The organism is Actinomycetospora termitidis (assembly GCF_030286555.1).
GTDB lineage: Bacteria > Actinomycetota > Actinomycetes > Mycobacteriales > Pseudonocardiaceae > Actinomycetospora > Actinomycetospora termitidis.
Map to the genome: position 1 here is coordinate 279,541 of NZ_JASVWF010000001.1, position 229,097 is coordinate 508,637.

The 229,097-nt window shown below is 73.2% G+C and carries 209 protein-coding genes, 4 tRNA genes, 4 pseudogenes and 1 riboswitch (1 of these 218 running past the window's edge); of the genes and pseudogenes, 105 read left to right on the plus strand and 112 right to left on the minus strand.

The window, feature by feature from the left end; all coding sequences use genetic code 11:
- Positions 1-27: 27 nt before the first annotated feature.
- A complete protein-coding gene (locus tag QRT03_RS01455) occupies positions 28-903 on the plus strand; it encodes a sterol desaturase family protein (protein WP_286050644.1) in 876 nt (291 codons plus the stop codon).
- A gap of 12 nt (positions 904-915) precedes the next feature.
- Here the strand turns inward: QRT03_RS01455 and QRT03_RS01460 are convergent, their stop codons facing one another.
- The gene (locus tag QRT03_RS01460; RefSeq protein ID WP_286050645.1) at positions 916-2,175 is read right to left on the minus strand and encodes an aspartate aminotransferase family protein; all 1,260 of its coding nucleotides are present in this window, start codon (positions 2,173-2,175) and stop codon (positions 916-918) included.
- Positions 2,172-2,951, minus strand: coding sequence for a MerR family transcriptional regulator (locus QRT03_RS01465; protein ID WP_286050646.1), 780 nt, complete (start codon positions 2,949-2,951; stop codon positions 2,172-2,174). Before QRT03_RS01465 ends, QRT03_RS01460 begins: the two co-directional genes overlap by 4 nt.
- Positions 2,952-3,025: 74 nt before the next feature.
- Between QRT03_RS01465 and QRT03_RS01470 the strand changes: the two genes are divergently transcribed.
- From QRT03_RS01470 to QRT03_RS01490, 5 genes are all read left to right on the plus strand, one after another.
- On the plus strand, positions 3,026-4,897 hold the full coding sequence (locus tag QRT03_RS01470; RefSeq protein WP_286050647.1) for an alpha/beta hydrolase family protein: 1,872 nt from the start codon (positions 3,026-3,028) through the stop codon (positions 4,895-4,897).
- Positions 4,897-5,562, plus strand: a complete 666-nt coding sequence (locus QRT03_RS01475; RefSeq protein ID WP_286050648.1) for a GPP34 family phosphoprotein — start codon at positions 4,897-4,899, stop codon at positions 5,560-5,562. The genes QRT03_RS01470 and QRT03_RS01475 overlap by 1 nt, the downstream gene beginning before the upstream one ends.
- A 72-nt stretch (positions 5,563-5,634) precedes the next feature.
- The gene (locus QRT03_RS01480; protein WP_286050649.1) at positions 5,635-6,285 is read left to right on the plus strand and encodes a DUF3159 domain-containing protein; all 651 of its coding nucleotides are present in this window, start codon (positions 5,635-5,637) and stop codon (positions 6,283-6,285) included.
- Between the two features lie 323 nt (positions 6,286-6,608).
- Positions 6,609-7,295, plus strand: coding sequence for a thermonuclease family protein (locus tag QRT03_RS01485; protein ID WP_286050650.1), 687 nt, complete (start codon positions 6,609-6,611; stop codon positions 7,293-7,295).
- Positions 7,296-7,297: 2 nt separating this feature from the next.
- Positions 7,298-7,627, plus strand: a complete 330-nt coding sequence (locus QRT03_RS01490) for a hypothetical protein (RefSeq protein WP_286050651.1) — start codon at positions 7,298-7,300, stop codon at positions 7,625-7,627.
- A gap of 36 nt (positions 7,628-7,663) precedes the next feature.
- On the opposite strand, the gene QRT03_RS01495 is transcribed toward QRT03_RS01490, so the two are convergent.
- The 3 genes from QRT03_RS01495 to QRT03_RS01505 form a co-directional block, all read right to left on the minus strand.
- A complete protein-coding gene (locus QRT03_RS01495) occupies positions 7,664-7,849 on the minus strand; it encodes a hypothetical protein (RefSeq protein WP_286050652.1) in 186 nt (61 codons plus the stop codon).
- 130 nt (positions 7,850-7,979) lie between these two features.
- A tRNA-Arg gene (locus tag QRT03_RS01500) sits at positions 7,980-8,052 on the minus strand.
- A 40-nt stretch (positions 8,053-8,092) separates the two neighbouring features.
- Positions 8,093-8,182: transfer RNA gene (locus QRT03_RS01505), tRNA-Ser, on the minus strand.
- A 271-nt stretch (positions 8,183-8,453) separates the two neighbouring features.
- Here QRT03_RS01505 and QRT03_RS01510 point away from each other — a divergent pair.
- Positions 8,454-9,485, plus strand: coding sequence for a zinc-binding dehydrogenase (locus QRT03_RS01510; protein WP_286050653.1), 1,032 nt, complete (start codon positions 8,454-8,456; stop codon positions 9,483-9,485).
- Between the two features lie 41 nt (positions 9,486-9,526).
- Here QRT03_RS01510 and QRT03_RS01515 read toward each other — a convergent pair whose 3' ends face one another.
- Positions 9,527-11,278 carry a phosphatidylglycerol lysyltransferase domain-containing protein gene (locus QRT03_RS01515; RefSeq protein WP_286050654.1) on the minus strand — a complete coding sequence of 584 codons (1,752 nt, stop codon included), beginning with the start codon at positions 11,276-11,278 and terminating at the stop codon, positions 9,527-9,529.
- Between the two features lie 78 nt (positions 11,279-11,356).
- Positions 11,357-12,070: a dienelactone hydrolase family protein gene (locus QRT03_RS01520; protein ID WP_286050656.1), complete on the minus strand. Its 714-nt coding sequence runs from the start codon at positions 12,068-12,070 to the stop codon at positions 11,357-11,359.
- Between the two features lie 100 nt (positions 12,071-12,170).
- Here QRT03_RS01520 and hisC point away from each other — a divergent pair, with 100 nt between their 5' ends.
- Entirely contained in the window at positions 12,171-13,217 is a 1,047-nt protein-coding gene (gene hisC / locus QRT03_RS01525) for a histidinol-phosphate transaminase (RefSeq protein ID WP_286050657.1), read from the plus strand.
- Here hisC and QRT03_RS01530 read toward each other — a convergent pair.
- Positions 13,136-14,287, minus strand: a complete 1,152-nt coding sequence (locus tag QRT03_RS01530; RefSeq protein ID WP_286050658.1) for an acyltransferase family protein — start codon at positions 14,285-14,287, stop codon at positions 13,136-13,138. The two genes, hisC and QRT03_RS01530, sit on opposite strands and share 82 nt — an antisense overlap.
- 202 nt (positions 14,288-14,489) lie before the next feature.
- Here QRT03_RS01530 and QRT03_RS01535 point away from each other — a divergent pair, with 202 nt between their 5' ends.
- The 3 genes from QRT03_RS01535 to QRT03_RS01545 are packed head-to-tail and all read left to right on the plus strand — an operon-like array spanning position 14,490 to position 16,715.
- The gene (locus tag QRT03_RS01535; RefSeq protein WP_286050659.1) at positions 14,490-15,176 is read left to right on the plus strand and encodes a DUF1990 family protein; all 687 of its coding nucleotides are present in this window, start codon (positions 14,490-14,492) and stop codon (positions 15,174-15,176) included.
- A 22-nt stretch (positions 15,177-15,198) separates the two neighbouring features.
- The gene (locus tag QRT03_RS01540; RefSeq protein WP_286050660.1) at positions 15,199-16,386 is read left to right on the plus strand and encodes a low temperature requirement protein A; all 1,188 of its coding nucleotides are present in this window, start codon (positions 15,199-15,201) and stop codon (positions 16,384-16,386) included.
- Positions 16,383-16,715: a nitroreductase/quinone reductase family protein gene (locus QRT03_RS01545; RefSeq protein ID WP_286050661.1), complete on the plus strand. Its 333-nt coding sequence runs from the start codon at positions 16,383-16,385 to the stop codon at positions 16,713-16,715. Before QRT03_RS01540 ends, QRT03_RS01545 begins: the two co-directional genes overlap by 4 nt.
- 17 nt (positions 16,716-16,732) lie before the next feature.
- On the opposite strand, the gene QRT03_RS01550 is transcribed toward QRT03_RS01545, so the two are convergent.
- Both QRT03_RS01550 and QRT03_RS01555 read right to left on the minus strand, forming a co-directional pair.
- Positions 16,733-16,817, minus strand: a tRNA-Ser gene (locus tag QRT03_RS01550).
- A gap of 48 nt (positions 16,818-16,865) precedes the next feature.
- On the minus strand, positions 16,866-17,330 hold the full coding sequence (locus QRT03_RS01555; RefSeq protein WP_286050663.1) for a MarR family winged helix-turn-helix transcriptional regulator: 465 nt from the start codon (positions 17,328-17,330) through the stop codon (positions 16,866-16,868).
- Positions 17,331-17,409: 79 nt separating this feature from the next.
- Between QRT03_RS01555 and QRT03_RS01560 the strand changes: the two genes are divergently transcribed.
- Positions 17,410-18,423 carry an NAD(P)H-quinone oxidoreductase gene (locus QRT03_RS01560; RefSeq protein ID WP_286050664.1) on the plus strand — a complete coding sequence of 338 codons (1,014 nt, stop codon included), beginning with the start codon at positions 17,410-17,412 and terminating at the stop codon, positions 18,421-18,423.
- Positions 18,424-18,496: 73 nt separating this feature from the next.
- Here QRT03_RS01560 and QRT03_RS01565 read toward each other — a convergent pair whose 3' ends face one another.
- The gene (locus QRT03_RS01565; protein ID WP_286050665.1) at positions 18,497-19,714 is read right to left on the minus strand and encodes a cysteine desulfurase-like protein; all 1,218 of its coding nucleotides are present in this window, start codon (positions 19,712-19,714) and stop codon (positions 18,497-18,499) included.
- A gap of 214 nt (positions 19,715-19,928) precedes the next feature.
- Here QRT03_RS01565 and QRT03_RS01570 point away from each other — a divergent pair, with 214 nt between their 5' ends.
- From QRT03_RS01570 to QRT03_RS01590, 5 genes are read left to right on the plus strand one after another with little or no spacing between them, the layout of a single operon-like run.
- A complete protein-coding gene (locus QRT03_RS01570; RefSeq protein WP_425604767.1) occupies positions 19,929-20,492 on the plus strand; it encodes a bacterial proteasome activator family protein in 564 nt (187 codons plus the stop codon).
- Positions 20,493-20,516: 24 nt separating this feature from the next.
- Positions 20,517-21,482, plus strand: a complete 966-nt coding sequence (gene wzm, locus QRT03_RS01575) for a galactan export ABC transporter permease subunit Wzm/RfbD (protein ID WP_425604768.1) — start codon at positions 20,517-20,519, stop codon at positions 21,480-21,482.
- A gap of 5 nt (positions 21,483-21,487) precedes the next feature.
- Positions 21,488-22,309: a galactan export ABC transporter ATP-binding subunit Wzt/RfbE gene (gene wzt / locus QRT03_RS01580; protein WP_286050667.1), complete on the plus strand. Its 822-nt coding sequence runs from the start codon at positions 21,488-21,490 to the stop codon at positions 22,307-22,309.
- Entirely contained in the window at positions 22,306-23,199 is an 894-nt protein-coding gene (gene glfT1 / locus QRT03_RS01585; protein WP_286050668.1) for a galactofuranosyltransferase GlfT1, read from the plus strand. The genes wzt and glfT1 overlap by 4 nt, the downstream gene beginning before the upstream one ends.
- A 55-nt stretch (positions 23,200-23,254) precedes the next feature.
- Positions 23,255-26,638, plus strand: a complete 3,384-nt coding sequence (locus QRT03_RS01590) for an arabinosyltransferase domain-containing protein (protein ID WP_286050669.1) — start codon at positions 23,255-23,257, stop codon at positions 26,636-26,638.
- Positions 26,639-26,753: 115 nt separating this feature from the next.
- Here the strand turns inward: QRT03_RS01590 and QRT03_RS01595 are convergent, their stop codons facing one another.
- Both QRT03_RS01595 and QRT03_RS01600 read right to left on the minus strand, forming a co-directional pair.
- Positions 26,754-27,626 (minus strand): DUF559 domain-containing protein, encoded by an 873-nt coding sequence (locus tag QRT03_RS01595; RefSeq protein WP_286050670.1) that lies wholly within the window; start codon positions 27,624-27,626, stop codon positions 26,754-26,756.
- A gap of 160 nt (positions 27,627-27,786) precedes the next feature.
- Positions 27,787-28,248, minus strand: coding sequence for a GtrA family protein (locus QRT03_RS01600; protein WP_345783227.1), 462 nt, complete (start codon positions 28,246-28,248; stop codon positions 27,787-27,789).
- 63 nt (positions 28,249-28,311) lie between these two features.
- Between QRT03_RS01600 and QRT03_RS01605 the strand changes: the two genes are divergently transcribed.
- The gene (locus QRT03_RS01605) at positions 28,312-31,449 is read left to right on the plus strand and encodes an arabinosyltransferase domain-containing protein (protein WP_286050671.1); all 3,138 of its coding nucleotides are present in this window, start codon (positions 28,312-28,314) and stop codon (positions 31,447-31,449) included.
- A complete protein-coding gene (locus QRT03_RS01610; protein ID WP_286050672.1) occupies positions 31,433-34,384 on the plus strand; it encodes an arabinosyltransferase domain-containing protein in 2,952 nt (983 codons plus the stop codon). Before QRT03_RS01605 ends, QRT03_RS01610 begins: the two co-directional genes overlap by 17 nt.
- Here the strand turns inward: QRT03_RS01610 and map are convergent.
- Positions 34,381-35,148, minus strand: coding sequence for a type I methionyl aminopeptidase (map, locus tag QRT03_RS01615; RefSeq protein WP_286050673.1), 768 nt, complete (start codon positions 35,146-35,148; stop codon positions 34,381-34,383). The two genes, QRT03_RS01610 and map, sit on opposite strands and share 4 nt — an antisense overlap.
- Before the next feature lie 43 nt (positions 35,149-35,191).
- On the opposite strand from map, the gene QRT03_RS01620 reads away from it, so the two are divergent.
- Genes QRT03_RS01620 through dprE2 form a run of 3 tightly spaced genes read left to right on the plus strand, consistent with a single transcriptional unit; the run spans position 35,192 to position 37,621 of the window.
- The gene (locus tag QRT03_RS01620; RefSeq protein WP_286050674.1) at positions 35,192-35,461 is read left to right on the plus strand and encodes a helix-turn-helix domain-containing protein; all 270 of its coding nucleotides are present in this window, start codon (positions 35,192-35,194) and stop codon (positions 35,459-35,461) included.
- A gap of 22 nt (positions 35,462-35,483) precedes the next feature.
- Positions 35,484-36,854 carry a decaprenylphosphoryl-beta-D-ribose oxidase gene (dprE1, locus tag QRT03_RS01625; RefSeq protein WP_286050675.1) on the plus strand — a complete coding sequence of 457 codons (1,371 nt, stop codon included), beginning with the start codon at positions 35,484-35,486 and terminating at the stop codon, positions 36,852-36,854.
- 11 nt (positions 36,855-36,865) lie between these two features.
- Entirely contained in the window at positions 36,866-37,621 is a 756-nt protein-coding gene (dprE2, locus tag QRT03_RS01630) for a decaprenylphospho-beta-D-erythro-pentofuranosid-2-ulose 2-reductase (RefSeq protein ID WP_286050676.1), read from the plus strand.
- A 290-nt stretch (positions 37,622-37,911) separates the two neighbouring features.
- Here the strand turns inward: dprE2 and QRT03_RS01635 are convergent, their stop codons facing one another.
- Positions 37,912-39,363, minus strand: a complete 1,452-nt coding sequence (locus QRT03_RS01635) for an acyltransferase family protein (RefSeq protein ID WP_286050677.1) — start codon at positions 39,361-39,363, stop codon at positions 37,912-37,914.
- Positions 39,364-39,871: 508 nt separating this feature from the next.
- Here QRT03_RS01635 and QRT03_RS01640 point away from each other — a divergent pair.
- Complete coding sequence (locus QRT03_RS01640) at positions 39,872-41,953, plus strand: hypothetical protein (protein WP_286050678.1); 2,082 nt, start codon at positions 39,872-39,874, stop codon at positions 41,951-41,953.
- Between the two features lie 2 nt (positions 41,954-41,955).
- On the opposite strand, the gene mscL is transcribed toward QRT03_RS01640, so the two are convergent.
- Positions 41,956-42,390, minus strand: a complete 435-nt coding sequence (gene mscL / locus QRT03_RS01645; RefSeq protein WP_286050679.1) for a large conductance mechanosensitive channel protein MscL — start codon at positions 42,388-42,390, stop codon at positions 41,956-41,958.
- A gap of 144 nt (positions 42,391-42,534) precedes the next feature.
- A complete protein-coding gene (locus QRT03_RS01650; protein ID WP_286050680.1) occupies positions 42,535-42,849 on the minus strand; it encodes a hypothetical protein in 315 nt (104 codons plus the stop codon).
- 355 nt (positions 42,850-43,204) lie between these two features.
- Here QRT03_RS01650 and QRT03_RS01655 point away from each other — a divergent pair, with 355 nt between their 5' ends.
- Positions 43,205-44,548, plus strand: coding sequence for an MFS transporter (locus QRT03_RS01655; protein WP_286050681.1), 1,344 nt, complete (start codon positions 43,205-43,207; stop codon positions 44,546-44,548).
- Between the two features lie 311 nt (positions 44,549-44,859).
- On the opposite strand, the gene QRT03_RS01660 is transcribed toward QRT03_RS01655, so the two are convergent.
- Positions 44,860-45,537: an ICP22 family protein gene (locus QRT03_RS01660; protein ID WP_286050682.1), complete on the minus strand. Its 678-nt coding sequence runs from the start codon at positions 45,535-45,537 to the stop codon at positions 44,860-44,862.
- 132 nt (positions 45,538-45,669) lie between these two features.
- On the opposite strand from QRT03_RS01660, the gene QRT03_RS01665 reads away from it, so the two are divergent.
- A complete protein-coding gene (locus QRT03_RS01665; protein WP_286050683.1) occupies positions 45,670-46,134 on the plus strand; it encodes a hypothetical protein in 465 nt (154 codons plus the stop codon).
- Here QRT03_RS01665 and QRT03_RS01670 read toward each other — a convergent pair.
- Positions 46,088-48,100: a glycosyltransferase gene (locus QRT03_RS01670; RefSeq protein WP_286050684.1), complete on the minus strand. Its 2,013-nt coding sequence runs from the start codon at positions 48,098-48,100 to the stop codon at positions 46,088-46,090. The genes QRT03_RS01665 and QRT03_RS01670 overlap by 47 nt on opposite strands.
- Positions 48,101-48,272: 172 nt before the next feature.
- Between QRT03_RS01670 and QRT03_RS01675 the strand changes: the two genes are divergently transcribed.
- Positions 48,273-49,766: a hypothetical protein gene (locus tag QRT03_RS01675; RefSeq protein ID WP_286050685.1), complete on the plus strand. Its 1,494-nt coding sequence runs from the start codon at positions 48,273-48,275 to the stop codon at positions 49,764-49,766.
- Here the strand turns inward: QRT03_RS01675 and QRT03_RS01680 are convergent.
- The 3 genes from QRT03_RS01680 to QRT03_RS01690 are packed head-to-tail and all read right to left on the minus strand — an operon-like array spanning position 49,763 to position 52,223.
- Positions 49,763-50,497: a hypothetical protein gene (locus tag QRT03_RS01680; protein ID WP_286050686.1), complete on the minus strand. Its 735-nt coding sequence runs from the start codon at positions 50,495-50,497 to the stop codon at positions 49,763-49,765. The genes QRT03_RS01675 and QRT03_RS01680 overlap by 4 nt on opposite strands.
- Before the next feature lie 29 nt (positions 50,498-50,526).
- Complete coding sequence (locus tag QRT03_RS01685) at positions 50,527-51,756, minus strand: alpha/beta hydrolase (RefSeq protein ID WP_286050687.1); 1,230 nt, start codon at positions 51,754-51,756, stop codon at positions 50,527-50,529.
- Positions 51,753-52,223 (minus strand): OB-fold nucleic acid binding domain-containing protein, encoded by a 471-nt coding sequence (locus tag QRT03_RS01690; protein WP_286050688.1) that lies wholly within the window; start codon positions 52,221-52,223, stop codon positions 51,753-51,755. The genes QRT03_RS01685 and QRT03_RS01690 overlap by 4 nt, the downstream gene beginning before the upstream one ends.
- 653 nt (positions 52,224-52,876) lie before the next feature.
- On the opposite strand from QRT03_RS01690, the gene QRT03_RS32135 reads away from it, so the two are divergent.
- Positions 52,877-53,257: an effector-associated constant component EACC1 gene (locus QRT03_RS32135; RefSeq protein ID WP_425604792.1), complete on the plus strand. Its 381-nt coding sequence runs from the start codon at positions 52,877-52,879 to the stop codon at positions 53,255-53,257.
- A complete protein-coding gene (locus tag QRT03_RS01695; RefSeq protein ID WP_286050689.1) occupies positions 53,247-55,019 on the plus strand; it encodes a caspase family protein in 1,773 nt (590 codons plus the stop codon). Before QRT03_RS32135 ends, QRT03_RS01695 begins: the two co-directional genes overlap by 11 nt.
- A 265-nt stretch (positions 55,020-55,284) precedes the next feature.
- Here QRT03_RS01695 and QRT03_RS01700 read toward each other — a convergent pair whose 3' ends face one another.
- Together QRT03_RS01700 and glf are read right to left on the minus strand one after the other, a co-directional pair.
- Positions 55,285-56,169 carry a DMT family transporter gene (locus tag QRT03_RS01700; RefSeq protein WP_286050690.1) on the minus strand — a complete coding sequence of 295 codons (885 nt, stop codon included), beginning with the start codon at positions 56,167-56,169 and terminating at the stop codon, positions 55,285-55,287.
- Positions 56,169-57,362, minus strand: a complete 1,194-nt coding sequence (glf, locus tag QRT03_RS01705) for a UDP-galactopyranose mutase (RefSeq protein WP_286050692.1) — start codon at positions 57,360-57,362, stop codon at positions 56,169-56,171. The genes QRT03_RS01700 and glf overlap by 1 nt, the downstream gene beginning before the upstream one ends.
- Before the next feature lie 43 nt (positions 57,363-57,405).
- Between glf and QRT03_RS01710 the strand changes: the two genes are divergently transcribed.
- A complete protein-coding gene (locus QRT03_RS01710) occupies positions 57,406-57,849 on the plus strand; it encodes an SRPBCC family protein (protein ID WP_286050693.1) in 444 nt (147 codons plus the stop codon).
- A gap of 76 nt (positions 57,850-57,925) precedes the next feature.
- Here QRT03_RS01710 and QRT03_RS01715 read toward each other — a convergent pair whose 3' ends face one another.
- Positions 57,926-58,495 (minus strand): heparin lyase I family protein, encoded by a 570-nt coding sequence (locus tag QRT03_RS01715; RefSeq protein ID WP_286052026.1) that lies wholly within the window; start codon positions 58,493-58,495, stop codon positions 57,926-57,928.
- Between the two features lie 468 nt (positions 58,496-58,963).
- Positions 58,964-59,239, minus strand: a pseudogene (locus QRT03_RS01720) (ricin-type beta-trefoil lectin domain protein); the annotation flags it as partial.
- Positions 59,240-59,556: 317 nt separating this feature from the next.
- On the opposite strand from QRT03_RS01720, the gene QRT03_RS01725 reads away from it, so the two are divergent.
- Positions 59,557-60,114, plus strand: coding sequence for a TIGR03086 family metal-binding protein (locus tag QRT03_RS01725; RefSeq protein WP_286050694.1), 558 nt, complete (start codon positions 59,557-59,559; stop codon positions 60,112-60,114).
- A gap of 42 nt (positions 60,115-60,156) precedes the next feature.
- On the opposite strand, the gene QRT03_RS01730 is transcribed toward QRT03_RS01725, so the two are convergent.
- A complete protein-coding gene (locus QRT03_RS01730; RefSeq protein WP_286050695.1) occupies positions 60,157-61,446 on the minus strand; it encodes a heparin lyase I family protein in 1,290 nt (429 codons plus the stop codon).
- Between the two features lie 203 nt (positions 61,447-61,649).
- On the opposite strand from QRT03_RS01730, the gene QRT03_RS01735 reads away from it, so the two are divergent.
- Positions 61,650-62,261: a hypothetical protein gene (locus QRT03_RS01735; RefSeq protein ID WP_286050697.1), complete on the plus strand. Its 612-nt coding sequence runs from the start codon at positions 61,650-61,652 to the stop codon at positions 62,259-62,261.
- Here the strand turns inward: QRT03_RS01735 and QRT03_RS01740 are convergent.
- The 3 genes from QRT03_RS01740 to QRT03_RS01750 are packed head-to-tail and all read right to left on the minus strand — an operon-like array spanning position 62,221 to position 64,530.
- Positions 62,221-62,688: a hypothetical protein gene (locus tag QRT03_RS01740; protein ID WP_286050698.1), complete on the minus strand. Its 468-nt coding sequence runs from the start codon at positions 62,686-62,688 to the stop codon at positions 62,221-62,223. The two genes, QRT03_RS01735 and QRT03_RS01740, sit on opposite strands and share 41 nt — an antisense overlap.
- A 43-nt stretch (positions 62,689-62,731) precedes the next feature.
- Positions 62,732-63,088, minus strand: coding sequence for a DUF6752 domain-containing protein (locus QRT03_RS01745; RefSeq protein WP_286050699.1), 357 nt, complete (start codon positions 63,086-63,088; stop codon positions 62,732-62,734).
- Positions 63,085-64,530: a class I SAM-dependent methyltransferase gene (locus QRT03_RS01750; RefSeq protein WP_286050701.1), complete on the minus strand. Its 1,446-nt coding sequence runs from the start codon at positions 64,528-64,530 to the stop codon at positions 63,085-63,087. Before QRT03_RS01750 ends, QRT03_RS01745 begins: the two co-directional genes overlap by 4 nt.
- A gap of 147 nt (positions 64,531-64,677) precedes the next feature.
- Here QRT03_RS01750 and QRT03_RS01755 point away from each other — a divergent pair, with 147 nt between their 5' ends.
- Both QRT03_RS01755 and QRT03_RS01760 read left to right on the plus strand, forming a co-directional pair.
- Positions 64,678-65,553 (plus strand): class I SAM-dependent methyltransferase, encoded by an 876-nt coding sequence (locus QRT03_RS01755; RefSeq protein ID WP_286050702.1) that lies wholly within the window; start codon positions 64,678-64,680, stop codon positions 65,551-65,553.
- Between the two features lie 53 nt (positions 65,554-65,606).
- Complete coding sequence (locus tag QRT03_RS01760; protein WP_286050703.1) at positions 65,607-67,484, plus strand: glycosyltransferase; 1,878 nt, start codon at positions 65,607-65,609, stop codon at positions 67,482-67,484.
- A 3-nt stretch (positions 67,485-67,487) separates the two neighbouring features.
- Here QRT03_RS01760 and QRT03_RS01765 read toward each other — a convergent pair whose 3' ends face one another.
- The gene (locus QRT03_RS01765) at positions 67,488-67,892 is read right to left on the minus strand and encodes a rhodanese-like domain-containing protein (protein ID WP_286050704.1); all 405 of its coding nucleotides are present in this window, start codon (positions 67,890-67,892) and stop codon (positions 67,488-67,490) included.
- A gap of 19 nt (positions 67,893-67,911) precedes the next feature.
- Positions 67,912-69,714 carry an arabinofuranosyltransferase gene (locus QRT03_RS01770; protein WP_286050705.1) on the minus strand — a complete coding sequence of 601 codons (1,803 nt, stop codon included), beginning with the start codon at positions 69,712-69,714 and terminating at the stop codon, positions 67,912-67,914.
- Between the two features lie 323 nt (positions 69,715-70,037).
- Between QRT03_RS01770 and wsfD the strand changes: the two are divergent.
- Positions 70,038-71,399: pseudogene (gene wsfD, locus QRT03_RS32310) on the plus strand (glycan biosynthesis hexose transferase WsfD); the annotation flags it as partial.
- Positions 71,400-71,469: 70 nt separating this feature from the next.
- On the opposite strand, the gene QRT03_RS01775 reads toward wsfD, so the two are convergent.
- Together QRT03_RS01775 and QRT03_RS01780 are read right to left on the minus strand one after the other, a co-directional pair.
- A complete protein-coding gene (locus tag QRT03_RS01775; protein ID WP_286050706.1) occupies positions 71,470-73,494 on the minus strand; it encodes a DUF6541 family protein in 2,025 nt (674 codons plus the stop codon).
- Between the two features lie 22 nt (positions 73,495-73,516).
- Positions 73,517-74,023, minus strand: a complete 507-nt coding sequence (locus tag QRT03_RS01780) for an acyltransferase (RefSeq protein ID WP_286050707.1) — start codon at positions 74,021-74,023, stop codon at positions 73,517-73,519.
- Between the two features lie 109 nt (positions 74,024-74,132).
- On the opposite strand from QRT03_RS01780, the gene QRT03_RS01785 reads away from it, so the two are divergent.
- Positions 74,133-74,834 (plus strand): class I SAM-dependent methyltransferase, encoded by a 702-nt coding sequence (locus tag QRT03_RS01785; RefSeq protein ID WP_286050708.1) that lies wholly within the window; start codon positions 74,133-74,135, stop codon positions 74,832-74,834.
- A 259-nt stretch (positions 74,835-75,093) separates the two neighbouring features.
- A complete protein-coding gene (locus QRT03_RS01790; RefSeq protein WP_286050709.1) occupies positions 75,094-76,476 on the plus strand; it encodes a hypothetical protein in 1,383 nt (460 codons plus the stop codon).
- 53 nt (positions 76,477-76,529) lie between these two features.
- Here the strand turns inward: QRT03_RS01790 and QRT03_RS01795 are convergent, their stop codons facing one another.
- The gene (locus QRT03_RS01795) at positions 76,530-77,822 is read right to left on the minus strand and encodes a hypothetical protein (protein ID WP_286050710.1); all 1,293 of its coding nucleotides are present in this window, start codon (positions 77,820-77,822) and stop codon (positions 76,530-76,532) included.
- Positions 77,823-77,935: 113 nt separating this feature from the next.
- On the opposite strand from QRT03_RS01795, the gene QRT03_RS01800 reads away from it, so the two are divergent.
- Positions 77,936-79,045, plus strand: coding sequence for a glycosyltransferase (locus QRT03_RS01800; RefSeq protein WP_286050711.1), 1,110 nt, complete (start codon positions 77,936-77,938; stop codon positions 79,043-79,045).
- A gap of 21 nt (positions 79,046-79,066) precedes the next feature.
- Here QRT03_RS01800 and QRT03_RS01805 read toward each other — a convergent pair whose 3' ends face one another.
- From QRT03_RS01805 to QRT03_RS01825, 5 genes are all read right to left on the minus strand, one after another.
- Positions 79,067-79,507 (minus strand): DUF2304 domain-containing protein, encoded by a 441-nt coding sequence (locus QRT03_RS01805; protein ID WP_286050712.1) that lies wholly within the window; start codon positions 79,505-79,507, stop codon positions 79,067-79,069.
- A gap of 1 nt (position 79,508) precedes the next feature.
- On the minus strand, positions 79,509-80,288 hold the full coding sequence (locus QRT03_RS01810; protein ID WP_286050713.1) for a glycosyltransferase family 2 protein: 780 nt from the start codon (positions 80,286-80,288) through the stop codon (positions 79,509-79,511).
- 151 nt (positions 80,289-80,439) lie between these two features.
- Entirely contained in the window at positions 80,440-81,165 is a 726-nt protein-coding gene (locus QRT03_RS01815) for a class I SAM-dependent methyltransferase (RefSeq protein WP_286050714.1), read from the minus strand.
- A gap of 25 nt (positions 81,166-81,190) precedes the next feature.
- Complete coding sequence (locus QRT03_RS01820; RefSeq protein WP_286050715.1) at positions 81,191-82,297, minus strand: glycosyltransferase family 4 protein; 1,107 nt, start codon at positions 82,295-82,297, stop codon at positions 81,191-81,193.
- A 225-nt stretch (positions 82,298-82,522) separates the two neighbouring features.
- Positions 82,523-84,382 carry a hypothetical protein gene (locus QRT03_RS01825; RefSeq protein WP_286050716.1) on the minus strand — a complete coding sequence of 620 codons (1,860 nt, stop codon included), beginning with the start codon at positions 84,380-84,382 and terminating at the stop codon, positions 82,523-82,525.
- 49 nt (positions 84,383-84,431) lie between these two features.
- Here QRT03_RS01825 and QRT03_RS01830 point away from each other — a divergent pair, with 49 nt between their 5' ends.
- Entirely contained in the window at positions 84,432-87,872 is a 3,441-nt protein-coding gene (locus tag QRT03_RS01830) for an arabinosyltransferase domain-containing protein (protein ID WP_286050717.1), read from the plus strand.
- A gap of 181 nt (positions 87,873-88,053) precedes the next feature.
- Here the strand turns inward: QRT03_RS01830 and QRT03_RS01835 are convergent, their stop codons facing one another.
- Together QRT03_RS01835 and QRT03_RS01840 are read right to left on the minus strand one after the other, a co-directional pair.
- Positions 88,054-88,767, minus strand: a complete 714-nt coding sequence (locus QRT03_RS01835) for a class I SAM-dependent methyltransferase (RefSeq protein ID WP_286050718.1) — start codon at positions 88,765-88,767, stop codon at positions 88,054-88,056.
- Positions 88,764-89,963 (minus strand): lipopolysaccharide biosynthesis protein, encoded by a 1,200-nt coding sequence (locus QRT03_RS01840; protein WP_286050719.1) that lies wholly within the window; start codon positions 89,961-89,963, stop codon positions 88,764-88,766. Before QRT03_RS01840 ends, QRT03_RS01835 begins: the two co-directional genes overlap by 4 nt.
- Positions 89,964-90,182: 219 nt before the next feature.
- On the opposite strand from QRT03_RS01840, the gene QRT03_RS01845 reads away from it, so the two are divergent.
- Positions 90,183-90,344 (plus strand): hypothetical protein, encoded by a 162-nt coding sequence (locus QRT03_RS01845; protein ID WP_286050720.1) that lies wholly within the window; start codon positions 90,183-90,185, stop codon positions 90,342-90,344.
- A 1-nt stretch (position 90,345) separates the two neighbouring features.
- Here QRT03_RS01845 and QRT03_RS01850 read toward each other — a convergent pair whose 3' ends face one another.
- From QRT03_RS01850 to QRT03_RS01860, 3 genes are all read right to left on the minus strand, one after another.
- Positions 90,346-90,774: an Asp23/Gls24 family envelope stress response protein gene (locus tag QRT03_RS01850; RefSeq protein WP_286050721.1), complete on the minus strand. Its 429-nt coding sequence runs from the start codon at positions 90,772-90,774 to the stop codon at positions 90,346-90,348.
- A complete protein-coding gene (gene nhaA / locus QRT03_RS01855; RefSeq protein WP_425604769.1) occupies positions 90,771-92,039 on the minus strand; it encodes a Na+/H+ antiporter NhaA in 1,269 nt (422 codons plus the stop codon). Before nhaA ends, QRT03_RS01850 begins: the two co-directional genes overlap by 4 nt.
- A 394-nt stretch (positions 92,040-92,433) precedes the next feature.
- Positions 92,434-93,924 carry an alpha/beta hydrolase gene (locus tag QRT03_RS01860; RefSeq protein ID WP_286050722.1) on the minus strand — a complete coding sequence of 497 codons (1,491 nt, stop codon included), beginning with the start codon at positions 93,922-93,924 and terminating at the stop codon, positions 92,434-92,436.
- Between the two features lie 197 nt (positions 93,925-94,121).
- Between QRT03_RS01860 and QRT03_RS01865 the strand changes: the two genes are divergently transcribed.
- From QRT03_RS01865 to QRT03_RS01880, 4 genes are all read left to right on the plus strand, one after another.
- Positions 94,122-94,406: a PASTA domain-containing protein gene (locus QRT03_RS01865; RefSeq protein WP_286050723.1), complete on the plus strand. Its 285-nt coding sequence runs from the start codon at positions 94,122-94,124 to the stop codon at positions 94,404-94,406.
- Between the two features lie 19 nt (positions 94,407-94,425).
- A complete protein-coding gene (locus QRT03_RS01870) occupies positions 94,426-95,397 on the plus strand; it encodes a TIGR03557 family F420-dependent LLM class oxidoreductase (RefSeq protein WP_286050724.1) in 972 nt (323 codons plus the stop codon).
- A 260-nt stretch (positions 95,398-95,657) separates the two neighbouring features.
- Positions 95,658-97,271, plus strand: coding sequence for a peptide chain release factor 3 (locus QRT03_RS01875; protein WP_286050725.1), 1,614 nt, complete (start codon positions 95,658-95,660; stop codon positions 97,269-97,271).
- Positions 97,268-98,125, plus strand: a complete 858-nt coding sequence (locus QRT03_RS01880; RefSeq protein WP_286050726.1) for a polysaccharide lyase family 20 protein — start codon at positions 97,268-97,270, stop codon at positions 98,123-98,125. Before QRT03_RS01875 ends, QRT03_RS01880 begins: the two co-directional genes overlap by 4 nt.
- Here QRT03_RS01880 and QRT03_RS01885 read toward each other — a convergent pair.
- The 3 genes from QRT03_RS01885 to QRT03_RS01895 all read right to left on the minus strand — a co-directional run bounded on the left by QRT03_RS01885 (position 98,122) and on the right by QRT03_RS01895 (position 100,996).
- Entirely contained in the window at positions 98,122-98,517 is a 396-nt protein-coding gene (locus QRT03_RS01885; protein ID WP_286050727.1) for a hypothetical protein, read from the minus strand. The two genes, QRT03_RS01880 and QRT03_RS01885, sit on opposite strands and share 4 nt — an antisense overlap.
- Before the next feature lie 43 nt (positions 98,518-98,560).
- Positions 98,561-98,932: a hypothetical protein gene (locus QRT03_RS01890; RefSeq protein ID WP_286050728.1), complete on the minus strand. Its 372-nt coding sequence runs from the start codon at positions 98,930-98,932 to the stop codon at positions 98,561-98,563.
- Positions 98,933-99,067: 135 nt separating this feature from the next.
- Positions 99,068-100,996, minus strand: coding sequence for a heparin lyase I family protein (locus tag QRT03_RS01895; protein WP_286050729.1), 1,929 nt, complete (start codon positions 100,994-100,996; stop codon positions 99,068-99,070).
- 154 nt (positions 100,997-101,150) lie between these two features.
- Here QRT03_RS01895 and QRT03_RS01900 point away from each other — a divergent pair, with 154 nt between their 5' ends.
- The 4 genes from QRT03_RS01900 to QRT03_RS01915 all read left to right on the plus strand — a co-directional run bounded on the left by QRT03_RS01900 (position 101,151) and on the right by QRT03_RS01915 (position 104,399).
- Positions 101,151-101,588: a VOC family protein gene (locus QRT03_RS01900; protein ID WP_286050730.1), complete on the plus strand. Its 438-nt coding sequence runs from the start codon at positions 101,151-101,153 to the stop codon at positions 101,586-101,588.
- An 89-nt stretch (positions 101,589-101,677) separates the two neighbouring features.
- The gene (locus QRT03_RS01905) at positions 101,678-102,736 is read left to right on the plus strand and encodes a protein kinase domain-containing protein (protein WP_286050731.1); all 1,059 of its coding nucleotides are present in this window, start codon (positions 101,678-101,680) and stop codon (positions 102,734-102,736) included.
- Positions 102,733-103,968, plus strand: a complete 1,236-nt coding sequence (locus QRT03_RS01910; RefSeq protein WP_286050732.1) for a PP2C family protein-serine/threonine phosphatase — start codon at positions 102,733-102,735, stop codon at positions 103,966-103,968. Before QRT03_RS01905 ends, QRT03_RS01910 begins: the two co-directional genes overlap by 4 nt.
- Positions 103,965-104,399 carry an FHA domain-containing protein gene (locus QRT03_RS01915; RefSeq protein ID WP_286050733.1) on the plus strand — a complete coding sequence of 145 codons (435 nt, stop codon included), beginning with the start codon at positions 103,965-103,967 and terminating at the stop codon, positions 104,397-104,399. The genes QRT03_RS01910 and QRT03_RS01915 overlap by 4 nt, the downstream gene beginning before the upstream one ends.
- On the opposite strand, the gene QRT03_RS01920 is transcribed toward QRT03_RS01915, so the two are convergent.
- The 4 genes from QRT03_RS01920 to QRT03_RS01935 form a co-directional block, all read right to left on the minus strand.
- The gene (locus QRT03_RS01920) at positions 104,380-104,823 is read right to left on the minus strand and encodes a GtrA family protein (protein WP_286050734.1); all 444 of its coding nucleotides are present in this window, start codon (positions 104,821-104,823) and stop codon (positions 104,380-104,382) included. The two genes, QRT03_RS01915 and QRT03_RS01920, sit on opposite strands and share 20 nt — an antisense overlap.
- 32 nt (positions 104,824-104,855) lie before the next feature.
- Complete coding sequence (locus QRT03_RS01925; RefSeq protein ID WP_286050735.1) at positions 104,856-105,953, minus strand: decaprenyl-phosphate phosphoribosyltransferase; 1,098 nt, start codon at positions 105,951-105,953, stop codon at positions 104,856-104,858.
- A complete protein-coding gene (locus QRT03_RS01930; protein ID WP_286050736.1) occupies positions 105,950-106,495 on the minus strand; it encodes a phosphatase PAP2 family protein in 546 nt (181 codons plus the stop codon). Before QRT03_RS01930 ends, QRT03_RS01925 begins: the two co-directional genes overlap by 4 nt.
- Positions 106,496-106,566: 71 nt before the next feature.
- Positions 106,567-107,358 carry an HAD family hydrolase gene (locus QRT03_RS01935; protein ID WP_286050738.1) on the minus strand — a complete coding sequence of 264 codons (792 nt, stop codon included), beginning with the start codon at positions 107,356-107,358 and terminating at the stop codon, positions 106,567-106,569.
- A gap of 39 nt (positions 107,359-107,397) precedes the next feature.
- Here QRT03_RS01935 and QRT03_RS01940 point away from each other — a divergent pair, with 39 nt between their 5' ends.
- The 3 genes from QRT03_RS01940 to QRT03_RS01950 all read left to right on the plus strand — a co-directional run bounded on the left by QRT03_RS01940 (position 107,398) and on the right by QRT03_RS01950 (position 110,901).
- Positions 107,398-108,030, plus strand: coding sequence for an endonuclease (locus QRT03_RS01940; RefSeq protein WP_286050739.1), 633 nt, complete (start codon positions 107,398-107,400; stop codon positions 108,028-108,030).
- 107 nt (positions 108,031-108,137) lie between these two features.
- Positions 108,138-109,385, plus strand: coding sequence for a carboxylate--amine ligase (locus QRT03_RS01945; RefSeq protein ID WP_286050740.1), 1,248 nt, complete (start codon positions 108,138-108,140; stop codon positions 109,383-109,385).
- A gap of 10 nt (positions 109,386-109,395) precedes the next feature.
- Positions 109,396-110,901: a hypothetical protein gene (locus QRT03_RS01950; protein ID WP_286050741.1), complete on the plus strand. Its 1,506-nt coding sequence runs from the start codon at positions 109,396-109,398 to the stop codon at positions 110,899-110,901.
- 6 nt (positions 110,902-110,907) lie between these two features.
- Here the strand turns inward: QRT03_RS01950 and QRT03_RS01955 are convergent, their stop codons facing one another.
- From QRT03_RS01955 to QRT03_RS01975, 5 genes are all read right to left on the minus strand, one after another.
- A complete protein-coding gene (locus QRT03_RS01955; RefSeq protein ID WP_286050742.1) occupies positions 110,908-114,099 on the minus strand; it encodes an arabinosyltransferase domain-containing protein in 3,192 nt (1,063 codons plus the stop codon).
- A 110-nt stretch (positions 114,100-114,209) separates the two neighbouring features.
- Positions 114,210-114,647, minus strand: a complete 438-nt coding sequence (locus QRT03_RS01960) for a DUF350 domain-containing protein (RefSeq protein WP_286050743.1) — start codon at positions 114,645-114,647, stop codon at positions 114,210-114,212.
- 46 nt (positions 114,648-114,693) lie between these two features.
- Positions 114,694-115,497, minus strand: a complete 804-nt coding sequence (locus QRT03_RS01965; RefSeq protein ID WP_286050744.1) for an SCO6745 family protein — start codon at positions 115,495-115,497, stop codon at positions 114,694-114,696.
- A 5-nt stretch (positions 115,498-115,502) separates the two neighbouring features.
- Positions 115,503-116,672, minus strand: a complete 1,170-nt coding sequence (locus QRT03_RS01970; RefSeq protein ID WP_286050745.1) for a glutathionylspermidine synthase family protein — start codon at positions 116,670-116,672, stop codon at positions 115,503-115,505.
- 12 nt (positions 116,673-116,684) lie between these two features.
- The gene (locus tag QRT03_RS01975; protein WP_286050746.1) at positions 116,685-117,509 is read right to left on the minus strand and encodes a hypothetical protein; all 825 of its coding nucleotides are present in this window, start codon (positions 117,507-117,509) and stop codon (positions 116,685-116,687) included.
- 120 nt (positions 117,510-117,629) lie between these two features.
- Here QRT03_RS01975 and QRT03_RS01980 point away from each other — a divergent pair, with 120 nt between their 5' ends.
- The 3 genes from QRT03_RS01980 (at position 117,630) to QRT03_RS01990 (ending at position 119,703) form a co-directional block, all read left to right on the plus strand.
- Positions 117,630-118,844, plus strand: coding sequence for a septum formation family protein (locus tag QRT03_RS01980; RefSeq protein ID WP_286050747.1), 1,215 nt, complete (start codon positions 117,630-117,632; stop codon positions 118,842-118,844).
- Positions 118,841-119,188: a metallopeptidase family protein gene (locus QRT03_RS01985; RefSeq protein WP_286052029.1), complete on the plus strand. Its 348-nt coding sequence runs from the start codon at positions 118,841-118,843 to the stop codon at positions 119,186-119,188. The genes QRT03_RS01980 and QRT03_RS01985 overlap by 4 nt, the downstream gene beginning before the upstream one ends.
- Before the next feature lie 275 nt (positions 119,189-119,463).
- Complete coding sequence (locus QRT03_RS01990; RefSeq protein WP_286050749.1) at positions 119,464-119,703, plus strand: eS19 family ribosomal protein; 240 nt, start codon at positions 119,464-119,466, stop codon at positions 119,701-119,703.
- A 334-nt stretch (positions 119,704-120,037) separates the two neighbouring features.
- Here QRT03_RS01990 and QRT03_RS01995 read toward each other — a convergent pair whose 3' ends face one another.
- From QRT03_RS01995 to QRT03_RS02005, 3 genes are read right to left on the minus strand one after another with little or no spacing between them, the layout of a single operon-like run.
- On the minus strand, positions 120,038-120,694 hold the full coding sequence (locus QRT03_RS01995; RefSeq protein ID WP_286050750.1) for a histidine phosphatase family protein: 657 nt from the start codon (positions 120,692-120,694) through the stop codon (positions 120,038-120,040).
- A gap of 2 nt (positions 120,695-120,696) precedes the next feature.
- Positions 120,697-121,656: a prephenate dehydratase gene (gene pheA, locus QRT03_RS02000; RefSeq protein ID WP_286050751.1), complete on the minus strand. Its 960-nt coding sequence runs from the start codon at positions 121,654-121,656 to the stop codon at positions 120,697-120,699.
- Positions 121,656-122,573: a hypothetical protein gene (locus QRT03_RS02005; protein ID WP_286050752.1), complete on the minus strand. Its 918-nt coding sequence runs from the start codon at positions 122,571-122,573 to the stop codon at positions 121,656-121,658. Before QRT03_RS02005 ends, pheA begins: the two co-directional genes overlap by 1 nt.
- 118 nt (positions 122,574-122,691) lie before the next feature.
- On the opposite strand from QRT03_RS02005, the gene QRT03_RS02010 reads away from it, so the two are divergent.
- Positions 122,692-123,495, plus strand: a complete 804-nt coding sequence (locus QRT03_RS02010) for a DUF2470 domain-containing protein (RefSeq protein WP_286050753.1) — start codon at positions 122,692-122,694, stop codon at positions 123,493-123,495.
- Here QRT03_RS02010 and QRT03_RS02015 read toward each other — a convergent pair.
- Complete coding sequence (locus QRT03_RS02015) at positions 123,464-123,799, minus strand: DUF3817 domain-containing protein (RefSeq protein WP_286050754.1); 336 nt, start codon at positions 123,797-123,799, stop codon at positions 123,464-123,466. The genes QRT03_RS02010 and QRT03_RS02015 overlap by 32 nt on opposite strands.
- Positions 123,796-124,251 carry a hypothetical protein gene (locus QRT03_RS02020; protein WP_286050755.1) on the minus strand — a complete coding sequence of 152 codons (456 nt, stop codon included), beginning with the start codon at positions 124,249-124,251 and terminating at the stop codon, positions 123,796-123,798. Before QRT03_RS02020 ends, QRT03_RS02015 begins: the two co-directional genes overlap by 4 nt.
- Before the next feature lie 63 nt (positions 124,252-124,314).
- Between QRT03_RS02020 and QRT03_RS02025 the strand changes: the two genes are divergently transcribed.
- From QRT03_RS02025 to QRT03_RS02035, 3 genes are all read left to right on the plus strand, one after another.
- Positions 124,315-125,133, plus strand: a complete 819-nt coding sequence (locus QRT03_RS02025; protein WP_286050756.1) for a CPBP family intramembrane glutamic endopeptidase — start codon at positions 124,315-124,317, stop codon at positions 125,131-125,133.
- Between the two features lie 12 nt (positions 125,134-125,145).
- Complete coding sequence (locus tag QRT03_RS02030) at positions 125,146-126,330, plus strand: arginine deiminase (RefSeq protein WP_286052031.1); 1,185 nt, start codon at positions 125,146-125,148, stop codon at positions 126,328-126,330.
- A gap of 187 nt (positions 126,331-126,517) precedes the next feature.
- Entirely contained in the window at positions 126,518-127,453 is a 936-nt protein-coding gene (locus tag QRT03_RS02035) for a Rieske (2Fe-2S) protein (protein ID WP_286052032.1), read from the plus strand.
- A 1-nt stretch (position 127,454) separates the two neighbouring features.
- On the opposite strand, the gene QRT03_RS02040 is transcribed toward QRT03_RS02035, so the two are convergent.
- Positions 127,455-128,177: a class I SAM-dependent methyltransferase gene (locus tag QRT03_RS02040; protein ID WP_425604793.1), complete on the minus strand. Its 723-nt coding sequence runs from the start codon at positions 128,175-128,177 to the stop codon at positions 127,455-127,457.
- Positions 128,178-128,395: 218 nt separating this feature from the next.
- On the opposite strand from QRT03_RS02040, the gene QRT03_RS02045 reads away from it, so the two are divergent.
- Both QRT03_RS02045 and QRT03_RS02050 read left to right on the plus strand, forming a co-directional pair.
- Positions 128,396-129,751 (plus strand): ferric reductase-like transmembrane domain-containing protein, encoded by a 1,356-nt coding sequence (locus tag QRT03_RS02045; protein ID WP_286050758.1) that lies wholly within the window; start codon positions 128,396-128,398, stop codon positions 129,749-129,751.
- Between the two features lie 20 nt (positions 129,752-129,771).
- Complete coding sequence (locus QRT03_RS02050; RefSeq protein ID WP_286050759.1) at positions 129,772-130,332, plus strand: ferritin; 561 nt, start codon at positions 129,772-129,774, stop codon at positions 130,330-130,332.
- A 4-nt stretch (positions 130,333-130,336) separates the two neighbouring features.
- On the opposite strand, the gene QRT03_RS02055 is transcribed toward QRT03_RS02050, so the two are convergent.
- The 24 genes from QRT03_RS02055 to QRT03_RS02170 form a co-directional block, all read right to left on the minus strand.
- Complete coding sequence (locus QRT03_RS02055; RefSeq protein ID WP_286050760.1) at positions 130,337-131,254, minus strand: DUF4328 domain-containing protein; 918 nt, start codon at positions 131,252-131,254, stop codon at positions 130,337-130,339.
- 4 nt (positions 131,255-131,258) lie between these two features.
- Positions 131,259-131,579 (minus strand): rhodanese-like domain-containing protein, encoded by a 321-nt coding sequence (locus QRT03_RS02060; protein WP_286050762.1) that lies wholly within the window; start codon positions 131,577-131,579, stop codon positions 131,259-131,261.
- A 78-nt stretch (positions 131,580-131,657) separates the two neighbouring features.
- The gene (locus QRT03_RS02065) at positions 131,658-133,310 is read right to left on the minus strand and encodes a solute symporter family protein (protein ID WP_286050764.1); all 1,653 of its coding nucleotides are present in this window, start codon (positions 133,308-133,310) and stop codon (positions 131,658-131,660) included.
- Positions 133,307-133,663 carry a DUF485 domain-containing protein gene (locus tag QRT03_RS02070; RefSeq protein ID WP_286050765.1) on the minus strand — a complete coding sequence of 119 codons (357 nt, stop codon included), beginning with the start codon at positions 133,661-133,663 and terminating at the stop codon, positions 133,307-133,309. Before QRT03_RS02070 ends, QRT03_RS02065 begins: the two co-directional genes overlap by 4 nt.
- A gap of 155 nt (positions 133,664-133,818) precedes the next feature.
- A complete protein-coding gene (locus tag QRT03_RS02075) occupies positions 133,819-135,537 on the minus strand; it encodes a sodium/solute symporter (protein ID WP_286050766.1) in 1,719 nt (572 codons plus the stop codon).
- A 7-nt stretch (positions 135,538-135,544) separates the two neighbouring features.
- A complete protein-coding gene (locus QRT03_RS02080; RefSeq protein ID WP_286050767.1) occupies positions 135,545-136,540 on the minus strand; it encodes a hypothetical protein in 996 nt (331 codons plus the stop codon).
- Positions 136,537-137,397, minus strand: a complete 861-nt coding sequence (locus tag QRT03_RS02085; protein ID WP_286050768.1) for a LytR/AlgR family response regulator transcription factor — start codon at positions 137,395-137,397, stop codon at positions 136,537-136,539. Before QRT03_RS02085 ends, QRT03_RS02080 begins: the two co-directional genes overlap by 4 nt.
- 128 nt (positions 137,398-137,525) lie before the next feature.
- Positions 137,526-137,867, minus strand: coding sequence for a hypothetical protein (locus QRT03_RS02090; RefSeq protein WP_286050769.1), 342 nt, complete (start codon positions 137,865-137,867; stop codon positions 137,526-137,528).
- Positions 137,864-138,613, minus strand: a complete 750-nt coding sequence (locus QRT03_RS02095) for an ESX secretion-associated protein EspG (RefSeq protein WP_286050770.1) — start codon at positions 138,611-138,613, stop codon at positions 137,864-137,866. The genes QRT03_RS02090 and QRT03_RS02095 overlap by 4 nt, the downstream gene beginning before the upstream one ends.
- A complete protein-coding gene (locus tag QRT03_RS02100; RefSeq protein WP_286050772.1) occupies positions 138,610-139,968 on the minus strand; it encodes a WXG100 family type VII secretion target in 1,359 nt (452 codons plus the stop codon). Before QRT03_RS02100 ends, QRT03_RS02095 begins: the two co-directional genes overlap by 4 nt.
- A gap of 56 nt (positions 139,969-140,024) precedes the next feature.
- Positions 140,025-140,945, minus strand: a complete 921-nt coding sequence (locus QRT03_RS02105) for a S49 family peptidase (RefSeq protein ID WP_286050773.1) — start codon at positions 140,943-140,945, stop codon at positions 140,025-140,027.
- A gap of 34 nt (positions 140,946-140,979) precedes the next feature.
- Entirely contained in the window at positions 140,980-142,185 is a 1,206-nt protein-coding gene (locus tag QRT03_RS02110; protein ID WP_286050774.1) for a histidine kinase, read from the minus strand.
- 85 nt (positions 142,186-142,270) lie between these two features.
- Positions 142,271-143,131: an Fpg/Nei family DNA glycosylase gene (locus QRT03_RS02115; RefSeq protein WP_286050775.1), complete on the minus strand. Its 861-nt coding sequence runs from the start codon at positions 143,129-143,131 to the stop codon at positions 142,271-142,273.
- A gap of 13 nt (positions 143,132-143,144) precedes the next feature.
- A complete protein-coding gene (locus QRT03_RS02120; protein WP_286050776.1) occupies positions 143,145-143,606 on the minus strand; it encodes a hypothetical protein in 462 nt (153 codons plus the stop codon).
- A gap of 10 nt (positions 143,607-143,616) precedes the next feature.
- Positions 143,617-144,492: an alpha/beta fold hydrolase gene (locus QRT03_RS02125; RefSeq protein WP_286050777.1), complete on the minus strand. Its 876-nt coding sequence runs from the start codon at positions 144,490-144,492 to the stop codon at positions 143,617-143,619.
- Complete coding sequence (locus QRT03_RS02130; RefSeq protein WP_286050778.1) at positions 144,489-144,968, minus strand: helix-turn-helix domain-containing protein; 480 nt, start codon at positions 144,966-144,968, stop codon at positions 144,489-144,491. The genes QRT03_RS02125 and QRT03_RS02130 overlap by 4 nt, the downstream gene beginning before the upstream one ends.
- Positions 144,969-144,977: 9 nt before the next feature.
- On the minus strand, positions 144,978-145,280 hold the full coding sequence (locus QRT03_RS02135; RefSeq protein WP_286050780.1) for a hypothetical protein: 303 nt from the start codon (positions 145,278-145,280) through the stop codon (positions 144,978-144,980).
- A 122-nt stretch (positions 145,281-145,402) separates the two neighbouring features.
- Complete coding sequence (locus QRT03_RS02140) at positions 145,403-145,615, minus strand: hypothetical protein (protein WP_286050781.1); 213 nt, start codon at positions 145,613-145,615, stop codon at positions 145,403-145,405.
- A 195-nt stretch (positions 145,616-145,810) separates the two neighbouring features.
- Positions 145,811-147,592 (minus strand): PHA/PHB synthase family protein, encoded by a 1,782-nt coding sequence (locus QRT03_RS02145; protein WP_286050782.1) that lies wholly within the window; start codon positions 147,590-147,592, stop codon positions 145,811-145,813.
- A gap of 224 nt (positions 147,593-147,816) precedes the next feature.
- Positions 147,817-148,716 carry a methyltransferase domain-containing protein gene (locus QRT03_RS02150; RefSeq protein WP_286050783.1) on the minus strand — a complete coding sequence of 300 codons (900 nt, stop codon included), beginning with the start codon at positions 148,714-148,716 and terminating at the stop codon, positions 147,817-147,819.
- Between the two features lie 220 nt (positions 148,717-148,936).
- On the minus strand, positions 148,937-149,545 hold the full coding sequence (locus tag QRT03_RS02155) for a hypothetical protein (protein ID WP_286050785.1): 609 nt from the start codon (positions 149,543-149,545) through the stop codon (positions 148,937-148,939).
- A 106-nt stretch (positions 149,546-149,651) separates the two neighbouring features.
- Positions 149,652-150,680, minus strand: a complete 1,029-nt coding sequence (locus QRT03_RS02160) for an aldo/keto reductase (protein WP_286050786.1) — start codon at positions 150,678-150,680, stop codon at positions 149,652-149,654.
- A 15-nt stretch (positions 150,681-150,695) separates the two neighbouring features.
- Entirely contained in the window at positions 150,696-152,021 is a 1,326-nt protein-coding gene (locus QRT03_RS02165; RefSeq protein ID WP_286050787.1) for a purine-cytosine permease family protein, read from the minus strand.
- Between the two features lie 15 nt (positions 152,022-152,036).
- A riboswitch (TPP riboswitch) is annotated at positions 152,037-152,120 on the minus strand.
- A gap of 70 nt (positions 152,121-152,190) precedes the next feature.
- Positions 152,191-153,552 carry a DUF1996 domain-containing protein gene (locus QRT03_RS02170; protein WP_286050789.1) on the minus strand — a complete coding sequence of 454 codons (1,362 nt, stop codon included), beginning with the start codon at positions 153,550-153,552 and terminating at the stop codon, positions 152,191-152,193.
- A 377-nt stretch (positions 153,553-153,929) separates the two neighbouring features.
- Here QRT03_RS02170 and QRT03_RS02175 point away from each other — a divergent pair, with 377 nt between their 5' ends.
- Entirely contained in the window at positions 153,930-154,637 is a 708-nt protein-coding gene (locus QRT03_RS02175) for a response regulator transcription factor (protein WP_286050791.1), read from the plus strand.
- A gap of 79 nt (positions 154,638-154,716) precedes the next feature.
- On the opposite strand, the gene QRT03_RS02180 is transcribed toward QRT03_RS02175, so the two are convergent.
- The 4 genes from QRT03_RS02180 to QRT03_RS02195 all read right to left on the minus strand — a co-directional run bounded on the left by QRT03_RS02180 (position 154,717) and on the right by QRT03_RS02195 (position 157,811).
- Positions 154,717-155,016 carry a hypothetical protein gene (locus QRT03_RS02180; RefSeq protein ID WP_286050792.1) on the minus strand — a complete coding sequence of 100 codons (300 nt, stop codon included), beginning with the start codon at positions 155,014-155,016 and terminating at the stop codon, positions 154,717-154,719.
- A gap of 115 nt (positions 155,017-155,131) precedes the next feature.
- On the minus strand, positions 155,132-156,028 hold the full coding sequence (locus QRT03_RS02185; RefSeq protein ID WP_286050793.1) for an alpha/beta hydrolase: 897 nt from the start codon (positions 156,026-156,028) through the stop codon (positions 155,132-155,134).
- Positions 156,029-156,079: 51 nt separating this feature from the next.
- Complete coding sequence (locus tag QRT03_RS02190; protein ID WP_286050794.1) at positions 156,080-156,871, minus strand: PIG-L family deacetylase; 792 nt, start codon at positions 156,869-156,871, stop codon at positions 156,080-156,082.
- 16 nt (positions 156,872-156,887) lie between these two features.
- Positions 156,888-157,811, minus strand: a complete 924-nt coding sequence (locus QRT03_RS02195; protein WP_286050795.1) for a hypothetical protein — start codon at positions 157,809-157,811, stop codon at positions 156,888-156,890.
- 226 nt (positions 157,812-158,037) lie between these two features.
- Here QRT03_RS02195 and QRT03_RS02200 point away from each other — a divergent pair, with 226 nt between their 5' ends.
- Entirely contained in the window at positions 158,038-159,321 is a 1,284-nt protein-coding gene (locus tag QRT03_RS02200) for a class I SAM-dependent methyltransferase (RefSeq protein ID WP_425604794.1), read from the plus strand.
- Positions 159,322-159,468: 147 nt separating this feature from the next.
- Positions 159,469-160,227: an SDR family NAD(P)-dependent oxidoreductase gene (locus QRT03_RS02205; RefSeq protein ID WP_286050797.1), complete on the plus strand. Its 759-nt coding sequence runs from the start codon at positions 159,469-159,471 to the stop codon at positions 160,225-160,227.
- Here the strand turns inward: QRT03_RS02205 and QRT03_RS02210 are convergent.
- Positions 160,187-162,028: a TM0106 family RecB-like putative nuclease gene (locus tag QRT03_RS02210; RefSeq protein WP_286050798.1), complete on the minus strand. Its 1,842-nt coding sequence runs from the start codon at positions 162,026-162,028 to the stop codon at positions 160,187-160,189. The two genes, QRT03_RS02205 and QRT03_RS02210, sit on opposite strands and share 41 nt — an antisense overlap.
- Before the next feature lie 150 nt (positions 162,029-162,178).
- Between QRT03_RS02210 and QRT03_RS02215 the strand changes: the two genes are divergently transcribed.
- The 8 genes from QRT03_RS02215 (at position 162,179) to QRT03_RS02250 (ending at position 169,810) form a co-directional block, all read left to right on the plus strand.
- On the plus strand, positions 162,179-162,820 hold the full coding sequence (locus QRT03_RS02215; RefSeq protein ID WP_286050799.1) for a DUF6474 family protein: 642 nt from the start codon (positions 162,179-162,181) through the stop codon (positions 162,818-162,820).
- A 344-nt stretch (positions 162,821-163,164) separates the two neighbouring features.
- A complete protein-coding gene (locus tag QRT03_RS02220; RefSeq protein ID WP_286050800.1) occupies positions 163,165-164,163 on the plus strand; it encodes an IclR family transcriptional regulator in 999 nt (332 codons plus the stop codon).
- Positions 164,160-164,846, plus strand: a complete 687-nt coding sequence (locus QRT03_RS02225; protein WP_286050801.1) for an ABC transporter permease — start codon at positions 164,160-164,162, stop codon at positions 164,844-164,846. Before QRT03_RS02220 ends, QRT03_RS02225 begins: the two co-directional genes overlap by 4 nt.
- A gap of 10 nt (positions 164,847-164,856) precedes the next feature.
- A complete protein-coding gene (locus tag QRT03_RS02230) occupies positions 164,857-165,921 on the plus strand; it encodes an ABC transporter ATP-binding protein (RefSeq protein WP_425604795.1) in 1,065 nt (354 codons plus the stop codon).
- Entirely contained in the window at positions 165,918-166,718 is an 801-nt protein-coding gene (locus QRT03_RS02235; RefSeq protein ID WP_286050804.1) for an ABC transporter permease, read from the plus strand. Before QRT03_RS02230 ends, QRT03_RS02235 begins: the two co-directional genes overlap by 4 nt.
- Before the next feature lie 64 nt (positions 166,719-166,782).
- The gene (locus QRT03_RS02240; RefSeq protein ID WP_286050805.1) at positions 166,783-167,796 is read left to right on the plus strand and encodes a glycine betaine ABC transporter substrate-binding protein; all 1,014 of its coding nucleotides are present in this window, start codon (positions 166,783-166,785) and stop codon (positions 167,794-167,796) included.
- Positions 167,797-167,883: 87 nt separating this feature from the next.
- On the plus strand, positions 167,884-168,840 hold the full coding sequence (locus tag QRT03_RS02245; protein ID WP_286050806.1) for a glycine betaine ABC transporter substrate-binding protein: 957 nt from the start codon (positions 167,884-167,886) through the stop codon (positions 168,838-168,840).
- Between the two features lie 28 nt (positions 168,841-168,868).
- A complete protein-coding gene (locus QRT03_RS02250) occupies positions 168,869-169,810 on the plus strand; it encodes a glycine betaine ABC transporter substrate-binding protein (RefSeq protein WP_286050808.1) in 942 nt (313 codons plus the stop codon).
- On the opposite strand, the gene QRT03_RS02255 is transcribed toward QRT03_RS02250, so the two are convergent.
- Entirely contained in the window at positions 169,807-170,499 is a 693-nt protein-coding gene (locus QRT03_RS02255) for an SDR family oxidoreductase (RefSeq protein ID WP_286050810.1), read from the minus strand. The genes QRT03_RS02250 and QRT03_RS02255 overlap by 4 nt on opposite strands.
- 199 nt (positions 170,500-170,698) lie before the next feature.
- On the opposite strand from QRT03_RS02255, the gene QRT03_RS02260 reads away from it, so the two are divergent.
- The 3 genes from QRT03_RS02260 to QRT03_RS02270 are packed head-to-tail and all read left to right on the plus strand — an operon-like array spanning position 170,699 to position 173,564.
- On the plus strand, positions 170,699-171,727 hold the full coding sequence (locus QRT03_RS02260) for an NAD(P)-dependent alcohol dehydrogenase (protein ID WP_286050811.1): 1,029 nt from the start codon (positions 170,699-170,701) through the stop codon (positions 171,725-171,727).
- 32 nt (positions 171,728-171,759) lie between these two features.
- Complete coding sequence (locus QRT03_RS02265; RefSeq protein ID WP_286050812.1) at positions 171,760-172,818, plus strand: amidohydrolase family protein; 1,059 nt, start codon at positions 171,760-171,762, stop codon at positions 172,816-172,818.
- Complete coding sequence (locus tag QRT03_RS02270) at positions 172,815-173,564, plus strand: iron-sulfur cluster assembly protein (RefSeq protein WP_286050813.1); 750 nt, start codon at positions 172,815-172,817, stop codon at positions 173,562-173,564. Before QRT03_RS02265 ends, QRT03_RS02270 begins: the two co-directional genes overlap by 4 nt.
- A 98-nt stretch (positions 173,565-173,662) precedes the next feature.
- Here the strand turns inward: QRT03_RS02270 and QRT03_RS02275 are convergent, their stop codons facing one another.
- From QRT03_RS02275 to QRT03_RS02285, 3 genes are all read right to left on the minus strand, one after another.
- On the minus strand, positions 173,663-174,613 hold the full coding sequence (locus QRT03_RS02275) for a hypothetical protein (protein WP_286050814.1): 951 nt from the start codon (positions 174,611-174,613) through the stop codon (positions 173,663-173,665).
- 218 nt (positions 174,614-174,831) lie between these two features.
- On the minus strand, positions 174,832-175,962 hold the full coding sequence (locus QRT03_RS02280) for a 5-methyltetrahydropteroyltriglutamate--homocysteine S-methyltransferase (protein ID WP_286050815.1): 1,131 nt from the start codon (positions 175,960-175,962) through the stop codon (positions 174,832-174,834).
- Positions 175,963-175,994: 32 nt separating this feature from the next.
- Positions 175,995-176,807: an IclR family transcriptional regulator gene (locus tag QRT03_RS02285; RefSeq protein WP_286050816.1), complete on the minus strand. Its 813-nt coding sequence runs from the start codon at positions 176,805-176,807 to the stop codon at positions 175,995-175,997.
- A gap of 61 nt (positions 176,808-176,868) precedes the next feature.
- Between QRT03_RS02285 and QRT03_RS02290 the strand changes: the two genes are divergently transcribed.
- Complete coding sequence (locus QRT03_RS02290) at positions 176,869-179,274, plus strand: glycoside hydrolase family 65 protein (protein WP_286050817.1); 2,406 nt, start codon at positions 176,869-176,871, stop codon at positions 179,272-179,274.
- 83 nt (positions 179,275-179,357) lie between these two features.
- Here QRT03_RS02290 and QRT03_RS02295 read toward each other — a convergent pair whose 3' ends face one another.
- Complete coding sequence (locus QRT03_RS02295; protein WP_286050819.1) at positions 179,358-180,824, minus strand: serine/threonine-protein kinase; 1,467 nt, start codon at positions 180,822-180,824, stop codon at positions 179,358-179,360.
- A 282-nt stretch (positions 180,825-181,106) separates the two neighbouring features.
- Between QRT03_RS02295 and QRT03_RS02300 the strand changes: the two genes are divergently transcribed.
- Positions 181,107-181,571 (plus strand): antitoxin, encoded by a 465-nt coding sequence (locus tag QRT03_RS02300; protein ID WP_286050821.1) that lies wholly within the window; start codon positions 181,107-181,109, stop codon positions 181,569-181,571.
- Positions 181,571-182,395 carry a thioesterase family protein gene (locus QRT03_RS02305; protein ID WP_286050822.1) on the plus strand — a complete coding sequence of 275 codons (825 nt, stop codon included), beginning with the start codon at positions 181,571-181,573 and terminating at the stop codon, positions 182,393-182,395. Before QRT03_RS02300 ends, QRT03_RS02305 begins: the two co-directional genes overlap by 1 nt.
- A gap of 3 nt (positions 182,396-182,398) precedes the next feature.
- Here the strand turns inward: QRT03_RS02305 and serS are convergent, their stop codons facing one another.
- On the minus strand, positions 182,399-183,700 hold the full coding sequence (gene serS, locus QRT03_RS02310) for a serine--tRNA ligase (RefSeq protein ID WP_286050823.1): 1,302 nt from the start codon (positions 183,698-183,700) through the stop codon (positions 182,399-182,401).
- 129 nt (positions 183,701-183,829) lie between these two features.
- On the opposite strand from serS, the gene rfbB reads away from it, so the two are divergent.
- A complete protein-coding gene (gene rfbB / locus QRT03_RS02315; protein ID WP_286050824.1) occupies positions 183,830-184,864 on the plus strand; it encodes a dTDP-glucose 4,6-dehydratase in 1,035 nt (344 codons plus the stop codon).
- Positions 184,865-184,953: 89 nt separating this feature from the next.
- Here rfbB and QRT03_RS02320 read toward each other — a convergent pair whose 3' ends face one another.
- Positions 184,954-185,988 (minus strand): glycoside hydrolase family 183 protein, encoded by a 1,035-nt coding sequence (locus QRT03_RS02320; RefSeq protein ID WP_286050826.1) that lies wholly within the window; start codon positions 185,986-185,988, stop codon positions 184,954-184,956.
- Between the two features lie 55 nt (positions 185,989-186,043).
- Positions 186,044-186,126: transfer RNA gene (locus tag QRT03_RS02325), tRNA-Leu, on the minus strand.
- Positions 186,127-186,302: 176 nt separating this feature from the next.
- Between QRT03_RS02325 and QRT03_RS02330 the strand changes: the two genes are divergently transcribed.
- From QRT03_RS02330 to pknB, 7 genes are all read left to right on the plus strand, one after another.
- Positions 186,303-187,553 (plus strand): FHA domain-containing protein, encoded by a 1,251-nt coding sequence (locus tag QRT03_RS02330; protein WP_286050828.1) that lies wholly within the window; start codon positions 186,303-186,305, stop codon positions 187,551-187,553.
- A gap of 12 nt (positions 187,554-187,565) precedes the next feature.
- Positions 187,566-188,042: an FHA domain-containing protein FhaB/FipA gene (locus QRT03_RS02335; RefSeq protein ID WP_286050830.1), complete on the plus strand. Its 477-nt coding sequence runs from the start codon at positions 187,566-187,568 to the stop codon at positions 188,040-188,042.
- A 76-nt stretch (positions 188,043-188,118) separates the two neighbouring features.
- On the plus strand, positions 188,119-189,504 hold the full coding sequence (locus tag QRT03_RS02340) for a PP2C family protein-serine/threonine phosphatase (protein ID WP_286050832.1): 1,386 nt from the start codon (positions 188,119-188,121) through the stop codon (positions 189,502-189,504).
- Positions 189,504-191,102, plus strand: coding sequence for an FtsW/RodA/SpoVE family cell cycle protein (locus QRT03_RS02345; RefSeq protein ID WP_425604770.1), 1,599 nt, complete (start codon positions 189,504-189,506; stop codon positions 191,100-191,102). Before QRT03_RS02340 ends, QRT03_RS02345 begins: the two co-directional genes overlap by 1 nt.
- The gene (locus QRT03_RS02350) at positions 191,099-192,577 is read left to right on the plus strand and encodes a peptidoglycan D,D-transpeptidase FtsI family protein (protein WP_286050834.1); all 1,479 of its coding nucleotides are present in this window, start codon (positions 191,099-191,101) and stop codon (positions 192,575-192,577) included. Before QRT03_RS02345 ends, QRT03_RS02350 begins: the two co-directional genes overlap by 4 nt.
- Positions 192,578-192,581: 4 nt before the next feature.
- Positions 192,582-194,000, plus strand: a complete 1,419-nt coding sequence (locus QRT03_RS02355) for a protein kinase domain-containing protein (protein WP_286050835.1) — start codon at positions 192,582-192,584, stop codon at positions 193,998-194,000.
- Positions 193,997-195,955 carry a Stk1 family PASTA domain-containing Ser/Thr kinase gene (gene pknB / locus QRT03_RS02360; RefSeq protein ID WP_286050837.1) on the plus strand — a complete coding sequence of 653 codons (1,959 nt, stop codon included), beginning with the start codon at positions 193,997-193,999 and terminating at the stop codon, positions 195,953-195,955. Before QRT03_RS02355 ends, pknB begins: the two co-directional genes overlap by 4 nt.
- A gap of 9 nt (positions 195,956-195,964) precedes the next feature.
- On the opposite strand, the gene QRT03_RS02365 is transcribed toward pknB, so the two are convergent.
- Positions 195,965-196,621 carry an aminodeoxychorismate/anthranilate synthase component II gene (locus QRT03_RS02365; protein WP_286050839.1) on the minus strand — a complete coding sequence of 219 codons (657 nt, stop codon included), beginning with the start codon at positions 196,619-196,621 and terminating at the stop codon, positions 195,965-195,967.
- Positions 196,622-196,684: 63 nt separating this feature from the next.
- Between QRT03_RS02365 and crgA the strand changes: the two genes are divergently transcribed.
- Both crgA and QRT03_RS02375 read left to right on the plus strand, forming a co-directional pair.
- A complete protein-coding gene (crgA, locus tag QRT03_RS02370; protein WP_286050840.1) occupies positions 196,685-196,942 on the plus strand; it encodes a cell division protein CrgA in 258 nt (85 codons plus the stop codon).
- A gap of 204 nt (positions 196,943-197,146) precedes the next feature.
- Positions 197,147-197,395 (plus strand): annotated as a pseudogene (locus tag QRT03_RS02375) (PH domain-containing protein); the annotation flags it as partial.
- Positions 197,396-197,431: 36 nt separating this feature from the next.
- On the opposite strand, the gene QRT03_RS02380 reads toward QRT03_RS02375, so the two are convergent.
- Positions 197,432-198,307, minus strand: coding sequence for a rhomboid family intramembrane serine protease (locus QRT03_RS02380; RefSeq protein WP_286050841.1), 876 nt, complete (start codon positions 198,305-198,307; stop codon positions 197,432-197,434).
- Positions 198,308-198,342: 35 nt separating this feature from the next.
- Positions 198,343-198,882: a peptidylprolyl isomerase gene (locus QRT03_RS02385; RefSeq protein WP_425604771.1), complete on the minus strand. Its 540-nt coding sequence runs from the start codon at positions 198,880-198,882 to the stop codon at positions 198,343-198,345.
- Positions 198,883-198,987: 105 nt separating this feature from the next.
- Between QRT03_RS02385 and QRT03_RS02390 the strand changes: the two genes are divergently transcribed.
- Positions 198,988-199,821, plus strand: a complete 834-nt coding sequence (locus QRT03_RS02390) for a V-type ATP synthase subunit E family protein (protein WP_286050843.1) — start codon at positions 198,988-198,990, stop codon at positions 199,819-199,821.
- A gap of 29 nt (positions 199,822-199,850) precedes the next feature.
- Here the strand turns inward: QRT03_RS02390 and QRT03_RS02395 are convergent, their stop codons facing one another.
- Positions 199,851-201,152, minus strand: a complete 1,302-nt coding sequence (locus QRT03_RS02395) for an alpha/beta hydrolase (RefSeq protein ID WP_286050844.1) — start codon at positions 201,150-201,152, stop codon at positions 199,851-199,853.
- Entirely contained in the window at positions 201,149-201,451 is a 303-nt protein-coding gene (locus QRT03_RS02400) for a hypothetical protein (RefSeq protein ID WP_286050845.1), read from the minus strand. Before QRT03_RS02400 ends, QRT03_RS02395 begins: the two co-directional genes overlap by 4 nt.
- A 196-nt stretch (positions 201,452-201,647) precedes the next feature.
- On the opposite strand from QRT03_RS02400, the gene mug reads away from it, so the two are divergent.
- The 5 genes from mug (at position 201,648) to QRT03_RS02425 (ending at position 205,853) form a co-directional block, all read left to right on the plus strand.
- Positions 201,648-202,220 (plus strand): G/U mismatch-specific DNA glycosylase, encoded by a 573-nt coding sequence (gene mug / locus QRT03_RS02405; RefSeq protein WP_286050847.1) that lies wholly within the window; start codon positions 201,648-201,650, stop codon positions 202,218-202,220.
- A gap of 72 nt (positions 202,221-202,292) precedes the next feature.
- On the plus strand, positions 202,293-203,111 hold the full coding sequence (locus tag QRT03_RS02410; protein ID WP_286050848.1) for an N-acyl homoserine lactonase family protein: 819 nt from the start codon (positions 202,293-202,295) through the stop codon (positions 203,109-203,111).
- Positions 203,108-204,400 (plus strand): hydroxyacid-oxoacid transhydrogenase, encoded by a 1,293-nt coding sequence (locus QRT03_RS02415; RefSeq protein WP_286050850.1) that lies wholly within the window; start codon positions 203,108-203,110, stop codon positions 204,398-204,400. The genes QRT03_RS02410 and QRT03_RS02415 overlap by 4 nt, the downstream gene beginning before the upstream one ends.
- Positions 204,401-204,465: 65 nt before the next feature.
- Positions 204,466-204,939, plus strand: coding sequence for an FmdB family zinc ribbon protein (locus QRT03_RS02420; RefSeq protein ID WP_286050851.1), 474 nt, complete (start codon positions 204,466-204,468; stop codon positions 204,937-204,939).
- A gap of 65 nt (positions 204,940-205,004) precedes the next feature.
- Entirely contained in the window at positions 205,005-205,853 is an 849-nt protein-coding gene (locus QRT03_RS02425; RefSeq protein ID WP_286050853.1) for an SCO6745 family protein, read from the plus strand.
- Here the strand turns inward: QRT03_RS02425 and QRT03_RS02430 are convergent.
- Positions 205,850-206,647: a carotenoid biosynthesis protein gene (locus QRT03_RS02430; RefSeq protein WP_286050854.1), complete on the minus strand. Its 798-nt coding sequence runs from the start codon at positions 206,645-206,647 to the stop codon at positions 205,850-205,852. The two genes, QRT03_RS02425 and QRT03_RS02430, sit on opposite strands and share 4 nt — an antisense overlap.
- Before the next feature lie 92 nt (positions 206,648-206,739).
- On the opposite strand from QRT03_RS02430, the gene QRT03_RS02435 reads away from it, so the two are divergent.
- Together QRT03_RS02435 and QRT03_RS02440 are read left to right on the plus strand one after the other, a co-directional pair.
- Positions 206,740-207,864: a glycosyltransferase family 2 protein gene (locus QRT03_RS02435; RefSeq protein WP_286050855.1), complete on the plus strand. Its 1,125-nt coding sequence runs from the start codon at positions 206,740-206,742 to the stop codon at positions 207,862-207,864.
- Positions 207,861-209,507, plus strand: a complete 1,647-nt coding sequence (locus tag QRT03_RS02440) for a phytoene desaturase family protein (protein WP_286050856.1) — start codon at positions 207,861-207,863, stop codon at positions 209,505-209,507. The genes QRT03_RS02435 and QRT03_RS02440 overlap by 4 nt, the downstream gene beginning before the upstream one ends.
- Positions 209,508-209,547: 40 nt before the next feature.
- Here the strand turns inward: QRT03_RS02440 and QRT03_RS32060 are convergent.
- Positions 209,548-209,997 (minus strand): annotated as a pseudogene (locus tag QRT03_RS32060) (CDP-alcohol phosphatidyltransferase family protein); the annotation flags it as partial.
- Positions 209,998-210,024: 27 nt separating this feature from the next.
- Between QRT03_RS32060 and QRT03_RS02450 the strand changes: the two are divergent.
- The 8 genes from QRT03_RS02450 (at position 210,025) to QRT03_RS02485 (ending at position 219,873) form a co-directional block, all read left to right on the plus strand.
- Positions 210,025-210,873 (plus strand): YhjD/YihY/BrkB family envelope integrity protein, encoded by an 849-nt coding sequence (locus tag QRT03_RS02450; protein WP_286050857.1) that lies wholly within the window; start codon positions 210,025-210,027, stop codon positions 210,871-210,873.
- Positions 210,874-210,902: 29 nt separating this feature from the next.
- Positions 210,903-211,871, plus strand: coding sequence for an NADPH:quinone reductase (locus tag QRT03_RS02455; RefSeq protein WP_286050858.1), 969 nt, complete (start codon positions 210,903-210,905; stop codon positions 211,869-211,871).
- 58 nt (positions 211,872-211,929) lie between these two features.
- Positions 211,930-212,463, plus strand: a complete 534-nt coding sequence (locus QRT03_RS02460; RefSeq protein ID WP_286050860.1) for a hypothetical protein — start codon at positions 211,930-211,932, stop codon at positions 212,461-212,463.
- Between the two features lie 64 nt (positions 212,464-212,527).
- Entirely contained in the window at positions 212,528-214,270 is a 1,743-nt protein-coding gene (locus QRT03_RS02465; protein ID WP_286050861.1) for a GMC family oxidoreductase, read from the plus strand.
- A gap of 429 nt (positions 214,271-214,699) precedes the next feature.
- Positions 214,700-215,392, plus strand: a complete 693-nt coding sequence (gene pepE / locus QRT03_RS02470) for a dipeptidase PepE (RefSeq protein ID WP_286050862.1) — start codon at positions 214,700-214,702, stop codon at positions 215,390-215,392.
- On the plus strand, positions 215,374-216,588 hold the full coding sequence (locus QRT03_RS02475; RefSeq protein ID WP_286050863.1) for an amidohydrolase family protein: 1,215 nt from the start codon (positions 215,374-215,376) through the stop codon (positions 216,586-216,588). Before pepE ends, QRT03_RS02475 begins: the two co-directional genes overlap by 19 nt.
- 20 nt (positions 216,589-216,608) lie before the next feature.
- Entirely contained in the window at positions 216,609-219,551 is a 2,943-nt protein-coding gene (locus QRT03_RS02480; protein ID WP_286050864.1) for an FAD-binding and (Fe-S)-binding domain-containing protein, read from the plus strand.
- On the plus strand, positions 219,544-219,873 hold the full coding sequence (locus QRT03_RS02485; RefSeq protein ID WP_286050865.1) for a DUF5313 family protein: 330 nt from the start codon (positions 219,544-219,546) through the stop codon (positions 219,871-219,873). The genes QRT03_RS02480 and QRT03_RS02485 overlap by 8 nt, the downstream gene beginning before the upstream one ends.
- On the opposite strand, the gene QRT03_RS02490 is transcribed toward QRT03_RS02485, so the two are convergent.
- Positions 219,827-220,459 carry a TetR family transcriptional regulator gene (locus QRT03_RS02490; protein ID WP_286050866.1) on the minus strand — a complete coding sequence of 211 codons (633 nt, stop codon included), beginning with the start codon at positions 220,457-220,459 and terminating at the stop codon, positions 219,827-219,829. The two genes, QRT03_RS02485 and QRT03_RS02490, sit on opposite strands and share 47 nt — an antisense overlap.
- Positions 220,460-220,525: 66 nt before the next feature.
- Here QRT03_RS02490 and QRT03_RS02495 point away from each other — a divergent pair, with 66 nt between their 5' ends.
- Entirely contained in the window at positions 220,526-221,944 is a 1,419-nt protein-coding gene (locus QRT03_RS02495; RefSeq protein WP_286050867.1) for an FAD-dependent oxidoreductase, read from the plus strand.
- Here QRT03_RS02495 and QRT03_RS02500 read toward each other — a convergent pair.
- The 4 genes from QRT03_RS02500 to QRT03_RS02515 all read right to left on the minus strand — a co-directional run bounded on the left by QRT03_RS02500 (position 221,905) and on the right by QRT03_RS02515 (position 228,177).
- Positions 221,905-222,543, minus strand: coding sequence for a GNAT family N-acetyltransferase (locus tag QRT03_RS02500; RefSeq protein WP_286050868.1), 639 nt, complete (start codon positions 222,541-222,543; stop codon positions 221,905-221,907). The genes QRT03_RS02495 and QRT03_RS02500 overlap by 40 nt on opposite strands.
- Before the next feature lie 12 nt (positions 222,544-222,555).
- The gene (locus QRT03_RS02505; RefSeq protein WP_286050869.1) at positions 222,556-224,013 is read right to left on the minus strand and encodes an alpha/beta fold hydrolase; all 1,458 of its coding nucleotides are present in this window, start codon (positions 224,011-224,013) and stop codon (positions 222,556-222,558) included.
- A gap of 37 nt (positions 224,014-224,050) precedes the next feature.
- Positions 224,051-226,576 (minus strand): HNH endonuclease signature motif containing protein, encoded by a 2,526-nt coding sequence (locus QRT03_RS02510; protein WP_286050870.1) that lies wholly within the window; start codon positions 226,574-226,576, stop codon positions 224,051-224,053.
- 86 nt (positions 226,577-226,662) lie between these two features.
- Positions 226,663-228,177 carry an ArnT family glycosyltransferase gene (locus QRT03_RS02515; RefSeq protein ID WP_286050871.1) on the minus strand — a complete coding sequence of 505 codons (1,515 nt, stop codon included), beginning with the start codon at positions 228,175-228,177 and terminating at the stop codon, positions 226,663-226,665.
- 71 nt (positions 228,178-228,248) lie between these two features.
- Between QRT03_RS02515 and QRT03_RS02520 the strand changes: the two genes are divergently transcribed.
- Positions 228,249-229,025 (plus strand): BglII/BstYI family type II restriction endonuclease, encoded by a 777-nt coding sequence (locus QRT03_RS02520; protein ID WP_286050872.1) that lies wholly within the window; start codon positions 228,249-228,251, stop codon positions 229,023-229,025.
- A gap of 47 nt (positions 229,026-229,072) precedes the next feature.
- A protein-coding gene (locus QRT03_RS02525; protein ID WP_286050873.1) for an MT-A70 family methyltransferase crosses the window boundary here: on the plus strand, positions 229,073-229,097 show its beginning. The gene runs 689 nt beyond the window's last position; only the first 25 of its 714 coding nucleotides appear in the window; its start codon is at positions 229,073-229,075; its stop codon lies off the right edge, out of view.

A 229,097-nucleotide genomic window follows, 5' to 3' on the forward strand; every position in this document is an offset into this window, starting at 1 on the left:
GCAGCCGGTTCGGCACAATCGGGGACCATGTCGGTCCTCCGGGATCCCCTCACGGTCGCGGTGCCGTTCTTCATCGTCTTCGTCGTGCTCGAGGCCGTGTCCTTCGCGGTGTTCGCCGACGACGACCTGCGCGGCTACGAGCGCCGCGACACCGTCACCAGCGTCGTCAGCGGGATGGTGGCCCTGGGCTTCAACACCGTTGCGCGCGGCCTGGCGCTGCTCGGGTACGCGGTGCTGTACGAGCTCACGCCGCTGCGCCTCGACCCGTCGAGCGCCTGGACGTGGGTCGGCGTCCTGCTCGGCGTCGACCTGCTCTGGTACTGCTACCACCGCACGGCGCACCGGGTCCGGCTCGTCTGGGCCGCCCACCAGGCGCACCACAACAGCGAGTACTTCAACTTCTCCACCGCGGCCCGCCAGAAGTGGAACCCGTGGTTCGAGATGCTGTTCTGGGTGCCGCTGCCGCTGCTCGGCGTCCCGCCGTGGATGATCTTCACGGCGTTCTCGATCACCCTCGTCTACCAGTTCTTCGTGCACACCGAGCGGATCGGGAAGCTCCCGGCGCCGGTCGAGTTCGTGCTCAACACGCCGTCGCACCACCGCGTGCACCACGCCAGCGACCCGGAGTACCTGGACCGCAACTACGGCGGGATGCTCATCGTCTGGGACCGCCTGTTCGGCACCTACGCCGAGGAGACCCACCGCCCCCGCTACGGCCTGACCACCCCGCCGCCCACGCAGAACGTGGCCGGGCTGCAGTACCACGAGTTCGCCGCGATCTGGCGGGACGTGCGGGCGGCGACGACCTGGCGCGAGCGGCTCGCCCACGTGTTCGCGCCGCCGGCAGGACCCGCCGTCGAGAAGACCCCCATCGGTCCGACGACCACCCCCGTGGACCGATGAGGGTCCTCCCGATCAGCCGACGGAGCGCAGCGCCTCGTCGATGATCGACACGCCCCGGTCGATCTCCTCCTCCGAGGCCGTCAGCGGCGGCGCGATGCGGAACGTCCCGCCCATCCCGGGCAGCTGCACGATGTTGACGTGCAGTCCGAGCTCGGCGCACCGCGCGGTCACCGCCGCGCCGAGGCGGTCGGCGTCGGAGCCCCCGAGCTCCAGCCCCACCATCAGCCCCCGCCCCCGCACGTCGGCGACCACGTCGTGGGCCAACGACCGCAGGCCGGACTGCAACCGCTCCCCGAGCTCCGCGGCACGCACCTCGAGCCGGTCGCGGCGGAGCACGTCGAGCACGGTCAGCCCGACGGCGGCCGGCAGCGGGTCGTTGACGTGGGTGGTGAAGAAGAGGAAGCCCCGCTCGTGCGCGCGCTCCTCGATCTCGGCGCTGGTGAGGACGGCGGCGAGGGGCAGGCCGGCGCCGAGGGTCTTGGAGAGCGTGAGGATGTCCGGCACCACGCCGTCCCGCTCGAAGGCGTACCAGTCGCCGGTCCGGCAGAGGCCGGTCTGCGCCTCGTCGACGATCAGCAGCATGCCGCGCTCCCGGCACTTCTCCTGCAGCGCCGCGAGGTAGCCGGGCGGGAGGTCGACGACGCCGCCGGAGCTCAGGATCGGCTCCACCAGGCACGCGGCGAGCGCCCCGACGGACTGCGCGTCGACCATCTCGAAGCCGAGGTCGAGCTGGCGACGCCAGTCCAGCTCGCCGTCGGGACCGACGATCGAGGGCCGGAACCGGTCGGGCACCGGCAGCGCGAAGTTCCCCGGCGCCGTCGGCCCGTAGCCCACGCGCCCGGCGCTGTAGGTCGCGTTCGCGGCGGCCTGGGTCATCCCGTGCCACGAGCGCGCGAAGGACACCACCTCGTGGCCCCCGGTGACCAGCTTCGCCATCCGCAGCGCGGCCTCGTTGGCCTCCGCACCCGTCGTCAGGAAGACGGCCTTCTCGAGCGGGGCGGGCAGCGTCGCGACGAGCTGCTCGGCCAGGTCGAGGACCGGGCGGCTGAGCATCCCGGAGTGCAGGTGGTCGAGGCTCGCGACCTGTGCCTGCACCGTCGCGACGATCTCCGGGTGCGAGTGCCCGAGGATCGCGCTCATCTGCCCGGAGGTGAAGTCCAGCAGCTCCCGGCCGTCCTCGGTGAACACCGAGCTGCCCGCCGCGCGGGCGATGAGTTCCGGGGCGAACGCCCCGCGGCCCGAGTAGCGGATGAGGTGCTTCTCGTCGGTCACGGGTCGGGAGCCTTCCCGACGTCGGGTCGTTCGGCCAGGGCCTCCGGGTCCCACCGGGCACGGAACTGCAGGACCATCCGCCGCATGACGTCGAGCTGGGCCGGGTTGTAGAGGTCCTCCATCGCGCGCTGGATCGTCCGGAGGTACTTCGAGAGGCCGCCGGGCGCGTCGATCCCGAACGTGGTGATCCGCGGGTCGTCGGCGGCCCTGGCGAGGATGACGTCGGTGAACCGGGCCGCGAGCCCGGCGCGGGTCGACTCGTCGGCGTCCGGGTCGAGGCTCTCGAACTCCTCGGTCAGGACGGGATCGGTGTCGTCGTCCTGGAGCAGGTGCGCGTACGCGCGCCGACCCTCCTCGCCGAGGGTGCGGCCCATGACGGCGACCAGGTTGCGGTCCCGCTCGGAGAGCTTGACGCCGGGCGTGACCGCGAGATCGTTCGGCAGGTCGGTGGGCACCTCGTGCTCGAGGATGTCCGCCAGCTCCGCCCGCAGCTGCTGCAGCCGGTCGACCTGCGCGGCCAGATCCTCGTCGAGCGCCCGGAGGGCCTCGGCCGGGTGCTCGTCGGCGTCCCCGAGCTCGGCGATCTGCGGCAGCGAGAACCCCAGGTCGGCCAGGCGCTTGATGCGCAGCAGCCGCACGAGGTGCGCGACGCCGTACTGCTTGTAGCCATTGCTGCGGCGCTCGGGCTCGGGCAGGAGCCCGACGTCGTGGTAGTGCCGCACCGAGCGCAGGCTCGTGCCCGCGAGTTCCGCCAGTTCCCGGGTGCTCCAGCCCACGTCGTCCAGTCTGCCCTTGAGTGTGCCGCGACGGCACGGTGTCCGGTGGTGGCAGACGAGAAGGAGGACCTCTCATGACCCCGCTGATCCCCGCCGAGGACTTCGTCGCCCCGCCCGAGCGCACCCGCGCCACGCTCTCCCCCGACGGCACGCGGATCGCCTTCCTCGCGCCGTGGAAGGAGCGGCTCAACATCTGGGTCGCCGGGGTGGACGACCTCGACGCCGCCCGCTGCGTGACCGCCGACGACGTCCGCAGCATCCACGACTACTCCTGGGCCGACGACCGCTTCCTGGTCTACGCCCAGGACGTCGGCGGGGACGAGCACTTCCACGTGTACCGGGTCGACCTCGACGCCCCGGACGCGCCCGCCGTCGACCTCACCCCCTACCCCGGCGCCCGGGTGTTCGGCCGCGACCTGCCGCCCGGGCGGCCCGGCACCCTCGTCGTCTGGATCAACCACCGGCGGCCCGACGAGATCGACACCTGCGAGATCGACATCGCGACCGGCGAGCTCACCGTCCTCGTCACCGGCGACGGCGAGTTCGGCGGCAGCCAGCTCGCCCCGGGCGGCGACCTCTACGGCGTCGGCCAGGACGACGAGGGGAACTGGACGGTCGGCCACCGGGCGCCGTCCGGCGAGGTCCGCACGATCGCGGTGCTCGACGCCGCCGACCACCCCACCGGGCCCTTCCCGGTCCAGCTCACCCCGGACGGCACCGGGATGTGGCTCGGGCGGCACGGCCACACCGATCGGCTGCGGCTGGTGCGCCTGGACCTGGCGACGGGCGTCGAGATTGAGGTCGCGGGCCACCCGACCCACGACGTCGACACCCGTGCCCAGGTCTTCCCGACGATCCCGTCGCCGCTGATCCGGGACCGGGACGGCGAGCTGCTCGGGGTCCGCTACTCCCGCGAGCGGCAGGAGATCGTCCCGGTCACCGAGGAGTTCGCCGTGGTGCTCGAACAGCTCGAGACCCTCTCCGACGGCGACCTCGGCGCGATCTCGACCGACGTCGCCCGGCGCCGCTGGCTGGTCTCGTTCGTCCACGACCGCGAGTGGGGCGCGACGTGGCTCTACGACCACGCGACGGGTGACGCCCGCCCGCTCTTCCGGACCCACGCGCACCTGGACCCCGACGTCCTCGCGCCGACCGTGCCGGTGACCGTCCGCGCCCGGGACGGCCGGGACCTGCCGTCGTACCTGACGCGGCCGCTCGACGCCGGCGACGAGCCGGGGCCGATGGTGCTCGTGCCGCACGGCGGGCCGTGGACCCGGGACTCGTGGGGGCACGACCCCATCGCTCAGCTGTTCGCCAATCGCGGCTACGCGGTGCTGCAGGTCAACTTCCGCGGGTCGACCGGCTTCGGCCGCGACCACGTGCGGGCCGCGATCGGCGAGTTCGCGGGCGCGATGCAGGACGACCTGGTCGACGCCGTGGAGTGGGCGGTCACGCAGGGACACGCGGACCCGGCCCGGATCGGGATCTTCGGTGGGTCCTACGGCGGCTACGCGACGCTCACGGCGGTCACCCGCGACCCGCACCTGTTCGCCGCCGCCGTCGACTACGTCGGCATCTCGAACCTCGCGACGTTCATGCTCGCCCTGCCCGAGGCGATCCGCCCGGGGCTGCGGAACAACTGGTACACCTACGTCGGCGACCCGGAGGACCCGGCGGCGTACGCGGACATGATCGAGCGGTCGCCGATCACGCACGCCGACCGGATCATCGCGCCGCTGATGGTCTTCCAGGGCGCGAACGACGTGCGGGTGCCGCAGTCGGAATCCGACGCGATCGTCGCGTCCCTGCGCGCACGCGGCGTCGAGGTCGCCTACCGCGTCTACGAGGACGAGGGCCACATGTTCGCCCAGACCGAGAACCTCGTGGACATGTTCCGGGCCACCGAGCGGTTCCTGTCGGAGCACCTCGGAGGAAGGAGCGGGTGATGATCGAGCCCACGCTGCCGCAGGCCGTCTACCTGCTGTGCCACGACCTCGAGCGGGATCGGCTGGGCGAGGACAGCGACCTGCTCCGCGGCGTCCTGCTGCGGGCGGCCGCCGTCGCGGAGCTGCGCCTGTCCGGCCTGCTCACCGACGTCGACGGGAGGGCCGTCCGGCTGCCCGGTGGCGTTCCCGACGACGGGTTCCTCGCTGCGGTCCTCGATGCCGTGCCCCCGGGCGGGACGGCGAGCTGGTCCGCGGTGATGGACGGGGACCCGGCCGCCGCCGAGGAACGCGTCCGGGGCCGCCTCGCCGAGCTCGGTGTCGTCCGGGCGGTCCGGCGGCGCCGGCTGTGCGTCGTGCCGTACCGGACCGTGGCGGTCTCCCCCGAGACCCGGGCCCTGCGGGCGCGCGTGCGGGGCGCGGTCCTGTCCGACACGCCCCAAGCCGTCTCCCCGGCCGAGGCGGTGCTGGCCGTGCTGGCGATCGACGGCGACGTCCGCACGGTGTTCGCGCCCGGCGAGCACCTCGGGCACCGGGACGCCGTCCGGGCGCTGGGCGCGCGGGTGGACGCGGAGCTGCCCGGCCTGCGCACGGCGCTGGGTTGGGCGATCGCCGGTCTGCGGACCGCGGCGAGCGCCTGGGAGTGGTCCGGGTCACGTCCGGCTTGAGTGTGCCGCAGCGGCACGGACTTCCCTGGTTCCCAGCACACCAGAGACCCCGCTGAGACACGGAGGAGCCCGATGAACGCGACCGAGCAGCACCGCGAGACCGACGACACCATGGCGGCGACGAAGGCCCCGACGGTGCTCGAGCAGATGGGCGGCGCGAAGGGGTTCGTGTACTCCACGATCCCGGTGCTCGTGTTCGTGGCGGCGAACACCTTCCTGACGCTGCCGGTGACGATCGCGGTCTCGCTCGCGGCCGGACTCGCCCTGACGGTGTTCCGGCTGGTCCGCGGCGAGAAGGTCGCGCAGGCCATCGGCAGCGTGCTCGGCGTCGCGGTCGCCGTGGCGATCGTGGCGTTCACCGGGTCGCCGAAGGACTTCTTCGTCATCGGCATCTGGGCCTCGGCCGCCGGGTTCGTCGTCACCGCCGGGTCGTTGCTGGCCCGACGTCCCGTGACCGGCGTCGTGTGGAACCTCCTCCACGGCGGCAAGCACCCGTGGCGGGGCGACCGCGCGGTGCTGCGGGCCCACGATGTGGCGACGCTGGCCGCCGCCGTGGTGTTCGGCGCCCGCTTCGTCGTCCAGCAGTGGCTCTACCTCGCCGACGCGACCGGCGGCCTGGGCGTCGCCCGCATCGCGATGGGGACGCCGCTGACCGTGCTCGGCGCGCTGGTCGTCATCTGGGCCTTCCGCCGGACCACGAAGCGACTCCTCCCGAAGGGCTGACCGCTCCGCACGGACGGGCCCGCCGCACTGGAACGCGGCGGGCCCGTCGTGCTGTCCGGGGTCGGCCGACCGGCCGTGTGCGTCCCGCACACGGCGAGGAGAGCCGACATCGGTCTGCCGGCGCGTTGCGTCCCGCACACGGTTCGGAGGAGCGACGTCAGTACGCCGGCGCATTGCGTCGCGCAACGCCACACCTGGTCCGGACGACCTGGGCCAGCCGTGTGCGCGACGCAACGCGCGGGTGCCGTCGAGGCGGGTAACGCGTCCGTCGGATCTTTCGACTACAGCCTCGACACACAGGACCGTCGGGGGGAACGACGCAGGTGCGCACGGCATACAAGGTCTGGTCGGGGATCGCGGCCGGGGTGTTCTGCCTCGTCGCGATCGGGGATCTGTCGAACAACGGGACACCCTCCACGACGGCGGCCGCGCCCGCCGCGGTGACGGCTCCGGCCCCGGCCACGTACGCGCCGGCCGTGGCCGCCCCGGCTCCCGTCGCACCCACGCAGCCGGACGGCGACACCGTGACCGTCTCCGACGTGATCGACGGTGAGTCCTTCGTCGCCGACGGGCAGAAGATCCGGGTCCTCGGGATCGACGCGTGCGAGGTCTCCACCTACGGCGGGAAGCAGGCCAAGGAGACAGCCGAGACGTTCCTGGAGGGGCAGCAGGTCACGCTGCGCGCCGAACCCGGCGTCGAGAAGGACAAGAATGGCCGACTGCTGCGCTACGTCGACCTGAGCTCCGGGGACTTCGGCACGCTCGCGGTGGTCTACGACCACACCGGCGTCGACTCCGCGAGCGAGGCCGACCCGACGTACCTCTCCGACCTGCGGTCCGCCGACCCGAACGGCCGGACCTGTTCGGCCCCTCCGTCCACGTCCAGCTCGTCCTCCGACTCCTCGGACGATGATGACGACGTGTACGTCCCGCTGCCCCGTCGCGGTGACAACGGCCTTCCCGACGGTGCCCTCACCGGCGGCTTCTGCGCGAAGAAGTGGTGGTGCTGACGATGGCCTCACGACGCTCGAGCTCCTCCGGTCTCGGCACCGTCATCGGTGTCGTCCTCCTGGTGGGCCTCGCGATCCTGATCCTCAAGTGGGCCCTGATCACCGCGGCGATCCTCGCCGTGCCCTTCGGCGCCTGGTGGGTCCACGACCAGGTGCAGCAGCGCAAGGTCGTCGACCGGCGCACCGAGGTCGAGGGCCGCGCGGTCGTGGACGCGGCCGGCGGGTGCGGTTGGTGCGGCTCCCGCATCGCCCACCGCGACGACTACACCGGCAGCCTCGTCCTGCCCGCCGACCATCACCGCGACGAGATCGAGGCGGCCCTGGCGGGATGACGACCGGGGCGCTGGGCAGCAGCGTCGGCCGGATGCCTACTCGTGCGGCGCGGTGGTGGACTGGCGTCGACCGCGCTGCACCCAGTACACCGCCAGGCCGACCCACACGAGGGCGATCAGCCACCAGTACCAGAGCCCGCTGATGAGGGCGACGGCGATGAACGCCAGCGCCGCCAGTCCTGCCAGGACCCCGGCCGTCTTGCTCTGTGTCGCCTCCGTCATAGATCCAACGTAACGGGCTCCGGCTCGAGGGTCTCCCCCTCGATGACGAGCCGCGGCCGTCGCTGGTGCGCCCCGGAGACGACGAAGGGGCCGCCGGATTCCGGCGACCCCTCGGTAGTGCTCTCCTGCGCGCGCCCGAAGGGATTCGAACCCCTAACCTTCTGATCCGTAGTCAGATGCTCTATCCGTTGAGCTACGGGCGCATGATCTTCAATTGTACGGCGACCCTACCGACCACCGCTGCGGAGGCTCCGGGATTTGAACCCGGGATGGGGGGTTACCCCAAACCGCATTAGCAGTGCGGCGCCATAGACCAGACTAGGCGAAGCCTCCCGGAGCCCTGGGGCCCACCGGTGGAAGACAGTACACGGGCGGTCCGGCCCGGCTGACGGCCACCCCCACCGCAGCCGACCCACCTCGTCGTCGGGAACCAAGATCGAGATTTCGTGAGCGCGTCGCAGCAGAGCTTGCGCGTGTCGCTCCCGAACTCGTGATCATGGAGCACGAGTTCGGTTGCGCGCGATGTGACGCGTGCGCGGAGCCGCATGGGATCGCATACGCCCCGGGTAGCCGTGGGCGATCGATCCTGAGGAGGACACCTGTCGTGAAGGCGACGCTGATCTACGGAGCGGGCGACATCCGGGTCGAGGACGTCCCCGACCCGAAGCTGGAGAACCCCACCGACGCCATCGTCCGGATCACGCACTCCTGCATCTGCGGTTCCGACCTCTGGCCGTACAAGAGTCGGGAGGCGACGGAGCAGGGCGGACGGATCGGCCACGAGTTCATCGGGGTCGTCGAGGAGACCGGCTCGGACGTCGGCCGGGTGAAGCAGGGCGACGTCGTCGTGGCGCCGTTCTTCTACGCCGACGGCACCTGCGAGTACTGCCGTGCCGGCCTGACGAGCGCCTGCCCGAACGGCAGCGCGTGGGGTGCCGAGACCGACGGCGGGCAGGGCGAGGCGGCGCGCGTCCCGTTCGCCGACCACTCGCTCATGAAGCTCGACGTGCCGGTCGAGTCCGAGCTGATGCCGAGCCTGCTGACGCTGTCGGACGTGTTCGGCACCGGCCACCACGCGGCGGTGTCGGCGCGGGTCGAGCGCGGCAAGGACGTCGTCGTCGTGGGCGACGGCGCCGTCGGCCTGCTGGCCGTCCTGGCGGCGAAGCGCCTCGGCGCCGAGCGCATCGTCCTGATGGGCCACCACAAGGACCGCACGGACCTCGGGCGCGAGTTCGGCGCCACCGACGTCGTCGCCGAGCGCGGCGAGGAGGGCGAGCAGAAGGTCCGCGACGTCCTCGGAACCGACGGCGCCCACTCGACGATCGAGGCGGTCGGGTACGACCAGGCGCTCTCGACCGCGCTGAACGTTACGAAGCCCGGCGGGTACGTCGGCATCGTCGGGGTCCCGCAGAGCGGCACGATCCCGAACGCGGGGCGCAAGTTCGGCGCCAACATCACGATCGCCGGCGGCATCGCGCCGACCCAGGCGAACATGCACGAGCTGCTGCCCGACGTGATGGACGGCAAGGTCGAGCCGGGCAAGGTCTTCAACCGGACCATCGGGCTCGACGAGGTCCCCGAGGGCTACCGGGCCATGAACGACCGCGAGGCGCTCAAGGTGCTGGTGCGGCCGTAGGCCAGGTGAGCAGAAATTGTCGCGATAGCGACAATTTCTGCTCACCTGCGGAGCACACGTAGCACCGCGGGTGGCCTGCCGCCGTAGCCCTCCGCCTCGAAGGCGGCCACGGCGATCCGCGGCAGGTCGCGCACCGCGTCGAACACCAGGTAGCGCGGCACCCAGGTGGGGCCGAAGCGGGCGTTGAAGCGGTAGAGCGTCTCGATCTGCCACCACCGCGACGCGATCCGCAGCAGCCGCGCCCAGAGTCGCGCCACCGGTCCCGCGCCGATCCGCTCCCCCCGCTCCAGCGCTGAGCGGAACACGGCGAAGTTCAGGGAGACCCGGTCGACCCCCAGCCCGCGGCACGCCGCGAGCAGGTCGGTGATCAGCAGCTCGTTGAGACCGTTCTCGGTGACGGCGGGGTCGCGGATCATGAGGTCCAGCGAGAGTCCCTCGGTGCCCCACGGGACGAACTGCAGGAGGCCGCGCGGGGCGTCCTCGGCGGTCGCCACGACGAGGACCGCCTCCGGGTCGGCGGCGGTGTCGCCGACCCGCGAGAGCGCCATGGAGAACCCGCGCTCGTCGGGGCCGCCGCGCCAGCGCTCGACGCAGGCGTGCAGCTCGGCGAGCTCCGCGGCCGGGACGTCGCGCAGGCGGCGCACCGTCGTCCCGTAGCCGGCCCGTTTGATGCGCGAGACCGCCTGCCGGACGGTGCGCATGGCGCGGCCCTGCAGCGAGAAGGTCGCGACGTCGACGACGGCCTCGTCGCCGAGTTCCAGCGCGTCCAGCCCGGCTTCTCGCGACCACACCCGCGCCCCGGTCTCGGAGCAGCCCAGCACCGCGGGCACCCAGCCGTGCCGGCGGCACGTCGTCACGAACTCCTCGATCGCCCCGGGCCAGGCCTCGACGTCGCCGAGCGGATCGCCGGAGGCGAGCGCGACGCCGGCCAGCACGCGGTAGGCGACGGCGGCCTTGCCGGACTCGGAGAAGACCACCGACTTGTCCCGGCGCAGCGCGAAGTAGCCCAGGGAGTCGGCCCGGCCGTGCCGGTCGAGGAGCCCGCGGATGCCGGCCTCGTCGTCGGGCGAGAGCTGCGGGTGCGGCTCGGCCGAGCGCAGCCAGAAGTAGCCGCCGAGGACGACCGCGCCGATGCCGAAGGTGAGCCCGACGGCGGCGGTCAGGTCGTCGTACCACGCGAACCGGAACTCGACCGGGCCCTCGACGCCGACCAGCGACAGCAGCGCGTGCAGCAGCTTCTCCCCGACCGACGGCCGGTCGAGCAGGAACGTCGGCCGGACGAACAGCAGCATCGCGCTGACGATCACGAAGCCGGCGACCAGCAGCTGCGCCACCAGGCGGACCACCACGAGCCGGCCCAGCGGGTCGGGCACCGCGTCGAACTCGCGCCGGGTCCACAGCAGGCCGATCAGCAGGACGACGGCCACCACCAGCGGCGCGATCGGATGCCGGCCGAGCAGGTGCGACACCACGATCACGACGCACAGCAGCACCGCGAGCTGCCACGCCCGTCGCTTCCGGCGCCGTAGGCCGGTGGCCAGCAGCATCAGGCCGACGCCCGCGGTCGCGAGGACGACGGTGCCGACGAGCGACGCCTCGACCGGGAGCCCGAACCACGCGGCCGGCTCGAGCCGTCGACGGGCCGCGGGGGCGAAGATCGAGACGATCGACAGCAGGCCCACGATGCGGGCGGCCCAGACGACGACGCGGGCGATCCGGGCGCGTCGCCGCCGTTCCCGGCGGACCTCGTCCTCGGCGCCCTCCTCGGGCTCCGAGACCCGGGTCCGAGTCACCCTGTCCTCCCCATGTGCGCGGAGCGCAGGTGAGCACTTGTTGTCGCTATGGCGACAACAAGTGCTCACCTGCGAAGCTCATCGCAGGTGCGCGTCGAACCAGTTCAGCACGCGGTGTCGCGCCTCGCTCCGGGTCCCCTCCGCGCCCTCGGACTCGTCGAGGGCGTCGGGACCGCCGGCGGCGGCCGGGTCCTCGGTGTCGTCGAACCGGTGCTCGGCCGCGGGGTAGACGACCACGTCCACCACGGCGCCGGAGGCGTGGGCCGCTTCCCGCAGGCGCTCGATGTCGGAGGGGTCGACCGGGTCCCCGGTCTCGCCGTAGAGCCCCAACCAGGGGCAGGTCAGCTCGCCGACCACGTCCAGCAGCGGCGGCAGACCGTCGGCCAGGGGCTGCTTCACCCCGGCCGCGGCGACCGTGACCGCCGCGCCGAGGGAGCGCTGCGAGGCGACGACGAGGGCGGCGGTCGCCCCGAGGTCGAAGCCCAGGATTCCCATCCGGTCGGCCGGGACGCCGTGGTCGGCCAACCACCCGAACGAGGCGTCCGAGTCGGTGAGCACGGAGGCCCCGGAGACGGCGTCGGCGGACCCGCTGCCGTGGAACAGGTGCGGGGCGACGGCGAGCCAGCCCTCCTCGGCCAGGTGGTCCACGATGCTCTCGGTGCGCTCGGTGACGCCGTGCGCGGAGTGCAGCACCACGATCCCCCCGCGGACCGGCGAGCCGTCCGGCGCACCGACGGTCACCGCGAGCTCGGTGTCGTCGACGAGCGGGATCGTCTCCGTGCGGGTCGTCATGAACCAGAGCCTTCCATGCCCGGACCACCCGCTGCCGCGTGACCGGCCCCGATGGCCGAATCCGACTCCTCTGCGTGGATCGGAGCACTACGGTGGCGGCGTGACACCGCTGCGCCCGGACCTCTCCTCGTTGCCCGCCTACGTCGCCGGGCGGACCGTGCCGGGGGCGGTCAAGCTCGCGAGCAACGAGGTCGCGCTGCCGCCGCACCCGCACGTCCGGGAGGCGGTCGGGGAGGCCGTCGCAGCCGGCAACCGGTACCCCGACATCACCGTCACCGCCCTCTCCGAGAAGCTCGCCGGCCACCTCGGCGTGCCGCGCGAGCGGATCACGGTCGGGTGCGGATCGGTCGCGCTGTGCGGGCAGCTGATCTCCGCGGTGTGCTCCCCCGGAGACGAGGTCGTCTTCCCGTGGCGCTCGTTCGAGGCCTACCCGATCGTCTCGGTCATCGGGCACGCGACGCCGGTGCCGGTGCCCAACACCGCCGGCCACGAGCACGACCTCGAGGCCATGCTCGCGGCGATCACCGACCGCACGCGGATCGTCTTCGTCTGCAACCCGAACAACCCGACCGGCACCGCGATCCGTCGTCGGGAACTCACCGACTTCCTCGCGCGGGTCCCCGAGCACGTGCTCGTCGTCCTCGACGAGGCCTACCGGGAGTTCGTCGCCGACCCGGAGGTCCCCGACGGCCTGACGATGCTCGACGCGCACCCGCACGTCGCCGTCCTGCGGACCTTCTCCAAGGCACACCGCCTGGCGGGCCTGCGGGTCGGCTACGCCGTGGCCGCGCCCGACCTCGCCGCCGCGCTGCGCAGCGTCGCGATCCCGTTCTCGGTCTCCAGCCCGGCCCAGGCCGCGGCGCTCGCCGCCCTCGACGTGCTCGACGAGCTCGAGGCCGACGCCCGGACGGCGGCCTCCGAGGCGCAGCGGATGGCGGCGACGCTGCGAGAGATGGGCTACGAGGTCCCGGAGACGCAGGCCAACTTCTGCTGGCTGCCGCTCGGGGACCGCACGCAGGAGTTCGCAGAGCACGCACTGGACCACAAGGTCGTCGTGCGGGCCTTTCACCCCGACGGCGTGCGCATCTCCGCGGGCGTTGCGGACGAGAACGACCTGCTGATCGAGGCCGCGAGATCCTTTTCCTGACGACGTCGGGTGAGCGCCCGGTGCGCGGGTCGCTCGACGAAGCGGGTGAGCAACCACCCGAGCAGGAAGGCCAGGACGACGACGCCGAGCAGACGGCCCCACCCCGTGACCCCGGCGTAGTCCTGGGCGACCCACGCGAAGAAGTAGCCGATCTGCTGGTTGCACAGGTACACGCCGTAGGACACCCCCGCGGCCCACCCGATGAGCCGCGGCAGCGGGCCGACCCGCAGGAAGTCCCAGTCCGGGCCGAGGGTCGCGGCGGCGACCAGCAGGCAGGCGGCGGCGAGGACGATCGTCGAGTCCGGGTCCGGCGTGATGATGGCCTCGGCGAGCACGCCGGCCGCGGTCAGCGCGGCGAGGTGGGTCAGCGAGATGCGGCGGGTGCTGGCGAGCCACATCGCGAGACCGATCGCGAAGAGCTGCCAGCGCCACATGACGAAGCCGTCCGAGAGCCACGCGAGCCAGCCGGTGGCGAACTTCGCCAGCAGCACCGGGGCGATCACCCCGAACCAGGCCAGGAGCGGGAGCGCGAGCGGACGGCGCCAGACGTCGCGGCCGAGGACGCCGACGGTCAGCGCCACGAGCGTGAACACCCCGAGCTGGAGCGGCAGCGTCCAGTACGAGTGGTCCATGAACGTCACGCCCGGGTCGAAGCCCTGGACCAGGAGCAGGTTGCCCACCAGGTCGCGCACCCCGGGGCGCCAGTACCCGTGGTCCGCGGCGAGGAGGGTCGCGCCGTAGGTGACGACGACCGCCACCAGGTAGGCGGGCAGCAGCCGCGCGATCCGCTGCCACCACCAGCGCCCCGGACGGCGCTTGGCCACGGTGACGCAGATGAAGAACGCCGAGACCACCATCAGCGTGTTGGCGCCCGCCTCGACGCTCCACGTGAACGGCGGCGGTGCGAGCCACGGCATCACGCCCTGGGCGGTGTACGTGGCGTGCTGGACGACGACCGAGAGCACCGCGAGCACGCGGATCACGTCCCAGCTCAACCGCCGCTCCCCGGGCACCGCGGGCTGCAGCAGCCGTCCCGTGGGCTCGGCGCGGCGGTCGGTCAGGAGCGTCATCGCGGCCGGAAGCTACGGACGGCTCCTGAGCGGTCGCTGAGAGCATCGTGTGGGATCACGATCGTCCCGGCGATCGGTCGACCGGACACGTCGGGCGGGGACCGCTCCCTCCCGCGTGAGGGGAACCCTCACGCCGTCCAGGCGCACGAATCCTCCCCTCACGCACCGACCCGTCGTCGGGAAAACGGGTATGAGGGACGCGATGCGCACCATGCGACTGAGCCCGGTCTCCGACCCGGCGGCCGACCTCGCCGAGATCGCGGGGCTGGAGCTCAACTACGACCCGGCGACGACCGGCGGGAAGGGCTGGCACCACGACCGGCTGCGGCACCCGCTCGGGGTCGAGGAGCCGGGCGACCCCGAGCCCGGCGGCCCGTGGGAGATCGCGTGCGCCCTGGTGCACGACTACGAGTTCGCCGACCGGTGGATCATGTCGGCGCTGTTCCACGCCGACGCCCCGCTGGAGGGGCGCGACATGCTGCTCGAGGGCCGCTTCGTGGTACTGCGGTTCCCGATGGGGGTCCGCGTGGACACGGTGGTCGACGAGACCCGCCGTCGGGCCGACGGAGCCGACGAGCGGGTGTGGGGCTGGAGCTACCAGACCCTGGGCCACCACCTCGAACGCGGCCGGTTGATCTACGAGGTGGTGAAGAACACGACGACGGGGCGGGTCGAGTTCCTCATCACCGGCGTCTCGTCGCGGGCGGCCATCCCGAACCCGGTGATCGCGCTCGGCTTTCTGGTGTTCGGACGGTTCACCCAGCGCCGCTTCTACCGGGCGGTCGCGGCGAAGCTCGAGGAGCGCGTGCGGTCCGTGCTGGAGGGGTCGCCCCGTCCGACCCCGGCCCCCGTCGGACCCGGCGACATCGTGCGGGCCCCGTCGGCCTGACGCGGGCTTTACGATCCCGGGCGTGACGAGCCCCCGTACCGAGTGGCGCCGCCCGATGCGGGCGCGCGACCCGCAGGAGACGCACCGCGCCGCGTCCCCGCTGGAGCTGCTGTTCGACCTCGCGTTCGTGGTCGCGATCGCCCGGGCCGCCGCCGAGCTCCACCACGCGATCGCCGAGAACCACGTCGGCGCCGGCCTGCTGAGCTACCTGCTGGTGTTCTTCGCGATCTGGTGGTCGTGGATCAACTTCACGTGGTTCGCCTCGGCGTACGACTGTGACGACGCGGCCTACCGCGCGCTGGCATTGCTGAAGATGGCGGGCGTCCTGGTGCTCGCGGTCGGCGTGCCGGACGTGTTCCGCGGCGAGCTCGGGACCGTGATCCTGGGCTACACGATCATGCGCGTCGCGATGGTCGCCCTGTGGCTGCGCGCCGCGGCCGGTGATCCCTCGCGGACGCAGGTGTGCCGGACGTACGCGCTCGGCCTGACGGTGCTCCAGGTCCTCTGGGTGCTCCTGCTGCTGATCCCGTCGCCGTGGGTGTTCATCGGGGTCGTCGTGCTGATCGTCGCCGAGGTGTCGTTGCCGCCGGTCGCGGAGAACCGTGGCCCGGCGACGCCGTGGCACCCGGAGCACATCGCGGAGCGGTACGGGCTGCTGACGCTGATCGTGCTCGGTGAGGTCATCCTCGGGATCACCAACGCCTTCGCGGGCGCGCTGAACGAGGGCGGCTTCTCGTTCGGTCTGCTGGCGGTCGGGCTGGGCGGGCTGTTCGTGGTCGCCGGGCTGTGGTGGATCTACTTCCTGGGTGGTGACGAGGAGGGGCTCACCTCCTTGCGGGTGGCGCTGACCTGGGGCTACGGGCACTACTTCGTGTTCGGCGCGGTCGCCGCGGTGGGCGGCGGGATCGAGGCGGCGGTGGACGTCGAGGAGCACATCGCCCACGTCTCGCCGGTCGTGGCGGCGTTCTCCGTGGCGGTGCCGATCGCGATCGTGCTGGTCGTCCTGACCCTGCTCCGCCGCCTGACCTGGGCCTCGGGCTCGCTGGTGCCGGGCCTGGCGATCGCCGGCGCGGTCGGCGTGCTGGTGTGCGCGGGCCTCGCGGGACTCGTCGGGGACGGGATCGCGATCCTGCTGATGGGCCTCGTGCTGATCGCGATGCTCGTGGCGTTCCTGCTGGTGCAGCGACGCCGGTCGGGGGTGCATGCGTGACGTTCCTGCAGACCGCGGCCTCGTTGCTGAACCGCGTGATGCTGCCGCTCGTGCGCTCCGGGGTCGGCGCCGGATCGCTCGCGGTCCTGACCTATACCGGCCGCCGTTCCGGGCAGGTCTACTCGCTGCCGGTCGCCTACCGCCGCGACGGCGACCACGTCTGGATCGGCATCGGCGCCCCAGGCCAGAAGACCTGGTGGCGGAACTTCCTCGGCGACGGCGGGCCGATCTCGGTCCGCCTCGGCGGCGAGGACCGGTCCGGGCACGCCCGAGCGGTCCGCGACGGGGATACGGACGTGCACGTGGAGGTCGAGCTCGACCCGGCCTGACCCGTCGTCGGGAAGGGCGGAAGCGGGGGGATTCGAACCCCCGGTCACTCTCGTGACGTCCGCTTTCAAGGCGGATGCAATCGGCCGCTCTGCCACGCTTCCGCGAGCCAGGCTAGGCGATGAGGGGCACCCGCCGTCGGGAAGACCCTCCTACGGACGGAGCTTCGCGACGATGCGCTCGAAGACGTCGCCCATGACGCGGCGCTCGTCCTCGTCGAGGAGGTCGACGAAGTGCTCGCGGACGCCCCGGAGGTGGTCCGGCGCGGCGCGCTCGAGGCGGGCGAAGCCCTCGGGGGTGAGGACGGCGAAGACGCCGCGCCCGTCGGAGTCGCAGACCTCGCGGCGCACCAGGCCCTGGCCCTCGAGCCGGGCGACCTGGTGGGACAGGCGGGACTTCGACGCGACGACCTCCTCGGCCAGGGACGTCATCCGCTGGCGGTGGTCGGCCTTCTCGGAGAGCCGGACGAGGATCTCGTAGTCGGCGAACGCGAGATCGTGCCCGTCCTGCAGCTCGCGGCCCAGGCGGCCGAGCAGGAGGGCCTGCCCCGCGATGAAGTTCCGCCAGGCACGCCACTCCTCGGCGTCGAGCCAGCGAGGCTCCTCCGAGGGCGACATTCCTCCATCATATGCACGGCTCACCGGCCGTGGTCAGCGCTTCTGCGGGGCCGTGGCCGGGCCGATAGCGTCCGCCGTCGTGTACGGCATCGCCATCCGTGAGCCCGGGGGACCGCAGGTCCTCGAGTGGACCGAGCAGCCCGACCCGGAGCCCGGGACCGGGGAGGTCGTCCTCGACGTGGTCGCGGCGGGGGTGAACCGGGCCGACGTCATGCAGCGGCAGGGGAACTATCCACCGCCGCCGGGTGCCTCGGAGCTGCCCGGGCTGGAGTGCTCCGGACGGGTCAGCGCCGTGGGCCAGGGCGTGAGCGGCTGGAACGTCGGCGACGAGGCGTGCGCCCTGCTCTCCGGCGGGGGCTACGCGGAGAAGGTCGCGGTGCCGGCGGCGCAGCTGCTGCCGGTCCCGGCCGGGGTGTCGCTGACCGACGCGGGCGGGCTGCCCGAGGTCGCGTGCACGGTCTGGTCGAACCTCGTGCTCGCCGCCGGGCTGCGCTCGGGCCAGACGCTGCTCGTGCACGGCGGGAGCGGCGGGATCGGGACGCACGCGATCCAGGTCGGGAAGGCCCTGGGCGCGACGGTGCTCGCGACGGCGGGTCACGAGGACCGGCTGCAGATCTGCCGCGACCTCGGCGCCGACGCGGCCCTGGACTACCACGGTGACCTGGTCGAACTCGTCAAGGACGCGACCGACGGGCACGGCGCCGACGTCACGCTCGACCACATCGGCGCCCGCAACCTCGACGCCAACCTGGACGCCCTCGCGAACGGCGGCCGCATGGTGATCATCGGGCTCATGGGCGGCGCCAAGGGCGAGATCAACCTGGCGAAGATGCTGACCCGTCGCCTCTCGGTGGCCGCCACCTCGCTGCGGGGCCGGCCGACCGACGGCCCGGACGGCAAGGGCGCCATCGTCGCGGCGGTGCGGACGGACCTGTGGCCGCTCGTCGAGTCGGGCCGGGTGCGCCCGATCGTCCACGAGCGCGTCCCCGTCCAGGACGCCGCCCGCGCCCACGAGCTGATGGACGACGGCGGCGTCGTCGGGAAGATCCTGCTGGTCGTGCGGGACGAGGAGGACGTGCACCGCGACGACTGACGGCGGCTCGTACCACCCACGAATGTGACGTCCAGTGTCAGCATGGCCGCACTGCTGACGTCCCGGGAGGCGACTACAGCCGCGACAGCGCCCCGACGAGCGCGTCCACGTCCGCCCGCGAGGTGTAGTGCGCCAGGCCCACCTTGACGACCCCGCCGATCTCGGCGCCGCCGATCACCTCGAGCGCGCCCTGGTCGCCGGGGTCGATGAGGACGCACACGCCCTGGTCGGCGACGCGCTCGGCGACCTCCTGGGCGGTCCGCCCGGAGACGACGAAGGCGACGGTCGGGATGCGACGGGCGGGGTCGCCGATCACCGAGACGGCCGGCAGGAAGCGCAGCTCCGAGACGAGGTAGGCGGTCAGCTCGTCGTGGTGGGCCCGCAGCGACGACATCGAGGTGAGGACCCGGTCGCGGCGGGAGCCGGAGGCGCGGTCGTCGAGCTCGGCGAGGTGGTCGACCGAGGCCACGAGCCCGGCCAGCAGCGCGTACGGGGCGTCGCCGACCTCGAGGCGCTCCGGCCCCCGGGCGGCGGCGTCGAACGACACGGCAGGGAGGCGGTCGAGGAGTTCGGGCTGCCGGAACACCAGGGCCCCGACGGCCGGCCCACCCCAGGCCGCGGCGGAGAGCACCAGCACGTCGGCGCCCATCGTCTCCAGGTCCAACGGCAGGTAGGGCGCGGCGGCGGAGGCGTCGACGACCATCAGCGGCTCCACCCCGGAGAGCGGCGCCGGCAGGGCGTGCACCTTGCGGGCGATCGCCGCGATCTCGGTGCGGGTGCCGAGGTGGCTGCAGGCGGCGGTCACGGTGACGACCCGGGTGCGCGCGCCCAGCAGGTCGTCGTACTGCCAGCTCGGCAGCTCGCAGGTCTCGATGTCGACCTCGGCCCACCGCACGGCGCCACCGGCGCGGCTGCAGGCGCGGGTCCAGGGCAGCACGTTCGCGCGGTCGTCCAGGCGGGAGACGACGACCTCGTCGCCCAGCGCCCACGAGGAGGACAGCGTCTCGGCGAGGCGGTCGAGCAGCGATGCCGCTGACGCGCCGAGGACGACCCCCTTCGGCTCCGCGCCCACGAGGTCGGCCACCGCCCGCCGGGCCGCGTCGACGATCGCCCCGCCCCGCTGCGAGGCGGGGAAGACGCCACCGGGCGGCGACACCGGGGCGCGCAGCGCGGACGAGACGGCGGTCGCGACCTGCTCGGGCACCTGCATCCCGGCGGGGGCGTCGAGGTGCACCCACCCGTCACCGAGCGCGGGGACCTGACCCCGGACCCGAGCGACGTCGACCGTCATGCTCCAGTACGGTACGTCGGCTTCACGCCGTAGCCGAGCCCGGTCCGCCCGGCGCTCGATCGGCGGAGGTTCCCCGTCGGCAGGGGGCTCGACCGGCTGAGCACCGGGCCCTGGTCCGACGATGCGGCGTCACTGCCACTGAATGACAGCAACGACGCTTCGCTGCCACACCGGGAGCCGTCACCCCGGCCCCGGATCCGCCAGGATGGTCGGCATGAGCGAGCAGCCCAGCGACGAGTCGAGCGTGGCCGCGGGTGACCAGGTCATGATCGTCGGACCGGACGGGACCCCGGTCGGGACCGTGCGGATGCCCTCCGAGGGGGCGGCCGAGGAGTCCGACGAGCAGCGCGAGGACCTCTCGGGCGCCGTCGAGGAGCCGGCGAAGGTCATGCGGATCGGCACCATGATCAAGCAGCTCCTCGAGGAGGTGCGGGCCACCGAGCTCGACGACGCCAGCCGTCGTCGGCTCAAGGAGATCCACGCGTCGAGCCTCGCCGAGCTCGAGTCCGCGCTCTCCCCGGAGCTCCGCGAGGAGCTGGCCCGCATCATCGCCCCCTTCGACGCCGACTCCACCCCGACCGACGGCGAGCTGCGGATCGCCCAGGCCCAGCTGGTCGGCTGGCTCGAGGGCCTGTTCCACGGCATCCAGACCGCGCTGGTCGCCCAGCAGATGGCGGCGCGGATGCAGCTGGAGCAGATGCGGCGCGGACTCCCGGCGGGCTCGAACGGTGCGTCCGGCCAGGTCGGCGGCGGGGGGACGACCGGCCAGTACCTCTGAGGGGCACGGGTACGCTCACCCGCCGTGGCCGTCCCTGCACTCGCGCGTCCCGGCGCCGACGATCCGTCGGGCGCCGACGAGGCGGGGCCGGACCTGCACGGCGCCTCCCCGCGCTCCTGGCGGCGGGCGTTCCACGACATCCGGCAGGCGATCGCCCAGCGTGAGCTGTGGGGCCACCTCGGCTGGCAGGACATCAAGCAGCGCTACCGGCGCTCCACGATCGGCCCGCTGTGGATCACCATCTCCATGGCCGTGACGGCGGCGGCGCTGGGCGGGCTGTACTCGCAGCTGTTCGGCCAGCCCATCGGCACCTTCATGCCGTACGTGACCGTCGGCTTCATGATCTGGTACTTCATCAGCGCCTGCGTGCTGGAGGGGACCGAGACCTTCATCGCCAACGAGGGCCTCATCCGCTTCCTGCCGGCCCCGTTGATGATCTACGTCTTCCGCACGGTGTGGCGGCAGGTCCTGTTCTTCGCGCACAACGTGGTCGTCTACGTCATCGTGCTGGCGATCTTCTTCGGCCAGCTCGACGAGCCGTACCGGATGATCAACCGGATGGCCGACGGGACGCAGGGGGTCCTGCACCCGGGCCTGAGCTGGACCGCACTGCTCGCGATCCCGGCGTTCGTCGTCATCGTCGCGAACGGGCTGTGGGTGACCCTGCTGTTCGGCATCATCGCGACCCGCTTCCGCGACATCCCGCCGGTGGTCTCCAGCTTCATGCAGCTGTTCTTCACGATGACGCCGATCATCTGGACCCCGGACCTGCTCCGCGGCGGCGAGCCCGGCAGCGCACGGGCGATCGTCGAGCAGCTGGCGAAGCTCAACCCCTTCTACCACTTCATCGAGATCTTCCGGGCGCCGTTGGTGGGGCAGGTGCAGAGCTGGACGCACTGGGCCGTCGTCGGCGTGATCACCGTGGTCGGCTGGGCGTTGGCCCTGATCGCGCTGCGCAACTACCGATCCCGCGTCGCGTACTGGGTGTGAGTCAGATGGTCTCGATCGATGTCCAGGGCGCGAGCGTCGACTTCCCGATCTTCGACGCGAAGAACCGGTCCCTGAAGAAGTCCGTCCTCGGGCGCGCGGGCGGTCGGATCACCGACGCCAAGGTGCCCGTCGTCGAGGCGCTGCGCGACATCGACCTGCACCTCCAGCAGGGCGACCGGGTCGGCCTCGTCGGCCACAACGGCGCCGGCAAGTCCACGCTGCTGCGCCTGCTCGCCGGCATCTACGAGCCGACCCGCGGCCGGGCCCGGATCCGCGGCCGCGTCGCCCCGGTCTTCGACCTCGCCGTCGGGATGGACCCGGAGATCTCCGGCCTCGAGAACATCCTGATCCGCGGGCTCTTCCTCGGGATGTCCCGCAAGGAGATGGAGCGCCGCGTCGACGAGATCGCCGAGTTCACCGAGCTCGGCGACTACCTGCGGATGCCGCTGCGCACCTACTCCACCGGGATGCGGGTCCGGCTCGCACTCGGCGTCGTCACCTCGATCGACCCCGAGATCCTCATTCTCGACGAAGGCATCGGCGCGGTCGACGCCGCGTTCCTGGAGAAGGCCCGCGACCGCCTGCGCGACCTCGTCGACCGCTCCGGGATGCTCGTGTTCGCCTCGCACTCCGACGAGTTCCTGGTCGAGCTGTGCGACACCGCGATCTGGATGGACACCGGGGAGATCAAGGAGCAGGGGCCGCTGCGCGAGGTGGTGAGCCACTACAAGGGTCGGGACCTCTTCGAGACCCTGAGCCCGGAGACGTTGAAGCGGATCGGCCGGGAACGCGCGCCGGTCGTCGACGACGAGCCGGCGCGCTCATGACCTCGATCGTCGCCGTCGTCGTCACCCGGCACCGCCCCGAGCTGCTGGCCGACGGCCTGGCCGTCATCGCGGGCCAGACCCGCCGTCCGGACCACCTCGTCGTCGTGGACAACGGGCCCGACGAGAAGACCCGGGAGGTCGTCGAGGGCTGCGGGCTCCCGGTGACCTACCTGCCCTCGCGGCACAACCTGGGCGGCGCCGGCGGCTACGCGCTGGGGATGCTGACCGCGCTCGCGCAGGGCGCGGACTGGCTCTGGATGGCCGACGACGACGGCCGCCCCGCCGACGAGCACGTCCTCGCGACGCTGCTCGAGGTCGCGGAGCGGCGGGGGCTCGCCGAGGTCTCGCCGGTGATCGCCGACGCGGCCGACCCGGAACGCCTGGCCTTCCCCCTGCGCCGCGGCCTGACCTGGGTGCGCCGGCGCAGCGACCTCGACGGGTTCGGCGACGGCGAGCTCATGCCGGGCATCGCGCACCTGTTCAACGGCGCGCTCTTCCGCGCGGAGACCCTGGACGTGGTCGGGGTCCCGGACCTGCGGCTGTTCGTGCGCGGCGACGAGGTCGAGCTGCACCGCCGCCTCATGCGCTCGGGGCTTCCCTACGGGACGTGCCTGACGACGGCCTACGTCCACCCCGACGGCTCCGACGAGTTCAAACCGATGCTCGGCGGCCGTCTGCACGCCCAGGACCCGGGCGACGCGACCAAGCGGTACTACACCTACCGCAACCGCGGCTACCTGCTGGCGCAGCCCGGACTGCGCAAGCTCGGTGCCATCGAGCACCTGCGGTTCGGCTGGTACTTCCTCGTCGAGCGCCGCGACCCGGCGGCGCTGCGCGAGTGGCTGCGCCTGGTCCGGCTCGGTCGTCGCGAGAGGTTCCGCCGCGCATGAGCCCCACCCCGCTCCCCCCTCCGGAGGTTCCCCGCCCCATGTCAGGACGCACCACGTGCTGACCTCGGACTCCGTCCCGCCCGCTGCGACCCGCAGCAGCAACGGCAGCCGCCCCGACCCGTCGTCGGGAACGGGCGACGAGCGCGTGCTGCGGCGGTGGCGCTGGGTCGCGATCGTCCTCGGGCTGTTCGGGACGGTCCTCGCGCTGCTGTTCCCGTTCCTGCCGGTCACCCAGGACACCGCGACGATCCAGTGGCCGAGCCCCACCACGGGCACCCGCTCGGTCGACGCGCCGCTCGTGGCGTTCCGGCCCGAGTCGATGACCGCGACGATCCCCTGCGCGGCGATCCGCAGCCTCGACGCCCGCTCGCCGCAGCGCGCGACGGTGTTCTCCACGACCCCGCCGCTGTCCCCGCAGGGCGCGCAGGTCGGGATGCAGGTCTTCGTCGACGGCGGGCAGCTCACCATCGCCGACCGCGGTCAGCAGGCGGCTCAGGAGCCCGTCCCGGGCGGCCCGTGCAACGTCACGATCACCTCGGACTTCGACGAGACGGTCCTCAACCTCGGGGCCGGCGCGGACACCGTGCTGGGCGGGGACTTCCGCCCGCAGGTCGTCGGGATCTACTCCGACCTCGACCAGTCCCGCGACCCGACGTCGGGGACGAGCGTCTCGATCACGCCGGACACCCGCTTCCAGACGTCGGCGACGGTGCTCAAGACCGCGGCGGGCGTCCTCGCGATCCTGTGCTTCCTCGGCGCGGTGTGGGCCCTGCACGTGCTCGACACGCGGGCCGGACGCCGGGCGCCACGCCTGGCCCCACGCCGCTGGTGGGTGCCGACCTGGCGCGACGGCGTGGTGGTCGCCGGCCTCGCGGTCTGGGCGGTGATCGGGTCCCAGACCTCCGACGACGGCTACATCCTCGGGATCGCCCGCGGCCGGGAGAGCGCCGGCTACATCGGCAACTTCTACCGCTGGTTCAACGTCCCCGAAGCGCCGTTCGGCTGGTTCTACGAGCTCTACGCGGCGTGGGTGCAGGTCAGCGACAGCGTGCTGTGGCTGCGCCTGCCGTCGGTGTTCATGGGCATCGTCTCGTGGGTGCTGATCTCGCGGGAGATGCTGCCGCGCCTGGGTCAGCAGGTCCGGCGGTCCAAGGCGGCCGGGTGGGCCGCGGCGATGGTCTTCCTGATGTTCTGGCTGCCGTTCAACAACGGGCTGCGGCCCGAACCGGTGGCCGTCATCTCGGCCCTGCTCGCGTTCTGCTCGGTGGAGCGGGCGGTGGCCACCCGCCGCCTCGCGCCGGTCGCCCTCGGCCTCGTCGCGGCCGCCTTCGCGCTCGCCGCCACACCGACCGGCCTCATGGCCGTCGCCCCGTTCCTGGCCGCCGCGCGCCCGCTGTTCCGGCTCGTCCAGGAGCGTGTGGCGCGGCTGGGCTGGCTGCCGGTGCTCCTGCCGATCCTCTCGGCGGGGCTGATCGTCCTGGTCGCGATCTTCGCCGACCAGACGTACGCGGCGGTGATGGAGGCCAACCGGGTCCGCTTCAACCTGGGGCCGAACTACACCTGGTACCAGGAGGTCGTCCGGTACGAGTCGCTGTTCTCGGTCTCCGCGGACGGCTCGCTGGAACGACGCGCCCCGGTCCTGCTGCTGATCCTCGGGCTCGTGGTGTGCCTCGTGGTGCTGCTGCGGCGCAACCGCATCAAGGGGGCCGCCCTCGGGCCGTCCCAGCGCCTGATCGGCACGACGCTGCTCGGCTTCCTCGTGCTCGCGCTGACCCCGACCAAGTGGACCCACCACTTCGGCGCGTTCGCCGCGCTGGGCTCGGGCATCGCGGCGCTGACCGCGCTGGCCACCTCCTCGGACGTGCTGCGCTCGCGACGCAACCGCTCGCTGTTCCTGGCCGCCGTCTTCGCGACCCTCGCGCTCGCGTTCACCGGCCCGAACACCTGGTGGTACACGAACAACTGGGGCGTTCCCTGGAACGACAAGCCCCCGTCCTACGACGGGCACCAGGCCTCCACGCTGCTGCTCGGGATCGCGTTCCTCTTCCTCGTCGTGGCCGCCATCGAGCACCTCCGGGGCATCCCGGAGGAGCGGGCCCCGTCGTCCGGGACGGGCTTCCTGACGACGGCGAGCGCGCCGCTGCGCGACCGGGTGCGCAAGGTGCGCGGGTCGCGATCGGGCAGCGCCTTCGAACGGCGGGCCCGGGCGCTGCGCATCGGGTCGGCGCCGATCGCGGTCGTCTGCGGGGCGCTCGTGCTGTTCCAGATGGCGTCGATGGGCAAGGCGATCGACAAGCAGTGGGACAGCTTCTCGCTCGGCGGGGACGTGCTGCGCCACGGGTTCTCGACGTCGTGCGGGCTCGCCGACCAGGTCAAGGTGGAGGGCAGCCCCGCCGCCGGGATCCTGCCGCCGGCGCCGTCGCCGACCGGGGTGGTGCCCTCGGCCCGGGGCGTGCTGCCGATCGTCGCGCCGCAGGTCCCGCTGGCCCCCGGCCAGCAGCCCGCACCGCTCCCGCCGGACACCGTGCCGGCGTCCAGCCCCCTGGCGCAGCTCGTCGACCCGACGCCGGTGAACGAGGGGTTCCGCCCCGACGGCGTCCCGCCGACCGGCGGCGGCACCGGCGTGTCCGGCTACGAGTACACGCTGCGCAACGACCTGGCCTCGCAGGTCCAGGGCACCTACGACGCCGAGGGCCGGGGCACCGGGACGCTCCGCACGCCCTGGCAGTCGGTGGACTCGTCGCTGCGGGACGGCACCACACCGCTGGTGATCTCCGTGGCGGGCCGGCTCGACGGCGGGAACAGCCTGTTCCTGCAGTACGCGAAGCGCTCCCCCGACGGCCGCATCCAGATCCTCGGCCAGGACCAGCTCGGCGGTGGTAGCGGCAACGAGCCGCCGTGGCGCGAGATCAAGGTCAACCTCTCGACGACGAAGGGCGCGACCGCCGACGAGGTCCGCCTCGTCGCCCAGGACCGGTCCCTCGGCCCGGACGGCTGGCTCGCGATCGCACCGATGCGGGGGCCGCAGCTGGTGCCGTTCACGCAGGCCGTCGGCAACCAGCCGGGCTACCTGGAGTGGCCGGTGCAGTTCGCGTCGCCCTGCCTGCGCCCGTTCGACGTCACCGACGGCATCGCCGAGGTCCCGACCTACCGCCTGATCGCCGACGCCTCGCAGTTCCGGATCGGCGGGCAGACGTGGTCGCAGCCCTCCGCGGGCGGGCCGATGGGGTGGATCGAGGTGCTGGAGCGGCAGCAGGACGTGCCGTCGTACCTCGAGGGCGAGGCGTCCCTGGACTGGGGCCGCATCGAGAGCCTCGAGCCGTACGCGCCGAACACCGTGGCGCCGGAGGTGGTCCACGGCGAGAAGACCGTCTGGGGCCACCAGAGCGAGGGCGAGATCGGCGACCCGCCGCCGGGGATCCCGTCGCCGGAGAGGTGACGTCCTGACGGCGGGTGGCGCGCCACCCGCCGTCGGGAACCGGCAAGATCCCGTCGAACCGCGCGGACCGCTCGGTCCGCGCCCCACTCCGCGCACTGCAACAGGATCTTGTCGTTCACGAGCGCGTCGCGAGCACCTGACGCAGGTGGGCGAGGAACATCTCCGGCGTGCCGGTGACCTCGTGCCAGTTGGTCCGGACGACGATCCAGCCGGCCGCGGCGAGCGCGTTCTGCCGTGCGGCGTCGCGCAGGAAGGCCTTGAGGTCCCGGTGGTAGGCCCACCCGTCGACCTCGACGAGCACCTTGAGCTCGGGGAACGCGACGTCGAGGACCGCGCGACCGAAGCCGGGGAGGTCGACGGGCAGGTTCGCGACCCACCCCACGATCGCCGCGGCCCGCAGCTGCGCGTGCGTGCGCCGTTCGGCCTCCGAGACCGCCCCGCCCTCCGCGAGGGTGAGCAACTGGGCGAGCAACTGGGCCCCGGGACGCCCGGAGCGGCGTGTACGCGCGGCCCGGAGCCCCTCCACGGTCACCTTCCGCCGCTGCAGCGCCGTGTCGAGCAGCTTCGCGCCCTCGATCAGCCCCAGCGTCACGGCCGCGTCGAGCACGGTCGGCGCGAGCGTCGTCACGGCGAGCCGGCGGTGGCGGGTCCGATCGCGTGCCGGGACGTCGCGCAGGACGAGGTCGACGCCGGGTCGTGCGCGCCGGCGGGCCGTCCGGCCCACGGCGACCGCCACGCGGCGGGGGCGTTGCTCGAGCAGGCCGTACCACCACGCCGCGCTGTCCCCCACCAGCACCGCGTCATCACCGAGGGACAGCACGGCCGCCCGGACGAGCGCATGCGGCGTCAGCTGGTGCGAGGCGTCCTGCACGACGCGTGGCGCGACGCGCAGCCACTCCTTCGCGGCCACCCGCCGCTGCACGGCCTCGCGGCTCACCCCGTGGTCGCGGGCCTGCTCGAGGGTGGCGAGGCCGTCCTGGTCGCTCATCAGGACGCGAAGTCGGAATTCCCGGTCATCGGTGCTCACACCACCTTGGAGGGCGGCGGGGCCGATCCGGTTCCACCCTCGTGACGGCAAGATCGTCACGAGATGAGCGGACCGCTCGGTCCCCGCCCCACTCCGCGCGGCGGAACGAGATCTTGGCCGATCAGTCCTTGAAGATGACCGTCCGCATCACGATGAAGTTGATCGTGGTCGCACAGGCCTGCGCGACGAACCAGGACACGAAGGCCGGGAGGAACGGCGTGCCCACGGTCGGGGCGTCCATCAGGTGCAGCACCAGGGACGCGACGCCGACGTTCACCGCGAAGGTCGACCCGTAGAGCACGAGGAAGCCCACGAACTTCGCGCCGCCGCCGGAGGACGAGGCGAAGGTGAAGCGCCGGTTCAGCAGGTAGGCGGTGGTGGTGCCGAGGATGAACGAGACGCCCTTGGCCAGCGGCGCCCAGACCCCGAGGACCAGCAGGAGCTGGTAGATCCCGAGGTCGACGCACGCGGCGAAGCCACCGATGAGGACGAAACGCACGAGCTGCGCCCGCAGACCGAGGGCGGCGGGCGCGACGGCGGCCTCCATCGGGCCGACCGCCGGCTGCTCCCCCGTCGAAGTCACCCCTCGATGGTAGGGACCCTCCCCCACCGGCCCGCCACCGCACCGTCGATACCGTTCCTGCTCATGGCCGTCGTCGAGGACACCCCCGTGCGCGTCACGGAGGATCCGCCGCCGACCACCCCGCGCTCGACCGTGCGGTCCGGGTGGTTCCTCGCCGCGCTCGCCGCGGTGACCGTCCTGCTCGGCGTCGCGATCCCGTTCGCGCCCGTCACCGCCGACGACCCGGTCGTCTCCTGGCCGAAGGCCGGCGAGCCCGCGACGTCGACGAGCGTCCCGCTGGTGCCCTACCGCCCGCTCGCGATGACCGCCGAGGTGCCCTGCCAGGCCCTGCGCGGCGGCGGCGACGCCCTGCGCACGCAACCGGTCTCCGCGGGCACCCCCGGCCGCGGCCTGACGTTCTCGAACTCCGGCGGCCGCGTCACCGTCACCAGCGACGGCGCGACCCTCGTCGACGAGGTCCTCCCGCTCACGGGCTGCACCTACCGCTACGACAACGACGGCACGACGACCACGCTCTCCCGCGACGGTCAGCAGCTCTACTCCGCGGCCGGCCAGGCCCCGCAGGTCGCCCAGCTCGCGACGGACGCCCCCGGCACCCCGGGGCTGTCCGCGATGATCCACCCCGACGACCGCTACTCCAGCGTCCCGTCGCCGCTCAAGCTGACGCTGCTGATCCTGCACGTCCTCGCCCTCGCGGCGACGCTCGTGCTGGCCACCCGGCGGTGGTGGGGTCGCCACGACGGCGGCTTCGTGCGGCCGCGGTTCCACGGCGCGGACGTGGCGGTCGGGGTCGTCAGCCTCGCGTGGGTCGTGCTGTCGCCGCTGCAGAACGACGACTCCTGGTACCTGCTCATGGCCCGGAACGCCGGGGCGACGGGCTTCGTCGGGAACCAGATCTACATGTTCGACGCGACGGAGAACCCGTTCGTCGGCAGCCAGTACCTCATGTCGATGTGGGGGTCGGTCGGGAACTGGCTCGGCATGTTCGGGTGGGGTCTGCTGTGGATGCGGATCCTGCCGATGCTGCTGGGCCTGCTCACGTGGTTCCTGCTGCGCGGGGTCCTCTCGACCGCGCTCGGCCGCATCGAACGCCGCCGGTGGGTGCCCTGGACGCTGCTCGGTGCGCACCTGGCCTGGTTCCTGCCCTACGGGATGGCGTTGCGGCCCGAGGTCTTCATCGTCCCCGTCTTCGCCGCGGTGCTCCTGCTCGCGGAGATCGCCCGACGGCGGGACGCGGTCGGCCCGCTGATCCCGGCGACGGCGCTGGCGGCGCTCTGCGTCACGATCTCGCCATCGGGCCTGGTGGCGGCCGCACCCGTCGTCGTGACCCTGCCGTGGGTCTTCCGGTGGCTGCGGACGACGACCTGGCGGACCCGGCTCGGCGTCGTCGGCGCCGTGGTCGCGGCCGGGACGATCGCGATCCCGGTCGGGTTCGGCGACGCGACGCTCGGCGACGTCGTCGAGGCCACCGGTGTGCACTCCTGGTACTACGTGACGTTCCCCTGGTACGAGGAGTGGGCGCACTACCGGACGCTGATCGAGACCGGGACCTGGGGACGGCGGCTCCCGGTGCTGCTCACGCTGGTCCTGCTCGTGATCGTCTCGATCGGGTCCGGGCGCCGCGGCCGCAGCGACGGCCCGATCCACGCGTACACGCTCTCCACCGCGGTGACGACGGCCGTGGCGCTGTTCCTGCTCGCCCTCGGCCCGACGAAGTGGGTCAACCACTTCGGCGCGATCGCCGCGCCCGGCACGCTGCTGCTGGCGCTCGCGATGCTCCAGACGCCGCTGCCGCGCCGGCCCGGCGCGCTGGTGACCGGGGCGGGCGTCGCCCTGCTGACCGGGGCGACCGTCCTCGGCTTCGCCGGGCCGAACACCTGGAAGCCCTACTCCGACCGCGGGCAGCCCTTCGGCAAGCACCTCGACCCCGACCTGTCGATGCTCGACATGGAGGGTCTCGCCCCGCACATCGGCCCGTTCTACCTGCGCCAGTTCTTCTGGTGGATCGCGCTGGCGGTCCTGGCGGCCGTCTTCGTCGCGTGGCGGCGCCGGCAACGCCGGCGCACGCACGGCATCACGCCTGACCGCGCCGTCCTCGTGCCCGCGGTGGTCATGACGGCGCTGCTGATGGTCGCGGTGATGGTCTACGCGCCGGTGATCCAGGCGCCCGGCTGGTCCGTCGCCGGTGCGCAGCTCCAGGCCCTCGCCGGGCGGCCGTGCCAGCTCTCGAACTCCGTCGAGGTGATGGAGCGGGCCCCCACCGACCTGGGCGGGCCGGCCACACCCGCCGTCGGGACCGGGGACTTCGTCCTGACCGAACCGGGCAACGGCGGCCCCGACGACCCGCCCGTCCCGCCGCCCGGACCCGCGCCGGCCGGGAGCGGGCCCACGATGTGGCACGACGCCGTGACCACCGACCCCGGGCTCCCGCAGCAGGGCACGGGCCTCGGCACCCTGACCACCGGGTGGTACCCCGTGCCGGCGGAGTCGACGGCGACGCACGTCGTCGTGCCGGTCGCGGGGAACGACCCGGACAAGCAGCGGGTCGTCGTCGAGTTCGGCTACGGGCCGGCCGCCGCCCCCAGCCGCACCACCGCCGTCACCGTGAACCCCGCGAACGGGCTGACCGCGCGGCAGTGGCAGGAGGTCCCGGTGCTGCTCCCCGGCGACCGGCCGAGCACGGTGCGGATCGTGGCGGAGGACCAGGTCGCCGGCCCGGACACCGCCCTCGCGGTGGCCCCGCCGCACCTCGCGGCGATGCAGCCGGTGCAGACGCTGACGGGTCCGGACTCCTCCGGCAACGGCCCGGCCTCCGGGCCGCCGGTCTTCGCCGACCAGCTGTCCGCCGTGCTCTGGCCGTGCGTGAACCAGGTGGCCGTGGCGCACGGGATCGCGCCGACGCCGACGGTCCGGCTGCAGGCCGCCGAGAACACGCCGGAGTTCATCCTCACGAACCCGACCTACGAGTCGTGGGGCGGGACGATGGTCCAGTCCGAGCGGACGTGGGCGACCGTGCGCATCTACTCCACCGTCACGGCGGGCGGCCCACCCACGCTGCAGTGGGGCAATGTCGACCGGATCGTCTACGACCACCCGACCGACAACTACGACCTCACCGTCGGCTCGGTCACCCGTGGGGGCCTGACCCGGTTCCCGACGCTCGCGTCGGAGGCGTACTCGGGGCGTGAGTACCTCGGCTGAGTCCCGGGTGCGCCTGGTCGCCCTCGTCGCCGGCGTGGTGTCGGTGCTGGCGGCGCTGGCGTTCCCGTTCGCGCCGGTCACGCGGCCGGTGGTCACGTACGCGTGGCCCTCGTCCTCGGCGCCGACGGCCGCGGCGATCCCGATGCTGCCCTACCAGCCGGAGTCGCTCGACCTCTCCGTCGCCGCGTCGTCGGCCCGGGCGGTGCCGCGCGGCACGGTGCTGTTCTCCACCGCCCCCCTCACCCCGGACCCGCTCGCCGAACCGCTGCAGGGCCTGACGGTCCGGGTGTCCGACGACGGGGCCCTGGCCGTGACCTCGGGCGGGCGGACGTTCGAGCCGGTGCCGCTGCCGGCGGGGTCGCTGACGGTGTCGTCCACGATCTCGGCGACGACCCTGAGCGCGGACGGTCGCGAGGTGGAGCGCGCCGACGGTGACGTCCGGCCGGCCGTCGCGGGCGCGTTCACAGGTGCGCCGACGTCGGCCGGGCTGGAGTTCTCGGCCGTCGGCGACACGCGGTTCCAGACGACGGCGAGCGGGTGGAAGACCGCGCTCGGGGTCGTCGCCGTCCTGGCGTTCCTGGTGGCTCTCGGCGCCGTGTGGTGGTCGCGCCGCCGTGCCCGGGACGTCAGCAGTGCGGCCATGCTGACACTGGACGTCACGAACGCCGCCACCACGGGACGCCGGTGGCTCGCCGATCTCGGCGTCGTCGGCGGCCTGCTGCTGTGGCAGGTCATCGGGCCGCTGACCGTCGACGACGGGTACATCGCGGGGATCGTCCGGTCGCTGGGGCAGAACGGGCAGGTCGGCACCGTCTTCCGCTGGCTGAACTCGCCGGAGACGCCGTTCGGCTGGTTCTACGAGGTCCTCGCGCTCATCGCCGGCGTGGACCCCGCCCCGTTCTGGCTACGTCTGCCCGCGACGATGCTCGGGATCGTCGGCTGGTTCCTGCTCACGCGCTCGGTGCTGCCGCGACTCGGGGTCCCGAGGATGCCGCTGCTCGCCGGCGTCGTCTACCTCGCCTGGTGGCTCCCCTACGACCTCGGCGTCCGCCCGGAACCCTGGGTGCTCGTCGGGTCGGCGCTGGTGTTCGTGCTGGTCGAGCGGGCGGTGGAGCGGTCGAGTGCGGTGGCGCTGATCGGGGCGCTCGCGATCGCGGGGTTCACGCTCGCCGTCACGCCGACCGGGCTCATGGCGTTCGTGCCGCTGCTGGTCGCGGTGTCCTCGCTGTGGCGGCTGCTCGACCGGACCACGGTCGTCGTCGGGATCGCCGCGCTCGGCCTGACGCTGGTGCTCGTCTACGCGGACCAGACGTGGGCCTCGGTGCTCGACTCGGTCGGCATCCGCACGCTCGTCGGCGGCGACCGTCCCTGGACCGACGAGTACGTCCGCTACGCCTCGCTGCTGACCGTCGGTGACGCCGAGGGCAACCTGGGCCGCCGCGCGCCCGTGCTGCTGCTGGTGCTCGCGTTCGCGGCCTTGCTGTTCGGCGCCCGGGACAAGCTCGTGGGTTCCGGACGACGGGTCGTGCTGGTCACGCTGCTCTCGCTCGTCACGCTCGCGTTCACCCCGACCAAGTGGACCCACCACTTCGGCGCCTTCGCGATCCTCGGCACGGCCACGACGCTGCTCGCGCTCGACGCCTGGCGGCGCTCCGCAGTGTCCTACCGCCGGGCGTCGGTGGGGGTCGCGGTCGTCGCCGGCGTCTCCGGGCTCACGCTCGCGGGCTACAACCAGTGGCACTGGATCTCGAGCTACGCGATCACGTGGTCGACGCTCTCCCCGCAGCTCGGTGGGGTGCGGTTCGCCGATGCAGTGCTGGTGCTCGGCGCGGTCGTCGCGGTGTGGTTCGCGGTGCGGGCACTCCGTACCCCCCGAGATCCTGACGTCCAGCGTCAGCATGGCCGCACTGCTGACACCAGGAGGAGGGTCGCCCCCGCCCTCGCGATCGGCGTCGTCGTGCTCGTCGTCGCGGTCGAGGTCCTGTCGTTCGCCCGCACCGCGGTGCAGCGTCGTGACTCCTACACGCTCGCGTCCGACTCGATCGCCAGCCTGTCCGGCGGATCGTGCGGGATCGCCGACCGGCTGCAGGTCGAGCGCGACCCGCTGACCGGCCTGCTCCCTGCGGACGGCCCCGGGCCGCTCCCGACGACCGGGCCGGGCGGCCCCTCCATGGCCGGCGCCGACCTGCCCGGCTGGCGCGGACCCGGCGTCACCACGGGGTGGTTCCGCCTGCCGGGCCCGGACACCGCCTCGTACCCGCCGGGCGAGGAGCCCGGGCCACCCGGACCCGTCGTCGTGACCCTGACCGGGCCGGTCGCGGGCGGCGACGTCGTCGCGGAGCTCCGGGACTCCTCCGGTGAGGTCACCCGGGTCCCGCTCGACGAGGGCGCGACGCAGTTCTCGGCGTCCGCGAGCGTCGACGCGCCGCGCTCCCGCGACCTGCGCCTGGACCCCGCGCTGTCGGCCGACCACACCGCGATCCGGCTCGTCAGCGCCCCAGACACGCCGGCGAGCCAGGGCTTCTCCGTCCCGCGGATCGCCCGACTCGTCGCCTGGAACGACGTCCTGCCGCCGGGCACGCCCGCCGCGGTCGACTGGCCGGGCGCCTTCCTCTTCCCGTGCACGCCCTTCAGCACCCTGCGCGACAGCGTCGCCGCGCTCCCGGGCTGGCGGGTGTCGACCGACGCGCGCAGCGAGGCCGACTCCGGCTACATCAGCTACACCGCCACGCAGGGCGGGCCCTGGACGACCGCCCGTGCCCTCGTCCGGCAGGTCCGCTACCCCGTCTACCTGCCCGGTCTCCCCTTGACCGACATCGCGAGCCTCGAACGCTGGGTCCCGACGGTGCCGCTGGTCGCCCCGGAGGTCACCTCCCGCGAGGTGGAGCAGAGCGGGTTCGCGACGCCGGGTCCGCTCTCGATCGGCGAGAGTTAGAGGGTCGTCAGGACCCGCGGCCCGTCCTCGGTGACCGCGACGGTGTGCTCGACGTGCGCGGCGCGGGTGCCGTCGGCGCTGCGCAGGGTCCAGCCGTCGGGGTCGGTGACGTAGTCGTCCCGCCCGCCCGCGATGAGCATGGGCTCGAGCGCGAGCACGAGGCCCGGCTGCAGGCGGACCCCGCGGTGCGGGCGGCCCTCGTTGGGCACGTGCGGCGCCTCGTGCATCTGCCGCCCGATCCCGTGCCCGCCGTGGTCGGCCATCAGCCCGTAGCGCGAGCTGCGGACGACGCTGCCGATCGCGTGCGCGACGTCGCCGAGCCGCGCACCGGGGACGGCCGCGGCGATGCCCGCCTCGAGGGCGCGGGTCGTCGTCGCGATGAGGTCGGCGTCCTCCGGGCTCGCCTCGCCGACGGTGAAGCTGATCGCGGCGTCGCCGCACCAGCCGTCGAGCTTCGCGCCGCAGTCGACACTGACGAGGTCGCCCGCGCGCAGCCGGTACCGGCCGGGGATGCCGTGCACGATCGCGTCGTTGACGCTGATGCAGGCCACCCCGGGGTAGGGCGTGGGCGCGCCGTGCGGCTGGTAGCCGAGGAACACCGGGTCCGCGCCGGCGTCGGCGATGACCTTCGCGGCGACGGCGTCGAGCTCGTCGAGGGCCATGCCGGGCCGGGCGGCCTCCTTCGCGGCCTGCAGCGCCCGCGCCGTGATCCGGCCCGCCGCGCGCATCCGGGCGATCTCGGCCGGCGTCTTGATCTCGATCATCGTCACTCCTCGGGATAACTATCCCGGTATTACTATCACGGACATGGTGCGCGTGCCGCTGACCCCGGAGGACCACGAACGCGGGCGACTGCTGGGCCTGGCCCTGCGGGAGGCCCGGGGCGACCGGCCGATGACCGAGGTCGCGGCCGCCGTCGGGATGTCGCCGGAGACGTTGCGCAAGATCGAGAGCGGCCGGGTGCCCACGCCGGCGTTCTTCACAGTCGCCGCGCTGGCCGAGGAGCTGGCCGTCCCGCTCGCCGACCTGGTCGCGACCTGCGACGCGAGCCGCAGGGCGCTCGGCGTCGTCAGCTGAGCCCGCGCTAGCCTCGTCGTCGATGCCACGCTCCGTGAAGACCCTGGTCGGCTGGGCGCGTACGGCCCCGAGCCGCGCGACCGTGCTGTCGGGCGAGGACGTCGTCTCCGACGACCTGCTGGCCGAGGCCGTCACGACGGCGGGTCCGCGCGGCGTGATCCCGCGGGGCCTCGGGCGCTCCTACGGCGACCCGGCGGTCAACGCCGGCGGACTGGTCGTCGACATGACCGCGCGGCACCGGGTGCACGCGATCGACGCGGAGACCGGCCTGGTCGACCTGGACGCGGGCGTCTCACTGGACCAGCTCATGCGGATCGCCCTGCCGTTCGGGCTGTGGGTGCCGGTCCTGCCCGGGACGCGCCAGGTGACGATCGGCGGCGCGATCGCGAGCGACATCCACGGCAAGAACCACCACACGAACGGCAGCTTCGGCAACCACGTCGTCTCGATGGACCTGCTCACGGCCTCCGGCGACGTCCGCCGGCTCGAGCCCGAGGGTCCGGAGTCCGAGCTGTTCTGGGCGACCGTCGGCGGCATCGGCCTGACCGGGATCATCCTGCGCGCCACGATCCGGATGACGAAGACCGAGACGGCCTACTTCGTCGCCGACACCGAGCGCACCGCGAACCTCGACGAGACGATCGAGCGGTTCTGGGACGGGTCCGACGAGGCCTACGACTACTCGTCGGCCTGGTTCGACTCCATCTCGACGGGGCCGAAGCTCGGCCGGGCGGCGCTGGGCCGCGGGTCGCTCGCACGGCTCGACGAGCTGCCCGAGAAGCTGCGCCGCGACCCGCTGAAGTTCGACGCGCCCCAGCTCGCGACGCTGCCGGACGTCTTCCCGAACGGGCTGGCCAACAAGCTCTCGTTCTCCGTCATCGGCGAGCTGTACTACCGGAAGACGAAGAACGCGCGGGGCCAGATCCAGAACCTGACGGCCTTCTACCACCCGCTGGACCTGTTCGGGGACTGGAACCGGGCCTACGGCTCGAAGGGCTTCCTGCAGTACCAGTTCATCGTGCCGCTGGCCGCCGAGGCCGAGTTCCGGTCGATCATCGCCGACATCGCGGCGTCCGGGCACGTGTCGTTCCTCAACGTCTTCAAGAAGTTCGGCGAGGGGAACCGCGCGCCGCTGTCGTTCCCCATGCCGGGCTGGAACATCTGCGTCGACTTCCCGATCGTCGACGGCCTCGGCCGCTTCTGCCGCGACCTGGACCGCCGGGTGCTCGCCATGGGCGGCCGCCTCTACACCGCCAAGGACTCCCGCACCGACGCCGCCACGTTCGCCGCGATGTACCCGCGGCTGGACGAGTGGCGCAAGGTGCGCGACGCGGCCGACCCGGACGGCGTGTTCGCCTCCGACATGTCGCGCCGCCTCGCCCTGACGAACTAGGAGAACTCCCCGTGATCGACGCCGTCGGCCACCCGTCGTCCCTGCTCCTGCTCGGGGGTACCTCCGAGATCGGGCTCGCGATCGCCGAGCGCTATCTCGAGGGCGGTCCGGTGCGGGTCGTCCTGGCCGGGCGCCAGTCCCCGCGCCTCGCCGACGCCGCCGCCCGCCTCGACCGCGCGGGCGCGACCACCGAGACCGTCGAGTTCGACGCGAAGGACGCCGCGGTGCACACCGAGGCGGTCCGCAAGGCGTTCGCGGGCGGGGACATCGACGTCGCCGTCGTCGCGTTCGGGCTGCTGGGCGACCAGGAGAAGGCCTGGCAGGACATCGACGTGGCCGTCGAGCTCGCCGAGGTGAACTACGTCGCGACGGTGTCGGTCGGCGTGGCCCTCGCGACCGAGTTCCGCCGTCAGGGGCACGGGCGGATCGTCGCCCTGTCGTCGGTCGCCGGGGAGCGGGCCCGCCGCTCGAACTTCGTCTACGGCTCGACGAAGGCCGGAATGGACGCCTTCTACACCGGCCTCACCGAGGCGCTGCGCGGCGACGGCATCGGCGTGACGATCGTCCGGCCCGGCTTCGTGCACTCGAAGATGACCGAGGGCATGGACGCCGCCCCGCTCGCCACCACTCCGGAGAAGGTCGCCGAGGTGGCGGTGGACGCGGTCACGAAGGGCCGCGAGCTCGTGTGGGCTCCGGCCCCGCTGCGCGCCGTGATGAGCGTGCTCCGCCACATTCCGCGCCCGATCTTCCGCCGCCTTCCGGTGTAGGGCCGAGAGTCCGCTACGGGCGGTTCCGGGCTCACCCGCCGTCATCGTCGGTGGCACATCGTCACCTGACGCCTGCGACCGTGCCCGCGAACCGATTCCCGCGGAAGCGGTTCTGCACCGGAGTCCCGGGGCCGAGGTCACCCGCCGTCATCATCGGTGGCACATCGTCACCGGACGCCCGCGACCGTGCCCGAGAACCGCTTCCAGCGGAACCGGTTCTGCACTGGAGTCCCGGGGCCGAGGTCACCCGACGTCGCCGTCGGCGACGCACCGTGAGGGGAGCCCCGTCGTCAGGAACGCATCAGACGACGACGGGCGGGCTCCTCGATCCACCGGTACGCGAGGTGGGCCAGCAGGACCGAGGCGACGAGCACGTGCGGGATCGCGAGCGCGGCGAGAGAGGAGTTCGGCGCCAGCGCCGGGAAGCGCGTCATGGCCACGACCGTGATCTCGATCAGCGGGAAGTGCACCAGGTAGATCGCGTAGGAGATGCGGCCGCCGTGCTGCAGGCGGGGTGAGGACAGCCAGTCCACGAGCCGCCCGCGTGCCACGCACAGCGCCCCCAGCAGGACCGGGAACATCGGCACCGCGAGCCACAGCCGGTCGGCCGCCGGGATCGTCGCGGACGCCGGAGCGGACGCCGCCCAGTAGGCGACCAGCGCGGTCTCGGCCAGCACCAGCATCACGACGCGTCCGGCCCAGAGCACGACGACGGGCGTCCGCGGCAGCCGGTCGACCACGAGCCACGTCAGCATGCCCGACGTGAACCCGCCGCCGATGCGCAGCAGCCAGACCCATGCGCCCGACTCGCCCGCACCCACCGTCACCAACGGGACGACCGCGATCGGCGAGGCCGCCAGCACGGCGAGCACCGACAGCACCGGCAACGGCCACGACCGCACCCGCCACGCCGCGAGGACCAGCAGCGGGAAGCACAGGTAGGCCAGCCACTCGGCGCTGACCGACCACGCGGGCAGGACGAACGAGACGCCCTCGATGCCCGACGAGGTCCACATCTGGGTCATCGTGAGCTGCCGGATCCAGCCGAGCGGCCCGAGTGAGGGCTGCGGCGACTGCCAGGCCACGATCCCGTCGCTGCCGAAGACGAGCCGCGCCGCGCACCAGACGCCGAACGCGACCGTGACGACCGCGTACAGCGGCCACACCCGTGCGATCCGCGCGCGCAGGAACCGGGCCGTCCCACCGACCGACGGTCGAGCACCCATGCGCGCGAGGTAGGAGCGGGTGAGCACCAGCCCCGAGAGCACGAAGAACAGGTCCACCCCGAGCGGGCCGGCCGCCACCAGCGGGGCGATCGGGGCGGTCCAGCGGGCGAACACGTCACCCGGGATGTACGAGGCGTGCAGCAGCAGCACCCAGACGGCGGCGACGAACCGCAGCCCGGTCAGCTGCGCGATGTCCGGGCGGGCGCCCACGGACGGCACCGACCGTGCGGGCGCCTCCTCCCGCACCGGCGTGACGGCCGGGGTGGGCGCGGTGCCCCGCGTCCGGGGGAGCGGGAGGACGGTCCCGCTCCCCCCGGCCGGCGTCCGGAACCCGACCGGGGAGGCGCGCCGTGCACCGGTGGTCAGGGGTGCGCTCCCGCTGACCTCCGGCGCCGAGGGGACCGCCACGAGCGGTGTCGTGCGCATCCCCGCGATCCGGGCCGGCTCCGCCGCCGACCCCGCCACGGCACCTGCACGACCCGGCGCCCGCGTCGTGAGCGACGTCAGCGTTCCCATCGTGGTGCCTCCCCGACCGTGTCCCCGGACCGAGCGCCCCGATCGAGACCGCGGTGCTCGATCTGAGGAACGGCACGGCTCGTCCGTTTCCTGATAGGCCATTCAGTGGATCGAGCGACGGCCGTCCGGTCGCGGTCATGAAAACGGGTGACGACGGCACCGTCCGTGACGGAGTCCGCCTGCTCCACCCGCGATCCCGACCCGACCGAGCGGTTCCCCCACCTCCCCGGTGGAGGGCGCCGCACGCGATCGCGCCTGGTCACGCACCGTCGCCGCCTCGCCCCACCGGTGAGGGTGTCGGGGGGTTCCCCTACCGTGGCGGGATCGCCGCGTCAGGGGGCGCGTGACGAGGAGGAACAGGTTCGTGACCAGGGGCCCGACGATCGCCGATCCGCCCGTCGAGGGGGACCCAACGCGCCCGGCCTCCGCGCCGGATCACCCACACGGGGAACGGGTCGAGCCCCACTGGAGGCGCCTGCTCCGTGACCCCGCGCTCGCCGGGGTCGCCGTGCTCGCCCTCCTGGCGGCCGTCGCCGTCCTCGTGGTGAACGCCGCCCACAACCAGGGCCGCATCGTCCCGCCGCTCGACGACGTCTACATCCACCTGCAGTACGCCCGCCAGGTCGGCCTCGGCGAGTTCTTGCGCTACCAGGCCGACGCCCCCCGGACGACGGGCGCGAGCAGCCTCCTCTACGTCCTGCTCCTCGGAGCAGCCTCCGTCGTGGTCCCGTCCGGCCTGCTGCTGTACGCGGCGATCGCGTTCGGCGTCGTCTGCTTCGTCGCGACGGTCGTCCTGGTCGCGCTGCTCGGCCGCGAGCTCGCCTCCCGGCGGGTCGGTCTCGTGGCCGCGGTCCTGACGGCGCTGTGCGGTCCGCTGCTCTGGGGCGTCACGAGCGGCATGGAGGTCGCGCTCGTCGCGGTGCTCGTCGCCGGGGTGCTGCTCGCGTTCGTCCGGGAACAGCAGCTCGGGCGCTTCGTCGTCACCCCCGTCGTCGCGGTCCCGCTCGTGCTCACCCGCCCCGAGGGCCTCGTCCTGGTCGTCGCCGTCACCGTCGGCGCGGTGGTGACCCTCGTGCGCGGCCGGCGCCGACCCGCCGTCGGGAACGGGCTGCTCGTCCTGCCCCCGCTGGCCGCGCTCGCGCAGCTCGGGCTCTATCGGCTGCTCACCGGCTCGGCGGAGAACACCGGCCTCCAGGCCAAGTCCTTCGTCAGCCTGCCCCTGGGATCACCCCTGGAGGTGGCCGACCGGGTCGTGACCACTGCGCGGACCGCGTTGGAGCTCGTCGGCGGGGTCACGACGACGGAGGTGGTCGGTCCGGGCGTCCTCGTCCTGGCCGCGATCGGGCTGGCCTCGCTCGCCCTGTCCGGACGACGGGTCGTGGCCGGGGTGGTCGCCCTCGGCCTCGCCGGGGTGCTGCTCGCCGTGTCGACCCTGCAGACGGCCCTGTGGCACGACGGGCGTTATCTCCAGCCGTTCCTGCCCGCCGTGGTCCTGCTCGCGGTGCTCGGCATCCGGGCGGTCGGGCGGGCGGCGGGCGATGCGCGCAACGGCCGGGCGCTGACGGCGGGCCTGGTGGCGGTGCTGGCCGCGTTCACCCTGGTGTCGACGCCGAGCTGGGCGCTGCGCCAGGGCGAGCAGGCCGCCGGCATCCGCGAGTCCGCGGTGTCGGTCGCCCAGTGGCTGAAGGGCAACACCCCGCCCGACGCGATCGTGGCGGTCAACGACGTGGGCGCGGTCGCGTGGTTCTCCGACCGCCGGGTGCTCGACCTCGTCGGCCTGACGACCCCCGGCTTCGCGCGGCCCGCCCTCGAGGGCCCGGGCGCGATGTACGAGCAGCTCGCCCACCTGCCGCCCGAGCGCCGCCCCTCCTACTTCTCGATCTTCGACGACACCGGGTTGGTCGGCGTCGGCGACCTCCCGAAGGCCCGCATCCTCGGCGACGAACCGCTGACGTCGTTCGCGCTGAAGAGCCCGGTGCGCGACGGCGCCCCGTTCGGCGGCATCTGCCAGACCACGGGCGACTGTCCCGTGATCAGCGTGTGGCGGGCCGACTGGTCGCACGTCGGGAGCGGCGACCTCCCCGACCTCCCGGTCCCCGGCCGGATCGTCGACCACGTGAACGTCGGGGACCTCGCCGACGAGGCGACCCACGGCTACGGCGTCGACCGCGCGATTGTCGGGGTCGTGCCGAAGGACGAGATCCGCAACCAGGAGGTCGCGGGGCGGGTGGTCGTCGACAGCGGCCGCCACGTCGTCGGCGGGGAGCACTTCACGCTGCGGGGGCTCACTCCGGGCCGACCGGCGACGCTGACCGCACGCGTCGACGCCCGCGAGCCCGTGCGGGACCGGAACACCTCCGCCGGGGTCGTGTCGGTGGCCGCGGGCGGGCGCGGGGTCGGGACGTGGGAGTTCGCGACGGAGGTCCCCGGCCTGCCCGCGGGCTCGGAGCACTCGTGGGCGCAGTCGTCGTTCACGATCCCGGCCGAGGCGGTGACCTCTCCCGACCTCGAGATCACGCTCGGCCCGCAGCAGCCGTTCCTGGCGCCCTACCCGGACTACCGCGCGTTCTCGTACTGGGCGTCGCAGTAGGCCTACCGGTCCTGGTGCGGGATGCGGCCCGCCGTCCCACCGTCGTCGCGGCGGCCCGGACGGCCCTGCTCACGCAGCAGGTCACGGATCTCGGTGAGGAGCTCGACGTCGGTCGGCTCGGCCGGCCCGGCCTCCTCGCCCCGCTTGCGCCGCTCCGCCACGACCTTGAGCGGGAGGACGACGAGGAAGTAGACGACCGCGGCGGTGATGAGGAAGGTGATCAGCGCGTTGATGAACGAGGCGTAGTCGAAGACGACACCGTTCACGACGAAGGTCCCGGCGAGTTCGCCGCCGCCGGAGAAGACCTGGATCAGGGGCTTGAGGAACGCGTTGGTGAACGCGGTGACCAGCGCGGTGAAGGCGGCCCCGACCACGACCGCGACCGCGAGGTCGACCACGTTGCCGCGGAGAAGGAAGTCCTTGAAACCCTTCAGCACCGACGGTCCCCTTCGCTCGATCGACCCAAGTGCACACCGAACGTAACCGGTTCGGGCAGACGGACGCGCCCGCCACGCCGGTGGGGGGAGCCGGCGTGACGGGCGCGTCGCTGTCGGGCCACCCGGGGAGGGCGCCCGAGGTCTCTAGTTGACGGCGCTGATCGGGTTCGAGCAGGACTTCGAGATGCCCGCCGAGTTGCCCTTCTTCGCGTCCGAGAGCAGCGGGATGCTGCCCGCGTTGTCCTGGACCGGGACCTGGACCCCGAGGACGTTGACCGGCACGTCGTTGTTGCAGACGTTGATCGGGGTGTTCGGCGCGAAGTCGCTGGAGTTGATCAGACCCTTCTGGACGGTGCCGCCGTCCCAGTCACTCTCGTGCGCGAACGCGGCGCCCGACGTGGCCGCCAGGCCCGCACCGATCAGCGACGTCGCCAGCACGGCCTTGCGGATAACTCCCACGGTGATGTCCTCTCGGTCTGTCGTCCTCGGCGACCGGGTGGCCGCTGACGGAACGGAATCAGCTGTGCACGAAACGTGCCGGCACCGGGTCGTCGGACCTCGCCACCCGTCCGGGAACGGACGATGGTGAACGGCCGGGGCACTCCGCTCGCCGCTCGGTGATCACGGAGCGCTGTCCGACGCCGCGTCACTCCCTCGGCGCTCACCAGTGCCTCACGCACCGTTGTCAGCACCTTTCTCGGACATTCGCCCGACTGCGCCGAACGGACGATCATGCGCGCCGGGAGGTCGACGCTCCGGTGAACATCGTCGAGGGGGACGGCGTCGGCGGTGCGGTCCGCTAGCGTCCGCGGTCGTGTCCACCGGGTCGGCCGTGCCGCTCTCCCCCACCCCCACGCCCCGCACCACCGGCGCCCTCGTCCGGTGGGCGGCGTGGGACTGGGGGTCGGCGTCGTTCAACGCCGTCATCACGACGTTCGTCTTCACCGTCTACCTGACCAGCGGGGTCGCCGCGGACGAGGCGAGCGGGTCCGCGGCGCTCGCGAACACGATCGCGATCGCCGGCATCCTCGTCGCCGTCACCGCCCCCGTGTACGGGCAGCGCAGCGACGCCTCGGGCGCCGAACAGGGTCGGCAGCGTCGCCTCGGGCTGCTCACGGCGGTGATCGTCGTGGCGAGCGCGCTGATGTTCCTGGTGCAGGGATCGCCGTCGTACCTGCTGCTCGGCCTGGTCCTGCTCGGCGTCGGGACCTTCGCCTACGAGCTCGCCCAGGTCGAGTACAACGCGATGATCTACCGGCTGGCGCCGCCCGGACGCACCGGATGGGTCTCGGGCGTGGGCTGGTCGGCGGGCTACCTCGGCGGGATCGTCCTGCTGATCGGCTGCCTGGTGCTGTTCATCGAGCCGATCGGGGTCATCACCTTCGACTCCCCGGACATGGGTCCGCGCGTCATCGCCCTGGTCTGCGCCGCCTGGTTCGCGCTGTTCGCGATCCCGGTGCTGTTCATGCGCTTCCCCTATCCCGCGCCCCCGGGGGACGTCGAGGCCGCCTCGGTGAGCTGGCTCGGCTCCTACAAGCTGCTCGTCCAGCGCCTGATCCGGCTGGGCCGCACCGATCGGCACCTGCTCGGCTTCCTCGTGGCCAGCGCGATCTACCGCGACGGACTCACCGCGGTGTTCACCTTCGGCGGCGTGCTCGCTGCCGGCACCTTCGGGCTCTCGGCGTCCGAGGTCATCTTCTTCGCGATCGCGGCCAACGTCGTGTCCGCGGTCGGCGCGGTGGTCGGGGGCCGGCTCGACGACCGGATCGGCCCGAAGCCGGTGATCCTCGTGTCGCTCGCCGCGCTGGTCGTCGTGGCGGGGGCGCTGCTCCCGGCGTCGGGGAAGCCCGCGTTCTGGATCGGTGGGCTGTTCCTGTGCCTGTTCGTCGGACCCGCCCAGGCGTGCTCGCGCAGCTACCTCGCCCGCCTCGTCCCACCCGGACGCGAGGGCGAGCTCTTCGGGCTCTACGCGACGACGGGCCGCGCGGTCAGCTTCCTCGCGCCGGCCCTCTTCGGCCTGTTCATCACGGTCTTCGGCGAGCAGCGCTGGGGGATCCTGGGCATCGGGATCGTGCTGCTCCTCGGCTTCCTGGCCCTCCTCCCGGTGCGCGGGGTGCCGGGGAACGTCGGCGCGGGGAACGCGGCGGTCGGACACTGAATCTTCCCGACGGCGGGGCGCTCGGCCCCCGAATTTGACCGAAGGGCCCCTCCGCTCGACTCTTTCGAGCGGAGGGGCCCTTCGCTCATTCCGGACGGCGGGTCGTGGTGCAGCTTGTCGCGGTGTTCCTGCGGTCGTGGCCCACCTTGTCGTGGGGAATCCCAGCGACAAGGTGCCGCGCGGGCGTGGAATTCCCGCGACAAGGTCCGCGGAGCGGCGCGGTGGGCCGAGATCCCGAGTCGTGTGGCGACACGCCCACCAGGAAGGGCGACACGCCACACGAGTTCGGATCTCGGCCCGACGGGTGACGCCTACCGGATGCGGGCCGCGACGAAGCGGACCAGCCGGGACACCAGCTCCCCGACGAACACCCAGAACACCGCGGCGACGAGCGAGTTCACGATGAGCGCGACCGTCGGGTCGGCCGGCAGGAACAGGTCACGGAAGCCGAGGATCACGACGTCGGCCACCCCGGCGACGAACTGTGCGACCCCGTTCGCCGGGTTGACCCCGACGAGCAGCAGCACCACGTTGACGATCAGCACCAGGGCGAACAGCAGCGCGAGCGTCCGCAGCACCGTCGCGATCACGTTGCCGGTGCGCCACGCGATCTCGCCGAGGTCGACCGAGCGGCGCTGCGGGGCCTCCGGCTCCGCCCACGAGGTGTCGCCGCCCCCGCCGCGGGGCCGGGTCTGCTGCTTCTGCGTCGGCGCGTCGTCCGGGGCGGGCTGCTGCTTCTCGGTCGTCTGCTGCTTCTCGGTGGCCTGCTCGGTCGGTCCCGACGACGACCCCTGCGTCTCGGTGGCCTGCTCCGAGGGAGCCGACTGCTGTTCGCCCGACCCCGACTGCTCGCCCGCCCCCGACTGCCCGGCCGACGACGCCTCCTCGGCCGGGGCCTCCTCGGACGAGGACGAGCGGTGCTTCCCGCTCGAGTCCTGACCCGACGACTGCTCGGAGGGCGTCTGCTCCTCGGTCCCCTGCTGCGGCATGGCGGTGAGTGTGACACCGCGTCCCACGTGACCGACGAGCACCGCCCACGACGCTCCGGGCGAAATCGGTTGAGGGACGGGGCGTCGGTCGGTGACGGTGAGCAGCGCCGTTCGACGAGGAGGGAGCCCGCCATGACCGCGAGGTCGACGATCGCCGTGATCCGTCCGTCCCTGGACCGCGCGGACTTCGCCGAGGTGCTCGCCGGGTGGCTCGACGAGGGCATCGCCGCGGCCCGGGGACCCGTAACCGCGCGCGTGGCCGCCATCGTCATCGTCCCCGAGTACCTGCACGCCGCGCCGCGCTCCCAGCTGGCCGAGATGGCTGAGCTGGACTGGACCGGCGTGGTCGTCGCGGTCGCGGCCTACGGCGGCCGCACCCGCGGGCGGCACGCGATCGAGGACGCCCGCGCGGTCCTCGCTGCGCACGGTGCCCTCCTGACGGGGCCGTCGCTCGGCGTCGACGCCGCCCGGGTCCGCGCGCACGGCTTCGACGCGGCCGACGTCCTGCTGCGCGACCTCCTCCTCGACGCGCTCGCCGACCGACCCGTGGTCAGCGGTACCGGGAGAAGACCTGCGCCTCCCACGCCTCGCGGCTGATCAGCTCTCCCATGCCCTCCTGGTAGCGACGGCGCAGCGCGGGCCAGGACCGCTGGACCTGGCGGTGCAGGCTCAGGGAGGTCCGGAGGAGCCGCCAGAACTCCTCGCGGTCCCGCCGCCGGAAGGTCACCCCGGTGCCGTCGGAGGTGGACACGGTGGCGCCGTCGAGCCGGGACAGCAGGAACCACGTCCCGTGCTCGGCGGGCACGTTGCGCTGCGGTCGCTCCGCCGCACCGGGGGCGGTCGGGCGGAGCTGGTGGCGCAGTGCCCCCGCGAGCGCCTTGACCTGCGCGACCTTCCCCTGGGGCGGCTCCGGCCACAGCTGCGCGGCGAGCGCACCGATCGGCGGCTCGGGCAGGTCACGCGCGCTCGGGTGCACCGTCCCGTCGGGGTAGCGGGTCCGCAGCGCCCGCACCTCGCCCAGGGCCGTCGGCAGCGACCCGAACAGCGCCTTGGGCCCGGACAGGAAGTCCCGCATCGCCATCTGGTGCAGCGCGATCGCGGAGTACTCCAGGAGGAACAGGTGCCGCAGGGTGCGCTTGAGCGAGTCCAGCAGCAGCGCGCGCGGGTCGTCCGGACCGTGCAGGGCGGCGGCGACGAGGCGGTTCCGGGCGTGGAAGTAGGCCTGCCAGTCGGAGCTGTCGTCCTTCTCGACGAAGCTCATGTGCCAGATCGCGACGCCGGGCACGGTCGCCGTCGGGAACCCGTGGGCGCCGGCGCGCAGCCCGTACTCGCAGTCGTCCCACTTGATGAACAGCGGCAGCGGCTGCCCGACCTGCTCGGCCACCACCCGGGGGATCAGGCACATCCACCAGGCGTTGTAGTCGACGTCCACGCGGCGGTGCATCCACAGCGTCTCGCGCAGCGAGTCGACCGCGAAGTCGTGGTCGTCCTCGGTGTTCGGCGCCATCTGCCAGAAGAACGTGTGCCGGTCGACGACCTCGCCCATGACGTGCAGGTGCGAGCGTGCCTGCAGCGACAGCATCTGGCCGCCGACGAGCATCGGGGAGCGGGCGAAGCGGGCGAAGGCGAGGGCACGCAGCACGGAGTCCGGCTCGAGGACGACGTCGTCGTCCATGAACAGCACGTGCTCGCAGTCGGTGTGCTCCAGCGCCTCGTACATGATCCGGCTGTAGCCGCCGGAGCCACCGAGGTTGGGCTGGTCGATGATCCGCAGGCGGTCGCCGAGCAGCGCCGCGGCCTCGTCGAACCCGGCCTGGTCGCGGACCTTGGACGTGCCCTGGTCGGGGATGACGACGGCGGTGAGCACGTCGCGCACCAGCGGGTCCTCCCCGAGCGCGCGCAGGGTGGCCACGCAGTCCGACGGCCGGTTGAACGTCGGCATCCCGACGGTGACGGCGGCGCGACCGGGCGCGGGGCGGTCGGCGAACCACCCGCCGTCGACGAGGTCGAGGGGCTCCGAGCCGCTGGAGAGGTCGAACCAGATCCACCCGCCGTCCTCGAAGGGCCGCAGACCCACGGGCACGTCGACGGCGGTCTCGCCGGAGACCGCCTCGCCGTGCACGTGGATCGGCACCCCACGGGCGGTGGAGCGGTAGACGTCGACGCGCCCGGCGCCGCGCAGCCGCAGCCGCAGGTGCACCGTGTCGAGCACCGACCAGCGGCGCCAGTACGACGCGGGGAACGCGTTGAAGTAGGCGGCGAACGAGGTCTCGGTGTGCTCGGGCACCCGCACCGACGTCCGGGAGAGGACCTCGGCGCGGCGCCCACCCGCCGTCGTGAGGTGGAGGACGAACTCGTCCTCCTCCTCGTTGACGGTGCCGGGGCGTTCGGCGGTCGGCGCGGCCGACTTGAGTGAGGTGGCCGTGCCCTCGTCCAGGTAGAGCGAGCGCACGCTCGTCGGGTCGGCGGGCCGCGGCAGGATGATCCGCTGGAGCAACGCGGACTCCAGCTCCCGCGCGGTGAGCTCCGTGCCCGTCCCCGCGGCCTCCTGCGTGCTCGTCATGGCACCGACGGTAGCGCCCGGCCGCCCGTGCACCCGTGTGCCCCCGCCGGGCGCGGCCGGGTGGCGCAATCCCCCGTCGAGGTGGGGAATGTCCGTTTCCTCCGGACCGCCCGCCGGGAAGGTCGCGAGCACCCACCGACCCCGGGAGGCACCGATGTCATCCGCTCCTGCCGTGCCCTCGACGGGGGCCCGTCTCCTCGGCCCGGCGGCCGGCGTCGTGTCCGACGTGTTCGGTCCCCCGCTGCGGGCGCTCGGCCTCGTCCACGCCCGGCGCAGCAGCGGCCGGGCGGGCCGCACCCACCTCGAGGTGCGCGGGCTGGACGCGCCGGGCGAGGCCGGGGCGCGCAAGGCGCTGGTGGAGGAGCTCCTCGCGGTACCGGGCGTCGAGGGCGCCGTGGTGAACGCGGTCGTCGGCCGGGTCGTGGTCGACCACGCCCCGGACGTGGCCCTCGAGCGCCTCGTCGCGGTCGTCGAGGAGGTCGAGCGCCGGCACGGCCACGCGGACGCCGCGCCCGACACCGACGGCTCCCACCCCGCGGACGTGACGCCGTGGTCGCGGCAGGCCCTCGCGCTCGGGTTCGACCTCGCCGGCCTCGGCCTGGCCGGCGTCGAGCGCCTCCTCGGGCTCCTCCCGGTCACGCGCCGCGTCCCGCCGCTGCTGATAGGCACGCTCGGCCTCCTGGACGCCGTCCCGGCGTCCCGCGGCACCGCGGAGTCGACCGCGGGCAACGCCCCGACCGAGTCGTGGTTCTCGCTGGGCAGCGCCGGGCTGCAGGCGCTGGGCAGCGGCCCGCTCGGGCTCCTCGTGGACGCCTGCTACCGCGCGATCCGGGCCGACGAGGCCGCGTCCCGACGCCGGGTGTGGCAGGCCTGGGACGCGGGCGCCCCGCTGGAGCGGCACGCGGCGGAGCCGGTCCGGGCGTACGAGCGGCCCGGGTCGCTGCGGCGCGGGCCGGTGGAGAAGGTCGGGGACACCACCGGGGTCGCCACGCTCACCGCCTTCGGCGCCGCGGCGGCCCTGCTGCCCGAGCGCGCGGCGGCGGTCCTGCTCGCCGGGACACCCAAGGCGGCGCGCTGGGGTCGCGAGGCCTACGCGGCGGCGGCCCACCACGCGGTGGCCGAGGCGGGCATCGTCAGCATGAGCCACTCCGCCCTACGGCAGGCCGACCGCGTCGACGTCGTCGTCCTGGGTGAGGGACTCGCCGAGCTCGCCGACACGGCCGCCGTCGTGGGTCGGGTGGTGGTCGTCGACGACGCCGCGACCGGGTACGCGGTGCAGCGGCTGCAGGAGGCCGGGCGTGGGGTCGTCCTCGTGTCCGCCGACGACGCCGAAGGACTCGCCGCGGCGGACGTCGGGATCGGGCTGGGCGACGAGGCCCCGTGGACCGCCGGGCTGCGCTGCGCCGACACCGACCAGGTCCGCGCGGTGCTCGCCGCCGTGGCGGGGGCGCGGGCGGCCTCCATCCGGGCCGCCGTGTTCGCCCTGCTCGGGTCGGCGGCGGGCGCTCCGATCGCCGTGACCACCTCGCTGGTCGGGCTGACCGGACGCGCCAACGCCCCGGTCAGCCTGGCCGCCCTGGCCGCGATCGGCGTGAACACGTGGGCCGGGCGCACGTCCACCCGCTCGGCCCGCCCCGTTCACGAGGGGAGGATCCGGGCGTCCTAGTGGTGTGAGGGTTCCCCTCGCGCGGGGACGGGGAGGCGCCAGTGCGCCGGCTCGCGGTACGCGGCGAACGTCGCGGCCCGGCTGGACTCGAACTCCTCCGGCAGGGCGTGGACGCCGCCGTCGCGCCCGATGTTGTCGCTGCGGCTGGCGAGCGGCCCGACGAAGCGCATCCCGGTGGCGGCCGCGATGCGCTCGACGCCGAAGTCCCAGCCCGCGCCCGCCCCGTCCCACGGCGCGCGGGCGGCCTCGAACCACTGCGGCGCGAGCAGCTCGGTCCACCGGTCGGCCCACGTGCCCCACACCCATGCGCTGAAGTCCGTGTCGGCCAGGACCTCCGGCGGCTGCGGCGCGGGACGACGGGAGAAGGCGCAGGCCGCGAGGACGCCCGGCTCGTCGGGCACCGCGTCCAGGCACTCCAGGACGTCGTCGCCCACGACGATGTCCTCCTCGCACAGCACGACGAAGCCGGCTCCGGACGCGAACGCCGTCGACAACGCGTGGTGCGGGTTGGCCCGCACCCCACGGCGCTCGGCGTTGACCTCGACCTCGACGGCCCGCGCGACCCGCCGTCGGGAGAACTCCTCGATCACCGTCCGGCAGCGCGCGAGCTCGGCGCCCGGCTCGACGATGAAGCGGAAGGGCCGCGCGGACAGGCCACGCACCGCGGACCAGGAATCGAGCGTCTCGGCGAGGTAGCCCGGGCGGTCGCCCGACACGGTCATGGTGATCACGCGGGCAGGTACCCACACGGCGCGGTGGATCACTGCCGCGGGCAGGCCGCCCCGGGTGTCGGGATGCCGAGCCGGGACGCCATCCAGGGCAGGGACTGCGCGAACGCGGCGGAGAACACGTCGAAGGTGTGCCCACCCTCGGGCACGAGCACCGAGCACACCGCGATCCCGGCCCGCCGGGCCTCCGGCACCAGCGCCGCCTGCGCGGCCGCGGGCTCCGGGTCGGCGTCGCCCACATGGAACCACGCGCCCAGCTGGGCGAACCGCCTCGATGCCAGGAGCGAGGCCGGTTCGTGCGCCGCGAACGCGGCCTGCGACCCGCCGAACAGCTGGCTCACCGCCGACGCCACGTCCGCGTTGGTGTCCCCCGCCCGCGGTCCGGCGAGGCCGGAGCGGTCGCCGAACGTGTGGAACAGGGTGGGGTGGCACAGCGCGAGCACGATCGCGCACGAGCCGCCCTCCGACAGCCCCGCGACCGCCCAGGCGGCGCCGGTCGGCCGGGTCGCGAAGGTCGCCGTGACGTAGGCCGGGACGCCCTGGGTCAGGTAGGTCTCCACCCGGCCGACGGGGCCGTCCAGGCACTCCGAGTCCGCGTCCGTGGACCCGTTGACGTCCGGCATGACGAGGATCGGGGCCCGGCCGCCGTGGGCCGCGGCGAAGGTGTCCGAGGTCTGCGCGGTGAGACCGCCGTCGATCCAGTCCTGCGGCGTCCCCGGGGTGCCGTGCAGCAGCACGACGACGGGCAGGGCGGGTCGCGGGCGGGCGAAGAAGGCGGGCGGCACGTAGACCATGGCCGGGCGGGCCGCGAAGCCGGAGGCACGCGCGTGGATCGTCACGGGGGCGCCGACGCCTGGGCCGGGATCGCTGTCGCGGCGCAGGAGATCGTCGATCGTCTCCTCGTCCGACGGGTCCTGCCCGACCGCCTGCCCGAGCGTCAGGTAGTACTCGAAGTGCAGGTTGAGCGCCGCGGCGGCGGTCAGGAGCAGGGCGACGACGAGCGCGACGACGGCGAGCGCGCGCCGGACCCGTCGTCGGGCCAGCACCACGCCGAGCACGGCGAGCAGCAGCAGGACGACCAGCAGCGCGCCGAACGGCGCGTCGGTGATCGCGGTGTCGCCCGGGTCGCCGCCGGCCGCCACGGCGATCACGGCGACGAGCACCGCCGCCAGCGCGGCGAGCACCCACACGGCCCCGCGCAGCGCCCGGTGCCGCCGCGGATGCGCCCGGTGGGTGCCGTGGTGCTCCGGCGCCCGTGTCACGGGGACGCAGGTGCCGACGGCGAGGGCGCGCCGCCGGCCACGGCCGGCACGAACAGCGGGCCGAGGCCGGGGACGGCCAGGAAGCCCTCGGCACCGGCGTAGAGCAGCCCGACCCGCGGCAGGTCCGCCGGGTTGCGGTAGGCGAGGACCCGCGGCAGCCACTGCGGGTCGAACTTGGCGTTGAAGTCGTGCTGCGACCGGACCAGGAAGAACGGGTTGAGCACCCCGACGGCGCGCCGGGCGACCCGCTGCACCGGGGTGAAGGGCACGTCGTCGGTCATGACGGTTCCGGTGGCGCCGACCCAGTCGCCGAGGCGCAGGGCGTCGACCGCCCGATGGGCATCCGCGCCGAGCACCGCGATATCCAGGAACAGCTGGATCCTCCCGGTCCCGTCGCGCAGGTCGGCGAACCCCAGGTACCCGTGCCGACGGCGGGCGACCAGGCGGCCCGCGATGCGCACCCGCACCCCGGTCACGGTGTCGGCCGCGAGATCGGCGAACTCCTCGCGAAGCGCACCGACCCCGTGGTCGACCTCGAAGCGGTACGGGGGCCGGGGTCGCCTACACAGCTGACACTTATACCGATCGTCACCACGGGGAGGAAGAGAACAGGACTCAGGTGCCCATTCGTCACGCATTCGCCGACGCGCTGTGATTAGAGGGTCATCGCTCCCTCGCCCGGCGCGGTCACGCTCGACCGCCAGGACGGCGGTCCCGACCCGAGCGACTGTCTTAAGTAGGACGGCGAGCAGGTCTGCGGCTCTAGAAACTGTCGGCCCTGAAGCAAGGCACGGCGCCAATCGTGAAGAGGCGATAGCACTCTGGCGCCGGTGTAGGAGCAACTTGAGGAGGACCCGCTTGAGCGCACTAAGGGTCTCGGCCTCGGACTCGGCTAATAAAGAAACATTATGTAACTGAACGAACACGTGCGGTTACCTGCCGGGACCGGGATAGCGGACAAGACATGTACCTAGGGGAACCGAGTTGCGCTGAATGGGTGGTTCTGGTCCACCAGACGTGGGTACCTGGCACCGCGCTGACTCGTCTCAGTAGGACTTAGCGATAGTCAGGAGCACGCCCAAAGGAGGTACGAGTCGTGCCAGAGCCCTCGTCCGGCCTCGTGCAGTGCAGGTTGTTCTTGACCCCAGCGGAAGGTGCCGATCCTGTCTCTCGGGAGCGGGAGTGTAGGCAGCTACGCAGCGAACTACTCAACATCGACGTTGAGGCCGTTGACTTTGGCGAAGCTCGGCAAGAGGCTGGCGCCAAGGGCGACGCAGTCACGTTGACTGAACTTATCGTTACTATGTCGGCGTCGGGCGGTCTACTACCGCTTGTAATGGCCACTGCGCAAGAGTGGATTAAGAGACGAACTCAATCGCATAAGCTGACAATTTCTATCAACGGGAGCTCCCTTGAACTGGAGACCGCGTCACGTCGCGACATCGACCGCCTCGTGAACGCGTTTATGGAGAACCAGGACGAGGACCGCAATGTCGAGTAATCGCCACGCTCTCCTCATCGCGACGAACGTCCATGACGATCCTACGATCGCTCAACTGAGCGCTCCCGAAAATGACGTCGAGAATCTGGCTGAGGTTCTTCGAGATCCAGCCGTCGGAGGGTTCGAGGTAACAACCCTAGTCAATCTTCCCTCGTACGAAGTGGGTGACAAAGTCGCGTCATTCCTTCAGGCTAGATCGGTGCGAGACCTGACTTTGCTCTACTTTTCTGGACATGGCATCAAAGACGACCGGGGCGATCTACACTTCGCCTTCAAGAACACTATTCAGGAGCGCGTCGCCTTTTCGAGTGTTTCTGCCGAGCAGATCAATCGAGCCCTGGACGATTGCCGTTCAACGCAGAAGGTCGTGATCCTGGATTGCTGCTATAGCGGGGCTTTTCCGATCGGAGTGACCGCGAAGGCAGACGACAAAGTGGGAACCTTATCTAGGCTATCTGGACGGGGGCGCGTGATTCTTACCGCCTCTGATGTCACCCAGTTCTCATTCGAAGGCAAGACACTTGTGGATGGGGTGGAACGCGCCTCCTCTTTGTTCACGAGATACCTCATAGAGGGCATCCAATCTGGTGATGCCGATCTTAATGGAGATGGCGACATCTCCTTGGACGAGCTTTACGGGTACGTGCACGACAAAGTTGTTACGGAACGCCCTAGTCAGAGGCCGAAGAAGCAAGAGAATCTAGAGGGTCGGATCGTATTCGCTTGGAATCATCGGTGGTCTCTTCCGCCTTGGATCGATGCCCTCCTCGCAGGGGAGATCCCAGCGGCGCGGTTGCAAGCAATCGAGGCCATGAAGGAACTCCATGGCCGCGGAAACGAATCGGTGAAGACGCATATCTCGGCGCGCCTAGCGTCGATCGCCGAGAACGATGACAGTGTCACGGTAAGGTCGGCTGCCACTATTGCCATGGCTAAAAACCGAACACCGCCGCTCCCCACCCCTGATCGAAAGATGCAACCTCGAACGCAAGAAGTTCCGGTTGAGAGGGAGAAACCACCGAGAGACCACGGGGACGTCAGCGATCCGACTACGAGAGGAGTCGGCACTACTTTAGGAACAAACGAAAGGAACCAGTCCAAGACCGACACGCCGACTTCTGCGCGTCCGAGCCGCAGAGCGTCCGGTGCGATCAGTTCGCCCCGCGCAGGCGGAGTGCAGAAGCCCGTTACTGCGGCTTCGTCCGACAATAAGCTGATACCATCGGGATCCCGCATATCAAAGCTAGAATCCTACCAGAAGGAAGTGTTGGTAGCCGTAGGGTTCCTTGCAGGCGCGATCATCCTAGTTGTAGTGCTTAGTATCACGGTCGATTCCGATTCTGGAACGAGCGCCGGATCGACCCCTCAGGGATTCATGTCGTCGATGCTCCCTACGGCGTTCCCCGGATCAGTTACATCGGCGTGCTCGAATGCGCCTCTAAGTGTAGATGACGCGGCTGCCGCTTCCTGCAAGAATTCTGACGGATCGACTACGACGTATCACCAGCTCGTCGGCGGACGTGCAACTTCGACCGTTTCAGTCGATCCGACGCAGAGGGAACTATCCACGACGACCAACCGATGCGGCTCGATTAACACGGGAATCGTTTACGGGGGCGGGCTTGCCGGAAACAACTACATCCCGGTCAATCTGACGCTGTTCACTGGCAAGTTCTACGCGCAGGTGAAAGGCCTCCCAGGCCAGTCACAGTCGGAGCTGCCTCAGCCGGCGGGCAACTCGACTCTACTATGCGCCCCATAGGCCGATCGCGGTGGCCCGAACCAGCGCGAATGAACGCCGCGAACGGTCGAGAGCAGGAAGGCGAGCTGCGCGAAAGCCTCACTTCTAACTTCCTAGTTCACTGGACTACCCGACAGGGGGCCACGGCACTCCCACCGCCGCCTTTACCCTCCAGCATCACGTACTGGTCCCGGCGCCGTGATGAACCCCAGAGGCCCGCGCTGCTTGAAGCAGCCTCTCCTTTGTTGGGCACAAGATCGCTGAGAACTGACCGCGTTGCCCAAGCCTAGGGTTTCCAAGGTTCTGCCGTAACCGCGTCCTCACCTGGTGCGGTCGCGCTCGACCGGGCCAGCACCACGGTCGCCAGCACCGCCGTCGCCACCAGCAGGCCTATCAGCACCCACTTAGCACCGTCGGCCCGGACCCGCTCGCCCAGGACGGTCAGACCGAGGAGCGCGGCCACGAGCGGCTCGCCGACGGTGATCGCGGGCAGGGTGATCGCGAGGTCGCCCGCCTGGAACGCCGCCTGCTGCAGGTACGTCCCGCCGACGGCGGCCGCGACGAGCACCCACGTCTCCCACCCGAGCAGCAGCGGCACGATGCCGTCGGCGAGCAGGTCGACCACGGACTTCGTCAGGGCCGCGAGGACGCCGTAGGCGATGCCGGTCGCGACGGCGAGCGCCGCGGCCCGGACCCGGCCGCGTCGGCGGGCCGCCAGGACGAGGCAGCCGACCAGCACGAGGACGAGCACGCCCCCGGTCGGGGTCCAGGCCGCGAACGGCGCCCGGTCCTCGCCCGCCGTGGGCTCGCCGACGACCAGGAAGAGCGCCAGGGCGGCCGCGAGCACCAGGGCCCACCCGGCGTCGCGGGCCGTCACGCGGCGCCCGCCCGTGGCGGCCTCGAGCGGCAGGGCGAACAGCAGAGTCGTCACCAGCAGCGGCTGGACCAGCAGCAGCGAGCCGACGCCGAGGGCGGCGGCCTGGACCACGAACCCGCCACCGTCGCCGACGGTGCCCGCCCACCACGTCGGCGAGCGGACCAGGCGACGCAGCAGCCCGAGCCCGCCCGCCTCGTCGTCGGGAACCCCCGAGGCGGCCCGGCGCTGGGCGACGGACCCGACCGCGAGCAGCAGCGCGGCCAGCAGCGCGAGCGCGACCGCGAGGCCGGTCATCAGCCCTCGAGCGGGTCCGCGCCGTCGAAGTCGACCCCGGAGGTGAACCAGGGGGCGATCCGGTTGTCGAACATCGTCAGCGCCGACCCGATCGCCATGTGCATGTCGAGGTACTTGTAGGTGCCGAGCCGGCCGCCGAAGAGCACCTTGCGGTTCGTCGCCTCCTTGCGGGCGAGCTCGCGGTAGCGCTCGAGCTTGGCGCGGTCGTCCGGGGTGTTGATGGGGTAGTACGGCTCGTCGCCGGACTCCGCGAAGCGCGAGTACTCCCGGACGATGACGGTCTTGTCGGTCGGGTAGGTCTTCCGCTCCGGGTGGAAGTGCCGGAACTCGTGGATGCGGGTGAACGGCACGTCGCGGTCGGCGTAGTTCATCACCGGCGTGCCCTGGAAGTCACCGGTCGTCTCCACGACCTCGGGGACGAAGTCCAGCGTGCGCCAGCCGAGCTCGCCCTCGCAGAAGTCGAAGTAGCGGTCGAGCGGGCCGGTGTAGACGGTCGGGACGTCCTCCCCGAGCTCGTCGCGGACGTCGAACCAGTCCGTGTCGAGCCGGACCTTGATGTTCGGGTGGTCGGCCATGCGCTCGAGCCAGGCGGTGTAGCCGTCGACCGGCAGGCCCTCGTAGGTGTCGTTGAAGTACCGGTTGTCGAAGGTGTAGCGCACCGGGAGCCGGCTGACGATCGATGCCGGCAGGTTCTTCGGGTCGGTCTGCCACTGCTTCGCCGTGTAGCCCTCGAAGAACGCCTCGTAGAGCGGGCGGCCGACGAGCGCGACGCCCTTCTCCTCGAAGTTCTGCGCGTCGTCGACGTCGATCTCGGCGGCGTGCTCGGCGACCCAGGCCCGGGCCTCGTCGGGCGTCATGGCCTTCCCGGCGAACTCGCAGATCGTCGCCAGGTTGACCGGCATCGGGTAGACGCGGTCGCGGAAGATCGTGAAGACCCGGTGCTGGTAGCCGGTGAAGTCGGTGAACCGGTTGACGTAGTCCCACACGCGCTTGTTCGAGGTGTGGAAGAGGTGCGCGCCGTAGCGGTGCACCTCGATCCCGGTCTCGGGGTCGGGCTCGGAGTACGCGTTGCCGCCGAGGTGCGACCGGCGCTCGACGATCAGCACACGCTTGTCGAGTTCGGTGGCGGCGCGTTCGGCGATCGTCAGCCCGAAGAAGCCGGAGCCGACGATCACCAGGTCAGGCTGGGCCATGCACGTCACGGTAGCCGGGCCCTCGTGCGGGTAGCCCGGGGGCATGCCGACCGTGACGCGGACCGCGACCTCGCACGCCCCGCTCGAGACCGTGCGGGACTACCTGCGGGACTTCTCGAACGCCCCCGAGTGGGACGCCGGGACGATCACCTGCGAGCCGGTGGACCCGGCCACGCCGGTCGGGGTCGGGAAGCAGTGGACCAACGTCTCGGAGTTCCGCGGCCGGCAGACGACGCTGACGTACACCCTGGAGGCCGACGAGCCGGAGCGGATCCGCATCGTCGGGCGGAACAAGACCGTGACCAGCGAGGACGAGATGGAGCTCTCGTCCCTCGGCGACGTCACCACCGTCCGCTACACGGCCACGTTCACCTTCCACGGCGCGGCGAAGCTGGCCACGTTCGCGCTGATCCCGGCGCTGCAGAAGCTGGCCGACGACGCCGAGCGCTCGCTGCAGGCCGCGCTGTCGAAGCTGCCGACGTCCTGACGGGTCCCTCTGCCGAACGAACGGCACTGTCGCAGCTTCTAGGGGCGCGAGAGTGCCGTTCGTTCACCGGGGGGGATCAGCCGCCGACCGCCGCGCGCGTGTTGCCGATGCGCGCGCTCTCGATCGTGTACTTCGCCGGCAGCGTGATCGCGGAGTCGCGGTAGATGCCCATCTTCCAGTAGCTGCCGACCGAGGCGGTCCCGGAGGAGGTCGGGTAGAGCGTGCCGCCGGCCGGCTTGTAGCCCGCGAGGACCTGGGTGCCGTTGTTCCAGATGTCGACGACGCCCTTGGCCGGGTCGCGGGAGAAGAAGATGTGCACGACCAGGTCCGTCTTCTGCCCCGTCACGGCCGGGCCGAGGACCTGGCCGAACAGCTTGGACCCGGCGGGGTGCCCGTAGCCCCCGGAGAGGTTGAGGTTGCCGTCCCGGACGGTGATCTCCAGCGGCGGTGAACCGGTGCCGTCGTTCTTCCACTGCGTGAGCAGCTGCCAGGTGTTCACCGTCGTCGGGAAGTCGGTCGGCAGGAAGAAGGAGAAGCGGAACCAGCGGTCCTGCCCCTCGGTGAACGACGCCGTGGTCGGGACGATCTCGGTGCGCGTGCCGCCGCCCGGCATCGTGAACTGGGCGGCCTTGGCCCCCGACGTCACGGGCGAGTTCACGATCACGGGCGCGCTCGCGCCGACGTTGTTCCACGGGGTGTCGTCGAACTTCCCGAAGCCCGACGAGGTGAAGCTCGAGTCCCACGTCTGCGTGGTCTGGGGCGGCAGGCTCGTCGTGGTGGTCGTGGTCGTCGTCGGCGGGACAGTCGTCGTGGTGGTGACCGGCGGGACGGTGGTCGTGGTCGTCACCGGCGGGACGGTCGTCGTGGTGGTGGTCACCGGCGGAGCGGTCGTCGTGGTCGTCACCGGCGGGACGGTCGTCGTGGTCGTCACCGGCGGAGCGGTGGTCGTGGTCGTCACCGGCGGAGCGGTGGTCGTCGTGGTGACCGGCGGAGCGGTGGTCGTCGTGGTGACCGGCGGCGGGGTCGTCGTCGGCGTCGACAGCGCCGGCACGCGCCACTTCTGCGCGTTGGTGTTCACGCACGTGGCGATGGTGATGACCACGCGAGCGGCGATCCGGTTGTTCTGCGGCGCCAGACACGTGCGCGACTTCTGGTTCTGGATCACGCCGGTCGACTGGATGGTCCACTTCTGCGAGGTGGACGTCGTCGAGCACACGACGAGCACGACCCGGGTGCCGTTACCCGTCGCCCCGCCGAGCGTGTCAATGCACCGTCCCTGGACGCGGATCGTGCCGTCCGACCAGCGGGACCACTGCTGCCCGACATTCGTGCCGCAGTAGTTGAGCCACTGCGCGTTGTTCGTCGCCGTGGAGTTGTTGGAGTTCTCCATGCAGCCACCGGCGACGTTCGCGATCGGTCCGGTCACGGTGGCCGCGGACGCCTGACCTGCCCCGAGACCCACCGTCAACCCGATCAGGAGCGCCAACGCCCCGATCGCCGCCACCACAGTCGTCCGGACCCGATGTATTGCCACGACGCCCCCCAGGAACTCACTACTGGTGGCGATGTCGCGTGGATCTCGGAAAGCATTACGGTCGACGTCACACGAATGGTCGCAGTTGGGTCACGGAAAGTTTCCGGCCACCCATGTCGAACGGCGACGCCCAGGATCGACGTCCCCGTGTCGAGCCGAGGAGAGGGGACGTCATGGACGCCGCACAGGAGTACCGGGAGATCGCCGGCCGGTTCACGCAGGTGGTCGAGGGAGTGCCCGACGAGGAGACGTGGAACCGGCAGTCGCCGGTGCCCGCGTGGACCGCGCGGGACGTCGTCCGCCACCTCGTCGAGTGGTTTCCCGGTTTCCTGGAAGGCGGGGCCGGTGTCCGCCTCCCGGCGGGCCCGAGCGTGGACCAGGACCCGGTCGCCGCCTGGCGGACCATGAGCGACGGTGTCCAGGCCCTGCTGGAGGACCCGACCACCGCGGAGAAGCAGCTCGTGAACCCGCACATCGGCACCGTTCCTCTGCCTCAGGCGGTGCTGCAGTTCTTCGGCGCCGACGTCTTCATGCACACCTGGGACCTCGCCCGGGCGACCGGTCAGGACGAGCGACTCGACCCCGCCCGGTGCGCGGCGCTCCTCGAGGGCATGGAGCCGATGGACGAGATCCTGCGGGCGTCGGGGCAGTACGGCCCCAGGGTCGAGGTCGATCCGGATGCCGACGTGCAGACCCGCATGCTCGCGTTCATCGGCCGCGACCCCCGCTGAGCGCACGACGACGGGTCCGGGCGGACCCGTCGTCGGGAAGGATCAGCTCGCGACCTCCGCGTAGGTGTTGCCGATCTTCGCGCTCTCGATCGTGTACTGCGCGGGCTGCGTGATCGCCGAGTCCCGGTAGAGCCCCATCTTCCAGTAGGAGCTCAGCGTCGCGGTCGACGCGGCGCTCGTCGGGTAGAGGGTGCCGCCCGCCGGCTTGTAGCCGGCCAGGACCTGGGTCCCGTTCCGCCAGACGTCGACGACGCCCTTGCCCGGGTCGCGCGAGAACAGGATGTGGACGACGAGGTCGACGCGCTGCCCCGTGGTCGCCGGGGCGAGGACCTTGGAGAATGTGCGTGGGCCCGCCGGGTGGCCGTAGCCGCCGGAGAGGTTGAGGTTGCCGTTCCCGACGGTGAGCTCCAGGGGCGGCGACCCGGTGCCGTCGTTCTTCCACTGGGTCAACAGCTGCCAGCTCGTCACCTGCGTCGGGAAGCCGGCGGGCAGGACGAAGGAGAAGCGGAAGTACCGGTCCTGGCCCTCGATGAACGACGCGGTCGTCGGGACGATCTCGGTGCGCGTGCCGCCGCCGGGCATCGTGAAGCGGGCCGCCTTGGCCCCGGAGGTCACCGGCGAGTTGACGATCACCGGTGCGCTCGCCCCCACGTTGTTCCATGGGGTGTCGTCGAACTTCCCGAAGCCGGACGAGGTGAAGCTCGAGTCCCACACCTGGCGAGTCTGACCCGGCGGCGTCGTGGTGGGCGGCGCGGTGGTGGTCGTCGGCGGGACGGTGGTGGTCGGTCGGGGCGTCGTCGTGGTGGTGGGCGGCACCGTCGTGGTGGGCCGCGGGGTGGTCGTCGTCGGTGGGGGCGTGGTGGTCGTCGGGGTGGAGAGGGCCGGGACGGTCCACTTCATCGCCGCGACGTTCGCGCAGGCGGCGATCGTGATCACGACCTTGGCGGCGATCCGGTTGTTCAGCGGGGCCAGGCAGAGGCCGGACTTCTGGTTCTGCACGTAGCCCGCGGCGTAGAAGGTCCAGCGCTGCGAGGTCGAGGACGTGCAGGCGGCGAGCACGACCCGCGTCCCGACGGCGGTCGCACCGCCCGCGGTGTCGGCGCAGCCGTTCTGCACGCGCAGGGTGCCGTCGGCGTAGCGCGACCACTGCTGCCCGGCGTTCGTCCCGCAGACGTTCAGCCACTGCGGGTTGTTCGGCGCGGCCGTGTTGTTCGAGTTCTCCAGGCACCCACCCGCGGTGTCGGCGACCCGCCCGGTCACCACCGCGGCCTGCGCCCGCCCGGGCGCGACACCCGCCGTCAGGACCCCGACGAGGAGGGCCAGAGCACCCACCACGGACATCACGGCCCATGTGCGACGGTGTGGCGCCCGTCCCCGGGCACCTCCACCCGTCCAGCTGTCACTGTCCGTCATCCCGCCCCCTCTGTGCGTGACCATCACTGCGGGCTTCGCTCCGAGGCGCTCCGGTATTAGTCCGAACGGACTACACGACCGGGTGATCACGACGGGGTCACGAGCAGGGGAAGGTCCCGACGATGCCTCGCCCGGTCGCCCTGGCCGCCGCCGCGATCCCTCCGTTGCTGCTCGCGGCGCTGGGGCTGTCGCACCCGACCGTCCTCACCCCGGAGTCGGCGCCGTGGTGGCGTGACCTCCACGTGATCGGGCTGCTGCTGTTCCCGCTGCTCGCCCTCGGCCCGTGGGTGGTGGTGCGCGGGCGGGGCCTGCTGCTCGAGGGGGTCGTGGTCGTCCTCGGCCTGGTGTACGCGTGCTTCTACACCGCGCTGGACGTCCTGGCCGGGATCGGCGGCGGGCACGAGACGATGGCGCTCGGGCCCGGCCCGTGGGTGTCGGCGCTGTTCGGCATCGCCGACCAACTCGTCGTGCCGGGCGTGTACGCCTACCTGGCGGCGACCGTCATCGGCGGCGTCACCGCGATCGTGGTGACGCCCGGGCCCCGCCGGGTCCTCCCCGTCGTCGGGACCGTCCTGGCGGTCGGCGGGGCGTACTCGTTCCTGACGAGCCACATCTACTACCCGGTCGGGGTGCTGACGATGGTGGTGCTCGCGGTGGGGTGGACGGCGATGGCGGCGGGGGTGCCGCGGCCGGTCAGGACGTCGCCGCGGCGGCGGCAGCCTGCTCCCACATGAGCAGGACGACGGCGAGGGTGAAGACGGCGAGCGGGGTGGGCATGCCCGGCAGGTCCGCCTCGGCGTCGCCGCGCCAGGTGCCGGTCCGCCGGATCGAGCCGACCGGCTCCTCGGTGTCGGGGTCGGCCACCCACTCCTGGTCGGCCTTCCAGATCGAACGCCGCCGGAAGTAGTAGGTGCCCTCGGGGGTGACGATCGACCAGCGCTTGCGCCCGATCCGCTCGGCCCGCGCGACCTCGGCTCCGTCGTCCGTGGTCAGGGTGTACTGCGACCCGGTCCAGGACGCCTGGACCTCGTAGGCGATCCCGTCGAGGGTGTAGCGCACGGACGACCGCCATCCCTTGGCCTCGAGCACGAGCAGGGGCGCGTCGTCCTCGCGGACCTCCCAGCGAGAACGCAGCGACGACACCCGGTGGGCCTCCAGCATGCGCGGAATCAGACCAGGGTGTCGGCACCCGCTCAAGGGGAACTCAGGTCGGCTCGGCGTCGTCGTCACGCAACCGCACGATGTCGATCTCCCGATCGTGCAGCGGCAGCACGACCTCGGTGACCAGGTCCGTCACCTCGGCCACCCGGGCCGAGAGACGTCGCCCCTCGTCGATGTCGACGTCGAGCGCCTCTACCCGGCCGCGCAGCCTCTCGCTCTCCTCGCGGAGGCCGTCAGCCCGTTGCTGCAGGTCGGCCAGCTCGGCACGCAGGATTCGGATGTCGGACAGCAGGTTGTCGCGGTCCGAGCGCAGCACCTCGACGTCGTGGAGGACCGCCGTCCACTCCGGCACCAGGACGCGGCGAGCCGCGCTCCCGAGCACGCGCACCGGGTTCTTCATGCGGCACCCACCGTCGCCGGAGCTCTTCGGACCTCGAGCCAGTGCGGTGCATGCTCGACGACGAGCCCGTGGCGGAGGGCCTGCGCGCCGAACCTCGGGCTCGCCTCCCCGGGATCGACGACCGCGAGGCCCCCTCGGCGCAGGACCATGCCGAGCATGCGCAGGACGTTGTCACGCGCCGGTTCGTCGAGGACTGTCAGCAGCCGCCCGACGAGGACCACCCAGCCGTGTTCCTCGGCAGCGAGCCGCGCCCCGGACCGGATCACCGCGCGGAGGTCGCGGAAGTTCACCGAGCGGATGTCGGCGTTCTTCCCGACGACGGCGGTGCGGGCGCGGGCAAGCGCGATCTCGTTCCAGTCCAGACCCACGGCCCGACCGAGCCGATCGGCGAGGAACGCCGTGTCGGCTCCCGCTCCACAGCCCAGGTCCAGCGCAGGAAATCCGGGTTCGAGGGCGACCACGCGGCGCGCGCGGGCGCTGACGTCGTCCCGCTCGGGACGGAGCGCCCAATCCTCGCGGTCCACGTGCATTCCCGGGAACCACGTTTCCAGGCGACGACGGGTGGCGAGCGGCGTCTCGAACCGGAACGCCGGGTCCGGAACGCGCCAGCCTGGTCCGTAGTTCGCCTCGAGCGCGAGCTCGACGTCAGCGGGAGCCGGCATTCGCCGTCCAGCGATCGTCACGGTAGTGCGCGGCAACAGATCCGCACGCCGCGCGGGGTGGCGGATGCAGAAGAGCTGGTGCCAGTGACCCTCGCGGATGAAGCCGGCGAACACGTCGACGTAGTGGTCCGAGACACCGTCGTGCGAGAAGTGCATCTGTAGATGTCCGGCCGAGTGCCGGAGCACCGAGAATCCGGCTCGCCGCAGCACACGCCCGACCTCGAACCCCTCGCGCGCGACAGCGGACGGGTCGTCTTGGGTGCTCACGTAGCCGAGGTCGACGTCATCGTCGTGACCGAGCAGCCGCCCCTCACGAACGGCGCCGAGCAGCGTGCCGCCGGTGATGAACGGCTCGAGGCCGAGGTCGCGCTCCAGCACCGCGGCCACCTCTTCGGCGTGGTCGAGGAGCCGGTCCGTGACACCGGGGTCGCTGTCGCCGAGCGCACGCCCGAGCCGACCCCACTTGTTGACCACGAGGTCGCGGCCGGAGGCGTCGGTGACCGTGAACCGGCCACCATGGCCGAGATCGGCCGTGACCTCGGCTCCCGGGTCGTAACCGGGGCGCCTGAGTGCGATCGTGCCGCGGCCCCGCAGGTGTGGCCGGAGGGCCTCGGGCCACGGGATACGTGCCGCCGGATGGTCCTCGAGCCGCACGGAGAAGAGACGCCGACCGTCGAGGAGGACGTCGACGGGTCCGGCGTACGGGTCGGCTCGGATCACCAGGACGTCGGGACGCACGGCGAGGACGACCGGCGCCGTGACAGGGATCTCGCCCTCCATGGGGAGTCACCGTACGGACCCCCGATCGTCGTTGGACATCCACCTCCCGGCCACATAGGCGCGGCGTCGCGTGAACGCTCGACGACGGGCGGTGGTCGGAGTCGTCCGGCCATCGACGTGGCGCACAACAACCGGTTCGATGGCCCGATGGTCCGGATTCCGAGGGCGCGGCGCCTGCGCCACGCGGTGCGACTGCGACTGCTGCAGGCGATGCAGGACGCCGTGGTCCCGGTGGTGGCTGCGCAGGTCGACGAACTCCGCCGCGAGCAACAGCGGCGGTTCACGGAGCTCTCTGCCCAGGTGGAGGGCCTCCGTGTGGGGATGCACGCGCGCGAGGTCCGCGACCGGCGCGACATGCTCGCCGCGGGGGAACGCGAGGCGGTGGAGTCGAGCGCGCGATTCGTCCGCGACGCGATGACGGGCGCGCGGACGTTTCCGACGCCGCCCGAGACACTTGCACACGCGCTGTCGCTCGCCCCGACGGGCGGCATGGCGCTCGAGTTCGGTGTCTACAGCGGGACGACGCTGCGACAGATCGCAGCGGCGCGCAACGGGGCCGAGGTCTACGGCTTCGACTCGTTCGAGGGACTCCCCGAGGACTGGCGCGCCGGGTTCAGGGCCGGCACCTTCGCCGTCGAGCAGGTCCCGGAGGTGGAGGGCGCGGAGCTCGTGGTCGGCTGGTTCTCGGAAACCCTGCCGGCCTTCTTCGAGGCCCACCCCGGGCCCGTCGACGTCCTCCACCTCGATGCCGACCTCTACTCCTCCACCGCGACCGCGCTCGAGCTCGTCGGCCCACGCCTCCGACCGGGCTCGGTGGTCGTCTTCGACGAGTACCTCAATCATTCCGGCTGGCAGGACGGCGAGCACCGCGCCTGGCGGGAGTTCGTGGCCGCGCACGACATCGAGTTCGTCTACGAGGCATTCACCCACGACAGCGAGCAGGTCGTCGTGGTCATCACCGGCACTCGCGACGTGGGCGCCCCAGAGCCACGACACGCGTCTGACACCGCCGGACACACCTGACCAGCCCGTCTCCTACCCTTCGACGCAGTGTTGTCGGGGAGAGGGCCGAGCCTGTGACGGACGTTCAGACCGAGACGAGGCCGGCCAGGGGGCCGGCGACGCCACCGGGACGGCTGGTCGTCCAACGCGGTCTGTTCACCGGCCCGACCGCCGACATCCCCGACGAGATGTACGTCGAGGTCCTCGACGGGCACGCGGAACGCCGCCGCCGCCACGTCAAGGTCGGTGCCTTCGGCCGGGTGTCCACGAACACCTACTTCGGCCGCTTCCCCGCCGCCTACTGGCAACGCTGGACGACCGCCACCTCGGTCCGCTTCGAGGGCCGGATCAGCGGAGCCGGCCGCGTCATGCTGCGCGCGTCGGACACCAACGGCGTCCCCCGCACTGTCGCCGTCCACGATGCGCAGACCGAGAACGTCCGGCTCGAGGCCCGCCTCGACCGCTTCCTCGACGGCGGCGGGCTGTGGATCGAGATCGTCACCGACGACGCCGAACTGCTGCTCCACGACGCGCGGTGGACGGTCGAGGACCCGGGGACACGGCGACACACCAGCATCGTCATCTGCACCCACAACCGCGCCGACGACTGCGCGACGACCCTCGCCGCGCTCGCCGACGACCGCGAGGCGACGCGCGTGGTCGACGAGATCATCGTCGTCGACCAGGGCACCGACCCCGTCGAGTCCCGCCCCGCGTTCGACGAGGTCCGCGAGTCGCTGGGCGACCAGCTCCGCTACCTGCGCCAGTCGAACCTCGGCGGGTCGGGCGGGTTCACCCGCGGCCTGCACGAGGTCGTGACGAAGGCCGGGGACACGCCCACCGATGCGCTGTTCATGGACGACGACGTGCGGTGCGAGCCCGAGGTCGTCGTCCGGATGTCGGCGTTCGCGCAGTTCACGAGCCACCCGACGATCGTCGGCGCGCAGATGCTCAACCTGTTGCACCCGACGCAGGTGCTCGCCGGTGCCGAGTACGCGGTGCTCGAGGACCTCACGAACGGTCACGTGGTGGAGGGAGCGGTCGGCGAGTCCGACGTCACCGCCTACCTCCCGGACGGCACCAAGAACGTGCAGGACCGCCGGGTCGACGCCGGCTACACCGGCTGGTGGTCGTGCCTCATCCCGGTCGAGGTCACGCGGACCATGGGCTACCCCCTGCCGCTGTTCTTCCAGTGGGACGACGTCGAGTACAGCTACCGGGGCCGCGCGTTCGGCTTCCCGACGGTGACCCTCCCGGGCGCAGGGCTGTGGCACGCCGACTTCCCGTGGAAGGACTGGGACGACTGGCACCGGTACTTCAACCTGCGCAACGCCATGATCACCTCGGCCCTGCACAGCGGGTTCCCGGTGCGCCACGTCGCAGCCACGCTCGGCGAGCTCCTCGGTCGCTACCTGCTCTCGATGAACTACGGGCTGGCCGCGACGTTGGTCCGGGCGGTCGAGGACTTCCTCGTCGGCCCTGACGTCCTCGCCGATGGCGGCGTGAGCGCGACCGCACGCATCCGCGCCGAGCGGTCGGCCTACCCCGAGACCGTCATGCACCCGATCTCCGAGGCGCCCGACCTCGGGGCGGCCCAGATGCCGGTCGTCCGCGCGGGCGGCAAGCCGACGCGGATGAAGGCGGTCTGGGCGAAGCGGATCGTGCAGCAGGCGACCGGGCGCGTGCCGTTCCACGAGGGGCTCGTGGGCGCCGGCGAGGCGCACTGGTGGCACGTGGCGCTGTTCGACCGGGTCGCCGTGACCGACGCCGGCCAGGCGGGCGTCCGCGTGCGGCAGCGCGATCCGGAGCTGCTCAAGCGACTCGGCCGCGACGGGGCGAAGGTCCTCTGGCGGCTCGTCCGGGAGGGCGACGAGGTGGCGCAGCGGTGGCGGGCCGCCACCCCGGGCCTCACCGGCGCCGACAACTGGCGTCGCCTCTTCGGCACGGACTAGGAGTCAGGACTTCCTCTCACGCTCCGCGGTAGGGAGGCCGGCCTTCTTCCACGCCCCGAATCCGCCTTCGACGTGCGAGACCTTCTCGACGCCCATGTCGGCCAACGTCGCGGTCGACAGCGCCGAGCGCCAGCCGGACTGGCAGTAGAGCACCAGCTCGCGCTCGGTGCCCTCGAGCTCCGGCTTGAAGTAGGGGCTCTCCGGGTCGACCCAGAACTCGAGCATCCCGCGTGGGGCGTGGAACGCGCCCGGGATCTGGCCTTCGCGCTCGAGTTCCCGGACATCGCGGATGTCGACGAACAGCGCGCCCGGGTCGGCGAGCTTCTCCTGCGCTTCCTCGAGGGTGAGCGTCGTGATCTTCTCGGTCGCCTCATCGATCAGCTGACGGTGGTTCTTCCGGAGCGCCATGGGGCTCACTGTGCCCGGCTCAGCGGCGGACGGCGACCAGGTAGGGGCCGACCTCGCGGACCTGGAAGGACGGCGAGTCGAACAGTCGGCCTGGGAAGGTCACGGTCTCGAAGGCGACGTTGGGGCTCGCGGGGAAGGCGTCCTCCACGATCCGAGTCGTTCCTGAGCCGTCGGGCTGGCGGAGCAGCACGAACACCCGCGGCGTGGGCCACGGTGCGGCGTCGAGCTGCCGGACCAGGTCGCTCGCTTCCCGCGCGGTAGCCCAGGAGCGAATCGCGTCGTTGCGGGCCTCGTACTGTGCGAGCGGGTTCGCGTAGTGCGGCGTCGACTGCTGGAAGCCGTGGAAGGGCTCGGCGACGTAGAACTGTGTTGGCCCGCCCAGGGTGACGAGGTCGGACGACGGGGTCCCGGTCGCCTCGTGCACGGCGGCCAGGAGTTCCGGGGTCCAGGCGTCGATTCGGGAGCGGTCGACACCGCCCGTGGGTGTCATCCCGGTCGGATAAGGGTCGGCGTAGGCCTCCTTCACGTCTTGGCCGTCGGGTGAGATCGCGCCTTGCGCGCAGGCGGCGAGAACCACGACGGCGAGCACGCCACCCAACAGGCGCATGTTCGGAACACGGAGCCGCAGGAGCCGAACGACCTCGACCGCGGTGAGCACGCCGGCACAGACGAGGACAAGCTCGATCACGGGTTCCAGCCGGAATGCCAGGCTGGTCTGGCCGACGAGCAAGAGCGGGACGGTGAGCGCGTACCAGCCCAGGACGAGTGCCCCGAGGAGGCCGAGCGGCCGCGCGAGCCGGACCGACGAGGTCCAGCCCAGGACGATGCCAAACAGCCCGACCAGACACATCGCTCCCACCGACGACGGCTGGAGCATCGGAAACGACCAAAAGGCCCCGTTCGACGGCAGGTAGCGCTGGGCGTAGCTGCGCGTCGGGTCACCACTCAGCACGGCGAGGAGGTAGGGCGCCCAGACTACGAGCGACAGGACGAGGCCGGTCCCGAGTACGAGCCCCGCCCGTCCCAGGCGTGGGAGGAGCTCGCCCAGGCGTCGCCCGCGGGTCGGCACGAGTGCGGCCAACACCACGAACGTCCCGAAGAACCCGGCGTGGAGCGAGTAGGTGACCGCGGCGATGCCGAGGTAGACCCCACTTCCCAGCAACGCCGCGACCCGTCGTAGGGAATGGTCCGAACGCACGGCACGCCACACGATCGCCGCGACCGCCGGCATAGGCGCCACGAGCAGCCAGGCGTACGGCTCGGTCGCGGACACGCCGAGACCGACCACGACGGTCGCCGTGGCGACCAGGACCGCCCTCGCCGGGCGGACCACGAGCCGCCATGCGAAGAGGGCGGCCCCGGAGGCCACCGCGAGCGTGAGGATCGACCAGGGCTTGTAGGCCGCCCACGCCGGGAGCCCGGTGAGATCCGCGAAGCGACCACCGAGCCAGAACCATGCTGCAGGGTAGTAGGAGGGCAGATCGAGGTAGTTCATGTCGACCAGCGAGGTCGTCGAGGCGAAGCGCGCGAGGTTCTGCGTGCGGAAGCTCTGGTCGATGGAGATCCCGCCGAGGTACCAGCGCGTGCCCTGTAGCAGCAGCCCGAGCCAGAGGCTGGGTAGCGCGGCGAGCAGAGCGCAGGTGACGAGCGTGTACCGCGACCGCGCCGCGCGGCGGTCCGATGCGGCAACCCAGACCAGCGCGGCCATAACGAGGGCGCTGCACGTGGCCGCGATCGCCGACGCCGCGTAGGTGGGAAAGGGGATGCGCAGACGGCCGATCGCTAGTTGCAGGGCGATCGAGGTCAGGGCTGCAATGAACACACCGAGCGGACACACGCCCGACAAGCGCGGCCGAAGAGGGTGCATGACCCCAGCACGGTCGTCGCTCAGCCGTCCGGACGCACGAGAAGGTGGAGGAGATCACTGTCCGCGGTCGGCATCGGAGGACACCGGTCGCGTGAAACCCTGACCACAGAGTGACAATCGGCGAGCTAGAACGGGTTCGGCTAGACGTCCGCAGGTACCTCCCGAGGAACTTCGCGATCAGCCGCTACCGTGACGCCAGGCCCTCCACTGGTGATGGAATCTTGGTGATCGCGATTCAGAATGAGCTCCTCGAGCGCGTCTTGAGAGTCGACCGATCGGTGCGAACCGGCGCGACACGGGCAGTTCCCGTTGCCGTCGTCACCAGCCTCTGCCTCGTTGCCTTGCTGCTCGGAACCGGGCTGCTGGGCCCCTCACCCCGAGGCGCGGGAGACAACGGCGACGGTTTCCGCCTCTACTGCGGGGCGGGACTCGTGCCGGACACGCCGAGCGGCCGCTCGAACTGGCAGGGCATCGTCGTGAGCGCTTTCCGGACCGACGGGTCACCGTGCAGAGGAGCAGCGCCCTCGTCCGCCCTTCTACCGATCAGCGTCACCGCGAGCTTCTCCGGACCTGCCTGGGATCTTCGGACGTTGGGCTGGACCTGGGTGGTGGTTCTCATCATCGGATTCGGACTCGCCGCAGCGGCCGCTGGAGCTGCTCGCCCGTGGCGCGCCCTCATCATCCTGCCGGTGGCCGCACCGCTGGCGCTCCCGTGGTTCTCACGCTTCCTGCTCTCGACGTACGCCGAGCCGGCAGGACTAGTTGGGACGGCTCTCGCGTTGGCCGGTATCGCCGCCGCGGCAGTGAGTCCCCCGCGGGGTACATCCCGGTCGATCGCGGTAGCGCTCATCCTCGGAGGAGGAGTGCTCGCGGCCACCGCCAAGCCCGCCTTCGTCGTCGTCCTACTTCCGGCACTCGCAGCGTGCGTGCTGTTCCCTCCGGCCGCACGGCGGCGAGTGGGGGTTTTCGTCGCCGTCCTCGTGGCGATCACGGTCGCTGTTCCCCTGCACTCCGCGCTCACGGCGCAGGACAGGGCCTACGGAGCCGTCAACACCCACAATCTCCTCTTCACCGCGGTCGGCCCCGAGAGCGAGGGGCACGCTCTCGGCCGACTCGGGCTCCCCGCGAGCGCGGCTCGAGGGCTCGGCTCGGGCTTCTACCTCGACGCGGGCGCGTCCATTCCACAGTGGGATGCCGTTGTCGGTTCGCGGTGGCCCGAGCTCCGGGACGAGGCACGGGCTTACGTGCTCTCACACCCGCGAACTGCGTGGCGAATGATCAACAGCGCGTTGATCGCCGTCTCCGACCCACGAGTCACCTACCTGCCCACCAGCCTGGAGGGCACGCCGCACGCGGTCCCGATCGCGCCCCCCGTTCCGACGTTCGGGGAGCAAGGCGCTTCGGGACAGACCCTGAAGCCATGGCTCGACAGCCGGCCCCTCGGCCGGCTTCCACTCGTCGTTCTCGGTCTGGCATTTCTCGTCGCAATCGCCGAGACGGCGCGCGGTAGACGCCGGAGCCCGACGTCGTCGGCATTGGCCGCACTATGCGTCGCGGCGGTGTGCAGCATGCTGCTCGTCGCCACGTCTGCCGTGTTGGGCGACGGGTACTTCGAACTACCGAAGCACACCTGGTTGGCCGCATATGCTGGATCCGTCGGCGCTGCGGCGGTGCTGTTCTACGTCTTCCGGTTGGCGGCGGCCTCGACCGTCAGGGAGCGCGGATGGCGTCGGGCTCGAGTCGATAGATCGTCACCGAACCGGCGCGGAACGCTGGAACCAGCCCGGGAAGCCCGTCGAGGTTCTGCAGTCCCCGAGGGACGGACAGGAGATTGACCCGTGGCCAGCTGTCAGGAGCACCGCCGGTCCCTATGGACGGCGCCTGGGAGTCCACGTACACCCACACGACGTCGAGGTCGCGAAGGTCCCGGCGGACTCGAGGGTTGGACGGGTACGTCCGGAATTCGGCCATCAGGCCCCACGAGGCCGGAGAAGAAGGGTTTCCGAGTGTGGCGAGGTTGACCACCGGGAGTCCGTACTGCGTGTACAAGAACGTCGAACCGTCGTTGGCAGAATTGAGCACCCGCTGCCCCGGGAGGATGCGCGGGGCGAGCCAGGCCGCGGCCGCCTCGTCATCTCCATCGACCCTCGTGAAGTCGGGTGTTGCATAGCGGGAAGCGATGGCGTTCTCGTTGGTGCGCGCGTAGCCGTAGCCCGAGCCCGCGAGATACCACCCGAAGAGCACGGCGAGGAACGCGGCCGTGACGACAGGGACTGCAGACCGACGAACTACCGGGAGATGACGGGCCAGCCAGCGGAGCGCGAGGACCAGGCCCACGGCGCCGACCGGCGCGCCGACCAGGCTGAGATGGGACCAGACCCTTGGTTCGGAGTTGTAGAAGAACGAGGTGAGGACTCCCGCAGGGCCGCGACCGGGTGCGACGAGGAACGAGATCACGATCGCGAACCACACGGCCACCAACGCCAGCGCCGGGATGCCGCGGCGCGCGGCAACCAGGACGAGAACACCGAGAAGAATCAGCATCGCGGCGACGAACTGCGATCGTATGCTGTCGGGGTCGAGGTAGCCGCTGTAGGCGTAGCTGAGTGCTTTGCCGACTGCGAGCGCGATCGGACGGTCGGAGGTGCCCGTCGCGAACGACGTGGTTTTCGCGACCGCAGAAGCGCCGATCACCAAAGTCGGTAGGGCGAGAACGGCAGCCACCGAAGTGGGAGGCAAGAAGGCCCGTACCGCGGGGATGAGGTCCCTGGAACCACGACGCGCAACGTCAACGGCGAGATAGACGACCGCGCTCACACCGATCGTGATCAACGCACTTGGGTGGACGATCGCCCCCCCGGCGACGGCCACGCCGGCTGCGATGAGCACTGATCGGGGGGCCCGTCGCCACGCGAAGAGCCCAGCCAAGGTGCCGGACGCCAAGGCGAGCGCCACCGAGTTCGGGAGGATTCCGCCGTCATGCGCGAGCTGAGCCCCCGGCCGATAGAGGGTCGCCGTCAGCAGACTAGCCATTCCCGCGGCGCCAGCGGCCACGTCCCGAGCACCACCGACCGATCGAGCGAGTACGGCCGCCAAGCAGGCCGCTCCGAGCGGTGCTCCGATCGCGACTAGCACGATCGTCATAGCGTTGACGGCCACGACGACGTCGCCGGTGGCCTGCGTGACCGCGCCCGCGAGCAGGTGGAAGCCGGCCGGGTAGAAGAACGGGTCCGAACCGGTGAGGACATCGGTCGGCGCCAGGTTCCAGGGGGCACCGGATCCCGTGCGGGCGATGTACGACGACAGTGCCAGATGGAAGATCATGTCGTGCTCCTGCGGATAGGTCCGCAGGGTCCAGCCCATACCGCCGAGCCACGAAACAAGGCTCACCGCGATCCCGAGGAGGGCGACGGCGAGCCCGAGAACACTCACGACCGGACGTGGTCGGCGTCGGGTTCTTGAGCCGATGATCATTCGGCGCCGATGACGGAGAACGAGCCGAGATCCGCCGCCGAGCGCGATCACGACCGTTGCCGTGGCGAGCGCCGGCAGACCGTAGGAAGCGCCGAGTGCGGTGGTCGCCATCCCGGTCATCGCAGCGACGACGACTGAACACGGCGCCGCGAGCGACGCGTACCAGAACGGGGAGCGAACCCCGAGCAAGAGCAGGACCGCGGCGCCCGGCAGGACGACGACGAGCAAGGAGACGCCCAGTGCCGCAATGTCGAGGACCAACGCTGCCCCTCCCTCCTTCGGCCTACGAGAGGCTAGCGGGAGGACGTTCGCCGCCTGGCGCCACATCTCCGGGTGCCGGCCGCGGGATCTGCGAGATCACCCGCGCGGGAACGCCGGCGACGACCGTGTAGGGCGGTACGTCCTCGACGACCACGGCTCCGACTCCGACCACGGAGTGGGCCCCGACTCGGCAGGGCCCGACGATGGTGGCGTTGCTGGTGATCCACGCCCCCTCGTCGATCACCACGTCTCGTCCCTCGGCCGGAACCGATCGGTGTCGTTCCTTGCCGAACTTCGTCACATCGTGGGTTCCGGTCAGAACGGTCACATTGTGCCCGAAGAACGACCACGGCCGCATCGTCACGGTTCCGGACGACAGATTGAAGGTGGCATTGTTGACGACGGCAGTCCGGTGGATTTCGAGCCTTCTCGGGTCCCCATAGATACGAGCACGGAAGAGGCTCGGGTATCGCAGACGAGCCGAGAGGGCGACGACAGCCCGACGGGCCGTGGCCCGTGCGCCGATCATGAACAGTCCCCCTCCGGGTCACCCGGTCGACCCCGAGAACCAGGAGCCCGCCCGGACGGCTATCAGGCCCGGATCGTAGCGATACGTGGTCGTACACCAGAATCAGCTCATGACGACCACGGACTGGGACGCCTACGCGGGGACCTACCGTCAGCTCGTTGACGAGTCGACGGTCCCGCCGCTCCTCGCGGGCGTGATGTCCGCAGCGACCGGGACCATGATCGACGTTGGTTGTGGTGACGGCATCCTGCTCGATCTCGTCCGCGGGTCGTTCGGCGACTCCTGGGGCATCCAAGGCTTCGAGATCAGCGCTGCGCGCGCGGACATCGCCCGGGCCCGAGGACACGAGGTGCTCGTCGACGAGCGGGGCGACGTCCCAGCAGCCGCTGGGGCATTCGATCTCGTGACGTCGACCCACGTCATCGAGCACGCGCCCGACGACGCGGCCTACGCCGCCGAACTCGCTCGCCTCGTCCGGCCCGGTGGCTTGGTCTACGTGGAGACGCCGGTCAAGATGAGGGGGGCGTGGTACTTCCGCCGCAATCCCGAGGCCGGCTGGGTGCTCGATCCCACGCACGTGCGGGAGTATCGGTCCGCCGGAGCCGTCAACGCGGTCCTCCGGTCGGCCGGTCTTGAGATCCTCGCCGAGGATCTCACGCCGGTGAAGTTCCCCCTTGCCGCCGCCGAGCTGCTCGTCAGGCGCCTAGCCCGACTGCCGCAACCCACCGGTGCCCGGACCGGACTAGGGGCCGTCGGGGTCCCCATTCCGCGATACCGCCAGCAAGCAGTCCTGGCTCGGCGGCCATCCTGACTTACTGCTCGTTTTTCCGCGCGTCGCGTCTGGACCGTCAAGGCTTCGGCTCCGAACCGCAGCCCTCAGATGCTCGAACACCGGCAACACCTGGTCCGGCGCGAGCTCGTGCCGCGCTCGGCCTCGACGACGACCGTCCTGATCACGCTCCGGTGTCGGTGCGTCGCGTGGAGTAGTCAGCTCCTTACTGCGAAGGTCCCGCCTCATGGGGGACACGACGGCGCTGATTACGCGACCGGCGATAGCTACGACGAGCCACATGACCGGGCGCGCCCGCCGAGACGTCGCGGCGGCCGCCGTGGTGGGCCTTGTACTCGGTGTCGCGATGGCATGGACAACCCGTGGCGCGCTGCTCGACGACGCCTTCATTTCGCTGGACTACGCCCGCAACGTCGCCGCGGGCGGGTGTTGGTGCGTCAATACAGGAATGCCCTCGAACACCGCGACGAGCCCGCTATGGGTGCTGCTGCTGTCACTCCCGATGCTTGCACTTGGGCCGGTCGCTGCGCTCGGCGCAGCGAGCGCCGTCGCGATGGCAATGCTCGCCGGAACAGTGGCAGCGTTGGCCCACCGCTTGGGGTTGTCGACCCTAGCCGGGCCGCTCGCGGCGGTCCTGGTGGCGACTTCGCCACTGATGCAGGCCTCGATCGGGTTGGAGTCGCTGCTTGCCGTCGCGTTAATCGCGCTCGGCGCGCACGAGGTGGCGGCCGGACGGATTATGACGATCGGGGTGGTAGCCGGAGCGCTGGTCTTAGTCCGCCCGGACCTTGCAATAGTCTCCGTCGTACTGATTGCTGTCCGCTGGCGTTACGCGGCGATGACTGTCCCGATTGCTGCCGTAGCCGTTGCGCCGTGGTTGGTGGTGTCGCTGCTTTGGTTCGGGACAGTGCTGCCGGACACGCTCATCTGGAAGCAGTCCCAATCCGAGGGCCTCGGCGGGCACTTCTTCGGTGACGCCGTGATCGTGTTCGCTCGAATCTGGCCCGCAGTGACGTGGCTCGGGATGGGCGCCGGCGTCGCCGGCTTCGGCGCGGGACTCTGGCTGTTCATGCAGGCCCGCTCCCGTGGCCCCGTCGTAGCGCTCGGCGTCGGCGCCGCAGCACACCTGTCGGTGCTCTGGACCCTGCACGTTGCACCGTACCCCTGGTACCCGGCTCCAGCCGCTGGCGTGGGAATGACGCTGCTGGCGCTATCGGTGGCCACCCCGGCATCCGGTCGATGGCTGGGCCTGGCCGCGTCCGCTGTGCTCGTGGTGACCGGCGGGGCCTACAGCGCGCGCCACGACTACGTCGCCCTCGGGTCGCCTCTCAACTACAACCGGGCGACCCCCTCCCAATACGCGGCGATCGTCGACCAGGTCCCGACGGGTGCGGTCGTCGAGTCAGCTGATGAGCTCGGCGCGTTCGCGTTCTTCTGTGGAGACCGATGTGCAGTACTCGACCCCCTTTCCGATCGCGGTCGCTTGGCCCCGATCCTCAGCGCGCGATTGGCTTCCTCGCCGGCGTTGCGAATGCTCTACCCGGGTTATGAGCCGGACACTCCTCGACGCGCCGACCACCGAGTGGTACTCGGCAAGGGCGGAGTCACAACATTCTCCGGCTACGGGGGGACCAGCACGATGGACGTCCGACCGAACCACTAACGTCGGGATCGAGACCGCGGACCACCTCGCGCATGACCCCGAACCGCGGATCGCTACGCAGAACCGACGCGCTGATTCGCCACCATCACGCCGAGCATCACGGCGATTGACGCGGCGAGCTGTGCCAGCGCTGCACTGACCTGCGGGTCGCCAGGAAGTAAGAAGACTGCTCCTAGAACGACCAAGCCTACGAACCAGGCGAGCCCGACGTCGCGATGACGACCGAACGCCAGGACTCTCGTCTGCACCACGAACGCGCCTGCCCCCACAACTGTCGACATCGCGAGCGCGAGACTCGCCGGCCAGGGCGGGACGATCTCGACCGCGAAGGCGAACTGTGCCAGCCAGGGGACCACCAGGACTGCACACAGCACCCACGGAGCCGCGAGCACTCCGACGATCAGGAGCAACGGCCGGAGTGCACGGCTGCTCCCGGCGCGGTCATCACGTTGCGCAGCCGCGGAGATCGCAGGCAGCATCACGGCCTGGATCGCCGGGAACACGAAGACCGGGGCGCGGAGGACGACGGCGACGGCGACGAATCCAGCGGCCGCCGTGGGGACGGCGGGAAGCGCTGCCGTCACCGCGACTGGAGCGAGGTTCCAGACGCCCTGTGACGACAAATAGAACAGCGACGTCCAGAGAAGCGCCGGCAGCGAGATCCGATGCAGTCCGCCTACCGCTCCACGCTGGCCACGTGTCCAGGCAGGTCCGAGCGAGCTACGGACAGTCTTGAGGATGCCGGCGCGTGATGCTGCGCCGGCGACGACGGCTGCTGCAAGCGCCGGTGAGAGGACGAGGACCGCGACCCAGCTCTCGAGGTCGTCGGCGCCCCCGACGGCGAGCGCCACGGCGCCGAGAACGGTCAGCGATCCCTCAAGAAGGAACGTACCGCTGTAGGCGCCGTAGCGTCGGCGGGCGGCGAGCGGTCCGCGCACGCCATACGACAGCGCCATCGCGCACGAGCCCAGCGCGAGGGCCCCGGCGATCTCCACGTCCGGAAGCAGCAGAGTTGCGGAGAACGAGAGCGCGACGGCCAGGACCAGGAGCACAGCGGTCCGACGTACCGCCTCCGCCAGGATGGGTGCCGAGTCGACATCGGCGGCCCCCGCCGCAGACATGGCTCGACTGGTCTCGAGTTCGACCGATGCGAAGACCCCGCGTCCGACTGTATTGAGCAGGAGGTAGAACGCGCTGACTGTCGCGAACCCGCCTGCAGGCAAGGTGCGAGCGGCGAGCGCGAGGAGGATGTAGCCGGCCGCGGCCAGCATGACCTGACTGATCGGGACCCCGACCGCGGCGCGCACGCGAGCATCACGAAGGCGCGCGACGAGCGGGAGGACCACGAGCGGCAGGCTACGACTCAGCCCGACACCCGCGGTGCGCAGCCCAGCGGACGCACCGGCGATCCCCGCGAACCACATTGCTACGTTGCCCTTCTCGGCCTCGGGGAGGGCACATGACCGGGCTCCGCATCGTCGCCCTGACCAGTTACGGCGAGCACACTGCGCTCACCGGTGGACGTCTTCGCCGGGACAACCTCCTGCTGGCACTGCGTCACCGGGGGCACCACCTCGAGAGGTTCGACGTGCCCGCCCGGCCCGGTCCGCCATCGGCAGTCCGATCAGTAGCCACCGCCGCGTCGAGGGCGTTCCGCGGGGCAATGGCCGCCGCCGACGTCGCCCTGCTCGGCGACGTCTTCTGCCTCCCTGCCGTTCCCCTGATCCGTCGGGGACGTCGACCGATCGTTCTCGATCTGGTGGACAGCCCCTACCGCCTCGTCGCGTCCGATCCACGGGATACCCCTCGTGAGCGACTTACGGCGGCGGCGAACTCGGCGCAACTCGTGCCGGTGATGCAGGTGCTCTACCCCCTCGTCGACGCCGTCACCTACATCTCGCAGGAGGACATCGAGTGGGACGAGGGTCGGGTGCGGCATTCCCCTCGCACGGCCGTCGTTCCCAATGGCATCGCGCCGGGCCTGTTCGCGCTCGACCTCAGCGAACCTCCGGACGACGGGTACGTCGCCTGGCTGGCGGACTGGGACTACCCGCCAAATCGCGACTCGCTGCGGTGGTTCGTCGAGGACGTCGCCCCGCAATTGCCCGACCACGTCCTCGCCCGGGTACGGCTCTTCGGAGCCGGCGACCCGTGGACGCTCCGTGTCGCCGGCAGGGCCTTCGAGCGGGCCCGCGCGCACATGCGCTTCGCCGGGTTCGTCGAGAGTCTGGACGAGGTCTACAACATGGCCCGCGCCGTCGTCGCGCCGGTGAGCCGGGGCGCCGGGGTGAACAACAAGGTCCTGGAACCGTTGGCTGCCGGGCGCCAGCTCCTCACCACCGACATCGGTACCCGCGGCCTCCCACCGAACGTCCTCGAGCACGTCGAGACCGCCTCCGCAAACGATGAGTTCGCAAAGAAGCTCTGCGACCTGCTCGACACCCCTTGGGATCCGGCTACGGCTCGACAGGCCCGCGATTCCGTTCATTCGCTGAGCTGGGGCCGTGCGGGAGAGCTCATGGAGGACGTTCTGACGAGCGTGGCGGCGATCGGCCGGGGGGGACGCTAGTCCCAGCCCTCACGATGAGGATCACACGCTCGGGGAGCCCGTCGATCGCGGCTTGACGGCTTCCCCGTCGTTCCCCTCGACTACGGGGTCCTCCTCCTCGGCCATGCCGATACGGGTCCGCCACTCAAGGTCCTCGAGACGGAGCCGGATGGCCCCGACCTCCTCCGCGAGCCGACGGCTCTGCTCCTCAAGGACGCCAACCTCGATCGAGAGCTGCAGCGACACTCCGAAGAGGATCAGGAGGCTCATCAGGAACAGCAGATTGCTCGGCACCGCGATGCCGAGCAGTCCTGACGCCCGCGCCAGCAGACCTGGAAACACCGACAACGCCACCGTCGCCCCGGCAACGAGCACCCAGAGGAACGCGTATTTCTGCCGGAGCCGCCTTCGGCGGAGCAGTTCGAAGACCAGCAGGAATGCCGCTACCGCTACCACTATGGTGACGATCGTGAGGCGAGCCATGTCAGGCCGAGGCCTCAGCGACCGATCCAGGACGGACGATCGGAGCCCTCCGAGCTACGGCGAGGAATATGGCCGTGACGACGCGGACGAGGTACGCGCAGGAGCGGAATGCGTTCTGGCTCGGGGTCCCGGCCGTCCGTTCGCGCATCGCGACAGGAACCTGAGCGATACGGAGCTTGGCCCGGCTCGCGAGGACCAGCGCCTCCACGGTGTCGCCGAGGTACTCCTCGGGGAAATCGAAGGCGAACAGCGCCAGAGCCCGTTCGTTCACCATCCTGAAGCCGGATGTGGGATCAGTGAGCGGAGTGCGCACCAGGCGCGAGAGCGTCGATGCAAGCAAGCGCATCGCCCACCGCCGCGGACCGCGCACGACATAGCCCCCGGTCCCCGCGAACCGAGCACCCACCACGACGTCGGCTTCGGTCAGTGCGGTACGGAGGCGGCCGATGTCGGCCGGATCGTGCTGGCCGTCGGCGTCTACCTGGACGACACAGCTGTAGCCCTCTTCGTAAGCGAACCGGTAGGCCGCTCGCATGGCTCCGCCAACGCCGAGGTTGAACGGGAGAGCCATGACCCGCGCACCAGCGGCCCGCGCCACGTCCGCGGTCCGGTCGATGGAACCGTCGTCGACCACGAGGAGGTCGGCGGCAGGCTCTCGGGAGCGAACCTCGGCCACGACACGACCGATCGAGTCCGCCTCGTTGAGTGCGGGCAACACGACGAGGAGAGAGCCCACCGACTGGCTTCCTGGAACGGTTGTCATCGCTGCTGCCAGCGTCATATGAGCCCCCTCGGCACGAGATGGGCGAGCGATCGCGGACACGCTCGCTTCCCGATCCCCGTGTCTAACGCCACGCGAGGAGGCTAGCCACAGCGCTTTCACAGCCGAATCCGGCACCCCGAACAGGTCACCCGAAGGGCGTAGTCGCTGGTCAGGCCGTCGTCGTGATGTACAGGCGCGAGTCCCACCGCGGGCCCGCGCTCGTGTCCGGGTCCGCCGCGACGACGCGAGCGCCCAGCGACTCGACGAGGCCCTCCACCTCCGGCTCCGGGGTGCCGTGCATCTCCATCCCACGCCGCAGGACGCGTGCGACGGGCGCGGGCAGGGCGGACAGCACCCGACCGGCGACCGACGACGACGGCCGGGTCGGCATCTGGAAGACGACGACGGCGCCCGGCCGGGCCACTCGCCAGAACTCACGGATGTAGCCGTGGGCGAGTGCCGGGGGCATGTGCTGGAGCACGCGGCAGGAGTAGACGAGGTCGACCGAATCGGTCTCGACCGCGCCCAGGTGGGTGCCGGTCACCTGGACGAACTGGCACGCCTCGTCGGTCACCAGCTCGCGCGCCTTGGCGAGCATCGTCGGCGAGATGTCGCACCCGAGGACCTGGTCGAAGCCGACCTGCGCGAGGCCGTGCGAGAGCCGTCCCGCACCGCAGCCGAAGTCGAGCGCCCGCGAACGTTCCGGCTGCAGGCCGAGCGCGTTGAGGCGGTCGAGCACCGCGTCGATCTCGGCGACGCCCGTCGCCAGGAACTCCTCCGGGCTCCAGCGATTGCCCGACTTGCCCTTGTCGGTGAGCACGGCCCACATCGGGTCCTCGCCGCCCAGCTTCGTCCAGGTGCGGGAGACGTCGTCGATGTCGCGGTCGGCGGTCACGGGTGATGCTCTCCAGGGTGGTCGGTCAGCCCGCGGCCTTGGTGAAGACCGCTTCGTAGGCGTCGAGCACGGACTCGACGCTGAAGGCCTCGGTGGCGGCGGCCCGGCCGCGGGTCGCGTCCGGCGGGTCGTCCCGGAGCTCCGCCAGTGCGCCGGTCAGCGCTGGGACGTCGCTCGGGGGCACGATCCTGCCGAACCCGGTGCGCTCGACCGGCAACCGCACCCCCGGCAAGTCGCTGACGACCGCGGGGACACCGGCGAGCATGCCGACGACCTGCACGATGCCGAAGGCCTCGAAGGCGTTCACCGACGGCAGGGCGAAGGCGTCGATCGACGCGTAGAACTCCCCCAACCGCTCGTCGGGGATGAAGCCGAGGAGCTCGACCCGGGGGTCGTGGCCGATGTGTGCGCGCACGCGGTCCACCACACTGCCACCGGCGATGCGGCTGTGGTCACCGCCGATGAGGAGACGGGCGTCCGGGTCGCCGAGGGCCAGGAACGCGTCGACGAGGTGCTCGACGCCCTTCTCCTCCACGATCCGGCCGAGGAAGCCGACGTGGAAGCCGTCCCCGCGTCGGTAGACCGGCTCGGCGGGCTCGACCGGGATGCAGGGCGGAGGGATCGCGACCATGTGCGGCGCGATCTCCGGCCACAGGCGACTCTCGCGGGCGTAGTCCTCGCTCGTCACCACGGTCGCCGTCGAGCGCTTGAGACCGCCCCGGCTCGACCGGTCCACCGCCTCGCGTTGCGCCACGTTGACCATGCCGGGCGGCAGGCTGACGTCGCAGTGGTAGGTCGAGACGACGGGGATGGGCGCGAGCCGGGTCAGCAGGCTCGCCTCGATGAGGGGCAGGTGCAGGTTCGCCACCCGCGACCGCCGCATCTCCCGGATCGCCATCCGCGTCAGGTTCACACCGACCGTGCCCTTGCCGACCTTCGCGAGGACGGGAGCCCGCACGACCCGGACCCCGTTGATCACCTCGTTCGTCGGGAGCGACGGCTCGTGCTTGCTCGCCACGACACACACCCGCCAGCCGCGCGCGGCGAGCCCCTCCGCCACGTCACGCGCGACGTTGGTGAGGCCCGAGACGTAGGGCGAGTAGTAGGTCAACACGATGACCAGATCGTTCACGACGGGTCTTGCGGTGCGGGCGATGTCCGCGCCTCCTCGCTACGTCTCGCGAACGACCGCCGTGGTCGGCCGATGTCATCCGTGCCCGTCCACGGTATCGGTCGAGAGAGATCATCGGCGTCACGCCCCGCATCCATCGGCCGGACAGATGAGCACGATCCGGACATCGGACGAACGCGGACGGTCGTGCTCGACGTCGGCGTGTGCTCGTTGTGAACGGGCGGGTCAACCGAAGGGGATCACCCAGCTGCCCTCGACGAGCCGCCCGGGGTTCCCGGCGACCGCGCGGGACCACGTCAGGACGCGCTCGGGCTCCCGCACCAGCTCGGGCACGACGACGATCGTGCTCACCTGCTTCGACGCGAGGTCGGCGCGGGCCGCCGCGACGTCCCCGCGGCCGCCGTCGAGGACGCCCTGCTGGAACGGGCCGATGAGCCCGTCGTGTTGAACCGGCACCTGGTCACTGCCGCCGATGAAGTAGCCGCCGGTCTGGCGGAACGAGAAGCCCGCGAGCGCCTGCCAGCGCACCGGGACCCCGCCGTCGCGCACCCAGTCCTGGGACGGTCTCGGCACGAGCTCCACGATCGAGCCGGGCGCGATCCCCGGGGTGCCGGCGAGGAAGAACGGGGGCGCGGAGGCGTCGGTGGTGCCCTGCTGGTCGCCCGGCACCCAGGTCGCCGCCGCGGCCAGGACCAGGCCGACCGCCGTGAGGCGTCCGACCCGGCCCCACCGGCCGTCGGGAAGGTCCCGGGTCAGGTGCTGGAGGGCGAGCGCCCAGATCGTCACCACGCCGAGGGCGACGAACGGGGCGAGTCGCCCGGCCTCGGCCTGCCCGACGAGCGGCACGTCGAGCAGCAGGCGCCACGGCAGCCCGGTTCCGGTGTCCTGGTCGAGCACCGCGATCGACGTCCCCAGCGACAGCACCGCGAGCAGGATCGTCACGACGAACGTCAGGAGGATCTCGCGCGACGCCACGAGGACGACGGCGACGAGGACCACGAGCAGCATCGCCGCCCCGAGGTACGAGCCCTGCTCGCCCGGGTACACCCGCATCTGCTCGGCCAGCGCGTCCGTGCCGGGGCGGATCGCGGTGAGCACCGAGGGGATCACGAAGTTCGCGGCGTCCGCGCCCATCTCGGTCGACTCGCGGATCGAGGCCTGCGGCCGGGACGGGCCCGCGAGCAGGACGTACACCGGGTAGGCGCTCAGTACCCCGGCGACGCCGGCCATAGCCACGACCGACCGGGCCACCGACGGCACCCGGCGCAGCGCCGTCCGCGGTGCGGAGACGGCGAGCACGACCGCCACCACGAGCAACGTCAGCGCCCCGAGCGCGACGGTCTGCGTGTAGAGCCCCATCTGCAGCGAGAACGCGAGACCGAGGAGCGCCCCGGCGAGCCAGGGACGACGCGGCGCGGCGAGCACCCGCACCGACGCCCACAGCACGATCGGCGGGAAGACCGACCACACCAGGTTCACGTGGCCGACCCACGCGTGCGCGACGACGAACGGCGAGAACCCGTAGACGAGCCCGGCGAGCGCCCGGATCCAGCGGGGCCCGACCAGCACGACGAGGCAGCGGTGCGCCAGGTACGCGGAGGCGACCGGCCCGAGGATCATCGCGACGTTGTCCGCGACCACGGGGCCGGCCGTCGCCGTCACCGGGCCGAGGAGCACCCCCAGCACCGGGACGCCGGTGTTCCACATCCCGTTGACCCCGGTCGGGGCGTTCTGCCAGGTCGTGGTGAACGGGTCGAGGCCGTGGGTGATCGCGTACCAGGTCCACCCCAGCCACCACGTGAACAGCGACGAGTCGGACGCCACCACCCCGGTGGCGCGGCCCGCGAGGTCGCCGAGCACGCGGTGGAACAGCAGCCCGGACGCGACCAGGTAAATCAGGAGGATCCCGACCTCGGCCGCGAGTGGCCGCCACCGGGTGGGGCGCCGCTCCGCCGGCGGGTCGGTGACGACGGGGGGCGCGATGGAGGTGCTCGTGGTGCTCAGGCGCCCTCCTCCGGCGGATCCGTCGGTGCCGAGCGTAGTCAGCCCCGACTCGGGCGTGGCTTCACGACGGGCACGACGCACCGGTTGTTAGCGTCTCCGTGACCGGGCGGCGGCGGGACGGAGCAGTGGAGTGGGCGAGGACACCGATCGTGGTGTCGAGGAGCCGCCGGACCCGCCGTCGGGATCGGGCAGTACGTCGACCACCCCGCTGCGGCTGCTGCGCCGCAAGCTCTCGACGGTGCGGCTGGTCCCCCGGACGGAGCGTGCCGACCGCGAGGGGCTCGACGCCGAGACCGAGCGCCTCCCCCCGGACGCCTTCACCCCGGACGACGAGCGGCCCGACCGCTGGGGGCCGGACGACTGGGGGCTCGACGGGCTGCTCGTCGCCCGCGTCGTCGCGGTGGCCTCGGCGGTCGTCGCGGTGGTGTGTGCTCTGCTGCTGCCCTTCGCGCCCGTCGTCCAGAACTCGCCCGAGATCCGGTGGCCGCTGAACGTCGACCGTCCCGAGTCGACGATGCTGATGCTGACGGCCTACCAACCGGAGTCGTTCTCGGCGCGCTTCAGCTGCCGGACCGCCCGCGAGGCGGGGGCCACGCCCGCCGGCTACGTGCTCACGACCATGGCGCCGAGCGCGAACGGGTTCGACGAGAAGGCGCTCTCGATCCGGGTCCGCTCGGACACGCTGACGGTCCGCAGCGGTGGGCAGGACATCGTCGCCGAGCGGCTCCCTCCGGGCGACTGCTCCTACACGGTCCGCGGGGACACGGCCGCCGTCCAGGTCAACCGGGACGGCCGGGACCTCGGACGCCTGACGCCGCGCTTCGGTGAGGCCGATCCGGACGAGATCCGGAACACCCCGCCGGACTCCCTGCCGGACCCCAAGCCGATCAGCGCCCTGCCCGACGTCGACGCGCTCTCCACCTCGCTCACCGCGCTGCCCGGCGCGGCGCCGGACGACCTGGCCGTCAGCATCACCGCGGACGACCGCTACGCGAGCTCTCCCACCTCGTACAAGCGCGGGCTGATCACCGCCGCGATCCTGGCCGTGGTGCTGGGCGGCATCGCCACCACGGCGTCGATCGTGCTGTCGCGGCGCAAGGCCCGACGGCGCGACCCCGAGCTGCTGCGGCCGACGCCCTGGTGGGCGCGGATCGACCGCATCCTGCTCGCCCGGCTCTCGACGTGGCGACCACGGCTGGTCGACGCGGTCGTCGTCGTCGCGCTGTGGGCGTGGCTCTACCTCGCGCCCCTGACCGATGACGACGGCTACTACTCCGCGATGGCGGCCAACGTGCCGCACGGGGGCTACGTCCCGAACTACTACCAGCTCTACAACCAGGGCTTCACGCCGTTCTCCTGGCCGTACTACCTGCTCTCCTGGTGGCAGCAGCACGCCGGGTTCTCGCCGGTCGCGCTGCGCGTGCCGTCCGTGGTGCTCGGCCTGCTGACCTGGATCGCGATCCGCGTGTTCGTGGCGCGGTGCGCCGGGCTGACCCATCCCTGGAAGTCCCACCGCTGGCTCGCCACGGCCTCCCGCGTCGCGCTGTGCGTCGCCTTCCTGTCCTGGTGGCTCGCCTACGACGTCGGGACCCGCCCGGAGCCCTACACCGCGGTCTTCGCCGCGGGCGCCCTCGCGCTCGTCGCGGAGGGCATCGAGCGACGTCGGCTCGACCTGCTGGCGGGCTCCGTGGGTCTCGGCTCGATCGGCCTGATGACGGCGCCCACCGGCTTCATCTGCCTCGCGCCCCTCCTCGCCGCGACCCCGACGGTGTGGCGGCTGATCCGCGAGCGGTCCGTGCACTGGTGGGAGATCCCGCCGCGCTGGCTCGTCGTGATCGCCCCCGGCGCGCTCGGGGCGGTGTTCGGCTTCGCCGACGGCACGTACGCCGACTTCGTGCGGTCCCAGGAGATCTTCGCGCCGATCCAACGGGCACAGACCTGGTACCTGGAGTTCGAGCGCTACGCCTCGCTGCTGAACGAGACCACGCGCTTCGGGACCTACGCGAAGCGCATCACGGTCCTGCTCTGCCTGCTCGCGCTGATCTGGTTCCTGATGACGGCGGTGGTGGCGCGGGTGCGCGACCTCCCGGTGCCCGGGCGCCTGATGCTCGCGGGCTGGTCGACGATCCTCGCGTTCGCCCTGCTGCTTCCGACGCCGTCGAAGCCCTCGCACCACTTCGGCGCGATCGTCGGGGTCGGCGCACCGTTCCTCGCGCTGCTCCTGGTCGCCGGGCCCGGGCTGGTGCGCGACTCGGTGCGCGCCGGGAAGGGCCGCGTTCCGGTGCCGGCGATCCTGGCCGCCGCGGTCGCGGCGATCGCGGTCATCGCGCTCGCCGGGCACGGCCGCAACCGGTGGGCCTTCATGTGGGGCCTGGGCCAGCCCTCCTGGCTGGACTACCCGTCGGTCAAGGGCTTCTACTTCGACCAACCGCAGTACTGGGCGGTCCTGCTGGTCGTCCTGACCCTCGCAGTCGTCCTCGTGACCTCGATCCGCGGCCGTGGCTGGCGACCCTGGGCGATGCTGGTCGCGATCCCGATGCTCTGCGTCGCGGCCATGGGGATCTCGACGACGCGGGCCGTGGCCGACTTCGCGCTGGCGGCGGACCGGACGTCGACGACCTACTCCCCGGCGGGCGACGCGTGGCGCGACCCGGCAGCCGTGAACTGCGGTGCCGAGCAGGCCATCGACGTCCTGACCCCGCAGCGCTACCCGCTCGCGCCGCTGATCCCGGTCCCGGCCGCCGACGAGGAGCCGCCGGACCAGCCGTTCCCGCGGGACGCGTTCCTGCCGACCAGCCCGCCTCCAAGGGATCTCGCGCCGAATCTGCCGGTGTGGGGCAGCTTCCAGCCCCCGTCCGAGGGCCGGTCGCCGGACGCCCGGACGGGGTCGTTCACCACCGGCTGGTACCGCCTGCCGCCCGGCCCGCCGAGCGCGATCGCCGTCACCACCGAGGTCTCCGGGCGCGTCGGGAAGGGCAACTCGCTCGCCGTCGAGTTCGGCCGGCCCGGCCCCGGACCCGGTGGGGTCGAGCCGCTGGGGGTCCGACCCGTCAAGGACACGAGCGACGACACCGCCTGGCGCGCGGTCGACCTCACGAAGTCGCAGAGCGCGCCGGCCGACGCGCGGTTCGTGCGGGTGACCGCGACCGACCAGGCCACCGACGTCGGCGGGTGGCTCGCCCTCTCGGCCCCGTTGTTCTCGCGCTGGGCACCGATGAACGTGGCCCTGCCCCGCGACGGCGTCTACACGGTGAACTGGGAGAACGCGTTCCTGTTCCCGTGCATCACCCAGCCGGTGCAGCAGAACGGCGTCACGCAGACGATGGACGGGTTCCTCGGGTACGGCGAGACCCGGGGCGAAGCGCTCGCCGACTTCGTCGCCAAGCCGGACAGCGGCGGCATCGTCGGGAACGCGTACCGCGAGGCCGAGGTGACCGAGCTGCGCACCCGGTTCCGCGACTTCCCGGACATCGACGACGACGTGCTGCTCATGCTCTTCGAGCAGCCGTACCCGAGCGAGCGCTACACCGTGGAGCGGAACTCGCGGGTGGTGTCGGGGCTGACGCCGTAGTCCCGTCGACACGATGTCCCAATGTCTCTTACATTCGGACACCTGGCGCTACGATAGGGACAGCGCACCCGCGCGCACGTCAGGCGCGCGTCGTCGATCCCTACGGCGGCATCCGGGAGCTGCTGACGCCCCAGGACTCCCGACAACCGACCCTGCCGCTGAACTGGACGACGATCTGACCTCAGATGGCAGAGCGCAGGACGAACATGGACGACTCGCCCGCGCCCGGCCGCAGGACCATCCGGCCGGACAGGAACTGCGTGAACGCCGGGACCGCGTAGCGGGCGGCGTCCAGCAGCTTCGGAAGCCGCGAGTAGGGCACGTTCCAGAGCCCGTCGGTGCCCTCGCGCTCGACCGTGAAGCCGTGGTCGGCCAGGACCGACCGCCACTCGGCGTGCGGCTTCAGATTGATGTGGGTGGGGTCGGCGAACCCCATCCAGTCCGCCCCGGCGAGCGCGCGACCGCGACCGGCCGGGTCCGGCATCACGACGAGCGCCTGTCCGCCCGGGCGCAGGACGCGCCGCCACGTGGCGAGGACGTCGGTGACGACGTCGTCGGTGAGGTGTTCGAGCACGTGGATCGCGGTCAGGGCGCCGAACCCGTCGTCGGGAAGGTCCTCGACGGCGGTGCTGATCGTGGCGCCGGGCGCGTTCGTCCGCGCAGCCGCGGCCGACCACTCGGAGAGTTCGAAGCCCGACGCCGGCCCGAGCGCGGAGAGCCGCCGGGCCAGGTGGCCGGTGCCGCAGCCGAAGTCCAGGTACGGCCCACCGTCGCAGTACCGCCCGACGAGGCGGGTGTAGTAGCCCAGCGCGGGCCGGTCGCCGGCCTGGCCGTTGGCGTCGTAGTAGGCCGCGTCGTAGTGCTCGGCCTCCCCCTGATGGGGTTCGAAGCTCACGTGGTCGTCCTCTCGCGGTCGCGCGCCAACAGTGCCGTGCTCGCCAGCGCCCCCACGAGCGACCCCACGCCGAAGGCGATCTCGCCGGCGACCACGACGCCCGGCACCAGCCAGAACGTCAGACCCGCCGCGACGAGCCCGGTCAGCCAGCTCAGGGCCACGTCGACGTGCCGGTTCCGCGCCACGTGCACCTGCGTCACGACCACGAGGGCCACGTGGGCGAGCACGCCCGCGATGATCACGGCGAGCTCGACGCCCGGGATGCGGTACTCCGGGCCGAAGATCAGGGTGACGATCGGCGGGCCGATCCACCACGCCAGCGGCACGCCGACGACGGCGAGCGCCACCAGTCCGGCGGTGCCACGGGCGAAGAGCCGGAAGACCTCGCGACGACGGCCGGCGGCGAGCAGCCGGGTCAGCGTCGGGACCACGGCGGACTGCAGCGGCACCACCATCGACAACGGCGCCTTGGCGATCGTGAACGCCGCGACGAACACGCCGGCCGCGGCCTGGGCCCCGCCGTCGGCGAGGGCGACGACCACCACCGGGAGCCCGTTGAGCAGCAGCTGCGCGCACACCGAGCCGACCAGCAGCGGCATCGCCGAGCTCACCAACGCGCGGGTGGAGTGGTCGGTCGCTCCCGGGTCGGGGTACTCGCGCTCGGCCCGGCGCCAGACCGCCGGCACCAGCGGGAGGTGCGCCAGGGCGATCGCGACGACGAGCGCCCAGCAGTAGAACGCCGCCTGGTCGGCGCCGAGCACGAGCAGCACGACGGCGAACCCGAGCCGCAGCAGCGCGTCGAGGACCATGACGGCGCCGTGGCGCACCAGCCGGTCGGTCCCGATGAGGATGCCGCGCAGCAGGAACTGCCCGGCGGACACCACGCACAGGGCGATCAGCGCGGCGAGGGCGCCGACGTGGCCGTCCAGCGAGCTCCAGACCAGCGGGGACGCCGCGCCGAGCACCGCGAGGGCGAGTCCGCCGAGGATGCCGGCGGTGCCGAGGCCCGCCACCAGCACCCGCCGTCGGGACTCCCGCATCGCCAGCCGGCGGGCGAGCTCCTGCTCGAGCGGGAGGAACGGCCCGAAGCCGAGCACGAGCGCCAGTGCCCAGAAGGCACCGAACGTCGCGTACTCGGCGGGCGTCAGTCCCCGGGCGACGACCGCCAGGTAGACGTTGACCAGGAGCCCCGACACGACCACGCCGACCCCGGCGGAGCTGACGAGACGCCGCGCGCCCGGGCCGCCTCGGGGCGCCGAGCGGGTCGGGTCGGCTGTGGTGCTGATGAGAGGACGATAGCGGTGCGCCACCTGCCTCCCGTCCCTCGCCCGAGGTTCGGCATGTCCTGCACCATCCGCGTGATGCTGCGGTCACACCCCTGTGTGACCTACCGAACGTGAAGGTACGGTGACCCTGTGAACGTGCAGAAGGTCGTCGGCGTCCTCGTGGCGATCCTCGTCATCTTCTGGATCGTCAGTTCCCCGAACACGGCGGCGGGCACCGTGAACGGGGTTCTCGCGAGCCTCGGCAACGCCGGCGACTCGCTGATCACGTTCCTGCGCGGAGTCGCTCCGTAGCTCAAACCGCCGCGGTCGGCGGTGCGGCCGGGTCCTCCTCCCCACCGGGCAGCACCACGTCGGTGATGACGATGTTCAGCTCCGTCACCTTCACGCCCGCGATCTGGTCGACCGCCTCGGGCACGTGCCGCCGCAGCGCCCGCGTGAGCTCCCGGGCCCCGGCGCCGTACTCGATCGCGACGTCCAGCCCGACGACGGCGGTCTCCCCGTCGATCTCCACCCGCACGCCCGCGACGTTGTCGCTCGCGCCGGTCAGCGTCTGCCGGACCGCCCCGACCGCGCGGGCGGTGGTGCCGCCGAGCCCGGCGATGCCCGGGATCTCGCGGGTCGCGAAGGCGACGACCTTCTGGACGACGGCGGGCAGCACCTCCGTCGAGCCGGTGACCCCGATCGGGTCGGTGAGGGGCGGGGGAGGCGTCGCTGCGGTCATGCTCCCGGTGTACCCGCTCGCGCCCTCCGTCGTGCGCCGGCGCGCAGCACGATCGTGGCCAGGCCGGCGGCGAGCAGGGACGCGACGACGATGCCGACCTTGACGTGGTCGTCGGCCGGCGTGCCCCCGCCGAAGGCGAGCTCCCCGACGAGCAGCGACACCGTGAAGCCGATCCCGGCGAGCATCGCCAGCCCGACGACGTCGAGCCAGCTCAGCGACTCGTCGAGCTGCGCCCGGGTGAACCGCTGCACGAGCCACGTCGCCCCGGTGACCCCGAGCGTCTTCCCGACGACGAGGCCGACGACGACCCCGATCGTGATCGGGTTGAGGAACGTGGCGGCGAGATCGGTGCCGCCGATGACGGTCACGCCGGACGCGAAGAACGCGAACACGGGCACCGCGACCCCGGCCGAGAGCGGGCGCCAGCGGTGCTCGAAGTGCTCGGACAGGCCCGGGCCCTCGCCGGGCTTCTTCCGGACGATGGGCACGGTGAAGCCGAGCAGCACCCCGGCCACGGTCGCGTGCACTCCGGACTCGTGGACCAGCACCCAGGCGAGGAGGGCGAGCGGCAGCAGGAGCCACCAGGACCGCACCCGTCGCTGCACCAGCACCGCGAACAGCGCGATCGGGATCAGGGCGAGCAGCAGCGGGCCGACGGCGAGGTCGTCGGTGTAGAAGATCGCGATGATCGTGATGGCGAGCAGGTCGTCCACGACGGCGAGCGTCAGCAGGAACGTGCGCAGCGCGGTCGGCAGCCCGCGGCCGATGACGGCGAGGATCGCGAGCGCGAAGGCGATGTCGGTCGCCGTCGGGACGGCCCAGCCGACCAGGCCCTCCGGGTTCGCCAGGTTGATCACGGTGTAGAGCACGGCCGGGACCGCCATGCCCCCGACGGCCGCGGCGACCGGCAGCACCGCCCGCGCCGGCTCGCGCAGGTCCCCGGCGACGAACTCGCGCTTGAGCTCGAGGCCGGCGACGAAGAAGAAGATCGCGAGCAGGCCGTCGGCCGCCCACGTGGCGAGCGAGAGGTCCAGGTGCAGGGCCGCCGGCCCGACGGTGAGCGACCCGAGCCACGTGTACGTCTCGCGCCAGGGCGAGTTGGCCCAGATCAGCGCGAGCGCGGCCGCGCCGATCAGCAGGGCCCCACCGACCGTCTCGGTCCGCAGCAGCTCCCCGATCCGCGAGGACTCCCCCGGCGACGGCGGCACGAACAGCCGGCCGGCGCGGGTACGGCGGATGCGGTCGCGACGGGGGGTGCTGGTCACGGGGCTCCTTCGAGCGGGCAGGCGGCAACGACCGCCGACCAGACTTCCCGGCACACCGATCGTTGATCCTACCGGCGGGGCAGCGCGCCTGCCCGCGTGTGCGAGCCGTGCCACCTCGGGGGAACTCGGAGGTGAGCGGGGCGCGGTCTCGGCAGGTCGCGGCTCAGCAGACCGCGTTCGGCGCCGCCGTGGCGGCACCCGATCCGGCTCACCCAGGGGCCCCGGACCCACGTCCACCCCCGGCGCACCTTGTCGCGGCGAATCCCAACGACAAGCGCTCGCGCCTCGTCTTGTCGCGGCCTTCCGACCGCGGGCGCCCACCTTGTCGTTGGGAATCCCAGCGACAGGGCGGGGGCAATCCCGCGAGAACCCGCGACAAGGCGCCGGGTCGGCGTCAGCACACGGCGTTCGGCGCCGGGAGGGCGAGCGTCACGAGGTAGCGGTTCACCTGGTCGTCGACGCAGCGCACGCCCTGGCCGTAGACGGTGTGCCCGTCCCCGCGGTAGGTCAGCAGCGCCGAGCCCTGCAGGCGCCGGACCAGGTTCTGGCTGTTGCGGTAGGGCGTCGCGGGGTCGTTCGTGGTGCCGATGACCAGCGTCGGCGGCAGGCCGGCGCCGGACGGCGGGACCAGCGGGTCCTGCGGCACGGGCCAGCGGGCGCACGTGAGCCCGGAGACGAGGACGTTCCCGCTGAAGTGCGGCGCGCGGACCTCGGCGGCGCGGGCCTGCGCGAAGACGTCCTCGGGGTTGCGTGGCCACGAGTTGTCCAGGCAGGTCACCGCGTTGTACGTGTCCGAGTTCGAGCCCTCGAAATACCGGGCGGCCAGGCGGCGGAACGGGGCGCCGTCGCCGGAGTCCGCCGCCTGCAGCGCCTTGGCGAGGGTGGGCCAGTTGCCCTTCGAGTAGAGGGGGAGGACGACGCCGAGCTCCAGCAGACCCGGGGACAGCGGGGTCATGCCCGGCACGGGCAGCGGCGCGGCCTCGACCTTCGCGCGCACCCGGTCGAGCATCCCGATCGCGTCCGGGCCGGCCTCGCAGTCCGGGCGGCGGGCGCAGTCGGCGGCGAACTGGCGCAGGGAGTTCTCGAAGCTCTCCGCCTGGCTGGGGTCGAGGCCGGGCAGGGTCACGTCGACGACGCCGTCGAGCACCATCGCGCGGACCCGCTGCGGGAACTGCTCGCCGTAGACCTGGCCGATCGAGGTGCCGTACGAGTAGCCGAGGTAGGAGATCTGCTGCTGGCCCAGCGCGTTGCGGATGGCGTCCATGTCCCGCGCGACGTCGCGGGTGCCCAGGTGCGGGAGCAGCTGGCGGTAGGCGTCGCCGCAGGACTGGTCGTAGCGCTCGACGGCCTGGGCGGTGGCGGCCTCGTCCGCGGGGTCGCCCGGGTCGGGGTCGCCGTAGTACGGGGTGTCCGGGCCGACCGGGCAGGCGAGGTTCGCGCTGCGCCCGACGCCGCGCGGGTCGAACCCGATGACGTCGAACCGGGCCGCCACGTCCGCCGGCACCTGGCCGCTCTCCACCGTCTCGATGCCGGAACCGCCCGGGCCGCCCGGGTTGACCAGCAGGGCCCCGACCTTGTTCGCCTGGTCGGCGGCGGGCTGGCGGACGATCCCGATCGTGATGGTCGGGCCGGTGGGGACGGCGTAGTCGATCGGCACCGTGATCTGCGCGCACTCGAACTTCTGGTCGCAGGGCACGAACTGCGCCGGCGCGCCGAGGGGGGTGGGCGGGGCGGCCGGAGCACTCGCGGACGACGTCGGGGCCGGGCTGGAGGACTCCAACGGCGGGGCGGCCTGGTTCCCACCCGTGCACGCGCCCAGGACGAGACCTCCGGCGAGCACCGCGACCGTCAGCCTCCGCCGTCCGGACCTGCGTCGTTGCTCCATCGCGCCGCTCCCGTTCCGCCTCTGGGGCCAGCCCCCGCCGAGGACGACCGTCCGGGCATCCAACCGCACGCCCGCGGACGTGGCCGCGCCACCCGGCGTCGGGAACCGGCCGGGAGACCGGTTCGCGACGATGCCGGATTTCCTGGCACTGGGTGCAAGCAGTGACGCATTGCTTGCGCTGGCGCTACCGTCACAGCATGGACGAACCCGACCTGGTGCTGGTGCCGGCGCTGGTCGGGCTGCCCGCCGCCGAGGCCCACGAGCTGGCGATCACCGCGCGGGTGGTCGCGGTGGACCCCGACCCGGACACGCCGCCCACGGTGAGCGGCACGGTCACCGACCAGGAGCCGAAGGCCGGGATCCGGGTGCCCGCCGGCGACCCGGTGACGATCTGGGTCGAGCCCGACGACGGCGGCGGGGGCGGGAACATGCCCCGCGTGGCGCCGGACAAGCCGCTCGACGGAGCCGGGGCGAACGCCTGACGATCGGGCACCCGGCCCCATGACATCCCTGAAGATCGGGTACAAGCTCATCGCCGAGGCCTACGGGCCGGCCGAGATGGTCCGCCAGTGCGTGCTGGCCGAGCAGGCGGGGTTCGACTTCGTCGAGATCTCCGACCACTTCCACCCGTGGGTCTCCGAGCAGCAGCACTCGGGGTTCGCGTGGTCGATGCTCGCCGCCATGGCCGCGAAGACCGAGCGCATCGAGCTCGCGACCGGCGTGACCTGCCCGTTCATCCGCTACCACCCGGCCGTGATCGCGCAGGCCGCGGCGACCACGCAGATCCTCGCCGAGGGCCGGTTCACGCTCGGCGTCGGCTCCGGCGAGCGGCTCAACGAGCACGTGGTCGGGCAGGGCTGGCCGCCGGTGCACGTCCGGCACCGGATGTTCCGGGAGTCCCTGGAGATCATCCGGCTGCTCTGGCAGGGCGGATACCAGAGCTACGAGGGCCGCCACCTGACCCTCGAGGACGCGCGGGTCTTCGACCTGCCCGACGAGCTGCCGAGGATCGTCGTCGCGGCCGGGGGCTCCCGCGCCGCCACGCTCGCCGCGGAGCTGGGCGACGGGCTGTTCGTCACCGAGCCGAGCGCGGACCTCGTGGCGGCCTACCAGGGTGCGGGCGGCTCGGGGCCGGCCTACGCCGAGGTGCCGTTGGCGTACGCGGGCACCGAGGACGAGGCGGCCGAGTCCGCACGCCGACTCTTCCGGTTCGGCATCACCGGCTGGAAGGTGCAGGCCGAGCTCCCCAACCCGGTGAACTTCGACGCGGCGACCGCGCTGGTGACCGCGGACGTCATGCGGTCGAACTTCGGGTGCGGCCCCGACCTGGACCGCCACCTGGAGGTGACGAAGCCGTTCGTGGACGCCGGGTACGACCACCTCGCCCTGATCAACGCCGGCCCGGACGTCGACGGGTTCTTCGAGCACGCGGCGAACGGGCTGATCGAGGAGGCGCGCGGGCTGGGCCGGTGACGACGACGGCGGCCGGTCCTCTCCCCCCGGGAGGACCGACCGCCGCCGGACGTCCCACCAAACCGGGCGGTTCGTCCGCGATGAGTGTGCCTCGTGAACGCGGGGTGAAACAGTCGACGCCGCTGTGATCCGGTCGGCGGTTCGTCCGACGCGACGAGCGCGCCCGCCGCGCCCGTCCCCCAGACGCCGGTCACACCGCTGCTCCCCGTAGCCTGATCAGTGATGGATACGGGCGTCGGGGGACCAGAACGGGGCGGGCGATGACCGTCGCGTCGCCGACCACGGTCGCAGGAGCGCCGGCCGACGAGGCCCGCCGCCGCCGGACGTTCGCGGTGATCTCCCACCCGGACGCCGGCAAGTCCACGCTGACCGAGGCGCTCGCCCTGCACGCCGAGGTCATCTCGGCCGCCGGCGCGGTGCACGGCAAGGGCGGCCGCAAGGGCGTCACGTCCGACTGGATGGACATGGAGCGCGAGCGCGGCATCTCCGTCACCAGTGCCGTGCTCCAGTTCGCGTACCGCGACCACGTCATCAACCTGCTCGACACCCCCGGGCACGGCGACTTCTCCGAGGACACCTACCGCGTCCTCGCCGCCGTCGACGCCGCGGTGATGCTCCTCGACGCCGCCCGCGGTCTCGAACCGCAGACCCTGAAGCTCTTCGACGTGTGCCGGGCCCGCGGGGTGCCGGTGCTGACCTTCGTCAACAAGTGGGACCGCCCCGGCCGGGAGCCGCTGGAGCTCGTCGACGAGGTCGAGCAACGGATCGGACTGCGGCCGATGCCGATCACGTGGCCGGTCGGGATCGCCGGTGACTTCCACGGGCTGGTCGAACGTGCGGACGGGACGATGCGGCGCTTCACCCGGGCCGCGCACGGGGCGTCCAAGGCCGCCGAGGAGATCCTCGACGCCGACCGGGCCGCCGCCGAGGAGGGCGTGGACTGGGAGCGGGCCACCGAGGAGCTCGAGCTGCTCGGCGAGATCGGCGCCGACTTCGACCCGGTCGACTTCCACGCCGGCACCGCGACCCCCGTGATGTTCGGAGCCGCGCTGTCGAACATCGGCGTGGCCCGGCTCCTGGACGCGCTGGTCGAGCTCGCCCCACCGCCCGCGCCGCGGCCGAGTGCCGCGGGCGCCGAGCGCCCGATCGAGGCGCCGTTCTCGGGGCTCGTGTTCAAGGTGCAGGCGTCGATGGACAAGTCCCACCGCGACCGGGTCGCCTTCGTGCGCATCTGCTCGGGGCGCTTCGAGCGCGGGATGGTGCTGACCCACGACGCGACCGGCCGTCCCTTCGCCACGAAGTACGCCCAGGCGATGTTCGGACGCGACCGGTCCACCATCGACGAGGCCTTCCCGGGTGACATCGTCGGGCTGGTCAACGCGAACGCCCTGCGCCCGGGCGACACGCTCTGGGCGGAGAAGCCGGTCACGTTCCCGACCATCCCGAGCTTCGCGCCCGAACACTTCTCCGTGGCGAGGGTGGCGGACGCGTCGAAGACCAAGCAGTTCCGCAAGGGCATCGAGCAGCTCGACTCCGAGGGCGTCATCCAGGTGCTCTCCTCGGACCTGCGCGGTGACCAGGCGCCCGTGCTCGCCGCCGTCGGGCCCCTGCAGTTCGAGGTGGTGGCCGCCCGGCTGGCCGACGAGTTCTCGGCGCCGATCAAGCTCGAACGTCTCGACTACACGCTCGCCCGTCGCACCGACGCGGCCGGCGTCGAGGCCCTGAAGGGGGCGATCGGGATCGAGGTGCTCACCCGGCGGGCCGACGGCGAGCTGCTCGCCCTCTTCCCGCACAAGTGGCGGCTGCAGGCCGTGACCCAGAACCAGCCGGACCTGCTGCTCGAGCCGCTCATCGCCGAGGGATCCGGGCAGTGAGGGCCCACGGCGTCCTGGGCGCGGCGGTCTCGCTCCTGCTCGTCGCCGGCGTGGTGGTCGGCTGCTCCACCGACGAGCCGGGCACGGGGTCGAGCACCGGCTCGGGCTCGGGCGTGACCGCGACCGACGCGCCACCCCCGCTGACCGGCGCCCCCGACCCCGCGACCGTGCCGCCGCCGATCTGGCAGGCCTCGCTCTCCGGGCCGGACCCGCTGCGCAACTTCCGCGACACCCCCTACAACAACGACGGCGCACCCGCCCCGAGGCTGGTCGACGCCCCGGAGGTGGACGGCGCGAAGGCGTTGGAGTTCACCGTGCCCGGCGGGGGGCGGCGCAGCGAGCTCGAGCCGAACACCCAGTTCTACCGCGAGGGTGACGAGGCCTGGTTCGGTTTCGCGTGGAACCTCCCGGACGACTTCCCGGTGAACGCCCAGGGCTGGCAGGTCCTCGCGCAGTGGAAGAACTCCGGGGACGGGAGCCCGCCGATCGAGGTCAAGGTCGAGGGCGGCCAGTTCAAGCTGGACGGCGGCGCCGGCGGGGAGGACCCGGGCGGCAACTACTTCTCGGTGCCGATCGGCCCGGCGCTGACCGGGCGGCAGACCGACATCGTGGTGCACATCCGCTTCTCCACCGACCCGACGAAGGCCTCGGTGGACGTCTGGCAGAACGGCCAGCAGCGGCTCACCGACTACAAGCCGCCGGGCGGCACCCGCTACGAGGGCGACGACTCGTACCTCAAGACCGGCATCTACCGGGACTCCGCGATCTCCGAGACCGCGAACCTGTTCCTCATGGACGCCCGGATCGCGAACAGCTACGAGTCGGCGTCGGCGCTGGTGGGCCCGAAGAGCTAGACGGGGGACCGGCGGGCCGGCGGGAGCCCGCGGGGCGGGAGCGCGTCGTTGATGATCTTCGAGAGCCCCGCCGGGTCGTCCACCTCGACGACGACACGGTGGAACGGCTCGCCGCGCAGGTAGATCGCCAGCAGGGTGGGCGCCGCGTGCACCATCCACAGCTGGCGGCGTTCGCCGACGCCGTAGGCGCCCGCCCGCAGGACGCCCGGCACGCTGATGCCGGGGAGGTGCACCCGCGGGCTGGCCAGCACCGCGTCGCGGCGGCCGAGGGTCCGGGCACCGAGGACCCGGTCGATCGGCAGGAACACCCCGCCGCGGAACGCGTAGAGCCGGTCACGCCCGGTGAATCGGAGCAGCACACCCTGCTCGGTCACCCTGGTGTGGACGCCCACCCCACCGTCCCTCCCCCGACCCGGCGCCGACCACCGCGGTGGCCTACGGCGTGCGGTCCGCCCGCGTCGCCGACTGCTCGTACGCCTCGTCCGTGGCCTTGCGGGCCTCCTCGTAGCCCTGCGCGACGGCCGAGTGCCCGTCGTCGTGCGCCTCCGCGACCGCCTCCTGGGCGGCCTTCGCCATCTCGGCCAGTGCGCGCTCGGCCTCGTCGGCCGCCTGCGACAGGTCCGAGCTCGCCCCGTCCGAGGCCGCGTCCGTCGTGGATGCGGCCGTCGTGGATGCGGCCGACGTGGGTGCCGTCGTGGGAGCGGGGGCCTCGCCGGAGAGTCCGGCGCGGTGCCGGGGTGCTTCCTCGGTGGCGGGCGGGCCGGTCTCCGGGGTCGGCCGTCCCCCCGCCGCTGGGGTCGATGTCACTGCGTCTCCGTGCTGCCGTCCGACTCGGGCACTCCCGGCGTCGGGCGCAACCGGTTGCGTGCACCGCTCGTCCCGGCCGGGGGTGGTCCCGGCAGCATGGCACCTTTCCGGCACCCCGGTGACGCCGCCCCCTCCTCAGCGCGGGTAGGCCGCCGCGTAACTGGTCCCGATCCGCCAGTCGTCGAAGAAGAGGGTCCCCGCCTGGCCGATCGCGGTGCTCCGATAGATACCGGTCTTGAGGTAGCTGGTGGTTCCCGGGTAGAGCGTGCCCGCCGGCGGCCGGAACCCGCGGATCGTCTGTTTCCCGTCGACCCAGGTGTCCACGGACCCGCCGCCCTCGGCGAACCGGACGTGCACCACGACCTGCTGCGCCCGGCCCGGCGTCGCCGCGCCCATCGGAATCTCGAAGGGGGCGCCGCGGTCGAAGCCGCCGTCGAGCTGGAACTGGCCCTGCCCCACCTTGACCGACAGCGGCGGCGAGCCGGTGCCCTCGTTCTTCCACTGCGTGATGACCTGCCAGTCCCCGGTGTCCACCGGGAAGCCGGGCGCGAGGGTCACCGAGAAGCCGAAGAACAGGTCGTCCCCGTTGCGCAGCGACCGGAAGTTCGGCTCCAGCTCCGCGCGCTGCCCGCCGCCGGGCATCGAGACCTGCAGGGCCGGCTTGCGCAGCAGGCCGCCGAGCACGGAACCGACCACGCCGGGCGGCGCCGCGCCGACCATGTTCCACGGCGTGGAGCGGTAGTTCGCGAGTCCGCGGGTGAAGTCGGCCTGCCACAGGAGCTTCCCGCCGTCGGGGGCCGGGCCACCCGTCGTCGGGGCGGGCACGCCGGGCGCGGCGCCCGGCGTGCCGGCGAGGAAGCCGACGACGTCCAGGACGACGTCCATCGCTGACCCCGCGGCCGCGACCTGCACGGTGCCCTGCGGACTCACCGGGACCACCGCGAACCCGGGGCGCACCGTCCCCGCCGGGACGACGACGGCGGAGGTCGAGGGGGGCGGCCCGGCGCCCCACACCCCGATCGCGCCGGTCCCCGCCGGGCCGAGCCCGGTGACGTTGAGCAGCACCGACGACACACCCGTCGTCGGGACCCCCGACCGGCCGAGGACGGGCACGGTCCGCGTCCGCCCGGGCGTCAACGGCCCCGTCCCGACGGCGGCCGTCGTCGCGTCCGGTGCGCGGCTGTCGTAGAGCCGCGCCGGCGTCAGGGCCTTCCCGACGGCGGCCGGCACCACGGCGACGAGGTCGGCGAGCACCTCGACGGTGCCCGCCTCGTTCGCGACGGTGATCGACCCGTCGTCGCCGACCGGCACGATCGTCATGTTGGGCAGCGTGTCGCCCGGGACGAGGGTCAGCTGCGGGGCGAACGGACGCGGGCCGCCGGTGCCCCAGGCGCTGACCGTGGTCGGCCGGGAGGCGTCCGTGCCGGTGAGCGAGACCAGCACGGCGGAGCCCGGCGGGGCGGCGGCGAAGCCACGACCGTCGATCGCGACGCGGCGCTGCTCGCCGGGCTGCAGCACCCCCTCCGCCCCGGCACGCGCGTCGAGCACCCGCTGCGGCACCCCGGAGGCCAGCGGGGAGTTCTCCGGGAACCACCCGACGACGTCGACGGTGGCGTCCGTGAGCCCGGTGACGTTGAACAGGCTGACCGCGCCGCCGCCCCCGAGCTTCGTGACGACGGTCTTGGTCACCGGAGCGCCGGACGTGAGCGACAGCGTCGAGGTCGGCGGCCGCGGGGCGTCCTGGGGCCAGAGCGTCATGTAGCTCGAGCCGAACAGCGTCGTCCCGGTGATGTTGAGGACGACCGTGCCCGCACCGGTGTCCGGCACCCCGCCGCGTCCGGCGACGGGGATCGAGACCGTCCGGCCCGGGCCGAGCGGACCGGCCGTCGTGAACCCGCGGTCGACGACCCGGGTCGGCACGCGCGAGTCGAACAGCCGCGCCGCCTGCAGCGGGACGAAGGTGCCCGGCGACGGCGGCGGCGGAGCCGGCTGCGCCGACGCGGGCAGGGCTCCGGCGAGGAGCGCGGTCGCCAGCAGGAGGGGGAGCAGCCAGCGCGTTCTCATGGGCTCCTCGGGTGACGACCGGCCGGACGACCGCCGTCGTCCCCCGATCGGGCGGTGCGGCGCGACGATGCCACACGGGTCGCGGTGACCCGCCGTCAGGGCCGAACGGGAAAGCGGACGCGTCCCGACCGCCATCGGCGCCAGGATGTCCGGTATGAGTCGCGAGGTGCAGGTCACGTTCGACGCCGCCGACCCGGGCGCGCAGGCCGAGTTCTGGGCGGTGGCCCTCGGCTACCGCGTGCAGGAGCCGCCGGGCGGGTTCGCCACCTGGGAGGAGGCGCTCGAGGCGTGGGGCGTGCCGCCGGAGCGGCGCAACGACGCGTCCGCCGTCGTCGACCCCGACGGCACCGGGCCACGGGTCTTCTTCCAGCGCGTCCCGGAGGGCAAGCAGGTCAAGAACCGGGTGCACCTCGACCTGCGCGCGGCCCCGGGTCTGCAGGGCGACGAGCGGATGGCGACGCTCGAGACGGAGGCGGAGCGGCTCGTCGGCCACGGGGCCACACGACTCCTGCGCGTCGACCCCGAACCGCCGCTGATCCCCGGCAACATCGTGATGGCCGATCCCGAGGGCAACGAGTTCTGCCTGGACTGAACCACCTGGTCGCCCCGACACCACGCGGGCGGGCGGGGGTATCGTTCGTGGTCCGCCTGCGGGCGGCGTCGGGGCGAGCGAGGTACGTGGTGGACCGTCTGGAGCCGGTGGGTCGGACGCGCGGGTCCCGGACCGCCCCGCCTCCGCAGCCCCCGCCCTTCCGCACCGACCCGGTCGCGCTGTTCCCCGAGGCGCGCCGGACGTGTCCGGGCTGCGACGCCCCGGTCGGCCGCGGTCGTGACGGCCGGCCCGGCCGCCTGACCGGCACGTGCGCGTTCTGCCGTCGCTCCTTCGACCTGCGTCCCGACCTCGCTCCCGGGACGCTGGTCGCCGACCGGTACCGGCTCGTCGACCTCCTCGCCCGTGGCGGCGCCTGGCTCTACCTCGCCGACGACGAGCGGACCGGCGACCAGGTGGTCGTGGCCCGGCGCCGCGACGACGCCCGGACGCCGGAGCTGCTGCTCGACCACCCGCACCCGGCGCTCGTGGGGCTCCGCGACGTCGTCGACCACGACGGGATGCGCCTGGTCCTCGACCGCCTGCACGGCAGGCCGGCGCGCGGGCCGCTCGGACCCGTCGCTGCGGCGGCGGTGGTCGGCGCGATCGTCCCCGCGGTGACGCACCTGCACCGGCTCGGGCTGCTGCACGCCGACCTGAAGCCCTCGAACGTCCTGGTGACCGTCGACGGGCCGGTGCTCGTCGACCTCGGGTCGGTCCGCCGCATCGACGACCGCGTGAGCGCCGTCTGGGGCACCGACGGGTTCCTGGCGCCCGAGATCGCCCCGGGCGGCGCCGGGCCCTCGATCGCCTCGGACGTCTTCGCCCTCGGCCGCACCCTCGACGTGCTGCTGGGGGCCCCGGTGGCGGCGCACCTCGGACGCCCGCGGGCCCCGACGGACCTCGACCCGGCGATCCGCCGCGCGACCGCGGTCGACCCCGGACTGCGCCATCCCGACGCCCGGAGCTTCGCCGACGACGTGACCCTCGCGCTGCGCGGAACGGGTGCCGGGACCACCCTCCCGGGGCAACCCGCCGATCACGGCGTGGGTGTGCCGGACGGCGGGACCCTCGTGCACCAAGATGGCTCCCTACCGTCCACCGCACCCGTGAACCCTCCACCGTCCGAGACAGGAGCCCTCCCGCCGTGACCGAGTCCTCCGCGCCGCCGTCCCCGACGAACGGCCCCGGCGACCCGGCGTCGGACGACCCGGCGGTCGACCCGGCCGGCACGACGCGCGACCCGGCCGACCCGGACCCCACCGGTGGCGTGCCGGTGCAGTCCGTCGGTCCCGCCGGCTCCGCCGGGGAGCACACCGACCTGCGGGCCGTGCTGGAGGCGACGCGCACCCAGATCGAGACCGCCGACTGCCCGGAGTGCGGCGCGAGCGTCGACGAGGCCCAGGACGTGGTGTGCGGCCGGTGCGGGACGCGTCGTCCCGCCGTCCGCGACCACGTGGAGTTCCGGCTCGGGCCGGCCGCCGCGGTGACCGACCGGGGGCTGCGTCGGCGGCGCAACGAGGACGCGTGCGCGCTGGGGCGGATCGCGACCGGCGACGGCGAGGTGCTGGTGGCGTCGGTGTGCGACGGGGTGGCGTCGGCCCGACGTGGCGACGAGGCGTCGCTGGCGGCGGCGGAGGCCTGCGTGGCGTCGGTGCTGACCCGGATCACGGCCCGTGGCCCGGCGAGCCTCGACGAGCTCGCGGCCGCCGGGGCCGGCGCCGCCGCGGAGGCGGCGGCGGACCTCGTCCGGTTCGGCGACCCGGCGGACCCGCCGGCCACGACCTACACCGGGGCCGTGACCCGCAACGGCTCCGCGGTCGTCTCCTGGGTCGGGGACAGCCGGATCTACTGGCTCGCCGGTGACGGCACCTCGCAGCTGCTCTCCACCGACGACTCGTGGGCCGAGGAGATCGCCGCCGCGGGCGTGATGAGCCGCGAGCAGGCCCACAACGACCGACGTGCCCACGTGCTGACCCGCTGGCTCGGGCACGACTCCCCCGAGGGACCCGCCCGTGCCCGCCGCTTCCGGCCGGCCGGGCCCGGGTTCCTGCTGCTGTGCAGCGACGGGATCTGGAACCACATCCCGGAGGCCGACCGGCTCGCGGCGATCCTCTCGTCCGGCCGGGGGCGCGCCGACGTCCTCGGCGACGCCCGGGCCCTCGTCGACGCCGCCCTCGCCGACGGCGGCTACGACAACGCGACCGTGGCCCTGCTGCCGCTCGATCCCGCCGACGGCGGCGGCGAGTGGGACGCGCGGGCCGACGGCGGCGAGGACACCGGCCCGATCTTGATCCCGCTCGACGCCGAGGCCGACGACGACGTGCGTCGCGACACGACCGCGGAGAACACCGTCGACCCGCCGTCCGACGGGTCCGCGTGACGCGCTGGTGCGCCCGGGTCTGGGCGGACCGGGACCACTACGAGCTCGTGCGCGCGCGGGAGGACCGGTCCGCGCCGGTCCCGGAGTTCCCCGGGGAGCCGCGTGAGTTCACCGTCGACCTGGACGGCGACGAGATCGCGATCGGACGCCGGCCGGTCCCCGACGAGGGACGCGGGAGCGGGGAGACCTCGGCGACCGACCCCGGGATCGACCTCACCGGGCCGCCGCGCGACCCCGGCGTCTCGCACCTGCACGCGGTGCTGCTCGCGGTCGGCGACGACCGGTGGGTGGTGCTCGACGCCGGCTCCACCAACGGCACCACGCTGAACTACGGCGGCGAGCTGCTGACGCCCGGCACGCCGGTCCCGCTCGACGCCGGCGACACGATCCACGTCGGGGCGTGGACCACCATCACCGTCGAACGACGGTGAGCCGCAGGGTCGCGGGGTCCGGGTCCGGCTCCACGACCGGCACCGCGCTCCCCCGGCTCCCCGCCGCCAGCACGAAGCGCGCCGCGAGGAAGCTCGCCGGCACCGCGAGCACCGCCGCCACCAGCGGCGCGATCCGCTCGTCCACGCCGAGTGCCACCAGCGCGACCACGCCGATCGTCGTCGCCGCGATGTTCACCGCCTGCGACGCCGGGTAGAGCACGAAGCGCTGCCACGTCGGGCGCACGCGGAAGGTGAAGCGGCAGTTGAGCAGGAACGAGACGACCATGGCGGCACCCAGCCCGACGACGTGCGCCGTCAGGTAGCCGACCTGCCCCAACACCAGCAGGTAGACCGCGTAGTACGTCGCGGCGTTGACCACACCCACCAGCGCGTAGCGCACGAGGGCGACCAGCGACGACGTCATGACCAGGTGTCCGTCCCCGCGCGGGCGGCGGTTCAGTGGATGGCCGAGGTGGTGACCGCCAGGAACAGCAGCACCGCCCAGCCCAGGCCGAGCACCTGCAGCACCCGGTCCTTGAGCACGATCTCCTCGGGCTCCCCGCCGTTGCCGCCGTCGACGTCGACCGCGTAGCGCAGGATCGCGACCACGAACGGCACCACCGAGATGATCGCCCACATGCTCGGCGGGGTCGGCAGCGCGTTGCGGACCGGCTGCACGCCGATCTGGAAGGCCCACAGCGAGTACGCCAGGATCACGATCGTGGCCGACAGCGACCACACGAACCGCAGGTAGGACGCCGAGTAGCGCTCCAGCGACTTGCGGATCTTCGCGCCGGTCTGCTCGGCGAGCCGCATCTCGGCGTAGCGCTTGCCCGCCGCCATGAACAGCGAGCCGAACGCCATCGTCAGCAGGAACCACGGCGAGAGGTACAGCGAGGCCGCCGCACCACCGGCGATCGCCCGCATCAGGAACCCGGAGCTCACGATGCACACGTCGATGACCGGCTCGTGCTTGAGCCACAGGCAGTACGCGAGCTGGACGACCACGTACACGATCACGACGATCGCGAGGTTGCGGCTCGCGACGAAGCTCAGCGCGATCGACCCGGCGAACAGCACGACCGCGGTCGCGTAGGCGACCGACGGCGGGACGATGCCCGCGGCGATCGGGCGGAACCGCTTCTTCGGGTGCGCGCGGTCGGCCTCGACGTCACGGGCGTCGTTGACCAGGTAGACCCCGGACGCCGCCAGCGAGAACGCGGCGAACGCGATCAGGACCTGGACCCAGACCGACCCCTCGCCCAGCCGGCCGGCCGCGAACGGCGCCGCGAAGACGAGGACGTTCTTGACCCACTGCTTGGGCCGCATCGTCTTGAGCAGGCCCAGCGGCATCGCGAGGGGACCGGACCGGCGCACCGGCACGGCGGTGTCCTCCGGGGCGTCCTCGGGCTCGCGGTTCTCCTCGAGGACGGCCTCGACGGCCTGCTCCTCGGCGGCGGCCTTCTCGGGCTCGTCCGGTCCAGCTCCGCTGCGCTGCGTGTCCTTCCCCTCGGGTCCAGCTCCGCTGCGCTGCGTGTCCTGCGACGTGGTCATCGGGTCCTCCAGCGGCCCAGCCGACCGCGCTCGATCACGCGGCGCGCGGCCAGCGCGCACCCCGCTCCGAGCACGGAACCGGCCAGCACGTCGGTCGGGTAGTGGACGCCCAGCACGAGGCGGGACAGCGCCATCGTCGGGATCACGGCGGCGAGCCCGGCGGCGCCGGGTCGTCCCAGCAGGCTGCCGTAGGCCACGGCGGCCGCGGTGGTGGAGGTGGCGTGCGAGGAGGGGAAGGACAGCCGGCTCGGGGTCCCCACGTGCACCGCGATCCGCGGGTCGTGCGGACGGCGGCGACGGACGATCCGCTTCAGCACGATCGAGGCGCCGTGCGCCCCGGCGACCGCCACCGCCGACGAGGCCCATTCCCGACGACGGGTCGGGTCGAGCGCGGCGCCCGCGGTGCCGATCGCGAGCCACCCGGCGGCGTGCTCCCCGAACAGCGACATCGCGGTCGCGGCCCGCACGACGGCGGGCTGGTCGATCCGGCGCTGGATCGCCACCAGCGCTGCGGCCTCGCGAGACCCGCTCGCGTCCAGCACACGTCCTCCCGCGGCTCCGGTCGATGGCGGATCGATGCTACGCGGGCCTTGACAACGACCCGCACCGAGCCTCAGAACCAGCGTTCGAGGACCATGGCGACGCCGTCCTCGTCGTGGTGCCCGGTGACCTCGTCGGCGGCCGCGACGAGCTCCGGGTGGGCGTTGCCCATCGCCACGCCGTGCCCCGCCCAGCGCAGCATCGCGAGGTCGTTGGGCATGTCCCCGAACGCGACGACCTCGGCGGCGTCGACGCCGTGGTGTGCCGCGGCGAGCGCGAGGCCGTGCGCCTTCGTCACGCCCGGCACCGAGCACTCGACCAGGCCGTGCGACGCCGAGAACGTGACGTCGACCAGATCGCCCAGCCCGTCGCGCACGGCCGCCGCCATCGCGTCGCTGCTCAGGCCCCTCCGCCGCGCCAGCACTTTCACCGCGGGGCGGGCGGCCAGGTCGCCGGCGGCGATCTCGACGTGGTCCGAGCCCGGCCAGGCGGGCTCGTAGGCGGGTTCGCAGCAGAACTCGGGCGCGTCGACCCGCTCCACGGCGAGCCCGGCGCCGGGCAGGGCGGAACGGAGCCGGTCGATCACCTCGGCGAGCGTGTCCACGTCGAGCTCCGCCGCCTCCACCACGCGCCCGCTCCCCGCGTCCCACAGCACGGCGCCGTTGGCGGCGACGCACAGGCCGTGCACGCCGACCGCCTCGCACACCGGCCCGATCCAGCGCGGCGGCCGGCCGGTCGCGATGACCAGCGGCACCCCGCTCTCCGTCATGCGCTCCAGCACGCGCACCAGCCGCGGCCCCGGGCGGTCGTCGGCGCCCAGCAGGGTGCCGTCGACGTCGCTGGCCACCAGGCGCGGAGCTCTCATGCCCCCGATTCTCCGCCTCGCCGTCGGGTAGCCCCTGCCATGACCCGGGAGCAGACCGCCACCGACCTGCTGGACGTCGCCGGCGAGACGTTCGCCGCCGAGGCCGGCATCACCCTCGAGGACAAGCCCGCCCCGCTCTACCGCCTGCTGGTGCTGTCCGTGCTCCTGTCGAGCCGGGTGCAGGCCAAGCTCGGGACGCGGGCCTGCCGCGAGCTCGTCGAGAGCGACCTCGGCACGCCGGACAAGATGGGCGCGGCGACCCACCAGCAGGTCCACGACGCGCTCGACCGCGCGAAGTTCCTCTCGAAGGACCAGACCGCGGACGCGCTGATCGAGGGCGCGCAGCTGGTCACCGACCGGTGGAAGGGCGACCTGCGCGGGATGCGGTCCGAGGCCGACGGGGACGCGGGACGCCTCGCGGACCTGCTCACCGAGGTCCCGCGCCTCGGGCCGGTCGGCGCGAGCATCTTCACCCGGGAGGTGCAGGCGGTCTGGCCGGAGTTCCGGCCGTACCTCGACGGCAAGGCGACCGAGGGCGCGACGGCGGTCGGCCTGCCGCAGGACGCCGACGAGCTGGCCGCCCTCGTGCCGGCCGACGACCTGGCGCGGTTCGCCGCCGCCCTGGTCCGGGCCGGGCTCTCCGACGACGTGGCCGAGCAGGTCGGGACCTGACGCGTCACCCGAGGGGCGGTCGTCCGTCACAGAGGGACAGGACGGCATGATCCGCTCGGACGACGCAGAGCGTGGGGGCGTCCGCCGCACCGACGAAAGCAGGCCTCGTGCTGCTCGACGCCCGACCCGGCGCCGCCCGCCGCCCCGACCTCGACCGCTCCGTGCCGGCCGTCCTGCTGAAGCTCGGCAGCTACCCGTTGCACCACGGTGGTCTCGGCGTGGTCCGCACCCTCGGGCGGTGCGGCGTGGACGTCTACGCGGTCACCGAGGGCCGGTTCACCCCGGCCGCCGTCTCGCGCCACCTCGCCGGCCGCCTCACCTGGCCGACGACCGGCGCCGAGGACCCGTCCGAGCTGGCGGAGGGCCTGCACGCCATCGCACGGACGATCGGCCGGCGCGCGGTGCTCGTGCCCACCGACGACGAGAGCGCCGTCGCGGTCGCCGAGCTGGGCGACGAGCTCGCCGACGACTTCCTCTTCCCGCGCTGCGCCGACCCCGGGCTGCCGCGGCGCCTCGCGAGCAAGGAGGGGCTGCACGAGGTCTGCGTCCGCCACGGCGTCCCGACGCCCGCGGCGGTGGTGCCGACCTCGCTCGCCGAGGTCGAGGAGTACGCCGCGCACGGCACGTTCCCGGTCGTGGTGAAGAGCCGCGCCCCGTTCGAGCGGCACCGCCGCCCGTCGGTGCGGTCCTCGACCGTGGTCCGGGAGCCCGACGAGCTGCGCGCGCTGGCCCGGGACTGGAACGACAGCGACCCGTCGGTGATCCTCCAGGAGTACCTGCCGCGGGAGTCCTCCGAGGACTGGGTCGTCCACGCGTACGCCTCCCCGACCGAGGACCCGGTGCTCTTCACCGGCGTGAAGCTCCGGTCGTGGCCGCCCCACGCCGGCATCACGACGGCGGGTCGGGCCCGGTGGAACCCGGAGCTCGCCGAGCTGGCCACCCGGCTGTTCACCGCGACCGGCTTCCACGGCATCGCCGACCTCGACGTCCGCCGCGACCTGCGCGACGGCCGCTACAAGCTCGTCGACTTCAACCCGCGCGTCGGCGCCCAGTTCCGACTGTTCGAGGACGCCGCCGGGATCGACGTGGTCCGCGCGCAGCACCTGTCGCTGACCGGGCGGCCGGTCCCGCGCGCGCCGTTCCCCGAGGGCCGGGCGTTCGTCGTGGAGGACTTCGACTACGTGGCGCGGGTCGCGTACCGGGGCGACCGCACCGACGGGCCGGCCCCCGCGGGCCGCTCCCCGCTCGCCGAGCACGCGTGGTTCGCGCTCGACGACCCGCTGCCGGTGGTGCCGATGGTGCTGGGCCGCGCGCGCCCGGTGCTGTCGCGGGTCGCGCGCCGGGTCACCGGCTAGATTCGCCGCCGTGGGAGCGGCCCGGGACACGACACGCACCGGCACGCCGCTCCACCGACGCCCGGACCTGCTCGCCGCCGTGGGCGGCGCCGTGGCCGGGGCCGCCCTCTTCCTCCTCGCCCACCGCGGGATGCCGGACGACTCCTACATCACCCTGGACTACGCGCGGAACCTCGCCCTGCACGGCCACTGGGGGCTCACGCCGTTCCGGGACGCGAACTCGGCCACCTCGCCGCTGAACGTCTGGCTGCTCGCGGCCGGCATCCTCGTCACCGGCCGGCCGGTGGTGGCCGCCGGGATGGTCCTCGTCCTCGCCACGGCGGCGCTCGGATGGTGGTCCGCGGGACTCGCGCGGCAGGTGGGCGTGCGGGGTCGGGTGCTCGTCCCGCTCGTCGTGGGCCTGACCGTGACCTCGCCGATCTTCGCGAGCGTCGTCGGGATGGAGTCCTTCCTCGGTGCCGCAGCGCTGCTCGGCGTCGCCCGCTACGCCGCCGCACGCCGGTCGGTCGCGGCCGGGGCCGTCCTCGGGCTCGCCGTCCTGACCCGACCGGACCTCGCCGTGCCGGGGCTCGTCGTCCTCGTCGCCCTGCTGGTCGGCCGGACCCCCGCCGCGTGGCGCGCGCTCGTGCCGGCGTTGGCGACCACCGTCGTCGTCGCGCTCCCGTGGCACCTGTGGTCCTGGTTCGTGCTGGGCGGCTTCGTGCCGGACACGCTCGTGATCAAGACCGGTGGGGCGTTCCCGAACGGCGAGGTCTTCGGCAACGGCCCGTCGTTCTACCTCGACCGGTGGCCGGTGCCCACGGCCCTGATGGCCGCGGTGGTCCTGACGGGGCTGGTCGGGCTGGCGCGGTCGGTGGGGTCGGTGCTCCGCGGTCGGCACGCCCCGGTCGACCGCGTGGTCGTCGCGTGCGGCGTGGCCGGGCTGGCGCACTACGCGGTGTACGCGGCGATGGGGGTGTCGTCGTACCTCTGGTACTACTGCCCGTCGTTGTTCCTGCTGACGGTCTGCACGGCGCTGTTCGCCGCCGACCTGGCCAGCCGCCGCTCGGGCGCGGCGCTCGCCCCGGCGCTCGCCGTGGTGGCGGGGACGGCCCTCGGGATCGGGCTGGTGGGCCCGCTGCCGTGGGCCCAGCCGGTGATGTTCGGCAACTGGGCGACCGCGGCGCAGTACCTCGACGCGGGCCGGGGGCTGGGTGCGGCGCTGCCCCCCGGGCGGAGCGTCTCGGCCCCCGGCGAGATCGGGGCACTCGCCTACGGCTGCGAGTGCGACATCGTCGACGTGTTCTCCGACCACGACCGCGTGGTCGCCCTCGCGGCCGAGCGGGCCCGCACGGCCGGCCCGGTGACCCGGGCCTTCCTGCAGGTCAACTACCTGTTCTCGGACTCCGACCCGGCCCGGCCCACCGACCTGCACCTGCGGTGGCGGGAGGGCACCGGACCCGGCTGGCCGACGAACGTGCCCGGCCGCGGCCCGGGGCGGCTCGTCTTCGAGGCGGAGCCCCTCGACCCGGAGTAGCCGGTCCTAACCGACCGCGCCCTGGTACTGGACGTCGTCGTAGCCCTCCTCCGCGAGCGTCGGGCCGCGCTCCCAGCCCGGCGTCGAGCGCGTGCCGGAGGAGACGTCGACGAGGCCGGCGGGACGGTCGCGGACCACCAGGTCGACGCGCCCCCACGGCTTCGTCCGCGGTCCCCCGGGCTGGACGGCGGTGGCCAGGCGCACGTACGTGGAGTTCGCGTCGTCGAACCGCCACGCCCCGCCCCGCTCGGGCTTGTCCTGGAGTCCCCAGTAGCTCTGCCCGAGGTCCTCGTCGGCGTGGATGCGGACCTGCGGCGCCGGGGCGATCCCGCGGGCGACGGCGGCCTGGTCGACGCACGGCCACAGCACGGCCGACATCTGGTCGACCAGCACCGACCGCCCGTCCAGCACCTCGCCGATCGGGCGCGGCACCCCCAGGCGCGGCGCGGCGACGGCGACCCGGTCCTCGCCGAGCGACGCCCCGGGCTCGACCACGACGCGGACGAATCCCGGACGGACCGGCTGGTCCACCAGGGACACCGGCCGCTCCTGCCAGGTCCGGCCGTCGGCGTTCGGCAGCGGCTCGATCTCCCGCCGCCCGCCGACCCGCACACCGTCCGGGGCCCCGCGCCCGAACTCGACCACCACACGTTCGTCGGGGGACCCGGACAACAGCACCGGGACCACGACGTCGGTCGCGTCGCCGTCGGCCGGGACCGGGTACCAGCCGGTGACGAGGCCGCCGCGCCCGCTCGACGTCGGGGTCGCGTCGTGCCACACGGGGCCGAGACCGGGGACCGGACGGGGGATCGGCACCCGTGCGCCGTCGACCATGTCCCCCTCCGTGACGGCGGGGCCGGTGGGCCGGCCGAGCGGGACGGAGGCGGGCCCCAGGTACGTCACCTCGTCCTGCAGGCCGCACGGGGTGCCGCGCACGACGTCCTTGGTGTTGCCGAGCGCAACCGTCCACCCCGGGTACTGGGTGGCCGGGGCGAAGACGAAGACGCCCAGCATCCCGACGACGAGCGTCAGGCAGGCGACCGCGAGCACCGCCCGGTCCGGCTCGGGCCGGGGCAGGCGCCGCTCCGGCCAGCGTCGCGCGGACCAGCCCGCCCAGGCCGCCGCGAGGACCGCGACCGCGATCCAGACGAGGGGGTTGCGCAGGAACACCGGCCCGAGGTGCGGCGCGAGCAGGTTCTGGCTCAGCGGGGTGGGCGCGGGGTCGGCGTGCGCGCCGAAGGGCTGGCCGCGGTCCGAGTACGGCGTCCACACGTTCCAGCCGGCGAAGGTCACGGAGGTGACGACGACGAGCACGGCCAGCCCGACCGAGGTCGCGAGCGCCCGCTCCCGACGGGGCAGGGGCGCGCGCAGCAGCGCGACCGTGAGCAGGACCGTGCCCGCCGCCCCGACCGCCGGGAAGTGCAGGACCCACTTCGTCGGACTGGCCGCCACGAGCGCGAACGCGATCGCACTCGTGGCCGCGGAGTGCAGCAGGAGCCGGCGCAGGTCGTCGTCGTCGGGACCCCGCAACGCGCTGCCCGCGGCCACCACGACCGTCACCCCGAGCGTCAGCAGGATCGGCCCGCGCCCGCCCCACGACGTCCGGCCCGGCGAGAGCAGGGTCTGGTAGTGCGTGAGCTCGTCGTACCAGGGGACGGTGTTGTAGTAGTACGCGTGCACGGCGGACGCCTCGACGACGTCGGCGAAGGACGCGTCCGCGAAGGCGATCGGCACCGCGACCGACAGGGCCGCCGCGAGGACGGCGAGGCCCACCAGACGCTCCGCCGCGGTCGAGGCCCGGATGCGGGGCCACCAGCGCGGCAGCTCGACCAGCAGCGGCGCCGCCGCGACGAGACCGGTGGGCGAGCACGTCAGTGACAACGCCGCGACGGCGATCCCCAGCGCGTACAGCAGCGGCGCCTCGCGCAGGCGGGCGAGCTCGGCGAGCAGGAGCACCACGACCGACAGCAGCACGATCAGCGGCTCGGGGCGCAGCGTCAGCCCGAACGGCAGCCACCACACCAGGTGCCCGACGAGCAGCGCCCACGGCACCCGGGACGCCCGGATGCGGGCGTTCCGCAGCGCGAGGGCCAGGTAGACCCGCAGCAACGCGTACGCGAGGAGCCCGAACGCCAGCGGGAGCACGCGCATCCACACCAGCGACCAGCCGCCGAGCGTGCCCCACAGCTGCATCAGGTACTGCGAGGCGACGAACGGGTTCTCCGTCACGTTGAACATGTAGACGGCGTTGCCCAGGTAGCCCGAGACCCCGGCGTCCCGCGACATGAGCGGGTACCAGCTGTCGTCGAAGTTCATCGGGCCGAGGACCACCCACGCCCCGGACACCACGACGACGACCGCGTCGGCCCCCGAGAGGTGGCGGCGCAGGACCGACCAGGCGTGCCGCCGGCCCTGCCACCAGCGCCGGACCGCCGGGCCGTGGTCACGCGTGAGCAGGACGAACAGCACGACGAGCGCGAGGACGTGGGCGATCAGCAGCACCGTCTTGACCGGGCCCGGCCGCGAGGCGTAGCGGTCGTCGGGCTCGATCGTGACCCGCGGGGAGGCGCCCGGGGCGACGGCGCTGGTGGTCAACTCCGAGACCTGCGGCGGGGCGATGTCGGCGCAGGTGCCGCAGGCCAGGGGCAGAGGTGCGCCGTCGAGGGTCGCGCGCAGGCCGTCGGCGCCGCTGCGGAGGGCGAGCTCGCAGTCGCCGGGGTCGGGCGAGCGGAGCGACGGGGATTCGAGGACCGGCAACGGGGTGGAGAGCATCCGTTCGCCGGAGACCACCACGTCCACCCGGCCCGCGGCGGCGGAGACGACCAGGCCGCCGGCGGCGACGCGGTCGGGGGTGGCCCCGGGGTCGCGGTCCTCGGGGGCGACGGCCCTCGTCTGCCACGCCGGCACGGCGCCGGCCGGCATCGTGCGCAGGACGTCGCCGCCGGCCCGCAGGGCGGCGCAGGGGATCGTGACGTCGAGCGACGCCGGGCGGGGCGGGCTCAGCGACAGGGTCGTCGACCCGACGGGCTCGCCCGCGGCCGGCCAGGACACCGTGGTCACGTCGCTGGTGACCGGGGCGAACGGCACCGCCAGGCCGAGCACCACCGTCACCAGGGCCCAGACCAGGACGGCGACCGGACGGGTCCGGGCGGGGGTCTCGTCCTCCGCCGGATCCGCGGGCCTCAGCGCCGCCGTCATCCGCCCACCCCGGCCTCTCCCCGAGCACCTCCACCACTCCGGTCGCCGAGCAGCCTAGGACCGGGCGGTGGGAGTCACTCGAACGGCACGCCGGTGGTGACGCTGTGCGCTCAGATGATGGCGACCGCGACCACGAGGCCGAGCGCGACGTGCATGCCGGCGATCATCGCGGAGACCGGGGTGTAGCCCTCGTCGTGCAGGCACGCGCCCACGTCGAGCCGCGACACCGCCTCCAGCCCCCGGACCGCCGCGACCTGGGCGATGATCCCGACCAGGCCGAACACCAGGGTGTTGACGATGCCGGTGAGGATGCCGCCGCCGGAGACGTAGATGGCGGTGACGACGATCAGCGCCATCGACACCAGGCCGGACGCGGCGACCACGACGGCGTTCGGGCGACCCTCGCGCACCAGCGCACGCAGGTCGCCCGGGGTGGTCAGGTCGATGGCGAAGTAGCCGACGTACATCAGCACCGCCCCGATGACCGCGTAGATCGCGATCAGGCCGATGCCCGAGAAGAGGGTCGGGAAGAAGTCGGGCGTGAACACGCGGGGCTCCCAGCGGGTGGTCCAACCGGACGAAAGGGGCGCCAGACTAGCGGGTCAGGCCGATCGGGTTGATCCCCGGGACGACCTGCCAGCAGGCCTCGGTCACCGGCGCCAGCAGCGTGGCCAACCGCTCGGTGCGCTCCGCCCCGAGCGCGGCCCACGGGCCGACGGCCGCACGGTCGGTGGCGTCCTCGACGGCGGCGTGCAGCGCCGCGGCCTCCTCGGGCGAGTACCGCGCCCGGGCCGCCTCCCACCTGTCGTCGGGAAGGCGCCGTCCGAGCCGCAGGTCGCGCTCCGGGGACTCGCCCGCGAGCACCTTGAGCACGTGCGACTCGACCGGCGACACCCCGTGCACGGCCAGCGCCGCGAGGTGCCCGTCGCCCCGGTGCTCGCGCAGGGTCGTGGTCGCCTGCCAGAGCGCCAGGTGCGGGTCCGCGGGCCGGGGCAGCGCCCGGTTCGCCGCGCCGAGGACGCGGCCGGCGTCCTCGCACGCCCGCGAGGCATCCCAGGCGAGGTCGGCGGCCTCGCTCATCGACCCGGCGTCGGGAAGACCGTCCAGGTCGCGGAACGCGGCGTCGATGCCGCGCAGCCGGCGCTCGAGGGCGACCCCCGGCGTGACCGCGACCCCTTCCAGGGCGTCAGCGATCCGGTCCGGGGCGAACCCGCCGAACGCGGCCGTGATCACCGGGGACGGGACCGACCCGAGCGGCGCCGCGCGCTGGGCCACGTAGCGCGACCAGAACGACGGACCCAGGTCCTCGGTGGCGCGCAGCGACCCGGGCGCGAAGTAGATCAGCGCGTGCACCGGCTCGAACAGCCGCCACATCCGCCGGGCGACGTGCTCGGCCACGGGTCTCAGTCCGGGATCCGGTGCGGCACGAACGCCGCGCCGTTGTCCGTCACGAGCCCCGCGGACTCCCGGATGCCCATCCCCGCCGCCTCGTCCCCGACGATCCAGGCGCCGAGCACGGGGCGGTAGCCGTCGAACTCGGGCAGCGGGTCGAACAGCTGGTAGACGTAGCCCTCCTCGCCGTACACCCCGCCGGTCTCGACGACGGGTTCCCCGGCGCCGGCCACGATCTGCACGTTCGCGCCCTCGCGGCCCAGCAGCGGCTTGCGGACGTACTCGGTGAGGAACCCCGGGTCGTTCAGCGAGGCCGGCAGCAGGTTCGGGTGGCCCGGGTACATCTCCCAGAGCACCGCCAGCAGCGCCTTGTTCGACAGCAGCGTCTTCCACAGCGGCTCCACCCACTGCGTCTCCGGGAGGCTCCGGGTGACGTGCTTGCCGAAGTCGTCGCCGAGGATCCACTCCCAGGGGTAGAGCTTGCAGACGCAGTTCATCGGGGCCTCCTCGAGGTCGACGAACCGGTCCAGCGCGGAGTCCCACCCGATCTGCTCGATCGCGAGGCCCACGGTGTCCAGGCCGGCCTCGGCGGCGGTCTCCTGCAGGTAGGCCGTGGTGACGTGGTCCTCACCGGTCGTCTCCGCCTGCGACCAGCAGAAGTGCACCTCCTGGCGCGGCAGGTCGGCGGCGATCGTCGACCACTGCGCCACGAGCTTCTCGTGCAGCCCGTTCCACTGGTCCTGGTCGGGATACACGTCCTTCAGCCAGTACCACTGGCAGATCGACGCCTCGAGCAGCGAGGTGGGGGTGTCGGCGTTGTACTCCAGCAGCTTGGCCGGCCCGGAACCGTCGTAGCGCAGGTCGAAGCGGCCGTAGAGGTGCGGGTCGTGCCGCTTCCACGAGGCGGCGACCTGCTCCCAGCTCCACTCGGGCAGCGCGAAGTCCCGGAAGCGCTCCGTGGTGACGACGTGGTCCACCGCCTCCAGGCACATCGAGTGCAGGAGCTCGACGTCCGCCTCGAGGGAGAGGATCTCGGCCATGTCGAAGACGTAGTGCACCGACTCGTCCCAGTAGGGGCGGGTGCCGTTCGCACTCGTCGTCGCGGGCGTGCCGAAGACGAGCCCCTGCTCCTCGATCTTCTGACGCCAGTCCGGGCGGGGGGTGGAGCGTTCGCGTCGCACGGGGAGAGCTTGTCAGCTACCCGAGCTGGAGCTGCCGCCGGAGGAGCTGCCCGACGAGCCGCGGGAGCCCGAGCCGCTCGTTCCCGACGACGAGCCGCTGACGCCCAGGCCGCCGCGGCTGACGGTGCCGCTGCTGCCGTTCGACGTCCCGACGCTGGAGCCGGAGCTGCCGCGCAACGCGGTCCCGCTCGCCGGCGGGTTCGTGGTGCCGCCGCTGACCCGGCTGCCGACCGGCGCGTTGGAGCCGTAGTTGTAGTGGTACTGGCCGCCGCCGAACCCGCCGATGAAGATCGGGACGAACGCGCCACCGGAGTTGTAGTACCCGCCCTGCTGGACGCCGCTGGAGCACTGGCTGTCGTCGACGACCACGCCGTTCTGGTCGACGCACTGCGCCGTCGTCTCGTCGTCCCCCGAGGAGGCGGCGTAGGCGATGGCGACGATCGCGACGATCCCCACGGCGACGCCGCCGCCGATGAGGACCCGCTTGCGGATCTTCGACTTGCGCTGTTCGGCGGCGGCCGCGGCCTCCTCCTGGGCCCGGCGACGGCGCTCGGCCTCGCGGCGGGCGCGCTGCTCGGCGACCGTGGGCTCGCGGGGCGTGGTGGTCTCCGGGTCCTGGTAGCGGATGCCCCCGCGGCGCTTCTCGACGTCGGCGTGGATCGTCGGGTCGTCGGCCGGGCTCTCGCTCCGGGTCCACTCCGGCGCGGACCTCTCCGTGGTCTCGTCGGGTGACCCGGCGGTGCCGTCGGCCGCGGTCGGCGTGCCGGCGGGCGGCGTCGGTTCGTCACCGTCCGCACCGTCGGGTCGGCGGTGGGAGCCGCCCGGCTCGTCAGTCATGTCGTCACCCCTCCGCAGCCGCCCGGAGCTCCGCTGCGCGTCGTCACCAGCATCCCACCATCGGTGCCGTCGTCCCCCCATCAAGGGGACGAGTCCGGCACGCGGCATGATGTCAGCACCATGCTCGTACGGGAACGTCCGTCCTCCGGGCGAGGGGACGGCGACAGCGAAGACGCGTCCGCGGACCAGGGCCACGCCGGGCGGCGCCTCATGGCGCGCCGGGGCGTGGTCGGGGTGCTCGTGGGCGCGCTGATCATGCTCCTGGCCGCCTCCGCGCTCGCGGCGACCGGCTCCAACCTCGGCTTCCTGGGCCTCGCCTCGGACGAGCGGGGCTCGTCGGGGGTGCTGGGCGGCTCGAGCACGGGCCCGTCGGAGGACCGGGACGAGCTCCCGTCCACGCCGGGGACCTGCCTGAACTGGACGACGGCCGACGGCTCGGACGTCTCGCAGGTGCCGTGTACGCAGTCCCACCTGTTCGAGACGGCGGGCCCGGCGCAGGCGGCCCTCCCCGAGGGCGCGCCGTTCCCGGCCGACGCCGCGTGGCAGCAGCTGGTGGCCACGCAGTGCGCGCCGCTGGTGCAGAGCTACCTGGCCAAGCCGCTCGACCCGACCGGCCGCTACAAGGTCGGGGCCCTCAAGCCGACCCAGGCGGCCTGGGAGGACGGCGACCGCACCGTCCGCTGCGGGCTCCAGGCCCCCGGGCGGTCCGGGGCGCTGTTCGCCTCGACCGGCAAGGTCGCCGACGCCGACCAGGCCGTCGTGTTCGACCCCGGGACGTGCCTCGGCCTGGCGGGCAAGGAGGTGTCCGACCCGGTGTCGTCGTGCACGCGGACGCACGCCGCGGAGGTCGCGGGCACCGTCGATCTCGGCTCGAAGTTCCCGAACGGCCTGCCGTCGGTGGACGACCAGGACAACTTCCTGCAGCCCGAGTGCACCAAGGTCGCGCAGGCGGCGGTGGGCGCGCAGAAGCTGACCGACTCGAAGCTCACCGTGTACTGGACGAACGTCAACCAGGCGTCGTGGGACGCCGGCACGCGCCGGGTCAGCTGCAACATGGGCTCGCTGCTCGCCGACAACTCCGGCTTCGCCCCCCTCACGGGCGCGGTGAAGGACGGCGTGACGATCGGCGGCGAGGCCCCGGCCTCCGCCGACCCGCTGCCCCCGGCCGGGGCCCCCGCGGCCGCCGAGCCGTCGGCGACCTCGACCGCGCCCAGCACCGACCCGGCCGCCCCCGCGGCGCCGACCCAGCAGCCCGGCCTCCAGCTGCCCCCGCTGCTGCCGGGTCTCGGTCAGCAGCCGCAGCAGACGCCGGCCGCCCCGGCTCCGGGCAACTGACCGACGTCGGCCCCGAGCGCTTCGAGGAGCTGGTCGGCGAGGCGCTCGACGAGCTGCCACCGGAGCTCCTGCGGGCGATGGACAACGTGGTCGTGCTCGTCGAGGCGCGGCACCCGGAGGAGCCGGATCTGCTCGGGCTCTACGACGGCGTCGCGCTCACCGAGCGCACCAGCGACTACGGCGGTGTGCTGCCCGACCGGATCACGCTCTACCGGGATGCCCTGCAGGAGTCGTGCGCGGACGAGGACGAGCTGCGCGACGAGGTGGCGGTCACCGTGGTCCACGAGATCGCCCACCACTTCGGGATCGACGAGGAGACGCTGCACCGGCTCGGGTGGGGGTAGGTCGCCCGCGCGTCCGAGGCGTTGCGTCGCGCACACGGCCGGGCCGGGCCGCCTTCCCCCGCACCCCCGTTGCGCGACGCACACGGCCGGACCGGGCCGCCGTCCCCCGCACCCCCGTTGCGCCAAGCACACAGCCGGACCGGGCCGCCTTCCCCCGCACCCCCGTTGCGTCACGCAGCCGGCAGGGCGGGGCCACCCCTCCCCGCGTCCGTTGCGTGACGCACACGGCCGGGCGGGGTGGACGGGATGCGGTCGAGCGGGCACCGTGGCCCGGCATGGCCGACCTGATCGCGGGATTCCTCGCCGCCGTGGCCGACGCCGGTGACCGGGTGATCCCGGAGTCCGCCCTGGAGGGCGGCGTCACGGAGGACCAGCAGCCGCAGTTCGATGCGTTCCTCGCCCAGCTCGAGGCCGCCGGACTCATCACCGACGTCAGCCCGGACGCAGCCGGGCGCCGGTTCATCCACGTCGCCGTCACCCCCGAGGGGCAGCGCTACATCGACGAGAACGGTTGATCATCAGCACGTGAGGCACACTGCACCGGCTCGTGCGGTGCCTCATGTGCCTCTCGGCACTCCGGCTCCCCGGCGAGGTCGACAGCACGCAGGTCAGCGCGCGCCAGAGCCTGCGCCACGTCGCACTCGGCGTCTCGGCGTTCCCGACGTGTGCGCCACGCACAGCACGCGGCGCCGGACACCGCCCGCCCCGACCGTGTGCGCGACGCACAGCGCCCGCGGTGCCGCACCGACCCCGCCGGCCCGTGTGCGCGACGCACACCAGCGAGGTCGACAGCACGCAGGTCAGCGCGCGCCAGAACCTGCACCATGTCGCACTCGCGACCGAGGCGGCTCAGCCCCCGGTCGCGTCGCGGGACGAGGCGAGCCCGCCCGGGGCCTCGCGGCGCCACGCGAGCAGGCGCCACCCGCCGTCGGGAAGGGCCTCGAACTCCAGGCGGCCGCAGTTGTCGAGGTGGTCATCGCCCGCGGGGCGCAGGTCGGTCTCGCCGGCGAGGGCGTGCCCCACGAGGCGGAGCACGGCGCCGTGGCTGACGAGCACCGTGGTCTCGCCCGGGTGGCGGGCCCGGAGGTCGTCGACCGCGGGGAGGTAGCGGTCGAGGACGTCGCGACCGGACTCCCCGCCGGGCATCCGGGCGTCGACGTCGCCGTCGCGCCAGGCGTCGTAGACGGACCGGAAGACGGCGACCGACTCGTCGTCGGCGTGGCCCTCGAGGTCGCCGACCTGGACCTCGTGCACGCCCTCGACGACCCCGACCGAGAGGCCCAGCACCCCGCCGACCAGCCCCGCGGTCTCCTGCGCGCGCCGCGCCTGCGAGGCGTAGAGCGCGGTGACGGCCAGGTCGGCGGCGAGCTCCTTGCCCAACGCCTCGGCCTGCTGGCGGCCCAGGTCGGTGAGGCCGGGTCCGGGCAGCACCGTGTCGAGGGCCTTCGCGACGTTGGCGGGGGTCTGTCCGTGGCGGGCCAGGACCAGTCGGGTCACGGTCTCCACGTCTACCCCACCCCCGGGTCCGGGGCCGCTCGCAGTGCGCGGAGCCACGCCACCGCCTCCTCGTAGTCGGCCGTCTCCTGCCCGGCCACGGGCGCGGCGACCGGCGGCGACGGTGCCGTCGACCCGGCGGGGACGGTCGCGCGCGGGTAGGAGCCGAGGAAGCGCAGGTCCGTGCAGCGCCGGTGCAGCGCCGCGAGCGCCTCGCCCATGGCCGCCTCGGCGACGTGTCCGGCACCGTCGAGGAAGAACCAGTACGTGCCGAGCCGGGCCTTCGAGGGGCGGGACTCGATGCGGGTGAGGTCGACGCCGCGGATCGCGAACTCGGTGAGGATCGCGAGCAGGGCCCCGGGCTCGTTGACGGTGGTGGCGGCGATCGACGTGCGGTCGGCGCCGGTCGGGGCGGGCAGGCGGCAGCCGGCCCGCGCGACGACGACGAACCGTGTGACCGCGTCGCCGGTGTCGTGGACGCCGTCGGCGAGCACCTCGAGCCCGTAGTGCCGCGCGGCCACCGGCGCGCACACCGCGGCGTCGACCTGCCCGTCGGCGACGGCCGCCGCGGCCGCCGCGGTGGACGGCGTCATGCGCACCTCGGCGTCGGGGAGGTGCGTGCTGAGCCACCGGCGGGTCTGGGCCTCGCCGTGCGGGTGGGAGGCGACGGTGCGCACGTCGGCGACCGTCGTCCCGGGCCGGACCAGCACCGCGAACCGCACCGGCAGCAGGATCTCGCGGACGACGACGACGGGTGGCGACTCCACCAGCCCGTCCATGGTGGCGGGCACGGCGCCCTCGACCGAGCTCTCGATCGGCACGCACGCGAGGTCGGCGCCGCCGCCGCGCAGGGCGTCCAGGGCCGCGGTCGTGCTCGTCGCGGGTTCGGGCTCGGCGCCCGGGAAGTCGTCCACCACCGAGAGCAGCGCCTGCTCGCAGAACGTGCCGTGCGGACCGAGGAAGGCGATGCGCACTAGACCAGCCCCAGGCGCGCCATCTCGGCGCCCTGGTCGGCGGGCGCGGTGGAGCCCAGCGAGGACAGGTGCGCCCGCACCTGCCCGGCGGTCCGTTCGTCCACCTCGGCCACCTCGCGGGCGAGCGCGGCCGCGTCCGTGGTGTCGAGCGCGTCGCGGACCGTGTCGAGCAGCTCGTCGGTGACCTCGCCCTCGTCGGGCGCGGCGCGCAGCCCCCGGGTCACGGCGACGAGCAGGTTCAGCCAGCCGTGGTGGTCGAAGCCGGTGTCCGGGTCCACGTGGCGCACCGCGGACTGCAGGCCGATGCTCGCCGTGAAGGAGCGACCGGCCGCGGCCACCACGGCGAGGAACCGCGAGACGTCGGTGACCCCGGGGAACACGCCCGCCCGGTCCCCGCCGCAGCGCAGCTTGGGACGGCACCCGTGGTCGACCACGCGCTGCACGCCGTCGATCCAGTCCGCGGAGCCGTCCGCGTCCGGGCGGCGCGGCTCGACGACCGCGACGACCTCGTCGGGCACGAACTCGGTGACCCGCTCCAGCCAGATCGAGTCGACGTCGTGCGGGGCCGGCATCTCGATCGTGCCGGTGGTCAACAGTGCCGCGCGCGACGACGTCAGCGACAGCGCCTTCGGGACGCCCCCGAGGCCGGTGTCGACCGACAGGGCCACCGGGACCGGGGCGGCCGGCCGGCGCTTGACCAGCTCGCCGACGAACTCCTGCAGCCGCGACACCGGGACGACGAGCGCACCGAGCAGACCGCCGTACTCCCCGCCGCGCGCCTCGAGGTGGGCCCCGACCACGTCGGCCATCTCGCGGCGCGGACCCGGCGACACGAGCACCGCGTCGTCCAGGATGCGCGCGAGGAGCGTGGGCACACCGTCGACCGGTGCCCCACCGGCCTGGGGGACGGTGGACACGAGAGGCACGGTAGCGGGCGCACGGCCCCGCCCGGTCCACCGGGCGCCGACGCTTGCCTTCCGGCACGGGGATTCGGTTAGGCTCACCTAAGTCGTCCGCCGTGGAAGGAGCCCGCCCGTGGCCCGGAGCTGCCCGCACTCCCCGCCCGTCCCGAGTCCGGCCGAGCGAGCCCGGGCGACGGCGACCCGCGCCTCGGCGGCCGCGCTCATCACCGGGTCCCTGCCCGGCCACGGCGACGAGGACGTGCTGCGGGTGACCCCGACGTTGCACCACGTGCCGGCCTCCGGTGCCGCGACGCTGCAGGTCCCGGCCGATCACCCGGTCGTCGCCGCGACCCGCGCCGCCGATCACCTCCCCGTGATGCTGGAGCTGACCGACTCCGCGCCCGTGCCGGTGCGCCAGCCGGTCCGCGGCCTGGTGTGGGTGTGCGGCCGGGTGCGGGTCCTGCCGACCCGCGTCGCCCGGCGGGCCGCGCTGCGCATCGCCGCCGACCACCCCGACGAGCGGCTGCTCGACGTCGGGCACTCGGACGTCCTGCTGCGCCTGGACCCGGGCTCGGTGGTGCTCAGCGACGCCGAGGGCACCGGTACGTTCACCCCGGCCGAGGTCGCCGCCGCCCCGGCCGACCCGTTCGTCGACCAGGGTGACGCGTGGCTGGGCCACCTGGCCGCGGCCCACGGCGCCCTGGTCGCGGGTCTCGCCCGCCACCTCCCCGTCGCCCTGCGCCGCCCGGAGCACACCGTGGTGCCGCTCGGGGTCGACCGGCTGGGCCTGCGGCTGCGCGTGGAGACCGCGCGGGGGGACCACGACGTGCGGCTCGGCTTCTCCCGGCCGGTCGCCTGCTCCCGGATGCTCGGCGCCGAGGTGCGCCGGCTCGCCGGGGTGGAGGTCAGCCCGCCGACGCCCGCAGCGGAGCGGTGACCTTCCGCTCGGCGACGAAGGAGACGAACGGGATCGTCCCCGCGAGCGCGACGCCGAGCAGCTTCGCGACCGGCCAGCGGGCCTTGACCCCGAGGTCGGCGGTCAGGGCGAGGTAGGCCATGTAGAGGAAGCCGTGCACCGGGCCGACGATCGCGACCAGCAGCGGCTGGTCGGCGAAGTACTTCAGCGGCATCGCGACGAGCACCAGCACGAGCAGCCCGACGCCCACCACGTAGGCGGCCACGCGGTAGCGCCGCATCGCGGCGACGACCTTGGGGGTCAGCGTGTCGGTGGATGCGGTCACGGGCTCGTCTCCCCGGTCTCGTCGTCGTCGGAGGCGGAGCGGTCGCGGCGGCCCAGCTCGGCCAGCATGGCGTTGTAGTCGTCGGTGGCGCGCACACGGGCCGGGCGTCCCGCGCCGGCGCCGGGCTCGATCCCCGCGGGCCGGGGGGTGAACGGGCCGCCGTCGTCCTGGGTCGGGGCAGGTTCCGACACCGACCCGGCGTCGGGAACGCCGTCCTGGATCTCGGTGAGGATGCGCGCCTCGGAGCGCAGCATCCGCCACCACAGCGCCGCGAAGAACACGCCGAACAGCGGCCACTGCAGGGCGTACCCCGCGTTGAGCAGCGTGCCGGTGTCCGACTCGGCCCGGATCAGCTGCCAGTACGCCATCCCGCCGCACACCAGCACGGCGCAGATCCCGAGCAGCGTCCACCCGACCCACCGCGGGGTGGCGAGCACTCGGAGGACCTGCACACCCGCGAGGCTACCGAGACCGGCGGTGTGGCCGCGGTGGCGTGCGCCCAGGATGATCCACCGATGAGCACCCTGCGCGCGTGGCTGGTGCCGCCGCGGCCGGAGGTCGGGGACGACGAGGTCGTGACCGGCCGCGAGCGCCGGCTCGTCGTGACCGAGATCCTGGTCGTCGCGACCGTCACGCTCGGCCTGTCCGGGCTCCGGTCGCTGATCTCGCTGCTCGACTCCCTCGCCGCGCCCGCCCCGCTGTCGTCCCGCCAGGTCTCCATCGACCGGCCGCTCGCCACCGACGCGTGGGTGGACCTCGCCGCGCAGCTGGCGTCCTCGCTGCAGCTCGTGGCCTGGGGCGGGCTCGGGCTCTACCTCCTGCTGCGCGCCGGGTCCGGGCCGCGCGGCGTCGGTCTCGACGGGCGCCGACCCTGGCGCGACCTGCGGGCCGCGTGCGGTCTGGCGGCCGTGATCGGCATCCCGGGCCTGGCGTTCTACCTGGTGACGCGGGCCCTCGGGATCAACCTCACGGTCGTGCCCTCGGTGCTCGACGACCACTGGTGGCGCGTCCCGGTCCTGCTGTTCTCGGCCTTCGCCAACTCCTGGGCCGAGGAGGTGCTCGTCGTCGGCTGGCTGCTCTCCGCGCTGCGCCGCCTCGGCCTCACGGAGAACCGCTCGTTGCTGGTGGCGGCCGTGCTGCGCGGCTCCTACCACCTCTACCAGGGCTTCGGCGGCGGCCTCGGCAACCTCGTCATGGGCCTGGTGTTCGGCCGCTACTGGCAGCGCACCGGCCGGCTCTGGCCGCTGGTGTGGGCGCACACCCTCATCGACGTGGTCGCGTTCGTCGGCTCGGCGCTGCTGGCGGGCCGGGTGTCGTTCCTGCCGGCACCCTAGGGTCTGGTGGCGATGACCCCACGCGTGGACACCGAGGTCGGCCCGCTGCGGTCGGTCGTGCTGCACCGGCCGGGCCCCGAGCTCCAGCGGCTCACGCCCCGCAACGCCGACCGGCTGCTCTTCGACGGCATCCCCTGGGTCGAGCGGGCACAGCTCGAGCACGACCGGTTCGCCGCCACCCTGCGCGCCCGCGGCGTCGAGGTCCTGCTGCTGGCGGACCTGCTCACGGACGCTCTCCACGACGACGGGGCGCGGGACTCCGGCATCGCGGGCGCCGTCGACGAGCGGGTCCTCGGGCGGGAGCTCGGCGCGGCCGTCCGGGACCAGATGGCGGGGATGTCGGCCCCGGAGCTCGCGACGGCATTGATCGGCGGCCTGACGTTCCGCGAGCTCGGCGACGGGGAGAACTCGCTGGTCCGGCGGATGCACGGCCCGGACGAGTTCGCCGTCGACCCGCTGCCCAACCTGATGTTCACGCGCGACTCGTCGATGCGGGTGGGCGACCGCGTGGTCGCCGCCGTGATGGGCATGCCGGCCCGCCGCCGGGAGGCCTCGCTGATCGCGCTCGCGCACGCGGGCCGCCCGGCCCTCGGCGGGGTCACCCACACCGCGCCGCGGGACCCGTCGCCGGTCGAGGGCGGCGACGTCCTGCTGCTCGCCCCCGGCGTGCTGGCGATCGGGGTCGGCGAGCGCACCAGCCCGGCGGGCGCCGAGTCGTTCGCCCGCGCGATGTTCGCCGACGGGCTCGCGCACACCGTGCTCGCGGTCCCGATCACGCAGCGCCGCGCGACGATGCACCTGGACACGGTCGCGACGATGGTCGACGTCGACGCGATGGTCGTCTTCCCCGAGGTCCTCGAGGGGCTCGAGGCCTGGACGATCCGGCCGGGCCTCGACATCTCCGGGCCGGAACCGTTCCGCCCCGCCGCCGCGCGCGCGATGGGGATCGACGAGCTGCGGGCGGTCGACACCGGGCCCGCGGGCGTGGCCGCCGAGCGGGAGCAGTGGGACGACGGCAACAACACCCTCGCGCTCGCGCCGGGCGTCGTCGTCGCCTACGAGCGGAACACCACGACCAACGGCCGGCTGCGCGACGCCGGGATCGAGGTCGTGACGATCGAGGGGTTCGAGCTGGGCTCCGGGCGCGGCGGGCCGCGGTGCCTGTCGTGCCCGTGGTCCCGGGACCTGCCGTCCTGACACCACCTGATCGTGCGCGGCGTGTCCTCGTTCGTCGCAGCCAGACGTGCGTCCGGCCACAGACCGCTCCGCCCCACTGCACCGGAACGGGCCTCGTCCTAGCGTCCGTCCCGTGCTGGACAAGCGCCCGGTCGGACCAACGTCGGCGAACCCCCTGCGACGACTGTCCGGGGAACGCTGGGAGGCCATGGCGCCCACGTGGCGCGACGCGAAGCCCGGGATCATCCACGCCGCGCTCGAGCGCGCGCAGGCCCGGCCGTCGGGCAACTGGTACGTCGTGGGCGCGTCCCGGGACGTCCGGGTCGGCTCGCCCGTCGGCACGACGGTGGCCGGGGTCGAGCTCGTCGTCTGGCGGGCCCCCGACGGCGGGCTGCACGCCGGCCCGGGCGCGTGCCCGCACCTCGGGGCGGACCTGTCGACGGCGACGCAGTCCGGTTGCGAGCTGATCTGCCGCTGGCACGGCCTCGCGCTCGGCCCGTCCGGGCGGGCCGGGTGGCGCACCCTGCCTGCGCACGACGACGGCGTGCTCACCTGGGTGCGCCTGGACGCCGTCGGCGGGGAGGAGCCCACGGACGCCCCGATCCTGCCGGTGCGCCCGCCGCACACGGAGAGCCTCGTCGCGGTGGCGTCGATGACCGGCACCTGCGAGCCCGACGACGTCATCGCGAACCGTCTCGACCCGTGGCACGGCGCGTGGTTCCACCCGCACTCGTTCGCCGACCTCCGCGTCGACTCCGCCCCGGGGCGCACCGCCACGGACGCCGAGGACCACTTCGACCTGCACGTGGCGTTCCGGGTGACGAAGACCTGGGGCGTGCCGGTCGAGGCCCGCTTCACCTGCCCGGACCCGCGCACGATCGTCATGCACATCACTCGCGGCGAGGGCGCCGGCAGCGTCGTCGAGACGCACGCGACCCCGCTCGCGCCGCACCCCGACGGACGCGCCCGGACCCTGGTCACCGAGGCCGTCCTCGCCCACTCCGAGCGGCCCGGTTTCGTGCACGCCCGGAAGGTCCAGGGCCTCGTGCGGCCGCTCATGGAGTTCGCGGCCAAGCGCCTGTGGGTCGACGACATCGAGTACGCGGAGCGCACCTACGAGGTGCGCCGCCGCCGCTCGTCATAGCTCAGACCGGGCGACGCCCCAGCACGGTGTGCACGATCCCGCGCTGCCAGCCGTCCACCGGCTCGACGCGCACGTCGTCGAACCCGGCGTCGCGGAACCGGCCGGTGAGCCGGGTGACGCCGTCGAAGTGCAGCACCGAGCGCCACAGGTAGCGGTAGAGCGACGCGTCCCCGGTGACCCGCCACCCGAGCGGGATGATGATCGTCCAGCACACCGCGGTCCAGATCGCCCGCGACCGGGCGGAGTCGGCCACCGAGTACTCGTGCGCCGCCAGCGGGGCGCCCGGCGCGAGCAGGGCGTGCAGGTCCTTCACGCCGGCGGTGACGTCGGGCAGGTTGCGTAGCAGGTACGCGGCGAGGATGCCGTCGAAGGGCCCGTCGACACCGTGCGCGGCCAGTTCCTCGGCACGCGAGTGCACGAACCGGACCGTGCTCGGCCAGGCCTTCTCCCGGGCCTGGGCCAGCATCTCCGCCGACGCGTCCGCGGCGACGATCTCCGCCTCCGGGTAGGTGTCGAGCAGCGCGCGCGTCGACAGTCCCGTCCCGCAGCCGACGTCGAGCAGCCGCAGCCCGCGGCCGTCGTCGGGAAGGGCCAGGCGCTGCGCGGAGAGCCGCAGGTGCTCGACGTACCCGGGGTTGGACCCGACCAGCCGGTCGTAGGAGGTGGCGTCCTGGTCGAACGCCGAGGGCACCTCGGCGGCCTCACGGGCGCGGTCGAACGGCAGTCGGGGGCTCACGACCGGCCATCCTGCCGTGCGGTCGCCCGACGGGCAGTCCGGGCGGTCCCGTCCTCGAACCTGAGAGCCGTACCGACGAACGGCGCAGCGCTCCGGCCCGTCACCGCCCGATCCCGGTCGATCACCGCGACCCGCGCCACCCGGCTCTCAGACTCGCCGATCACGGCGAGGTCACGGCCCTAGCTTTCCCGACCGTGCGCAGACGGATGACGACGATCGCCTGGTCCGGAGTCCTCGTCGTGATGACCGTGGTGCCGTTCGTGCTGTCCGCCTGGCGCGGCCACTCGACCGCGGTTCCGACGATGCTCTCGGTCGGGCTGGGCGTGCTCGGCCTCGGTGCCCTCGTCGTGGTGGTCCTGGTCCCCAGCCGCATCCGCACGCTGACCCGCGCGTTCGGCGTCGACCGCGTCATGGGCCTGCACCGGTGGCTCGGCCTGATCGCCCTGGTGGCCGTGGTGGCGCACGCCGCGGTCGCCCTGTGGAACCACCCGGCCCTGCTCAACCCGATCACCGCGCGCGACACCGCGAAGGTCGGCTGGGGCTCCCTGGTCGCCCTGCTCGCGGTCGGCGGGGTCGCGTACGGCGGACGGCGGCCGGGGGCTCGCTACGAGGTCTGGGCCCGGCTGCACGTCGGGCTCGCCGCGGCGGGGCTACTGCTCGCCGCGCTGCACGTGCTCTGGCTGGACCACCTGGTGGCCGACCCCGTCATGCGGGTCTGCCTCGTCGTGCTCGCCTTCGCCCTGCTCGCCGTGCTCTCCCACCGGTGGGTGTGGCGCCCGCTGTTCTCCCGCCAGGGCGCCTACGTCGTCTACGGCGTGCGGCGCGAGGGGCCGAGCGTCGCGACGCTCGTGCTCGCCCCGGTCCACCTGCGTCGCGGCGGGCTGACCTTCGCGCCCGGCCAGTTCGTGTGGCTGCGGCTGCGGCGCGCCGTGGTCGGCACCGAGGAACACCCCTTCACCATCGCCTCGAGCGCCAATGTCACCGGCCGCCTCGAGCTGACCGTGCGCGACCAGGGCGACTTCTCCCACCGCGTCGCGTCCCTGCGCCAGGGCGACCAGGTCTGGCTCGACGGGCCGCACGGCTCGTTCACCGCGGAGGAGCACGGCGGGCGGGCCGGGCTGGTGCTCGTCGCCGGCGGCGTCGGCATCACGCCGATGATGAGCATGCTGCGCACCCTCTCCGAGCGCGGCGACGCCCGCCGCCACCGGCTGGTGCTCGCCGAGCGCGGCGACGAGCCGCTGTTCGCCGACGAGCTCGCGGTGCTGACCCGCCGTCTGGACCTGGAGATCACCCGGACCGCGGGCCGCCGCATCGACGTCGCGTTCCTGTCGCAGGTGCTGCCGCCCGCCCCGGAGCGGCGCCACCTGGACTACTTCGTGTGCGGGCCGGCCTCCCTCGCGACCGGCACGCTCGCCGCCCTCGACCAGCTCGACGTCCCCCCGAACCGGGTGCACTGCGAGCAGTTCGGGTGGACGGGACCGGTGCCGACCTCCTCCGGACCGCCGACCGGACGTCTGCGCCCCGGGGTCCGACGCAGCGGACGCCACACGTCGGTGCGCTGAGGGCGCCCTACACTGGGCGGATGGGTGAACCGTCCTCGTCGGCCTTCCACGGGCTCCTGACCGACCAGATCCGTCACGAGTTCACCGCCTCGCAGCAGTACACGGCGGTCGCGGTCTACTGCGACGACGAGGACCTCCCGCAGCTCGCGGCGCACTTCTACGCCCAGGCGCTCGAGGAGCGCAACCACGCGATGGGCATGGTCCAGTACCTGCTCGACAACGACGTCGCGGTGCGCATCCCCGGCATCGACGAGGTCCGCAACGACTTCAAGTCCGTCGAGGACGTCGTCGAGCTGGTCCTCGACCAGGAGCGCCGGGTCACCGACCAGATCACGGTGCTCGCGCGCACCGCCCGCGACGCGGGTGACTACCTCGGCGAGCAGTTCATGCAGTGGTACCTCAAGGAGCAGGTCGAGGAGGTCGCCTCCATGACGACGCTGCTGCGCATCGTGCGGCGCGCGGGCGACAACCTGTTCCACGTCGAGGACTTCGTGGCCCGGGAGATGCCCGCGGACGCCGGCACCGACCCGACCGCCCCGCCCTCCGCGGGCGGGATCGCCACCCTCGGCGGCGGGGCCTGACCCCTCAGCCCGCGACGACGTAGCTCCGGCCCGACTCCCGCAGCACGGGCGCGAGCAGTTCCGTGAGGTGGGCGACCACGCGGATCGTCGTCCACGCCACCAGCACGCCCGCCACGTCGCACCAGAAGTGCAGGACGACGCCGTCGGCCAGGGCCTGGGTGCTGTCGGCGAACCCCTGCGCGACCGTCACCAGCCCGAGCACGACCCCGACCACCCACGACGCCCACCAGGCGAGGACCGGAGCCGACGGCCGGGGGCGCGCCGACGGCGCGAACCCGGACGCGGCGTGCTCGATCTCGGCCAGGGTCGCGCCGGGGACGGTCAGCGTGAACGGCGGCAGCACGCTACCGACCAGCAGCAGACGGGTCGACCGCCACGGCCGGGTCCCGGACGCCGCCGCCGCGAGGTCGCGGCCCTGCAGCACCCAGCGCAGGAACACCACGCCCGTGGCGAGCGCCGCCACCGGGGCCAACCAGCCGAAGATCCCGACGATCGCGTCGGACCAGCCCAGCACGACACCGGAGAGCGCCCGGTCGCGGCTGAGCAGCAGGAGCACGTAGCGGAAGACCTCACCCGCCGCGGCGACCCCGCACAGCAGCGCGGTCGTGACGGCGAGGCGGCGCAGCAGCTCCGCGGTCGCCCTTAGCGCGGCCTCCGGCTCCGGGGCCTCGCGGGCGGCGAGCGGCCCGTCCGGGCTGCCGGGCTCGGGGCGGGCGGCCCACGGCCACAGGCTCCAGCGCGGCACGCCCTGGTAGCGGGGCGGGCCGGCGTACGGACGACGGCGGGTGACGGGGGAGCGCGGCCGGGTCGCGTCCGGCGTCGTGGCCACCCACCGGACCCCGCCGAGCACGCGACCGCAGTGCACGCAGAACCGCCCGGTCGACCCCGGCGGCTGCTCCCGGCCGCACCGCGGGCAGGTCACGGCCTCAGACCACCTGGGCGGGGCCGGGCCCGTCGCCGACGACCGGGCGTCCGGCCGCCTCCCACGCCAGCATCCCGCCGGTCACGTTGACCGCCTCGCGGCCCTGGTTGCGCAGGTAGGCCGTCACCTGGGCGGACCGCCCGCCGACGCGGCAGACCACCGCGAGCGGACCCTCGGGCACCTGGTCGAGCCGCTCGAGGAACGCCGACATCGGCACGTGCACCGCATCCGGCGCGTGGCCGGCGGCCCACTCGTCGTCCTCGCGGACGTCGAGCAGCGTCGAGCCCTCGGGCACCTCGGTCACCGTCACGGCCGGGACGTTCATGGTCTCCATTGTGCGCTCCGCGCAGGTGAGCACTCCGAGGGCCTGTAGGCCCCCGAAGTGCTCACCCGGCGAAGCCACCTAGTGCGACACCGCCGTGTCCGACGAGCCCGCCCCGGTCATGGAGCGCACCTCCATCTCGGCGGCCTTGCGCTCGTGCTCCTCCTGCTCCTCCGGGGTGCCCTTGTTCGCCCCGGCGAAGGTGCCGACGACACCGAGCAGGAAGGACAGCGGGATCGAGACGATGCCCGGGTTGGAGAGCGGGAACCACGCGAAGTCCGTGTCCTCGCCGAAGATCGCGGTCGAGGAGCCGGACACCACCGGCGAGAAGATGATCAGCACGATGCAGACCACGAGGCCGCCGTAGATCGACCACAGCGCACCGGTCGTGTTGAACTTCTTCCAGAACAGCGAGTACAGCAGCGTCGGGAGGTTCGCCGACGCGGCGACCGCGAACGCGAGCGCCACCAGGAACGCGACGTTCTGGCCGTTGGCGAGGATGCCGCCGATCACCGCGACGGCGCCGACGACCAGCGCCGTCCGCCGTGCGACCCGCACCTCGGAGCCGGGCTCCGGCTTGCCCTCCTTGAGCACCGACGCGTAGACGTCGTGCGCGAAGGACGCGGCCGAGGTGATCGTCAGGCCGGCGACGACCGCGAGGATCGTCGCGAACGCGATGGCCGAGACGACGCCGAGCAGCACGGTGCCGCCGAGCTCGAAGGCGAGCAGCGGGGCCGCGTCGTTGACGTTCTTCGACGACAGCAGGTTCGCCGGGACGATCGCGGCGGCCCCGTACCCGATCACCAGGGTGAACAGGTAGAAGATGCCGATGATCCAGATCGCCCAGTTCACCGAGCGGCGGGCCTCCTTGGCCGTGGGCACGGTGTAGAAGCGCATCAGCACGTGCGGCAGGCCGGCGGTGCCGAGCACCAGGGCGACCGCCAGCGACAGGAAGTCGATCCGGCTGGTCACCGTCTTGCCGTACTGGTTGCCGGCGTTGAGCAGGTTGGTCGGCGAGCCCTCGGTCGCGGCACCGAGCAGCGCCGAGAGGTTGAACCCGAACAGGCCGAGCACCCACACCGTCATCACGGCGGCGCCGATGACGAGCAGCGTCGCCTTGATGATCTGCACCCAGGTGGTGCCGCGCATCCCACCGTAGAGGACGTAGACGATCATGACGATGCCGACCAGGGCGATCACGATGGCCTGGCCGTCGAAGATGGTGCCCGGGGTGTTCGGGATGCCGAGCAGCAGCGAGATCAGGCCGCCCGCGCCCGCCATCTGCGCGAGCAGGTAGAAGAACGAGACGACCAGGGTCGAGACGGCCGCGGCCGCCCGCACCGGGCGCTGCTTCATCCGGAACGCGAGGACGTCGCCGAGGGTGAACCGCCCGACGTTGCGCAGCAGCTCGGCCACCAGCAGCAGGGCGGTCAGCCAGGCGACGAGGAACCCGATGGAGTACAGGAAGCCGTCGTACCCGTTCACGGCGATCGCGCCCGCGATGCCGAGGAACGACGCCGCCGACAAGTAGTCGCCGGAGATCGCGACGCCGTTCTGCGGGCCGGTGAACGAACTGCCCGCGGCGTAGTAGTCCGACGCCGTCGTGGCCGACCGGCTGACGCGGTAGACGATGAACAGCGTGATGACGACGAACGCGAGGAAGATGCCGATGTTGAGGTAGGGGTTCCCGAGCTGGGACGCACCGCCACCCTGGGCCGGCAGCAGGACGTTCACAGCTTCTCCTCCACCTTCGCGCGCAGCGTCTCGGCTGCCGGGTCGATGTTCTTGTCGGCGAACTTCGCGTACGCGACCGCGATGACGAACGTGGACACGAACTGGAGGAGCCCGAGCAGCAGGCCCACGGTGAAGTTGGTCCCGCCGAGCCGGGTGTTGACCACCCCGGGAGCGAAGTCCGCCAGCAGCACGTAGACCAGGAACCAGGCCAGGAACAGCCCGCTCATCAGGAAGATGTAGCGACGCCACCGATTACGGAGCGCCTTGAACTCCGGACTGCGTTGCATCTCCTCGTACGGGGTCGGACCGCCGGTCGGGTCCGACCCTCTCGAGCTCTCCTCGGTCGCACTCATGCGTTTCACCCTTCGGGGGAGTCGGTGCGCGGCGCCGGATTTCCAACGGCCGAACCCTAGTTGTCGTCACCCGTGTCCTGATGGTCCTTTCGAGTGGCGACACGCTTCACGACCGATTCACACTCTGTGACATCCGCGTGAGGAACGGCCGCGGATCAGCGGCCGACGCGCATCTCGCCGAGGCCGAGGCGCTCGGGGGCGTGCAGACGCAGCAGCGTCCGACCGACCTGCGCGGGGACGCGCGACGAGGTCGCCCGGCTGACTGCGACCATGACGATCACCGCGGCCGGCACGGACACCGCCGCCGGCTGGGCGAGCAGGGTGCCGACGACGCCCTCGGCCCGGACCCCGCAGAGGGTCGTCACCGCCGCACCCAGGGAGAGGGTCCCGCCGACGGCGATCCCGGCGAGCGCCCCGCGGTCGGTCAGCCCGCGCCACCAGATGCCGAGCAGCAGCAGCGGGGCGAAGGTCGAGGCCGCCACCGCCAGCGCCAGGGCGACCGAGTGCGCGAACTCCAGGCGGGCGAAGAGCAGGGCCCCGACGATCGGGACGACGCCGGCGACGTGCGCGGCGATCCGGAAGTCGCCCAGCCGGCCCGGCAGCACGTCGCTGGAGAGCACGCCCGCGACCGAGAGCAGCAGCCCGGCCGACACCGAGAGCAGGGTGGCCGCGACGCCCGCGGCCACCACGCCGCCGAGCGCCGCCCCGGCCCAGCCGCCCACGGTGAGCGAGGGCAGCAGCAGCACGACGGCGTCGCCCTCGCCGCTGGTGAGCAGCTGCGGGACGACCGAGCGGGACAGCGCCCCGAGCACGATCGGCACGATGCTGAACGCCCCGAGCAGGGCGATGACCAGCACCGTCGAGCGCCGGGCCGCCCGCCCGTCGGGGTTGGTGTAGTAGCGCACCAGCACGTGCGGGAGACCCGCCGTGCCGAGGCAGGTGGCGAGCAGGAGCGAGTACACCCACAACGGGTCGCGGTCCCCGCTGCCGAAGGGCGTGTCCCAGGCGGAGTCGTCGGCCACGGCCGTGCCCACCACCGGCACGCGCGCGCCCGCCGGGAACACCAGTGTCGTGTCGCGCGCGACGTCCTGCGTGCCCGGCTGCCACGTGACCGTGTCCCGCGGCTGCCCGGGCGCGCGGACCTCGACCTGCACCGGGGCGTCCACCCGCAGCGTGGTCGGGTCGGCGACCCGGACCGTGGTGGGCCGGTCGAACGTCGTGGGGCCGCCGCGGTCGGGGGCGGCGACCAGCCCGGTGCCGAGGAACCAGGCCACCAGCACGACCGCGGGCACGACCAGGGCCACGGCCTTGAGCCAGAACCCGAAGGCCTGCACCAGGGTCATCGACCGCATGCCGCCGAAGGTCACGGCCGCGGTGACGACGAGGCCGACGGCCAGGATGCCCACCCAGCCGGGGGCACCCGTGAGGACGGTGAACACGAGCCCGGAGGCCTGCAGCTGCGGCACCAGGTACAGCCACCCGATGATCACGACGACGAGCGTGGTCAGCGTCCGCAGGCTGGTGGAGTCGAGCCGGGTCTCGGCGAAGTCGGGCACCGTGTAGGCCCCGGAGCGGCGCAGTGGCGCGGCGACGAAGAGCAGCAGCACCCCGAAGCCCGCGGCGAAGCCGACCGGGTACCAGAGCCCGTCCACGCCGTGCGAGAGCACGATCCCGGCGATCCCCAGGAACGACGCCACCGACAGCGACTGGCCGGCGATGGCCGCGGCGTTGGCCCGGCTGCGGACGGTGCGCGAGGCCGCGAGGAAGTCGTCGGTGGAGCGGGTGACCCGGACCCCGAGCGACCCGATGGCGATCACGGCGACCGCGGCGAGCCCGAACAGCACGAGGGCGACGACGGAGTCGACCGTGGACACGGTGGTCTCAGTCCTCGACGTCGTCGGCGAAGTCGAGCTCGTTGCGCTCGGCGGTGCGGGTGTAGAGCCAGCCCAGGAGGATGAGGAACGGGAACGCGAGCACGCCGAGCAGGATCCAGGGCAGCGAGACGCCGAACAGGTGCGTCGCGCCCACCGACGGCATCGTCAGGAACACGATCGGCAGGACCCCGAGGACGATCACGCCCACGACGGCGAGGCGCACCGCGAGCGCCAGCTGCGAGCGCATGAGGTTCGACAGCAGCAGTTCACCGGTCGCGGTCTGCTGCTCGATCTCGGCGACCGTGCCGACCGCGCGGGTCGGCGACCGGCGCTCCGCGAGCACGATGCGCTGGCGCGCCGGCGGCGGGGCGTCCGGATCGTGGTCGGCCGACGGCGCGTCGGGCTGCCAGGCGTAGATCGGCTTCTTGTTCTCCGAGGCCGCCGGCTCGGAGGCCAGGACCGCCGAGGCCGGGAACGTGGAGGCCAGCGGCAGACCGCGGATCGGCGTCGGGTCGATCTCGGCGTCCGGGGGTGCGGCCGGGGTGGGGGGTCCAGCGGGCGGGCGCGCCTCCGCCGGGACCAGCGTGAGCTCCGGACCCGCGGCGGGGGCGGGGGCGTCGTCCTGGCCGGGGTCCTGGTCGGACGGATCGGGAGCATCGCCCGGTGCCGCGTGCCGGGGGCGGTAGTCCGGGGGCGGCGTGTGGCCGGTGCCCTCGCCCTCGGGCATGGCGTGGCGACCCACCCGCCTCGCCACGCCCGGCGGCACCGGGCCGGGCGAGGGGCGTGACGACCGTCCGGACGGCGTCCGGGCGCGCATGCGGGCGATCACCGGACCGTCGTCCGGGACGGCCTCGGACGAGGGAGCCGAGGGAGTCGCGGGAGCCGCGGGAGCCGCGGGACGGGCGTCGGTGGTCGTCGGGGTGGCGCCGGTGTCCGTGCCCGGCGGGTCGGCCGGACCGGGGGGCTCGCCCCCGGCCCGGGGCCGCCCGTCGGTGGTGGTCACCGCCGGCCCCAGGCCTGTTTCGTCGAGCGGACGAGACGGTCCTTCAGCTCGCGGGTGTGCCGGCGGCTCACGGGCAGCTCGGCGACCTCACCGGGTTGGTTCCCGTTGCCCAGCCGGACGACGTAGCCCGATCCGGCCAGACGCAGCTCGGTGATCAGCGGCAGCGCGACGAGGTACGAGCGGTGGATCCGCACGAACCCGGCGTCGGACCACCGCTCCTCGAGCACGGAGAGCGGGATGCGCACCAGGTGGCTGCCCTCGGTGGTGTGCAGACGGGCGTAGTCGCCCTGCGCCTCGACCCAGCGCACCGTCGAGCGCTGCACCAGCTTCGTGGTGCCGGCGAGCTCGACCGGGATCACCTCGTCGTCGCCCTCCTCCTCGACGGCGGGCTCCACCGGCACGGTGGTCCCGCGGGAGGCGAGGATGCGCGTGAGCGAGGCGTACAGCCGCTCCGGGCGCAGCGGCTTGAGCAGGTAGTCCACCGCGCCCACGTCGAAGGCCTCCACGGCGCGGTCGTCGTGCGCGGTCACGAACACGACCGACGGCGGGATGACGTAGCGCGAGAGGACCTGCGCGAGCTCCAGCCCGTCGAGACCCGGCATGCGGATGTCGAGGAAGAGCACGTCGACGTCGGACTGTTTCGCCGACGCCGAGATCCCCGACGGCGGCGTGCCGAACCCGCCGATGTTCACCTGGTCGCCGCCCGTGAGGATGCGCAGCGCCGAGATGGAGTCGTTCGCCTTCAGCACCGTGTCGACGCGCTGGTCCTGCTCCAGGAGGTAGGCGAGCTCCATGAGAGCGGGTTCCTCGTCGTCGACCGCGAGGACGACGAGGCCGTCGTTGTCGTTGGTAGTCACTGTCGCGCCATCCTGCCCAAGGGTCGGTCCCGCGTCCACGATAGGGACCCGGTCGGAGCGACCGTGCCCGGGTGGGTGGTCCGGCGCACCGTGCTACCGGACATGACGTACCGCGTCACCCGAACGGGTCAGCCCTGGTCGGGATCGAGGGCGTCGGAGATCGAACGGTCGGACTCCTGCCACGCCGCCGTGCCCTCCACCACCGCCCGCCGCACGGCGTCCAGCTGCCGCGTGAGGTCGTCCGCCGCGGGCACCGTGTCGGTGACGAGCAGCTCGCGGTACCAGGCGGCCATCTCGGCGTTCTCCTGGCCGGTCCCGGTGGCCAGCGGGTCCTCCGCGAGCCGCCGCAGGGCCTCCCGCGCCTCGGCGACCGTGCGCTCGAGATCGTCCACCCGGCCCGCGAACCGCTGGGCGGCGGCCGGGTCGAGCGCCGCGAACCCGCGCTCGTCCGAGGGGCCCGGTCCGCTCATCCCGTCCTCCTCCCCGGCTCCGCCAGCAGGGCCTCGACCTCGGCCAGGGTCCCGGGGGACGCGGCATCGTCCGGGACGAGGACCGGCGGCCGCCCGGCCGTCCGTTCCCGCTCCGGATCGTGCCGCAGTCGGTAGCGCCCGCGGGGCGAGTCCAGCCATTTGATCCGTGCATCTGCACGGTGCCCGACCGAAGTTACCTCGTCCGGAGCAACGACGACCCCGAGTTGTGTCCACCCGACGGCGCCACGGAGCACCGCCTCCACCGCGGACCGGTCCCGTTCCCGACGACGGGTCGCGACCGCCGCCGCCTCCGGCGGCACCTCGAGCGGCGGCCCCGGGGCCGGGGGGAGCCGCGGCAGCACCGCGAGGGCCGCCGCGGCGAGCTCGCCGGGGCCCAGCGGCGCGACCTCGACGTCCGCCCCTGTGTGGTCGGCCGAGCGCAGCAGCGCGGCGCCGCCCGGGCCGTCGAGGGCGACCGCGGCCACCGGGTCGGTCGCGCTGCGCCGCACGACGTCGACCTGTCGCCGCGCGTCCCGCACCGCCGTCCCCACGGCGAGCAGCGTGGCGGCGGCGTCCGGGGCGAGCAGACCCCGGTCCCGCAGCACGTCCTCCGTGCGCGCCCGGGCGAGCACCGTCTCGTCGGTGGTGTCGGCGGGCCAGGCGACCGGCGCGAGCGGGTACGGCCAGTCCCCGGCACCGCACTGCTCCAGGATCCACAGCAGCTCGAGCCGGCTCAGCGTGATCATCCGTCCTCCCCGAGCACCGGCGGGACGACCCGTCGCCCGCCCGGCACGCCCCACCCGACCGGGTCGGGGTCGACGAGGTACGCCCCGCGGCCCGGGCGCAGTGGGACCTCCTCGGACGCCGCGCCCTCCTCGGGCCCCTCCACGAGGTGGGTGGTCGCATCCGGCCCGAACCCGGTGCGGTGATCACCGAGCCCTCCCGGTCCCCCGGGACGGCCGTCGGCCGCCGACGGTGCTCGCTCGTCACCGGCCCCCGGCTCCGCGCGCCGCTCCGTGGTGCTCGGCATCGGGCCTCGCGTGCCGCGTCCTCCCGGTGCGGGCGCGCCCACGACCGCCCCGCCACCCGACGCGCCCCCCGCCACCGGACCGACCGCACCCGGGGTCGCGGAACCGCTCGGCGCCGCCGCGCCCGGGACCGGGCCACCCGACACCGGGCTTCCGGCCGCGGGACCGCCGACCGGCCCGGCGCCGACCCCTCCGGCGGCCGCCCCACCCCCGGCCGGACCGCGACCGGCCACCCCGCCGCCGAACGGCCCGCCGACCGTGCCCCCGCCACCCCCTCCGACCGTGCCCCCGGTGGGGAACGGCGTCCCGGCCGGCGACCCACCGACCGGACGCACCGGGACCTCGGCGAGCCCGCCCGCACCGACGCCCACGCCCACGCCCGGGCCCGCGGGCCGGGCCGCCGGACCCGTCGTCCGGACCGGCCCCGGGGTGCCGACCCCCGCCGCTCCCGCGGCTCGCTGCAGCACACCGGTCCCGGCTCCACGGGCACCCGACGCGACGGCCGCGCCCCCGCCCGCCGGTGCGGGCGACGGGCCGGCTCCGGCCGAGCCGACCGTCCGCGCCGCCTGCGCGGTCTCGGCCAGGTAGGCGCGGTAGGCCTCCCGGGCCGCGGCCTGGTCGGCGGCGGCACCGCGGAACCCGGTGAAGCCGTCGGCGGGGCGGCCGGTGACCAGACCACGGAGCTCGTCGAGCACGGGCGTCACGCCCAGCGCGGGCAGGGCCGGAGGACGGGGTGGGCCGACGGCCGCCTGGACCCGCACCAGCGCCGCGCGCATCCCGTCGATGCCGCGCGCCTGACCGCCCACGGTCTCGGCCAGCTGCTCCATCCGCTGGGCGAGCACCCGGGTCCGGTTGCCCGCGGCGTCGGCGTCACGCCCCTGCCAGGTCTCGGCGACCCCACGCTGCGCGGTCTGCAACCGGTCGGCGGCGGTCCGCAGTTCGTCGGCCCGGGTGAGATGGCGGTCCCGGGCCGCCGCGAGGGCCTCCGGACTCGCACCGTCCCGGGTCCACCGGTGGATCTGTTCGTGGCTGAGCCCGGACACGTCGCGCCCGTCCCAGCCGACCGAGGGCATGCCACCTCCGTTGCTCGGAGGTCATGCCACCAGAGATCGCCGCCGGGCGCGAAGGGCTACAACCCGAAACGGCTCCACACCGCGCGGTGCTCCAGGTACTCCAGCGCACCGGCGAGCGCCGCCGCCGGGTCGATCGCGCCGAACCCGGGGACGCCGGAGAGGACGCCGACGCCCAGCCGCGCGAGGAGCGGCTTGCGCGGCTCCACGGCCACCGCCTCGGCGTCCGGGTAGCGCTCCTTCAGCACCTCGCGCGGCGTGCCGATCCCGTCGATCAGGCCGAGCTCGAGGGCCTTCCGCCCGGTCCAGACCTCGCCGGTGAACAGCTCGGTGCCGGCGTCGAGCGACTCGCCGCGCCGCTCGCGGACCCACTCGATGAACATCTCGTGCAGCTCGGTCTGCATGCCGAGCAGCCACTCGACGTCCTCGGGCTTCTCGGGCTGGAACGGGTCGAGCCGGGCCTTGTTCTGCCCGGCCGTGTGCAGCCGCCGCTCGATGCCGAACCGCTCGATGAGGCCGGTCAGCCCGAAGCCGCCGCTGACCACGCCGATCGACCCGACCAGCGAGGTGGGGCAGGCGAAGATCTCGTCGGCGGCGCACGCGAGCCAGTAGCCACCGGAGGCCGCGACGTCCTCGCAGAACGCGATCACGGGCAGCTCGTGCTCGGCCGCGAGACCGCGGATCCGGTCGGCCACCAGCTGCGACTGCGTCGGCGAGCCCCCCGGGGAGTTGATCACCAGGGCGACGGCCACCGCGTTCTCGGCCTCGAACGCCCGGGTCAGCGCCGACTCGACGGCCTGCAGGTTGATCACCGAGCGCGGGACGGGGCCGGACGCCGAGGCGATCACGCCGTTCAGGCGCACCACGGACACGGTGCCGCCGGAGACCTTCGACGCGAGGGCGCCGGGCAGGACCGACGAGACCGCCGGCGGGAGCTTCAGGGCCCCGAGCTTGAGGGTCTGGGCGAGGCGGAGGTCCATATGTCCAGGTTATCGGCTCCGGCCGGGTGCCCGGTCAGACCCGCACACCGGCCCGGAACTTCGGCACCCGGAGGCTGATCTTGGTGCCGGCGCCGCGCTCGGTCTCCACGACGAGGCCGTAGTCCGGTCCGAACGCCGACCGCATGCGGTCGTCGACGTTGCCGAGGCCGACGTGCGCGCCGGAGAGGTGGGCGTCGCGGTTGTCCTCGCGCAGGGCCTGCGGATCCATTCCGACGCCGTTGTCCTCGACGGTGATCAGGCACTCGCTGGCCGAGTCCTCCGCGGTCAGCGTCACCGTCCCGCCCTCGACCTTGCCCGCCAGGCCGTGCCGGACGGCGTTCTCCACCAGCGGCTGCAGCGCGAGGAAGGGCAGCACCACCGAGAGCACCTCGGGCGCGACCTGCACCTTCACCGACAGGCGGTTGCCGAACCGGGCCCGCTCGAGCATGAGGTAGCGGTCGATGTTCTTGAGCTCCTCGGCGAGCGTGGTGTACTCGCCGGCCTGCCGGAAGGAGTACCGCGTGAAGTCGGCGAACTCCATGAGCAGCTCCCGCGCCCGCTCGGGGTCGGTGCGGATGAACGAGGCGACCGTGTTCAGCGCGTTGTAGATGAAGTGCGGCGAGATCTGCGCGCGCAGCGCCCGGACCTCGGCGCGGTTGAGCCGGTCCCGCGAGTCGTCGAGGTCGGCGAGCTCGAGCTGGCTGGACACGTAGCGGGCGACCTCGGCGGTGGCCCGCAGGAGGACCGGCCCCGGGGTCTCCCCGCTCACCGCGGCCAGGGTCCCGACGACGTTGCCGTCCACCTCGAGCGGCACGACGACGATGCCCTTGACGGGGCACCGGTCGTCCCCGCACTCGATGTCGCGGCGGCTGGCCATCTGCTGCCGGCCGGTCTTCATCACCTTCTCGGCGTAGAACCGCACGTCGAGGTTGTGGTGCTCGGCCTCGCCGTCCCAGGCCAGCGGGATGCAGTCGGCCGCCGTCATCGAGAGCGCCTCGGTGTCGAGCAGGGTCCGCAGGTAGGGCACGGCGAACTGCGCCGAGGACTCCGAGAGTCCCTCGCGCAGCGCGGGCGCCGCCAGCGACACCGTGTGCAGCGTGGAGAACGTGGCCCGCTCCAGCGGGGAGGCGAAGGCGTGCCGGCGACGGAAGCGCTGGTAGACCACGATCCCGGCGACGACCAGGACGACCACCACGCCGAGGACGACGAGGAACGTCGGGGAGGTCAACCAGCCGGGCACGGGGCCATCGTCTCCTCAGCCACCCCGTCAGAGCAACGAGGCGCACGTTCCCGACGACGGGTGATCATCCGTTCGGCGGTATCACTCACTTCACCAACCGCGAGAGCCGCCGATCGGCCAGAGGTTTGCCGCCGGTCTGACAGGTGGCGCAGTACTGGAACGACCGCTCGGCGTAGGACACCTCGCGCACCGTGTCGCCGCAGACCGGGCACGGCAGCCCGGTGCGCGCGTGCACCCGCATCCCGGACCGCTTCTCGCCCTTGAGCAGCGCCGCGTCCTGGCCGACCGCGCGGTCCACCGCCTCCGTCAGCACCCCGATCATCGCGGCGTGCAGCCGGTCGACGGCCTCGTCGTCGAGCTTCCCCGCGATCGCGAACGGGGACAGCTTCGCGACGTGGAGGATCTCGTCGGAGTAGGCGTTGCCGATCCCGGCGATGGTCCGCTGGTCGGCCAGCAGCGTCTTCAGGCGCGTCGACTGCCCCGCGAGGATCTCGCCGAACCGCGCGCGGGAGAGCGTCAACGCGTCCGGCCCCAGGGTGGCGACCTGCGGGATCGTGGCCGGGTCGGTGACGACGTAGGCCGCGAGGCGCTTCTGCGTCCCGGCCTCGGTGAGGTCGAACCCGGGTCCGCCGACGGTCTCGAGGTGCACCCGCAGCTCCAGCGGGCCCTTGCCCGGCTTCGGCGGCGTCGTCGAGGCCTGCTCGTGCCAGCGCATCCAGCCCGCGCGCGACAGGTGCACCACCAGGTGGAGCCCGTCGAGGTCCACGTCCAGGAACTTCCCGATCCGCCCGGCGCCCGTCACCAGGCGTCCCGTCAGGGCCGACAGCGGCGGGTCGAAGGTCTTCAGCGCGGTCATGCTGGCGAGGTCGACCCGCGCCACCGGCCGCGCGATCGCGTGCGTGCGCAGGTGCTCGGCGAGCGCCTCCACCTCGGGGAGCTCCGGCACGGCGCGCCTCCTCCTACTGGGGTTGCAGCGGACTGTTCGCCCGGGCCGGGGTGCCGCGCCGCTCCAGGGACTTGATGACGCGCTTGAACTCGGCGCGGGCCTCCGTGCGGCCGCGGATGAAGCCGCTCCACTCCTCGCCGCCACCGCCACCGCCGCGGCCGTCCTCGTCCGGCCACGCGCCGCCCTCGGCGCGGAGCAGCCAACGGCGACGCAGTGCCCAGCGGCCCGGGAAGAACACCACCACGGCGAGCAGGATCAGGAACATCCACCAGGGCACCGAGATGTACTCCCGGTCCTCCACGGCCCAGGCGATGAGCGCGAACAGCAGCAGCCCGAGGACCACGAGGATGGCGATCACCGCGTTGCGGCCGCCCTCCTTCTCGTGCTCGAAGTTCTCCGAGTGGTCCGACCACAGGATCTTGAGCGTGACGAACCACTGACGCCCGTCGACGTCGGTCACCAGCTTCTGCGCCACGGGAGCCAGCCTAGGGCCGATCCAGGAACTCCTCCACCACCCGACCGAGCTCCCCGGGCCGCGTCAGGAGCCCGAGGTGGCCGCCGTGGTGCAGGTGGACTTCGCCCCGGGGCAGCAGCGACCCCATCACGTGGGCGTTGACGACCGGGATCACCGGGTCGCGGCGGCCCGCGAGCACCAGCGTGGGCGCGGCGATGAGCGGCAGCACGGGCAGGCTGGTCCACGTGGTCAGCGCGAACAGCTGGTGCAGGTAGGCCCGGGGTCGGACCGGGCTGACCCGCGAGAACAGGGCGTCCACGGCGTCCGGGTCCTCGCCGACGTAGATCTCACGGCCGGCCTGCCGACGGTAGGACGGGTCGTTGTAGCGGCGCGGGGTGAGCATCCGCGCGAGCACCCCGAACCGGGCCGGGACCATCATCACGCCGGTCCCCGTCGAGACCAGGGCCAAGCGCCCGGTGCGCTGGGGGTACTGCAGGGCGAACTGCTGGGCGATCCCGCCGCCCCAGGACAGGCCGAGCAGGTCGACCACGCGGTGCGAGGTCCCGGTCAGACCGTCGAGCTGGTCGAGCGCGTCGGCGAGCAGCGTGGTCAGGGCCGCCATCGGCAACGGCACCGTGGACGGCTGCGAGCCGCCGATGCCGGGGACGTCGAAGCGGACCACCTCGCGCCGCGGGTCGAGCACGGCCACGAGGGGGTCGAACAGCTCCAGGCTGGCGCCGATCCCGTTCACCAGGACCAGCGGCCGGACCGCCGCGTCGCCGCCGGCGGCGGGCCGGACGGCCACGCGGAGCCGGCGGCCGGCCACCGACAGCGTCCGTTCGAACGACCCGTCCGGGCGCGGGGCCTCGGAGGCCTCCGGGGCGGGGCGCGGTGTCGTCGCGGTCATCGGTCGTGTCCCTCCGGGGTGCGGGGCCGGGCCCCGTCGGCAGCGCGGGCCGGGTCGTCCGGACCGGCCGAGTCGTCGGTGTAGCTGCGGTACACGGCGATCAGCGCCTCCTTCTGCGCCTGCGAGAGCCGGCGGTCGGCCCGGACGGCGCGCTCGACCGCGGGATCCGCGGGCCGCGGGCCGTCCGGGGACGACCCGGCCTGCTCCCGGACGAGGCCCGCGTGTTCGAGCAGGGTCTCCGCGGACAGGTCGAGGGCGTCGGCGATCGCCTGCAGCACGCGCACCGAGGGCACGTGCAAGCCGCGCTCGACCTGGCTCAGGTAGGGGTTGGAGATGTGCGAGAGCGCCGAGAGCTGGCGCAGCGACAGCCGGGCCAGGCGGCGCTGGTCCCGGATGAACGAGCCCAGGGCCCGCCGTTGCGCGTCCCACAGGGTCTCCGAGCCGACGGCGGGCCCGGTCCCGTTGCCCGTGCTCATCGCGCGCGATCAGGGGCGGCGCAGGGCGGTGAACGCGCCGAGCACCTGGTGCGCCGCCGAGCGCTGCAGCTCGAGGACCGCGATCCCGGTGTCGTAGGCCCGGTCGACGATCTCGTCGGCCGACGGGAAGGCGGTCGGCAGGGACCCGGCGCCGCTGCGCCGCGCCGCGTCGTCCGCCCCGGACAGCGCGGCGCTCCAGAGCTCGCTGACGCCGGTCGCGAACTCGGTCAGCAGCGACTGACCACGGCTGACGGCGTCGGCCATCTGGTCGGTGACGGTGGCGGTGGGGGTGCTGCCGTTCGAGGTCGACATCCTCGGCTCCTCCGGGTCGGTGGGCGGCCGGTCACGCTCGATCGGCCGAACAACCGCTCAGGATACCGAGCACTGCGGCCCGCGCCCACCGTGACGCGGACCGCGTCGGGTGCGCGGGCGCCTCAGGCCCGGGGCAGGGAGGCGAGGATCGCCGCGCGTTCGCGGTCGACCTCGAGCGCGCAGTCGACGCAGCCGCACCGCGCGACCCGGCTGATCGCCAGCAGGTCGAGGCGCAGGAAGGCGGTGTCGTACGCCGGTCCGACGGCCGCGTCCACGACGTGGCGCAGGGTGGTGGCGGCCGACCGGTCGAGGTGGTCGGGAGGGCGGTGGTCCATGGTGGCAACCGATCGGACGTCGAGTCGTGTCCCGAGCCCGACGTTGCGGTCCCCGCACCAGCGTCGCGCTCTACGCAACACGGTGCCTTCGGAGACGCGGGGACGTCAAGGCGCGTGACGACCCGGCTCCCCGTTCGCCACGCGACCGGAACGTGACGATCTGGAGGGGTCACCGGGTCGTGGCCGCCCGCCGGGTCAGGACGTCCCGAGCACGTACTGGCCCGGCGCGTCACCGAGCGGCGGATGCGCCTCGCTGCCGACCGGCGGCGGGGTGCGCTGCTCGCCCGCGTGCTCCCCGATCCACTCGGCCCAGGTCTCCCACCAGGAGCCCTGCACCTCGGTCGACCGGTTCCGCCAGGCGTCCGGGCCCGGTGCGTCCGCCCCGGTGGCGCCGACGGTGCCCACCCAGTGCTTGGCCTTCGGGCTCGGCGGGTTGACCACGCCGGCGATGTGACCCGCCGTCGAGAGGACGAACGTGACGTCGCCGCCGAGGAGCTCGGTGGAGGTGAACGAGGTCTTCCACGGTGCGATGTGGTCGTTCTCCGCCGCCACGATGAACGTGTCCGCCTGCACGGCCTTGAGCGACAGCGGCTCCCCGTCGATCTCCAGCTCGCCGCGCGACAGCTCGTTGTCGAGGTAGAAGTGCCGCAGGTAGAAGGAGTGCATCGCGGCCGGCATCCGGGTGGAGTCGGTGTTCCACGCGAGGATGTCGAACGCGGGCGGGGTCTTCCCCTCCAGCCAGTTCGGCCCGATGTAGTTGAAGATCAGGTCGTTGGCCCGCAGCAGGTCGAAGGTCGTCGCCATCGACTCGGCGGGCAGGTAGCCCGTCTGCTCCATCGACTTCTCGAGCCGGTCGGTGATCTCGGGGCTGACGAACGACGAGATGGGCCCGACGCTGGAGTAGTCCAACATCGTGTTGAGCATGGTCAGCGAGTTGATGCGGTCGTCGCCGCGCGCCGCGCACCGCGTCGTGAGCAGGGCCGCCATCAGCCCGCCGAGGCACAGGCCCATCACGTTGACCTTGTCGGCGCCGGTGATCTCCTGCACGACGTCGAGCGCCGCCGCCGGACCCAGCTCGAGGTAGTCGGCGAACGTCGTCGTCGCCATCGAGCTGTCCGGGTCGCGGTAGCTGATCATGAAGACCGTGTGGCCGTGCTGCACCGCCCACTCCACCAGGCTGCGCTGCGGCGCGAGGTCCATGACGTAGTACTTGTTGATCCACGGCGGGCTGCACAGCAGCGGGATCGCGTGCACCTCGTCGGTCTGCGCCTCGAACTGCACCAGCTCCATGAGCCGGTTGCGGTAGACGACCTTCCCGGGGGTCGCCGCCAGCTCCTTCCCGACGCGCAGCCCGCTCTTGTCCACCTGGCGCGGCTTGCCGCCGTTGGTGGCCACGTCGTCGAGCACGTTGCGGAGCCCGGCGACGACGCTCGCGCCGCCGGTCTCGAACGCCCGCTTGAGCGCGGACGGGTTGCCGGGCAGCACGTTGGTCGGCGAGACGACGCTGCCGACGAGGCCCATCAGCATGCGCGCCCGCTCGTCGGCGTCGGTCTCCAGCCCGGCCGCTCCCACGAGGTCCTCGAGGAGCGAGGTCAGGGCGAGGTACTCCTGGCGCAACGCCCAGTAGGCCGGGTTCTCCACCCAGGTCGTGTCCTTGAAGCGGCCGTCCTTGCTCGTCGGCACCGGCTCGCTCGACGGGTCGTTCGAGGCGGTGCCGCCGGACAGGCCCCGCAGCGCACGGCCGGCGGCGGCGGCCCCGATCCGGGCGGAGACCGCGGCGAACGAGGACGCCGCCCGCGACACCTCCCCGGGATGGGTCGCCCAGCCCTGGGCGAGCTGCAGCACCGTGCGGCCGAAGAGGGCCGGGTCGGTCCGGGCGAGGACGGCGTCGGGAACCACCCGCTCCATCGCGGTGGCGAGGTCGGGAGCCCGCAGGGCGGGGGGTCCGCTGCGGACGGGGTCGCTGGCGGCGGCCATGGTGTTCTCCTTGCCGGGAGGTCCCGCACCCCTCGCGCCGGGGCCTGCCGGTCGGGACCCACCGTGAGCGTGAAATGTGTGCCCCTTCACACTGCCAGGGAAACAGCCCGGCCGGCCGGGCCCGAGGGCCCGACCGGCCGGTAAGAGATCCACGTCCCAGCGTGGGGCGAGCGCAGCGACGGGGGACAGACCAGCCGCTGCGCCGTACGGCGCAGCGCCGGCGGTCAGCCCAGCGGGCCGCGCTTGCGCGCGACGATGCCCTCGTAGACCAGCGGGCTGGCGTCGGTGGCCAGGCGGTGCCGGAAACGCTCGCGACGGACCACCTCGAGCGCGCCGGAGGCGAGGCCGTCGGCGATCATGCGCGCGAAGCCGGAGGTGTCGTCCTCCGCGAGGAACGCGTCCTTGATCGTCAGCACCACCCAGCCGCCGTCGGCGATGTGGTCGTAGGCGGTGCGGAAGGCGGCGGGCGGGATGTCGCCGAAGCCGAGCGCGGCCACGACCGTCAGGGCGTTGAGGCGGTGGTCGAGCAGCCGACGGGACTCCGCGGGGTCGAGCGCGGTCAGGTCGGCGACCAGGTAGTCGGCGTACAGACCCGGGCGGTCGCGCTCCGCCGCCGACTGCGCCTCCGGGAGGATGTCGACGCCGACGGCGTGCGGCACGCCGACCGTGGCGAGCTCCTCGGCCATGATCCCGTTGCCGGCGCCCAGGTCGAGCACGCGGACGTCGCCGGCCTCCTCGCGCGTCCCGGCCAGCGCCTCCGCGAACAGGTCCGCCATGAACCGGGGCGTGTCGCAGCCGAGCACGTCGTAGAAGATCTTCTCGTAGAGGCCGGGCACGTCGAAGATCCGGTGGTAGTCGTGGAACCGGAACTCCGACCACGAGCCGTCCGGCTGCGCGACCACGCACCACTCGTCGTCCTGGCTGAAGCGGCTGCTCGGCTCGGGCAGCGCGACCCGCAGGGCGCGACGGGCCTCGGCCAGGGCGCCGGGGCCGCGGTAGCGCCCCTCACCGAGCCGGCCGTGCTCGCGGCGCGCGGCCTCGGTCCCGAGGTGACCGGCCTGTCCTGCCCCGGCGAGCGCGGCTGGAGTGGCTGCGGCTCCGAACCCGTTGACCGTCGACGTCATGGCGACCACCCTTCGGCCGCACCCATGGGCGCGACCATCACGCGGACGCCCGGCAGCGACCTCGCCGCCGGGTCCGCAGGATCAGGACGATCGATCGTCGTCAGGATCGTCGCGAACGGTCAAGCCGGACCGTCGTGGGAGCGATGAGCCTCACGATCGCTTGAAACGACGCCACAGCGTCGGGATGCGATCACACGTGGTGATCACGACACGGTTCCGGTCACCGCCACTGACCGCGCTGGTCGCGGGGGTCGTAACGCTGCGTGCGATCGTCCGGGCGGCCGTACGGCGCCTGCGGTGGGTACTGCTGCTGGTCGTAGCCGCCGTACCCGGCGTCGTAGCGCCCGTCGTACTCACGCCCGCCCCAGCCGCCCTGGGCGGCCGGGCGGACGGAGGTCGCCGACACCCCGGAGAGCATGGAGACGATCGCGATGCCGATCGCGGCGTAGAGGATCCCGGTCGCGATGTGCGCCGCGATCGATCCCTCGGCCAGGAACACCTGGAGGATCAGGACCACGATCACGAGGACGGCGATCGCCGAGAAGAACGATGCCGGCCGCGGCGTGGTCATCAGCAGCAGGTGCAGCAGCGCCGTGCTGGCCAGGGCCGCGATCGCGGCCGCCACCGGGATGACGGTGGAGGCGTTGTCGACCAGCGCGCCGGAGCGACCCGCCGTCTGGATCCCGACCTCGAAGATGCTGTTGATGATGAGCACGCCGACGAACGCGATGCCGGCGGCCACGAGCGCCGTCGCGACCCCGCCCGCCCAGAGTCGCTTGGCGACGACCTCGACGTCGCCGCTGTCCCAGGAACGCTGCGGGTAGCTCACGGACCGATCCTCCCCTGGCGGATACCGGAAGTGTTGTACCGCACCGCCGCGTACCACAATCGGAGGACCGGATCCGGCCACCCGCAGCGACCCCGTCGTCGACGTCTCAGGCCGCCGCGCGCTCCCCGGCGGGCCGGCGGCGCAGCCCGGCGTCCTCGATCGCGGGCGGCGCGTAGGACACGTCGCCCGGGTCGACGTCGGTGCCGGGCGGCACGATCTCGTCGATCCGGTCGAGCACCTCGTCGTCGAGGACGACCTCGGCGCCCGCGAGCAGGTCGTCGAGGTGCTCCATCGTCCGCGGGCCGATGATGGCGCTGGTGACGCCCGGGTGCGCGACCGCGAAGGCCATCGCCAGGTGCGTCATCGACAGACCGGCCTTCTCGGCGAGCGGGACCAGCTGCTCCACGACGTCGAGCTTGCGCTCGTTCGTGAGGCGGCCGGCCGCGAAGCCCATGCGCTTCGAGTCGGTCTCCTGGCCCTTGCGGTAGCGGCCGGTGAGCAGACCCATCGCGAGCGGGCTCCACACGAGCGTGCCCATCCCGTAGCGCTCGCAGGCCGGCAGCACCTCGCGCTCGATGCCGCGGTTGACGATGGAGTACGGCGGCTGCTCGGTGCGGAACCGCTCGAGGTTCCGGCGCTCGGAGACCCACTGCGCCTCGACGATCTCCGAGGCGGGGAACGTCGAGCTCCCGATCGCCCGCACCTTCCCGCTGCGCACCAGGTCGGTGAGCGCGGACAGCGTCTCCTCGACGTCGGTGTCCGGCGACGGGCGGTGGACCTGGTAGAGATCGACGTGGTCGGTCTGCAGCCGCCGCAGCGAGTGCTCGACCTCCGCGACGATCCAGCGCCGCGAGTTCCCGGCCCGGTTCGGGTCGTCGCCCATCCCGCCGTGGAACTTCGTCGCCAGGACGACGTCGTCCCGTCGTCCCTGCAACGCCTTGCCGACGATCTCCTCGGACTCGCCGCGGGAGTACACGTCCGCGGTGTCGACGAAGTTCACCCCGGCGTCCAGGGCGCGGTGGATGATCCGGACCGAGTCGTCGTGGTCCGGGTTGCCCATGGCGCCGAACATCATCGCGCCCAGGCAGTACGGGCTGACCTTGATGCCGGTCCGGCCCAGCGTGCGGTACCTCATGTGCCTCCCTCGGGGTTACGCCCGACGGGTACCCACGCGGGCGCACGCGGCCCCGACGAGTGCGGCGACGACGAACGAGCACAGCGAGGCCGAGAGCCACGACGGCGGGACGAAGCCGATCGCCTCGCGCAGCGCGGTCCACGCGTCCGACCAGCCGGGCGCCCCGCCCGGGTTGATCAGCTGGTAGACGGCGAGCCCGATCACCCAGGCGACCACCATGAGCGGACGCGACGGCGCCCAGCGGGACAGGTCGAGCCGGCCCTTGTTCACGAGGGCCTCCCCGACCCCGACGCCGAGCAGGGGGACGAACACTGACCCGATCACCGCGAGGAAGACGGCGTAGTCGTCGATCGTCACCACGAGGCCGAGCACCGTGATCACGGCGCCGATGACGAGGCAGAGCACGCGGCGATCGGCACGGGGCACGAGGTTCTGGGCCGACACCGCAGTGGAGTAGACGTTCGCGAACGACTGGTCGGTCTCGCGCAGCGTCAGGATCAGCAGGGCGACCACCCCGAGCGGCGCGGCGAGCATCGGGGCGAACACGGCGTCCCCGTCGCCGCCGACGAGCGACAGCGCCGCCAGCCCCACGACGAAGCACAGGACCTGGGTGACGCCGTAGCCCACCGTCGCCGCGGTGAAAGCCGTCGAGGTCCGCGTCGAGTGCCGCGAGTAGTCCGAGGCGACCGGGATCCACGACACGGCCACGGCGATCGCCGCGTCCGTCCCCGCCCAGAACCCGGCCCACGAGCCGCTCTCACCCAGGTCGGCGGCGGCGGGACGGGTGAACAGCCACCAGGCGAGGTAGGCGACGGAGATCGCGACGAGGATCGTCACGACCCGGCGCAGCAGCCGGAGCATGCCCAGCGGACGCAGCGTCAGCAGCGTCGTCAGGACCCCCGCGCCGAGGACCCACACCCAGGTCGGGCCGCCGATCGCGAGCGTGCCGGCCTGCGCGATGACGACCAGCTCGAACGTGCCCCAGCCGATCAGTTGGACGACGTTGAGCACCGAGGGGATCCACGACAGGACCCCGCCGAACAGCCCGCGCAGGACCACCATCGCGGGGGCCCCGGTCCGCGCGCCCGGGATCGCGGACAGCCCGACCATCGCGCTGCCGATCGCGGTCCCGACCACGGTCGCGACGACGGCCGCCGTCACCGTGAGCGGGGGCGCGCCGGCGGGCTGCAGCACGGCGAGCACTCCGGCGAAGCCGAGCAGGCTGACCCCGAGGTTGGCCCAGAACGCGCCCTGGTCGAGGAACCCCAACGATCGCGGGACCGGTCCGTCGAGGGTGGGGGCGACCTCGTCGCGCTCGGTGGCGGATGCGGGCACGGCCATACGGCGACCTCCGGGTTCCCTGCGCCGGCATGATCCGGATCAGGTTCGAACGGTCGGGACCGCCAGGTCCCCTCTCAGCCCGTCGCTCGGACTCCCGTAGGACGCACGCACGCCCCGCCGCCGACGGTAGATCGTCGGGCGACGGGGCGCGAGCGGGGTGGGGCGGCGGTCAGGCCCCCACGTTGATGCAGGTCTTGTTCGCGTTGATGCACTCCGCGCCGGCATCGTTCTGCGCCTTGGTGGCGAAGTTCTCGAAGTCGGAGTGGTCAGTGGTCGGGTCGTGCTGGTTGTCCGGGAACGAGTCGATCGCGAACGCCCGACCGGCCGGCTGGTCGTAGGTCAGCGTGATCCGCAGGGCCGGGACGGACTTGAAGTCGTCCTGGCAGTTGCCGCTGGAGTCCGGGAAGGCCATGTGCGACCGCAGGTCCTTGGACTCGAGGTTCTGACCGTCCCAGCAGCTCGGGTAATCCAGGATGCGGACGAGCTTCGAGCCGCTCGGGCAGATCGGGTACTTGTCGGTGACCCGGTCGGTGAACCCGGTGCAGGTGTACTTGGCGTTGGCGTTCTTGCCGTCCTGCGCCTTGGCCTTCGCGTTGCCCATGATGTTCATCAGGTGCTGCGGCATCGGCTGGACCTCCTGGTCGCCGTGCCCGCGGAAGGTCAGCTGCGCCGACTGCGGCGTGAGCTTGCGCCCGACGTTGCCGTCCTTGCCACCACCGTCGGCGTTCGCGTCGTCGTCCGTGCCGTTCAGGTCGCGCAGCACCGGCCAGAAGAAGGTGCTCTTGTCACCGTTCTTGCAGGACGTGCCCGCGGCGTCCAGCGACTCGTCGTTCGAGTTGCCGTTCGTGGACGTGTTGCCGACGTAGTCGTGCACGTGCTGGGCGCCGTTCCGCTTGCCCGGCGCCGCCATGTAGTTGTCGGAGTTGTTGTGGTCGCTGACCCCGCAGTCCACGGAGTAGCTGCCCTTCGAGAAGGACCCGCCCTCGCCGATGTTGCCGTTCACGTCGACGTTCTCGATGTCGACGTACCGGTCGGCGCCGGCCTCCGCGATCTTGTCGCGGCCGGGGAACTCGACCTTCTTCTCGCCCTTGGCTTCCTTGTCCTGGTCGTCCTTCTTCTGGTCGTCCGTCTTCTTGGACTCGTCGGGCGACTGGTCCTTGCCCTCGTCGCCGCCCTGGCCCTGGTCGCCGGACTTGTCCTCGCCGGACTGGTCACCGCCGGACTTGTCGTCACCGGACTTGTCCTCGCCGGAGTCCTTCGAGTCGTCCGACCCGTCGCTGCCGGAGTCCTTCGAGTCGGAGTCGTCCGAGTCACCGGAGTCGGAGTCGTCCGACCCGGAGTCGTCGGAGTCGGAGGACGAGCTGCCGGTCAGGGAGGAGAGGAAGCTGCCGCCGCCTCCGGAGTCACCGCCCTCGTCCTTCGCGAGCGCGGACCCGCCCAGGACGACGGCCGTGCCGCCGACGAGCAGGGCCGCGACGGCGGCGAGGAGCCGGAACGGGAGCCGGGTGCGATGTCGTCCACGTCGGGGCATGAGGACGAGACCTCCAGACGATCTCGGTCCCGGGCCCTGGGGAGCGAGGCCCGGGTCGCGGTGGCGGCATCCGGTCGATCGGAGCTCGGGGTGTCGACCGGGGGAGCCCGGACGTCGCCACTGCGTGGGGGGAGCTGCGGGCCGGAACGCTAGGAGCGTCCGCCGTCACCGGACCGTGATCTGAGAGAGGAGATTCCGAGATGCCGCTGACCGCACGCTGCGACGCGACGAAGGGCAGAACTTGTACTCCGCACGGCGGAGTCGCTGCGACGGACGCCGGTACTCGCTCTCAGGGAGCCGCCCGTCGCACGCGTCACGCCGCCGTTCGGCGCGCGCACGTTGCCTCCGAGGTGCATCGACGGGCAGCCTGGTCGGCGATGCAACCCAATCGTTATGCGGACGCCGCGGCCCGCACGGAGCTCGCGGAGCGGGGCCGCGTGCTGTGCGTCGCGCCTCCCCACCGCACAACGAGCGTGCTCGTCGGTGCGTTGCGGTCGAACGGCTTCGAACCCCAACTTCTCCGCGAGAGCTGGAGCGTGGGGGCCGCGGCCCGGGCCGGCGGTGCCCGCGCTGTCGTCCTCGACGTCGAGATGAGCGGCCTGCGCCCGGTCGAGGTCCTCGCGGACCTGCACCGGGAGAGCCCCCGCACCCCCGTCATCGCGCTGACCTCGCCCGAGGCGCGCGACCGGACGGTGTCGACGCTGCGCGCGAGCCACGACGACTACCTCGTCACGCCGTTCCCCATGGAGGAGCTGCTCGCCCGGCTGCGCCTGCGGCTCGGTGACGACCGCCCGACCGCGCAGCTCTACCTGCGCCGCGGTGAGGTCATGGTCGACACGGCCCTCGAGCAGGTGTTCGTCGAGAACAAGCCGGTGAGCCTGTCGCGGACCGAGTACGCCGTGGTGGACGCCCTCATCCGGCACCCGCGCGGCCAGGCCATGTCGCAGGACGAGCTGGTCACCCGCGTCTGGGGCGGCCCGCCGACGTCCAACATCGTCGAGGTCTACATCGGCTACCTGCGCCGCAAGCTCGGCGCCGAGCGCATCCGCACGATCCGCGGCCGCGGGTACGTCCTCGAGGGCTGACCCCCTCAGAAACGCACGAACGGCACTCTCGCTGCCTCTATGTGCGCGAGAGTGCCGTTCGTTCGTGGTGGGTGGTGCCTCAGCCGGCGAGCGAGGCCAGCGCGACCTGACGGGCACGGCGCTCGGCGTGGGCGAGCGCGACGGCCTGGGCGCGGGCCGTCGCGGCGTCCGCCTTCGCGGCACGGCGGGCGCGCCACCCGCGCGGCTGCGGGACGGCCACCGGAGCCGGGGTGGCCTCGGGCGCGCGCCGCGGGGCGGGAACGGCCGGGAACGGGGTCGAGCGCAGGGCCGGCGCCTCCGGGAACTCCGGCGACACCCGCGGCGTCGGGATGACGGCGGCGAGGTCGACGAGCTGGTCGGCGGCGTGGTGACGGCCCATGATGTTCTCTCCCCCGAGATGAGCGGACTCGGTGATCGCCCGCTGACACCCGGGATATCGCCGCGGTCGCGGGAGTGTTTCGACTCCTGCGACACACCACTCGGACGGGTGGCTGCTACACCGAGCGGACGAACGCGATCTGCCGCTCGATCGACGTCGCAAACGGCTCGCCGAGGTAGATGTCGAAGTGCCCGCAGTCGATCTCCAGGGTCTCGACCGGGCCGCCCGCGGTGACGGCGACCTTCCGGACGGCGGCCGGCGGGGCGATCGAGTCCGAGGCGGCGACGACCAGCAGCATCGGGCAGTGGACCCGGGGCGCCGCGGTGACCGGGCGGTTGAGCGGAATCGTGAGGATGTCCCGGGCGGGCATCTCGTTGACGAACGTCGGGCCGATGATCGCGCCGTAGCCGGCCTCCGCGTCCGGCGCGGTGATCGCGGCGACCGTGCCGGGCGGCCCGTAGACCGCCACGCGGTGGTCCGGACGGCCGAGGGCGTGCCCGAAGGCGTCCGCGACCGCGTGGGCGGAGACCTTCAGCAGCTGCCGCGGCCCGGCGGAGCGGAGGATCTCCACGAGCGCGCCCAGGCCGTCCATCGCGGCGCCCTGCGAGATCACCCCGGCGATGCGGCGGTCCGCGGCGGCGACGGCGACGACGTGCCCGCCGGAGTACGACGAGCCCCACAGCACGATCCGTTCCGGGTCCACCCCGTCGATCAGCCGGGCCCGCGCGACCGCCGCGTGGTAGTCGCGCCGGTGCGCCCGGTGGTCGACGTGCCCGCGGGGCTCGCCCTCGGAGTCCCCGAAGCCGCGGTAGTCGACCAGCAGGACGTCCGCTCCCGCTGTCACGAACGCCTCGGCGAACGGCAGGAGACCGGAGTCGCGGGTGGCCCCGAACCCGTGGGCCATGACGACGCAGGGCCGGCCACCCGGACCGGCCAGTGACTCGTCCTGCGCGCGGAGGTACGTCGTCCCGAGACGCTGCCCGTCGGACTCGACCGTGATCTCGATCTCCACGGTCGTGGAGACTAGGGGCGCTCGGCGGTCACGCCCAGCCCCGTCCGGCCGTCAGTCCCCGAACAGCCCCGACTCGAAGGGCCCACCGGCCGGCTCTCCGGCCCGCCGGAACCACTCCGTGCCGAAGGCGGCCGCGAACGCCGCGTCGGGCAGGGCGAGGAAGAACGAGTCCGGCGCGATCTGGCTCGCGTGCGCGCGCATCGCCGCCCGCTTGGCCTCGAGGAAGGCCGTGACGTCCACGCGCGTGGTCAGCTCGGACTCCGGGGTGCCCATCTCCTCGAGCTGCCGCTCGTCGGGTCCCTCGCCGTCGCCCATCCCCATCTCGCGGGCCATCGCCATCAGCCGGCGCATCTCGTCGCGGTTGGTCGTGGCCTCGTAGACGCGGGGCGTCCCGGCGAGCGCCCCGGCGCGGGCGCCGACGTGGTGGACCTGCACGTGGTCGGGGTGGCCGTAGCCGCCGTGGTCGTCGTAGATCGTGAGGACGTCGGCGTCCTCCTCGCGCAGGATCGCGGCGAGCTTCTCCGCCGCCTCCTCCACGTCCGCGGCGGCGAACGCGCCGTCGCCGGTGTTGGTCTCGGTCCCGACCATCCCCGAGTCGACGTAGCCGAGGAACTCGGTCCGTGCGACGCCGAGGATGCGGGCGGACTCCAGGGTCTCGGCGTGGCGGCGGTGGCCGAGGGTCTCGTCGGGGTCGAGGACGCCGGGGACGATCTCGCCGTGCTCGCCGCCGGTCGCGACGACGAGCACGACCCGGTGGCCCGCGTCGGCGGCCGACCGCATGACACCGCCGCAGGCGATGCACTCGTCGTCGGGGTGGGCGTGGAACGTCACCAGGGTGGCCACGAGCCGGGAGCGTAGGTCAGCCCAGGGTGAACGACAGCACCAGGATCAGGATCACCGCGACCACCACCGCCGCGGTCCCGATCGTCGACGCGAGGTCACGGCGCCCGCCGTAGAAGACGTCCGAACCCGCGATGTCCGACGACGGGTCGCGGCGCTCGGGGGTCCGCCCGGCCCACGGCGGGGTGGTGCGGGACGCCGGCACCGGCGGCGACGGTCGCCGTCCCGCCTGCACCCCGGGGACGACCTGCGTGCGCTCCGGCGGGACGAACGACGGCGGCCGGAATGTCGACGGCGGCACGACCTGCGTGCTGTCCGCGTCCTCCCCGGGCACGACCTGGGTGACCTCCGCCTCCGACCCGGTCGTCGGGGGACCCCAGCGGAACGGCGGCGGGAACGGGTCGGACGACGGGAGTGGGGGCGGCGCCGGGATCGGGCGCTGCGCGGGGAACGCGTCGGTGTCGGGCGCCGACTCCCCCGTCGACCGAAGGGCACCTTCAGTCGAATAGGCGGGCCGTGGGCGCCCCTCGCCCATTGCCGACCCGGCCGGCGCCGACTCCCCCGTTGACCGAAGGGCCCCCTCGCTCGAATAGACGGGCCGTGGGCGCCCCTCGCCCATCGCCGACCCGGTCGCCGGCGGCTCCGGCGGCTCCACCGGCGGCGGCTCCGTGGCCGCGGGCGGGATCGGGTCGACCGTGGCCGCAGGCGGCTCCGACGCCGGCGGCACCACGGCGCGCGGCTCGACGGGCGGCTCGACGGGCGGGACCGGCGCGGGCGGCTCGGACGTGCTCTCCGCCACCGTCGCCGAGGACGCCCGGGCGGCGGCCTGCTCCTCGCGGCGCCGGGCGATCAGCACGTCGCGGCGCCGGCGATAGGCCGTCGCGTCGACCCGGCCCTCGGCGAGGTCGGCGTCGAGCCGCTGCAGCTCCTCGCTGGCGTCCACCTGCGTCGTCCACCCCTCCACACCCGCCGTCGCGGGCACGGTAACCGACCCGGGCGGCCGCGGGCCGCGTGTCGATCGACGACGTCACACTCGTCGGCCTCGCGTGGCCGGTGGTGCGAGATCGTTCGAACGATCACGACGTCGGCCGCGAACGTGCTGCCGACGGGCCACCCCGTCACCCGCCTGAGACCACAGCGCGAGAGGACCCCACCCCGTGTCGTCGACGATGCCCCTGCCCGAGCAGACACCGGTGAGCGGCACGCGCGTCGTGCCCCGTCCCGCCGAGGGGGTGTGGCCCGGCCTGCAGGACCCGGGCGAGAACCGGATCCGGATGGTCGTCGCGCGCTCCCTGCTCCGCGCGGCCGTGCGGCGCATGCCGATGCGGCTCGTCTGGCCGGACGGGTCGAGCGAGGGCGCGGGCGACGCGGGGGGTCCGGCCATGCGGCTCATCCGGCCGGAGGCGTGCTTCACCCGCCTCGGGACCGCCGGCCTGATCGGGCTCGGCGAGGGCTGGATGGTCGGCGACTGGGACTCCGACGACCTCGTCGGCGTCATGCGGTGCTTCACCGACCACATCGAGTCGCTGGTCCCGCGGCCGGTCCGCAAGCTGCGCCGCCTCTACGACCGCGGGCAGCCCCGGGAGGAGCGCGCCGCCGACGCCGCGGTCTCGCAGGAGAACGTCCACCGGCACTACGACCTGTCGAACGACCTGTTCCAGCTCTTCCTGGACGAGTCGATGATGTACTCGGCGGCCTGGTTCGACGGGCCGGTCGGCCCCGACGGAGCGCACCTCGAGTCGCTCACCACCGCCCAGCACCGCAAGGTCGACGGCGTCCTCGACCTCGCCGGGGTCCGCGACGGGTCACGGGTCATCGAGATCGGCACCGGCTGGGGCGAGGCCGCGATCCGGGCCGCGCGGCGCGGGGCCCGCGTCACGACGCTCACCCTCTCGGTGGAGCAGGCCGAGCTCGCCCGCGCCCGCGCCGAGGCGGCGGGCGTGTCGGACCGGATCACGATCGACGTCCGCGACTACCGCGACGCCCGGGGCGAGTACGACGCGGCGATCTCCATCGAGATGATCGAGGCGGTCGGCGAGCGCTACTGGCCGGAGTACTTCCGCACGGTCGACCGGCTGCTCGCCCCCGGCGGGCGCTTCGGCCTGCAGGCCATCACGATGCCGCACCACCGGCTCCAGGCGACGAAGGCGTCGTACACCTGGATCCACAAGTACATCTTCCCGGGCGGGATCATCCCGAGTGTCGAGGCGATCGAGCAGACGCTCGCCCGCCACACGACGCTGCGCATCGATGACCGGCGCTCGATCGGACCCGACTACGCCGAGACCCTCCACCGCTGGCGCGACACCTTCCTCGCGCGCTCGCGGCAGGTCCGGGCCCTCGGGTTCGACGAGACCTTCGTCCGCATGTGGGACTTCTACCTCGCCTACTGCGAGGCCGGGTTCGCGTCGCGGTACCTCGACGACTGGCAGTTCGGCATCGCCCGTTCCTGACGGCGGGTGCGGCGGGCCGGGTGCGTTCCGGTCGGGTGGGCTCTCCCACCCGTAACGGTCAGAACTGACCGTGGCCGATAACCTCCGGCCGAGCGGGGTGACCCGAGCCGCCCGTCCGACTGCCTGCCTGCCTGAGGAGCACCGATCATGGACACCACCGACGTCGCCGCCATCGTCACCGGAGGGGCGTCCGGTCTCGGCGGCGCCACCGTCCGGCGGCTCGCCGACGGCGGGGCCCACGTCATCGCGATCGACCTGCCGAAGGCGATCGACGGCGCCGAGAAGCTCGAGCGGGTCGACTACGTGCCGGCTGACGTCACCGACGGCGACCAGGTCCAGGCCGCGGTCGACGCCGCCGTCGGCACGGGTCTGCCGCTGCGCGTCGTGGTCAACTGCGCCGGGATCGGCACGGCCGGCCGGGTGCTGTCGAAGAAGGGCCCGCACGACCTCGGCGTGTTCTCGTCGGTGGTCGGGGTGAACCTGATCGGCACGTTCAACGTCATGCGGCTGGCCTCCGCCGCGATCGCGCAGACCGAGCCGCTGACCGACGGCGCCCGCGGCGTGGTCGTCAACACCGCGTCCATCGCGGCCTTCGAGGGGCAGATCGGCCAGATCGCCTACGCCGCCTCCAAGGGCGGTGTGGTCGGCATGACGGTGCCGGCGGCGCGCGACCTCGCGCAGTTCGGCATCCGCGTCATGACCATCGCCCCCGGCATCATCGACACCCCGATGCTCGCGGGCGTCGAGGAGTCGTTCCGCAACGAGCTCGCGAAGGGGATCCCGTTCCCGCAGCGGCTCGGGCGCCCCGACGAGTACGCCCAGCTCGTGGGCATGATCGTCGAGCACGACTATCTCAACGGCGAGGTCATCCGGTTCGACGGTTCCCTGCGCATGCAGCCCCGCTGAGCTCGCTCCCCGGCTCCTCGGGGTCGGGGCGCAGGTCGTCGAGGTGCGGCACGGCCAGGACGGCGTCCGAGGTCATCCACGTCCGCAGGGCGTGGGTCGCCCGGACGTCGTCCTCGTTGTAGACCAGCAGCCGGTCGCGCATCGCGGGCTCGGGCTCCTCGCCGTCGAGGCCCACCGCCCGGCGGTACCACCGCATCGAGTTCTCGCCGCCGGCCTCCGGGTCGCGCCACGCGAAACCGGCCGACGGGGCGACCCGCTTGAGGCCCTTGCCGTGCGGGCAGAGGAACGACGTACTGACCGCCGGGAAGAGGTCGATCCACTCGTCCGAGGCGATGAAGCGCTCGACGTCCTCGGCGGCGGGCATGCCCGGCTCGCCCGCGAACCGCTCGACCGAGCCCCGCAGCCACCGGTTCTCCGCCTGCTCGTTGTAGCAGTAGGAGCGGAACGACAGCCCGCGGTCCTCCGCCCGCCGGCGCACGTCGGTCAGCCAGGCCCAGAACGCCGCGAACGACCGCGCCTCGTCCCGGGTCGGCACCGGGTCCCACGTCGCGAAGCCGCGGTAGCCGTGCTCGAGACCGACGTCGGCCCCGCTGAGCAGGACGCCCCACAGGTACGCGCCGTCCTCGCCGAGGCTCTCCATGTCGACGTCGACCTCGACCGCGCCGCGGGGCACCTCCGGCCGACGCACGCGGCGCACCAGCGGCACGTCCGCCCGCCACGCCCGGGCCAGGGCGACCGCCTCGCGCAGGTCGGCGCCGAGCTCACCGGCCGCCGGGTCCGCCGCCGCGGCCCCCGCGGGCTCCGGCAGCCCCTGCCGCGGGTCCAGCGCGGCCAGCGTGCGCACCGTGGTGATCCCCCGCCCGCGCAGGCGCAGGGCGTCCTCCCCGCGCACGACGAGGCTGACGTCGTCCACCCGGCGCAGCTCCGCCTCGCACACCGGCCACCAGGGGCAGCGACGGCACTCGGTGATCCGGGACGGCTGCGCGAGGGCCGGCCCGCCGTCGCGCGCGGCGCGGGCGACCGCGAGCCGGTCGGCGAACCGCCGGTCGTAGGTGTCCAGCGGGCTGCGCCCGGCCTCGTTGCCCGGGGCCACGGCCAGGTCGGTCCACACCACGCAGTCCGCGTCGAGGCCCACGACCCCGCCCCAGGCGGCACGGGCGCCCAGCCCGGCCGCCGCGAGCATGCGGTGCAGGTGGGCCAGCCGCAGCAGGTCCCGCGCGACCGCCCGGACCTTGCGCTGCGGGTCCGGCGACGCCGACGACGGGTGCGGGCGGCCCAGCGGCGAGGTCAGCGCCCCGGTCCCCGGATCGGTGACCCGGTGCCGGACGACGATCACGGGGTACCAGCCCCCGTCGTCACCGGCCCGCACGAGCAGTTCCGCGTGGCCACGCCGACCGTCGCCGGGCGGGAGCTCGGCCGCCCCGATCGCCCACACCTCGGGATCGGCCGCGACGGCCAGCGTCGCCTCGACGCGCTCGCCCCGCCTCCCGTCGGGCACCGGGCGGTAGGCGGCGCCCAGGCCGGCGGCGAAGCGGGCGGCGAGCTGGGCCCGGTGCTCGGCGGCGTCGGCCACGCGCATCTCGACGCCCGGATCGGGCTCCGGGAGGACGACCTGGTCGGCCCCCTCGATCCCGGTGGCCCCGGCCGCACGCCCGGCGTCCGGGTCGTGCTCCAGGTGCACCCGGCGACGGCAGCGCGTGGTGACCGCGGCGTCGAGCAGGACGGCACCCCGTGCGGCGCCGGCCCCGTTCCGCTCGCCGGCGGCCGGACCGGCACCGTCCCGCGGACCGGTGCTCTCCATGACCGAGAGAGTGCCACGGACCCCCGACGGTCTCCGTGTCACCGCCCACGGAGGAGGTCCCGCCGTTAGGGTCCGGCCTCCGTGGGGAACCGTCCCCCACGACGCGATCTCCTCCCGGGGCGACCGGGAGCACCACCGGAGGAACCCCACATGGCACGGCGAACCAGCCACACGGTCGAGATCGACGACTCCGACGGCCTCGTGGTCTGGTCGCGCCGGGCCGCCAAGCACGCGGCGAAGGCGGAGAAGCAGGCCGGGAAGGCGGCGAAGGCCGACCGGAAGGCCGCCGAGAAGGCGGCGGAGGTCGCCGAGGCCGAGAAGGCCGCCGCGCAGGAGGACACCCACCTCACCGGCGCCACCGTGAAGCGCTGGATCGGCATCGCCCGCATCGTCGTGCCGATCGCGGCTCCGCTGGTCTACCAGGCGGTCGGGGCCACCCGGTCCCGGTTGGACGAGGTCCGGGCGCGCCGGCTGGGGGTCGCCCCCGACGAGCTGTCCTCGTTCTCCGGGCGCGGGACCGCGCTCTACGCCCGCGCGCACAACCTCGCCGCCTCGGTGCGCGAGCTGGAGCGCCGTCGCGAGGAGGACACGGACGTGCGCGCGTTCGCACGCGACGCGCGCGATCGTCTCTCCGACCTCGAGGCCGCCGTCCGCTCGGCGGAGCAGATGCCGACCGCCCGCCGGCGTCGGGCGCACCTCGCGGTCGCGGGCGAGCTGGACCGTCTGGAGTCCCGACTGCTCGAGCTCTGGGGTCTCGACCGGCCCGGCTCGCTGCCCCCCGCGGAGCACTGAGGGCGCACCGCGATCGTCGCGAAATCTGCAACCCCCCGGGGACGGCAGGCGCCCGGGCGGGTGGATCTCGAAAATTCACGATGAGTCACTGATCGCTGTCCGTACGTTCACCCGCTCGGGTGGCCGAGCGCCTGACCTGCGTGGACGCGGACACCGCACCTCCCGGTTCGACGCTCGGTGACCACATTCGGCCCCCTCCGCCGGTCACGAACCGACGAGCGGAAACCAACTTCCGGGTGACAACCCGGTGGCTCGCCCCTTAATGTCTCGCAGGCCGTTGCCCGTCGGGCAACGACCGTTGTCCCTCACGCTCCCGCGTCAGGGGAGCCGAGAGGGGAGCGGGGATGAGTCCACGGGCACCACGACGCTCCCCGGAGCCGCGCCCGACGTCCGACCCCTCCCTCCCCGACCACACCGACCCCGCCGGGGACGACGAGCGCCCCGCGCGCGGTCTCGAGTCCGGAGGCGGCCAGGTGCACCGCGCGCTCGCGATCCTGGAGCTGCTCGGCGACCCGGAGTCGCGCGGCCTGGCCGGCCCCGTCGGTGCCGCCGACGTCCCGACGTCGTTCGGCGTCGTCGAGATCGCCCGCACCCTGGGCCGCGACAAGTCGCAGGTGTCCCGCCTGCTGCGTCTGCTCGCCGACGCCGGGTTCGTGGAGCGCGAGGCCGGGACGCTGCGCTACCGGATCGGCACCCGCCTGTTCTCCCTCGGCGTGCGCGCGGTCAGCCGTCGGCTGCGCGACGAGGCGGACGCCCTCGTCGAGCGCGAGGCGGCCCTGCTCGGCGAGCGCGTCGAGGTCTGCGTGCGCAGCGGCGGCTCGTCGATGACCGTCGCCACGGCCGCCCCGGACAGCGAGCTGCGCGCCATCGGCTGGGTCGGCCGCATCGTGCCGCTCTCCTGCACCGCCACCGGCCGCGCGCTGCTGTTCGACCTCGACACCGCCGCCGTCGCGCGCCTGATCGTCCCCGAGGGCCTCGCGCAGGCGGGCCCCGGAGCCCCGCGCTCGCTCGACGAGCTGGTCGCACGGATCGCCGAGGACCGGGAGCGCGGCTTCTCCCTCGCCCGCCACGAGATGGACCGCGGGCTGCTCGCCGTCGGCGCCCCGGTGCGCGACGCCGCCGGCGGGGTCGTCGCGGCGGTCGGCACCGCCGGCCCGGACTCACGCATCGACCCGGTGCTGCCCGAGGTCAGCGCCGGGGTCCTGCGCGTCGCCGCCGACCTCACGGCCGCGCTCGGCGGCACCGTCTCCCCACCTGCCACCGGACCGCCCCGACCACCACGGCAGCGCCGCCCCCCGACCACCAGTCCCGTTCCTCCGACCAGAAGGGAAGGAGTGTCGTGAACGTCTTCCAGTACTTCTCCGCGAACAGCCAGCAGATCCTGTTCCTGACGCAGGCCCATTTCCTCTACGTGCTCATCTGCGTGGGCATCGGGTCCGCCATCAGCATCGTGCTCGGCCTGATCGTCTCCACCGGCGAGCCGAACCCGAACCGGTTCAGCTTCGACTGGTGGGCCACCGGGGTCCGCGAGGGCTCGCTGCTCATCACGGCGGCCGTCCTGACGGTCCCCTCACTGGCGCTCTTCGTGCTGTTCCTGCCCATCACCGGGCTGGGTGTGACCACCGCGATCATCGTGCTCACGGTGTACTCGCTCTACACCGTGCTGCGGAACACGGTCGCCGGCCTCCGGTCGGTCGACCGGGCGGTCCTCGAGTCCGCGCGCGGGCTGGGCTACGGCCGCATCCGCCGGCTCCTGACGATCCAGCTCCCGCTGGCCTGGCCGGTCATCCTCAACGGCATCCGCGTGACCACGCTGATCTCGATCTCGATCGCCGTGGTCGGCTCCATCGTCCAGGGGCCGGGCCTCGGTCAGCTCCTGCTCACCGGCATCACCCGCATCGGCGCGGCGAACGCCTTCCCCCAGGTCCTCATCGGCACGTTCATGTGCCTGGTGGTGGCCGCCGTCTTCGAGATCTTCTTCGCCATCGTGCAGCGCCTGACCATCCCGAGGGGGATCCGTGTCTGAGACCGAGAACATGATCGTCCTGGAAGCCGTCGAGAAGGTGTACCCGGGCTCGACGTCCCCGGCCGTGGAGCGGCTCGACATGGCCATCCCCCGCGGCGAGATCGTCATGCTCATCGGCCCCTCGGGCTGTGGCAAGACGACGACCCTGAAGATGATGAACCGGCTGATCGAGCCGACCGGTGGTCGGATCATCCTGGACGGCGACGACGTCACCGACGTCAACGGCGACCAGCTGCGACGCAAGATCGGCTACGTCATCCAGCAGGGCGGGCTCTTCCCGCACTACTCGATCGCCGACAACATCGGCGTCGTCCCGAAGATGCTGGGCTGGGACAAGAACCGCATCAAGGAGCGCGCCGACGAGCTGCTCCACCTGGTCGGTCTCGAGCCCTCCACCTACCGCGACCGTTACCCGCGGCAGCTCTCCGGTGGCCAGCAGCAGCGTGTCGGCGTCGCCCGCGCGCTCGCGGCCGACCCGCCCGTGATGCTGATGGACGAGCCCTTCGGCGCCATCGACCCGATCACCCGTGACCGTCTGCAGGACGAGTTCCTCGAGATCCAGCGCACGGTCGGCAAGACGATCTGCTTCGTCACGCACGACCTGCAGGAGGCCGTGAAGCTCGGCGACCGGATCGCGGTCTTCGGCACCGGCGGCCGGCTCGCGCAGTACGACGACCCGGACACCGTGCTCACCCACCCGGCCGACGACTTCGTGTCCGACTTCGTCGGCGGCGGCGCGGCCGTCCGGCGGCTGTCCCTGCTCGAGCTGTCCCGTCTCGAGCTGCACCCGATCGAGACCGACGCCGCCGCGGTGGGCAACCGCAACGGCACCCCGGTCGCCGAGGTCGACGGCTCCGGGCGCCCGGTCTCCTGGCGCCACCTGCCCGACCGGGACGCCGCCACGACCACGCTCGTCACGGTGCCGCTGTCCGGCACGGTCTACGACGCGGTCGACGTCATGCTCGACGGCTCCGCCTCCCTGGTCGCGGTCGTCGACGACGAGGGCCTGCCCCAGGGCGTCCTGCACTGGAACGACCTCGTCGCGGGTCTCAAGACGCGGGAGCGTGGCGCGTGACCGCGGTCGACCTCCAGCCGGGCGTCCCGACTCCCTCCGAGGAGCGCAAGGAGAGCGGCGGGGGCTTCCTCGGCGTGATCCGGGCGAACTACGACCTGCTGGTCGCACCGGCCATCGTGGTCGTCGGCCTGATCGTCATGGTCGCCTACGTCGGCAGCCAGACCCTCGACACCATCGAGGAGCGGGCCCTCGAGCCCGCGAACGTGTTCGGCCAGCTCGGCCAGCACCTGCTGCTGACGGCGTACTCCACCGTGCTCGTGCTGATCATCGCGGTGCCGCTCGGCATCGTCCTCAGCCGGCCGGGCGCCCGGAGGATCCAGGGCGGCGTGCTCGCCCTGGGCGGCTTCGCCCAGGCGCTCCCGCCGTTCGGCGTGCTGCTCCTGCTCGGCTTCTGGGAGTTCGGGGTCCGCAGCGCCGTCATCGGCCTGACGCTGGCCGCGCTGCTCCCCGTCCTGCGCAACACCGTGGTCGGCCTCCAGCAGGTCGACCAGTCGCTGATCGAGGCCGCGCGCGGCATGGGCATGTCCGCGCGCCAGACCCTGTTCAGCGTCGAGATCCCGCTCGCGGTCCCGGTCATCGTGGCCGGTCTGCGCGTGGCGCTCGTCCTCAACGTCGGCACGGCCACCCTGGCCACCTACATCGGTGCCGGCGGCCTGGGCGAGCTCGTCCAGCAGGCGCTGCGGCTCAACCGCATCAACCTGCTGTTCGTCAGCGGCGCGATCATCGCGGCCGTCGCCCTCCTCGTCGACTGGCTCGCCGGTGTCGCCGAGCGGGCCATCGTCGCGCGGTCCGGCTGAGGGGCCTCCTCGAGAACGGCCCCTCGCACCACGATTCCCCCGAAGTGAAGGAGACACGACCCTTATGTGGAAGATCAGCGGCGGCCGCGGCCGCCTGGGCGGCTGGCGGGGAGGCGCGGTCGTGCTGGCCGCGACCGCCCTGCTCGCGGCCGGATGTGGCGGTCTCTCCGGCAGCGGCCAGCCGGCCGCCACCGGCGGCAGCCTCTCCGCCGGCGGTATCAACCTGCAGGGCCAGACCTTCACGGTCGGCGGCAAGGACTTCGACGAGCAGCTGTTCCTGTGCAAGGCCCAGGTCCAGGCCCTGCAGTCGGTCGGGGCCACCGTCAACGACCGCTGCGGCATCCAGGGCTCCGCCGCCGCGCGTGCCGCCCTGACCAGCGGCCAGGTCGACATGTACTGGTCCTACACCGGTACCGGCTGGATCACCGACCTCAAGCAGTCGCAGGTCATCAAGGACTCGCGTCAGCAGTACGAGGCCACGGCGAACCTGGACAAGCAGCAGAACAACATCGTCTGGACCGAGCCGACCCCGTTCAACAACACGTACGCCATCGCCACCACGAAGGCGTTCGCGGACCAGAACAACATCCGCACGACGACGGACTGGGCCAACTTCATCAACTCCGGCAACCCGAACGCCACGCTCTGCGTGGAGCCCGAGTTCGCCGGCCGTGACGACGGCCTGCCCAACCTGCTGCGCACGTACGGCGTCACCCGCCCGTACAACGCGCCGCCGGCCGTCACCACGCTCGACACCGGTGTCGTCTACCAGGCGACCTCGAACGGCAACCCCTGCAAGTTCGGCGAGGTGTTCACCACCGACGGCCGCATCCCGGGTCTGAACCTGGTCGCGCTGCCCGACGACAAGAACTTCTTCCCGATCTACAACGCCTCCAACTCCATCCGCGGTGACGTGGTGGCGCGGGCGCCGCAGGTCGTCGACGTGTCGAACGAGATCGCGAAGCGGCTCGACTACAACACGATGCTGAGCCTGAACGGCCAGATCTCCTCGCAGGGTCAGGACCCGGCGCAGGTGGCCCGCACCTGGCTCCAGCAGCAGGGCCTGATCGGCCAGTAGGACCGGTCGAAAGCGCGGCGGGGAGGTCCGGACACCGGGCCTCCCCGCCGTCGTCGGTACCCCCACCGAACCACCAGGAGCGAGGCGATGCGTCGATCCCGCGTCGCGACGGCCGTCGTGGCGGCCCTCGCCGCGCTCCTCGTCGGGTGTTCGGGCGAGAGCGCCCGGGCCACCCCGCCGGGCAGCTTCGCCCGCGACGTCGACCTCACCGGCCAGACCCTGGTCGTGGGCTCCAAGGAGTTCGACGAGCAGCTCCTGCTGTGCCGGATGACGATCGCGCTGCTGCAGTCGGCGGGCGCGAACGTCGTCGAGCGCTGTGACACCAAGGGGTCGGAGAACGTCCGCTCCGCCCTCACCACCGGCGCCATCGACATGTACTGGGAGTACACCGGCACGGCGTGGCGGACCTACCTGCGCCAGGAGGCGCAGCTGTCCGACCCGCGCGACCTCTACGAGGCCGTCCAGGTCGCCGACGCCGCGAACGGCGTCAGCTGGCTGGCGATGGCCCCCTTCGACAACACCTACGCGATCGGGGTGACGACGCCGAACGCGCAGCGCCTCGGGGTGCGCACGATCTCCGACCTCGCGCGGCTCGCGCGGTCCGGCTCACCCGAGGCCAGCCTCTGCATCGACCAGGAGTTCACCGGCCGCGAGGACGGCCTGGTCGGACTGCTGCGCACGTACGGCTTCCAGTTCCCCGACGGCGCGCTGCACACCCGCGAGATCGGCGACATCTACCCGGCCGTCGCCGGGGGCTCCCCGTGCGTCTTCGGGGAGGTGTTCGCCACCGACGGCCGACTGAACGCCCTGCGCATCAACACCCTGGCCGACGACCTCGGCTACTTCCTGCCCTATAACGCCGCGCTGACCGTCCGCACCGACGTCCTCACCCGCGTCCCCCGGCTCGCCCTGCTCGGCGACCGGCTCGCCCCGATGCTCACCGACCAGGTCATGCGGGAGCTCAACGCGCGCGTCTCGGTCGGCCGGCGTTCGCCCGACGACGTCGCGCGGACCTTTCTGCGCGAGCAGGGGCTGATCGGCTGAGCGCCGACCCGGTTGGGATGATGCGCGGGTGCGAGCCCCAGTCCGGTCGGTGCGCTCGCTCGGCGCGGTGCTGCTCCTCGTCGTGCTGGCGGCCGGGTGCGGCAACACGCCGCTGCGCTCGCCCGACGCGAGCGGCGGGGGGCTGGCCCGGTACGACCTCCGGGGCGCGAGCCTCGTCGTCGGCGGCGGGGCGACCACTGAGCTGCGGCTGCTCTGCCAGCTCACGATCGCCGCGGTGCAGGCGGCCTCCGGCGCCGCGACCGACGAGTGCGGCAAGGACGGCGGGACGGACGTGCACGCCCCCACCGGGCTCAGCGACGTCGACACCGGGTGGGCCTCGCTGCGCACGCTCGGGCCCCGGGGCCTCCCCGACCCCGACGGTGCCCCGGCCGACCCGCCACCGGACCTCGACGCGATCCGGGCCACCGACGCCGCCCGGGGCATCGCGTGGCTGCCGCCCACCGCGTTCGGCGACACCGACGTCGTCGTCGCGCGGGCGCCCGGTCCGATCGGCGTCACCGGGACCGACCTGTGCGTCGCCCCGGAGGCGGTCCCGGGCAGTGCGGTGGCGCCGGGCTCCGCCGCCCTGACCGCGGCCTACGGGCTCGCACCACCCGTCGTCGTGCCGGACGTGAACGCGGTGCTGGTCGGGGTGGCGACCGGGCGGTGCACCGCCGGGCTGGTGCCCGGGTCGTCGGGACGGGTGCCCGCCCTCGGTCTGGTGGTCGCCGACGACGTGCGCCGGGCCCTCGACGGCGGACCGGCCGGCCCGCGGGGCTACGCGCCGGTCCTGCGCACCGGGCTCCTCGCCGGGCACCCACCCACGGCCGACGTCCTCGGCGAGATCACCCGCCGGCTGGACGGCCCCGCGATGCGCGGGATGGTCCGGGAGGTCGAGGTCGACGGCCGCGACCCCCGGGACGTCGCCCGCCGCTGGTTGACCGGGCAGGGACTGATCGCCGCGGGTTAGCCGCCGTGGACGGACGGGCCGGTGGCGCCGCCGAGCTCGTCGACCGCGGTGCCCAGCGGCACGGTGCCGTTGACCAGCTCGAGGGTGCGGCCGATCGTGGCGGGGGCGTCGAGCAGGGCGATCACCGTGGTGGCGACGTCGGCCCGGGTGACCTCCTCGTGCCCCACGGGCTCCTCGGCGAGGTGCACCCGGCCGGTCGCCGGCTCGTCGGTGAGCCGGCCCGGACGCAGGATGGTGACGTCCAGGTCGTCCCGCTCCCGGACGCCCTGCTCGGCCTCGCCCTTCGCGCGCAGGTAGACGCCCCAGACCGAGTCGTCGTCGGCCTCCGAGGGCGGGTTCGCCGCCCCCATCGCGGACACCTGGACGTAGCGGCGGACCCCGGCCCGGGCCGCGGCGTCGGCGAGGAGCAGGGCGGCGTCCCGGTCCACGGAGCGCTTGCGCTCGGCGCCGCTGTTCGGCCCGGCGCCCGCCGCGAACACGACGGCGTCGGCGCCCGCGAGCTCCTTCGCGAGCTCCTCGGCGGACGATGTCTCCAGGTCGACCGTGACGGGTTCGGCGCCCGCGGCGCGGACGTCGTCCGCATGGTCCGGGTTGCGGACGAGGGCGACCGGGGAGTCCCCCCGCTCCGCGAGCTGCTCCGCGAGCAGCAGGGCGATCTTCCCGTGGCCTCCGGCGATGACGACGCGCATGTCGACGGCCTACCCGCGCCCTCGACGTCCCATACTCCTGTCCGTTTGGTCCGTTTCGGCGCTCAGCGGAATCCGGGCTCTTGCGCACAACCGAAAGCCATCGTGTGATGGGGCTCGCTCCACGAAACGCGATCCGGCCCACACCACCACCGCCCCCGGCCGGGTGTCGCTCCACCACCGTCGCTGGGAGGTCCCTGCCGTGAAGGCCGTGCGGGTGCACGCATACAAGTCCGATCCATCGATCGACGACATCCCCGAGCCCGAGCTCCAGGGCCCGCTCGACGTCATCGTCAAGATCGGCGGTGCGGGTGTGTGCCGCACCGACCTGCACATCGTCAACGGGGACTGGGAGGACATCCAGAACCCCGACCTGCCGTACGTGATCGGCCACGAGAACGCCGGCTGGGTCGCCGAGGTGGGCGACGCGGTGACGAACGTGAAGGTCGGCGACACCGTGATCCTGCACCCGCAGCCCTCGTGCGGGCTGTGCCTCGCGTGCCGCGCCGGGCGGGACATGCAGTGCACCGGCGACGCCTTCTTCCCCGGCCTGTCGAACAACGACGGCGGGATGGCCGAGTACCTGCGCACCACCGCGCGGGCCTGCGTGAAGCTCGACGAGGGCACGAATCCGGCCGACGTCGCGGCGCTCGCGGACGCCGGGATCACCGCGTACCACGCCGTGCGCAAGGCGGTCCCGCACCTCTACCCGGGAACGACGGCCGTCGTGCAGGGCGCGGGCGGGCTCGGCCACATCGGGATCCAGTCCCTCGCGGCGCTGACGGCCACGAAGATCATCGTCGTCGACCGGAACCCGGCGGCCCTCGAGCTGGCGAAGCAGATCGGCGCGGACGAGACCGTGCTCGCGGACGGCAACCACGTCCAGGCGGTGCAGGACCTCACCGGCGGCGGCGCGACGGTCGTCTTCGACTTCGTCGCCGAGCAGGGCGCCGAGATCGACGCCTGGGCGATGACCGGCCCGGCGGGCTACTGCTTCGTCCTGGGCTACGGCGGCGAGTTCCGCGCCCCCACGCTCGATTTCGTGGCCGGTGAGAAGAACGTCATCGGCAACATCGTCGGGACCTACAACGACCTCGCGGAACTGATGGTCCTCGCGCAGGCCGGGAAGGTCACCCTGCACACCGTCCAGTACCGCCTCGACCAGGCCCTGAACGCCCTGCACGACCTCGACGCGGGCCAGGTCCGCGGCCGGGCGATCCTCGTTCCCTAAGTCCTCTCCCACCACCACAGGAGGAACCGAGAATGTACGAGAAGGATGGCGAGAAGTACTTCGTCGTCGACTCCCACATGCACTACTGGGACGCGTCGCCGGAGAACTGGGTCCCGGGCGCCGAGCAGTACGCCAAGGGCTGGATCGAGTGCTTCCACGCCTACCAGTCGCTGGGCCCGGCCGAGACCCACTGGTCGATCGAGCACTTCCAGAAGTACTCCGAAGAGGACACCATGAAGGACCTCTTCGAGGACGGCCACGTGGACGTGGCGATCGCGCAGCCCACGTACCTCAAGGAGTGGTACTCGGAGGGTTTCAACACCACCGAGCGCAACGGGCAGCTGCTGCGCAAGTACCCGGAGAAGTTCCGCCTCAACACCCGCTTCGACCCGCGCGACGGCGACGCCGGGATGCGCGAGTTCGAGGCGAACGTCGAGGAGTGGAAGCCGATCGGCGCCAAGCTCTACACCGCGGAGTGGAACGGCGACTCGCGCGGCTACAAGCTCTCCGACCCGGAGTGCTACAAGTTCCTGGAGCGCGCCCAGGAACTCGGCATCAAGAACATCCACATCCACAAGGGCCCGACGATCTGGCCGCTGGACAAGGACGCGTTCGACGTGTCCGACGTCGACAAGGCCGCGACCGACTTCCAGGGCCTGAACTTCATCGTCGAGCACGTGGGCCTGCCGCGTATCGAGGACTTCTGCTTCATGGCGACGCAGGAGCCCAACGTCTACGCCGGCCTCTCGGTCGTGCTCGGTGGCCTGATGCACGCCCGCCCGCGGTTCTTCGCCAAGGTGATGGGCGAGCTGCTGTTCTGGGTCGGCGAGGACAAGATGACCTTCGGCTCGGACTACGCCATCTGGGAGCCCAAGTGGCAGGTCGAGGGCCTCGTGGACTGGGACTACCCCGAGGGCCACGACTTCGACGACTACCCGCGTCTCGGCGTCGAGGGCAAGAAGAAGATCCTCGGCCTGAACGCCGCCCGGCTCTACGACATCCCGGTGCCCGCGGAGATGCAGCTCCCCGGTGACTCCCCGGCCGCGCAGGACGACGCGGAGCTGGTCGAGCGGGAGGTGGCCCAGGCATGACGGTGCTCTCCGACGCCCGTGCCGTCGCGCCGCTGTCGAACGACGCCGAGGCGGCGTCGTCGACCGGGGTGACGGCCCGGGTGTGGGAGGCGCTGCGCTCGGTGCGCGATCCCGAGCTCGACACCGACGTGGTCTCGCTGGACTTCGTCGGGGCGGTCTCGGTGGACGACTCCGCCGTCGCGCACGTGGCGCTCCGCCTGCCCACGTACTTCTGCGCCCCCAACTTCGCCTTCCTCATGGTGGCCGACGCCCACGACGTGGTCTCCGAGGCCGCGGGGGTCGCGCGGGCCGACGTGGTCCTCGTCGACCACTTCGCGTCCGACGCGATCAACGCCGGCGTCGCCGCCCGCGCGGGCTTCGTGTCCTCCATGGCGGGCACCGAGGTCGGCGAGGCGGTGGCGGAGCTCGACGAGCTGCGCCGCACCTTCACCGAGCGGGCCCTGATGGCCGGCACGGACCTCGTCGTCCGGCCGCTGATGCGGGCCGGCTCGACGCCGGAGCAGGTCGCCGCCATGACCCTGGGCGACGCGCCGGCCTCGGCCGACCTCGACCGGCTCCGCCGCCGGCGGGCCGAGCTCGGGATCCCGTCGACCGACGCCGACCCGCTCGTGGTCGACCCGAGCGGGCGCACCGTCGGGGTCGAGGCCCTGCCGCTGCACCTGCGCAAGGCCCGCTCGTACCAGGTCGGCGTGGACGCCAACACGAGCATCTGCCGCGGCCAGCTCGCGGCGCGCTACGGGGTCTGACGGGTCCGGGCCCTTTCCGAACGATCCGCTCCGTACGAACGGGCCGTTCATCACCGAAGAAGGTGATGAACGGCCCGTTCGTCGGTTCCGGGTCCGGATCAGGCGGCCGGCACGACGACGAGTTCCGGGCGCGGTCGCGATGCGGCCAGGCGGTAGTAGGCCCGGAGTTCGTCGAGGACACGATCGGGTTCGCTGAGAAGGCGGCGAGGCCGGTGCGACACGACCACCACGCCCGCCGCGACCATGTCCGCGACCCTCCGGGCGTCGTCGTCCTCACGCTCCGGGGGATGGAACTCCGCCGAGTGGTGCTCCCAGGCCATCCCGACAGCGTCGATGTAACCGTCGGGGCAGGCCAGGAAGCGGTGGCCGGGAAGATACAGCCGGGGGTTGAAGAGCATCGTGGGCAAGCCGCTCCGTGCGTGGAGGTCCCGTCCCCAGCCCTCCGCGACGGACCGGATTCCGTCCCGCACCTCCGTCAGGATCTCGCGGACGACGGCCGTGCCCCGTCGACTGCCCGCATCCGTCTCCTCCAGCAGGCGGTCGACCGTGGTCCGACGACGCTGTACGGCTTCGGCGACGAGCGCGAGGACACCCTCCCGCTCGTCGGTCCGGCGGGCGGTGTCGACGACCGCGCGCTCGAGGACGGCTACCTCCACCCCGTCCCGGACGACCGTGGGTGGGAGCCGGGACGTGCGCTCCACCAGGAGGTCCGGTCGAGAAGCACGACGGCGCTCCTCCGGCACCAGGACGTGGAGCGCGGCGTTCGCGGGGACCTTGCGCAGGCCGTGCCGGCGGGCGGCCTCCGGCCCGGAGAGCACGGCGTCCTCCCCGCAGTAGAGGAGGGCGGCACAGATCTCCTGCTCACGCGTCGGCGGCCCGCTCTGCATCAGGATCACGCCGTCGAACGGACGCTGCCACTGCCCTGATCGAACCCGTGCGGCGATCGTGTCCGGACGAAGACCGAGAGCGACGAGGGCGGCGACCCGCGCAACGCGGATCGGGGCCAGGGCGGACAGATCGGCGGCGGAGACGCGGGAACGACGAGGCATGCCCGTCACGGTCGGACGATCACGTCGAGCGCGGTGTCCGTTCGACGCAACCTGTGGACGGCCGGCACCCCTGTGGATCGACGAGGAGCAGCGTCGGCGACCGTTCGCGCACCACCCCGAACCCATGAACGGACCGTTCATCACGCAAGAAGGTGACGAACGGCCCGCTCGTACGGATCAGGGGGAGGGGCAGGGGCAGGCGCGGAAGGCGGACGGGCTCAGTGGCCCCAGACGTCCTGGGCCACCGACACCACGAGTTCGAGCTTCGCGACCTCCTGCTCGTAGGACAGCGTGTTGCCCTCCACCGTCGAGGAGAATCCGCACTGCGGGGACAGGCAGAGCTGCTCGAGCGGCACGTACTTCGTGGCCTCCTCGATGCGGCGCTTGAGGGTGTCCGGCTCCTCGAGCTCCCCGGACTTCGTGGTCACGAGGCCGAGCACCACCTGCTGGTCGCCGCGCGGGAGGTAGCGCAGCGGGGAGAAGTCGCCGGAGCGGGCGTCGTCGTACTCGCAGAAGAACCCGTCGATCTGCAGGCCGCCGAAGACCTTCTCGGCGACGTGGTCGTACCCGCCCTCGGCCGCCCAGGACGAGCGGTAGTTCCCGCGGCACATGTGCGTGGTGATCCGCAGGTCGGAGGGGCGGTCGGCGAGGGCGAGGTTGATCGTGTCGACGTAGCGCTCGTGCATGTGGTCGGCGTCCTCGCCGCGGGCGGCCATCGACTCGCGCTGGGCCGGGTCGTTCAGGTACGCCAGGGACGTGTCGTCGAGCTGCAGGTAGCGCACGCCGGCCTCGTACAGCCGGGCGATCTCCGCCTTGTACGCCGCGGCGAGGTCGGCCCAGAACTCGTCCGGGTCGGAGTACGGCGAGCCCTCGTGCACCGGGGCGCCGCCCAGGCGGTAGTGCAGCATCGACGGCGACGGGATCGTCAGCTTCGGCACGGCGCTCGTCACGGTCGAGGCCAGCATCGAGAACGCGTCGCCGAAGATCGTCGTCGACAGCCCGATCCGCTGGTCGATCACCAGCGACATGGCCGCGAACGTCAGGTCGCCGGAGGCGTTGCGGAACGCCACCTCCACCGACGAGTCCTTCGACGAGGACACCCCGTCGAGCTGGTAGAGGAAGTCCATGTGCCACGACGAGCGGCGGAACTCGCCGTCGGTGGCCGCCTGCAGGCCGACCGACTCCTGCATCGCGACGACGTCGCGGATCGCCTCGTCCTCGGCGGCGCGCAGTCCGTCGGCGTCCAGCCGCCCCTCGGCGTGCGCGCTCCGGGCCTCGAGCAGGGCGGGCGGTCGCAGGAGGCTGCCGACGTGGTCGGCGCGGAACGGAGCCAGGTCACGTGCGGACATGCGTACACCTCACCGCACCGGGGCCGCGGAGATCAGCCCCCGTCCCACCTGGTGGAAACCTCGTCCGCGAACGCCGACGCCGCCCGCCGGGCCGCGTCCCGCACCGCCCGCTCCATGCGGGTGCGGCGGTCGAACAGGCTGCCCGGGCCGCCGGCGGGGACGACCGGCACCGCCACGGAGATCGCACCGACGAGCTCGGTCCGGGCACACCTGTCGTCGTCAACGGGCAGGCGTACCGGGGCCGCCATGCACGCGAGGCGCTCGCGGAACTCGCTGCGGTCCAGGGCGAGGTCCCGACGGCGGACCTGGTCGAGTTCCCAGTCCAGCTCGTCGGGATCGGTGATCGTGCGGTGGGCGTGGCGGGCCTGCCCGTCGCGGGCCAGGACCTCGACGCGCCGGGCGTCCGGGAGGTCGGCGAGCAGCAGCTTGCCGACGGCGGTCGCGTGCAGGGCGCCGCGCCAGGTCGAGATGGTCGGCACCGGGTGCTCCGGGCAGTCGTCCGAGTCGACCACCACGACGTCGGCGTCCCGGAAGGCGGCGTAGAGGACCGCGGCCCCGGCCATCGCGTGCGCCTCGCGCAGCGTCGCGCCGAGCCCCGGCGGGATCGGCAGCTGGGAGCGGAGCCGGTCGTTGAGCGCTGGCAGCTTCGGCCCGAGCCCGAAGCCGCGGGCGGGCTCCAGACGGACGAGGTAGCCGTCGGCCACGAGGCTGCCGAGCAGGTGGTAGGTGGTGGACAGGTTGTAGTCCAGCCGGCGGGCCACCGCCTTCGCGGTGATGCCGTCGCCCGCATCCGCGACGACCTCGAGCACCCGGAGTGCGCGGTGCACCGAACCGAGTCCAGCCATTCACCCATGATGCGCGAGAAGGCCGTCCACTCGCCCGATCAGGGATGGTTACCCTCGCCCGGTGATCTCGAACGCGTTCTCGGTGGACCCCTGGTCCGTGCACGAGCCCGAACTCGACGTCGACCTCCTCGGCCAGACGGAGTCGCTCTTCGCGCTGGCCAACGGCCACGTCGGGATGCGCGGCAACCTCGACGAGGGGGAACCGCACCGGATGCCGGGCACCTACCTCAACTCGTTCTTCGAGTCGCGGCCCATGCCGCACGCCGAGGGCGGGTTCGGGTTCCCGGACGAGAACCAGACCCTGGTCAACGTCCCGAACGGCAAACTGATCCGGCTGCTGGTCGACGACGAGCCGCTCGACGTCCGCTACGGGCAGGTGCACGACCACCAGCGCACCCTGGACATGCGCAGCGGGATCCTCACCCGGCACGTGGAGTGGACCTCCCCCAACGGCCAGCGGGTCGACGTCACGTCGCAGCGCCTGGTGAGCTTCTCCCAGCGCGCGGTGGCGGCGATCTCCTACGAGGTCAGCATCCCCGAGGACTCGGGCAGCGACGCGCTCCTGGTGATCCAGTCCGAACTGTTCGCCAACGAGCAGATGCCCGAGATCACCGGCGATCCGCGCGTGGCCGCCGCCCTCACCAAGCCGCTCGCGCCGGAGCACAACTCGCACTCCACCTACGGCGCCCGGATGACCCACCGCACCAAGCAGTCCGAACTGCGGGTCGGCGCGGCCATGGAGCACCAGGTGTTCGGCCCGGACGACGCCAAGGTCGAGAGCTCGTGCTCGAAGAACGTCGGGCGGACCACGGTGATCAGCCGGCTGAAGCCCGGCCAGTCGCTGCGGATCGTGAAGTACCTCGCCTACGGCTGGTCGAGCACGCGCTCCCAACCCGCGATCGTCGACCAGGTCGAGGCCGCCCTGGACGCCTCGCTCTACACCGGCTGGGACGGGCTGGTGGCGGCCCAGCGGGAGTACCTGGACGCGTTCTGGGCCCGCGCGGACATCGAGATCGACGGCGACCCGCGGCTGCAGCAGGCGATGCGGTTCTCCCTGTTCCACGTGCTGCAGGCCGGCGCGCGGGCGGAGAAGCGGGCGATCGGCGCGAAGGGGCTCACCGGCCAGGGCTACGACGGGCACAGCTTCTGGGACTGCGAGACGTTCGTGCTCCCGGTCTTCGTGCACACCAACCCCCGGGTCGCCGCCGACGCCCTGCGCTGGCGGCACTCCACGCTGGAGATCGCCGAGCAGCACGCGCGCACCCTGGGCCTCGCGGGCGCGGCGTTCGCGTGGCGGACGATCCGCGGCGAGGAGTGCTCGGGCTACTGGCCTGCCGGCACGGCGGCGTTCCACGTCAACGCCGACATCGCGGACGCCGTCCTGCGGTACGTCTCGGCGACCGACGACACCGACTTCGAGCGGGAGGTCGGCGTCGACCTCCTGGTCGCGACCGCCCGGTTGTGGCGCTCGCTGGGCCACCACGACTCGGAGTCGAACTTCCGCATCGACGGCGTGACCGGGCCGGACGAGTACTCGGCGGTCGCGGACAACAACGTCTACACGAACCTCATGGCGCAGCGGAACCTGCGCGGTGCGGCCGACGCGTGCGTCCGCCACCCCCGCGAGGCCGAGCGCCTCGCGGTGTCCAGCGAGGAGATCGCGAGCTGGCGCTCGGCCGCGACCGCGATGGTCATCCCGTTCGACGAGAAGCTCGGGGTGCACGAGCAGGCCGAGGGCTTCACCTCGCACGCGTTCTGGGACTTCGAGAACACCCCCGAGGACGCCTACCCGCTGCTGCTGAACTACCCGTACTTCGACCTGTACCGCAAGCAGGTCGTCAAGCAGCCCGACCTCGTGCTCGCGATGGTCCAGTGCCCGGACGCGTTCACCCCGGAACAGAAGGCCGCGAACTTCGCCTACTACGAGCGGATCACGGTGCGGGACTCGTCGCTGTCCCCCGGCACCCTCGCGGTGATGGCCGCCGAGACCGGGCACCTCGACCTGGCCTACGACTACCTGGGCGAGTCGGTCCAGATGGACCTCGCCGACCTGGAGAACAACGTCCGCGACGGCATCCACCTCGCGGCCACGGCCAGCAGCTGGACCGCGGTCATCCAGGGCCTCGGCGGGATGCGCACCCACGACGGCACCCTGACCTTCGCGCCCCGCCTCCCCTCCGCGGTCTCGGGGCTGCGTTTCCGGGTGCTGTGGCGCGGGCGGTCGGTGCACGTCGAGATCGGCCACGGCCAGGCGACGTACACGCTGGAGGAGGCGTCGTCGGACGGGTCGGGACCGACGGGCATGTCGGCGACGTCGTCCGAGCCGCTCGAGCTGCGCCATCACGACGACGAGTTCGTGCTCGCCGTCGACGAGCCCCTCACCTTCGACATCCCGCCCGCGCCCTCCCGCGGGGTCATCGAGCAGCCCGCCGGGCGCGCACCGCTGTTCCGGCGGCTGCACCAGTAGGGCGGTCGCGCCGTCCCGAGTGCGACGTCACGCAGGTTCCGGAGCCCCCGGACCTGCGTGGTGTCGACCTCGCGGGGAGTGCGTCAGGGCGTCGTGGTGGTGCCGCCGCGGAAGCCCCCGGGCGCGTCCCCGCCCGTACCGCCGCTGCCCAGCACGCCACCACCGTTGCCCGGGTTGGCGGGCGCCTGCGACGTGGTCGTCGTCGGCTCCGTGGTCGGCGGCGGGACGACCGTCGTGGTCACCGGCGGAGGGGCGACCGTCGTGGTCGGCGGCGGGGTCGTCGTGGTCCGACGCCGGGTGGTGGTCTCCTCCTCGGTGGTGGTCGTGGTGGTCGTCGGCACCGGGGCGGGGATCGAGGTCGGCGCGGGCGCGGGGAGCTCCGCGGTGCGGTTGGCGAACAGCGCGTAGGCGCCGACCCCTCCGGCGACGAGCAGCACGGCCACGATCGCGGCGACGATCGGCCACCGACGCGAACGGCGAGGCTCCTCGGGGGCGTAGGCGCCCCCGGTCATCGTCCCGGGGCCCACCACGGCCGTCCGTCCGTCGGCGCCGGGGTAGCCGTAGGGCGGGTAGCCGCCGGGCGGGGTGCCGACGCGCTGGGTCGCGCCGTACGGGTCGTACCCGCCCTGGTTCATGGCGTACGTGGCGCCCGTACCTGGCGGGGCCATCGGGGGGCCCATCGCGTACGTGGCGCCCGTCGTCGGGGACGGAGCGAGGACGGTCTCCGCGTCCATCCCGACCTCGCGGGAGATGGTGCGCAGCTCGCCGACGACCTGCTCGGTGGTCGGCCGCTCGGCCGGCTCGTCCCGGGTCATCGCGACCAGCAGGCCGTAGAGGGCCGGCGGGAGGTCGGTCGGCACGTCGGGCGGGCGGTGCAGGCGTGCCACCGCCGCCTCGAGGGCGTTGCCCGGGTACTCGCGGCGGGCCGTGATGCACTCGAGCAGCACCAGGCCGAGCGCGTAGACGTCCGAGGCGGGCCCGACCGGCTGGCCCCGGACCTGCTCGGGCGAGAGGTAGGACGCCGTCCCGATCACCATGCCGGTGGCCGTGATGTTCGTGGCGTCGGCGAGGACCGCGATGCCGAAGTCGGACAGGTGCGGGCGGCCCTCGGTGTCGAGCAGGACGTTGCCGGGCTTGATGTCGCGGTGCACGACGCCGTGGCGGTGCACGTAGGTCAGCGCGTCGGCCAGCGCGGCGCCGAGCGCGACGACGTCCCCGGGACGCAGCGGGCCGTTGCGGATCCGGTCGGCGAGGGACTCGCCCTCGATGAGCTGCATGACGAAGTACGGCCGGCTGCCCTCGGCACCGACGTCGTAGATCGTCACCAGGCCCGGATGGTTCATCCCGGCGAGGGTCTGCACCTCACGCTGGCGGCGGGACTCGTCGGCCTCGCCGACCCCGGCGGGGAAGAGCTTGACCGCGACGTCGCGGCCGAGCAGCTCGTCGCGGGCGCGGTAGACCTCCGCGGCACCGCCGCGACCGATGAGGTCGCCGAGCGTGTACCGGCCCGCGCCCACGGTGGACGGGGGACCCGCCTCCGTCGAACTCACCGCCCGCGTGCCTCCTCGTGCCCGATCGACCTGCCCGCTCCGGACCCGGTCCGACCGGCGCCCGCACGCGTCCGGGCACAGGGGTGTGCCGGACGCCAGGGTCCCCATGGTGCCGTGTCCGTCCAGACGGTCCGTCGGCACCCCGGTCCACGGTGCCCGCACACATCGCCGCGTGACCGTTCCGTGACGGGGTGTCGGGCATCCGGTCCGGGAACTCCCCGCCGGGGGGCCCGATCTCGCTAGACTCGCCCCTCCCGGCCACGAGACGAACGAGGGATCACCATGGACCGCGACGAGCTCGCCCGCCAGGGCAAGCAGGTGGCGTCGGACCTGCGCGACACCGTGAGCCAGAAGGTGTCCGAGAACCAGGACACCATCAAGAGCACGCTGGACAAGGCCGCCCGCTGGGTCGACGAGAAGACCGGCGGCAAGTACTCCGAGCAGATCGGCAAGGCGCAGGGCAAGGTCGACGACGGCCTCGGCTGGGTCGCGAGCCAGGGTTCGCCGGCCTCCGGCGAGCCGCACGCGCCCGGTGCCGCCGCGGGCGACCCCGCCCCCGGCCCCACCGCCCCGGCCGACGCGCCCACCGCCCCCGGCACGACGCCGCCCGGGCCCATCACGCCCGAGCAGGGTGGCGCCTCGGCCGCCCCGCACGCGGCCGCCTCGCCCGACGCGCCGACCACCGCGCCCGGCCCGCAGACCCCCACCACGCCCGACCCCGACGCCCCGCGCCCGCCGCAGGTCTGATGGCGGACCTCGCCAAGGCGACCGCGACGCTGCCCACCGGGCAGCCCGGCCGCCGCGACGCGGTGCTCGACGGGCAGTGGGGCATCGGCCCGAAGCTGCACGGCGGCTACCTGCTCGCCCTCCTGACCCAGGCGGCGGTCGACGAGACCTCGCCCGAGCCGGCGGCGGGCCGGCACGTGTTCCCGCAGGCCGTCACCGGCACCTTCCTGCGCGCCCCCGACCCCGGACCCGCCGTCGTCGACGTGACGGTGCTGCGCCGGGGCCGGGGTGCGACGCAGGTGCGCGCCCTCGTCAGCCAGGACGACCGGCCGTGCGTCGAGGCGGCGATCGTCCTCGGGCCCGAGCCCACGATCGGGCCGTCGGACGGTGACGTCTCCCCCGACCCGGTCGAGCTCGCGCCGTTCGATGACTGCGCGCGGCGGCCGGCGGCCACCGACGACGGCCGCGGCGGCCTGCCGATCATGGACGTCGTCGACACCCGGTTCGGGCTGGACTCGCTCGGCTTCCTGGAGGGCCGTCCCAGCGGGGAGGGGCGCCTCTCGGGCTGGGCGGAGCTGGACACGCGGGAGCCGTGGTCGCCGATCGGGATGCTGGTCGCCGTGGACCTGCTGCCCCCGGCCTGCTTCGACCTGGGGATCTACGGCTGGTCCCCGACGATGTCGCTGACCGCCCACGTGCACGCCGTGCCGGCCCCGGGGCCGATCCGGCTCACGCAGTGGCTCGACCACCTCGTGGGCGACCGCATGCACGAGACCTGCCGGGCCTGGGACGCCACCGGGCGGCTGGTCGGCCAGGCCTCCCAGCTCGCCGCGGTCCGTCGCTGAGAGCTACTCCGTGGTCCCGTCGGCGAGGAGCCGGCGGAACCCGGTGAAGGGGTGCAGCACCTCCGGGATCGTCACGGACCCGTCCTCGGCCTGGTACTGCTCGAGCAGCGCCGCGAGCGCCCGCCCGATCGGCAGGCCCGACCCGTTGAGGGTCGCGACCTGCGCCCGGCCGCCCCGGGCGTCCTTGGCCCGGATGCCCGCGCGACGCGACTGGAACGTGCCGCAGTCCGAGCACGACGAGATCTCGCGGAACGTGCCCTGGCTGGGCAGCCACACCTCGAGGTCGTAGGTCGTCCGCGCGGCGAACCCCATGTCGCCCGCGGCGAGGCGCACCACGCGGTAGGCCAGGCCGAGCGCCTGCAGGCAGTTCTCCGCGTGGGAGACCATGAGCTCCAGCTCGGCGCCCGACTCCTCCTCGCGGCAGAAGCGCACCATCTCGACCTTGGAGAACTGGTGCAGCCGCAGCAGACCGCGGGTGTCCCGGCCGTAGCTGCCCGCCTCCGACCGGAAGCACGGGGTGTACGCGGTGTAGGCCAGCGGCAGCGCGCCCGCATCGAGCATCTCGTCGGCGTGCAGGTTCGTGAGCGATACCTCGGCGGTGGGGATCAGGTAGAGGCTCCGGTCCGCGGTGCCGGTGCGGAACAGGTCCTCCTCGAACTTCGGGAGCTGGCCCGTCCCGGTCATCGTCTCGCGGGTGACGAGGTAGGGCACGGAGAACTCGGTGTAGCCGTGCCGCGCCGTGTGCATCGTCAGGAAGAAGGTGGCGAGGGCGCGCTCCAGGACCGCACCGGGCCCCTTCGCGACGCTGAACCGTGCGCCGGAGAGCTTCGCGGCGCGCCCGAAGTCGAGGATGCCGGTCGCCTCGCCCAGGTCCACGTGGTCGCGGACCTCGAACCCGAACTCCGGCGGGGTGCCCCAGCGGCGGACCTCGACGGCGTCCGCGTCGGAGTCGCCGTCCGGGACCTCGTCGTCGGGCAGGTTGGGGATCGCCAGCAGGACCTCGCGCAGCGCGTCCTCGGCGGCCTCGGTCTCGGACTCCGACGTGCGGATCTCGTCCTTGATCTCACGGGCCCGGGTCTTGAGCTTCTCGACCTCCTCCCCCTGCCCGCGCGTCTCCTTCGCGACGCGGCCCACCTCGGCCGCGACGCGCTTCGACTCCGCCCGCAGGTCGTCCGTCCGGGAGATCGAGGAGTTGCGCCGCGCGGACAGGGCCTCGAGCCCCGCGAGGTCGAGCGTGTAGCCGCGGCGGGCGAGGCGGCGGACCGCCTCGTCACCGAGCTCGATCAACGTCCGTGCGTCGTGCATCGAAGTCCTTCGCGGGGGTCGTGGGGATATCGCGTGCCAGGGTGCCGCACCGGCTCGCCCGGGCCTCGAGCGCGGTCGGTTAGGTTCGGGGCCGCCCGAACGTCCACCGAACGCCTGGAGGAGACCCGAGTGTCCACCGTCCTCGTCACCGGTGCAGCCGGTTTCATCGGGTCCAACTTCGTCCGCTACTGGCGGGCGGTGCACCCCGGTGACGCGATCGTGGCACTGGACGCGCTGACCTACGCCGGGGTGCGGGAGTCGCTGAACGGCCCGGACGGCGAACTGCTCGACGGCGTGACGTTCGTGCACGGCTCGATCGGCAACACCGACCTGGTCGCGCACCTGCTGCGCGCGTACTCGGTGGACGTGGTGGTGAACTTCGCCGCGGAGTCGCACAACTCGCTGGCGATCCTGCGCCCGGGCGACTTCTTCGCCACCAACGTCACCGGCACCCAGGGCCTGCTCGAGGCCGTCCGCCGGGTCGGGGTGTCCCGGTTCCACCACATCTCCACCTGCGAGGTCTACGGCGACCTGTCCCTCGACGCCGACGAGGCGTTCACCGAGGACTCCCCGTACCTGCCCCGCACCCCGTACAACGCGGCCAAGGCCGGCGGGGACCACGTGGTCCGCTCCTACGGGCTGACCTACGACGTGCCGGTCACCATCACCAACTGCTCGAACAACTACGGGCCCTTCCAGTTCCCCGAGAAGGTCATCCCGCTGTTCACGACGCGGGCCCTGGCCGGGGAGCCGCTGCCGCTCTACGCCTCGACGAAGAACCGCCGCGAGTGGCTGCACGTCTCCGACCACGCCACCGCGATCGACCGGGTGATCCACCACGGGCGGGTCGGGGAGACCTACAACGTCGGGTCGGGCACCGAGGTCGACATCGAGGGCATCGCCGACACCGTCCTGGGTGCCCTCGGTCTGGGCCCGGAGCTCAAGACGATCGTCCCGGACCGGCCCAGCCACGACCGGCGCTACCTGCTCGACAGCTCGAAGCTGCGCACCGAGCTCGGCTGGGCCCCCGCCGTGGAATGGACCGACGGGATCGCCGACACCGTCGCCTGGTACCGCGCCAACGAGGCCTGGTGGCGCCCCCTGCTCGGCCGCTCCCCCGTGATCGAGGGCGCCGGCGCCGACTGGAGCGGCTCCGGACGCTAGGCCGATCGGCCGCAGCCCCTACCGATCGAACGGCACTCTCGCGCGCATAGAAGCTGCGAGGGTGCCGTTCGATCGTTCAGGGGGGCGGGTCAGCGGGGCACCAGCTCCGAGGCGTCGACGTGGAACTGCATCGCCTTGTAGGGCCAGTTGGTGTCGGTCTTCCACTGGCTGACCACGACGTGCAGGTTCTCGAGCGTCGAGCCGGGCACGGTGTAGCCGCCGTAGAGCTGCGCGACCCGGCCGCCCGCGTGGTCCTCGTCGCCCCAGCCCGCGCCGGCGACCAGCGTCGCGCGGGGGGCGGTGTGCAGGTTCGCGGTCGGGTGGTCGAGAAGCAGGGCGTCGATGCGGTAGTTCCCCGCGTCGAAGACGACGAGCAGCCACCACTCCCGTCCGGACGCGTCCGGGACCCGCCGCAGCGACATCTCCCCGAACGCGCCGGGCAGCACCTCGGTGGGCGTGCGCCCCCAGTCCCAGGTCGAGCCGTCGAAGCCCCAGCCCTCCCATGCGGCGGGGTCGGCGATCCGGTCGACGGGGACCCGGTGCAGCAACAGGCCGTGGGCCCGCTGGAAGCCGGTGGTGAACACGTACACCCAGGTGCCGTCGGTCTCCCACGTCAGCATCTGGAAGAGCCCGCCCAGGTGGTCCCCGGGCCACCGGACACCGGCCGGCTCCCAGGTCTGCCCGGAATCGCGGGAGCGGTGCAGCTCGGTCGCCCGCGGGTGCCCGAGCTCCCGGCAGGCCATGACGTGCAGCCACATCTCGTCGCCGACGGTCAGCAGGTCGGTCGGGAGCACCGTCGAGACCCGCCGCAGCGACAGCATCGAGGTCCCCGTGCGCCGGAAGCCCTTGTGGCGGTAGCCGACGACCTGCTGTGCGTAGCCGGACTCGCCCGCACACCCGGTCCAGGACAGGCCGGCGTCCACCGAGGACGGGTCCGCGAAGAGCACCACCGGGGAGCGCCAGCCCGGCCCGCCGACCCCGGCGATCTCGAACGTGTCACCGAACACCGACACCAGGCGACCGTCGGGCGCCCGCACGGTGGCGCCCAGGTCGGTGCCCCCGACGCCGAAGCGGTCGGTGATGCCGGGGCCGGTGAGATCGGTGATCTTCCGTGCGAGCTGCATGGCGGCAGCCTGCCAGGCCCGCGGCGAGGAACCCCACGAGGGAGAGGAGAGAGTGTGGGCGAGGGGGGAGTTGAACCCCCACATCCTTCCGGATACACGGACCTGAACCGTGCGCGTCTGCCATTCCGCCACTCGCCCGGAGTGGTGCCGATCGGTGATCGACGTGAGCGACCCTAGCACCCGTCCCGAACCCCACCCCGAAGGAGGTCAACGGAAGCCGTTGCGCGACCGATACCATCGATGTGCCCCGCACGGTGTGGCGACACTCCGTCGGGGAGGAAGGTCGGACGACGAGTCGGATGGAGGGATCGCGGGTGGGGCGCGCACAGCGCTTCGAGCGCAAGCTCGAAGGCCTCGTGGGTGACACCTTCGCGCGGGTCTTCGGCGGCAAGGTCGTTCCCCAGGAGATCGCACAGGCCCTCCGCCGCGAGGCGGAGGACAACGTGCGAGTCTTGGCCGGTGGGCGTCAGCTGGCGCCCAACCACTACACGGTGGTGCTCAGCCCTGCCGATCACGATCGGTTGGCCGGGGACGAAGAGACCATCACCCACTCGCTGATCGACTGCGTGGAAGAGCACCTCACAGAGGGCGGGTGGGAGACATACGGTGAGGTCGTAGTCTCTCTGGAGCGTTCCGACGCGCTGCACACGGGACAGTTCCGCACCAAGTCGTCCGTTGACCCCGACGCGTCGCGGCAGCGGACCGCGAGCCCCCGATCCGCAGGAGAGCACCCCATGAGCCAGGCACCCGGTCGGTACCCGGACGAGCAGGACCAGCGTGGCTACGGCCAGCAGGGCTACCCGCAGCAGCCGCAGCAGGGCTACCCGCAGGACCCGTACGCCCAGCAGCAGGGCTACCCGCAGCAGGGCTACCCCCAGCAGCAGGGCTACGGGCAGGACCCGTACGGCCAGCAGCAGGGCTACCCGCAGCAGGGGTACGGGCAGGACCCGTACGGCCAGCAGCAGGGCTACCCGCAGCAGGGCTACGGGCAGGACCCGTACGGCCAGCAGCAGGGCTACCCGCAGCAGGGCTACGACCAGTACGGCCAGCAGGGGTACGACCCGTACGGCCAGCAGCAGGGCTACGGGCAGCCGCAGGGCTACGACCCGTACGGCCAGCAGCAGGGCTACGGCCAGCCCCAGGGCTACGCCGGCCAGCCGGGCTACGACCAGTACGGCGGCCAGTACGGCCAGGGCGGCTACGACCCCTACGGCCAGCAGCAGGGCGGGTACGACCAGTACGGCCAGCAGGGCTACGGCGGCGTCCAGACCCGCCAGATGACCGCGACGCTGACGCTGGACGACGGCTCGAACCGCTCCTACCAGCTGGTGCAGGGCGCGAACGTCATCGGCCGCGGGCAGGACGCGCAGTTCCGCCTCGCCGACACCGGCGTCTCCCGCCGTCACCTCGAGATCAGCTGGGACGGCCAGCAGGCCACCCTGTCCGACCTCGGGTCCACCAACGGGACGACGGTCAACGGCACCCCGGTCCAGACCTGGCAGCTCGCCGACGGCGACACCATCCGGGTCGGGCACTCGGCGCTGCTGTTCCGCGCCCAGGGCTGACGCGCGCTCCTCGTGCCCGAACTCGTCCTCCAGCTCACCCGAGCGGCGTTCCTCGCGCTGCTCTGGCTGTTCGTCTTCGCCGCGCTCCGGGTCGTCCGTTCCGACCTGTACGCCGCGTCGGGGCTACGGGCCGCGGTGCCAGGTCGACGCCCCTCCAAGGGAGGGGCGGCGAAACCGGGCCGTGGTGGGGGCCGCTCGGGGCCGAAGGCACTCATCGTGACGGCGGGTGCGCTCGCCGGCACGCGCATCGCCCTCGACGGGCGGCCGATCATGCTCGGCCGCGCCGACGACTCCACGCTGGTGCTCGACGACGACTACGCGTCGACCCGGCACGCCCGCATCTCGCAGTCCGGTGACGACTGGTACGTCGAGGACCTGGGGTCCACCAACGGGACCTACCTCGACCGCAACAAGGTCTCCGGACCGACCAAGGTGCCCCCGGGCACGCCGATCCGCATCGGCAAGACCGTGATCGAGCTCCGCACATGACCGGTACCCGTGCTCCGCACGCCACGCAGCCCACCCGGGTGCGGGCGCTGTGTGCCCTTGCGTGCAGGATCGTCCCGTGACCCTGGTGCTGCGCTACTCCGCCCGCAGCGACCGGGGCCTGGTCCGGCAGAACAACCAGGACTCGGTCTACGCGGGCCCGCGTCTGCTCGCGCTCGCGGACGGCATGGGGGGACACGCGGCGGGTGAGGTGGCCTCGAAGCTGGTCATCGCCGCGCTGGTGCCCCTCGACGACGACGAGCCGGGCGACGACCTGCTCGGCGAGCTCGCCGAGGCGACCGCCCAGGGCAACGACGCGATCACCGAGCTGGTGAACGAGGAGCCCGACCTCGACGGCATGGGGACGACGCTCACCGCGGTCCTCTTCGCCGGCAGCCGCCTCGGCATGGTGCACGTCGGCGACTCGCGGGCGTACCTGTTCCGCGAGGGCGTGCTCACCCAGATCACCCGCGACGACACGTTCGTGCAGTCCCTCATCGACGAGGGCCGCATCACCGAGGACGAGGCCGCCAGCCACCCGCAGCGCTCGCTGCTGCTGCGCGCGCTCACCGGTCACGACGTCGAGCCCTCGCTGACGGTGCGCGAGGCCCGCGCGGGCGACCGCTACCTGCTCTGCTCCGACGGCCTGTCCGGCGTGGTCAGCGCCGAGACGATCGCCGAGGCGCTGACGATCACGGACCCGCAGAGCTGCGCCGACCGGCTCATCGAGCTCGCCCTCAAGGGCGGCGGACCGGACAACGTCACCTGCATCGTCGCGGACGTGGTCGACGTCGACTACGGCGAGCACGAGCCGATCTACGGCGGTGCCGCGGGCGACGGGCGCGCCGACCCGCCGCCGGCCGACTCCGCGGCCGCCCGGGCCTCGGCCGCGACGCTCACCCGCGCCGAGCCCTCCGCACGCCCCGACCCGCTGCCCTCCCGCAGCGACGCGGCCCGCGGACACGCCCGGCCGCGGCGGGGCCGGCTCGCGGTGGTCCTCGCGGTCGTCGGCGTGCTCGTCCTCGCCGGCCTCGGCCTCCTCGTGACGCGGCTGTGGATCTCCCAGCAGTACTACGTCGGCGTCGCCGGCGACCAGGTCGTGATCTACCAGGGCGTCCGCGGCGACGTGCTCGGCGTGCAGCTGCAGGACGTCTCCGAGCAGACCGGCCTCAAGGTCGCCGACCTCACCCAGGTCGGCCGCACCTCGGTGCAGGGCGACTCGCTGCCCACCTCGGACCTCGACGCGGCGCACCGCACCGTCGAGCGCCTCCGCACCGACGAGCTGCTGCCCGAGTGCCAGCCACCGGCCCCGATCGTGCCGACCCCGGCCCCGCAGCCCGGCCAACCCGCCGTGCCGGGCCAGACCGTCGCCCCCGGCGCCCCGGGCTCGCCCGTCACCGCGGCACCCACCGCCGTGCCCCAGTCCCCGCAGGTCCCGGGACGCGACTGCCGCGCGGTGCAGTAATGGTCCGCCCCGCCCAGGCCTCCCGCGCCGGTCGGACCACCGGCGGGCCCGGCGTGAACCCCGCCGAGATGCCCGCCGACCGCACCGCGCTGCGTCCGGTCGTCGCCGCCGCCGTCTCCACCCGCCGCGGCATCGAGCTGCTGCTGCTCGCCTTCGCGGCGGTCATCACCACCGGCGCACTCGTGCTCGTCGAGGCCAACCAGAACCAGGAGCTGACGCTCACCCTGCTCTACCTGGGCCTGGCGTACCTGGCGCTGTTCGCGGCCGCGCACGTCGCGGTGCGCCGGTTCGCGCCCTACGCGGACCCGGTGATCCTGCCGTGTGCGGCCCTGCTCAACGGCCTGGGTCTCGTCATGATCCACCGGATCGACCTGGCCAAGGCCGCCAACGCGCTCGCCCGGGGCAACCCCGTCCCGGACGCGGACGCCCTGCGCCAGATCGCCTGGCTCACGCTGGGCCTGGTCCTGTTCGTCGTGGTGCTCTGGCGGGTGCGCGACCACCGCACCCTGGCCCGCTACGGCTACACCGCGGGCTTCGTCGGCCTGGTGCTGCTCGGTCTGCCCGCGGTCCTGCCCTCGGCCCTCTCCGAGGTGAACGGGGCCAAGATCTGGATCCGGGTGGGCGGCGTCGGCATCCAGCCCGGGGAGTTCGCCAAGATCCTGCTGACGGTCTTCTTCGCCTCGTTCCTGGTCGCCAAGCGCGACCTGTTCACGACGGCGGGCAAGCACGTCCTGGGCATGACCTTCCCGCGGCCCCGCGACCTCGCGCCGCTGCTCATCGCCTGGGTGGTCGCGATGGGCGTGCTGGTCTTCGAGTCCGACCTCGGCACGTCGCTGATGTTCTTCGGGATCGTCCTGTCGATGATCTACGTCGCGACGGAGCGCTCGTCGTGGGTGCTCATCGGCCTGGTCATCTTCGGGGCCGGGGCGTTCGCGGCGTGGACGTTCGTCGACCGCGTGCAGGTCCGCGTGGCCGCGTGGCTCGACCCGCTCTCCGACCCCGCCAGCGCGACCTATCAGGTCAGCCAGGGCCTGTTCGGGATGGCGACCGGCGGGATGCTCGGCACCGGGCTGGGCGCCGGGCGCCCCGACCTCGTCCCGCTGTCGAGCACGGACTTCATCTTCACCTCGATGGGCGAGGAGACCGGCCTCATCGGGCTGATGGCGCTCCTGCTGCTCTACTGCCTGATCTCCACCCGGGCGCTGCGCACCGCCCTCGCGGTGCGCGACACCTTCGGCAAGCTCCTCGCGGCCGGCCTCGGGTTCACCCTGGCCATCCAGGTCTTCGTCGTCGCCGGCGGCGTGATCGGGCTCATCCCGAACACCGGCCAGGCGGCGCCGTTCATGTCGTACGGCGGCTCGTCGCTGGTGGCGAACTACGTGCTGGTGGCCCTGGTGCTCCGGGTCTCCGACGCCGCCCGCCGGCCCGCCTCGGACAAGAGCAGGCCGGAGCCGGGAGCGGCGCCGACCCCGCCCCGCACGCCGCTGGCCGAGGCGCACACCGAGATGGTGTCGCGCAGCGGAGCGGCGGGGGGCGCCGAGGTCGACACGCCACCGCACGGTCAGCCCACACCGCCACGAGGGAGGAGCCGCGAGTGAACACCCCGCTGCGTCGGGTCTCCCTCGTGGTCATGGGCCTGATCGTGCTGCTGCTGGGCCAGGCCACGTGGGTCCAGGTGGTCAAGGCCGACGAGTACAAGGCGAACCCGTACAACCAGCGCGTGCTGCTGGACGAGTACAACCGCCAGCGCGGCCAGATCTCCGCCGGCGGCGAGGTGCTCGCGTCCAGCGTCGCGACCGACGACCGGTTCAAGTACCTGCGCACCTACGCGAACGGGCCGATGTACGCGCCCGTCACCGGCTACTACTCGCAGGTCTACGGGACGTCCGGGATCGAGCGGTCGATGGACTCGGTGCTCAACGGCTCCGACGACCGGCTCTTCGTCCGCCGGATCTCCGACGTGGTCACGGGCCGCTCGCCGGCCGGGGGCAACGTCGCGCTGACCATCGACCCCAAGGTCCAGCAGGCCGCGTACCAGGCGATGGTGTCGCGCGGCTACGAGGGCTCGGTCGTGGCGATCCGGCCCCAGACCGGCGAGATCCTCGCCCTGGTGTCGGTGCCCTCCTACGACCCGAACCCGCTGGCCGCGCACGACGGCGCCACCCAGCGCAACGCGTGGAACTCGCTGAACCCGAACAGCTCGGACTCCCCGCTGATCAACCGCGCGACCTCGGAGACCTATCCGCCGGGGTCGACCTTCAAGCTGGTGACCACCTCGACGGCGCTCGAGGCGAGCATGATCACCCCGCAGACCCCGGTCACGGCCGAGCCGCGGATCACCCTGCCGGACAGCGTCACCACGCTGGAGAACTACGACGGCGAGCGCTGCGGGCCCGGTCCGACGGTGCCGTTCTCCACCGCGTTCACGAAGTCCTGCAACGGACCGTTCGCCCAGCTCGCCGACCAGGTCGGCGCGGACCGGCTGCGGGCGCAGGCCGCCGCGTACGGCATGGAGAACCCGAACCTCACGATCCCGATGCCGGTGGCCGAGTCGTCGGTCGGCGAGCTCGGGGACGGCGCCTCGCTGGCGCAGTCCGGCATCGGTCAGCGCGACGTCCGGCTGACGCCGCTGCAGAACGCGATGATCACCGCGACGATCGCCAACGGCGGCATCCCGATGCAGCCGCACGCGGTCGGCCAGATCCAGGGCCAGGACCTCTCGGTGGTCGACACCACCGAGCCGGACCGCCTCGCCCGCGCGATCTCCGGCGGCACCGCCTCCACGCTGACCCAGTTGATGATCGGCTCGGAGAACGGCGGGACCAGCGGCGGGAAGATCCCCGGCGTGCAGCTCGCCTCCAAGACGGGCACCGCGGAGTGGGGCGCCTCCCCGAAGACCAACCCCCCGCACACCTGGTACGACGTCTTCGGCCCCGTGCCCGATCCCCAGGTGGCGGTCTCTGTCATCGTCGAGCGCGGCGGCAACCGGGGCGACGACGCCACGGGCTCCTCCGTGGCCGGTCCGGTCGGCCGCGCGGTCGTCGCCGCGGCCCTGCAGCAGGGAGGGAGGTAGCACCATGGCTCCGACCACGGGAACCCTGCTCGCCGACCGCTACCGGATCGGCCGCCGCATCGCGATCGGTGGCATGGGCGAGGTGTGGGAGGCCCAGGACACCCGGCTGGACCGGACCGTCGCGGTCAAGATCCTCAAGGCCGAGCTGTCCGGGGACCCGGAGTTCCTGCACCGCTTCCGCACCGAGGCGCGCACGGCCGCCTCGCTGAACAACCCCGGCGTCACCGCGGTCCACGACTACGGCGAGACCACCACGGACTGGACGACGGCGAGCGGCACCATCCAGGTGCCGGTGGCCTACCTGGTCATGGAGCTCGTCCGCGGCGAGCCGCTGGCTCAGATCCTCTCGGTGCACGGCCGCCTCGGCGTCGACTACACCCTCGACATCCTCGAGCAGTCCGGGTACGCCCTGGACGCCGCGCACGAGCGCGGGCTCGTCCACCGGGACGTCAAGCCCGGCAACATCCTGGTGACGCCGGCGAACCAGGTGAAGATCACCGACTTCGGCATCGCGAAGGCGATCGACGCCGCCCCGGTCACCCGCTCGGGCATGGTCATGGGCACCGCGCACTACATCGCCCCGGAGCAGGCCGGGGGCGGCGACGCCGGGCCGGCCTCGGACGTCTACTCGCTCGGCGTCGTCGGCTACGAGTGCCTGGCCGGGCGCCGGCCGTACCTCTCCGAGAACGCCGTGACGGTCGCGATGATGCACATCCGCGACCCGCTCCCCCCGCTGCCGCCGGACGTGCCGCCCGTGGTCCGCCAGCTCATCGAGCTGACCCTGACCAAGGACCCGCGCGGCCGCTACGCCAACGGCGGGGAGTTCGCCCGGGCGGTCGCCGCGGTCCGCCGCGGCGAGCCGGTGCCCCGCCCGGGTGCGGCCACCGCCGCCACCGAGGCGGTCAACCCGGCCACCCGGGTCGCCCCGGCGACCACCTACGACGGACCGTCCTCACCCCCGCCGCGGCGCAATGAGCGCTGGGACGACGGCGGGCGCCGGGAACCCGCCCGCCGCGGCCCGTGGGGCACGATCGCCGCGGTCGTGGGCGTGCTCGCCGTCCTCGGCATCCTCGGCTACGTCCTGGTCTCGAACACCGACACCAGCGCGCCGCCCCCCGTCGCCACCCCGACCTCGACCACCACGACGGCCGCGCCGACCACCACGACGACGACGCGCAGCCGCACCAGCACGACGACGACGGCCGCGGGTAACACCGTGAACGTCAGCACCATCGACTACTTCGGGCGGCCCGCCTCGGTCGCGAGCGCTGCACTACGCGACTCGGGTCTCGTTCCGGAGATCGAGACGCTGTTCGGTGGGACGCCGAACGATCCGTCGGCCTGCCGCGTCCTGCGTGTCGACCCCACAGGAGAGGTCAAGCGCGGGGACACCGTGACCGTGACCTGTCAGGAGACCGGATGACCACCCCCCGCCTCCTGTCCGACCGCTACGAGCTGGGGCCGGCCCTCGGCTACGGGGGCATGTCCGAGGTCCACGGCGGTCGTGACGTCCGGCTCGGCCGGGACGTGGCGATCAAGGTGCTGCGCGCGGACCTCGCCCGCGACCCGCAGTTCCAGATCCGCTTCCAGCGCGAGGGACAGAACGCGGCCGCCCTGAACCACCCGGCGATCGTCGCGGTCTACGACACGGGTGAGACGTGGGCCGACGACGTCCCGCTGCCCTACATCGTCATGGAGTACGTCCCGGGGCGGACGCTGCGCGACATCGTCAAGAGCGGCGGCCCGATGGAGCCGTTCCGGGTCTGCGAGGTCGTCGCGGACGTGTGCTCGGCCCTGGACTTCTCGCACCGCCACGGGATCATCCACCGCGACGTCAAGCCGGCCAACGTCATGATCACCCCGTCCGGGGCGGTCAAGGTGATGGACTTCGGCATCGCCCGGGCGCTGTCGGACGCCCAGCAGGGGCTGACCCAGACCGCCGCCGTCATCGGCACCGCGCAGTACCTCTCGCCGGAGCAGGCCCGGGGCGAGGCCGTGGACGCGCGCTCGGACGTCTACTCCACCGGCTGCGTGCTCTTCGAGCTGCTCACCGGGCAGCCCCCGTTCACCGGCGACTCGCCGGTGGCCGTGGCCTACCAGCACGTGCGCGAGGACCCGCGGCCGCCGTCGGAGCTCAACCCGGCCGTGCCACCCGCGCTCGACGCCATCACGCTCAAGGCGCTCGCCAAGAACCCGTTCAACCGCTACCAGACCGCGGGCGAGATGCGCGACGACCTGGTGCGGGTGCTCCAGGGCGAGCAGGTCGAGGCCCCGCTGGTGATGACCGCGGACGAGCGCAACACGCTCATGACCGGCCCGACCCGCACCGTCGGCGCGGCCGGCTACGCGACCGGCCCGGCCACCGAGGCGGGCGACTTCGCCGCCTGGCAGGCCGAGCAGGAGGAGGAGCGTCGACGGCGCCGTCGTCGCCGGCTGGGGGTCCTCGGCGGGGTCGTGGCGGTCGCCGCGGTGCTCGCCGCCCTGTTCTTCCTCTTCTCGCCGGCGAACAACCAGCTCGCCGTCCCCGACGTCGCGAACCAACCCCAGGACGTGGCGCTGCGGACCCTCACCGGCGCCGGGCTCAAGCCGAACCTGGTGCCGGTGGCCTCGGACCCGACCCAGGTCGGGACGGTGCTGGGCACGGACCCGGTCGCCGGGACCGAGGTCGAGCCGCAGACCGTCATCGCGATGCGGGTCGGCCGCGGCCCGGACCGCGTGCAGGCTCCGGACCTCTCCGGGCGCACCGCCGAGCAGGCCCAGCAGATCGTGCAGGGCGCGGGGCTCACCCTGACCCCGGTCCCGCAGCAGAAGCCGGTGGACGACGCGAGCCAGGTGGGCAAGGTCCTCTCGCAGGATCCCGCGCCCGGCGCCCTGCTCGCCCCCGGCACCGCGATCCAGCTCACCGTCGGTCAGCAGCGCCAGACGATCAAGGTCCCGGACGTGACCGGCCAGCCGGTCGCCACCGCCCGCACCACGCTGGAGGGCGTGGGGCTCGAGGTCACCGTCAGCGGCGACTCGTCCGGCAACGCGACCGTGGCGTCCACGAGCCCCGCCGCGGGGAGCACCGTGGCGGTCGGCTCGACGGTGACGGTCACGGCGGCGAACCCGGACCAGGTGCAGGTCCCGGACATCGTCGGCAAGTCCCGCGGCGACGCGATCTCGGCCCTGGCCTCGGCCGGCTTCAGCGGGAACCTGCAGGCGACCTCGCAGGACGTTGACGACCCGAACCAGGACGGGAAGATCCTCAGCCAGAGCCCGTCCGCCGGCAGCCGGGCCGGGAAGGGCGACACCATCCAGGTGACCGTCGGGAAGTACAACGGCGGGGGCGGCGGGGTCTTCGGCGGCGGGGGGAACGGCCTCTTCCCGGGCGGGAACTGACCCCGGCGGTCAGTCCCGCACGGGCGGGGCGGCCGCCAGGGCCAGGGCGCGCACGTCACGGACGAGGTCGTCCACGAGTCCCGGCGCCACCGGGTGCCCGCACGCGGCCATCCACGTGGCGAGGATCCGGTGGCCGTCCTCGGTGAGCACGGACTCCGGGTGGAACTGCACGCCCTCGAGCGGGAGCTCACGGTGGCGCATGGCCATGAGCACGCCGTCGTCCGTCCAGCCGGTCGGCTCGAGCTCGGCCGGCAGCGAGTCCGGCCGGACCGTCAGCGAGTGGTAGCGGGTGGCGGTGAACGGGTCCGAGAGGCCCGCGAGCACGCCGGCCCCGCCGTGGTGCACCGACGAGGTCTTGCCGTGCCGCAGCTCGGGGGCGCGCTCGACGATCCCGCCGAACGCCTGCCCGAGCGCCTGGTGCCCGAGGCACACGCCGAGCATCGGGGTGCGGTCCGCGGCGCAGCGCGCGATGACGTCGAGGCTGGACCCGGCGTCGTCGGGCGTGCCCGGCCCGGGGCTCACCAGCACGCCGTCGACGTCGGCCGCGAGGTCGAGCACGTCGGGCGCGTCGTTGCGGCGCACCACCGGCTCGGCGCCCAACTGGGCGAGGTACTGGACGAGGTTGTAGACGAAGCTGTCGTAGTTGTCGACGACGAGGACCCGCACGGCCCCACCCTACGGTCCGCTTCGCTACCGTGGACTCGACCCGAGTCCACCAGGAGTCCGCCCGTGCCGAAGTCGAAGGTCCGCAAGAAGCCGACCTACACCCCGCCGCCGCAGGCGACCGCCGCGAGGACGAGCGGGCCGTCGCACCCCGCGTACGTCGTGATCATGCTCGCGATCGGCATCGTCGGTCTCGCATGGCTCGTCGTGAACTACCTGGCCGGGGAGGACATCCGGTTCATGGCCGAGCTCGGCGGATACAACTTCCTCATCGGCTTCGGTCTCGTGGTCGTCTCACTGCTCATGACGATGAAGTGGCGCTGAGAATTACACGCATGTCGTTCGTCCCCACTGTGGACGGAGCCTGTGGACAACCCCGACGCTGAGTGGGCCGCCCCGGTGGGTGCCGTCGTCCTCGGCCTGGTCGGGGCGATCGGGCTGCTCGCCTACGTCGTCCTCGGGAGCCTCGACGGACCCGGCCGTCTGCTGCTCGGGGTCGCGGGGGTGGCCGTGGGGGCCGCCGCCATCGTGGGGCTGCGGGCGCGACCGCGCCTGGCGGCGAGCGCCGAGGACCTCACGCTGCGCGGTCTGCTCGGCGCCCGCACCTGGCCGTGGACGCGGGTCGACGCCGTGCGCGTCGTCCGGATGCGCCGCCTGGGCCTGCCGGCGGCCTACGTCGAGATCGACACCCGCGACGACGACGGGGCGGAGCGGCTGCTCGTGCTCGGTCGCCTCGAGCTGGGGACCGACCCGGTGGACGTCGCCGCCGCGCTGCAGACCCACCGGGCCCGGGCCGGGCGTGGCGGCGGGACGTCAGCCGCCGATGCGGCAGGTGGTCGCGCCGCAGACGACGCTGCCGAACGAGACGTCGCGGACGACGATCACGAGGACCAGCGCGACGACGATCCCCCCGGCGATCCAGAGGCCGACGGCCGGCCGTGACCGCGCGGGCCCGTAGGTCATCGCCACGGCCACCAGGGCACCCACCACGAAGCCGCCGAGGTGCGCCTCCCAGGAGAACCCGAACGACAACGTGAGCGCCACGTTCAGGCCGATGATCACCAGCGCCTGCGTCGCCGGGAGGCGCATGCGCCGCAGCAGGACGAGCAGCGCGCCCATCAGTCCGTAGATCGCCCCGGAGGCGCCCGCGGTGGCGACCAACGGCGAGCTGAACACCATGACGGCGGCCGAGCCCCCGAGCAGCGAGACCCCGTAGAGCGCCGAGAACCGCAGGCGGCCGAGCACCAGCTCGAGGTCCCGCCCGATGAACCAGAGGGCGATCATGTTGGCCAGCAGGTGGATCGGGCCGATGTGCAGGAAGCCCGACGTCACCAGCCGCCACCACTCGCCGCCGGCCACCTGCAGCGGGACGAGCGCGCCGCCGCGGAACACGGCCCCCGCCGTGTTGTCCTGCACGCTGCCCGCGTCGGCCGCGGTCCAGACGAAGACGGCGACGTTGAGCGCGATCAGCGCCGGGACCAGGACCGCGGTCGGCCGACGCAGGTCCCGGCCGCGCCGCTGGGTGCGCGCCCCCTCGGAGACGCAGTCCACGCACTGCATCCCGACCGAGGCGTCGCGCAGGCACTCCGGGCACGCCGGACGGTCGCACCGCGTGCAGCGCAGCCCGGTCGGACGGTCGGGGTGGCGGACGCACACGTGGGTGTCCGCGCCCGGAGGACTGGTGCTCATGTCCCCAGTGTCCCCGCCCGGTGGTGGGTGTCCGGTTACTTCGAGACCTCCACGCTCTCGATCACGATGTCGGAGGTCGGGCGGTCACCCGGGCCGGTGGGCGCGGCGGCGATCGCGTCGACGACGTCGCGGCTGGACTGGTCGGCCACCTCGCCGAAGATGGTGTGCTTGCGGTTCAGCCAGGTGGTCGGCGCCACGGTGATGAAGAACTGCGAGCCGTTCGTGCCGGGCCCGGCGTTCGCCATCGCGAGCAGGTACGGCCGGTCGAATCGCAGGTCGGGGTGGAACTCGTCGGCGAACTTGTAGCCGGGGCCGCCGCGGCCGGTCCCGTCCGGATCCCCGGTCTGCAGCATGAATCCGGCGATGACCCGGTGGAAGATCACCCCATCGTAGAAGGGGCCGGAGGACTGGCCCTTGGCGTTCGCAGTGCTGTACTGGCCCTCACCGGTGGCGAGTCCCACGAAGTTGGCGACCGTCTTCGGTGCCTTGTCGGGGAAGAGGTTGACGGTGATGTCGCCGTTCGAGGTGTGCAGCGTCGCGGTCGGCCCGTTCTCGGCATTCGTCACGCGGGTCATCGTGCCACCGTCGGAGCAGCGGGTGTGACGCACCGGCGGGTCGGGCACTTGCAGACAGGGGACGGGCGGCATCATGAGCCGCCACCGATGAGTGAGGTGTGGCCGTTGAGCAGCAAGACCGTGATCGGTGCCAGGGAGGACCTGGACGATCTGCGCAAGGAAGGCCGCCGCAGGCGCAAGAAGGCGGCCAAGCAGGCGGAGAAGGCTGCCGCGCAGGCCCGCAAGGACCGCGAGAAGGCCCGCAAGCAGGGCGCGAAGAAGCGCGCCGAGGTCCGTCGGGACGTCCGCGCCGCCGCGGACACGGCCCGCCAGCGGGTGCTCGACGCGCGCGCCGAGGCCCGCTCGCGGGCCGAGGAGGCGCAGGCCGAGGCGCGCAAGCGCGCCCAGGAGGCCCGCGAGGAGACGCGCCGGCGCGCGAACCAGGCGGCGAAGGAAGCCCGCAAGCAGGCCCGTTCGTACGCCAAGGACGCCCGCAAGCAGGCCAAGGTCTACGCGAAGGACGCCCGGCAGGCCCTCGAGAAGTCGCCGGTGCCCACGTCGGTCGGCGAGCTGCGCGACCTCGGCGAGAACGTCCGCGGCCAGTTCGAGGACGGGCTGACCACGGCGCGCCGCGACCTCGCCCAGCGTCTCGAGCCGGAGCAGGACAAGAAGCGTCGCCGCTGGGGTCTGTGGATCGTGCTCGCCGTCGTCGGCGCCGGCATCGCGATCGTGGCCACCCGCCGCGCCCCGGAGCTCCCGCCGCCGCCCCCGCCGGCCCCGCGGCCGAAGCCCGCCCCGGCGACCGCCACCGGCCCGTCGCCGGCGACGCCGGCCGCCGCGGCCGGTGCCGTGCCCGACCCGGACCAGCCGGGCGGCATCGTCCCGCCGAAGGCCCCGACGGACGCGGTCTCGCCGAGCCCGAACGGCTCGACCGGGAGCACCAAGCCCGCCGGGAACTGACACACCGCCCCGGTGGGCCCGGACCGGGCTCACCGGGGCAGCAGGGCGCGCAGCCGGTCCCCCACGCCGGCCGTGCGATCGGCGACGACGTCGGCGGACCGCCCGTCGATCACCGCGGCCACGTTCTGCGCGCCGGTACTGCCCGGGCGCAGGTAGTCCACGTGCCCGACCGATCCCGTCGTCGCGATCGGGTGCACGTCCGGCAGGCCGTTGGGGTCGGGCCCGAACCACCCGGCGTCGGCGACCGGATCCCCGCGCGCCTCCGCCACCCACGTCGGCTGCCGCGGCAGCGGGGACACGCCCGGCGAGCCCAGCAGCACGACGTCGTCCACCGACCGCGCCGACGCCACGCCCTGCGCGACCGTGAGCGAGCCGTACGAGTGCCCGACGGCCGTGACGTGCGGTCCCTGGCCCCCGGCCACCGCGACCCCGTCCAGGAACGACGCGAGCCGGGCGGACGCGTTCTCCGCGACCCGGGTCCCCAGCACGGACCGGTCGGCGTCGAGGACCTCCGGCCACTGCGGCGCGGGGTAGTCGTACCAGGCCACCACCGCCGACTCCGGCGACCGCATCGCCGCGAGCTCCGCCGTGCGCCCCGGCAGGTCCTCGGCGCGGGCGGTGAAGCCCGGCACCACCACGCCCACGTGCCGCGCACGGTCCACGTCGCCGACGGCGATCGCGGCCCGACCCGACGCCGGGTCCACCGCCAGCAGCGCGCGCTCGCCGCCCGCGCCCACCGCCGCGTCGATCGCGGCGAGGCGCCCGAGCCGCGCCCGCACCGCCGCGAGCCGGGCCTCGACGTCCTGCAGGCCCCCGAGGTCGCGCACCTCGTCGCGGGCCCGTTCCAGGCCGGCCAGCTCGGCCTCCCCGACCTGGCGGGCAGCGGCGAGGCGCGTCCGGTTGGCCCGGTCGCGCACCGCCGCCGGGACGCCGTCGAGCGCGCCCACCAGCTCCGGACGCGTCGCGGCCAGCCGTTCCCGCTCGGCGGCCGCGAGCCCGGCCCACCAGTGCGCGACCGCGGCCGGCGCGGGACCGGTCGCGGCCGGGCCGGCGGCGACCGGCTCGGTGCGCATCGCGCGGGCGAGCGCGGCGGCGAGCCGGGCGTCGTCGAACGGCTCGCGCGCCGCGACGTCGGCGAGCACGGCGGCGAGGGCCCGCGCCCGGTCCAGCAGCCCACCCCCGCGGTCGACCAGGCGACCCAGCTGCTGCCGGGCCCCGTCGGCGGCCGCGCCCGTCCACGTCTCCGGCAGCCGGAGTCGGAAGACCGCGCGCTCCCAGGCGTCGACGCCGGCGGAGAGGTCGGCCGAGACCGGGCCGAGCGTGACGGTCACCAGGCCTCGCCCAGCAGCCGGGCCAGCTCGCCGTCGGTGAGCCCGATGTCGGCGGCGGTCTCCTCCAGCAGGTCGCCGAGCGCCTCGGCGGCCTCGCTCCACCGCTCGACGTCGGAACGCCAGGTCCGGGCGAGGACCGCGGCCTGCGCGGCGGTCCGGGTGCCGGGGACGAGCCGCCCGAGCTCCAGGAGGGCCGCACTCATCGTCCCGCCCGCCCGCGCCGCGTCCGCCACGGCGGCCCTGATGCCCTCGACGGCCTCGCGCAGCGCGTCCGGGGGCAGGGTGAATCCATCGCTCATGCCTCGGCAGACGCACCCGGGCCCCGGTCCGCTCCCGGGTGGGGTCGAGGCTGGGGACGATCTGCCCCGGGTATGCCGGTGGGGACGGCCGGATGCGCCGATCGGCCGCACCCCGGGGTGAACGAGCGGCACGCTCGCAGCGTCTAGGTGCGCGAGAGTGCCGTTCGTTCCGAGATAGAGGGGGGTGGCCGGCACCGTGGCGACCGCACGACGACGCGGACCGACCCGCGCCGAGCTCGAGGCCGCGCGGGACCGGCTGCTCCCCGACGTCCTGCCCGGGCCGGGCGACCCACGGCTGCGGGTGCTGTTCGCCGGGATCAACCCGGGCCTGGTGTCGGCGTACACCGGCCACCACTTCGCCCGGCCGGGCAACCGGTTCTGGCCCGCCCTGCACGCGTCGGGCTTCACCCCGCGTCTGCTCGCGCCGGCCGAGCAGGGCCTGCTGCCCGCGCTGGGCCTCGGGATCACCAACGTGGCCGCCCGTGCGACCGCCCGGGCCGACGAGCTCTCCGACGACGAGCTGCGCGCCGGCGGCGAGCGACTGCGGGCCCTCGTGGCGACGCTCGAGCCGGCCTGGCTCGCCGTCGTCGGGGTGGTCGCGTACCGGACGGCCTTCGGCGAGCCGCGGGCCGTCGTCGGGAAGCAGCCGACGATGATCGGCCGTTCGGGGGTCTGGGTACTGCCGAATCCGAGCGGTCTGAACGCGCACTACACCCCCACCACGATCGCCTCCGCATTCGCCGAACTGCATGGATACATCTCCGATTGACGGTGGCCCCGGTCACAGGCAGGGTGATCAGCAACGGGGGGTCGGTCCCGTTCCCGGACGTGGAGGTCAGCAGTGGCCAGCGGTGACATCAAGGTCAGCATCCTCGACTGCGGCGCCATGAGCGCCGACCTCACGTGGCTGCTCCTGCAGCCCGGGAGGTCGATCAAGCCCCGCCAGCAGAAGGACGCCCCGGCGGAGTGGGTGGACGTGCCCACCCACTGCGTGCTCGTCGAGACGCCGGACGGCACGTTGCTCTGGGACACCAGCTGCCCCAGCGACTGGGAGGAGCGCTGGGGGCCGACGGGCCTCAACGACTTCTTCCCCTACGACCGCGTGTCCGACGACGAGTACCTCGACAAGCGCCTCGAGCAGCTCGGCATCGGCACCAACCAGATCGACTACGTGGTGCTCTCGCACCTGCACTTCGACCACTGCGGCAACGCGAACCTGTTCAAGGACTCCACCGCGAAGCTGGTGTGCTCGGAGAAGGAGAAGGAGTTCGCGTTCGGCTTCGACGGGCCGTTCACGGGCGCCCACCTCAAGAGCGACTACGAGAACCTGAACTGGGAGACGGTCTCCGGCGACACCGAGTTCCTCCCGGGCGTCACCCTGCTGCAGACCCCGGGCCACACGCCGGGCTGCATGTCCATGCAGGTCGACCTGCCCGACACCGGCACGATGATCTTCACCTCGGACGCCGTCTACATGGGCGCGAGCTACGGCCCGCCGCCGGTGCCGGCCGCGATCGTGAACAACCTGGAGTCGTGGTTCTCCTCGGTGGAGAAGGTCCGGGACGTCGCGGAGCGCACGAACGCGACCGTCGTGTTCGGCCACGACGCCAACCAGATCCACGAGCTGAAGACCGTCTCGAACGGGGGCCACTACACGTGACCGTCCCGCCCGTCCCCACGGAGGAGTCCGTCTTCACGTGGGGCGCTCCTCCGCTGAAGTTCGGCGCCGGGGCCTGCGACGAGATCGGGTTCGACCTCGCCCAGTACGGCGCGAAGCGGATCCTGCTGATCACCGATCCGGGGATGCAGCAGACCGGGCTGCCCGACCGGATCGCGGATCAGATCCGCCGGTACGACATGACGGTCGAGATCTTCGACGGCGTGCACGTGGAGCCGACCGACGACTCGATGAACAAGGCGATCGGCTACGCCTCCCAGCAGGGTCCGTGGGACGGCTTCGTCGCCGTCGGCGGCGGCTCGGCGATCGACACCGCGAAGGCCGTCAACCTGCTCACCACGTTCCCCGGTGAGCTGATGGACTACGTGAACAAGCCGGTCGGCAACGCCCAGGTGCCGCCCGGGGCGCTCAAGCCCCTCATCGCGGTCCCGACGACGGCCGGCACCGGATCCGAGTCCACCGCGATGTGCGTGCTCGACATCCTGTCGCTGCGGGTGAAGACCGGGATCAGCCACTGGCGGCTGCGCCCGACCCTCGCCGTCGTCGACCCGCTGCTGACGATGACGCTCCCGCCGGAGGTCACCGCCGCGTCGGGGATGGACATCGTCTGCCACGCGCTGGAGAGCTACACGGCGCGCTGGTACACGACCTTCGACCGCAAGACGCCCGAGCAGCGGGTGACCTACTGCGGGTCGAACCCGGTGTCGGACCTGTGGTGCGAGAAGTCGATGTCCCTGCTCGCGAAGTCGTTCCGGACGGCCGTCGAGCGCGGCACCGAGGACGTCGACGCCCGCATGGACATGATGATGGCGGCGACGTTCGCGGGGATGGGCTTCGGCAACTCCGGGGTGCACATCCCGCACGCCAACGCCTACCCGATCGCCGGGCAGGTGCGGGACTTCCACCCGGCCGGCTACCCGCAGGACGAGGCGATGGTCCCGCACGGGATGTCGGTGTCGCTGACGGCGCCGGAGGCGTTCCGGTTCTCCTTCGACTCGGCCCCCGACCGGCACATGGCCGCGGCGCGCATGCTCGGCCCGGACGCCGAGAAGCAGAACGACGCCTCGGAGCAGCTGCCGTTCGTGGTCACCGAGCTGATGCGCGACATCGGGATCCCGAACGGGATCGGTGCGGTCGGGTTCGGCGAGTCGGACATCTCCGACCTCGTCGAGGGCACGATGAAGCAGCAGCGGCTGCTCGCGACGTGCCCACGCACGCCGACCGAGGACGACATCGCCGACATCTTCGCCAAGTCGATCTCCAACTGGTAAGTGCTCGGGAGCGGGCCCCGTCGTCGAGGACGACGGGGCCCTTCTCACGCGGACGGAAGGGCCTCATGCCGATCTACGACTACCGCTGCGACTGCGGGCTGCGCTTCGAGCGCCTGATGGGTCGCGACGCTCCAGCCCCGGCCTGCCCGGAGTGCGGCGGCGAGTCCCGCAAGGTCCCGTCGCGGCCCGCGCTGCACGGGAAGGCGGACCCCGGCCTCTCGCGCGAGCAGATGCCGCAGACCTGGCGCGGGGTCTACAACGGCAACCGCGAGTACATCGCGTCCATGCGCAAGCAGTGGGAGCAGCGCCAGCGCCTCGAGGAGAAGCACCCGGAGCTCGCCGGCGACACGCGCCCCGTCGTCGCGCACGAGGGCCGCTACGAGCAGGTGCCGCTGCGCGCGGGCGAGCCGATCCTCAAGCCCGGCCCGGAACCGTCGTCGTCGGGGCACGGCCACGGTCATGGGCACGGGCACGGCCACTCGCACGGCTCGTCGACCCCGTCGACGCCCAAGCCACCGACGACCCCGCCGTCCGGGTAGGCGGCGCTCGACCCGAAGCGCTTCGCCGGGTGAGAGCACCGTCACGACGGGGTAGGAGACCGCCCGTGATCCTCGACCAGACCCCCGCCCGGCGGCTGCGCGACGCCCTCGAACCGATCGCGATGGTGCACGTGCACGCCGAGGAGGCCCGGGAGCAGTACGCGGCGCTCGGCCTCGAACGGTTCACCGGCTACGTGCTCGGGCGGGCCGGGACCCTCGGGATCCCGCCGGCGCGGCTCGTCGTCGCCACCTTCGGGGCGTTCGAGGCCGAGACGCTGACCGCGGTCTACGAGAGCGGCCTCGCCACCGCGACGATCCCGGACGTGCTCGCGGCCAAGCAGGCCGGCGCGGTCCGGGCGCTGCACCGGGTGTTCGGCGACCCGGGCCGGGACGTCGAGGAGGTCGTGACGGCGCTGCGCGGCGGCCTCGACCGCGCGCCTCTCCTGGGCAAGCCGCTGTTCGCCGGGCTGTCGTCGCAGGACTGGCCGGGCGACGCGTGGGGCCGGCTCTGGCACGCCGCCAACCTGCTGCGCGAGTTCCGCGGCGACGCCCACCTCGCGGCGCTGCTCGCCCACGGGCTCGGCGCGCTGGAGGCGAACCTGCTGACCGAGGTCGCGGTCGGCTACCCGCTGCGCGCGTACACCCGGACCCGGTCGTGGAGCGAGGCCGACATCGACGCCGCCGTCGACGACCTCGTCGACCGCGCCTTCCTGACGACGGAGGGCGAGCTGACCGAGCGCGGCGCCACCCTGCGCCGCGACGTCGAGGACGCCACGGAGGCGGCGCTGGACGACGTCTTGGAGGGGATCGAGCACGCCCTGGACACGGTCGTCGAGCGGTGCACCCGGTGGTCGCGGGAGATCCGGGACGGCGGGGCGTTCCCGGACGACGACGCCAAGCTGCGGGCCGGTTAACCGGCCCGGCGCCGCCACGTCGCGACCGCGAACGGCACCGCGACCAGGCCCATCCCGATGCCGCCGACCAGCGCGGACCCGGGCAGCCCGAAGAACGCCAGGTGGGCCAGCACGGACGAGGCGTAGACCCAGAGGTAGAGCGCGCTCGCGGGTGCCGAGACCGGCCCGCGGCGCGGCCCCAGCGCGAGGTGCAGGCCCCCGATCACGAGCAGCGACACGAGCAGCCAGCCGGCGTAGTTGGTCAGCGGGACGTCCGGGACCAGCGGCATCGCCGGCGCGGGGTCCGCCCACGACCAGTGCCCGGCCGCCACCATCTGCGGGTCGAGGAACAGGTCCCAGGTGGCCAGGGCGACCGCGCCGACGGCCACGGTCGCGAGCCCGCGGACCGCGAGCGCCCGACCGACGACGAGCGCCGGCCAGGCCATCATCGCCCAGGCCAGCGGGACGACCAGGGGGACGCCGAGCACCTCGGCCCCGAGCGTGCCGGTGTAGGCGTAGGACCCGAACGGCACGCCGGTCGCGAGCCCGACCGCCTCGGCGAGCAGACCGCCCCCGCCCGCGACCAGCACGAGGGCGACCCCGCCGCGCGCGCCGTGCACCCGGACGACGTCGGCGAGGGCCGCGAGGAAGAACACGATCACGCTGGTGACCGTGACCGCGGTGTCCAACGCCTCCGGCACCAACGGGTAGACGATCTGCACCAGCACCGCGGCGCCGACCAGGCCCCACGCGAGCCGACCGGTCGTCCGCGCCCGCGGGACGGTCTCCGACGTCCCCGTCGTCCTCGTGGTCACCACGTCGTCACCATCGGCCGGACCTCCGTGCTCGCTCCCCACGTCGGACCTGACGACCTGCGGTGTCGATCGGGCGTGCCTACGGTTCCGGGGTGCCCGCCGCACGTCCGTCCTCACCCCCACGCTTCCTGGTGATCTCCGGCTCCCTGCTCGCCGTCGCCGGGACGCTGCACCAGCTGGCCAACCTGGCCGTGCTGCGCCGCCCGCCGGCCGCGCCCGCCCCGGTCGACGCGTCCGTGTCGGTCCTCGTCCCCGCCCGCGACGAGGCCCGGCGCATCGCGCCGACGATCACCTCGCTGCTGGCCCAGCGCGGCGTGGCCGACCTGGAGATCCTGGTCCTCGACGACGGGTCCACCGACGGGACCGCCGCCGTCGTCGCGGACGCCGCGGGCGGCGACGAGCGGCTGCACGTCCTCACCGGGACGCCTCCGCCGCGAGGTGTGGTGGGCAAGCCGCACGCCTGCGCGCAGCTGGCCGCGGCGGCCCGCGGCGAGGTGCTGGTCTTCGTCGACGCCGACGTCGTGCTCGCTCCCGACGCGGTCGCGGCCGCCGTGGCCGTCCTGCGCGGCGGTCCGCGGCCGCTGGACCTGGTCTCGCCGTGGCCACGGCAGGCGGTGTCCGGGCTGCTGGCGCGGCTGGTCCAGCCGCTGCTCGCGTGGTCCTGGCTGACGACGTTGCCGCTGCGCGCGGCCGAGGACAGCCACCGTCCGTCGATGGCCGTCGCGAACGGGCAGTTCCTCGTCGTCGAGGCGGCGGCGCTGGCGCGGGCGGGCGGCTGGGAGGCGGTGCGGGGCGCGGTCCTGGACGACATCGCGCTGGCCCGGGCGATCCGGCGCGCGGGCGGCCGGACCGGGGTCGCGGACGGGTCCGCGCTCGCCACCTGCCGGATGTACGACACCGGCCGCGATCTGCACGCGGGCTACCGCAAGTCGCTGTGGGCCGCGTTCGGGTCCCCGGGGGGTTCGGCGGCGGTCGCCGCGGCGCTGCTGGTGGTCTACGTCCTGCCGCCGGCGGCGGCGCTCACCGGCTCACGCGTCGGCGCGGTGGGCTTCGCCGCGGGCGTCGGCAGCCGCCTGCTGGCATCGCGGTTCTGCGCCACGACCCGGTGGGACGCGGTGGCGCACCCGGTGTCGGTGCTGGCCACGGTCGGGCTGCTGGTGTCGTCGTGGGCCGGGCGCGTGCGGGGGACGCTGCACTGGAAGGGGCGCGCGCTGTGAGTCGGGTGGTGGTCGTCGGGGCGGGGCTGGGCGGCCTCGCGACGGCGGCGCGGCTCGCCGCGGCCGGACACGACGTCGAGGTGCACGAGCAGGCCGACACCGCGGGCGGCAAGCTCGGCGTCGTCGAGCGCGACGGCTTCACCTTCGACACCGGTCCCTCGCTGCTGACCCTGCCCGGGCTGCTCGAGGAGCTGTTCGCAGCGACCGGCGGCCCGGCCGACCTGCCCGTCGAGCGGGTCGACCCCGCCAGCGAGTACCGCTTCGCCGACGGCACCCACCTCGCCCTGCCGCACGACCCCGCCCGGGTCCCCGCCGCCTTCGAGGCCGCTCTCGGCGGGGGCACCGGCGCCGCGTGGGAGCGGCTGCACGCCCGGTCGCGGCACCTCTGGGAGCTGGTCGGCCGCGACGTCCTGCGCCGCCCGCTCACCGTGCCCGCCCTGGCCCGCATGAGTGCCAGCCCGTCCGGTCTGCGTGCGGTGGCGCCCTGGCGCACCGTCCGCGGGCTGGGTCGACGCCTGCTGCCCGACCCGCGCCAGCGCACCTGGCTGGAGCGCTACGCCACCTACTCCGGCTCCGACCCGCGGCGCACGCCCGCGGTGCTGTCGGTGACGTCGTTCGTCGAGCAGGAGTTCGGCGCCTGGTACGTGCCCGGCGGGCTGCGCCGGATCGTCGAGGTCCTGCTCGCGCGCTGCCGGGCACTCGGGGTCGCGGTGCACCTGTCCTCCCCGGTGCACGAGGTCCTCGTCGCCGACGGTAGGGCCGTCGGGGTGCGGGTGGACCACGGCGAGGTGGGCGCGGACGTCGTCGTCGCGAACGCCGACGCCGCGGTGCTCCACGAACGGCTCCTGCCGCCCACCGCCGGTGCCCGGGTGCGCCGCCGGCTGCGCCGGACCGCCCCGTCCAGCGCCGGCTTCGTCCTGCTGCTCGGGCTGTCCGGCCGCGAGCCGGGCGCCGCGCACCGGGTGCTCTTCCCCGCCGACTACTCCGCCGAGTTCGACGCCGTCTTCGGGCCGCACCCCCGGCCGGTCGAGGACCCGACCATCTACGTCCACGCCCCGGACGACCCGGCCCTGCGTCCCGACGACGGGTCCGAGGGCTGGTTCGTGCTGGTCAACGCCCCCGTCCACGACCCGGTACACGGCGTGGACTGGGACGAGCCCGGCCTGCGCGAGCGCTACGCCGAGCACGTGCTCGACCTGCTCGCCGGACGCGGGGTCGACGTCCGCGACCGGCTGCGGTTCGTCGAGATCCGCACGCCCGCCGACCTGGAGCGCAGCACCCTCTCGCCCGGCGGGGCCATCTACGGCACCGCCTCGCACGGCCCGCGCGCCGCGCTGCGCCGCCCGGCGAACGCCAGCCCCGTCCCGGGGCTCTACCTCGTCGGGGGCTCCGCGCACCCGGGCGGCGGCATCCCGCTCGTGCTGATGTCCGCCGAGATCGTGGCGGGCCTCATCGGTCGTCCGGCTCCGGGTCCGGGAACTCGGCCGGGATCGAGCGGACCACGCCCACGGCCAGCTGCACCAGCCCCACCGCCGCCAGCGCCAGCCACGCCACCACGAACGTCGTCCCCCAGCTCCAGCCCGGACCCGGGACCCCGTCCGGCAGCACCGCCGCCCCGCCCGTCGGGAGGGCGACGAGGATGATCCGCGTCGGCCGCTCGGCCACCGTCACCGCGCCCGCCCCGGGCATCCCCACGCCCTGGGCCCGCGCCCGCGCGTACTCGTGCAGCAGGGTCACCGCCGCGGCTGCGAGCGCCGCCGCGACCGGCGCCCCGAGCACCACCAGCGTCGCGACCAGCAGGAGGTCCCCCAGCCGGTCGCAGACCGCGTCGACCACCGCACCGAGGGGACGGGCCCGGCCGGTCGCCAACGCCACCGCGCCGTCGAGCCCGTCCAGCACCCCGCCGAGCACCACGAGCAGGCCCGCGAGGGCGGTCCAGGGGGCACCCGCCGTCGTGACCGCGAGGGCTCCGGCGAGGACGAGCACCCCGGCCACCGAGAGCACGTCCGGCGGGACCCGGCGGACCGGGCGTGTGAGGGCCCACACGAGCCGCAGCCACCCGCGGACCACCGGCGAGGGCCGGATACCGCCGTGCAGCGCGGACCAGCCGTCGTCGTCCGGCGCTCGTGCCACGCGTCCAGCGTCCCACCGGACGGCCCGGTGAGCGGGCGGCGGGCGCAGGCCCGGGACCTCGCGCGGGAGGTCGGACGGACGTTCCCGGTCAGCGACGTGGCGCTGTGGGCCGCCGGCGCGACCTACTTCGGCATCGTCGGGCTCGTCCCGCTCGCCCTGGCCTCGCTGTGGGCGGTCGGGCGTCTGGTCGGCGGCGAGGCCCTGACCGGGGCGATGGAGGCGGCGATCGGCGGACTCCCCGGCGGGCACGGCACGCCCCAGGCGCTGCGCACGCTCACGGCGACCGCGCTGTCGATGGCGTGGTGGCAGGCGCTGGTCGTGCTGTTCCCGGCGAGTCTCTACGGCGAGGGGCTCCGCCGCGCGTTCCGGCAGGTCTCCGACGTCACCGACCGGCTCACCGGGTGGCGGGGGCGCCTGGGGCTGCTCGGGGTCGCGCTGGTCGCGCCGTTCCTCGTCCTCGTGGTGCTCACGTCGTCGCCGCTGGTCGGACCCCTCTACGCCGACGGCGGGTGGTCGCTGGTGCTCGGCATCGTGATCGCCTTCCACGTCGTCTTCCTGACGGTGTCGCTGGCCCTCGTCGCGCTGTTCCGCTTCGTCGCCCCGGGCCACCTCGGAGCGCGGGCGCTGCTGATCGGCGGCTTCGGGACCGGGTCGGTGATCGCGGGCTTCCTGCAGGGCTTCGTGCTGTTCCTGGCCATCCCGATCGAGTGGTCGGCGCCCTTCGGCGGGCTGCCGATCGTCGGCGCGGTGACCGCCCTCGCACTCTGGCTCTACCTGCTGCACCTGCTCGTGTTGGCCGGGTACCGCGCGACCGTGGTGATCGACGGCGCGCTCGCCCGCGGTGGTCGCGGACGCGAGGCGCCCGAGCCGGTCTGACCCGCCGTCGGGAAGGGAAGACTGGCGGCATGAAGGCTGCCGTCTACCGCAGGACCGGACCCGCCGCGGAGGTCCTGGGCATCGAGGACGTGGACACCCCGGAGCCCGGACCGGGCCAGGTCCGCGTGCGGGTCACCCGTTCCGCGATCAACCCCACCGACTGGAAGACCCGGGCCGGACTGACCGGCGGCGAACCGGAGGACTTCCAGATCCCGCACCAGGACGGCGCGGGGGTCGTCGACGCGGTGGGCGAGGGCGTGACCGACCGCGAGGTCGGCCAACGCGTGTGGACCTACCTGTCGGCGTTCCGGAACCGCTACGGGACCGCCGCCGAGTACACCGTGCTCCCGGCCGAGCGGGCCGTGCCCCTGCCCGACGAGGCCTCGGACGACCTCGGGGCCTGCCTGGGCGTCCCGGCGGTCACCGCCGCGCACTGCCTCGGCGGCGACCCGTCGGCGCTCGACGGCGCGACGGTGCTGGTCGCCGGCGGTGCCGGCGCCGTGGGCCACTACGCGATCGGGCTCGCCAAGCACGCGGGCGCCCGCGTCGTCGCGACCGTCAGCTCCGAGGAGAAGGGGCAGCTCGCCCGCGCGGCGGGCGCGGACCTCGTCGTGAACTACCGCGAGGAGGGCGCCGTCGAGCGCATCCGCGGGTTCGCCGAGCGGGTCGACCGGATCGTCGAGGTCGCCCTCGGCGCGAACACCGAGATCGACCTCGCGGTCAGCGACAACACCACGATCGCGGTCTACGCCAACGAGCCGAACGACCCGGTGCTCCCGGTCCGCCGGTTCATGGTCACGAACACGGCCGTGCAGTTCGTGCTGCTCTACAACATCCCGGCCGCGGCGATGGCGGCCGACGTCGCCTGGGTGCGCGGCGCGGTCGCGGCCGGAGCGCTCACTCCGCTGCAGGTCACGTCCTACGGGCTCGACGACGTCGTCGCAGCTCAGGAGGCGGTGGAGAACGGCGCGGTCGGGAAGGTCATGCTGGTCCCCTGACCCGCGGGGCGGACGCCCCCGGGGAGGACACCTGTCGTCGACCCCCGGGAGGCCGTCCGTGCCCAGTCGTTCCGACCGCTTCGAGGTCCTGTCGGACGTGATGCTCGCGTGGACCCCCGCGCCGGAGCCGGAGGACGACCCCGCGTGGGTCCGCTCGCCGAAGGCCCGGTTCGACGTCGACGGCGACCGCACCGGCACCCGCGTCTCCTGGCTGCTCGCGGTCTCGCACTCGCGCGACAAGCGGGTCGGGCCGGGCACGGTCGGCTGGGTGCACGAGTGGAACGGCCGGGGACGCGTCGCCGCCGTCGTGATCTTCGAGAGCAACCCGTACTCGCGGACGGGCGAGGACAACGAGGTCGCCTGGTACGCCGACGGCATCCTCGGCGTGATCCCGGAGGAGGACCGGGTGGCCGCGGAGACGATCATGGCCCACCCGGGCTGGAAGCCCAGCGCGCCCTACGTCGGGACGAAGGGGCGGCAGTTCAAGGACGGGGCGCCGGTCGCGCCGGGCAACGCCCCGGTGCTCCGCGAGCTCGTGGACGCCGAGACCGCCCGCTGGTTGGGGATCGACACCCCGGCCGGCGCGCGCTGAGGTTCGCCGGACAGGTTGTACCTGTGACCTTCCGTCACAGCTACCCGCCGGTTAACGTGCGTTGGTGCGCCACCACCACGAGCACCGCGAGCACTACGACGTCCTGGTCATCGGATCCGGCTTCGGCGGCAGCGTCTCGGCGCTGCGCCTGACCGAGAAGGGCTACCGCGTCGGGGTGCTCGAGGCGGGTCGCCGGTTCACGCCGGAGACGCTGCCCTCGACGTCGTGGGACGTCCGCAACTTCCTGTGGGCGCCGCGCCTGGGCTGCTACGGCATCCAGCGCATCCACGTGCTGCGCGACGTGGTGGTGCTCGCCGGCGCGGGCGTCGGCGGCGGGTCGCTGAACTACGCGAACACGCTCTATCAGCCCTCGTCGGAGGCGTTCTACCGCGACCCGCAGTGGGCGTCGATCACCGACTGGCGCGCCGAGCTCGACCCCTTCTACGCCCAGGCGCAGCGGATGCTGGGCGTCGTCACCCAGCCGAGCGAGACGCCGTCGGACGTGGTGATGCGCCAGGTCGCCCGCGAGTGGGGCCGCGAGGACTCGGTGACCCCGACGCAGGTCGGCGTGTACTTCGGCGAGGGCCCCGGGGTCACGGTGCCCGACCCGTTCTTCGGTGGCGCCGGCCCCGACCGCACCGGGTGCATCGAGTGCGGCGAGTGCATGACCGGCTGCCGGCACGGCGCGAAGAACACCCTGGACCGCAACTACCTCGGCCTGGCCGAGCGCGCCGGGGCGACGGTGCACCCGGAGACGACGGTGCTGTCGGTGCGGCCGGCCGGCTCGGGCTGGGAGGTCGTGACGCGGCCGACGCGCGGCGGCCGTCGTCGTCGGACCGTCTTCACGGCCGACCAGGTGATCTTCTCGGCCGGCACGTGGGGCACCCAGTCGCTGCTGCACCGGCTGCGCGACTCGGGGATGCTGCCGCGCATCTCCGCCCGCCTGGGACACCTGACCCGGACCAACTCCGAGGCGCTGGTCGGCGCGATGTCCCGGCGGGCGTCGGAGCGGGGCGGGCCGCGGGACTTCACCCAGGGCGTCGCGATCACCTCGTCGTGGCACCCGGACGCGGACACGCACATCGAGCCGTGTCGCTACGGGTACGGCTCGAACGCGATGGGCCTGCTGACCACGCTCATGACCGACGGCGGTGGCCGGGTCCCGCGCGGGCTCAAGATCCTCGGACAGGCGGTGCGCCACCCCGCGCGGTTCGCGCGGTCCTTCGACAAGCGCCGCTGGTCGGAGCGCACCGTCATCGCGCTGGTGATGCAGTCGCTGGACAACTCCATCACCGTGCGGCGCCGCTTCGGCCGGCTCGTGTCGAGGCAGGGGCACGGCACCCCCAACCCGACGTGGATCCCGGCCGCGAACGCCACCACGCGACGGATGGCCGAGATCATCGACGGCGACCCGGGCGGCACCTGGGGCGAGGCCGTGAACATGCCGATGACGGCGCACTTCATCGGGGGGTGCGCGATCGGGGCGTCAGCGGAGACCGGCGTGATCGACGCCTACCAGCGGCTCTACGGCCACGAGGGCCTGCACGTGGTCGACGGCTCGGCGCTCTCGGCGAACCTCGGGGTGAACCCGTCGCTGACGATCACGGCCCAGGCCGAGCGGGCGATGGCGTTCTGGCCGAACAAGGGCGAGCCCGACCCCCGGCCGTCGCTGGGTGCGGTCTACGAGCGGCTGTCGCCCGTGGCCCCGGTCCGGCCGGTCGTGCCGGCGGACGCACCGGGCGCCCTGCGCACCGTCACGCTGCCCGTCCCTTCCGTGCCGCCGCGCACGCCCGTCGCGGGTTCCTGACGGCGGGTGGTGCGGGCGCCGAGTGCGACACCCGGCAGGCGCGACCGCCCGCGAACCTGCTCCCTGGCGCACTCGGCCCGGTCGTCGCGCCCGTGACGTGATCAGCGAGCACTCCCGGCGGTCCGGGGACGGCCCGGGCCGCCGCAGGTGCTCGCTCGTGGGCGGGGGGCGCGCCCGGCCGGCGGGCCGAGCACTGTCAGGCGGCAAGATCTCGACGAGCCGTGCGGACCGATCGGTCCCCGCCCCTCTTCGCTCCCCGGAACGGGATCTTGCCGGATCGGCGGGCCTCCATCTCCGACCCACCGCGCAAATGCGACACCAGGCAGGCGCGACCGCCCGCGAACCTGCTCCCTGTCGCACTCGGGCCGGACGTCGTGTCGGCGCCCGGCCGCCGCAAGGGCTCGCTCACCGGCTGAGAAGCTCGGCTCCGTGCCCGGTGACGTCCTGCTGCTGTCCAACTCCCGCCCACCCGGCGGCGCGGAGCCGTTCGCGCACGCCCGCGAGGTGCTGGCGTCGCACCTCGGGGACCGCACGGTGTGGTTCCTGCCGTACGCGCAGGCCGACCACGACGCGTACGTCGCCTGGGTCGCCCGGGCCCTCGCGCCGCTGGACCTCCGCCCCCTGCACCGCGAGCCCGACCCGGCCTCCACCGCCGCCCACGCCGACGCGGTGTTCGTGGGCGGCGGGAACACCTTCCGGCTGCTCCACGACGTCCGGCGGCTCGGGATCCTCGACGCCCTGCGCGGCAACGACGCCTGCCGCTACACCGGCAGCTCGGCCGGGACGAACCTCGCGTGCCCCACCGTGAAGACCACCAACGACATGCCGATCGTCGACCCCGGCGGCCTCGACGCGCTCGGCCGCGTACCGGTCCAGGTGAACCCGCACTACCTCGACCCCGACCCGGCGAGCACCCACCAGGGCGAGACCCGCGAGGAGCGGATCCGGGAGTTCCACGAGCTGAACACGGTGCCGGTCGTCGGGCTCCGCGAGGGCGCGTGGCTGCACCGCACCGGGGACGCCCTCACCCTCGGCGGGAACACCGCCCGGCTGTTCCGCCGCGGACAGGAGCCGACCGAGCTCGCACCGGGTACCGACGTCTCATGGCTGATCTCCTCCTGACGGACGTCCTCCCCCGCGGGTACGAGCACCCGGTCGACGTCCGCGTCGAGGACGGCCGGATCGCGGAGATCGCGCCCGACCTGACCGCACCCGGCGCCACGACGATCGACGGCGGCGGCCGCCCCGTGCTCCCCGGTCTCGTCGAGCCGCACCTGCACCTCGACAAGGCCATGCTCGGTGGCGGTGACGGCACGCTGGAGGGCGCGGTGAGGGAGACGGCCGCGATGAAGGAGCGCTTCACCCACGACGACGTCGTCGCGCGCGCCGAGGACGTCCTGCGCCGGGCGATCCGCCACGGGACGACGCTCGTCCGCACCCCGGTCGACGTCGACCCCACCGTCGGCCTCACGAGCATCGACGCGCTCCTGGAGCTCAAGGAGCGCTGGGCCGGCACCGTCGAGCTGCAGGTCGTCGCGTTCCCGCAGGAGGGCATCGCCGCCCGGCCCGGCACGCACGACCTGCTGGTCGAGGGGCTGCGCCGCGGCGCCGACGTGATCGGCGGGTGCAGCTACGCCGAGGACGACGTCGAGGCCTGCCGCGAGCACGTGCGGCAGGTGTTCGACCTCGCGGAGCGCTTCGACGTGGACGTCGACATCCACGCCGACTTCGCGGCCGGCCCGGACGACCCGCGTCACGACCTCGCCGCCTTCGTCGCCGACGTGACGGCCGAGCGCGGCTGGGGCGGCCGCACGACGCTCGGCCACGTCACGACGATGGCCGGCCTCACCCCGGATTCCCGACGACGGGTCGCGGCGCGGCTCGCGGAGGCCGGCGTCGGGCTCGTCGTCCTGCCGCCGACCGACCTCTACCTGCAGGGTCGGGCCGCCCCCGTGGCGGAACTCCTCGACGCCGGGGTCGCCACCGCCCTGAGCAGTAACAACGTCCGCAACGCCTTCACGCCGTTCGGCACCGCGGACATGCTGGACGTGACCCTGCTCGCCGCGCACACCCAGCCCTTCGGCACCGCCGAGGGCCTCGACCGGCTGGTGGACCGGGGCACCGCCGGCGCGGCCGCGATGCTCGGGGTCGGCGGCCACGACCTCACCCCCGGCAGCCGTGCCGACCTCGTCGTCCTCGACGCCCCGGGCGTGGACCACCACACCGCGCTGCTCGACCGCGCTCCGCGACGGTTCGTGGTCAGCGGCGGACGCCTCGTGGCCGAGACGATGACCACCACGACCCTGCACGGCCTCTGACCGACCCCGATGATGGAGCCATGACCACCGCACCGATCCGCCCGGGAGCAGACGCGGAGCACTCCCTGCTGGCCCAGGAGCTCGCCGGAGCCGTCCGCGGGTCGGTCCGCTTCGACACCGCGACCCGGGCGATGTGGTCGGCCGACTCGTCGAACTACCGGCACGTCCCGCTCGGCGTGGTCCAGCCCGTCGACGGCGACGACGTGGAGCGGGCGGTCGAGGTCACCCGCCGCCACGGGGTGCCGCTGCTGCCCCTCGGCGCGCGGACCAGCATCTGCGGGCAGTCGGTCAACGAGGCGGTCGTCGTCGACTTCTCCCGCCACATGCGCCGGGTGCTGGAGGTCGACCCGTCGTCGGGAACGGCGCGGGTGCAGCCGGGGACGGTGCTCGACGACCTGCGGGACGCCGGCCGTCCGCACGGCCTGACGTTCGGCCCGGACCCGTCCACGCACAACCGCTGCACGCTCGGCGGGATGATCGGCAACAACGCCTGCGGGTCGCACTCGGTGGCCTGGGGCAAGACCGTCGACAACGTCCGCGCCCTGGACGTCCTGCTCGCCGACGGCACCCGCATGCACGTCGGCGGACCGATGGACGACGCCGCGATCGACGCCGCCGCGCGCCGACCCGGCGCCGAGGGCCGCGTGTACCGCGACCTGAAGGCGCTCCGGGACCGGACGGCCGACCTCGTCCGCGCCGACACCCCCGACCTCACCCGTCGGGTGAGCGGCTACAACGTCGACCAGCTACTCCCCGAGCACGGCTTCGACCTCGCGAAGGCGCTGGTCGGGACCGAGGGCACCTGCGTGACGATCCTCGAGGCGACGGTCGACATGGTGGCCAGCCCACCCGTCCGCGCGCTCGCCGTCCTCGGGTTCGACGACGCCTACACCGCGGCCGACCACGTCGTCCCGATCCGCGACCACGCGCCGCTGACGATCGAGGGCATGGACGTCGGCGTCATCGGCGCCCTGCGCGCCGCCCGCCCCGACGACCGCACCCACGAGGCGCTGCCCCGCGGCAAGGGCTGGCTCTACGTCGAGACCGGTGGCGAGACCCGCGCGGAGGCCCACGAGAAGGCCGAGGCCATCGCGAAGGAGATGGCCTGGGCGACGCTGGACTCGAAGGTCGTCAGCGAGCCGAAGGCCATGCGCGCGCTGTGGAAGATCCGTGAGGACGGCTCGGGCATCGTCACGCGCGGACCCGGCGGCGTCGAGGCGTGGCCGGGCTGGGAGGACGCCGCGGTCCAGCCCGCCAAGTTCGGCTCCTACCTGCGCGAGTTCGACGCGCTGCTCTCGAAGCACGGTCGCAGCGGGGCCTACTACGGCCACTTCGGCGACGGCTGTGTGCACGTCCGCATCGACTTCGACCTGCTGACGACGGCGGGCCTGCGCAACTTCCGCGGCTTCCTCGAGGACGCGGCGGACCTCGCCGTCGAGCACGGCGGGTCGCTCTCCGGGGAGCACGGCGACGGGCAGGCCCGCGCCGAGCTGCTCTCCCGGATGTACTCGCCGGGGATGCTCGAGGCGTTCTCCGACTTCAAGGCGGCCTGGGACCCGGACGGCCGGATGAACCCGCACCGCGTCGTGGACCCGCCGAAGATCGACGACGACATCCGCGTGTTCCTCGGGCAGCCGACGATCGCCACCCGCACCCAGCTCGACTTCGTCCACGATGGTGCCCCCGAGACCGGCTTCGCCTCGGCGACCCGACGGTGCATCGGCGTCGCCAAGTGCATCACCGCGAGCGGCGGCGTGATGTGCCCGAGCTACCGCGTCACCGGCGAGGAGAAGCACTCCACCCGCGGCCGGGCCCGTCTGCTCTTCGAGATGGCGTCCGGGCAGACCGTGCCGGACGGGTGGCGGTCGGAGGAGGTCAACGACGCCCTCGACCTGTGCCTGAGCTGCAAGGGCTGCTCGCGCGACTGCCCGGTCGGCGTCGACATGGCGACCTACAAGACCGAGTTCCTCGCGCAGCACTACGCCGGTCGCGCGAAGGACCGCCCGCGCTCGCACTGGTCGATGGGCTGGCTGCCGGCCTGGCTCGCGCTCGCCGCGAAGGTGCCGGGCGCCCCGCGGATGGCCAACGCCCTGGCGAAGCGGCCCGCCCTGGCCGCGCTGGCGAAGAAGGCCGGCGGGATCGCACCGCAGCGCGACATCCCGGCGCTCGCACCGAAGCCGCTCCGTCGACTGCTGGACGTGAAGAAGCACGCCGCCCGACCTGACGTCGGGAAGCGCATCCTGCTCTGGACCGACTCCTTCACCCCGGCCTTCGACCCCGACCTCGCGCTGGACGCGATCGCGGTGCTCGAGGCGCTGGGCTACCGGGTCGAGGTGCCGCCGAAGACGGTGTGCTGCGGGCTGACCTGGGTGACGACGGGGCAGGTCTCGGTCGCGCGGCGGGTGATCGAGCGGTCGCTGGAGCGGATCCGCCCGTGGCTGGAGGACGGGGTGCCGATCGTGGGTCTGGAGCCCTCGTGCACCGCCGCCCTGCGGGGTGACTCGCTCAAGGTGCTGGGCCGGGACCACCACCTGGCGCAGGTCGCGTCGCGGTCGATCCGCACGCTCGCCGAGGTGCTCGCCGACCACACCGACCAGCTGGCGGAGCTGACCGACGGCGCCGAGCGCAGGGCCGTCGTCCAGATTCACTGCCATCAGTACGCCGAGCTGGGCACCGACGCCGACCGCGCCGTGATGGCCGCGCTCGGCGTGCAGGCCGACGTGCTCGACGAGGGCTGCTGCGGCCTGGCGGGCAACTTCGGGTTCGAGGACGGGCACTACGAGGTGTCGACGGCGTGCGCGGAGCGCGGCCTGATGCCGAAGGTCCGGGAGGCGGCCGCGGACACCACCGTGCTCGCCGACGGCTACTCGTGCCGCACGCAGATCCGGCAGCTGGACAACGGCGGGCACGAGCCGACGCACCTCGCGCGGCTCACCGCCCGGGCGCTGGGGCTGCGTGCGTAGACCCGGGCTCCTGCGGTGGGTGGCCTACGCCTTCGGGGCCCGCCTGCCCGTGGCGTACGGGGACTGGGTGCTGCACGACCTCACCGTGCGCACCTGGTTCCTGCGCCAGCTCGCGCGGACCACGATCCAGTGCCTGCCGGTCGCCCTGCTCGCGCTGCTGCCGGGGCCGGGCTGGCTGCGGGTGGCGCTGCCGTGCTTCGTGTGGTTCTCGGCGATGTTCATGGCCGCGATCTTCTCGCCGCTGATCCGCGAGAAGCGGCTCTACCAGCACGGGTTCATGCCGGAGATCGTGCTGGGGCGGGGCCGGGAGGACGGCGGGTGATCGGCTCGTCGGCGAGCGGGATGCCGCCGGCGAGCCGGGCCAGCAGGCCGTCGAGCTCGTCGATGTAGCTGCGGCCGGCCCCGGCCTGCAGGCGCGCCACGGCCGCGAGGCGGGTGCCGATGACGACGCCCGCGAAGAGCACGACCTCGGGGTCGTCCGCGGGCCGCCCCACCGCCGGTCCGACCATCCCGGCGATCTGCTCGACCCCGAAGGAGTTGCGCTCGCGCAGGATCGCCGCGATCTGCGGGACCGACCGCGCGAGCTCCATCCGGACCTCCTCCAGCGCACGGGCCTCGTCGTCGAGCGAGCCGAAGGAGTCCCGCACCACGGTGCGCACCGCCTCGAGCAACGGCGTCCCGGGCGGGAGCCCGCGCATCACCCGGTCCATGACGGGGTCGACGTCGTCGAACAGGACGACGTCCTCCTTCGTCGGGAAGTAGCGGAAGAAGGTGGAGCGGCTGACCTCGGCCGCGGCGGCGATGTCGTCGGCGGTGGTCGCGCCGTACCCCTGGTCGCGGAAGAGGCGCAGCGCGTGGCGCTGCAGCTCGGCCCGCGTGCGCTCCTTCTTCCGCTCCCGCAGGCCCATGGCGCTAATTGTGGCACGAGAATTCTTTTGATACTGAGTCTCACTTGAGGCGTAGTGTCAGGAGCCATGGACGACGTGATCGTGGTGGGGGCAGGGCCGACCGGACTGACGACGGCGGTCGAGCTGGCGCGCCGGGGGGTGCCGGTGCGGGTGCTCGACGGCCTCGACGGCCCGCACCGGGGGTCGCGTGGGAAGGGGATGCAGCCGCGAACACTGGAGCTGCTCGACCAGCTCGGCGTCGCGGACCGGCTGGTGTCCCTCGGCTCCTTCGACCTGCCGTTCCGGCACCACGAGGCGGACGGGTCCGTGCGCGACGAGGAGCGCAACGCCGACCTCGTCGGCTCGGTCGTCGACCCGACGACGCCGTGGCGGGGCTCGCTGGTGATCCCGCAGTGGCGGACCGAGCAGGTGCTGCGGGAGCGGCTCGCGGAGGAGGGCGTCGACGTCTCCTACGGCGTCCGGTTGCGGTCGCTGCAGCAGGACGACGAGGGCGTCGACCTCGAGCTGGACGACGGGTCCCACCTGCGGTCCGCGTGGGTGATCGGCGCCGACGGCGGGTCGAGCACCGTCCGGCGCGAACTCGGCGTCGGGTTCCTCGGCGAGACCCACGAGGAGGTCCGGCTGTTGCTCGGGGACGCCGAGATCGACGGGCTGGACCGCGACCACTGGCACATGTGGGCCGCCCAGGGGCCCCTCGTCGGACGAGGCGCGGTGTTCTTCGCCCTGTGCCCGCTGCCGGCGACGGAGACCTGGCAGATTCAGATCGCGCACACCGACCCGGACCGGCACGCGAGCCCGGAGCTGCTCACCGAGCTCGTCGAGGCCCTCGGGCCGCGGGTCCGCGTCCGCCGGGTGACGACCGCGTCGGACTGGCGGCTCAACGTGCGGATGGTCGACGACTACCGGGTCGGCCGTGTCCTCCTCGCCGGCGACGCGGCGCACGTGCACTCGCCCGCGGGCGGGATGGGCATGAACACCGGGATCGGCGACGCGGTGAACCTGGGGTGGAAGCTCGCCGCGGTGGTGCACGGGGCGGACCCGGTGTTGCTCGACTCGTACACCGACGAACGGCTCCCGGTCGCCGCGCACGTCCTCGGGCTCTCCGGCGAGCTCACCGGGCGGCAGGTGTTCTCCCGGACCGCCGAGCAGATCCGGGACACCCGGGGGCTCGGCATCACCTACCGGACCGTTCCCGACGGCCCCGGTCCCGTCGCGGGCGACCGAGCTCCCGATGCGCCGCTCCGGGACGACTCGACGCTGTTCCTGCGCCGGCGCGCGGCCGACTGGACGGTGCTGGCGTTCGGTGGCCCGACTGCCGCACCCTCCGACCTCCCCGGCGGCGGCCCGGTGCAGGTGCTCGACGCCGACGCGCTGGCGGCCGACGGCACGCTGCGCGAGGCGTACGGCGCCGCGGACGGGACCGTGGTCGTCATCCGACCGGACGGCTACGTGTGGTCGCGCGTCGAGGCGGCCGTGCCGGCCTGATCCTCGTGCACCGCGGCGACGGGCGGGCGGGGAGCGCCCGAGTCCGGCCACGGTCCCGGCGGGTCGGCGACCTCCTGCTCGTGGGTGCGGGTGTCGTAGGCGACGAGACCACGGCGCTCGTAGTTCGCACGGGCGTGGGCGCTGTCGAGGGTGCAGGTGTGCAGCCAGACCCGACGGACGGGCGGGAGGTCGGGCCACCGGTCGTCGAGCCGCCACGCCTCGGTGAGCGCCCGGGTCAGGAGGTGCCCGCCGAACCGGCGTCCGACGGCGTGCGGGAGGAGCCCGAACGACTCGATCTCGACCTCCGTGCCCTCGTCCGTGGGCCGACCCATCAGCTCGACGTAGCCGGCCGGGGTGCCGCGGCGGTGGGCGACCCAGGTCTCGAAACCGTCCCGGGTGACGTGGGCGTACCAGTCGTTCCACGTGAAGCCGAGCTTGTCGGTCCAGTGCCAGGGTCCGCCGACGGCCGTGTACAGGAAGCGGGTGAACTCGGGCGACGGGTCCTCGGCCCGGGCGAAAATCAGCGACTCCGCCGGTTCCGCCGCGACGCGGAGCTGGTCGGGCGAGGTCTGCTCCAGGTAGGTGGTGGTGACGAGCACGCGGTCAGCTCATCACGAGAAGACCGCGCCCGGCTCGGGCGGACAGGTCGCGCCCTCGGCCGGGAGCCGGGTCGGGTCGAGCAGGTAGGCGGCGGCCGCGTCGGACGCGCACCGGCTCGGGAGATCGAGCGTGGTGTGTCCGAACCCGTCCACGACGAGCAGCCGGGCCGCCGCGAGCTGGGAGGCGGTGGCGCGTGCGTTCGCGAGCGGCGTCTCCGGGTCGTACCGGGCGTTGATGACGAGCGCGGGCGCGGGGAGCGGAGCGTTCCAGGGGCCGAGGTAGCGGTCCGGGTCGATCGCGGGCCAGTCGACGCACGCCGCGGTGTTGAGCGCGACCGGAACTCCGAACAGCGGATGGGCGGCCTGCTCGGCGGGCATGAGCGCCGTCATCTGCTCGGCGGTCGGCGTGACGACGTCGGTGCACTGCACGGCCAGGAACGCGGAAGAGTGGGAGGGCGCGCCGGCCGCGGGATCGGGCACCGTCGGGACCGGACCTGTCGTCGGGAAGGCCCGGGCCAGGGCGGCGAGGCGTCCGCCCGACTCCAGCGCCGTCGACACCCGCTCGGCGAGCTGCGCGGACGTGCCGGACCGCGTGGCTGCCCCGACGGCGGCGTCGAACCGGGCTCGCGGGTCGGGGTTCGCGGCGCAGCGGGGCCCGGCGGCGGCGCACGCGGTGAGGAAGGCCTCGACCGCCTCGTCGCGGGCCGCGGCGACGCCGGCCCGGACGTCGACCGGCCGGGTCGGGTCGGCGGTGCCGGCGTTGGCGACGAGGTCGAGCGCGCCGTCGACGACCAGGGCCCGCAGGCGCCCGGGGAACAGGTTCGCGTAGGTGGCTCCGAGGTAGGTGCCGTAGGAGTAGCCGTAGACGCTGATCGTCGGCTCGCCGAGCGCCTGCCGGACCAGGTCGAGGTCGCGGGCGCCGTTCGCGGTCGAGAGGTGGCGCAGGAGGTCGCCCGAGCCGGCGAGGCACGCCTGCCCGGCGGCCCGCGCCGAGGCCCAGAACGCCGCGGGGTCGGAGAGCGGGGAGCCGGCCGGCTGCACGGGCTGCCCGTCGAACGGGCCGCACCGCACCTGATCGACGCCCCGCGGCTCGAGGGCCAGGACGTCCAGGCGGGCCCGGACCCCGTCGAACCGGGCGGCGAGACGGCGCAGACTCGAGGTTCCTGGAGTTCCCGGACCGCCGTAGTTCACGGCGACCGTGCCGATCCGCGTCGCCGGGTCCGTGGCGGGCAGGCGGGTGGCGTCCAGGGTGATCGTCGGTCCGGTCGGGTTGCGGTAGTCCAGGGGCACGGGGATCGCAGCGCACTGGAACGCCCCGCCGCACGGGCGCCAGTCGATGCGGGGCGGGGCAGCTCCGTTCGTCCCGAGGGGCGGCCCCGGACGGTCGGTCGACTGTCCGCCGACACCCGGGGTCGGCGACGCGCACGCGGCGACCAGCAGGACCAGGACGAGCCACAGCCGGGTGCGCATCGCGGGAGTCCTAGCACGGTGAGCGTGCCCGCGGGACTCAGAAGGGCGGATCGGTGTCGAAGGGGTCGGGTGGCAGGTCTTGCCGGGCGCGTTGTCGTCTATCGATGTCGGTGGCGGTGGTGCGGGCGGCGTCGGTGATGCGGCCGTGTCTGTCGCGTCGGGGTCGCCAGGGCTTGTGGTCGCGCGGGGTGTGCCCGTGGTCGGTGAGGCCGTGGTCGTAGGGGCGGCGCCGTATGGGGGTCAGTGGCTGGTAGCGCGGCGGTTCGAGGGTGTGGTGGGTGCCGGTCGGGGAGGTCCACACGAACTGTCCTGCTCGGGGTTGGTGCGCGGTCCAGCCGGTGGCCGGTTCGTGTTTGCGTAGGTGGTCGCCGAGGCAGATGGCGCCGAGGTTGTCGGCCTGGGTCGGCCCGCCGAGGGTGTGATCGCGGGTGTGGTCGATCTGGGCGGCGATGGCGGGTCGGGTGCACATCGGGAACCGGCAGGTCCGGTCGCGGGCGTGGATCCAGCGGGTCAGTTCGGCGCCGGGGAACCGGTGGCCGGCTTCGGCGCGGGTGGCCGCGGGGTGCTGGTCGGGTGGGCGGGCGCGGGCGGTGGCCAGGGCGGTGCGGGCGCGGCGGGCGAGCTCGGCGTAGACTCCGATCAGTTCGTCGTGCGGGTCGAGGGTGTCGAGGTCGCTGGTGTGCGCGGTGAGTTCGACGACGTGTCGGCGGTAGCGGGGGTCGGCTCGGGCCATGTGCGGGGCGCGGACGAGCAGGACGTGTTCGAGTCGACCGTCGGGGTCGTGGAGCAGGACCCGCCACTGGGCGCAGGTGCGGGCCCAGGCGAGGTGGTGGGCGTCCAGGCCGGTCAGGGCGCCCTGGGGGAGCCGGCCGTGGGCCCATCCGAGGCCGAGGACCGTGGCCAGGGTGGTGCGTAGCACCGAGGGCCCGAACACCAGCCCACGCGAGGTCCACCGCCCACCCGGAGGTGGGTCGGTCGTGGGGTCCGGCTCGTCCAGTGGCGGTGGGGCCGGTGGTGGGTCGCCGGGACGCCAGCCCGCCGGCGGCGGGTCACCGGGGCCGTCGAGGGGGTCGAGTTCGAGTTGTCCACCGGGCGGGTCGTCGACCCGACCTCGCACTGCGCCCGGGCCGAGACCAGCATTGTTCGGGCTGGTGGCGCCGCGGTCGGTGCCAGCGGCCTGCGCACCGCCAGCCTCAGCGCCGTCTGTCTCGGCGCGGTCTTCGCGACCGGATTCATCGTCGCCAGGTCCGCCTGCCGGGCCTACTGCCGAGGGGCCACCCCCTTCAGGGGAGCCACTGGAGTCAACGTCCGGCTCGTCCGGCTCGTCGCCGGGCCCGCTGGCACCGCGAGGGCCGTCGAAGGGGCCGCCGTCGAAAGCGCCGCCGTCATCAGCGGGGCGGGCGAGGTCGTCGAGATCGGGCACATCCGGCCCGCCACCCGGCCCGCCGTCCGGGCCGTGCGGTTCGCCCCAAGGGCCGTCATCCGAGCCCTGCGGGCCACCGTCATCCGGGCCGTCGTTCGGGCCACCGTCCGGCCCGCCGTCCGGCTCGGGCCCGTCGTCGCCGGACCCGCAGGGCCCGTCGCAGGGGCCATCCGGCTCGTGGGGTTCGTCACCAGGGTCACTCGGGCCCTCCGGGCCACCGTCGCCTGGGCCGTCATCGTCTGGGCCGTCGTCGTCCGGGCCACCGTCCGGGCCATCCGGCTCGCCGTCGTCGAGGTCGGGGCCGTCGTCGAGGTCGGGCCCGTCGCTGTCGTGGGCAGATGGGTGGGTCAGTTCGGCGGTGACGTACTCGACGATCGCCAGGTCGTCGGCCCCGGCGGGGCAGCCGTGCATCAACCGCAGCATCACCTGCGCCTGCACCCGCCCGACCGGCACGTCCTGGCCCGCGCCGCGCAGCCGGGTCCAGACCTCCTCGGCCAACGCCGCGAGCCGCTCGTAGGCCGGCACCGCCATCTGCGGGTCCAGGTCCCACCCGTGGATCTCCGCCGCCCCCGACGGCGCGATCCGCGTGGTGACCCGCGCCCGCGCCACCGCCGCGCGGCGCCGGTTCTCGGCACCGTCGGGGTCGACGTCCTTCACGGCCTCGGCGATCCGCTGCTCGAGCTCCCACACCCCCAGCCGCGGGGCCGCCTCGATGAGCCGGTCCACCACCGTCGAGGCCTGCTCGTCGGTGACGTCGCGCAGCCCGGAGACGAACCGGGCCACCTTGGACTCCTGCACCCACCCCTCACGCATCGCCTCACCGAGGCGCGGCAACCGCACCAGCGCACCCTCGGCCAGCTCGACCCGCGAGGCGGCCATCGACACCGACCACCCCAACGGGACCCCGACCGCCCGCGGATCGGGGTCCAGCGCCCGCTCCACCCGGTCGGCCCGGGCGCGGGCGACGTGGTGGATCCAGCACAGCACCCGCCACTCGTCGTGGATCAGCCGGCGGTGCCAGGCCACCAACCCCGCCTCGGCGTCCTGCCCCACGGACCCGGCCGGATCCCCCAACGGCACCGCGGGCAGCGGGTCGTCGAACGACCACTCGTCCACCGGGACCACGGGAACCTCGAGCATGATTCGAACACTAGATCGAACCCCCGACAGTCACGGCCGGGAATGCCCAGGTCGCCCTCGAGTCCCCGATGTGATCCGAACCACAGTCAGGCGAGGTTCCGCAGCGACGGCCAGGCCTCCGCCCACGGACGCGAGGGCGTGCACACGGCCATCGGCACGCGGTCGTTCACCGGCGTCACCTGCGGACCCACGAACTGCGGCAGCGGCACCAGCCGGCTGCAGAACCGGGGAGCCCACTTCACGTCACCCACGAGCAGCGCGTCCACCGATCCGGGCGGCACGTCGAAGTAGCCGAACCCGCGGTGGGTCGAGTAGATCGTCTCGGGCAGCCCGTGGACCGGGCCCTCCCGCTCCAGGGCACTGGCGTACCAGTACGAGTAGGCGATCACGGACGTCGTGTGCGGCAGCGCGCGGTACTGGCGCGCGACGCCGATCGCGAAGTCCCGCCACCCGATCTGGCCCATCGTCTCGAACTCGGTGGGGGCCCGCCACGACGCCGGGCCGATGGGCAGCACCCAGAGCACGGTGAGCACCGCCGACACCACGACGACGGTCGGCCGCAGGGTCCACCGCCACCACCGGCCGCGCGCCACCGGCATCGAGCACGCCGCCACCGCCCCGACCGCGAGGAGCAGCGCGTAGAGCCCGGACAGGTAGTAGGGCCGGCCGCCCGCGGCCAGCAGCACGGCGGTGACCAGCAGCGACGCCCCGCCGAGGAACCGCCACGGCCGCAGCGGGGGGAACCTCAGCAACGCCCACACCCCGACCACCACGAGCACCGCACCCGGCGCCAGGCCCGCGTAGTAGAGCGCCCGCGGGAGGAACTGCCAGCGGTCCCCGAACAGCGACGACTCCCCCGACACCACCGAGCCCATGCGCAGCTGGGGCCACCCGTGCCGGGCCTGCCAGACGAGCGTCGGGACCGTCGACGCCGCCGCGACGCCGAGCCCGACCCAGAGCAGCGGGCGTCCGAACAGCCGTCGTGGGCCCGACACCCACACCCCGACCGCCACCGCGGCCAGCAACACCGGGATGAGCACCTTGTCGAACAGCGCGACCGCGACGACGAGCCCGAGCCAGAGGAGCAACCGGTCGTCGGGCACCCCCTGCCGGTCCAGCCGCACCCACCGCACGAGCAACCAGAGCACGAGCGCCCAGCAGACCGGGTCCACGGTGGAGGTGGCGAGCAGGTGGCCCGTCGCGAGCAGGTAGGGGCTGATCGCCGTGGCGGCACACGCGAGCACCTGGGCCCGCCGCCGTCCGCCGAGTTCCGCGGCGATCAGGGCCGCGACGACGGCACCGACGGCCGTCAGGATGGCCGCGGGCAGCCGCAGCACCACCAACTGCCCGGGCGCGAGATGGTCGAGCAGGGCCGCGAGCAGCGGCAGCATCGGCGGCTGGTCGGCGTACCCGAGGCTCGGACGGGACCCCGCGGACAGGAAGTAGTACTCGTCGCCGAACATCCCGTAGCGGGTGGACAGCGCCACGAGCAACGCTCCGAGCGCCACGGCGATCGCGAGGACCGGTCGCCACGCGACCGCCGCCGCACCCGTCGTCGGGACGACGGGTCGGACGAGGCCCCGGGCCGGCGTCGTGGTCATCCGGCTCTCCTCCTCCGGCGCGCGCGTCCGGCCGAACCTAGCGAACCCCTCACCTGGGACACTTCCCGACCGTGGAGCTCACGCACAGCTGGTCGCGGGCCGTGCCGGGCGGGTCACTCGCCGTGCTCGCGGAGCTGGGCGGACGCTTCGAGCTGCGGGAGACCCGCAACGCCGCGGCGATTCTCGCCGCGACCGCCCCGGAGGAGTTCGGCGAGCTCTGCGCGGTCCTGACGGCGTTCACGCTCGGCACCGTCGACCTGATCGAGGCCGGCGGCAACGAGTCGAAGCTCGCCGCGCGGCTCAACACCGACCTGCGCGCGCGGGGCTGGCGCGAGGGGCGGGTCGACACCGTCGTGCGCTCGGTGCTGCAGGTGCAGCCGTGGGCGCCGGCCGGGGAGCACGAGATCGTCGAACGCACCGACGAGGTGCGCAACGAGGGGTACAAGGTCGACAACGTCAAGGGTCGGGTCGCGCTGGACGTGGAGTGGAACGCCAAGGACGGCAACCTCGACCGCGACATCGGCGCCTACCGCAGCCTCTACGACGCAGGACTGATCGACGGGGCCGTCCTGCTCACCCGCACCCACGACGACCTGCGCGACCTCGCCCGCCGCCTCTCCCGGGCGGCCGGACAGACCGACGAGCAGGTGCGCAGCCGCTTCTCCACGTCCACGACGACCCACCTGGGCAAGCTCGAGTCGCGGATGACCCGCGGCGACGCCGGGGGCTGCCCGCTGCTCGCGGTCGCCATCAGCGCCCGGTGCTTCGTTCCCGACGACGGCGCGGTGCCGGTCCGGTGGTCCGGTGACCGTGAGGACCAGCCGGTGCTCGAGGGGTGGGCCGGGTGAACGACGACGTCGGGAGGCTGTCGGACCCCCTCGCTAGCGTGCCGCCCGTGACCGCCCCACCCCTCGACGCCG

Bases quoted from the DNA above. Each gene is read 5' to 3' on its own strand.
- QRT03_RS01455 (WP_286050644.1), top strand. From the start codon at position 28: ATGTCGGTCCTCCGGGATCCCCTCACGGTCGCGGTGCCGTTCTTCATC.
- QRT03_RS01470 (WP_286050647.1), top strand. From the start codon at position 3,026: ATGACCCCGCTGATCCCCGCCGAGGACTTCGTCGCCCCGCCCGAGCGC.
- QRT03_RS01475 (WP_286050648.1), top strand. From the start codon at position 4,897: ATGATCGAGCCCACGCTGCCGCAGGCCGTCTACCTGCTGTGCCACGAC.
- QRT03_RS01480 (WP_286050649.1), top strand. From the start codon at position 5,635: ATGAACGCGACCGAGCAGCACCGCGAGACCGACGACACCATGGCGGCG.
- QRT03_RS01490 (WP_286050651.1), top strand. From the start codon at position 7,298: ATGGCCTCACGACGCTCGAGCTCCTCCGGTCTCGGCACCGTCATCGGT.
- QRT03_RS01495 (WP_286050652.1), bottom strand. From the start codon at position 7,849: ATGACGGAGGCGACACAGAGCAAGACGGCCGGGGTCCTGGCAGGACTG.
- QRT03_RS01520 (WP_286050656.1), bottom strand. From the start codon at position 12,070: ATGACGACCCGCACGGAGACGATCCCGCTCGTCGACGACACCGAGCTC.
- QRT03_RS01530 (WP_286050658.1), bottom strand. From the start codon at position 14,287: ATGACGCTCCTGACCGACCGCCGCGCCGAGCCCACGGGACGGCTGCTG.
- QRT03_RS01535 (WP_286050659.1), top strand. From the start codon at position 14,490: ATGCGCACCATGCGACTGAGCCCGGTCTCCGACCCGGCGGCCGACCTC.
- QRT03_RS01555 (WP_286050663.1), bottom strand. From the start codon at position 17,330: ATGTCGCCCTCGGAGGAGCCTCGCTGGCTCGACGCCGAGGAGTGGCGT.
- QRT03_RS01565 (WP_286050665.1), bottom strand. From the start codon at position 19,714: ATGACGGTCGACGTCGCTCGGGTCCGGGGTCAGGTCCCCGCGCTCGGT.
- QRT03_RS01570 (WP_425604767.1), top strand. From the start codon at position 19,929: ATGAGCGAGCAGCCCAGCGACGAGTCGAGCGTGGCCGCGGGTGACCAG.
- wzt (WP_286050667.1), top strand. From the start codon at position 21,488: ATGGTCTCGATCGATGTCCAGGGCGCGAGCGTCGACTTCCCGATCTTC.
- glfT1 (WP_286050668.1), top strand. From the start codon at position 22,306: ATGACCTCGATCGTCGCCGTCGTCGTCACCCGGCACCGCCCCGAGCTG.
- QRT03_RS01595 (WP_286050670.1), bottom strand. From the start codon at position 27,626: ATGAGCGACCAGGACGGCCTCGCCACCCTCGAGCAGGCCCGCGACCAC.
- QRT03_RS01605 (WP_286050671.1), top strand. From the start codon at position 28,312: ATGGCCGTCGTCGAGGACACCCCCGTGCGCGTCACGGAGGATCCGCCG.
- map (WP_286050673.1), bottom strand. From the start codon at position 35,148: ATGATCGAGATCAAGACGCCGGCCGAGATCGCCCGGATGCGCGCGGCG.
- QRT03_RS01620 (WP_286050674.1), top strand. From the start codon at position 35,192: ATGGTGCGCGTGCCGCTGACCCCGGAGGACCACGAACGCGGGCGACTG.
- dprE1 (WP_286050675.1), top strand. From the start codon at position 35,484: ATGCCACGCTCCGTGAAGACCCTGGTCGGCTGGGCGCGTACGGCCCCG.
- QRT03_RS01635 (WP_286050677.1), bottom strand. From the start codon at position 39,363: ATGGGAACGCTGACGTCGCTCACGACGCGGGCGCCGGGTCGTGCAGGT.
- QRT03_RS01660 (WP_286050682.1), bottom strand. From the start codon at position 45,537: ATGCCGCAGCAGGGGACCGAGGAGCAGACGCCCTCCGAGCAGTCGTCG.
- QRT03_RS01665 (WP_286050683.1), top strand. From the start codon at position 45,670: ATGACCGCGAGGTCGACGATCGCCGTGATCCGTCCGTCCCTGGACCGC.
- QRT03_RS01670 (WP_286050684.1), bottom strand. From the start codon at position 48,100: ATGACGAGCACGCAGGAGGCCGCGGGGACGGGCACGGAGCTCACCGCG.
- QRT03_RS01695 (WP_286050689.1), top strand. From the start codon at position 53,247: ATGTCGAGTAATCGCCACGCTCTCCTCATCGCGACGAACGTCCATGAC.
- QRT03_RS01700 (WP_286050690.1), bottom strand. From the start codon at position 56,169: ATGACCGGCCTCGCGGTCGCGCTCGCGCTGCTGGCCGCGCTGCTGCTC.
- glf (WP_286050692.1), bottom strand. From the start codon at position 57,362: ATGGCCCAGCCTGACCTGGTGATCGTCGGCTCCGGCTTCTTCGGGCTG.
- QRT03_RS01710 (WP_286050693.1), top strand. From the start codon at position 57,406: ATGCCGACCGTGACGCGGACCGCGACCTCGCACGCCCCGCTCGAGACC.
- QRT03_RS01725 (WP_286050694.1), top strand. From the start codon at position 59,557: ATGGACGCCGCACAGGAGTACCGGGAGATCGCCGGCCGGTTCACGCAG.
- QRT03_RS01735 (WP_286050697.1), top strand. From the start codon at position 61,650: ATGCCTCGCCCGGTCGCCCTGGCCGCCGCCGCGATCCCTCCGTTGCTG.
- QRT03_RS01740 (WP_286050698.1), bottom strand. From the start codon at position 62,688: ATGCTGGAGGCCCACCGGGTGTCGTCGCTGCGTTCTCGCTGGGAGGTC.
- QRT03_RS01745 (WP_286050699.1), bottom strand. From the start codon at position 63,088: ATGAAGAACCCGGTGCGCGTGCTCGGGAGCGCGGCTCGCCGCGTCCTG.
- QRT03_RS01750 (WP_286050701.1), bottom strand. From the start codon at position 64,530: ATGGAGGGCGAGATCCCTGTCACGGCGCCGGTCGTCCTCGCCGTGCGT.
- QRT03_RS01755 (WP_286050702.1), top strand. From the start codon at position 64,678: ATGGTCCGGATTCCGAGGGCGCGGCGCCTGCGCCACGCGGTGCGACTG.
- QRT03_RS01765 (WP_286050704.1), bottom strand. From the start codon at position 67,892: ATGGCGCTCCGGAAGAACCACCGTCAGCTGATCGATGAGGCGACCGAG.
- QRT03_RS01780 (WP_286050707.1), bottom strand. From the start codon at position 74,023: ATGATCGGCGCACGGGCCACGGCCCGTCGGGCTGTCGTCGCCCTCTCG.
- QRT03_RS01785 (WP_286050708.1), top strand. From the start codon at position 74,133: ATGACGACCACGGACTGGGACGCCTACGCGGGGACCTACCGTCAGCTC.
- QRT03_RS01790 (WP_286050709.1), top strand. From the start codon at position 75,094: ATGACCGGGCGCGCCCGCCGAGACGTCGCGGCGGCCGCCGTGGTGGGC.
- QRT03_RS01800 (WP_286050711.1), top strand. From the start codon at position 77,936: ATGACCGGGCTCCGCATCGTCGCCCTGACCAGTTACGGCGAGCACACT.
- QRT03_RS01805 (WP_286050712.1), bottom strand. From the start codon at position 79,507: ATGGCTCGCCTCACGATCGTCACCATAGTGGTAGCGGTAGCGGCATTC.
- QRT03_RS01810 (WP_286050713.1), bottom strand. From the start codon at position 80,288: ATGACGCTGGCAGCAGCGATGACAACCGTTCCAGGAAGCCAGTCGGTG.
- QRT03_RS01850 (WP_286050721.1), bottom strand. From the start codon at position 90,774: ATGACCGCAGCGACGCCTCCCCCGCCCCTCACCGACCCGATCGGGGTC.
- QRT03_RS01860 (WP_286050722.1), bottom strand. From the start codon at position 93,924: ATGGAGCAACGACGCAGGTCCGGACGGCGGAGGCTGACGGTCGCGGTG.
- QRT03_RS01865 (WP_286050723.1), top strand. From the start codon at position 94,122: ATGGACGAACCCGACCTGGTGCTGGTGCCGGCGCTGGTCGGGCTGCCC.
- QRT03_RS01870 (WP_286050724.1), top strand. From the start codon at position 94,426: ATGACATCCCTGAAGATCGGGTACAAGCTCATCGCCGAGGCCTACGGG.
- QRT03_RS01875 (WP_286050725.1), top strand. From the start codon at position 95,658: ATGACCGTCGCGTCGCCGACCACGGTCGCAGGAGCGCCGGCCGACGAG.
- QRT03_RS01895 (WP_286050729.1), bottom strand. From the start codon at position 100,996: ATGAGAACGCGCTGGCTGCTCCCCCTCCTGCTGGCGACCGCGCTCCTC.
- QRT03_RS01900 (WP_286050730.1), top strand. From the start codon at position 101,151: ATGAGTCGCGAGGTGCAGGTCACGTTCGACGCCGCCGACCCGGGCGCG.
- QRT03_RS01920 (WP_286050734.1), bottom strand. From the start codon at position 104,823: ATGACGTCGTCGCTGGTCGCCCTCGTGCGCTACGCGCTGGTGGGTGTG.
- QRT03_RS01925 (WP_286050735.1), bottom strand. From the start codon at position 105,953: ATGACCACGTCGCAGGACACGCAGCGCAGCGGAGCTGGACCCGAGGGG.
- QRT03_RS01935 (WP_286050738.1), bottom strand. From the start codon at position 107,358: ATGAGAGCTCCGCGCCTGGTGGCCAGCGACGTCGACGGCACCCTGCTG.
- QRT03_RS01940 (WP_286050739.1), top strand. From the start codon at position 107,398: ATGACCCGGGAGCAGACCGCCACCGACCTGCTGGACGTCGCCGGCGAG.
- QRT03_RS01955 (WP_286050742.1), bottom strand. From the start codon at position 114,099: ATGACGGCGGCGCTGAGGCCCGCGGATCCGGCGGAGGACGAGACCCCC.
- QRT03_RS01975 (WP_286050746.1), bottom strand. From the start codon at position 117,509: ATGACTGACGAGCCGGGCGGCTCCCACCGCCGACCCGACGGTGCGGAC.
- QRT03_RS01980 (WP_286050747.1), top strand. From the start codon at position 117,630: ATGCTCGTACGGGAACGTCCGTCCTCCGGGCGAGGGGACGGCGACAGC.
- QRT03_RS01990 (WP_286050749.1), top strand. From the start codon at position 119,464: ATGGCCGACCTGATCGCGGGATTCCTCGCCGCCGTGGCCGACGCCGGT.
- QRT03_RS02025 (WP_286050756.1), top strand. From the start codon at position 124,315: ATGAGCACCCTGCGCGCGTGGCTGGTGCCGCCGCGGCCGGAGGTCGGG.
- QRT03_RS02030 (WP_286052031.1), top strand. From the start codon at position 125,146: ATGACCCCACGCGTGGACACCGAGGTCGGCCCGCTGCGGTCGGTCGTG.
- QRT03_RS02035 (WP_286052032.1), top strand. From the start codon at position 126,518: ATGGCGCCCACGTGGCGCGACGCGAAGCCCGGGATCATCCACGCCGCG.
- QRT03_RS02045 (WP_286050758.1), top strand. From the start codon at position 128,396: ATGACGACGATCGCCTGGTCCGGAGTCCTCGTCGTGATGACCGTGGTG.
- QRT03_RS02050 (WP_286050759.1), top strand. From the start codon at position 129,772: ATGGGTGAACCGTCCTCGTCGGCCTTCCACGGGCTCCTGACCGACCAG.
- QRT03_RS02060 (WP_286050762.1), bottom strand. From the start codon at position 131,579: ATGAACGTCCCGGCCGTGACGGTGACCGAGGTGCCCGAGGGCTCGACG.
- QRT03_RS02070 (WP_286050765.1), bottom strand. From the start codon at position 133,663: ATGAGTGCGACCGAGGAGAGCTCGAGAGGGTCGGACCCGACCGGCGGT.
- QRT03_RS02090 (WP_286050769.1), bottom strand. From the start codon at position 137,867: ATGAGCGGACCGGGCCCCTCGGACGAGCGCGGGTTCGCGGCGCTCGAC.
- QRT03_RS02095 (WP_286050770.1), bottom strand. From the start codon at position 138,613: ATGATCACGCTGAGCCGGCTCGAGCTGCTGTGGATCCTGGAGCAGTGC.
- QRT03_RS02100 (WP_286050772.1), bottom strand. From the start codon at position 139,968: ATGCCCTCGGTCGGCTGGGACGGGCGCGACGTGTCCGGGCTCAGCCAC.
- QRT03_RS02105 (WP_286050773.1), bottom strand. From the start codon at position 140,945: ATGGACCTCCGCCTCGCCCAGACCCTCAAGCTCGGGGCCCTGAAGCTC.
- QRT03_RS02125 (WP_286050777.1), bottom strand. From the start codon at position 144,492: ATGACCGCGACGACACCGCGCCCCGCCCCGGAGGCCTCCGAGGCCCCG.
- QRT03_RS02130 (WP_286050778.1), bottom strand. From the start codon at position 144,968: ATGAGCACGGGCAACGGGACCGGGCCCGCCGTCGGCTCGGAGACCCTG.
- QRT03_RS02135 (WP_286050780.1), bottom strand. From the start codon at position 145,280: ATGTCGACCTCGAACGGCAGCACCCCCACCGCCACCGTCACCGACCAG.
- QRT03_RS02140 (WP_286050781.1), bottom strand. From the start codon at position 145,615: ATGGACCACCGCCCTCCCGACCACCTCGACCGGTCGGCCGCCACCACC.
- QRT03_RS02145 (WP_286050782.1), bottom strand. From the start codon at position 147,592: ATGGCCGCCGCCAGCGACCCCGTCCGCAGCGGACCCCCCGCCCTGCGG.
- QRT03_RS02150 (WP_286050783.1), bottom strand. From the start codon at position 148,716: ATGACGTCGACGGTCAACGGGTTCGGAGCCGCAGCCACTCCAGCCGCG.
- QRT03_RS02160 (WP_286050786.1), bottom strand. From the start codon at position 150,680: ATGAGGTACCGCACGCTGGGCCGGACCGGCATCAAGGTCAGCCCGTAC.
- QRT03_RS02165 (WP_286050787.1), bottom strand. From the start codon at position 152,021: ATGGCCGTGCCCGCATCCGCCACCGAGCGCGACGAGGTCGCCCCCACC.
- QRT03_RS02170 (WP_286050789.1), bottom strand. From the start codon at position 153,552: ATGCCCCGACGTGGACGACATCGCACCCGGCTCCCGTTCCGGCTCCTC.
- QRT03_RS02175 (WP_286050791.1), top strand. From the start codon at position 153,930: ATGCAACCCAATCGTTATGCGGACGCCGCGGCCCGCACGGAGCTCGCG.
- QRT03_RS02180 (WP_286050792.1), bottom strand. From the start codon at position 155,016: ATGGGCCGTCACCACGCCGCCGACCAGCTCGTCGACCTCGCCGCCGTC.
- QRT03_RS02200 (WP_425604794.1), top strand. From the start codon at position 158,038: ATGCCCCTGCCCGAGCAGACACCGGTGAGCGGCACGCGCGTCGTGCCC.
- QRT03_RS02205 (WP_286050797.1), top strand. From the start codon at position 159,469: ATGGACACCACCGACGTCGCCGCCATCGTCACCGGAGGGGCGTCCGGT.
- QRT03_RS02210 (WP_286050798.1), bottom strand. From the start codon at position 162,028: ATGGAGAGCACCGGTCCGCGGGACGGTGCCGGTCCGGCCGCCGGCGAG.
- QRT03_RS02215 (WP_286050799.1), top strand. From the start codon at position 162,179: ATGGCACGGCGAACCAGCCACACGGTCGAGATCGACGACTCCGACGGC.
- QRT03_RS02220 (WP_286050800.1), top strand. From the start codon at position 163,165: ATGAGTCCACGGGCACCACGACGCTCCCCGGAGCCGCGCCCGACGTCC.
- QRT03_RS02230 (WP_425604795.1), top strand. From the start codon at position 164,857: ATGATCGTCCTGGAAGCCGTCGAGAAGGTGTACCCGGGCTCGACGTCC.
- QRT03_RS02240 (WP_286050805.1), top strand. From the start codon at position 166,783: ATGTGGAAGATCAGCGGCGGCCGCGGCCGCCTGGGCGGCTGGCGGGGA.
- QRT03_RS02245 (WP_286050806.1), top strand. From the start codon at position 167,884: ATGCGTCGATCCCGCGTCGCGACGGCCGTCGTGGCGGCCCTCGCCGCG.
- QRT03_RS02255 (WP_286050810.1), bottom strand. From the start codon at position 170,499: ATGCGCGTCGTCATCGCCGGAGGCCACGGGAAGATCGCCCTGCTGCTC.
- QRT03_RS02265 (WP_286050812.1), top strand. From the start codon at position 171,760: ATGTACGAGAAGGATGGCGAGAAGTACTTCGTCGTCGACTCCCACATG.
- QRT03_RS02270 (WP_286050813.1), top strand. From the start codon at position 172,815: ATGACGGTGCTCTCCGACGCCCGTGCCGTCGCGCCGCTGTCGAACGAC.
- QRT03_RS02275 (WP_286050814.1), bottom strand. From the start codon at position 174,613: ATGCCTCGTCGTTCCCGCGTCTCCGCCGCCGATCTGTCCGCCCTGGCC.
- QRT03_RS02280 (WP_286050815.1), bottom strand. From the start codon at position 175,962: ATGTCCGCACGTGACCTGGCTCCGTTCCGCGCCGACCACGTCGGCAGC.
- QRT03_RS02285 (WP_286050816.1), bottom strand. From the start codon at position 176,807: ATGGCTGGACTCGGTTCGGTGCACCGCGCACTCCGGGTGCTCGAGGTC.
- QRT03_RS02300 (WP_286050821.1), top strand. From the start codon at position 181,107: ATGGACCGCGACGAGCTCGCCCGCCAGGGCAAGCAGGTGGCGTCGGAC.
- QRT03_RS02305 (WP_286050822.1), top strand. From the start codon at position 181,571: ATGGCGGACCTCGCCAAGGCGACCGCGACGCTGCCCACCGGGCAGCCC.
- serS (WP_286050823.1), bottom strand. From the start codon at position 183,700: ATGCACGACGCACGGACGTTGATCGAGCTCGGTGACGAGGCGGTCCGC.
- QRT03_RS02320 (WP_286050826.1), bottom strand. From the start codon at position 185,988: ATGCAGCTCGCACGGAAGATCACCGATCTCACCGGCCCCGGCATCACC.
- QRT03_RS02345 (WP_425604770.1), top strand. From the start codon at position 189,504: ATGGTCCGCCCCGCCCAGGCCTCCCGCGCCGGTCGGACCACCGGCGGG.
- QRT03_RS02355 (WP_286050835.1), top strand. From the start codon at position 192,582: ATGGCTCCGACCACGGGAACCCTGCTCGCCGACCGCTACCGGATCGGC.
- pknB (WP_286050837.1), top strand. From the start codon at position 193,997: ATGACCACCCCCCGCCTCCTGTCCGACCGCTACGAGCTGGGGCCGGCC.
- QRT03_RS02380 (WP_286050841.1), bottom strand. From the start codon at position 198,307: ATGAGCACCAGTCCTCCGGGCGCGGACACCCACGTGTGCGTCCGCCAC.
- QRT03_RS02385 (WP_425604771.1), bottom strand. From the start codon at position 198,882: ATGACCCGCGTGACGAATGCCGAGAACGGGCCGACCGCGACGCTGCAC.
- QRT03_RS02400 (WP_286050845.1), bottom strand. From the start codon at position 201,451: ATGAGCGATGGATTCACCCTGCCCCCGGACGCGCTGCGCGAGGCCGTC.
- QRT03_RS02420 (WP_286050851.1), top strand. From the start codon at position 204,466: ATGCCGATCTACGACTACCGCTGCGACTGCGGGCTGCGCTTCGAGCGC.
- QRT03_RS02455 (WP_286050858.1), top strand. From the start codon at position 210,903: ATGAAGGCTGCCGTCTACCGCAGGACCGGACCCGCCGCGGAGGTCCTG.
- QRT03_RS02475 (WP_286050863.1), top strand. From the start codon at position 215,374: ATGGCTGATCTCCTCCTGACGGACGTCCTCCCCCGCGGGTACGAGCAC.
- QRT03_RS02480 (WP_286050864.1), top strand. From the start codon at position 216,609: ATGACCACCGCACCGATCCGCCCGGGAGCAGACGCGGAGCACTCCCTG.
- QRT03_RS02490 (WP_286050866.1), bottom strand. From the start codon at position 220,459: ATGGGCCTGCGGGAGCGGAAGAAGGAGCGCACGCGGGCCGAGCTGCAG.
- QRT03_RS02495 (WP_286050867.1), top strand. From the start codon at position 220,526: ATGGACGACGTGATCGTGGTGGGGGCAGGGCCGACCGGACTGACGACG.
- QRT03_RS02505 (WP_286050869.1), bottom strand. From the start codon at position 224,013: ATGCGCACCCGGCTGTGGCTCGTCCTGGTCCTGCTGGTCGCCGCGTGC.
- QRT03_RS02510 (WP_286050870.1), bottom strand. From the start codon at position 226,576: ATGCTCGAGGTTCCCGTGGTCCCGGTGGACGAGTGGTCGTTCGACGAC.
- QRT03_RS02515 (WP_286050871.1), bottom strand. From the start codon at position 228,177: ATGACCACGACGCCGGCCCGGGGCCTCGTCCGACCCGTCGTCCCGACG.